The sequence below is a fragment of the Staphylococcus sp. NWU MKU2 genome (assembly GCF_033283605.1).
In the GTDB taxonomy this organism is placed as follows: Bacteria; Bacillota; Bacilli; order Staphylococcales; family Staphylococcaceae; genus Staphylococcus; species Staphylococcus haemolyticus.
The window spans coordinates 57,672-288,357 of record NZ_JAVSMH010000003.1 but is presented as its reverse complement, the minus strand read 5'-3'; the positions used below and the strand labels follow the sequence as shown (position 1 = coordinate 288,357).

The 230,686-nt window shown below is 34.1% G+C and carries 203 protein-coding genes, 11 pseudogenes and 4 riboswitches (2 of these 218 only partly in view); of the genes and pseudogenes, 135 read left to right on the top strand and 79 right to left on the bottom strand.

From position 1 onward, the window contains the following. From SBL15_RS07345 to SBL15_RS07335, 3 genes are all read left to right on the top strand, one after another. On the top strand, positions 1 to 1,213 hold the 3' portion of the coding sequence (locus tag SBL15_RS07345; protein WP_317955599.1) for a LeoA/HP0731 family dynamin-like GTPase. The gene continues 413 nt to the left of window position 1, outside the view; 1,213 of the gene's 1,626 nt are visible here — the last part of the coding sequence; its start codon lies off the left edge, out of view; its stop codon occupies positions 1,211 to 1,213. Between the two features lie 160 nt (positions 1,214 to 1,373). Beyond that, positions 1,374 to 2,339 (top strand): biotin synthase BioB, encoded by a 966-nt coding sequence (gene bioB / locus SBL15_RS07340; protein ID WP_317955597.1) that lies wholly within the window; start codon positions 1,374 to 1,376, stop codon positions 2,337 to 2,339. Positions 2,340 to 2,404: 65 nt separating this feature from the next. Next, positions 2,405 to 2,605 (top strand): hypothetical protein, encoded by a 201-nt coding sequence (locus SBL15_RS07335; RefSeq protein ID WP_142399504.1) that lies wholly within the window; start codon positions 2,405 to 2,407, stop codon positions 2,603 to 2,605. Between the two features lie 73 nt (positions 2,606 to 2,678). Here SBL15_RS07335 and SBL15_RS07330 read toward each other — a convergent pair whose 3' ends face one another. The 3 genes and pseudogenes from SBL15_RS07330 to SBL15_RS07320 form a co-directional block, all read right to left on the bottom strand. Then, on the bottom strand, positions 2,679 to 3,209 hold the full coding sequence (locus SBL15_RS07330; RefSeq protein ID WP_107613145.1) for a hypothetical protein: 531 nt from the start codon (positions 3,207 to 3,209) through the stop codon (positions 2,679 to 2,681). Between the two features lie 256 nt (positions 3,210 to 3,465). Beyond that, a pseudogene (locus SBL15_RS07325) lies at positions 3,466 to 3,552 on the bottom strand (hypothetical protein); the annotation flags it as partial. 194 nt (positions 3,553 to 3,746) lie between these two features. Further along, positions 3,747 to 5,165 (bottom strand): anion permease, encoded by a 1,419-nt coding sequence (locus tag SBL15_RS07320; RefSeq protein WP_107612649.1) that lies wholly within the window; start codon positions 5,163 to 5,165, stop codon positions 3,747 to 3,749. A gap of 191 nt (positions 5,166 to 5,356) precedes the next feature. Between SBL15_RS07320 and SBL15_RS07315 the strand changes: the two genes are divergently transcribed. Beyond that, positions 5,357 to 6,556 (top strand): DUF819 domain-containing protein, encoded by a 1,200-nt coding sequence (locus tag SBL15_RS07315; RefSeq protein WP_317955622.1) that lies wholly within the window; start codon positions 5,357 to 5,359, stop codon positions 6,554 to 6,556. A gap of 66 nt (positions 6,557 to 6,622) precedes the next feature. Here the strand turns inward: SBL15_RS07315 and SBL15_RS07310 are convergent, their stop codons facing one another. Together SBL15_RS07310 and SBL15_RS07305 are read right to left on the bottom strand one after the other, a co-directional pair. Beyond that, complete coding sequence (locus SBL15_RS07310) at positions 6,623 to 7,408, bottom strand: putative hydro-lyase (protein WP_107612653.1); 786 nt, start codon at positions 7,406 to 7,408, stop codon at positions 6,623 to 6,625. A gap of 274 nt (positions 7,409 to 7,682) precedes the next feature. Continuing rightward, positions 7,683 to 9,293 (bottom strand): BCCT family transporter, encoded by a 1,611-nt coding sequence (locus SBL15_RS07305; RefSeq protein ID WP_107612657.1) that lies wholly within the window; start codon positions 9,291 to 9,293, stop codon positions 7,683 to 7,685. A gap of 218 nt (positions 9,294 to 9,511) precedes the next feature. Between SBL15_RS07305 and nagA the strand changes: the two genes are divergently transcribed. Beyond that, complete coding sequence (gene nagA / locus SBL15_RS07300) at positions 9,512 to 10,669, top strand: N-acetylglucosamine-6-phosphate deacetylase (protein ID WP_107612659.1); 1,158 nt, start codon at positions 9,512 to 9,514, stop codon at positions 10,667 to 10,669. Between the two features lie 129 nt (positions 10,670 to 10,798). Then, a complete protein-coding gene (locus tag SBL15_RS07295) occupies positions 10,799 to 11,047 on the top strand; it encodes a hypothetical protein (protein ID WP_037550762.1) in 249 nt (82 codons plus the stop codon). A 69-nt stretch (positions 11,048 to 11,116) separates the two neighbouring features. Here SBL15_RS07295 and nagB read toward each other — a convergent pair whose 3' ends face one another. Beyond that, entirely contained in the window at positions 11,117 to 11,845 is a 729-nt protein-coding gene (gene nagB, locus SBL15_RS07290; RefSeq protein ID WP_107612500.1) for a glucosamine-6-phosphate deaminase, read from the bottom strand. Positions 11,846 to 11,869: 24 nt separating this feature from the next. Next, on the bottom strand, positions 11,870 to 12,541 hold the full coding sequence (locus tag SBL15_RS07285; RefSeq protein ID WP_107612498.1) for an N-acetylmannosamine-6-phosphate 2-epimerase: 672 nt from the start codon (positions 12,539 to 12,541) through the stop codon (positions 11,870 to 11,872). Positions 12,542 to 12,714: 173 nt separating this feature from the next. Here SBL15_RS07285 and SBL15_RS07280 point away from each other — a divergent pair, with 173 nt between their 5' ends. After that, complete coding sequence (locus SBL15_RS07280; RefSeq protein ID WP_037550756.1) at positions 12,715 to 13,521, top strand: MurR/RpiR family transcriptional regulator; 807 nt, start codon at positions 12,715 to 12,717, stop codon at positions 13,519 to 13,521. A 61-nt stretch (positions 13,522 to 13,582) separates the two neighbouring features. Here the strand turns inward: SBL15_RS07280 and SBL15_RS07275 are convergent, their stop codons facing one another. After that, the gene (locus tag SBL15_RS07275; protein ID WP_107612496.1) at positions 13,583 to 14,446 is read right to left on the bottom strand and encodes an ROK family protein; all 864 of its coding nucleotides are present in this window, start codon (positions 14,444 to 14,446) and stop codon (positions 13,583 to 13,585) included. A 244-nt stretch (positions 14,447 to 14,690) separates the two neighbouring features. Between SBL15_RS07275 and SBL15_RS07270 the strand changes: the two genes are divergently transcribed. From SBL15_RS07270 to SBL15_RS07255, 4 genes are all read left to right on the top strand, one after another. Further along, positions 14,691 to 15,572 (top strand): N-acetylneuraminate lyase, encoded by an 882-nt coding sequence (locus SBL15_RS07270; protein WP_107612494.1) that lies wholly within the window; start codon positions 14,691 to 14,693, stop codon positions 15,570 to 15,572. A 51-nt stretch (positions 15,573 to 15,623) separates the two neighbouring features. After that, positions 15,624 to 17,156, top strand: coding sequence for a sodium:solute symporter (locus tag SBL15_RS07265; protein WP_107612492.1), 1,533 nt, complete (start codon positions 15,624 to 15,626; stop codon positions 17,154 to 17,156). A 103-nt stretch (positions 17,157 to 17,259) separates the two neighbouring features. Continuing rightward, complete coding sequence (locus SBL15_RS07260; protein ID WP_107612490.1) at positions 17,260 to 18,075, top strand: CPBP family intramembrane glutamic endopeptidase; 816 nt, start codon at positions 17,260 to 17,262, stop codon at positions 18,073 to 18,075. A 199-nt stretch (positions 18,076 to 18,274) separates the two neighbouring features. Further along, positions 18,275 to 18,883 carry an NDxxF motif lipoprotein gene (locus SBL15_RS07255; RefSeq protein WP_317955594.1) on the top strand — a complete coding sequence of 203 codons (609 nt, stop codon included), beginning with the start codon at positions 18,275 to 18,277 and terminating at the stop codon, positions 18,881 to 18,883. Between the two features lie 134 nt (positions 18,884 to 19,017). On the opposite strand, the gene SBL15_RS07250 is transcribed toward SBL15_RS07255, so the two are convergent. After that, entirely contained in the window at positions 19,018 to 19,836 is an 819-nt protein-coding gene (locus SBL15_RS07250; RefSeq protein WP_317955592.1) for a type II CAAX endopeptidase family protein, read from the bottom strand. Between the two features lie 156 nt (positions 19,837 to 19,992). On the opposite strand from SBL15_RS07250, the gene SBL15_RS07245 reads away from it, so the two are divergent. Beyond that, complete coding sequence (locus SBL15_RS07245; RefSeq protein ID WP_107612484.1) at positions 19,993 to 20,655, top strand: CPBP family intramembrane glutamic endopeptidase; 663 nt, start codon at positions 19,993 to 19,995, stop codon at positions 20,653 to 20,655. Between the two features lie 72 nt (positions 20,656 to 20,727). Here SBL15_RS07245 and SBL15_RS07240 read toward each other — a convergent pair whose 3' ends face one another. The 8 genes from SBL15_RS07240 to SBL15_RS07205 all read right to left on the bottom strand — a co-directional run bounded on the left by SBL15_RS07240 (position 20,728) and on the right by SBL15_RS07205 (position 27,838). Continuing rightward, a complete protein-coding gene (locus SBL15_RS07240) occupies positions 20,728 to 21,360 on the bottom strand; it encodes an ATP-binding cassette domain-containing protein (RefSeq protein ID WP_053016222.1) in 633 nt (210 codons plus the stop codon). Beyond that, a complete protein-coding gene (locus SBL15_RS07235) occupies positions 21,347 to 22,120 on the bottom strand; it encodes an ATP-binding cassette domain-containing protein (RefSeq protein WP_107612480.1) in 774 nt (257 codons plus the stop codon). The genes SBL15_RS07240 and SBL15_RS07235 overlap by 14 nt, the downstream gene beginning before the upstream one ends. After that, positions 22,087 to 22,854, bottom strand: coding sequence for an ABC transporter permease (locus tag SBL15_RS07230; protein ID WP_107612477.1), 768 nt, complete (start codon positions 22,852 to 22,854; stop codon positions 22,087 to 22,089). Before SBL15_RS07230 ends, SBL15_RS07235 begins: the two co-directional genes overlap by 34 nt. Continuing rightward, positions 22,844 to 23,803: an ABC transporter permease gene (locus SBL15_RS07225; RefSeq protein WP_107613149.1), complete on the bottom strand. Its 960-nt coding sequence runs from the start codon at positions 23,801 to 23,803 to the stop codon at positions 22,844 to 22,846. The genes SBL15_RS07230 and SBL15_RS07225 overlap by 11 nt, the downstream gene beginning before the upstream one ends. Continuing rightward, positions 23,796 to 25,358, bottom strand: a complete 1,563-nt coding sequence (locus SBL15_RS07220) for an ABC transporter substrate-binding protein (protein ID WP_107612473.1) — start codon at positions 25,356 to 25,358, stop codon at positions 23,796 to 23,798. The genes SBL15_RS07225 and SBL15_RS07220 overlap by 8 nt, the downstream gene beginning before the upstream one ends. A 193-nt stretch (positions 25,359 to 25,551) precedes the next feature. Next, positions 25,552 to 26,190, bottom strand: coding sequence for a pyroglutamyl-peptidase I (gene pcp, locus SBL15_RS07215; protein ID WP_317955588.1), 639 nt, complete (start codon positions 26,188 to 26,190; stop codon positions 25,552 to 25,554). Between the two features lie 24 nt (positions 26,191 to 26,214). Further along, on the bottom strand, positions 26,215 to 27,141 hold the full coding sequence (locus SBL15_RS07210; protein ID WP_142813398.1) for a DUF979 domain-containing protein: 927 nt from the start codon (positions 27,139 to 27,141) through the stop codon (positions 26,215 to 26,217). Further along, on the bottom strand, positions 27,134 to 27,838 hold the full coding sequence (locus SBL15_RS07205; protein WP_011274624.1) for a DUF969 domain-containing protein: 705 nt from the start codon (positions 27,836 to 27,838) through the stop codon (positions 27,134 to 27,136). The genes SBL15_RS07210 and SBL15_RS07205 overlap by 8 nt, the downstream gene beginning before the upstream one ends. A gap of 351 nt (positions 27,839 to 28,189) precedes the next feature. Between SBL15_RS07205 and SBL15_RS07200 the strand changes: the two genes are divergently transcribed. Beyond that, positions 28,190 to 29,566 (top strand): MFS transporter, encoded by a 1,377-nt coding sequence (locus SBL15_RS07200; RefSeq protein WP_107613151.1) that lies wholly within the window; start codon positions 28,190 to 28,192, stop codon positions 29,564 to 29,566. Between the two features lie 51 nt (positions 29,567 to 29,617). On the opposite strand, the gene SBL15_RS07195 is transcribed toward SBL15_RS07200, so the two are convergent. The 3 genes from SBL15_RS07195 to SBL15_RS07185 form a co-directional block, all read right to left on the bottom strand. Continuing rightward, positions 29,618 to 30,592 carry a choloylglycine hydrolase family protein gene (locus SBL15_RS07195; protein WP_107611196.1) on the bottom strand — a complete coding sequence of 325 codons (975 nt, stop codon included), beginning with the start codon at positions 30,590 to 30,592 and terminating at the stop codon, positions 29,618 to 29,620. A gap of 52 nt (positions 30,593 to 30,644) precedes the next feature. Then, positions 30,645 to 31,847 (bottom strand): MFS transporter, encoded by a 1,203-nt coding sequence (locus SBL15_RS07190; RefSeq protein WP_107613941.1) that lies wholly within the window; start codon positions 31,845 to 31,847, stop codon positions 30,645 to 30,647. A 110-nt stretch (positions 31,848 to 31,957) separates the two neighbouring features. Then, positions 31,958 to 32,920 (bottom strand): rhodanese-related sulfurtransferase, encoded by a 963-nt coding sequence (locus tag SBL15_RS07185; RefSeq protein WP_107611198.1) that lies wholly within the window; start codon positions 32,918 to 32,920, stop codon positions 31,958 to 31,960. Positions 32,921 to 33,196: 276 nt separating this feature from the next. Between SBL15_RS07185 and SBL15_RS07180 the strand changes: the two genes are divergently transcribed. The 3 genes from SBL15_RS07180 (at position 33,197) to SBL15_RS07170 (ending at position 36,373) form a co-directional block, all read left to right on the top strand. Continuing rightward, positions 33,197 to 34,174 carry an SMP-30/gluconolactonase/LRE family protein gene (locus SBL15_RS07180; protein ID WP_107611199.1) on the top strand — a complete coding sequence of 326 codons (978 nt, stop codon included), beginning with the start codon at positions 33,197 to 33,199 and terminating at the stop codon, positions 34,172 to 34,174. A 207-nt stretch (positions 34,175 to 34,381) separates the two neighbouring features. After that, the gene (locus SBL15_RS07175; RefSeq protein WP_275126180.1) at positions 34,382 to 34,483 is read left to right on the top strand and encodes a type I toxin-antitoxin system Fst family toxin; all 102 of its coding nucleotides are present in this window, start codon (positions 34,382 to 34,384) and stop codon (positions 34,481 to 34,483) included. A gap of 243 nt (positions 34,484 to 34,726) precedes the next feature. Next, on the top strand, positions 34,727 to 36,373 hold the full coding sequence (locus SBL15_RS07170) for a phospho-sugar mutase (protein WP_317955581.1): 1,647 nt from the start codon (positions 34,727 to 34,729) through the stop codon (positions 36,371 to 36,373). Between the two features lie 138 nt (positions 36,374 to 36,511). On the opposite strand, the gene SBL15_RS07165 is transcribed toward SBL15_RS07170, so the two are convergent. Genes SBL15_RS07165 through SBL15_RS07135 form a run of 7 tightly spaced genes read right to left on the bottom strand, consistent with a single transcriptional unit; the run spans position 36,512 to position 41,580 of the window. Further along, complete coding sequence (locus SBL15_RS07165) at positions 36,512 to 37,369, bottom strand: urease accessory protein UreD (RefSeq protein ID WP_107613938.1); 858 nt, start codon at positions 37,367 to 37,369, stop codon at positions 36,512 to 36,514. Then, positions 37,369 to 37,983 carry an urease accessory protein UreG gene (ureG, locus tag SBL15_RS07160; protein ID WP_053016234.1) on the bottom strand — a complete coding sequence of 205 codons (615 nt, stop codon included), beginning with the start codon at positions 37,981 to 37,983 and terminating at the stop codon, positions 37,369 to 37,371. Before ureG ends, SBL15_RS07165 begins: the two co-directional genes overlap by 1 nt. Positions 37,984 to 37,995: 12 nt before the next feature. Further along, positions 37,996 to 38,685 carry an urease accessory protein UreF gene (locus SBL15_RS07155; protein ID WP_107613154.1) on the bottom strand — a complete coding sequence of 230 codons (690 nt, stop codon included), beginning with the start codon at positions 38,683 to 38,685 and terminating at the stop codon, positions 37,996 to 37,998. Then, the gene (gene ureE, locus SBL15_RS07150) at positions 38,678 to 39,130 is read right to left on the bottom strand and encodes an urease accessory protein UreE (RefSeq protein WP_053016236.1); all 453 of its coding nucleotides are present in this window, start codon (positions 39,128 to 39,130) and stop codon (positions 38,678 to 38,680) included. The genes SBL15_RS07155 and ureE overlap by 8 nt, the downstream gene beginning before the upstream one ends. A gap of 12 nt (positions 39,131 to 39,142) precedes the next feature. After that, a complete protein-coding gene (ureC, locus tag SBL15_RS07145; RefSeq protein ID WP_107613937.1) occupies positions 39,143 to 40,858 on the bottom strand; it encodes an urease subunit alpha in 1,716 nt (571 codons plus the stop codon). Next, positions 40,858 to 41,265 (bottom strand): urease subunit beta, encoded by a 408-nt coding sequence (locus tag SBL15_RS07140; protein WP_107611205.1) that lies wholly within the window; start codon positions 41,263 to 41,265, stop codon positions 40,858 to 40,860. The genes ureC and SBL15_RS07140 overlap by 1 nt, the downstream gene beginning before the upstream one ends. 12 nt (positions 41,266 to 41,277) lie before the next feature. After that, complete coding sequence (locus tag SBL15_RS07135) at positions 41,278 to 41,580, bottom strand: urease subunit gamma (protein ID WP_053030032.1); 303 nt, start codon at positions 41,578 to 41,580, stop codon at positions 41,278 to 41,280. A gap of 217 nt (positions 41,581 to 41,797) precedes the next feature. On the opposite strand from SBL15_RS07135, the gene yut reads away from it, so the two are divergent. Beyond that, positions 41,798 to 42,700 carry an urea transporter gene (gene yut, locus SBL15_RS07130; RefSeq protein WP_107611207.1) on the top strand — a complete coding sequence of 301 codons (903 nt, stop codon included), beginning with the start codon at positions 41,798 to 41,800 and terminating at the stop codon, positions 42,698 to 42,700. Between the two features lie 77 nt (positions 42,701 to 42,777). Here the strand turns inward: yut and SBL15_RS07125 are convergent, their stop codons facing one another. Next, positions 42,778 to 43,701, bottom strand: a complete 924-nt coding sequence (locus SBL15_RS07125) for an ABC transporter substrate-binding protein (protein ID WP_107611208.1) — start codon at positions 43,699 to 43,701, stop codon at positions 42,778 to 42,780. A 70-nt stretch (positions 43,702 to 43,771) separates the two neighbouring features. Here SBL15_RS07125 and SBL15_RS07120 point away from each other — a divergent pair, with 70 nt between their 5' ends. From SBL15_RS07120 to SBL15_RS07105, 4 genes and pseudogenes are all read left to right on the top strand, one after another. After that, on the top strand, positions 43,772 to 43,942 hold the full coding sequence (locus SBL15_RS07120) for a hypothetical protein (RefSeq protein ID WP_158260249.1): 171 nt from the start codon (positions 43,772 to 43,774) through the stop codon (positions 43,940 to 43,942). A 135-nt stretch (positions 43,943 to 44,077) separates the two neighbouring features. Next, on the top strand, positions 44,078 to 45,217 hold the full coding sequence (locus SBL15_RS07115; RefSeq protein WP_107611209.1) for a polysaccharide deacetylase family protein: 1,140 nt from the start codon (positions 44,078 to 44,080) through the stop codon (positions 45,215 to 45,217). Between the two features lie 363 nt (positions 45,218 to 45,580). Beyond that, positions 45,581 to 46,228: pseudogene (locus SBL15_RS07110) on the top strand (serine hydrolase); the annotation flags it as partial. Between the two features lie 188 nt (positions 46,229 to 46,416). Beyond that, complete coding sequence (locus SBL15_RS07105; protein WP_233664068.1) at positions 46,417 to 46,581, top strand: DUF1958 domain-containing protein; 165 nt, start codon at positions 46,417 to 46,419, stop codon at positions 46,579 to 46,581. Positions 46,582 to 46,667: 86 nt separating this feature from the next. Here the strand turns inward: SBL15_RS07105 and SBL15_RS07100 are convergent, their stop codons facing one another. After that, on the bottom strand, positions 46,668 to 47,255 hold the full coding sequence (locus tag SBL15_RS07100; RefSeq protein ID WP_107611211.1) for a TetR/AcrR family transcriptional regulator: 588 nt from the start codon (positions 47,253 to 47,255) through the stop codon (positions 46,668 to 46,670). A gap of 196 nt (positions 47,256 to 47,451) precedes the next feature. On the opposite strand from SBL15_RS07100, the gene SBL15_RS07095 reads away from it, so the two are divergent. Next, a complete protein-coding gene (locus SBL15_RS07095; protein WP_107613932.1) occupies positions 47,452 to 49,227 on the top strand; it encodes an oleate hydratase in 1,776 nt (591 codons plus the stop codon). 77 nt (positions 49,228 to 49,304) lie between these two features. Here the strand turns inward: SBL15_RS07095 and SBL15_RS07090 are convergent, their stop codons facing one another. From SBL15_RS07090 to SBL15_RS07060, 7 genes are all read right to left on the bottom strand, one after another. Next, positions 49,305 to 51,563: an ATP-binding cassette domain-containing protein gene (locus tag SBL15_RS07090; protein ID WP_107626189.1), complete on the bottom strand. Its 2,259-nt coding sequence runs from the start codon at positions 51,561 to 51,563 to the stop codon at positions 49,305 to 49,307. Between the two features lie 44 nt (positions 51,564 to 51,607). After that, on the bottom strand, positions 51,608 to 52,393 hold the full coding sequence (locus tag SBL15_RS07085) for an arylamine N-acetyltransferase family protein (protein ID WP_107611214.1): 786 nt from the start codon (positions 52,391 to 52,393) through the stop codon (positions 51,608 to 51,610). Positions 52,394 to 52,558: 165 nt separating this feature from the next. After that, the gene (locus tag SBL15_RS07080; RefSeq protein WP_317955572.1) at positions 52,559 to 53,194 is read right to left on the bottom strand and encodes an ABC-2 transporter permease; all 636 of its coding nucleotides are present in this window, start codon (positions 53,192 to 53,194) and stop codon (positions 52,559 to 52,561) included. Further along, positions 53,194 to 54,039 (bottom strand): ABC transporter ATP-binding protein, encoded by an 846-nt coding sequence (locus tag SBL15_RS07075; protein ID WP_142813390.1) that lies wholly within the window; start codon positions 54,037 to 54,039, stop codon positions 53,194 to 53,196. Before SBL15_RS07075 ends, SBL15_RS07080 begins: the two co-directional genes overlap by 1 nt. A 90-nt stretch (positions 54,040 to 54,129) precedes the next feature. After that, positions 54,130 to 54,846 (bottom strand): DUF3169 family protein, encoded by a 717-nt coding sequence (locus SBL15_RS07070; RefSeq protein ID WP_107611216.1) that lies wholly within the window; start codon positions 54,844 to 54,846, stop codon positions 54,130 to 54,132. Next, positions 54,843 to 55,046, bottom strand: a complete 204-nt coding sequence (locus SBL15_RS07065) for a helix-turn-helix transcriptional regulator (RefSeq protein WP_011274640.1) — start codon at positions 55,044 to 55,046, stop codon at positions 54,843 to 54,845. Before SBL15_RS07065 ends, SBL15_RS07070 begins: the two co-directional genes overlap by 4 nt. Positions 55,047 to 55,190: 144 nt before the next feature. Next, complete coding sequence (locus tag SBL15_RS07060; RefSeq protein ID WP_053016250.1) at positions 55,191 to 55,673, bottom strand: RrF2 family transcriptional regulator; 483 nt, start codon at positions 55,671 to 55,673, stop codon at positions 55,191 to 55,193. Between the two features lie 155 nt (positions 55,674 to 55,828). Here SBL15_RS07060 and SBL15_RS07055 point away from each other — a divergent pair, with 155 nt between their 5' ends. Both SBL15_RS07055 and SBL15_RS07050 read left to right on the top strand, forming a co-directional pair. Further along, positions 55,829 to 56,749: a DMT family transporter gene (locus SBL15_RS07055; protein ID WP_107619585.1), complete on the top strand. Its 921-nt coding sequence runs from the start codon at positions 55,829 to 55,831 to the stop codon at positions 56,747 to 56,749. A gap of 361 nt (positions 56,750 to 57,110) precedes the next feature. Further along, positions 57,111 to 58,285 (top strand): annotated as a pseudogene (locus tag SBL15_RS07050) (MFS transporter). 63 nt (positions 58,286 to 58,348) lie between these two features. Here the strand turns inward: SBL15_RS07050 and SBL15_RS07045 are convergent. Together SBL15_RS07045 and SBL15_RS07040 are read right to left on the bottom strand one after the other, a co-directional pair. Beyond that, entirely contained in the window at positions 58,349 to 58,912 is a 564-nt protein-coding gene (locus SBL15_RS07045) for a hypothetical protein (RefSeq protein ID WP_107613928.1), read from the bottom strand. 73 nt (positions 58,913 to 58,985) lie between these two features. Continuing rightward, the gene (locus SBL15_RS07040) at positions 58,986 to 60,527 is read right to left on the bottom strand and encodes a bifunctional metallophosphatase/5'-nucleotidase (protein WP_107613927.1); all 1,542 of its coding nucleotides are present in this window, start codon (positions 60,525 to 60,527) and stop codon (positions 58,986 to 58,988) included. A 304-nt stretch (positions 60,528 to 60,831) separates the two neighbouring features. Here SBL15_RS07040 and SBL15_RS07035 point away from each other — a divergent pair, with 304 nt between their 5' ends. The 5 genes from SBL15_RS07035 to SBL15_RS07015 all read left to right on the top strand — a co-directional run bounded on the left by SBL15_RS07035 (position 60,832) and on the right by SBL15_RS07015 (position 65,337). Then, a complete protein-coding gene (locus SBL15_RS07035; RefSeq protein WP_053016255.1) occupies positions 60,832 to 61,791 on the top strand; it encodes a phosphate/phosphite/phosphonate ABC transporter substrate-binding protein in 960 nt (319 codons plus the stop codon). 315 nt (positions 61,792 to 62,106) lie between these two features. Next, complete coding sequence (phnC, locus tag SBL15_RS07030; protein WP_037537576.1) at positions 62,107 to 62,880, top strand: phosphonate ABC transporter ATP-binding protein; 774 nt, start codon at positions 62,107 to 62,109, stop codon at positions 62,878 to 62,880. 1 nt (position 62,881) lies between these two features. Then, the gene (gene phnE, locus SBL15_RS07025) at positions 62,882 to 63,682 is read left to right on the top strand and encodes a phosphonate ABC transporter, permease protein PhnE (protein ID WP_107613926.1); all 801 of its coding nucleotides are present in this window, start codon (positions 62,882 to 62,884) and stop codon (positions 63,680 to 63,682) included. Then, positions 63,679 to 64,506: a phosphonate ABC transporter, permease protein PhnE gene (phnE, locus tag SBL15_RS07020; protein ID WP_053016258.1), complete on the top strand. Its 828-nt coding sequence runs from the start codon at positions 63,679 to 63,681 to the stop codon at positions 64,504 to 64,506. Before phnE (SBL15_RS07025) ends, phnE (SBL15_RS07020) begins: the two co-directional genes overlap by 4 nt. Before the next feature lie 453 nt (positions 64,507 to 64,959). Beyond that, complete coding sequence (locus SBL15_RS07015; RefSeq protein WP_107613925.1) at positions 64,960 to 65,337, top strand: hypothetical protein; 378 nt, start codon at positions 64,960 to 64,962, stop codon at positions 65,335 to 65,337. Between the two features lie 129 nt (positions 65,338 to 65,466). On the opposite strand, the gene SBL15_RS07010 is transcribed toward SBL15_RS07015, so the two are convergent. Beyond that, the gene (locus SBL15_RS07010) at positions 65,467 to 66,408 is read right to left on the bottom strand and encodes a hypothetical protein (protein WP_317955560.1); all 942 of its coding nucleotides are present in this window, start codon (positions 66,406 to 66,408) and stop codon (positions 65,467 to 65,469) included. Between the two features lie 207 nt (positions 66,409 to 66,615). Between SBL15_RS07010 and SBL15_RS07005 the strand changes: the two genes are divergently transcribed. The 10 genes and pseudogenes from SBL15_RS07005 (at position 66,616) to gtfB (ending at position 81,607) form a co-directional block, all read left to right on the top strand. Beyond that, positions 66,616 to 67,098 (top strand): GNAT family N-acetyltransferase, encoded by a 483-nt coding sequence (locus SBL15_RS07005; protein WP_107613923.1) that lies wholly within the window; start codon positions 66,616 to 66,618, stop codon positions 67,096 to 67,098. A gap of 656 nt (positions 67,099 to 67,754) precedes the next feature. Continuing rightward, a pseudogene (locus tag SBL15_RS13005) lies at positions 67,755 to 67,877 on the top strand (KxYKxGKxW signal peptide domain-containing protein); the annotation flags it as partial. A 1,773-nt stretch (positions 67,878 to 69,650) separates the two neighbouring features. Continuing rightward, positions 69,651 to 71,318, top strand: a pseudogene (locus SBL15_RS13000) (LPXTG cell wall anchor domain-containing protein); the annotation flags it as partial. 189 nt (positions 71,319 to 71,507) lie between these two features. Further along, entirely contained in the window at positions 71,508 to 72,707 is a 1,200-nt protein-coding gene (gene secY2, locus SBL15_RS06995) for an accessory Sec system protein translocase subunit SecY2 (protein WP_053041237.1), read from the top strand. A gap of 9 nt (positions 72,708 to 72,716) precedes the next feature. Continuing rightward, positions 72,717 to 74,291 (top strand): accessory Sec system protein Asp1, encoded by a 1,575-nt coding sequence (gene asp1 / locus SBL15_RS06990; protein ID WP_107637727.1) that lies wholly within the window; start codon positions 72,717 to 72,719, stop codon positions 74,289 to 74,291. Next, entirely contained in the window at positions 74,281 to 75,843 is a 1,563-nt protein-coding gene (asp2, locus tag SBL15_RS06985; protein ID WP_107613920.1) for an accessory Sec system protein Asp2, read from the top strand. The genes asp1 and asp2 overlap by 11 nt, the downstream gene beginning before the upstream one ends. Next, positions 75,827 to 76,369 (top strand): accessory Sec system protein Asp3, encoded by a 543-nt coding sequence (asp3, locus tag SBL15_RS06980; protein WP_107613919.1) that lies wholly within the window; start codon positions 75,827 to 75,829, stop codon positions 76,367 to 76,369. Before asp2 ends, asp3 begins: the two co-directional genes overlap by 17 nt. Next, positions 76,362 to 78,752, top strand: a complete 2,391-nt coding sequence (secA2, locus tag SBL15_RS06975; protein ID WP_107636028.1) for an accessory Sec system translocase SecA2 — start codon at positions 76,362 to 76,364, stop codon at positions 78,750 to 78,752. The genes asp3 and secA2 overlap by 8 nt, the downstream gene beginning before the upstream one ends. A 16-nt stretch (positions 78,753 to 78,768) precedes the next feature. Continuing rightward, positions 78,769 to 80,277 (top strand): accessory Sec system glycosyltransferase GtfA, encoded by a 1,509-nt coding sequence (gene gtfA / locus SBL15_RS06970; RefSeq protein ID WP_107611217.1) that lies wholly within the window; start codon positions 78,769 to 78,771, stop codon positions 80,275 to 80,277. After that, complete coding sequence (gene gtfB / locus SBL15_RS06965) at positions 80,270 to 81,607, top strand: accessory Sec system glycosylation chaperone GtfB (protein ID WP_107611218.1); 1,338 nt, start codon at positions 80,270 to 80,272, stop codon at positions 81,605 to 81,607. Before gtfA ends, gtfB begins: the two co-directional genes overlap by 8 nt. Before the next feature lie 359 nt (positions 81,608 to 81,966). On the opposite strand, the gene SBL15_RS06960 is transcribed toward gtfB, so the two are convergent. Genes SBL15_RS06960 through SBL15_RS06950 form a run of 3 tightly spaced genes read right to left on the bottom strand, consistent with a single transcriptional unit; the run spans position 81,967 to position 83,850 of the window. Then, on the bottom strand, positions 81,967 to 82,977 hold the full coding sequence (locus tag SBL15_RS06960) for a sensor histidine kinase (RefSeq protein WP_107611219.1): 1,011 nt from the start codon (positions 82,975 to 82,977) through the stop codon (positions 81,967 to 81,969). 3 nt (positions 82,978 to 82,980) lie between these two features. Then, positions 82,981 to 83,637: a response regulator transcription factor gene (locus SBL15_RS06955; RefSeq protein ID WP_158260250.1), complete on the bottom strand. Its 657-nt coding sequence runs from the start codon at positions 83,635 to 83,637 to the stop codon at positions 82,981 to 82,983. A gap of 21 nt (positions 83,638 to 83,658) precedes the next feature. Then, positions 83,659 to 83,850 (bottom strand): hypothetical protein, encoded by a 192-nt coding sequence (locus SBL15_RS06950; protein WP_053016272.1) that lies wholly within the window; start codon positions 83,848 to 83,850, stop codon positions 83,659 to 83,661. A 252-nt stretch (positions 83,851 to 84,102) separates the two neighbouring features. Between SBL15_RS06950 and SBL15_RS06945 the strand changes: the two genes are divergently transcribed. The 4 genes from SBL15_RS06945 (at position 84,103) to SBL15_RS06930 (ending at position 87,004) form a co-directional block, all read left to right on the top strand. Beyond that, positions 84,103 to 85,101, top strand: a complete 999-nt coding sequence (locus tag SBL15_RS06945; protein WP_233641236.1) for a DUF4352 domain-containing protein — start codon at positions 84,103 to 84,105, stop codon at positions 85,099 to 85,101. Positions 85,102 to 85,115: 14 nt separating this feature from the next. Continuing rightward, positions 85,116 to 85,472 carry a hypothetical protein gene (locus SBL15_RS06940; protein ID WP_107614231.1) on the top strand — a complete coding sequence of 119 codons (357 nt, stop codon included), beginning with the start codon at positions 85,116 to 85,118 and terminating at the stop codon, positions 85,470 to 85,472. A gap of 74 nt (positions 85,473 to 85,546) precedes the next feature. Further along, positions 85,547 to 86,023, top strand: coding sequence for a peptide-methionine (S)-S-oxide reductase (locus tag SBL15_RS06935; protein WP_107611222.1), 477 nt, complete (start codon positions 85,547 to 85,549; stop codon positions 86,021 to 86,023). Positions 86,024 to 86,164: 141 nt separating this feature from the next. Next, a complete protein-coding gene (locus SBL15_RS06930) occupies positions 86,165 to 87,004 on the top strand; it encodes an SDR family oxidoreductase (RefSeq protein ID WP_107614232.1) in 840 nt (279 codons plus the stop codon). 70 nt (positions 87,005 to 87,074) lie between these two features. On the opposite strand, the gene SBL15_RS06925 is transcribed toward SBL15_RS06930, so the two are convergent. Beyond that, on the bottom strand, positions 87,075 to 87,434 hold the full coding sequence (locus SBL15_RS06925) for a DoxX family protein (protein ID WP_107611224.1): 360 nt from the start codon (positions 87,432 to 87,434) through the stop codon (positions 87,075 to 87,077). Positions 87,435 to 87,452: 18 nt separating this feature from the next. Beyond that, positions 87,453 to 88,505, bottom strand: a complete 1,053-nt coding sequence (locus SBL15_RS06920) for an LLM class flavin-dependent oxidoreductase (protein ID WP_107611225.1) — start codon at positions 88,503 to 88,505, stop codon at positions 87,453 to 87,455. A 232-nt stretch (positions 88,506 to 88,737) separates the two neighbouring features. Between SBL15_RS06920 and SBL15_RS06915 the strand changes: the two are divergent. The 4 genes and pseudogenes from SBL15_RS06915 to SBL15_RS06900 all read left to right on the top strand — a co-directional run bounded on the left by SBL15_RS06915 (position 88,738) and on the right by SBL15_RS06900 (position 92,126). Further along, positions 88,738 to 89,915, top strand: a pseudogene (locus SBL15_RS06915) (MFS transporter). Positions 89,916 to 90,209: 294 nt separating this feature from the next. Then, positions 90,210 to 91,211: an NADP-dependent oxidoreductase gene (locus tag SBL15_RS06910; protein WP_185955917.1), complete on the top strand. Its 1,002-nt coding sequence runs from the start codon at positions 90,210 to 90,212 to the stop codon at positions 91,209 to 91,211. Between the two features lie 20 nt (positions 91,212 to 91,231). Beyond that, a complete protein-coding gene (locus SBL15_RS06905; RefSeq protein ID WP_317955548.1) occupies positions 91,232 to 91,924 on the top strand; it encodes a type 1 glutamine amidotransferase domain-containing protein in 693 nt (230 codons plus the stop codon). A gap of 28 nt (positions 91,925 to 91,952) precedes the next feature. Then, on the top strand, positions 91,953 to 92,126 hold the full coding sequence (locus SBL15_RS06900) for a hypothetical protein (RefSeq protein WP_182477430.1): 174 nt from the start codon (positions 91,953 to 91,955) through the stop codon (positions 92,124 to 92,126). 40 nt (positions 92,127 to 92,166) lie between these two features. Here the strand turns inward: SBL15_RS06900 and SBL15_RS06895 are convergent, their stop codons facing one another. The 4 genes from SBL15_RS06895 to SBL15_RS06880 form a co-directional block, all read right to left on the bottom strand. Further along, the gene (locus SBL15_RS06895; RefSeq protein ID WP_317955546.1) at positions 92,167 to 92,736 is read right to left on the bottom strand and encodes a TetR/AcrR family transcriptional regulator; all 570 of its coding nucleotides are present in this window, start codon (positions 92,734 to 92,736) and stop codon (positions 92,167 to 92,169) included. Between the two features lie 348 nt (positions 92,737 to 93,084). Further along, positions 93,085 to 94,029: a glycine betaine ABC transporter substrate-binding protein gene (locus SBL15_RS06890; RefSeq protein ID WP_107614233.1), complete on the bottom strand. Its 945-nt coding sequence runs from the start codon at positions 94,027 to 94,029 to the stop codon at positions 93,085 to 93,087. Between the two features lie 23 nt (positions 94,030 to 94,052). Beyond that, entirely contained in the window at positions 94,053 to 96,734 is a 2,682-nt protein-coding gene (locus tag SBL15_RS06885; RefSeq protein WP_107611229.1) for an MMPL family transporter, read from the bottom strand. Positions 96,735 to 97,533: 799 nt separating this feature from the next. Further along, positions 97,534 to 98,406: a LysR family transcriptional regulator gene (locus SBL15_RS06880; RefSeq protein ID WP_053016281.1), complete on the bottom strand. Its 873-nt coding sequence runs from the start codon at positions 98,404 to 98,406 to the stop codon at positions 97,534 to 97,536. 151 nt (positions 98,407 to 98,557) lie between these two features. Between SBL15_RS06880 and SBL15_RS06875 the strand changes: the two genes are divergently transcribed. From SBL15_RS06875 to SBL15_RS06865, 3 genes are all read left to right on the top strand, one after another. Next, positions 98,558 to 99,169, top strand: coding sequence for a metallophosphoesterase (locus SBL15_RS06875; protein WP_016930621.1), 612 nt, complete (start codon positions 98,558 to 98,560; stop codon positions 99,167 to 99,169). Positions 99,170 to 99,285: 116 nt separating this feature from the next. After that, the gene (locus SBL15_RS06870; protein WP_107611230.1) at positions 99,286 to 101,376 is read left to right on the top strand and encodes a hypothetical protein; all 2,091 of its coding nucleotides are present in this window, start codon (positions 99,286 to 99,288) and stop codon (positions 101,374 to 101,376) included. A gap of 367 nt (positions 101,377 to 101,743) precedes the next feature. Further along, positions 101,744 to 103,318, top strand: a complete 1,575-nt coding sequence (locus tag SBL15_RS06865) for a YfcC family protein (RefSeq protein ID WP_233664050.1) — start codon at positions 101,744 to 101,746, stop codon at positions 103,316 to 103,318. Between the two features lie 79 nt (positions 103,319 to 103,397). Here SBL15_RS06865 and SBL15_RS06860 read toward each other — a convergent pair whose 3' ends face one another. Next, positions 103,398 to 105,560, bottom strand: coding sequence for an amidase domain-containing protein (locus tag SBL15_RS06860; protein WP_317955539.1), 2,163 nt, complete (start codon positions 105,558 to 105,560; stop codon positions 103,398 to 103,400). Between the two features lie 209 nt (positions 105,561 to 105,769). Between SBL15_RS06860 and SBL15_RS06855 the strand changes: the two genes are divergently transcribed. Beyond that, positions 105,770 to 108,586: a YhgE/Pip domain-containing protein gene (locus tag SBL15_RS06855; protein ID WP_142813368.1), complete on the top strand. Its 2,817-nt coding sequence runs from the start codon at positions 105,770 to 105,772 to the stop codon at positions 108,584 to 108,586. Between the two features lie 93 nt (positions 108,587 to 108,679). Here SBL15_RS06855 and SBL15_RS06850 read toward each other — a convergent pair whose 3' ends face one another. Then, complete coding sequence (locus SBL15_RS06850; protein ID WP_107611234.1) at positions 108,680 to 109,192, bottom strand: hypothetical protein; 513 nt, start codon at positions 109,190 to 109,192, stop codon at positions 108,680 to 108,682. A 201-nt stretch (positions 109,193 to 109,393) separates the two neighbouring features. On the opposite strand from SBL15_RS06850, the gene isaB (SBL15_RS06845) reads away from it, so the two are divergent. Beyond that, positions 109,394 to 109,924 carry an immunodominant staphylococcal antigen IsaB family protein gene (isaB, locus tag SBL15_RS06845; protein ID WP_107611235.1) on the top strand — a complete coding sequence of 177 codons (531 nt, stop codon included), beginning with the start codon at positions 109,394 to 109,396 and terminating at the stop codon, positions 109,922 to 109,924. Between the two features lie 110 nt (positions 109,925 to 110,034). Here the strand turns inward: isaB (SBL15_RS06845) and SBL15_RS06840 are convergent, their stop codons facing one another. Then, positions 110,035 to 110,448, bottom strand: coding sequence for a YolD-like family protein (locus tag SBL15_RS06840; RefSeq protein WP_037558359.1), 414 nt, complete (start codon positions 110,446 to 110,448; stop codon positions 110,035 to 110,037). 386 nt (positions 110,449 to 110,834) lie between these two features. On the opposite strand from SBL15_RS06840, the gene isaB (SBL15_RS06835) reads away from it, so the two are divergent. The 9 genes from isaB (SBL15_RS06835) (at position 110,835) to SBL15_RS06795 (ending at position 120,513) form a co-directional block, all read left to right on the top strand. Further along, complete coding sequence (gene isaB / locus SBL15_RS06835; protein ID WP_037538237.1) at positions 110,835 to 111,410, top strand: immunodominant staphylococcal antigen IsaB family protein; 576 nt, start codon at positions 110,835 to 110,837, stop codon at positions 111,408 to 111,410. A 186-nt stretch (positions 111,411 to 111,596) separates the two neighbouring features. After that, positions 111,597 to 112,061, top strand: a complete 465-nt coding sequence (locus SBL15_RS06830; protein ID WP_011274692.1) for an arginine repressor — start codon at positions 111,597 to 111,599, stop codon at positions 112,059 to 112,061. A 356-nt stretch (positions 112,062 to 112,417) separates the two neighbouring features. Further along, the gene (arcA, locus tag SBL15_RS06825) at positions 112,418 to 113,653 is read left to right on the top strand and encodes an arginine deiminase (RefSeq protein WP_011274693.1); all 1,236 of its coding nucleotides are present in this window, start codon (positions 112,418 to 112,420) and stop codon (positions 113,651 to 113,653) included. Between the two features lie 168 nt (positions 113,654 to 113,821). After that, positions 113,822 to 115,252: an arginine-ornithine antiporter gene (arcD, locus tag SBL15_RS06820; protein ID WP_317955536.1), complete on the top strand. Its 1,431-nt coding sequence runs from the start codon at positions 113,822 to 113,824 to the stop codon at positions 115,250 to 115,252. A 34-nt stretch (positions 115,253 to 115,286) separates the two neighbouring features. After that, positions 115,287 to 115,970, top strand: a complete 684-nt coding sequence (locus SBL15_RS06815; protein ID WP_033079670.1) for a Crp/Fnr family transcriptional regulator — start codon at positions 115,287 to 115,289, stop codon at positions 115,968 to 115,970. Positions 115,971 to 116,163: 193 nt separating this feature from the next. Beyond that, the gene (locus tag SBL15_RS06810; protein ID WP_107611238.1) at positions 116,164 to 116,925 is read left to right on the top strand and encodes an alpha/beta hydrolase; all 762 of its coding nucleotides are present in this window, start codon (positions 116,164 to 116,166) and stop codon (positions 116,923 to 116,925) included. A 431-nt stretch (positions 116,926 to 117,356) separates the two neighbouring features. Next, positions 117,357 to 118,352 carry a LacI family DNA-binding transcriptional regulator gene (locus tag SBL15_RS06805; protein WP_107611239.1) on the top strand — a complete coding sequence of 332 codons (996 nt, stop codon included), beginning with the start codon at positions 117,357 to 117,359 and terminating at the stop codon, positions 118,350 to 118,352. Between the two features lie 160 nt (positions 118,353 to 118,512). Continuing rightward, positions 118,513 to 119,361 carry an N-acyl homoserine lactonase family protein gene (locus SBL15_RS06800; protein WP_317955534.1) on the top strand — a complete coding sequence of 283 codons (849 nt, stop codon included), beginning with the start codon at positions 118,513 to 118,515 and terminating at the stop codon, positions 119,359 to 119,361. A 24-nt stretch (positions 119,362 to 119,385) separates the two neighbouring features. Next, the gene (locus SBL15_RS06795; protein ID WP_107611241.1) at positions 119,386 to 120,513 is read left to right on the top strand and encodes a zinc-dependent alcohol dehydrogenase family protein; all 1,128 of its coding nucleotides are present in this window, start codon (positions 119,386 to 119,388) and stop codon (positions 120,511 to 120,513) included. A gap of 87 nt (positions 120,514 to 120,600) precedes the next feature. Here SBL15_RS06795 and SBL15_RS06790 read toward each other — a convergent pair whose 3' ends face one another. After that, positions 120,601 to 120,933 (bottom strand): SdpI family protein, encoded by a 333-nt coding sequence (locus SBL15_RS06790; RefSeq protein WP_142813366.1) that lies wholly within the window; start codon positions 120,931 to 120,933, stop codon positions 120,601 to 120,603. 198 nt (positions 120,934 to 121,131) lie between these two features. Between SBL15_RS06790 and SBL15_RS06785 the strand changes: the two genes are divergently transcribed. Further along, a complete protein-coding gene (locus tag SBL15_RS06785; RefSeq protein WP_107637503.1) occupies positions 121,132 to 122,274 on the top strand; it encodes a CapA family protein in 1,143 nt (380 codons plus the stop codon). 62 nt (positions 122,275 to 122,336) lie between these two features. Here SBL15_RS06785 and SBL15_RS06780 read toward each other — a convergent pair whose 3' ends face one another. After that, positions 122,337 to 123,977 (bottom strand): alpha-keto acid decarboxylase family protein, encoded by a 1,641-nt coding sequence (locus tag SBL15_RS06780; RefSeq protein ID WP_317955530.1) that lies wholly within the window; start codon positions 123,975 to 123,977, stop codon positions 122,337 to 122,339. Positions 123,978 to 124,128: 151 nt separating this feature from the next. On the opposite strand from SBL15_RS06780, the gene SBL15_RS06775 reads away from it, so the two are divergent. Next, a complete protein-coding gene (locus tag SBL15_RS06775; protein WP_033079678.1) occupies positions 124,129 to 124,578 on the top strand; it encodes a MarR family winged helix-turn-helix transcriptional regulator in 450 nt (149 codons plus the stop codon). Positions 124,579 to 124,641: 63 nt separating this feature from the next. Here the strand turns inward: SBL15_RS06775 and SBL15_RS06770 are convergent, their stop codons facing one another. Next, positions 124,642 to 125,268: an FMN-dependent NADH-azoreductase gene (locus tag SBL15_RS06770; protein ID WP_107611245.1), complete on the bottom strand. Its 627-nt coding sequence runs from the start codon at positions 125,266 to 125,268 to the stop codon at positions 124,642 to 124,644. 219 nt (positions 125,269 to 125,487) lie between these two features. Between SBL15_RS06770 and SBL15_RS06765 the strand changes: the two genes are divergently transcribed. After that, the gene (locus SBL15_RS06765; protein WP_016930637.1) at positions 125,488 to 125,589 is read left to right on the top strand and encodes an SE2200 family small protein; all 102 of its coding nucleotides are present in this window, start codon (positions 125,488 to 125,490) and stop codon (positions 125,587 to 125,589) included. A 178-nt stretch (positions 125,590 to 125,767) separates the two neighbouring features. Here SBL15_RS06765 and SBL15_RS06760 read toward each other — a convergent pair whose 3' ends face one another. Beyond that, complete coding sequence (locus SBL15_RS06760) at positions 125,768 to 125,857, bottom strand: NAD-dependent epimerase/dehydratase family protein (protein WP_317955528.1); 90 nt, start codon at positions 125,855 to 125,857, stop codon at positions 125,768 to 125,770. Between the two features lie 174 nt (positions 125,858 to 126,031). Further along, positions 126,032 to 127,501 carry an alkaline phosphatase gene (locus SBL15_RS06755; RefSeq protein ID WP_317955526.1) on the bottom strand — a complete coding sequence of 490 codons (1,470 nt, stop codon included), beginning with the start codon at positions 127,499 to 127,501 and terminating at the stop codon, positions 126,032 to 126,034. A 225-nt stretch (positions 127,502 to 127,726) separates the two neighbouring features. Then, positions 127,727 to 127,827, top strand: a riboswitch (SAM riboswitch). Positions 127,828 to 127,899: 72 nt separating this feature from the next. On the opposite strand from SBL15_RS06755, the gene SBL15_RS06750 reads away from it, so the two are divergent. The 23 genes from SBL15_RS06750 (at position 127,900) to SBL15_RS06640 (ending at position 154,007) form a co-directional block, all read left to right on the top strand. Then, complete coding sequence (locus tag SBL15_RS06750; protein WP_182477408.1) at positions 127,900 to 128,070, top strand: hypothetical protein; 171 nt, start codon at positions 127,900 to 127,902, stop codon at positions 128,068 to 128,070. A gap of 185 nt (positions 128,071 to 128,255) precedes the next feature. Continuing rightward, complete coding sequence (locus SBL15_RS06745; protein ID WP_011274729.1) at positions 128,256 to 128,420, top strand: hypothetical protein; 165 nt, start codon at positions 128,256 to 128,258, stop codon at positions 128,418 to 128,420. A 29-nt stretch (positions 128,421 to 128,449) separates the two neighbouring features. Next, the gene (locus SBL15_RS06740) at positions 128,450 to 129,118 is read left to right on the top strand and encodes a response regulator transcription factor (RefSeq protein ID WP_317955524.1); all 669 of its coding nucleotides are present in this window, start codon (positions 128,450 to 128,452) and stop codon (positions 129,116 to 129,118) included. 2 nt (positions 129,119 to 129,120) lie between these two features. Beyond that, positions 129,121 to 130,017 carry a sensor histidine kinase gene (locus tag SBL15_RS06735; protein WP_107611263.1) on the top strand — a complete coding sequence of 299 codons (897 nt, stop codon included), beginning with the start codon at positions 129,121 to 129,123 and terminating at the stop codon, positions 130,015 to 130,017. Positions 130,018 to 130,189: 172 nt separating this feature from the next. Then, complete coding sequence (locus SBL15_RS06730) at positions 130,190 to 130,939, top strand: ABC transporter ATP-binding protein (RefSeq protein WP_107613233.1); 750 nt, start codon at positions 130,190 to 130,192, stop codon at positions 130,937 to 130,939. A 1-nt stretch (position 130,940) separates the two neighbouring features. Then, positions 130,941 to 132,932, top strand: a complete 1,992-nt coding sequence (locus SBL15_RS06725) for an ABC transporter permease (protein WP_317955521.1) — start codon at positions 130,941 to 130,943, stop codon at positions 132,930 to 132,932. A gap of 89 nt (positions 132,933 to 133,021) precedes the next feature. After that, entirely contained in the window at positions 133,022 to 134,215 is a 1,194-nt protein-coding gene (locus SBL15_RS06720; RefSeq protein WP_317955519.1) for a DUF4064 domain-containing protein, read from the top strand. A 355-nt stretch (positions 134,216 to 134,570) separates the two neighbouring features. Next, positions 134,571 to 134,672, bottom strand: a riboswitch (TPP riboswitch). Between the two features lie 359 nt (positions 134,673 to 135,031). Then, complete coding sequence (locus tag SBL15_RS06715) at positions 135,032 to 136,231, top strand: 5,10-methylene-tetrahydrofolate dehydrogenase (protein ID WP_107611267.1); 1,200 nt, start codon at positions 135,032 to 135,034, stop codon at positions 136,229 to 136,231. Next, a complete protein-coding gene (locus SBL15_RS06710; protein WP_107613232.1) occupies positions 136,228 to 137,346 on the top strand; it encodes a 5,10-methylene-tetrahydrofolate dehydrogenase in 1,119 nt (372 codons plus the stop codon). The genes SBL15_RS06715 and SBL15_RS06710 overlap by 4 nt, the downstream gene beginning before the upstream one ends. Before the next feature lie 191 nt (positions 137,347 to 137,537). After that, on the top strand, positions 137,538 to 138,335 hold the full coding sequence (locus SBL15_RS06705; protein WP_107637496.1) for a zinc ribbon domain-containing protein: 798 nt from the start codon (positions 137,538 to 137,540) through the stop codon (positions 138,333 to 138,335). Positions 138,336 to 138,531: 196 nt separating this feature from the next. Next, positions 138,532 to 139,263: a phosphoadenylyl-sulfate reductase gene (locus SBL15_RS06700; protein WP_037538321.1), complete on the top strand. Its 732-nt coding sequence runs from the start codon at positions 138,532 to 138,534 to the stop codon at positions 139,261 to 139,263. A 174-nt stretch (positions 139,264 to 139,437) separates the two neighbouring features. Then, positions 139,438 to 141,306, top strand: a complete 1,869-nt coding sequence (locus SBL15_RS06695) for an assimilatory sulfite reductase (NADPH) flavoprotein subunit (RefSeq protein WP_107611270.1) — start codon at positions 139,438 to 139,440, stop codon at positions 141,304 to 141,306. Positions 141,307 to 141,324: 18 nt separating this feature from the next. Continuing rightward, positions 141,325 to 143,046: an assimilatory sulfite reductase (NADPH) hemoprotein subunit gene (gene cysI, locus SBL15_RS06690; protein ID WP_107611271.1), complete on the top strand. Its 1,722-nt coding sequence runs from the start codon at positions 141,325 to 141,327 to the stop codon at positions 143,044 to 143,046. Positions 143,047 to 143,082: 36 nt separating this feature from the next. Further along, positions 143,083 to 143,847: a uroporphyrinogen-III C-methyltransferase gene (gene cobA / locus SBL15_RS06685; protein WP_107611272.1), complete on the top strand. Its 765-nt coding sequence runs from the start codon at positions 143,083 to 143,085 to the stop codon at positions 143,845 to 143,847. A 43-nt stretch (positions 143,848 to 143,890) separates the two neighbouring features. Continuing rightward, entirely contained in the window at positions 143,891 to 144,502 is a 612-nt protein-coding gene (locus tag SBL15_RS06680; protein WP_107611273.1) for an NAD(P)-binding protein, read from the top strand. A gap of 20 nt (positions 144,503 to 144,522) precedes the next feature. Then, positions 144,523 to 145,392, top strand: a complete 870-nt coding sequence (locus SBL15_RS06675) for a sulfite exporter TauE/SafE family protein (RefSeq protein WP_011274744.1) — start codon at positions 144,523 to 144,525, stop codon at positions 145,390 to 145,392. A gap of 51 nt (positions 145,393 to 145,443) precedes the next feature. Then, the gene (gene sat / locus SBL15_RS06670; RefSeq protein ID WP_107611274.1) at positions 145,444 to 146,622 is read left to right on the top strand and encodes a sulfate adenylyltransferase; all 1,179 of its coding nucleotides are present in this window, start codon (positions 145,444 to 145,446) and stop codon (positions 146,620 to 146,622) included. Between the two features lie 16 nt (positions 146,623 to 146,638). Further along, positions 146,639 to 147,238 (top strand): adenylyl-sulfate kinase, encoded by a 600-nt coding sequence (gene cysC, locus SBL15_RS06665; protein WP_107611275.1) that lies wholly within the window; start codon positions 146,639 to 146,641, stop codon positions 147,236 to 147,238. Positions 147,239 to 147,386: 148 nt separating this feature from the next. Further along, positions 147,387 to 148,757, top strand: coding sequence for a CitMHS family transporter (locus SBL15_RS06660; RefSeq protein ID WP_107611276.1), 1,371 nt, complete (start codon positions 147,387 to 147,389; stop codon positions 148,755 to 148,757). Between the two features lie 519 nt (positions 148,758 to 149,276). Next, on the top strand, positions 149,277 to 150,056 hold the full coding sequence (locus SBL15_RS06655) for a CHAP domain-containing protein (RefSeq protein ID WP_107613230.1): 780 nt from the start codon (positions 149,277 to 149,279) through the stop codon (positions 150,054 to 150,056). A gap of 181 nt (positions 150,057 to 150,237) precedes the next feature. Beyond that, positions 150,238 to 150,504, top strand: coding sequence for a hypothetical protein (locus SBL15_RS06650; RefSeq protein WP_107611278.1), 267 nt, complete (start codon positions 150,238 to 150,240; stop codon positions 150,502 to 150,504). A 223-nt stretch (positions 150,505 to 150,727) separates the two neighbouring features. Beyond that, complete coding sequence (locus tag SBL15_RS06645) at positions 150,728 to 152,020, top strand: anaerobic C4-dicarboxylate transporter family protein (RefSeq protein ID WP_107611279.1); 1,293 nt, start codon at positions 150,728 to 150,730, stop codon at positions 152,018 to 152,020. A gap of 361 nt (positions 152,021 to 152,381) precedes the next feature. Then, positions 152,382 to 154,007, top strand: a complete 1,626-nt coding sequence (locus SBL15_RS06640; protein WP_037538340.1) for a BCCT family transporter — start codon at positions 152,382 to 152,384, stop codon at positions 154,005 to 154,007. Positions 154,008 to 154,067: 60 nt separating this feature from the next. Here the strand turns inward: SBL15_RS06640 and cudC are convergent, their stop codons facing one another. Beyond that, entirely contained in the window at positions 154,068 to 154,622 is a 555-nt protein-coding gene (gene cudC / locus SBL15_RS06635; protein WP_037551526.1) for a choline uptake/conversion transcriptional regulator CudC, read from the bottom strand. 263 nt (positions 154,623 to 154,885) lie between these two features. Between cudC and betB the strand changes: the two genes are divergently transcribed. The 9 genes from betB to mbcS all read left to right on the top strand — a co-directional run bounded on the left by betB (position 154,886) and on the right by mbcS (position 167,508). Further along, positions 154,886 to 156,376 carry a betaine-aldehyde dehydrogenase gene (gene betB / locus SBL15_RS06630; protein WP_107611281.1) on the top strand — a complete coding sequence of 497 codons (1,491 nt, stop codon included), beginning with the start codon at positions 154,886 to 154,888 and terminating at the stop codon, positions 156,374 to 156,376. Positions 156,377 to 156,517: 141 nt separating this feature from the next. Beyond that, positions 156,518 to 158,224: a choline dehydrogenase gene (gene betA / locus SBL15_RS06625; RefSeq protein ID WP_053016335.1), complete on the top strand. Its 1,707-nt coding sequence runs from the start codon at positions 156,518 to 156,520 to the stop codon at positions 158,222 to 158,224. A 303-nt stretch (positions 158,225 to 158,527) separates the two neighbouring features. Next, positions 158,528 to 160,792 (top strand): transcriptional regulator AryK, encoded by a 2,265-nt coding sequence (gene aryK / locus SBL15_RS06620; protein WP_317955515.1) that lies wholly within the window; start codon positions 158,528 to 158,530, stop codon positions 160,790 to 160,792. A 146-nt stretch (positions 160,793 to 160,938) separates the two neighbouring features. After that, on the top strand, positions 160,939 to 162,114 hold the full coding sequence (locus SBL15_RS06615) for a M20 family metallopeptidase (protein WP_317955513.1): 1,176 nt from the start codon (positions 160,939 to 160,941) through the stop codon (positions 162,112 to 162,114). A gap of 12 nt (positions 162,115 to 162,126) precedes the next feature. Continuing rightward, positions 162,127 to 163,509, top strand: a complete 1,383-nt coding sequence (locus SBL15_RS06610; protein WP_107637493.1) for an MFS transporter — start codon at positions 162,127 to 162,129, stop codon at positions 163,507 to 163,509. A 182-nt stretch (positions 163,510 to 163,691) separates the two neighbouring features. After that, complete coding sequence (locus SBL15_RS06605; protein ID WP_053041300.1) at positions 163,692 to 164,873, top strand: amidohydrolase; 1,182 nt, start codon at positions 163,692 to 163,694, stop codon at positions 164,871 to 164,873. Positions 164,874 to 164,989: 116 nt separating this feature from the next. Then, positions 164,990 to 165,202, top strand: a complete 213-nt coding sequence (locus SBL15_RS06600; protein WP_037538349.1) for a sterile alpha motif-like domain-containing protein — start codon at positions 164,990 to 164,992, stop codon at positions 165,200 to 165,202. A gap of 71 nt (positions 165,203 to 165,273) precedes the next feature. Next, a complete protein-coding gene (locus SBL15_RS06595; RefSeq protein ID WP_107637492.1) occupies positions 165,274 to 165,747 on the top strand; it encodes an antibiotic biosynthesis monooxygenase family protein in 474 nt (157 codons plus the stop codon). 165 nt (positions 165,748 to 165,912) lie between these two features. Next, on the top strand, positions 165,913 to 167,508 hold the full coding sequence (mbcS, locus tag SBL15_RS06590; RefSeq protein ID WP_107611284.1) for an acyl-CoA synthetase MbcS: 1,596 nt from the start codon (positions 165,913 to 165,915) through the stop codon (positions 167,506 to 167,508). Positions 167,509 to 167,625: 117 nt separating this feature from the next. On the opposite strand, the gene SBL15_RS06585 is transcribed toward mbcS, so the two are convergent. Then, entirely contained in the window at positions 167,626 to 168,396 is a 771-nt protein-coding gene (locus SBL15_RS06585; protein ID WP_317955509.1) for an SDR family NAD(P)-dependent oxidoreductase, read from the bottom strand. 120 nt (positions 168,397 to 168,516) lie between these two features. On the opposite strand from SBL15_RS06585, the gene SBL15_RS06580 reads away from it, so the two are divergent. The 4 genes from SBL15_RS06580 to lqo all read left to right on the top strand — a co-directional run bounded on the left by SBL15_RS06580 (position 168,517) and on the right by lqo (position 174,869). Continuing rightward, positions 168,517 to 169,398, top strand: coding sequence for a LysR family transcriptional regulator (locus SBL15_RS06580; protein WP_107613225.1), 882 nt, complete (start codon positions 168,517 to 168,519; stop codon positions 169,396 to 169,398). Positions 169,399 to 169,606: 208 nt separating this feature from the next. Then, entirely contained in the window at positions 169,607 to 172,234 is a 2,628-nt protein-coding gene (ppdK, locus tag SBL15_RS06575) for a pyruvate, phosphate dikinase (RefSeq protein ID WP_107611286.1), read from the top strand. 1 nt (position 172,235) lies between these two features. Then, positions 172,236 to 173,066 carry a pyruvate, water dikinase regulatory protein gene (locus SBL15_RS06570; protein ID WP_107611287.1) on the top strand — a complete coding sequence of 277 codons (831 nt, stop codon included), beginning with the start codon at positions 172,236 to 172,238 and terminating at the stop codon, positions 173,064 to 173,066. A 309-nt stretch (positions 173,067 to 173,375) separates the two neighbouring features. Continuing rightward, positions 173,376 to 174,869 (top strand): L-lactate dehydrogenase (quinone), encoded by a 1,494-nt coding sequence (lqo, locus tag SBL15_RS06565; protein ID WP_317955506.1) that lies wholly within the window; start codon positions 173,376 to 173,378, stop codon positions 174,867 to 174,869. 53 nt (positions 174,870 to 174,922) lie between these two features. Here the strand turns inward: lqo and SBL15_RS06560 are convergent, their stop codons facing one another. Further along, entirely contained in the window at positions 174,923 to 175,627 is a 705-nt protein-coding gene (locus SBL15_RS06560; RefSeq protein WP_107611288.1) for a GntR family transcriptional regulator, read from the bottom strand. A gap of 214 nt (positions 175,628 to 175,841) precedes the next feature. Between SBL15_RS06560 and SBL15_RS06555 the strand changes: the two genes are divergently transcribed. The 5 genes and pseudogenes from SBL15_RS06555 (at position 175,842) to SBL15_RS06535 (ending at position 180,524) form a co-directional block, all read left to right on the top strand. Continuing rightward, positions 175,842 to 177,281 (top strand): 6-phospho-beta-glucosidase, encoded by a 1,440-nt coding sequence (locus SBL15_RS06555; RefSeq protein ID WP_107611289.1) that lies wholly within the window; start codon positions 175,842 to 175,844, stop codon positions 177,279 to 177,281. A 172-nt stretch (positions 177,282 to 177,453) separates the two neighbouring features. Then, complete coding sequence (locus SBL15_RS06550; protein ID WP_107611290.1) at positions 177,454 to 178,305, top strand: class I SAM-dependent methyltransferase; 852 nt, start codon at positions 177,454 to 177,456, stop codon at positions 178,303 to 178,305. 141 nt (positions 178,306 to 178,446) lie between these two features. After that, positions 178,447 to 178,635 (top strand): YciI family protein, encoded by a 189-nt coding sequence (locus tag SBL15_RS06545; RefSeq protein WP_233641257.1) that lies wholly within the window; start codon positions 178,447 to 178,449, stop codon positions 178,633 to 178,635. A gap of 116 nt (positions 178,636 to 178,751) precedes the next feature. Further along, positions 178,752 to 179,330: a PadR family transcriptional regulator gene (locus tag SBL15_RS06540; RefSeq protein ID WP_317955504.1), complete on the top strand. Its 579-nt coding sequence runs from the start codon at positions 178,752 to 178,754 to the stop codon at positions 179,328 to 179,330. Between the two features lie 19 nt (positions 179,331 to 179,349). Continuing rightward, a pseudogene (locus SBL15_RS06535) lies at positions 179,350 to 180,524 on the top strand (FAD-dependent oxidoreductase). A gap of 326 nt (positions 180,525 to 180,850) precedes the next feature. Here the strand turns inward: SBL15_RS06535 and SBL15_RS06530 are convergent. Beyond that, the gene (locus tag SBL15_RS06530; RefSeq protein ID WP_107613221.1) at positions 180,851 to 181,741 is read right to left on the bottom strand and encodes a fructose bisphosphate aldolase; all 891 of its coding nucleotides are present in this window, start codon (positions 181,739 to 181,741) and stop codon (positions 180,851 to 180,853) included. Between the two features lie 173 nt (positions 181,742 to 181,914). Between SBL15_RS06530 and SBL15_RS06525 the strand changes: the two genes are divergently transcribed. The 3 genes from SBL15_RS06525 (at position 181,915) to SBL15_RS06515 (ending at position 184,982) form a co-directional block, all read left to right on the top strand. Further along, a complete protein-coding gene (locus SBL15_RS06525) occupies positions 181,915 to 182,397 on the top strand; it encodes an AAA family ATPase (protein ID WP_107611292.1) in 483 nt (160 codons plus the stop codon). A 196-nt stretch (positions 182,398 to 182,593) separates the two neighbouring features. Further along, positions 182,594 to 183,340, top strand: coding sequence for an HAD family hydrolase (locus SBL15_RS06520; protein WP_107637488.1), 747 nt, complete (start codon positions 182,594 to 182,596; stop codon positions 183,338 to 183,340). A 316-nt stretch (positions 183,341 to 183,656) separates the two neighbouring features. Next, positions 183,657 to 184,982, top strand: coding sequence for a putative glycoside hydrolase (locus SBL15_RS06515; RefSeq protein WP_317955500.1), 1,326 nt, complete (start codon positions 183,657 to 183,659; stop codon positions 184,980 to 184,982). Between the two features lie 161 nt (positions 184,983 to 185,143). Here the strand turns inward: SBL15_RS06515 and SBL15_RS06510 are convergent, their stop codons facing one another. After that, complete coding sequence (locus SBL15_RS06510; RefSeq protein ID WP_202112059.1) at positions 185,144 to 185,770, bottom strand: cell surface protein; 627 nt, start codon at positions 185,768 to 185,770, stop codon at positions 185,144 to 185,146. A 202-nt stretch (positions 185,771 to 185,972) separates the two neighbouring features. Beyond that, positions 185,973 to 186,395, bottom strand: coding sequence for a hypothetical protein (locus SBL15_RS06505; protein WP_107611295.1), 423 nt, complete (start codon positions 186,393 to 186,395; stop codon positions 185,973 to 185,975). A gap of 147 nt (positions 186,396 to 186,542) precedes the next feature. After that, positions 186,543 to 186,649, top strand: a riboswitch (SAM riboswitch). A 113-nt stretch (positions 186,650 to 186,762) separates the two neighbouring features. Here SBL15_RS06505 and SBL15_RS06500 point away from each other — a divergent pair. Both SBL15_RS06500 and SBL15_RS06495 read left to right on the top strand, forming a co-directional pair. Then, positions 186,763 to 187,578: a MetQ/NlpA family ABC transporter substrate-binding protein gene (locus tag SBL15_RS06500; protein WP_053016353.1), complete on the top strand. Its 816-nt coding sequence runs from the start codon at positions 186,763 to 186,765 to the stop codon at positions 187,576 to 187,578. A 379-nt stretch (positions 187,579 to 187,957) separates the two neighbouring features. Continuing rightward, complete coding sequence (locus SBL15_RS06495) at positions 187,958 to 189,295, top strand: aspartate aminotransferase family protein (protein WP_317955498.1); 1,338 nt, start codon at positions 187,958 to 187,960, stop codon at positions 189,293 to 189,295. Between the two features lie 57 nt (positions 189,296 to 189,352). Here SBL15_RS06495 and SBL15_RS06490 read toward each other — a convergent pair whose 3' ends face one another. Further along, positions 189,353 to 190,804 (bottom strand): APC family permease, encoded by a 1,452-nt coding sequence (locus tag SBL15_RS06490; RefSeq protein WP_107611298.1) that lies wholly within the window; start codon positions 190,802 to 190,804, stop codon positions 189,353 to 189,355. A 740-nt stretch (positions 190,805 to 191,544) separates the two neighbouring features. On the opposite strand from SBL15_RS06490, the gene alsS reads away from it, so the two are divergent. From alsS to SBL15_RS06475, 3 genes are all read left to right on the top strand, one after another. Further along, entirely contained in the window at positions 191,545 to 193,209 is a 1,665-nt protein-coding gene (gene alsS, locus SBL15_RS06485) for an acetolactate synthase AlsS (protein WP_107619613.1), read from the top strand. 34 nt (positions 193,210 to 193,243) lie between these two features. Continuing rightward, positions 193,244 to 193,948 (top strand): acetolactate decarboxylase, encoded by a 705-nt coding sequence (gene budA / locus SBL15_RS06480; RefSeq protein ID WP_317955494.1) that lies wholly within the window; start codon positions 193,244 to 193,246, stop codon positions 193,946 to 193,948. A gap of 140 nt (positions 193,949 to 194,088) precedes the next feature. Next, positions 194,089 to 195,024 carry a zinc ribbon domain-containing protein gene (locus tag SBL15_RS06475; protein WP_107612422.1) on the top strand — a complete coding sequence of 312 codons (936 nt, stop codon included), beginning with the start codon at positions 194,089 to 194,091 and terminating at the stop codon, positions 195,022 to 195,024. Here the strand turns inward: SBL15_RS06475 and SBL15_RS06470 are convergent. Continuing rightward, positions 194,988 to 196,676 carry a CocE/NonD family hydrolase gene (locus SBL15_RS06470; RefSeq protein WP_317955492.1) on the bottom strand — a complete coding sequence of 563 codons (1,689 nt, stop codon included), beginning with the start codon at positions 196,674 to 196,676 and terminating at the stop codon, positions 194,988 to 194,990. The genes SBL15_RS06475 and SBL15_RS06470 overlap by 37 nt on opposite strands. Before the next feature lie 157 nt (positions 196,677 to 196,833). Between SBL15_RS06470 and SBL15_RS06465 the strand changes: the two genes are divergently transcribed. The 4 genes from SBL15_RS06465 (at position 196,834) to SBL15_RS06450 (ending at position 199,801) form a co-directional block, all read left to right on the top strand. Then, a complete protein-coding gene (locus tag SBL15_RS06465; RefSeq protein ID WP_053041321.1) occupies positions 196,834 to 197,427 on the top strand; it encodes a TetR/AcrR family transcriptional regulator in 594 nt (197 codons plus the stop codon). Between the two features lie 575 nt (positions 197,428 to 198,002). Next, the gene (locus SBL15_RS06460) at positions 198,003 to 198,515 is read left to right on the top strand and encodes a DUF3278 domain-containing protein (protein WP_182477416.1); all 513 of its coding nucleotides are present in this window, start codon (positions 198,003 to 198,005) and stop codon (positions 198,513 to 198,515) included. A 3-nt stretch (positions 198,516 to 198,518) separates the two neighbouring features. Then, entirely contained in the window at positions 198,519 to 199,022 is a 504-nt protein-coding gene (locus SBL15_RS06455; RefSeq protein WP_107613195.1) for a hypothetical protein, read from the top strand. Positions 199,023 to 199,084: 62 nt separating this feature from the next. Beyond that, positions 199,085 to 199,801, top strand: a complete 717-nt coding sequence (locus SBL15_RS06450; protein WP_011274794.1) for an epoxyqueuosine reductase QueH — start codon at positions 199,085 to 199,087, stop codon at positions 199,799 to 199,801. Positions 199,802 to 199,853: 52 nt separating this feature from the next. On the opposite strand, the gene SBL15_RS06445 is transcribed toward SBL15_RS06450, so the two are convergent. Beyond that, the gene (locus SBL15_RS06445) at positions 199,854 to 200,147 is read right to left on the bottom strand and encodes a hypothetical protein (RefSeq protein ID WP_053041323.1); all 294 of its coding nucleotides are present in this window, start codon (positions 200,145 to 200,147) and stop codon (positions 199,854 to 199,856) included. Between the two features lie 72 nt (positions 200,148 to 200,219). Continuing rightward, positions 200,220 to 201,287, bottom strand: coding sequence for a quinone-dependent dihydroorotate dehydrogenase (locus SBL15_RS06440; protein ID WP_317955488.1), 1,068 nt, complete (start codon positions 201,285 to 201,287; stop codon positions 200,220 to 200,222). A gap of 230 nt (positions 201,288 to 201,517) precedes the next feature. On the opposite strand from SBL15_RS06440, the gene SBL15_RS06435 reads away from it, so the two are divergent. Beyond that, positions 201,518 to 202,372 (top strand): fructosamine kinase family protein, encoded by an 855-nt coding sequence (locus SBL15_RS06435; RefSeq protein WP_107613194.1) that lies wholly within the window; start codon positions 201,518 to 201,520, stop codon positions 202,370 to 202,372. A gap of 52 nt (positions 202,373 to 202,424) precedes the next feature. Here SBL15_RS06435 and SBL15_RS06430 read toward each other — a convergent pair. From SBL15_RS06430 to SBL15_RS06400, 7 genes and pseudogenes are all read right to left on the bottom strand, one after another. Beyond that, a pseudogene (locus SBL15_RS06430) lies at positions 202,425 to 203,373 on the bottom strand (amidohydrolase family protein). Positions 203,374 to 203,377: 4 nt separating this feature from the next. Next, on the bottom strand, positions 203,378 to 203,737 hold the full coding sequence (locus SBL15_RS06425; RefSeq protein ID WP_223197237.1) for a hypothetical protein: 360 nt from the start codon (positions 203,735 to 203,737) through the stop codon (positions 203,378 to 203,380). A gap of 180 nt (positions 203,738 to 203,917) precedes the next feature. Next, positions 203,918 to 204,121, bottom strand: a pseudogene (locus SBL15_RS06420) (bile acid 7-alpha dehydratase); the annotation flags it as partial. 25 nt (positions 204,122 to 204,146) lie between these two features. Next, positions 204,147 to 204,982: pseudogene (locus SBL15_RS06415) on the bottom strand (alpha/beta fold hydrolase). 73 nt (positions 204,983 to 205,055) lie between these two features. Continuing rightward, positions 205,056 to 206,059: pseudogene (locus SBL15_RS06410) on the bottom strand (amidohydrolase family protein). A gap of 27 nt (positions 206,060 to 206,086) precedes the next feature. Next, positions 206,087 to 206,791: an SDR family NAD(P)-dependent oxidoreductase gene (locus SBL15_RS06405; RefSeq protein WP_107612435.1), complete on the bottom strand. Its 705-nt coding sequence runs from the start codon at positions 206,789 to 206,791 to the stop codon at positions 206,087 to 206,089. Then, positions 206,791 to 207,348, bottom strand: coding sequence for a TetR/AcrR family transcriptional regulator (locus tag SBL15_RS06400; RefSeq protein ID WP_107612437.1), 558 nt, complete (start codon positions 207,346 to 207,348; stop codon positions 206,791 to 206,793). Before SBL15_RS06400 ends, SBL15_RS06405 begins: the two co-directional genes overlap by 1 nt. 110 nt (positions 207,349 to 207,458) lie before the next feature. On the opposite strand from SBL15_RS06400, the gene SBL15_RS06395 reads away from it, so the two are divergent. From SBL15_RS06395 to SBL15_RS06385, 3 genes are read left to right on the top strand one after another with little or no spacing between them, the layout of a single operon-like run. After that, positions 207,459 to 207,758 carry a DUF2316 family protein gene (locus SBL15_RS06395; protein ID WP_317955485.1) on the top strand — a complete coding sequence of 100 codons (300 nt, stop codon included), beginning with the start codon at positions 207,459 to 207,461 and terminating at the stop codon, positions 207,756 to 207,758. A gap of 12 nt (positions 207,759 to 207,770) precedes the next feature. After that, on the top strand, positions 207,771 to 208,589 hold the full coding sequence (locus tag SBL15_RS06390) for an NmrA/HSCARG family protein (RefSeq protein ID WP_107612441.1): 819 nt from the start codon (positions 207,771 to 207,773) through the stop codon (positions 208,587 to 208,589). A gap of 25 nt (positions 208,590 to 208,614) precedes the next feature. Further along, the gene (locus SBL15_RS06385; RefSeq protein ID WP_107637914.1) at positions 208,615 to 208,992 is read left to right on the top strand and encodes a VOC family protein; all 378 of its coding nucleotides are present in this window, start codon (positions 208,615 to 208,617) and stop codon (positions 208,990 to 208,992) included. Between the two features lie 236 nt (positions 208,993 to 209,228). Here the strand turns inward: SBL15_RS06385 and SBL15_RS06380 are convergent, their stop codons facing one another. The 3 genes from SBL15_RS06380 to SBL15_RS06370 form a co-directional block, all read right to left on the bottom strand. Further along, a complete protein-coding gene (locus SBL15_RS06380; RefSeq protein WP_011274805.1) occupies positions 209,229 to 209,465 on the bottom strand; it encodes a DUF896 domain-containing protein in 237 nt (78 codons plus the stop codon). Positions 209,466 to 209,477: 12 nt separating this feature from the next. Further along, complete coding sequence (locus tag SBL15_RS06375; RefSeq protein ID WP_107612445.1) at positions 209,478 to 210,422, bottom strand: LLM class oxidoreductase; 945 nt, start codon at positions 210,420 to 210,422, stop codon at positions 209,478 to 209,480. A 208-nt stretch (positions 210,423 to 210,630) separates the two neighbouring features. After that, positions 210,631 to 211,197, bottom strand: a complete 567-nt coding sequence (locus SBL15_RS06370; protein WP_016931230.1) for a TetR/AcrR family transcriptional regulator — start codon at positions 211,195 to 211,197, stop codon at positions 210,631 to 210,633. Positions 211,198 to 211,533: 336 nt separating this feature from the next. Between SBL15_RS06370 and SBL15_RS06365 the strand changes: the two genes are divergently transcribed. The 11 genes from SBL15_RS06365 (at position 211,534) to SBL15_RS06315 (ending at position 224,350) form a co-directional block, all read left to right on the top strand. Beyond that, a complete protein-coding gene (locus SBL15_RS06365; protein ID WP_390894804.1) occupies positions 211,534 to 212,073 on the top strand; it encodes a M23 family metallopeptidase in 540 nt (179 codons plus the stop codon). Positions 212,074 to 212,383: 310 nt separating this feature from the next. Continuing rightward, on the top strand, positions 212,384 to 213,442 hold the full coding sequence (locus SBL15_RS06360) for a PTS transporter subunit IIC (RefSeq protein ID WP_016931231.1): 1,059 nt from the start codon (positions 212,384 to 212,386) through the stop codon (positions 213,440 to 213,442). Positions 213,443 to 213,597: 155 nt separating this feature from the next. Beyond that, positions 213,598 to 215,022: a phosphate--AMP phosphotransferase gene (locus SBL15_RS06355; RefSeq protein WP_107637508.1), complete on the top strand. Its 1,425-nt coding sequence runs from the start codon at positions 213,598 to 213,600 to the stop codon at positions 215,020 to 215,022. A 452-nt stretch (positions 215,023 to 215,474) separates the two neighbouring features. Further along, positions 215,475 to 216,194, top strand: a complete 720-nt coding sequence (locus tag SBL15_RS06350) for a transglycosylase SLT domain-containing protein (RefSeq protein WP_317955481.1) — start codon at positions 215,475 to 215,477, stop codon at positions 216,192 to 216,194. A gap of 167 nt (positions 216,195 to 216,361) precedes the next feature. Then, entirely contained in the window at positions 216,362 to 216,877 is a 516-nt protein-coding gene (locus SBL15_RS06345) for a hypothetical protein (protein WP_053016384.1), read from the top strand. Next, entirely contained in the window at positions 216,850 to 218,358 is a 1,509-nt protein-coding gene (locus SBL15_RS06340; protein ID WP_107611605.1) for a phytoene desaturase family protein, read from the top strand. Before SBL15_RS06345 ends, SBL15_RS06340 begins: the two co-directional genes overlap by 28 nt. A gap of 13 nt (positions 218,359 to 218,371) precedes the next feature. Beyond that, positions 218,372 to 219,499, top strand: coding sequence for a glycosyltransferase (locus SBL15_RS06335; protein WP_107611642.1), 1,128 nt, complete (start codon positions 218,372 to 218,374; stop codon positions 219,497 to 219,499). 20 nt (positions 219,500 to 219,519) lie between these two features. Then, a complete protein-coding gene (locus SBL15_RS06330; RefSeq protein WP_053018480.1) occupies positions 219,520 to 220,377 on the top strand; it encodes a phytoene/squalene synthase family protein in 858 nt (285 codons plus the stop codon). A gap of 9 nt (positions 220,378 to 220,386) precedes the next feature. Beyond that, positions 220,387 to 221,892: a phytoene desaturase family protein gene (locus SBL15_RS06325; RefSeq protein ID WP_107637510.1), complete on the top strand. Its 1,506-nt coding sequence runs from the start codon at positions 220,387 to 220,389 to the stop codon at positions 221,890 to 221,892. Positions 221,893 to 221,971: 79 nt separating this feature from the next. Next, positions 221,972 to 222,079: riboswitch (SAM riboswitch) on the top strand. A gap of 79 nt (positions 222,080 to 222,158) precedes the next feature. Further along, positions 222,159 to 223,319: an aminotransferase class I/II-fold pyridoxal phosphate-dependent enzyme gene (locus tag SBL15_RS06320; protein WP_317955478.1), complete on the top strand. Its 1,161-nt coding sequence runs from the start codon at positions 222,159 to 222,161 to the stop codon at positions 223,317 to 223,319. A gap of 32 nt (positions 223,320 to 223,351) precedes the next feature. Next, on the top strand, positions 223,352 to 224,350 hold the full coding sequence (locus SBL15_RS06315) for a D-lactate dehydrogenase (protein WP_107611608.1): 999 nt from the start codon (positions 223,352 to 223,354) through the stop codon (positions 224,348 to 224,350). A gap of 169 nt (positions 224,351 to 224,519) precedes the next feature. Here SBL15_RS06315 and copZ read toward each other — a convergent pair whose 3' ends face one another. The 3 genes from copZ to SBL15_RS06300 all read right to left on the bottom strand — a co-directional run bounded on the left by copZ (position 224,520) and on the right by SBL15_RS06300 (position 227,619). Continuing rightward, on the bottom strand, positions 224,520 to 224,726 hold the full coding sequence (gene copZ, locus SBL15_RS06310) for a copper chaperone CopZ (RefSeq protein ID WP_029376679.1): 207 nt from the start codon (positions 224,724 to 224,726) through the stop codon (positions 224,520 to 224,522). 88 nt (positions 224,727 to 224,814) lie between these two features. Next, positions 224,815 to 227,202 (bottom strand): heavy metal translocating P-type ATPase, encoded by a 2,388-nt coding sequence (locus SBL15_RS06305; RefSeq protein ID WP_107637521.1) that lies wholly within the window; start codon positions 227,200 to 227,202, stop codon positions 224,815 to 224,817. Between the two features lie 210 nt (positions 227,203 to 227,412). Then, positions 227,413 to 227,619 (bottom strand): hypothetical protein, encoded by a 207-nt coding sequence (locus SBL15_RS06300; RefSeq protein WP_011274822.1) that lies wholly within the window; start codon positions 227,617 to 227,619, stop codon positions 227,413 to 227,415. 233 nt (positions 227,620 to 227,852) lie between these two features. Between SBL15_RS06300 and SBL15_RS06295 the strand changes: the two genes are divergently transcribed. From SBL15_RS06295 to SBL15_RS06285, 3 genes are all read left to right on the top strand, one after another. Then, positions 227,853 to 228,722 carry an SDR family oxidoreductase gene (locus tag SBL15_RS06295; RefSeq protein WP_053016392.1) on the top strand — a complete coding sequence of 290 codons (870 nt, stop codon included), beginning with the start codon at positions 227,853 to 227,855 and terminating at the stop codon, positions 228,720 to 228,722. A 144-nt stretch (positions 228,723 to 228,866) separates the two neighbouring features. Further along, complete coding sequence (locus SBL15_RS06290) at positions 228,867 to 229,442, top strand: sugar O-acetyltransferase (RefSeq protein ID WP_107611609.1); 576 nt, start codon at positions 228,867 to 228,869, stop codon at positions 229,440 to 229,442. A 249-nt stretch (positions 229,443 to 229,691) separates the two neighbouring features. After that, positions 229,692 to 230,686, top strand: partial view of a glycosyltransferase gene (locus SBL15_RS06285; protein ID WP_107611610.1) — the beginning only. Its footprint extends 1,510 nt past the window's final position; 995 of the gene's 2,505 nt are visible here — the first part of the coding sequence; its start codon is at positions 229,692 to 229,694; the stop codon falls past the right edge of the window.

Here is a 230,686-nt window from a genome sequence, read left to right as displayed (position 1 = left end):
TCCTATTAAAGATAGTCAAAAAGGGACAGTAGAATGGTTACTTAAAGATTTGAATAAATTAGATTCTACGCTTTTTGTAATAAATAAAATGGACGTTGTGACAGATATTGAAGATGAAGATGACTATGATTATGATGCTAAGATTAAAATTGAAGTAGTTGAAGACACACTCAAACAATTAGGTGTAAAACCTAAAAAAGAAAATATCATTGCTATTTCGGCTGATCCCTATGGATATGATCTAGATTTTTGGGGAAATAAAATAGAAGAATATAATGAAATTTCAAGAATAAATTTATTAATAGAAAAATTAAACTCTTATCTTGAAAAATATAAGGAAGAACTATTATTTGGAAATGTAGATAGTGTAATTCAAGATTGTACAAATCAGTTTAATAAAGTATTTGAAGAGAAAAGAGAGATAAATAATAATCTTATTGAAATTTCAACTTCACAACTTCAAGATGCTGAAAAAAAATTAAACCAATTAATGAAAGATGTTACAGATAGTTATAGAAATATTAAAGAAAGAATGAAAGATTTAAGAGAAGATTACATTAATAAACTAAGTAGAATTAATAATCATAATGAGTATAATACATTTTTCAATGAATATATTGGAGAAGAAAACTATATATTAAATGATAAGATTGATAGTATAATGAAATTTGAAACTGAGAACTCTTTAGAGACACAGAAACGTTTGAGTGATGAGTTAAAAAATCAAGCTCACAAGTACGATGAAGCTAGCGAAAGTGCCGTAAAAAAAATATTAGGACAAACCTCTGGAAAGATTACTAAATCAATTAATATAATTCCACGTGATCAATTAGCAAATGGAATTAAAGTTTTTAGAGATACTACTAGAATACCTATTAAATTTAAGCCTTGGGGTATTCAAAAATTAGCAAAAAAATTAAAATTTGGTGGCGCTGCATTGGGTGCAGGTATTGAAATTTTTAGTACTTATTCAGAGATTAAGAAAAAGAATGAACTAGATAGCAAGTTAGCCAAAAACAAAGAATTTATTTTTCACTTTTTTAAAGAACTAAATGAGAAGATAGATTATGATTCATATATTAATGATTATTTTCCTACAATATTACAAACTCAAAAAAGTATAGAAATAATCAAAGAAAAAATTAAAGAGTTGGAAGAGGTTAATCTTCAAGTTAGTAACCTTCAAGATGAATTAATTAATATATCCAAATAATATATAACAAGCCATGTTGATTTTTCATATAAAATCAATGTGGTTTGTTTAATTTTCGGCTAAATATTTAATTTTTTACGTTGTTAATGTAAACTTATTATTATATAAAGTTTACATTTAGAGTTTAGCGGGATTTTTTAAGGATAAGGGGTTTAACAACATGACATTAAATTTAGCAGAACGTATTTTAAATCAAGATGTTTTAAGTAAAGAAGAGGCATTAGCATTATTTGAAGATGAAACGATTGATACATTTGAATTATTAAATGAAGCATATATCATTCGGAAACACTTTTTCGGGAAAAAAGTGAAACTCAATATGATATTAAATGCGAAAAGTGGAATTTGTTCAGAAGACTGTGGCTATTGCGGTCAATCGGTCAAAATGAAAGAAAAACAACGCTATGCGTTAGTTGAACCTGACAAAATCAAAGCTGGTGCACAGGTAGCGACGGAGAATCATATTGACACATATTGTATTGTCATGAGTGGACGTGGGCCTACAAATAGAGAGGTTGATCATATCTGTGAGACGGTCCATGATATTAAAGCGTTGCATCCACAACTTAAAATTTGCGCATGCTTAGGTTTAACGAATGAGGCACAAGCGGAGAAGTTAAAAGAAGCGGGTGTGGATCGCTATAACCATAATTTAAATACAAGCGAAAGATATCATAGTGAAGTCGTTACGACACATACATATGAAGATCGTGTGCGTACGGTGGAAATTATGAAAGCGAATCATATCTCGCCATGTTCTGGAGTTATTTGTGGCATGGGTGAAACGAACAAGGATATTATCGATATGGCATTTGCGTTGAGAGAAATTGATGCTGATAGTATTCCAATTAATTTCTTACATCCAATTAAAGGGACAAAATTCGGGGGACTCGATTTATTGTCTCCGATGAAATGTTTAAGAATTATAGCGATGTTTCGATTGATTAATCCATCTAAAGAAATTCGTATTGCAGGTGGGCGTGAAGTCCATTTACGTTCATTACAAGCCATCGCATTAAAAGCAGCCAATTCCATCTTTGTAGGTGATTATTTGATTACAGGCGGACAACCAAACGAACTCGACTATCAAATGATTGAAGATTTAGGATTTGAGATTGATGGGTAATTTAGGAAGACTTTGATATTTGATATGATAAAAGAGAATAATATTTGGAAAAGGATGAAAAGAACATGTCATCTAAACAGTCATCATTTGGAGATAAACGTTGGCATAACATTTTACTCATTGTAGTGGGCATATTGGCGTTTTGTATATTTCATTTTGCAATGGGTGTTAATGTAGCATATGCGTTAATGTTTTTATATGCGCCACTTACGATAGGGATTGTCAATTTAAGAAAGATTAGAGGAAAAGACGATAGAAATCACTGAATTATAGACATAAACCACACGCTGTGAATTTAAGGGAAAAGCGTGTGGTTTTTTATGTTAAAACACAAAGTAATTAGTATTCAAAAATTGTATTGAAGATACCTAAAAATAATAATTGATGTTGCGCCATAGTGGGATCTAATAACTCGAAATATACTTGTTTATTTGGTTCTCTTATTAACTTCCAACTTGCTATTGTACTGCCAGTATCTTCATTTACAATTGTACTCCATTCAAAGAAATCATAACGTAACGTATAACAATCATCATTAAAATAAAAATAAGGATAATCTGTTTTCTCGGGAAATAATTTTTGGTGGATGGTTATATCATGCGTTACTCGAGGTTCCGATTCAAAATAATTAACGATATATTTTTTGGTGATAAATGGAAATTTTCTGCGTCCTTTAAATACTAAGCGTTGTTCATTGTTAAAAATACGCCATCTTGCTTTGAAAAAAATACGCATATCCTCAATGAATAAATATTCAAAACCATGTATTTCAAAGCGCTTAATTGTTCCTAACTGTTTGTTAGGATCGTCTACATCAACAATGTTTTTTAATTTTGGTGATAAGACATGCCCGATTTTATGTGTATACATACTACGCACCTACTTTTAAAAAATAAAAGAAGAATCATTTAATTAAAACATAAACAATTTGTATATCACATGCAAGAGGACAAAAGGGAAAAATATTTTATAAGTAGGATATAGGGAACGTGGAATAAGTTTGAGAAGAAAATCATCCAGCTCATAGTTAGTAAGTTCAAAGATATTACAAAGTTGATGGTTTATCTTTTTCATTTTCTACTAGTTTTTTAAATGGATTTGGTTGTGGTGAATTTTCTTCAAGTCAGCTATGAAAAGGCTTAAACTTTGCAGTTGCAAATATGATAACTTCTTCTTCAGTTAAAGTATATGAACTTCTTTCTTCTGGAATCATAGTATCATCTTCATTTGTTATAATATAATGTTTTTTATAAATTATATTACGCATCAAAATATTTAGAAACAGAAAAGATATGTCAGTAAAAGTCTTTATTTGTTCAATAGTATTGACTAAGGCAGAGATAAATATGAAGGAATAAAAACAAAAAAGGAGGGAAACAGAATTCACTGTTCCTCTCCTTAATATAGTTACATCAAACCTATCAATTTCATCCATAAAGAACCTAAACCGAGCCAGATTACAAAGTACACAACGCCTAAGGCTAGGTTCATAAGCCACCAACGTTTCTGACTAACGTAACCAGCTGCATAAAGAATAGGTGCAGGGCCACTACTGTAGTGTGTTGTAGAGGCCATTAAGTTACCAAAGAAACCAAGCATTAATGCACTAAATAATGGTGGTGCACCTGCAGCAACGGCTACACCAAGTAATGCTGCGTACATGGCACTGACATGAGCGGTTGAGCTGGCAAATAAGTAATGTGAATAGAAATAGAAGATTATTAGAATCACAAGGACGATTGGCCAACTTAGACCGCCTAAACTGTTTGCGATAGTATGGCTTAACCATGGAATAAAGCCTAATTGATTCAGTTGATCTGCCATCATCACTAACACTGAGAACCACACTAATGTATTCCAAGCGCCAGTTTCATTTAAAATATCTTTCCAATCTAACACGCCAGTAATAAGTAATAAAGATAATGCGATAAACGCAGTTAATGTAGCGTCTACACCAATAAAGCTACCTACTACCCAAAGTAGTAATGCGATAATAAATACACCAATCATGAATTTTTCGGCTTTAGCAATTGAACCCATATCAGCTAATTCATTTTCGGCCCAGTCTTTCGCATCAGGTGTTTCTTTAACTGTTGGTGGATACATTTTATAAATAATAAATGGTATGACGATAAGTGACACAATACCAGGAACGATGGCTGCTAAGAACCAGTTCATCCAAGTAACGTGAACATGTGCAGTCTTCTCAGCTAAGTTCTGAGCAAGGGGGTTACCGGCCATTGCAGTTAAGAACATCGCGGCAGTAATAAGGTTGCCGTGAAATTCAGTAAAGATTAAAAATGACCCCACCTTACGCTCGGTGCCTTGTTTCGGATCAGAATCAAATGATTTAGAGAGCGACTGAATGATTGGAAACATAATCCCACCTGCGCGAGCAGTATTACTAGGTGTTGCTGGTGCTAAAATCAAATCCACACCGACAAGTGAGTATGCTAGACCGAGTGTCTTCTTCCCAAATAATCTTACGAACTGAAGTGCGATACGACGGCCGAGTCCAGTTTTAACGAATCCTCTAGAGATAAAGAATGCCATTGCAATCAACCAAATACTTGGATTACCGAAACCTTGAACGGCAGTCTTTGTATCGATAACACCAACTAAAACGGTTAGCGTGAAACCTATGATCGATACGGCACCAATAGGCATAGGTTGTGTGATACAGCCGATAATGGTACCTACGAATATAGCAAACATTAGCCATGCATCCAGACTTAATGATTCAGGTCTGAAAGGCGCAATCACAGCTATAAGTATGCCTATGACTAGAGGTAATATAAATTTTTTATATTTAACAGAGTTATTCATCTAGAAACCTTCTTTCCAAATTTCGAACATTTTCATACATAGAATAGTCCTATTTTTAAGCAATGTACAGAGCATTTTTACATTTTATTGAGAATTATTATCAGTAGATTATAACGTTATAAAAACGACATAGACTATCGAAATTAAATTATGAATAGTATAAAATGTTACTCAAGAAAGGGGATGGGATGATGTTTACAATAGGGACATTAATCGCAAAAGATGATACGTGGATATTATGGGCCATAATTATAGTTTGGGCGACAGTCAGTATCTTCTTGGAACAGAAATATCAATGGGCAAGTACCATTTCAGGTGCCATCATTGCATTAGTAGGAGCTATGTTATTATCCAATTTTAAGATTATCCCGACTGAATCGCCGGTTTATGATACAGTGTGGGATTACGCGGTACCAATATCAATTCCTTTATTATTGTTCAGTTCTAATATTTTAAAAATTTGGAAGGAAAGTCGTCGATTATTATATATCTTCTTAATTGCATCAGTTGGAACATTGATGGGGACAACGGTAGGATTTATTTTACTTCATCAGTGGATTCCATATTTATCAAAAATTGGTGCGATGATGACAGGAAGTTATATAGGAGGTGGCGTGAACTTTGCAGCTTTAAGCACGAAGTTTAAAACACCGAGTGACATGATATCATCAACTGTCGTTGCAGATAATAGTGTTATGGCATTGTACTTTATGTTGTTGATTGCAATACCGTCTTTACCTATTATAAAAAGGTGGTTTAAGACAGATTATCAAACTGAGTCAACACCAGAAACGCAACAATCTTATTGGCAACCGAAGCAAATTCAATTATTAGATATTGCACTTTCAATAGCGATTGCAGTGGCATTAGTAGCAATCAGTTTTAAATTATCTGAAGTCATTCAACATGTGATACCGCAGTCTAATGTCCTACTTACGATACTGGTTTCTTTCTTTGGCGATCAATACTTGTTACTTACAACACTTACATTATTGGCAGTGGCTATTTGGGGAGATTTCTTTGATAAATTAGCCGGTTCTTCAGAAATTGGAACATTTATTATTTACATATTCTTTGTAGTGATAGGAACACCTGCTTCATTTATGACGATTATAAAAACAGCACCACTATTATTTGTCTTTGTGATGATTATTTTAATTTTCAATCTAGGTTTAAGTTTAATACTAGGAAAGTTATTTAACTTTAAGATTGAAGAAATACAGTTGGCAAGTAATGCTACTGCTGGTGGTCCTACAACGGCAGCAGCTTTAGCTATCAGTAAAGGATGGCAAGGTCTTGTTGGACCGATACTAATTATAGGTACATTGGGTTATGTCATAGGGAACTATGCGGGCACACTTATTTATCAACTTTTAATACACATTGGATAATATAAATACACAAAGGGAGATATCTCAGCATAATTTTTAGCTGCGTATCTCCCTTTTTCAAAAAAATTAATCATTTAATTCGCTATCTTTAATATCTGTAATAAACATGTGTCCGGGTGAGTGTGTAATCATTAACTCAGGTTTGGCATCAAGTGCAACAGATTGTGGTGTCACGCCACATCCCCAAAAGACAGGTACTTCGTTAGGTTTGATTGTGACAGCTTCTCCATAATCAGGCTTATCGATATCAGTGATTCCTAGTTCTTCTGGTGTGCCAATATGGATTGGCGTGCCATGAACATTCTTAAAATGTGATGTGATTTCTGTTGCCTTAATCGCTTGAGACATAGTCATAGGACGCATACTAACTGTGATATTACCTTTAAAGTATCCGCTTGAATGTGCTGGTATATTTGTACGATACATCGGTACATTATGACCCTCTTCAATATGACGTACAGGTAAGCCAGCTTCCAACATGGCATGCTCAAAAGTGAAACTACAACCAATTAGAAAGCTAACCATATCTTCTGTATAAAGATCAGTGATATCATCAACTTCTTTAATCAATTGGCCATGTTCATAAATACGATACTTCGGAACTTCAGTGCGTATATCTGCATTAGGTCCATAATATGGAAAAGAATGTGCGCCAATTTCTGATACATCTAAGAGTGGGCAAGTCTTTGGATTTCTAAAACAAAACTTTAAGAAATCATAAGCATATTTCGATGGCAATATAACCACATTAGCTTGTATGTAACCCTCTGCCATACCGCTTGTGTGACCGACAAGTTCTCCATCTCGAATTAATTGACGTAATACTTCAGGTGATGCCTGTTTGTAATTCATTATAAATCCCCCTTGTTTCCCCTTAATGATAGAAAGTGCTTATTACTACATTATTTTAAAATTACACATATGACAAGAGCGGTATATGCGCTATTTATTAAAAAGCTTGTATGCTAAAGTGATCGAACTATTCACAAATATTGGTAATAAACAATATAAACTTACAATAACCCAATTATCATCTACGCGATAAATGACAAAATATAGTATGAATAAAATTATACTTATGATTAGTCCAATTAAAGGCAGTAAATTAAAGTACAGCTCCATATTGTTATTCTTCTTCATTGTTTTGTTCCTTTTCATTAGATTTATTATGATCTTCTCGTTGTTCTAATGGAATAGAATAATCTTTGTCATCATCAATATAAGACATTTGGAAGTGCTTCGTATGTTCTCTGCGAAGCGCCCGCATTATTGAGAGTGTCATTAGTAATAGAATGATAGAGAATGGTAATCCTGTTACAACAGATGCAGTTTGTAAACTCGTCAAACCACCTGCAATCGTCATTGCAACTGAAATGGCACCGATGAGCAATCCCCAAATCACTTTATGTTTCACCTTTGGATTCTCACTGCCTCCTGTTGCCATGCCAGCAACAATATGTGTTGTTGAGTCTGCACTTGTCACTATGAGTAAGAATATTAAGACGACTGCTAATATGCTCGTAATATCAGCTAATGGAAATTTTGATAGCAATTCAAATAAAGCCACTGTGTAATCTTTATCTACTAATTTAGCGATGTTATCGCCACCCATAGCAACTTTAACGGCCATACCACCAAAACCTGCAATCCATACGAATGAAATGAGTGGAGGTACGATTAAAACACACATGATAAATTCACGAATTGTACGTCCACGAGATACACGAGCGACGAAACCTCCTATGAATGGTGACCATGAGATTACCCATGCCCAGTAAAAGACAGTCCACTGTTGTATCCAAGCATTATTGCCAGAATATGGATTGATACGTAAGCTGTATTCAACAAAGTGTCTAATATAGTCTCCAATTGCTAGAGTATAAGATTCAAAGATGAATTTTAAGTCTCCAAAGATAAGCATGAATAGTAGTAAAACAGCGCCTAAAATAATATTGATGTTACTTAGCCATTTAACACCTCGATTTAATCCAGTTATCGCAGAACCTAAGAAAATACAAACCATGAGTACCGTAATTGCAATTTTTGTAACGTTATTATTTGGTACATGGAAGACATGATTCAATCCACCACTAATTTGCATGATACCAAGACCTATAGAAGTGGCAATCCCCATAACTGTAGCTATAATTGCTAAAATATCAATCACATTTCGAAATGGACGTTTGTAAGCTTGACCAAAGACAGGTTCCATTGCTGTAGAAATTAAACCATCTCGCTTCTTTCTAAATTGAAAATATGCCACGATAAGTCCAGCCATGGCGAAGATAGACCATTGTGAAATACCCCAATGGAAGAAGGTATAGCCCATAGCTACACGTGCTGACTCTGCTGATTGATTCGGAACATCTTTTGGAAACGGTGAATGAAGATAATGTGTGAGTGGTTCAGCAACACCCCAGAATACAATACCGACACCAAGCCCCGCCGAAAATAGCATACCTAACCATGATAAAAATGAAAATTCAGGTTCTTTATCATCACTGCCTAATTTAAAGCGACCGTAACGAGAAATTGCTAACGAGATTAAAAAGATATCTAAAATAAATATAATAAGTAAGAACAGCCAACCAAATGAATTAGAAATAAAATTATAAATATGCTGTGCATAGGCGCCAAATGCTTTAGGAAAGAATCCGGCCATAGCAGTAATAAGTACAATGATGGCTACGGATATCACATATACTAAATAATTATTTTTCTTTCGCTTGTCATTCATTGTTCAATTAAGTCATCCTTTATATTTTATTTAATTTGAGTATACCTATAATATAAAATATTTTCAAAATTCAATTTATTTGAAATATCATGATTTCTAAGTAATAGTGTTCTGTTTTGAAAACTTTTTCCAAAAGAGAAATTTGGCTAAATATGGCCTAATGAAATGCTATAATTGAGATGAAAATTTGAAGAATTAAATAGAAAAGAAGGTATATCATGTCAACAAACTATGTCATTACAAATGGTAAAATTTATACGGAAAAGCAAGTTATTGAAAATGGATACCTTGTAGTAGAAGATGGCAAAATAAGTGATATTCAACAAGGTACGTATACTGGAGAATTAGAACAAATTGACGTGAAAGGTCAAAATGTATTACCAGGTTTCATAGATATTCACATTCATGGTGGTTATGGCGAGGATGCAATGGATGCTTCTTATGAAGGATTGAAACATTTGGCTGAACAGTTATTATCAGAGGGAACGACAACATTCTTAGCAACGACGATGACACAATCTGATGCTAATATTGAAAAGGCATTGAAAAATATTGTGACATATCAAGCTGATCAACAACGAGGAGAAGCGGCTGAAGTAGGTGGTGTTCATTTAGAAGGTCCATTTATTTCAGAGCATAAAGTTGGCGCGCAAAATCCTAAATATGTGCAACGTCCGTCAGCGTCTAAGATTCAACATTTCCAAGAAGTTGCGAATCAGCAAATCAAAATTATTACCTTTGCGCCTGAAGTTGAAGGTGCGCATGATACACTCAATCAATTACATGAAGATATTATTTTTTCAATGGGGCATACTGTGGCAACGTTTGATGAAGCGAATGAAGCGGTCGACCACGGTGCTAAACATGTAACACATCTATATAATGCTGCTACACCATTTGAACATCGCGATCCAGGTGTCTTTGGTGCGGCATGGACGAATGAACAATTAAATACGGAAATTATAGTTGATGGTATTCATTCGCATCCTGCTTCTGTACATATTGCTTATAAGCAAAAGGGAAATGAACATATGTATCTCATCACAGATGCAATGCGTGCGAAAGGGATGGAAGACGGTGAATATGATTTAGGCGGACAGAATGTCATCGTTAAAGGAAAAGAGGCTCGCTTAGCAAGTGGCGCTTTAGCAGGTAGCATCTTGAAAATGAATGACGGTTTGTATAATTTAATTGAATATACACATGATTCATTAGAGAATTTATGGCGAGTAACGAGTTTGAATCAAGCCATTGCATTGAAAATTGATGACCATAAAGGTAGTTTAGCAATTGGTAAAGATGCTGATATCGTTGTCGTAGATGATACGATTCGTATTGATAAAACAATTAAATCAGGAGTTGTACATCAATATTAAAAAATTGGTTGATGTAGTTATTATAAATTCTCTCTAACCTCTATTCGCGTTTAAAGATATACATTCTAGTGTATATATGTAGTAAATGTTTGATACGAAACTCGAGCGACGGAAGAGAGGTGTCCATTCATGAATAATGATTTCAGATTCCCTAACGCTAAGCATTTCTTTAGTTGGTTAGCGTGGTTATCTATTATTGCTTTAATCGCATTAATCCTACTTAATTTAATCGTTTATAGCACATTCAAAAGTTTTAATAATTTTACTTTAGCATTTGAATTTCACCAAACAGAATTAATATTCTTAATTACTTTCTCAGTAATTGCGGTTATTAGTATTATTATGTATTTAATTTTAAAACTATTTAAACATTCATAATATGAAAAAAACAGAAAGCGGATTGGTCATCAATCCACTTTCTGTTTTTTATTTTATTTGGGTAGTGAACTATAAATGTTTGAAAATAGTGTCATCAACGATGATTTCTACATTAGGATGTTGATGCAAGATAGATGCAGGTAATGACTCAGTTGTTTCATCATTCAAGAGTTGATGAATTGCATCACGTTTACGTTCTCCAAATGCTAATAAGATGATTCGTTTCGCACGCATAATAGAATTCAATCCCATAGAAACAGCTTGTTTAGGCACATCATCAATATGATCAAAATGAACACTGTTAGCATTAATCGTTGATTCAGTTAAATCAACCACACGCGTTTCACTTTCAAAAGATGTGCCAGGCTCATTGAAGCCGATATGTCCATTTTCACCAATACCCAATAATTGAATGTCGGGTTGACCAATTTGTTTCAATTGATCCTCATAACGACGTGTCTCACGCTTTAAATCATCAACATGGCCTTGAGGAATATGAATGTTATCGGCATTCCAACTAGTATTGTGATCAAATAATAATTGATGCATATACGTATGATAACTTTGAGCATGTTCAGGTGCTAATCCTACATATTCATCTAAATTGAATGTTTGAACTTTTGCTAAATTTACTTGATTAGCCAATGCTAATTCTGAGAAGCGTGGGTAAACATCTGTCATCGTGCCACCAGTAGCAAGCCCTAATATAGCATCAGGCTTATCTTTAATTAACTTCAATAGTTCAATTGCAACATAATCACTCGCTAATTTTTTATCTACTAAGTTCGTTATCTTCATGATTTACGCCTCCAAATTAAGTAATTATTTTTGTTGGACAGCTTCTATAAAACGTTCAGTGATTTGTTTAGGACGTGTAATTGCGCCACCGACAACCGTACAATGTACGCCTAAGTCGCTTACCTTTTTATACATTTCAGGTGTAATGACATTACCTTCTGCGATAACTTTCGCGTTGACCTTTTCTAATACTTCTTTTAAAAATTCAAAATCATTTTCAAAGAGAATGTGTCCCTTTGTATAAGACGTATACCCACGTAATGTTGTGCCAATGTAATCAAAGTTTAAATGATCTGCATTGATGGCTTCTTCAACAGTTGAAATATCCGCCATGATTTCAACATGGGGTGCTTTCTCTCGAATGTAATGAACTAATTCTTCAAGGGACTCCTTAGGACGTGTTTGCGTTGTCGCGTCTAAAGCAATCACTTCACATCCACTATCTATTAGTTCATCCACCTCTTTAGAAGTTGCTGTAATAAATACATTAGAACCTTCATAATCTCGTTTTACAATTCCGATAACCGGTAGTGATACTTCTTCTCGAATCGCTAAAATATCTTCTTTAGTATTCGCACGTATACCAACCGCTCCACCTTGATAAGCTGCTAGAGCCATCTTTGACATAATAAATGATGAGTGTAATGGTTCGTCAGGTAACGCCTGACATGACACGATTAATCCATTTGGTAACATTTTTAAACACGCTCCGTCTTTTTCAAAATTGTAAATAGAAATAGTATTTGTAATTGTTTCGTTTATTCATTCATATCATAACATTAAGAAAAAATTTATCAATTTATAATTGAGAATTGAAAAATATTTTCAAATATAATACAGTTTAACTAACTTATTTACGAGGTGCTGTCATGAAATTTGAAAATCGTATTCAACGAAGTCGACATTTATTAACGAAAATGGATAAAAAAATTATTGAATATATACAAACACATGAACTTGATGAAAATTTCTCTACAATTAATTCCCTAGCATATGCTATTGGGACATCACCAGCTACCATTACAAGATTTAGTGGCAAATTAAATTATGCCAACTTTCAAGATATGAAGTTTAATTTGCAACACGAAAAATCAGAAAAGGTAGTAGAAAATGCACCGCTTGTTCAGCTCATTCATCGTTATCATCAAAACATTATCCAACAAACGGGTGAATTTATTTCCGAGGAAAAGATTAAGCGTCTAGCACACAATTTAAAAACGTGTAGACAAGTCAATTTCGCAGGATTAGGAAGTTCGGGATTAACGGCAAGTGAATTTTACTATCGCACAATGCGTATGGGTATCAAAGGTTCTGTATCAACAGATGCGCACCAAATGAAGATATCAGCGTCGCTACTTTCATCACGAGATATGTTTGTCGCTATTTCAAATAGTGGAGAAACGTTAGAATTAATTGAAGCTGCGAAGATTGCTCGCAATCAAGGGGCGTATGTCGTAGTCATAACAAATTTCGAAGGTAGTGCGCTTACTAAGAATGCAGATTTAGTATTAATCACGACGGCTCAATCAAGTAACAATGATTCAAAATTCATCAACTCACAGATCGCAACACTATTTTTATTAGATATCGTGAGTTATTTATTACTGAATGACACACATATGCACCAAGTGTATCAACAAACACGAGACGTCATTTTAGGAAATGAGAAAGAATGAGTGAGGAGAGGGACAGAATTCGTTATGAATTCAGTGTCCCACTTCTATTTAGATCCAGCTGTTATTTAGTGAGTGCGCCGAATAAAGCAGCATGATTCTCTGTTTGAGTTGTTTGTATCTTAGCAATACCATAATCAGAAGGTAAATAATGATGAATTTTAGGTTCTATATATTTGAGAAGTGTTTCTCCTTGAGATGAAATACCGCCTCCGATAAGTATCAAGCTTGGATCATAAATAATTTGAATTTGAGCAATACCTTCTGCAACATAATTACTCCATTCATTGAGAATATTAAGTGCTTCTTCATTACCATCTTCTGCTAGATCAAATAATCTAGGTACATCCGTACCATGTTCAAATTGATGTTTAGTCATTAAATCTTTAAGAGCTGATGTTGAGGCACGTTGCTCAAATGTTTTACCATCTTCTTCACGATAAAGTAAGTAACCAATTTCATTGGCACGGTGACGAGAACCTTGATAAATGCCAGAAGCTTCACTGTAAAATGCGCCCCCAATACCTGTCCCCAAAGTTAAACAAAATATATTATCTTCTTCATAATGATGGAGTTTAAGTTCCCCTAACAATGCCGCATCCACATCATTATAAACAGCAATATCAGACGATAAATCTTTGAAGACTTCGAAGAATTGTGTACCGTCATAATTAGGAATGGTTGGCCCCGTATAAATAATTTGACCTAAATCTGAATCGACGACACCAGCACTTGAAATACCAATAAATGGATTTTTAAGTTGATATTGTTTCATAAATGCTGCTACTAATTGATATGTTTCATCTACAATACGCACATTAATATTATCTGGCGTTTTAATCTTTTTATAATCAATCATTTCTAAGTCATCATTAATGACTGCCACTTTAATATTTGTTCCACCTATATCTACAGCTATTTTATACATTGAGGTACCTCCTTAGTCGTCTTTATTATAACGACACTTCAAATTAAAGTAATCGTCATTATTCTTTTTTGAAAAATATTTTCATCAAATTCGCAATATTTTGTTAAATTTTTTTCAAAAGTAGTTGTTTAAGAAAATGATAGCGTTTACAATTTGAGGTGTAAATAGAAATTTATTGTAATTGAATTTATCTCAATGTTTATAAAAATGAATTTGAATAAAAATTGATTTGGAGGAACGTGACATGGAAGATAAATTAAAAGGATTATACGCCGCATTACTTGTACCTTTTGATGAACATGGACAAGTAAAAGAAGAGGGATTAAAGCAAATTACTAAAAATGCGATTGAGACTGAAAAACTTGATGGTCTATATGTGAATGGTAGTTCTGGGGAGAACTTCCTAATTAGTAAAGAACAAAAGAAACAAATTTTTAGAGTAGTGAAAGAAACTGTTGGAGACGATGTGAACTTAATTGCGCAAATTGGATCATTAGATTTAAATGAAGCGATTGAACTTGGGAAATACGCAACAGAACTAGGTTATGATGCGCTATCAGCAGTGACACCATTCTATTATCCATTCTCTTTTGAAGAAATTAAGCAATATTATTTCGACATTATCGAAGCAACACAAAACAATATGATTATTTATGCGATTCCTGACTTAACAGGTGTCAATATTAGCATCGAACAATTTGGCGAGTTATTTAATCATGAAAAAGTTGTAGGCGTGAAATACACTGCACCGAACTTCTTCTTATTAGAACGTATCCGTAAGGCATTTCCTAATAAACTCATATTATCTGGATTTGATGAAATGTTAGTGCAAGCGACAATATCAGGTGTCGATGGGGCAATTGGTTCAACATACAATGTGAATGGTCGCCGTGCACGACAAATATTTGATTTAGCACGAGAAGGCAAAATTGCTGAAGCATATCAAATACAACATGATACAAATGACATCATCGAAACGGTATTAAGTATGGGCATTTACCCAACATTAAAAGAAATATTGAAAACGCGTGGTATCGATGGCGGATTGCCTAAACGTCCATTCCGACCATTTGATGAAAGACATCGCGACGCATTGGACACATTAATTAAGAAATACGATTTATAAACAAACTAAGAATATTTAACAACAGAATATGTAACACAAGGGGTGTTGATTATGCATCAAGTCGGTTTTGGGGCATGGAACTGGGTAGCTGTTATTGGTTATCTTGTCATTATGTTATTAATTGGAGCGTACTTTACTAAAAGGGCTGGTAAAGATACGGATAGTTTCTTCACGGCAAGTGGTCGTTTGCCTTCGTGGGCCATTGGGTTCTCGATTTATGCAACGACTTTAAGTGCCATTACCTTTATGTCTACACCGGAAAAGGCATTTTTAACAGATTGGGCATACATCGCTGGTAATATTGCGATTGTCGCAATTATTCCAATTTTAATCGCATTTTATGTACCATTCTTTAAAAAGTTACGCGTAACATCAGCGTACGAATATTTAGAAGCGCGTTTTGGACCAAGTATACGTGTCATCGGTTCATTATTATTTGTCATTTTCCATTTAGGACGCATAGCGATTGTTATTTATTTACCAACATTAGCGATCACAGCGGTATCAGATATGAATCCATTCATCGTAGCTAGTTTAGTGGGTATTTTATGTATTCTTTATACTTTCTTAGGCGGATTCGAAGGCGTTGTATGGAGCGATTTTATCCAGGGTGTTATTTTACTTGGTGGCGCATTAATGATAATTATCATCGGTGCTTTTGAAATCAAAGGTGGTTTCGGCACAATTGTCAGTGATGCAATCGCCAATAAGAAGATTATTAGTGTAGATAACTGGAAATTAAATAGCGCAGCGGCAGCGATTCCGATTATCTTCCTTGGAAATATCTTTAACAACTTACACCAATATACTGCGAGTCAAGATGTTGTTCAACGTTATCAAGCATCTGACTCTATGGATGAAACGAAGAAATCGTTATGGACAAATGGTGTTTTAGCGTTAATCTCTGCACCTATTTTCTATGGAATGGGAACTATGATGTATTCTTTCTATCAACATGAACAGGTCTTGCCTAAAGGATTCAATACATCATCTATCGTGCCTTACTTCATTCTAACTGAAATGCCACCATTCGTGGGTGGATTACTGATTGCAGCTATATTTGCGGCTGCACAGTCGACGATTTCATCAAGCTTGAACTCTATCTCTGCTTGTATTTCTGAAGATATTAAACACCGTTTCTTTGGAAAAGGGGCAGATAAATCAGAAGTTAACTTTGCACGATTAGTCATTGTTGTGGCAGGCTTATTAAGCTATGGTATTTCAATTTACTTAATTGCTGCTGATTCAAACAATTTATGGGATTTATTCTTATTGATCACTGGATTATTTGGTGTACCGCTAGCTGGTATCTTTGCAGTAGGTATCTTTACGAAACGTGCGAATACATTTGGTGTCTTAGTAGGATTAATTGCAGGTGTAATCATTGCATACCTACTAAATGGCGTGGGTGGAGGTAACTCACCATTCTACGTATCAATTATTTCATTCGTTGTTGCTTTCGTCTTCGGCTATTTAGTAAGTCTTGTCGTACCATCTAAAAATGCAAAAGATATTACTGGGCTAACAATATTTGATAAAGATAAACCATCAACATATATTTCTAAAGTAGTAGAGAAAAAATAATATTTAGTATACGAGTTGGACATCATTGATTGTTCGACTCGTATTTTATATCTTTAACATTATGCTAATATAGTAATGATTATAAAAAGATAGAGGTATTATCATGAAAATATTGAAAATTGCAGGTATGTTCTTATTAGCACTACTTATCATGGTCGTTACACAAGGTATTGCATCCATCTTTAGTGATTTAATTCCATTTCTAGGTATGGGCGCTATTTTACAAGGGATTTTATATATCATTTTTGCTTTTTTAGTCGTTCGTTTATTCATTAAACGTGTATTAAAAGATCGCTTGAGCGCATATCGTATAACAACACCTAAGTTTAATAAACTCTATGTGATATTAGGTTTAAGCTTACCAATAGTAGTTTATGCCATTTATTTCATTTTTGTTCCAGGCGATTTTACTGTGCACCACTTTGGTAATTTAAATGATACATTGCACACGTTTTTCTGGGCTATCTTCGTAACAGCTATAGGTGGTGCAGTAGTCGAAGAAATGGTATGCAGAGGTTTGTTGATGGGATACATTGAGAAGAAGACGAACATTAAGATTGCCATTATTTCCACGGCAATATTTTTTGGGGCAATCCATTTATTAAATGGTGGGATAAATGTTAGTAGTTTCTTCTTATTATTAATTTGCGGTTCACTAGTAGGCATCATGTTCGGTTTGGCAACCTATAAATTCAATACCATTTGGGCGAGTATTACACTACATTTTTGTTGGAATTTATCCCAACTTTTACTTATCACTGAAAAGGAAAGTCAGTATAGTATTTGGCAATATGTCGTACATACGAACAACATAGCCATCACAGGCAATCAATTTGGCTATGAAGCATCCATTATATCTATCGCAGGATACATAGGCGTTATTCTAATTTTACTAACAATTAAACGAAAGCAAGCATAAGAAAAGGTCCAGACTTCCATAAGGGAGTTTGGACCTTAATTATTTATATCGAACGTTCATATTTTTTATTCAACTTCAAGAGCAAACTAATTATAATTATATTATTTAAGTTTTCGATTCTGTTTATTTATATAATTTTGTACGATATACTCTGACTGTGAATATATTTAATACTGATAAATAGAAAAGGAGATTTGATATGAAAAAGTTTATATTATTCATTTCAACATTAGTATTAACCCTTTCATTAGTAGGATGTTCGTCATCGTCTGAAGAAAATGATTCTAAAGATACATCAAATGATAATAAGCAGTCACAAAATAGTTCTAAACATAATGATAAGATACCTAAACATATTTTTGATAAAACAACTAAAGATCAGAAGATCTCTGAGAGTACGATAAAAAAAGATATTAAAACATATTTAGATACCGATAGAAAATTAATAGATGCAAGAGAGCCTTACGAAGAAAAGTTAGAATCTGGCGAAAAGTTGTCTAAAAAGAAAGAGCAAAAATTTAATCATATTGTAGACTTACAAGAACAAAATTTAAATAACTTTGCTAAGTACATAAAAAATAATCAGATGCCTAACAAAGAATATGAACAATACACTAAAAAGATAAGTAATTATATGATAGCAATATATCAAACAAATCAACGTGCGTTAAATTTAGATGAAGATGCATCATTAAAAGATATTTTTGATGTCAATAAAGACAAGGCGATTGCGAATGGTCGAGAACAAGCTAAAATTGAGAAATTCTTGAAAGAGAAAAATATAAAGACCATTGCATTTGATAAATAAGAATAAGCAGGACTTCGACAGAATGAAGCCCTGCTTTTATAGTGTTAATAAGTTCTCAATTCTAAATTAAGAAATATTTAAGATTAAATTGCGACAATATTTGTTATGTTAGAACTAGTTTAAGAGTTTATTGTTTAACTAAAAAATACCATAAAGTAACTTACTAGAACCATGATGCCACTCACACCATTATGAATCATATGAACCATCATGCTGTCACGAACATTTTTACGACGATGGTAAGCAAGATAGAATATCATTCCCATCATGGTATACATTAGAATTGCTACCCAATTTGAAATACCATGCTGAGAGGCAAAGATAAGTGATGATAGGATGAACGGTAACCAGAATCGTGTACGTTTAAATAATGTTTCTTTAAAAATGCCACGATAAACAAGTTCTTCTAAATAAGGTGCTACAAATGTAATTGTCAGTACGAAGACAATTAGCGGGAAGACTTGGCCCAATTGATCAGGCGTTGGTTTGGCAGCGTTCATATCACCTAATAACATTTTGTCATTTTGTGTTTGCATTGAACCTGTCGCAAATAGCATTAAATATGACATACCAATAACGATTAATCTAAGAAGTACGGCCCAACCAACATTAACTGCAATATCCTTACCTGTAAATTTTTTAGGTTTTTCATAGGTATGACGTTTGTAATAGCTTCTAACTAGCCATATTACTACAGCAGCTAGTATGAAATAAATGATGGTCACTAATGTGCAAGTTAATGTATCCATATAAATAGAAAAACTATAGATAAACATACTACTCACAATAGGAATTTGAATTAGTAGCATCCAGCCAATGAAAATAAGGGCACGTATAAACTTATTACCAGTTGGACGACGTTCTTCGGTATGTATGTGGTCTTTAGTTGAATTATCTTCATTTGAAGAAGATGTTGTATTAGAAATTGTATCCATATTCTGATGATTCATCATAATAAACCCACCTTTGTCTAGAAATATAAAATCTTGAAAATGAATACTTCTATTTAAATGTAACATATATTTGACATTTATTGTAGGTCACTTCATAAAAATGCGTTATCTTAACTAAAAATTAACATTTCGAATTATATGTTTAGGAGGCTAACTATGTCTAAATATGAAATGTCACATGACCATACAACAGGAGATTTCCAAATTTCTCAAAAACCTTATTGGAAGTTGCTATTACAATCTCTATTATTAATTTGTATTTTATTTGTTGCCGAATCAATGGTTATATTTTTAGTAGAGAAGCCAAAGTACTTTTGGATTGCTATTGTAGGGGTCATTATCGCATTTCTAATTTTAAAATTAAGTAAGTTGAAGCTATTTCAATTTAGTCGAATAACTAAAAAGCAATGGCTAATCATTATCATTGGATTCATTCTTGCCAATGGTGCAGATTATATTTATTTTGAATTCATGCCTACAACAGGGAATGAAAAGGAGTTAGAGGAAAGTTACCGCAATGTACCACTGTATTTACAACTCATTGCGATAGGTATTTTAGGTCCTATCTTAGAAGAAATTATATTTAGAGGATTGTTAATTAAAGGTATATTTAGAGGTGCGCCTATAGTTGGTGGCATAGTATCTGTTATTTTATTCGCTGGCGCTCATGGCCCAAGCAACATAGGTGAATGGTTTATTTACGGCTTTTCAGGTTTCATTTTCGTTATTGCATATTTAACAACAAAACGGATCGAAATACCTATCATCATACACATGCTTGGTAATATATTAGCTACATTTCAAAATTATTTTTGGTAGAAATACTTTAATTACATAGTATATACGCAATAAAAAGCAATGCCTAAGTTTTGATAGGCATTGTTTTTTAACTTAAATATGCTCAATTTTTAAATGTTTACCGGGAAGGCTGTCTAATAAATAAGGATCATGCGTAATAATAATAAGCTGTAACTTATCCATATTTCGTAACATTTGGAGTATGATTTCTTCATTTATCACATCAAGATTCGTTGTAGCCTCGTCTAGAATTAATACTTCAGGTTCAACTAATAATGCCTTCGCAATCCATAAACGTTGGAATTGTCCGCCACTTAAGGTGCTCACTTTTTTAGGTAACAAAGATTTGTCGAGTTTACATTGTTCTATGACGCTTAACATCTTATCATCATGTTGACTTTTAGGAATATTAAAGTGTTTTAAAGGTTGTTTTAAGATCCAAGAAACTGTTTTTTTAGGATCTAATGTATTGGCATTATATTGAGGCACGTATTGAATATGTTTCAGCCAATCTTGCTGTGACACATGTCCAAGCGTCATATCTTTATAACTTACCATACCTTCATAATTATCATCTAAACCTGCAATGATTTGTGCGAGCGTAGACTTACCACTTCCACTAGTACCACTAATGATTAAATTATCAGTATCTTTAAGTTCTAAATTAAAGTTTTTAAATATCTGCTTTTCAGAAAATGATTTATTTAAAGATTTAATCTGCAACATAACGGTATCTCCTATGAGCTAATTCAATTAATTGCTGTGAGTAAGCGTGCTCGGGACGCACTAAAATATCGTTTGCTTCGCCACTTTCAATCATTTGGCCATTACGCATCACACTAATATGTGTTGCGTAATCCATAGCTAAACTTAGGTCATGCGTGATAAATAGTAATGTCATATTATGTTCTTGAACAACATGATTTAATAATTTCATTAGTTGATTTCGATTGTCAAAATCAAGTGCACTTGTCGGTTCGTCCACGATCAATAATTTAGCTTCTCTAACAATTGACATTACTAAGGCAATTCGTTGAGCCATACCACCACTCAACTGAAAAGGGTAGTCATTAAATAAATCTTCAGGATTCTCTAATCCTAAATGTCTAAATTGAGGTAGAACAAATTCGTGTTGCTGTTGTCGCGACAATTGAGTATTTAATGCATCAAATAGTGCATCAAAATGTTTTCGAATACGTACATTTTGGAAGAAATTACTATTAGTATCTTGGAACATGGCATCGGTATTATTTAAATCAATAGCAATTTGACCTTGATACTTTAGATGAGGATGACGCATATTCAAAACTGTACGTGCTAATAAAGATTTACCACTGCCACTCTCTCCAACTAAACAATGAAAGCTACCCTCTGTAACAGTTAAATCTACTTGATTCAACAATGCATGATTTCCGTCATAAACGGAGACATTCTTCAAATGTAGTAAAGCATTTATTGAGTGAATCGACGATTGAGTATTTGACATATGAGCGCGAACCCTCCTAACAATATTCCTGGAAAGAAGAATAACCAAGGTGCTGAGTAAAAGTAGCTCTTACCGTCGTAGAGTATGGCACCTAATTCAGGCAATGGTGGTTTTACTCCTAATCCAATAAAAGCTAATCCTGAAATACTAAGCATTAATTTTCCAAAATCGGCAGTAATGAGTGCAGTCACGTTACGTATAAGATGTGGAATAATATGATGTACTGTCGTTTGTGTCTTTGTTAAACCACTTAATGACGCAAATTTAACGAACGGTTGTGTTTGAACATCACGAGCCAAATTTCTGAAATAACGTAAATAGCGTCCTAACCACCCAATCATCAAGGCCAAACATAAACCTACAATTGAGTTATTAATAAAACCTAATACGACAAGTGCGATAATAATAGATGGTAAAGCAATTAACATATCAGCAAATGCCATTAATAATGCATCTAACCAACGACCAATTAGTGCAGCTGCTAGACCTAATATTAGTCCTAATATTACGGTCCCAACTATAATGAGCGTCGTTAAACCAAGTGTAACCATGCTACCAACAAATAGGCGAGTGAAGAAGTCACGTCCTAAATGGTCAGTGCCTAATAGATGATGAAGGCTTGGAGGTAAAAGTGCTTCCGATTGATGAATCATGTTTGCTTTGTCATAAAGCAGAAAAGCAAGTATAACGAATATGATTGCAATAATAGGCCATATCCAATGTTTAATCTTCATAAGCTATTCGGCCTCCTGACTTTTTTGACATTCTTAGACGTGGGTCACTTTTCTCAAGTAAAACATCACCGAAGAAATTGAGCACCATTATAAAGGTAATAATCATCATTAAAATGCCTAAAATAACAGGGTAGTCACGTAAATTAATACTATTGATTAATAACTTACCTAATCCAGAAATACTAAAAATAACTTCTAAAATAATCACTCGGCTAAATAAATGAATAAAATTATTAATGGTGATTGTCATGAGTGGTGCCAAAATTTCTTTTACTTGTACATAGATACGATCTTTTAATTTAAATTGTCGTAATTGAGCTAATTGGAAAGGTTGGCTTTGTAATGTACTTTCAAAAAGATGACTGCTTAACAACAACATATGACTCCCTTCTACAAGGACGAGTATGACAATCGGAAGAACAAAATATTGCCAACTATTACTTCCTACGAAAGGGAATAGATGCCATTTCACACCAAAGTAATAAATGAAAATAATCGCTAGCCAATATTCTGGTAATGATGTAACTACTTGGGCAATACGAGTTATTACGACTGACCACTTTTTTCGTGAATGATTGCCACATAAATAACCAATTACGTAACTTATAGGAAACAGTATGATAGCTGAACCGAATATTAATTTAATGGTTGGGACAATTGCCTGGGAAATACGTTCTGTTACGGGTTCACCATTACTAAAACTCGTACCAAGGTCGCCTGTAAAGACATTGCCTAACCATTGGACATATCGAACTGGCATTGCCTGACTTAAACCAAGTTTATCTTGAGCCATTTTAATACGTTCAGGCGTGATTTGTGCAACACCATGTTCTTGTATGTATTGAACGGCAGGGTTACCGGTTGTATTCTCTAAAAGAAGAAATAATACAAAGGAAATGATGATTAAATAGATGAGTAGTCTGATGAAATGTTTTACAATGTTAGTCATTATTAGACACCTTCAACTTATCGTAATTTATTGGTGCATCTGTTTGTCCTGAGAACTCGAATTGTCTGATTTTAGGACTTGTCACAAAGGTCTCATTAGGATATGAAATAGGAACTATGAGATATTGCTGATCAATATAAGACGATAGTTTATTAAATGCGCGTTGTCGGTCATGCATGTTGATAATCGTCGGAAATTGCTTAATCATAGATGTTAAGGTTGTATCGTTTGCGAATACGCCAGGGCGTGAGCCATCTTGTTTAAAACGTGCATTCAAGAAATTGTATGGCATTAGCGCATTTGTATATGTACGATAATAAATGAGATCAAAATCTTTACGCACCGTTAAAGTTTCATAATACGTTTGCGAATCTAAAATATTAATATCGAGTTTAATTCCTACTTTTTTAAGGTCTTGCTGCATGATTTCAGCTTTCGTCTTCCATTCTGGAAATTCATCCGTTTGGAGTGCGAGTTTAAGTGAAAGTATGTGACCATCCTTTTCGAAATAACCATCATTATTCATCTTATAACCTAAAGAGCGGATTAACGATTTAGAAGTCGAAGGCGAGTAAACATGGTCAGGTTGATTGTGAGCATTAACGTATTGAACATTCTGTTGAAATAGACCCTTCAGTTTCTTATCTGACGATAGGTCGTCTGTGTTAATCGCTTTACTAATCGCCTCTCGCATTGTCTTATCTTGTAAGATTTTATGCTGTGGATTAAATCCCATAAATTGCGTTTCTGTACTTGGCGACGTATGTACTGATAGTGCTTTGTTTCTATAAGATTCTTTCACTTGTTGTGGTGTCATCTGACCTAATGAACCACCTGTAATATCAATAGAGTGACTCTCAATCGCTAAGTGTCTTGAATCACTATCTTCTATAGATTGGAAAGTTAGATTGTAATTAAGTGGATGGCCATTGCGATAATATGTATTAGGTTTAAAACTCACAGTTTCATTTGTAGAATCTGCTACTTTGAATGGACCTGTGCCAATTGCTTTTTCAAATTTACCAGTTGTATTGCCACCTTTAACAGCGTGTGGACTCATAATGCGAAGCGGTCTAACTTGAGACAATTCATTTAATACTTGGTTTGACGGTGATTTTAACTCAATCTCAACAGTGTGTTTATCTTTTATTGTTATTGATTTTAATTTATCTAACGTTTCCATAGGGTCAGTTGTATCCGTTGCCTTCGCACGTTCAATTGAGAATTTAACAGCCGATGCATCAAAATCAGACCCATCATTGAATTTTACATTCTTCTTTAAATGAAATAGGTAGTGTTTACCGTCTTCTGAAGCTTCCCAAGATGTAGCAAGACCTGGTTCAATCTTGCCATTTTTACCATAAGTTACAAGCGGTTGATAGATAGCATTGTACACAGGCATAGGCGCATCAAAGCCTTGTGCATCTAGTTGATTTGTATTAAATTCACGAGGTAGTGAGACTTTAACCTCTTTGTTGTCATTATGATGCTGAGCACAACCACTTAACATAAGCATCGCGCACATAGAAAGTGAATAGAATATGCGCTTTTTCAATGTTTTACCTTCTTTCCATTGTATTCATCATTATTTTTTATAATAGCGTTTAGTTATTGGAAAATATTTTTCCATCAATAGACATTATTATATGATACACCCTATACAAATTCTTTGAAATGATAAATTTGTGAATATATACGTAGAAGTTTTTCAATTTTGAAAATAAAAAAAGAGGGTGGGGACCCTCTTTTTAATGTGTTTCTCCTAGTGCAACTTTGGCGTCGTCTTCTTTAGAAATGGCTTTAATAGCGGCTGTTAAACCTTTCGCAATTGTTTCAATAGACATCGAAGGTTTCTCAGGCTTATCTGTCACTTGTTCAGGGATAAATGGTACATGAATAAAACCGAATAATAACCCTGGATAAGACTTGTCAGCGAGATAACCTAATTGGTATAAGACATGGTTACAAACAAATGTGTCTGCTGTATTCGATAAGCTTGCAGGGACGCCTGCTGCTTTAATCGCTTCCGTCATCGTTTTAACAGGTAAGTTTGAGAAGTAGGCAGGTGCGCCATCTTCTTGAATGGCCACATCAATAGGCTGATTACCTTTGTTGTCAGGAATACGTGCATCGTCGATATTGATACCTACACGCTCAGGAGTAAGGTCATAACGACCTCCAGCTTGACCAATAGACAAGACCACATCGTAATTGCCATTTGCTAACTCTTTATCAATAACGTCTTTAGATTCATGAAAGACGGTTGGAATTTCTAACTTTGAAATGGTATGTTCGCCAATCGTATTCTCCAATTGCTTTACCGCCTCTAATGCAGGATTTATCTTTTCACCGCCAAATGGATCAAATGCTGTAACTAAAATTTTCATTATTCATTTCCTCCTTAGAATTTTTTAAAATGCCCAGAAATACATTAGAGCGATGTGAATTACTATAAGTGCTAATGCTATAGGCGCTTGTGCTTTAATAACGCCAAATTCTTGTTTCATCTCAAGTAGTGCAACTGGTAATGTGTTGAAATTTGCTGCCATAGGTGTAAGTAATGTACCACAGAAACCACCAGTCATGGCAAGCGCACCTGCAACGATTGGATCGCCACCTTGTGCAATAACGAATGGAATACCAATACTTGCTGTTATAACAGTAAATGCTGCGAAAGCATTTCCCATAAGCATTGTAAAAAGAACCATACCTAATATATAAGCAATTGCGCCTATTAAATGGTTGCCCTCAGGTAAAAATGAAGAGATACCTTTTGAAATGACTTGACCCACGCCACTTGCAGTAAAGAGTACACCAAGTGCAGCTAAGAATTGTGGTAATATACCTGTCGTTCCAACTTGTTGCGTTAATCGGTCACTGTCATACAATGTGTAAGATAATTTTGGCTTGATAATGAGTAGTGCTGCGATTAATCCCACAATTGATGAAATACCTAAACCGATGGCACCGCCAAGTGGAGTCCAGTTTGAAACAACTACTGCTACCACAGCTAAGACAATTGCAGGAATGAAAAGTTTATTTCCATATTTAGCAGAACCTTTTTCAACTTCTTTATCATTAACATCGATAATATTTTTAATTTTCACTTGTCTGAAAAGTGTTAACGCACCCATTGCTAAAACTAGAAGACCATTAATTGCATCTGGTATGTAAGGACCACCTATAAATAAAATAGCTAAAATGGTCCAAAATGCTGCTGTACCTAAACTTTTAGATTTATCTTGTGAACGTAAAGCGCGAAAAGCTGTATATAAAAATTGAAGTCCAATCAGTATGTAAAATATTTCTAAAATATGGTTTAAAGTTGCTTCACTCATGATTTTTCACCTCATTATTTCCATATTTTTTATTAAAGTAACGATCGAGTAAAATATTTTTAATCCAAACTAAAATAAGTGTGATGATAGCAACAGGAATTGAAGCGAGCACTAAACTCATTGCATTCACTTTGATGTCTAAAGATTGGAAAGTCCCAACCATCAATAACACACCAGCAGCACCAACAAATAAGTTTTGTCCAAAGAAATTACCATAATTTTCCATGGCAGATGCTTCGGCTTTTAGTTTTTCAATATCTTTCTCATCGATGTCTTTATCAGTAAGATTGTAACGTGTTCGAAGTGCACCTTGAACCATAGGGTTAATTAAAGGTCGAACAAATTGAGGATGGCCACCGATACGTATTGATGCTACGCCAGCGATTTCACGAATAATTAAATATAAAGTAAGAAGGCGACCGGTTGTTATTTTCTTAACGTTACTAATTAGTTTAGAAGCTTGTTGCTTCAAACCAAAACGTTCAATTAAACCGACCATAGGAAGTGTAAGCATAAATAATGTTACAAGACGTTGATCTACAAAGGCTTTTCCAAGTGTTGAAAGTACTTCAACGATATCCATACCGGCAACTAAACCAGTGACTACTGCTGCAATTAAAATAATTGCGATAGTGTCAAACTTAAGAATGAAGCCGATGATTATGATTAAAATACCAATCAATTTAATCCATTCCATAAAAACACTCCTTAACAGTTATTCAAATTAACCCTTTAATATTTAATTGATGAGATTCAGAGATATAGTTAATATCTGTAACCCTATCTAATTAATATGAAAAGATAAGTGAATAATAGATGTAATTTTCTTAATATTAGCACAACGAAAATTGCTATTAAAGTGAATTTAAAATAAATTGAATAATATTTTGAGATTGCATAGTTTGAAATATTTAATGGAGTAATTAAACATTTAAAGAAAATGGTATTACCCTATATACATTGTTTGCGGGCATGATATAATATCTTAGGTCAGATGAGAATAATTCTCAATGACTATTTTATTATATCAGTAAAGGAAGTGTCAGATGTGAGTTCACATCAAAGTAGGTTCGACGGTAAATTAATCATTGCAGCTAGTTTTGCAGTGTTAACATATTGGTTGTTTGCGCAATCATTTATAAATATTGGTTCTAGTGTACAAAAGACATTTGGTGCTGCAGATTCTACACTTAACCTATCTATCAGCCTTGTATCATTCGTTACAGGTATTTTCATGGTGGGTGCAGGAGATATTGCAGATAAAGTTGGAAACCTCAAGATGACAATAATAGGTCTCGTCTTTAGTATTATTGGTTGCATTAGTATTATTATTGTTCCTGTCACGCCATTCTTAGTTATTGGGCGCATTTTTCAAGGTCTATCAGCTGCCGTATTACTACCTTCTACAATTGGCTTAGTATCAGATAACTTTAAAGGTCAATCACTCCGTAAAGCTTATAGTTTTATGATGATTGCGACAGTTGGCGGAATAGGATTTTCTTCCTATGTCGGTGGTCTTATTTCTAGCTTTTTAAGTTGGCAATTTATCTTTGTTATTTCTATCGTTTTATCAATTATTGCGATTTTTATTTTAAGTCGTAGAAAAGAAGTGCCACGTCAAGAACGTGATCACCAGCCCTTCGATTATGTAGGCATGGTGATTTTTGGCGTAATTATCGCTTGCTTAATGCTATTGATGACTCAAGGTTTTACATATGGTTGGACAAGTCGATTCACGTTAACTGTTGCAATCGTTGGTCTCATTGCTTTAGTTGTATTTTATATTTTTGAAAAAGGCAGACCCACACCATTTATTGATTTTTCAATTGTAAAAAATCGAGCATTTCTGGGCTCAACAATCAATAATTTTGTGCTTAACACTGGGGTAGGTACCACAGTCGTCTTCAATGGTTACGCTCAAAAACAATTTGGTATGAGTGAAGCACAAACTGGCTTGGTTACAGTGCCGTATGTCTTCATGGCGATAGCGATGATACGCTTAGGTGAAAAAGCAATTCAAAAATATGGCGGTAAAAGTATGTTAATTGCAGGGCCACTATTTCCAGCAATTGGTATCATTCTAATTAGCTTCACTTTCTTATCGCCAAGTTGGTATATAGGTATTGTAACTTTCGCATTTGTTGTATGTGCGATTGGTAATGGGTTAGTTGCTACACCTGGCTTAACGATTGCAGTATTCAACATGCCAGAAGAGAAAGTGAGCTTTGCAACAGGTTTATATAAGATGGGCGCTACACTCGGAGGAGCCTTTGGTATCGCGTTAAATACGACCGTATTTACAGTATGTCAACAATTCTATTCAGTAGAAATGTCAGCAATGATTTCATTCTTAGTCGGGGCAATTATTATGATACTTGGACTTATATCAGCATTTATTCTGATTCCTAAAAATGTTAAAGCATAATAAAAACAAGCGTGGCTTTTTAATCAGTCACGCTTGTTTGTTTATATATAATTAATTTACTTTATCGGTAGACAATCCTTGCGGAATCGGATCAAATATAACTAAATCGTCGCTATTTAATAACTCCTCAGTTAATTGTAATTCAGCAATACGATTAGAATTATAGTATTTCACATACAATGTACGCGATGTTAAGTTGAATACAGTTTGGTACAGCGTATAGTGGAATTCATCTTCAGAAGGGCGAACTGCACCTTTAGGAATGCTTACACTATCAAGAATTCTAAACGCATCTAATACTGCATCATCACCATCGTCAGGCAACATATTACTTACAAGATAAGCTGCTCTTACATAACGTTCTGCTGACGTATAACCACCTGGTAGTCCAGAGGTACCACTTTCATTGCCGATATATAAATTTTTATAGCGTTTATATTGTGGTTTGTAAGGCGTCACATTCGCATAATTCTTCAAGTTCTCGTAATGCCAATTTAAATCAGGGCTATTTGTTAGTACACCGACTGGATTATCATGAAGGACAATGCGACCTTCTACAAACGTAATCTCTGCAGTTCGGCCTGTCGCGTCCGATACATGATAATGTAATGGCGGTGCTTCATTAATATCATTCAATGTATGTGCAACGACATTAACTTGGTCTGCTTGTTCAATAAGTTCCTCAATCGTTTTGTTGTAACCAAGAACCCATGTTAATACTTCAGTTTGTGAAATATTGATGTATCCATCGTGTATTTTATTAGCGTATGAGGCATAACCACGGTCATATTGATTAGATATTGCGAGGCCATGCTCATTTACACCGTCTCCGAAAATAAAGCCTTCCATATCAGAACCGGCACCAGTAAAACCATACGTCGTTGTACCTTTATAATCTACACGAGATTCCCAATAGTAGTGACGTGGTTGCACAGCAGGATGTCCAGTTAATGGATAGTCATAGTCCATCGTACGTCCTAAAATAACGTCACCGTTTTCAGCTTGAAACGTAAAACCTGTACACATATGTAGAAACCTCCAGTATTTAAAGTGAGAATTATTATCAATTATAAGGTTTCTAATTATGCATTTCAATTTTTAAAGTTTTTCGGAAAAAGAATCCTAAAATAAAAGTTGCTATATACATACTAAAACAAATAATATAGGCCCAAATTATACCGTAATAGTCAACTATCATAGAAATAATAAAAGTGCCAATAGCGAAGAAAATGCTGTTAAATAAATTGTTTAATATGTATGTAGAAGTTAGAATTTCTTTTGGTGTGTTGCGTTGAATCATTGAATTTAGTGAAATATAACGCATGTCTTCGAAAATGCCCATAAATAATGAAAATAACAATGCGATCATTATTGAATGGTGAAGAATAAAACTTAAATTAATAAATGCTAAAAGCAAAGGAACGTAAATAATTATTGGATAGTTTATTTGTGTGAAGAAACGATCCTTATGGTTTATCCATAGTCCTGCAATAATTGTACCACTAAAGAAAAGGGCATTGATTAGTCCAAACCAATAATCAGGGACATGTAAATAGGTTCTTGTATAAGTAAGAATGATAGCTGCTATCCATATGGTCGTTGCGAAAGATTCAAAAATAATAGAAATGTTTAAATACAAACTCAATTTATCACGATAATTATCACGAATAACAGCTTTAAAACTACTAAAAATATTTGCCTTCTCATTTTTGTAAATATGACGTTCTGAAAGGCGTAAAATAAAAAAATAACTTATCATTTCAAGTACTAGCGCAAATAAAAATAAGTATTTCGCACCTATAAGACTCATTAAAATGCCGCCTAATGCCCACGTAGAAAGTTGAACAACACTACTCATCATATTCATTAAAGCGTTAGCAGATGTAATCGCATCTTTATTCTCAATAAAAGGAATCATTGAGTTCTTAATTGGGTTTGTAAAACCATCAAAAATAGCATTAAGAAAAAGTAAAACAAAAATAAAAATGGGAGATATGCCAAATATTAATAAACCAGCGATACTTGCTAAACTTACTAATTTAAGACCTTGAAATATAGATAAGACTTGCTTTTGCGTAAAATATTGATAAATATAATTGGAAATAAAACTACTCACAAAAATGCCAGATGTAAAGATAATGGGAATCATCGAGGCAGCGGTCGTTTTAGATGTGATATTAAAAACAATAGCAATAAGGCCAACAATTGTTAAAATATCACCAGTGTTAGCAAACAATTGACTATAAAACAGATGAAAGTAGTCTTTACTATGTTTTCTCATATTGCCACACCTCAATAACACTTGTGATTTTACACTATTATAGCATTAGGTAGTCATAAAAAATATCCCTTATGAGCTAATTAAATCTCATAAGGGATAGGATTCATATATTAAGCATGTGCATGTTCTGGAACGTCTTTGAAGTTTTCTAAACGACGATTCCATTCTTCATCACTAATGTTGTTTTTAGCTACATAACGGTTACGTTCATGTTTGGCACAGTCATATGAACAAGCACCGAGATATTTGTCTTCATTTTCTTCTGAAACAAGAATTTGCTTGTTACATTCAGGATTTGAACAGTTAATATAACGTTCGCAAGGTGTACCGTCAAAGTGTTCTTTACCGATAACTGTTTTCTCAACTTGGTTAACGTCAACGCTAATACGTTCATCGAAGACGTACATTTTACCGTCCCAATATTGGCCTTTAGTTTCAGGGTCTTTACCGTAAGTTGCGATACCACCGTGTAGTTGTCCTACATTTTCGAAGCCTTCTTTAACTAACCAACCAGAGAATTTTTCGCAACGAATACCACCAGTACAATATGTCACAATGTTTTTACCATCTAATTGATCTTTGTTCTCACGAATCCAGTCTGGTAAGTCTCTGAAGCGTGTGATATCAGGGCGAATGGCACCGCGGAAGTGACCTAAATCAAATTCATAGTCATTACGAGCATCTAAGATGACAGTATCTTCATCTTCAAGTGCTTCTTTAAATTCGCTAGGTGAATAATATTTACCAGTTGTAACACGTGGATCAACATCGTCTTCTAAACCTAAAGCAACGATTTCATTTCTTGGACGTACGTGCATTTTTTTGAAGGCATGGCCTTCAGCTTCATCAATTTTGAACGTCATATCTGCGAAACGTTCATCTGCATGCATATGTTCGATATATTTATCAGTATCTTCTTTCGTACCTGATAATGTACCATTGATACCTTCTGTAGAAACTAGAATTCTACCTTTTAAGTTGTTCGCTTTACAGAATTCTAAGTGCTCAGCTGCAAATGTTTCAGGGTCATCAATTGTTGTGTATTTGTAATATAATAACACTCTATAATCCATTTTCTAATTCTCCTCTAAAAATTTATTTATCGTAAAGGCAAGCCGTATCATTTAGTTATTCATTAATTTATCTTTTTATAAAAATCAACATTATATTATTTTACCAAATTTACAATAACTTTCAATATTTCGGTTTTGAAAATAGGGCAACAGACCTATGTAAGAAGTACAATTACTTTTTGAAAACGATTACATGTAGTACGATAAGTAGAAAGTGAAGTAAAGGATTATAATGAATTAAGATTATACTTTTCGAAAAGGGAGGAATTGTTAATTATGACAAATCAATCTTTACCAAAATTAACATATACTGGGGCATCAAAAAGTGCAGTACCTATTATTTCTGAAAGCGAATTACAAACGGTAACGGCAGAACCTTGGTTAAAAATTTCAGATGAAGGACTTCAACTTGAAGGTCTTATCTTTGATAGAGATCATAAATTATTTTTATGTGAAGTGTTTGGCGGTAAAATCTTTAAAGTCGACATAGACACAAAAGAGGTTTCAACAGCGTTTCAATCAACAAAACAAAATCCAGCTGCAGTCAAAATACATAAAGATGGACGTTTATTCACTTGTTATTTAGGCGATTTCGAGTCAACAGGTGGCATCTTCGCTACTGATGAACATGGTAATCAATTTGAAGAAATTATTTCGGAACTTAACACGGAATATTGTGTCGATGACATGGTCTTTGATAGTAAAGGTGGTTTCTATTTCACTGATTTCAGAGGGTATTCTACAAATCCTAAAGGTGGCGTCTACTACGTTTCGCCTGACTTCAAGACAGTGACCCCAGTTATTCAGAATATTTCAGTAGCGAATGGTGTAGCTTTAAGTACGGATGAAAAAGTACTATGGGTTACAGAAACGACGACAAACCGACTTCATCGTATTCAATTAGAGGACGATGGCGTGACAATTGCACCATTTGGCGCAACGATTCCATATTACTTTACTGGACATGAAGGGCCAGATTCAGTATGTATTGATAGCGATGATAATTTATATGTCGCGATGTATGGACAAGGTCGTGTTTTAGTCTTTAATAAACGTGGCTATCCTATTGGTCAAATTTTAATGCCAGGGCGTGATGAAGGTAAAATGTTACGTTCAACACATCCACAATTTATTCCTGGAACAAACCAATTGCTCATTTGTACCAATGACATTGAGAACGGCTCAGAAGGTGGTTCTATGATTTATACCGTTGAAGCCTTTGCGAAAGGTCATGAAAGCTATCAATTTCAGTAAGTAATAAAAACTCAGAAAGATAGTAAATATAAATTATTTTAGAGTAAACAAAACAGTTCTCTATAAATAATCGTGAATTTATTAATTTAAATGCTAATGTAGCATTTAATATATAAAAATTTGCAACGTAGAGTGATTTTACACTTTGGTGCTATAATCAAGGCGTCGCTAGCTCTTCCGGCGGTAATTTCGACGGAAGGAGGTGTGATGCCAATGGAGTTAATTTTTTTAACCATCATTGGTCCTGTTATAACAGGATGTATTGTTACGGCTTTTAAATATTGGTTAGACAACCGTAATAGAAAATAAGCGACATCGTCTAACACACCATAAACCCCCTCACTATCGACCTAGTGAGGGGTTTGGTGTTGCCAATGGAATTAATTTATGAATGTATTATATCACTATGAGTAACTTATTGCAAGTTTAATTCGTCTAGCATAAATGATTACTAAGTAATGCTTATTTTCTAATCCAATGAAACTTTTTCGAATATCCAGTATACTGTAATAGAATAATAAGACATCCGCATAAGTATGAAAGGAGTATATAATGAAAGACAATTGGATGAAATATAAAGATGACAGTCTTGTAGCATCATTCTATGATAGCCAGACCACGACGTTTCAAGAACAAGGATTTGAAACTGAATTAGCATTTGGTACTGCAGGTATTCGTGGCCAGTTTGGACTTGGTCCAGGTCGTTTAAATCGCTATACCATACAACGTCTGGCATTAGGAATTGCTAATTACTTAAAAGATAAAGAAGATAATCCTTCAATTGTCATTCACTATGATATTCGTCATTTATCTTCAGAATTCGCGCATATTATTACGCAAATTTTGACTTCGAATGGCATCAAAGTTTATCTGGCAGATGTATATAAAACAACGCCACAACTATCTTTTGCTGTCCGATACTTGCAAACATCTGCCGGTATCATGATTACAGCAAGTCATAACCCTAAAGATTATAACGGCATCAAAGTTTATGGTGCAGATGGTGCGCAATTAGATGAGGATACTTCATTAGAAGTTGCTCAATATATCAATAACTTAGGTAATCCACTTGAGTTGAATATTGACTTAAATCAAGAACTTATTGAGAAGAATACCTTTGATTTACCAGAAGCGGTTTATGATAGTTACATAAATGAACTTACAAATCTTATAGGTGATATTCCACAATCTGATTTGAAGGTCGTATATACAAGTTTGCATGGTACTGGTGTGCCGATTATTCCTGACGTTTTAAAGCATCTTAATTTTCAGAATGTAAGTTTAGTCGAATCGCAATGTGAGCTGGATCCGAATTTCAGTTCCGTTAAAAGTGCGAACCCCGAAGAGCGAGAAGCCTTTGATTTAGCAATTCAACAAGCTCAAGATATCGACGCCAATTTAATTATTGCGACAGATCCGGATGTCGATCGCATGGGCTTTGTTGAACGAGATACAAATGGTCGTACATATTACTTTGGTGGCAGTGAGATTGGCGCATTATTAATTAAATATCTGCTCGAACATTCGAATGTCCCAAATAATCCAATTGTTATTCAATCTATTGTAAGTGGCGAGTTAGGTAAACGTCTTGCTCAACAACATGGGGTGACTGTGAAGGAAGTCTTAATCGGCTTTAAACATATTGCTAAAGCCATTCGTGAGTTAGATGATATAGAATCATTTTTATTTGCCTATGAAGAAAGCTATGGTTACTTAGCTGACGACTTCGTGCGAGACAAAGATGCCATTCAAATCGTTCCGTTAATTATTAAGTATGCTTCTATTTTGAAAAATGAAGGCAAAACACTACACGACGCATTAAAAGAGATTCATAGAGAAGTAGGTCAATATCGGGATAAACCGATGTCTAAAGTCTTTGAAGGTAGAGAAGGACAACAACAAATTAACGCTTTAATGGATAAATTAAGACGTAATATTCCTGATGTCATTGCAGGATTAAAAGTCATTGCAGTAGAAGATTATGAGACATTGAAACGCATTTATAAAGAAGACAACATCGAAGAAATAATATCATTACCACAAGCAAATGTGATTCGAATTATCTTTAATGAAGGATTTATTGCCTTAAGACCATCAGGTACAGAACCTAAACTTAAATTTTACTTGTCACTCAATGTCGATAACTTCGAACAAGTATCACAAGACATATATAATTTCATATTTGGCGATACCGAATAGCATGATAAAAAACCATTTATATGCAAGTAAGCAGTATTAAATATCATTCCACCTCAATCGTTCTTTTTCAAAATTAAAGAATAATATAAAACAGCTTATAGTACACATCATAAAGTGCACCATAAGCTGTTTTCTTAATTAATATTTTCTTAAAAAGTCTATTTGCCGATCAAATAACTTATTCGCAATATAAGATTGAACTGTATTTAGAATCTCCTCAATTTCCTGGGTCATATTAGATAACACTCTTACAGTAAAACCATGTGTTGGCAATTGCGTGATACCAAGGCGACAATTATATTTCAACGTATAATCTTTAATTTCCTCATACACTTCATCGATTAACTTCTGCGTCACTTCCGGATGAATAAAGTAAGCTGAACCTAAATGCGTATAATGCTCCATATAACCAAGTGAACTAATTTCTGTTTCGCCCGGATGCATACGCAAATTATCATATACGACAAGCTCATCATCTACATAAATTTCATTAAGTAAATGCATATAGTCATAAGTGAAATACGCTTCACTCGAAGAATAACCAGGTGTAAGAATATCCGTATAGAACATTGATGCGGTCGCATCCAATTTGAATTGATTATGTTGGAAGAATTTCGCATGTTCGTATGCAATAATCGGATCACCAACATATTCCATATAACCATCTTTCGCTATATGGAATGTTTGATATTGTTCAACACGGTCATTCAATGTCTTATATATCTTTGTAGCACCTTGCGATGTTAATGTCACTGACGCATTTTCATCCACATTAATATTCATTCGGTATCGATCGCCATCAAGGTAGCCACCACCAACATTCACAATATAGAAGGTTGGAATTGTTGAATCATTTAAATAGACTGGGCGAATAACTTTTAAAGCTTTTTCAAAAAAGATATCTCGTGCAACAGAACGTTTACCATTATTGAACACAGTTAGGTCTAACTGTCCAGTCCAAGATTGTTCAGTATCTGGTTTCATATCTTCAGCCATTAAGCTAACCCTTTAAGTAATACATCTCGTTCAATCCACTCAATAACGTTGTCTAAACCATCATCTGTCTTAAGGTTAGTGAATGTGAATGGGCGATTTCCTCTAAATGTTTTCGTATCTTCGGCCATTTGGTCTAGTGATGCTCCAACAAATTCTGCTAAATCTGTTTTATTAATAACGAAGTAGTCAGATTTAATCATACCTTGACCACCTTTACGAGGAATCTTCTCACCTTGGGCAACGTCAATAATGTATATTGAGAAATCTACCAATTCTGGACTAAATGTCGCTGCTAAGTTATCGCCACCAGATTCAATAAATATTAACTCAATGTCGTCATTACGTTCCAACAATTCATCGATGGCAGCAAAGTTCATTGAAGCATCTTCACGTATAGCTGTATGAGGACAACCGCCTGTTTCGACACCTATAATTCTATCTTCAGGTAACACACCTGTATCTACTAAGATTTTTTGGTCTTCTTTTGTATAAATATCGTTTGTGATAACACCGATACTTAATTCTTTAGACAGACGGCGCACTAATTTTTCTACTAATTGTGTTTTACCTGCACCAACAGGACCGCCAATACCAATTTTAATTGGATTTGCCATAACTCTTACCTCCTATGAAATAAAGATTCTCACATTAACGTTCTCATGTTCCATTTGATTAAGTTCTAATCCCGGTGCTGTTACGCCGAAATCTGCTTTGCTTAATGTAAATATGTGTTGTCGTGTACGTTCGATTTGTGGAATCATTTCCGTCACAACTTGTTGACCTGTTGTTTGGCCTAGTGGAATTGCACGTACTGCATTTTGAGTTAAACTTGAAACATTTTGATACAAGTAGTAGTCAATAATCGTCTCGATATCAACGCCTAAATAGTGACCTAACATTGCAAAGCAAATTGCTGGATGCAACTTTGCACGCTTCTCAGTCATTTGTGTGTGGTACCAATTGATCCATTGACTATCGTAGAGTTCCATCGTAAGTTTAGCCATACGTGTTCCCATTTGTTTTGTACCTACACGTGTTTCACGCGGTAAACTTTGAACATAGATTAATTGGTCTAATCTTAATATTTCCTCTGCGTCTTCATTTTCTAACGCTTGGTACACAAGTCGCATAGCTAAACCATCTGAATAGGTTAATTGTTCATTTAAAAATAATTGTAACCATGCTTTAAATGTTTCAGCATCTTTAACTACATCGCGTTGAATGTATGTTTCTAAACCAAATGAATGACTAAATGCACCTGTAGGTAATTGCGAATCACAGAACTGAAATAATCTTAAGTGTGAATGATCAATCATGTGAATGTCCTATGTGTCTAAACGCTTTATTCACTTTACGATCTTCATGACTATAAGGTATGCCTAACGTTTTAAGTAGGTCTTCTACTAAATAGTCATATTGGACTAACATTTCAGTTTCTGTAAATTGTGCAGGTAAATGACGATTGCCAAGTTGATGTGCAATATCGCCCATTTCTTGTAACGTACGTGGTTTGATAACGAGTAGATCTTCAGAATTCACATCAACAACAATCATATTTGTGTCATCTTGGTATAAAATATCACCATATTGTAAATCGATAGGTTGATTTAAACGGATACCAATTTCTGTGCCATGATCAGTTGTAACACGTTGAATACGTTTTACTAAATCTGAATTCTCTAAATAGACTTTTTCAACATGTTTCTTTTTATCTTCATCTGATAAATTAGCAATGTTGCCTTGAATCTCTTCTATAATCATTAAATGAACCTCCTAGAATAAGAAGTATCTTTGAGTCAACGGTAGTTCAGTAGCAGGTTCACTAGTCACTTTTTCGCCATCAACAAATACTTCATAAGTTTGTGGATCTACATCCAGTTTTGGTGTAGCATCATTATTTTTCATATCTTTTTTCGTTAAATTACGGATGCCGTGAACAGGTCGAACCATACGTTGTAGGTTCAAGCTACGATAAATACCACTTTCGAATGCAGTTTTAGAAACAAATGTAATGGCAGTGTGCTGTAAGTTACCACCATATTGGCCATACATTTTACGGTATTTTTGAGGTTCTGATGTTGGAATAGAACCATTGGCGTCACCATTAACTGCGGCATTAATTAAACCACCTTTAACTATAAGTTCTGGTTTAACACCGAAGAAGGCTGGTTCCCACATAACTAAATCTGCTAACTTACCACCTTCTACTGAACCGACATAGTCTGAAATACCGTGTGTAATGGCAGGATTAATTGTATATTTAGCGATATAACGTTTAATACGGTTGTTGTCGTTGTATTCTGCATCACCATCTAAGAATCCACGTTGTTCTTTCATACGATGAGCTACTTGCCATGTACGTGTAATCACTTCACCGACACGTCCCATAGCTTGTGAATCAGAGCTAACCATGCTAAATACGCCCATATCTTGAAGTACGTCTTCAGCTGCGATGGTTTCTTTTCTAATTCGAGAATCAGCGAATGCTATATCTTCAGGAATAGATGCATTTAAGTGATGTGTAATCATAACCATATCTAAATGTTCATCTACAGTATTTTGTGTATAAGGCAATGTTGGGTTGGTAGATGAAGGTAAGATATTAGGATATGAAGCGGATTTAATTAAATCAGGCGCATGTCCGCCACCCGCACCTTCAGTATGGTACATATGTAAGACACGACCTTTGACTGCTGCCATTGTATCTTCCATAAATCCAGCTTCATTTAATGTATCGGCGTGAAGTGCGATTTGAACATCGAATTCATCTGCTACTTCTAATGCATGATCGAGTGCTGAAGGTGTTGCACCCCAGTCTTCATGTACTTTCAGACCGATTACACCTGCGTGTATTTGTTCAATAAGTGCAGTGTGATTAACAGCTTGCCCCTTACCAGTAAAACCTACATTAATAGGGAGTTGTTCAGCTGCTTCAAGCATACGATGAATATGCCAAGGTCCAGGTGTAACTGTTGTAGCCTTCGTACCTTCTGATGCGCCAGTACCGCCTCCAATATGAGTCGTGATACCACTTTCGAGTGCAACTTCAGCTTGTTCAGGGTTGATAAAATGAACGTGTGTATCAATACCACCAGCTGTCACAATTTTTCCTTCAGCTGAAATGATATCTGTTGTTGCACCGATAATAATATCAATATTATCCATAATATCTGGGTTACCAGCTTGACCAATAGCAAAGATGTAGCCATTTTTGATACCGATATCGGCTTTAACGACTTTATCGTAATCAATGATAACTGCATTTGTAATAACTAAATCTGCAACATAACGGTCGTCACGTGTCACGTTTGGATTTTGCCCCATTCCGTCACGAATAGATTTACCGCCACCAAAAGTGACTTCATCTCCGTAACTTGTATAATCATGTTCAACTTGAGCAAATAAATTTGTATCACCTAGACGAATTGAATCGCCTTCGGTCGGACCATAAAGACTGGTATATTGAGATTGTGTCATTTTAAAGCTCATTAGTCTTGTCCTCCTTTTTTATTGAGGTTTTCTTCGCCTTCATCATTAAATACGCCGGCATATTCATCATCTTCGTTGGTTGGACGGTAAACACGACTTTCATCAATTTTACCGTTAACCATACCACGGAAACCATATATGTTACGATGACCTGCATATTCAACAAGTTGGACTTTCTTTTCGTCGCCTGGTTCAAAACGTACGGCTGCACCAGCGGGGATATCTAAGTGTTTGCCATAAGCTTTTTCACGTTCAAACTGTAAAGCTTTGTTAGCTTCAAAGAAGTGAAAGTGAGAGCCAACTTGTACTGGGCGATCTCCGGTATTTTTAACAACAAGCACCGTTTCTGCACGCCCATGATTAATTTCGATTTCAGTTTTTTTAACAATAATTTCTCCAGGAATCATAATATAGCCTCCTTAGACGATTGGATGATGGACTGTAATAAGTTTCGTACCATCTGGAAATGTTGCTTCAATTTCGATTTCTTTAATCATGCTTGCAACGCCTTCCATTACATCTTCTTCATTTAGAATTGTTTTACCGTAGCTCATTAACTCGGCTACCGTTTTACCGTCTCTGGCACCTTCAAGTAATTCATCACTGATTAATGCAAGTGCTTCAGGATGATTTAACTTTAAACCACGTGCTTTACGACGTCTTGCTACTTCTGCAGCTACAACAATCATCAACTTATCTTGTTCACGTTGAGTAAAATGCACATCTATTCCTTCTTTCCATTTAGAATAACTTTCGTAGTTTTAATGTTAGAACTGTTAAAGGTAGAGTACAAGCAATATAGTAATACGATTATTTTAAATTCAAACTCAAATTGTATTTCTACATGTTTAAATATTGTGAAAGTATTTTGTAAGTGCTACTAATAGTGCTAGAATTTAAAAGGAATGTTTAGTAATAACTAAAGAGTAAGGTGAGTTTGTGAAGTATGTAGATATATTTTTCAAGAATATAGCGCAAGTAGTGTTTATGAATAATAAATGGTCAGGTATATTCATTTTAATTGGTTTGTTTGTGGCTCAATGGGAAATTGGTTTAGCGGCAATGATAGGTAGCGTCTTATCAATCTTATTGGCACCTTATTTCAATTATAGTGAAGCGGAAATTCAAGATGGGTTAGCAGGGTATAATGCTGTGTTAACTGCTATTGGTTTAGCGTTATTCCTTCAATCCTCAGTGGTAGCTTGGATAGTATTGATACTTGCAACCATTTTAACTTTGCCAATGGGTGCTGCCATTAGAGAACTATTAAAACCATTTGACATACCGATGCTAACATTTCCATTTGTATTGATGACATGGCTCGTGTTAGCTATGACGACGCAATTTTCAAAATTAAAAGTAACGATTGATATATTGCCTCAACAGGTGAAACATCCTGATATTAGTCATAACCATATAAGTTGGATTAGTGGAATTACAACCAATTTTAGTGAGATATTTCTTGTGACATCTATGCTTGGTAGTGTGTTGATTATTATAGGTATCTTTGTAGGATCAATAAGAGGTGGCGTATATGCGGTAATCTCTAGTATCTTAGCAGTGGCATTTATTGTCTTATTAGGTGGAGATTATCCATCAATCACCAATGGTCTATATGGTTATAACGCTATACTTACTGGAATAGCGTTAGGTGCAACATTTAAAACTAAACTCGATACTTATATTGCCGTTATTACAGGGTTATTATTAACTGTAGTAATGCATGGTGCAATCGCAACGTTACTTACACCAGTAGGCTTACCTGTATTTACAGCACCTTTTATATTTGCAACGTGGATAGTTTTATTTGCTGGCAAACAAACGTTTGAAGAAACAACCTAAAATGATCGAATAGAAAAACCATCAATAAACCAGCTATTCTGGTTCATTGATGGTTTTTAGTTAAATCGAGAAAATCATTATTTATTTGCAGAATCTAATAATTTTTTCTTTAAATCTTTACGTTCATAGTCAAGTGAGTAAGGGTCATTTAACCAATAAATACCTTCGTCTACTTTAAATGTTTGACCTTTTTTAACTGCGTCTGTGTTTTTCCAAACATCTTTATTAGCGAATGAAAGTTCAGCGCCTTTAGCGACAGGTGTCACAACGTAATCTCCAGCCATTTCTGGAATTTGTTCAGCAGAAATATCAGCTAAATCTTCTTTCTTAGTGGCACTTTCAACTTTGCTTGGCATTTTTAGACCAAATGAATCATAAAGCACTTCACTACCGTGACCGTATGTTTTACCTAAAACATAGATTTTTTTATCAAAGTCTTTAATGATTGATACAGTTGCATCTTTACCAATGGCATCTTTAATTTCTTTGCCATCATCTTTTGTTTTGTCTTCCCATTGGTCTACCCATTTTTGAGCTTTATCTTTTTTACCAATAATTTTACCTAATTCTAAATGTTGTTCTTTGTAGTCATGTTTCATATAGTCGAATGCGACAGTTGGTGCGATTTTTTTCAATTTCTTCAAGTTTTTATCTGTATTGTAAGTAATGATTAAATCTGGTTTTTCTTTTGCTACGGCTTCGACGTTTTCAGGGTCAATTTTTTTAACATCTTTAAATTTATCTTTTAATACTGAACTATCATCCACGTTTTTAGCTACAGCTTGAATATTAGCATCAAGTTCCTTTAAACCACCTGCATATGTTGTTCCTAAAACAACTATACGTTTAGGATTTTTAGGGATTTTAACTTTTTTACCATCGTCAGTTGTATAAGATTTAGTATCTTCTTTCGCATCTTTAGAATTACTATTATCCCCATTGTTTCCACAAGCGGCTAAGGCTAATATAAACACTAATGCCAAGGCTAATAATTTTCTCAAAACATCCATCTCCTTTTATATGTATAATGCAATTATATAGGAAATTATATTAAAGCTAAAGGTGAGCGTAATGACATTAGATATTCACGATAAAATTGCGATAGTACTCATACTAATATTTGTGTTTATTAGTACATTTTCGATGCCAACAATTTATGAATTAATATTGAAAAGCTTAATCGTTTTAGCGATTGTAGTTAATGTAAGTTTGAAATTCCTCGTGAAAAGAAGAAACAAATAATTTAATATTGAATAAAATTAATTTCATGTAAAAATTCCGTTAAGTTAGAAATGATATGTTATTCATAGTATAAAAATGTTATATAATATTTAGTGATCGGAATAAAATTACTTTCTTACATAAAGGAGCCAATACATGATTAAAAAATATTTGTTGAGTGTATTCACTGTTTTAATAGCCATTGTTTTATGTGCATGTCAATCGACATCGCAAACGCATGAGAAAAAAGCTAAAGAAGAAACGCATAATAAAGAAGAGAATATTTATGCGAAAAAGCGTAGTTCTGGTCAAAAAGATTGGGTTGAATATAAGGGTGATGTAGCACATATCTTCTTCCATCCTTTAATTACGGATCCTAAAGTGGCGTTTACTGGTGAAGCGAATCAAGCCAAAGGGAATAATGATTGGATGATTACCGTTGAAGAATTTAAACGCTCACTTGATGAATTATATAAGCATCATTACATATTGATTGATCCACATGATGCATATGATTTCAATTCTAAACCTATTAAAAAGAAATCACTTAAGTTGCCTAAAGGAAAGAAACCGTTAATTTTATCAATAGATGATATGAATTATTATGAATATATGAGAGGAAATGGTTATGCAGATCGCTTAGTATTAGACAAATATAATCATGTTGTATCTGAAACGAAAGGCAAAGATGGTAAGGTTACTCAAAGTGAATCGAATGATATTGTTCCGATTCTAAATCGTTTCGTAAAAGAACATCCAGATTTTTCATTGAATGGACAAAAAGGTGTAGTTGGTTTAACTGGATACAATGGGGTACTCGGATATCGCACGAATGAATTGGATAGTAAAGACTACTCTAAGCGTAAAGAACAAGCGATAAAAGTTGCAAATGCAATGAAACGCGATGGTTGGACATTCGCAAGTCATTCTTGGGGGCACATTGATTTTGCAAATAGTTCATATGATCGTATTGTGAAGGATACAGAACGTTGGAAGAAAGAAGTAACGCCAATTATTGGCAAAACGGACTTATTTATTTTCCCTCATGGTGCGCAAGATAGAGGTTCAGCAGGTTATCAGTACCTAGAGAATAAAGCAGAATTTAAATTCTTAGCTGGGGTAGGTCCGAATAATTTTACTGATATTGGTGAAGATAGCGTTTATCAAGACCGTGTTGCTATCGATGGTTTGAATCTATATGACTTTAAATACAAGTTGAAACCATTTGTAGATCCAGACAAAGTTTATAGCAAAGAAGATCGTAGTTATTTTAAAGGTGAGAAGGGTTATAAATAATTAGTCGAACTCTGAGAATTGCATTATGGTAGTTCTCAGAGTTTCAATTTTTCATTAAAAGCAGGCAAAATTTGATTGATATCAAAAATGTATTGTAAGTAACAACAATATATTTAAGTGGTTATGATTTTGAATGTAGTTGTATTATTCCTATAATATTGTTATAAAAAGTATTGTGCAACATTATTAATATTAAAAAAAGTAGGGGATATTTTGTTTGGTAAATTTGTAAAAGGAATAGGTATTATCGCTACGATTTCGTTATTACATACTTCGATAAGTGATGCGAGTGAATCGCCAGTAACTATTGCTAATAAAGAAAAGAATAGTAATATTAGTACGAAATATCAGCCTAGTGGTGTCATGCTTACTACTGATCAAGGGCAAATTCTATATAATTACCGGGGAAATAATCAGGTTGACCCTGCTTCTATGTCTAAAATGATGACCTTATATTTAACTTATGAAGCGATTGAGAATGGGAAGTTAAAGCTCAATGACAAAGTGAAAATTACAAATAAGTATGCTACCATGTCCAACCTACCAAACCTATCATCAGTATCATTGAAACAAGGTCAAACGTATACTATTGAAGAATTAATTAAACAAACCACTTTAGCATCAAGTAATGCCGCAGCAATGATATTAGGTGAGAAAGTAAGTGGCGATAATAATACATTTACTAATAAAATGAATCAACAAGCTAAATCGTTTAATATGGATAATACAAATTTTGTCAATCCAGCAGGTGCGCAGAATAGTTTATTAGATCAATATGCACCTTCAAAATTTAAGAAACAAGATTACCCTAAAAGTACCGCTAAAGATATGAACCTTTTAATGCAAGCGTTAATTAAGAAGTACCCTCAGATATTACAAATATCTAAGTTGCCACGGGATACTCAAAAAGGAAATACTTTTAAAAGTACGAATCTATCTTTAAAAGGGCAACCACTATATTTACCTGGTACAGATGGCTTAAAGACAGGTACAAGTAATAAGGGTTATAACATTGCACTAACAAATAAGCAAGATCAATTACGTCTAAATGAAACAATAATGAATGTGAAACACTTTGGTGATGTAAATGCGAAGTACAATAGAAATAGAATAGGTAATCAAATCATTAAACAATATCGTCAAAAATATGAATATAAGAAAGTGTTAACTGAAGGAGACCATGAGATAGATGGCAAGAAATATCATGTAAAAAAGATTTATATGATGTTGTCCCTAAAGACAAATCCAAATGGCATCTGGCTATCAATAGTAAAGGTAAAGTTTATGTTCATTATTATAGGGACTTCTTACCAGGCAGTCATTATCCACGTGTAGCTGCTGATAAAAAATGGAAATGGTTCTAAATCAATAAATTAAATTAGAAAAAATGTCGCTAAGTTTTCATCTTGGCGACATTTTTCAAATAATGAATATCTTAAATAAAGGCGTTTTAGCTCAGTTTCTTCAAATGTACTTCTCTTGCGCCACATATCATATTAACAATTTCTTTCGTCACTTTATCAATCGATTGCTGTTGTCCATGTTGAATCCAATTCATGATGACGCTCAAAATACCTCCAGTTAAAAATTCTCCATATATTGTTACATCTACATAAAATTGACCACTCTGTCGATCAAATTCAATTTGCTTTTGAACTGCTTTATAGATTTGTTCATAAAAAATAGTATAAACTTCGCCGTAAAAATTGAGTGTTATAACGCTACGGACAATGTCTTTATTATCGTGAATAAATGTCAAAACATCTCTCATCAATTTTTCAAAAAATTGTCGTGGATTGTCGGGATTAATGTCGGGTAAATATAGCTCTCTAAAATGATCAATCAACGTGCCGACAACGTGATTTAACAAGTCATACTTATCATTAAAATGACGATAAAAAGTTGATCGTCGTAAATTTGCTTTTGCACATAAGTCTTGAACCGTTATTTGTTCAAAAGATTTAGTTTGTAGTAAATCAGAAAATGAAGTAATTAGGGCTTGATGTGTTTTTTGGACGCGTAAATCTTGTTTGTTCAACTTAATCACTCCTCATATCGGACAGTTTGAATAAATTGTCGCTTATGTTACAAACACACATAAGTGACGCACAATTCTTGCCCCTCGTCATTTTATAATACTATCGAAGGGTAGATTAATTTCTTTAATATTACTTATAGTTTACTACTTTTCAATCTAAAAATTAAAAACTATGAAAACTTGGGAAGTGATACGTATGTACTATAGTAATGGAAATTATGAAGCATTTGCACGTCCTAAAAAACCAGAAAATGTAAAGCGTAAATCAGCTTATCTTATTGGTTCCGGATTAGCATCTCTAGCTGCTGCATGTTTCTTGATTAGAGACGGACAAATGGATGGGTCAAAAATCCATGTTTTAGAAGAATTATCTAAACCTGGTGGAAGTTTAGATGGAGATGAACTTCCTTTAAAAGGCTATGTTGTGAGAGGTGGAAGAGAAATGGAGAACCATTTCGAATGTTTGTGGGATTTATTTCGCTCCATCCCGTCACTTGAAATGGATAATGCTTCCGTTCTAGATGAGTTTTATTGGTTAAATAAAGAAGATCCTAATTACTCACGTTGTCGTGTTATTGAGAAAAGGGGGCATCAGTTATCTACTGATGGTGATTTTACTTTGACGCCACAAGCCATTAAAGAAATCATTCATTTATGTTTAATGAAAGAAGAGACATTAAACGATGTGAAGATTACGGATGTCTTCTCAAATGACTTTTTGCATTCGAATTTCTGGATCTATTGGAAAACGATGTTCGCATTTGAGCCATGGCATTCTGCAATGGAGATGCGTCGATATTTAATGCGCTTTGTACATCATATTGGAGGATTAGCAGATTTCAGTGCCCTTAAGTTCACCAAATATAATCAATATGAATCACTAGTTCTTCCGATGATTGCTTACTTAGAGTCCCACGGTGTGCAATTTCAATATGATGTTCAAGTGTTGAATATCAAAGTAGATATCACAACGAAAGAGAAGGTTGCGCGTGAAATACAACTTAAGCGTTCAGGTAAAGATGATATCATTCCTCTAACGCCAGATGATTTAGTATTTGTTACAAATGGTAGTATCACTGAAAGTTCAACTTATGGAGATAACAACACACCCGCACCCCCTACAAAAGAAATCGGTGGTAGTTGGACGTTATGGCGTAATCTTGCCAAACAGAGCCCTGAGTTTGGTTGTCCCGAAAAGTTCTATCATCGTTTACCAGATAAAAGTTGGTTTGTATCAGCAACTGCGACGACAAATAACATGACAATTATTAATACAATCGAGCAAATTTGTAAACGAGACCCTCTAGCCGGCAAGACAGTGACTGGTGGTATTGTTACTGTTAATGATTCTAAATGGCAAATGAGTTTTACTGTTAATCGTCAACAACAATTTAAAAGCCAACCCGAAGACGAGGTGAGCGTTTGGATCTATGCATTATACTCAAACGTAAACGGGGATTACATCCATAAACCTATCACTGAATGCAGTGGAAATGAAATTTGCCAAGAATGGTTATATCATATGGGCGTTCCTATCAATCAAATTGAAGACCTCGCTAAAACGCAATGTAATACGATACCAGTCTATATGCCATATATCTGTTCTTATTTTATGCCTAGATCCGTTGGAGACAGACCACTTGTCGTGCCTAAAAATGCTCGCAACATAGCCTTTATTGGTAATTTTGCAGAAACAGAAAGAGATACTGTATTTACCACTGAATATTCGGTAAGGACTGCTATGGAAGCAGTATACCAATTATTGGACATAGATAGAGGTGTCCCTGAAGTGGTTGCAACAGAATTCGACCTTCGTATATTGATGGATGCCTTATATGAACTTAATGATGGTAAAAATCTATCAGAACTCTCAGAACATAACAAAATACAGAAACTCGCTCTTAACGCTTTCTTGAAGAAAATAAAAGGTACCTATATCGAAGAATTGTTGCACCAACACAAGTTACTATAAGTGTAGATAAAATTCATAATGGCAAAATTATGCCCCCACGTGTCTAATCAGCATGTGGGGGTATTTGTTTAGTTTATTTATTGGCCAATATATCGTTTTAAATGTTTAGCGGTTACGGAATTGTCGATGTCAAAAATGCCTTTAGGTTCACCCGCATAAAGTAATTGGCCACCTTTATCACCAGCATAAGGCCCAATATCAATTAACCAATCCGCCTGAGTCATCATCGTTAAATTATGTTCAATCAAGATAACCGTATTGCCTTCTTCAATAAGATGATTAAAGCAATCGATTAGAATTGGCAAATCATCTTCATGTAGCCCAGTTGTTGGCTCATCAAAGATAAAAATCTTATCGGTCACATCTTGTGTCAGGTAACGGCTTAGTTTCACACGTTGAATTTCACCACCTGAAAGGGTATCTAATGATTGTCCGAGAGTCATATAGTTTAATCCTGTATCCGCTAATGCTTGAAGCGGTCGTGTAATACCTGGACTGTCGCTAAATTTCTCAATGGCTTCATCCACGGTTAATGCTAAAATATCCGCAATAGAATAGCCTTCTACTTTTGCTTCTAACACTTCTGGACGATATCTTGTACCACCACATAATTCACATACTTGTGAAAAGTCTGGCATAAATGCAAGTTCCGTTTTTAAAACACCTTTACCATGACATTCCGGACAGGCACCTTCTGAATTATAGCTGAACATACTCTTTTTAAGACCAGTATGTTGACTAAAGAAACTACGTACATCATCAAAGATATCTAAATAAGTAAGTAGATTAGAACGATTTGATGCATGGACAGGTTTCTGGTCAATAAAGATAGCCTCTTGTTCACGTTCAAATCCTGCAGTGATGAGTGAACTTTTACCTGAACCTGCAACACCTGTAACAACAGTCATTGCATGCTTAGGTAGTTCAGTTGAGACATTTTGTAAGTTATTGCGACTAATATTAGCAATTTGAAGCATGTCTTTCGCTTTACGTGGCGTTTTTTTAAGTTGATGCTGTCGGTTCAACGCTTGACCAGTACTTGTGTCCGAACTGAGTAATTCATTATAAGAGCCAGTAAATGTAATTTCACCACCATTTTTGCCTGCTAAAGGTCCTAAATCAATAATATGATCAGCGGTCTTTATAACATCTGGATCATGTTCTACAACGAGGACTGTGTTGCCCTTATCCTTTAAAGATTGAATGATATCGTTGATACGCTGAATATCCTCTGGATGTAGTCCGACACTTGGTTCATCAATAATATAGACTAAGTCGCTTAAAGGACTATTAAGGTGACGAATGAGTTTAATACGTTGTGACTCACCACCAGATAGTGAAGTTGTTTCTCGCGCTAATGTTAAATAATTCAACCCAATATAACTTAATGCTTCTAGTTGTTTCTTAAGTGGCTCTATAATCACACGGGCTTTGTCTGATTTTATTTTTCTTAAAAAGGCTAACGCCTCATCGATTTGTAGGTTTGTAAATTCTGCAATATTTAAGCCATTGATTTTACAGCTTAATACAGTGTCATTAAGACGTTGTCCATGACAATCAGGACAATCATGTTTCGATACTACACGGTCAATATCTTCTTTAAAACGTTTCTTTTCAAAATTATCATTGAGTAAAAATGAACGACGGAAACGATGAATAAGACCTTCAAATTTAGCAGTTCTAGGCCAATTTGAAGGTGGATTCTTTAATTTAGTTGGTTCGGTGTATAAAAACGTATCCATTTCTTCTTTCGTATAATCTTTTAATTTCTTATCATTATCAAATAAACCTGTATATAAATAACGTTTACCTCGCCAACTATCAGGTCTAAATGAAGGGAATTTAATTGCATCCTCATTAAGTGATTTATCATAATCAAGCAATTCATTTAAATCAATATCTTCAACATAACCTAGTCCTGAACATGTTTCACACATACCTTTAGGATTATTGAAAGAAAAGATATCTGAATAACCGACAAATGGTTCGCCGATACGTGACCATAGCAGTCGGACGGACGCGTAAATATCAGAAATTGTACCTACAGTTGAACGAGAGTTACCTCCAAGTCGTTTCTGATTAATAATCATTGCGACAGGAAGATGCTTAATTTGATCGACGTCTGGTTTCTCATATTGTGTCAGTTGATGTTGCACATAACTTGAATATGTTTCATTTAACAATCTTTCAGATTCTGCAGCTACAGTATTGAAGACGAGGGAAGACTTACCCGAACCTGAACGCCCTGTAAAAACTGTTAATTGGTGCTTCGGAATTGATACATTTATATTTTTTAAGTTATTTTGTTTGGCACCGATAATGTCTATATTTGTCATAATTACACCTCTTAAATCTAGATTACCTTGCTGGTCATATTAAATTATGCTTCTAGTGGCTTGATTTTAACATCAAGATTAAAGTATTCCTTTAAAATGTTTCGGTAGTTATCTGAAGTTACATCATATTTATCTTTGCCATCTTGTTTGCTTAGCGTAAGATGGTGTAAGGACATCGTTGCACGTCCAAATGATTGTGGTTGAGTAACGATAAGTTGTTGTACAAAAATAGAATCTGGATGTTGTGAATTATATTGAATCATATCTTCAAAATCTTCTATTTGTTTAGGTTGGAAACGAGCCTCGTAACGTGTGATCCAACTATCGTCTTCGAGTTTCTGAATGCTATAAGTTTCTTCATGTTCTGAAATTGCTCGGAATTCACCTGTAATATCTGTAACAGGATGAGTAGGATCTATATTTGTAATAGGTAAGGCCTGTAAAGGTAAGTCACCAAAGCCTACATCTGCAACATAATTTACATCATTAATTGGAACAACAAGTGACATGTGTGAACCTTCTGGACTGCGATTGCCATTAGGCTGTTCTACAGTTGCAGACATACGATATACGGTGAAACCTTTTTCTTCAAGGTAAGTCCCAAAGAAATGATTCATTTCGTAACAGAATCCACCACGATGCTGATTGATCAATTTATCATACAAATCATTAATTTCTACAGAAACAGGCATGCCATTTTGGACATTGATATTTTCAAAAGGAACCGTCAACATATAGCGTTTAATATAATAATTGAGTGCTTCAAGTGAAGGTTCATGATATTTTGATGAATCAATATTTAAATAGTGTTCGATAGCTTGAATATCCATTAGATGAGGACTCCTTTGTTAAAAGCTTTTAGTAATCCATACCCTATAATGATGGAATGACGCATGTAAGAATAGAAACGAAAAAGGTTCTAAACACTTGATAGCAATTGATGCCTCGTGTTTAGAACCAGTATTAATATATTAAACTATGTTATTATTCAAAAATTACAGTTCTTGTTTGTTGAAAATGGCTATTGAAATGAAATAAGAAGCCACTAAACAAATTAAACCGAGTATTGCATATAATCCGATGAAGAGTATATCTGTAGGATTTGTTCCTAAATCAGAGAATGAACCTGAACGTACAATGGCAGACATAATAACACCAAAGTAAATAATAAAGAATAAAATAAGAACGATAACCGATGTTGAAATCATGATGACATTTGAATTTTCAGGACCAAATTTAAATGTTAACGGGAACATGATAGCATATGTGCCTGCCGCACCAATACCTACTAATCCTGAAATAAGTGTTAACATTAAATTCTGATGTATCGCTAATACTGCAATTAATCCAATAATTAATCCGACAAAGATGAGTATGCCATAAAATGCGAAATAACTTTTAATGTAAGCACTTCGATGTGTTGGCAATGTTGAAATATAATACATCCATTTAGAATCTTTTTCTCGCTTTAAGTTATCCGTCACTGGTGACAATAAGAAAATCATTGGTAAGAAACATGCCATTGCTGGATTTATAAAAGCGAATAAGAAACTTGCTACAATAGCTACAATTAAATATGTGATAAGTGATTTTTTAGATGCATAGAAACTACTTAAAATTAGACCTTTCATTATTTATCACCTCTCATAATTAATTTTGTTGCGTCATCAATAGTGTTAAGTGGGTGAGCGTTTGTCACACTAGACCAATCCTTGACTAAGATTTGGCGTTGACCTTGTCTCACTCTTGATGCAATGATGATGTCTTGTGGAATATTTAAATCATCATGCTCATCAACTTCGACAATACCGTATTGATTTAACAATTCTTCCTTGCTTTCTTGAAGTACAATTTCACCATCACGCATAAAGATTAACTTTGTAGCTAAATGTTCTATATCTTCTGAAATATGAGATGAAATGAGTATGCCATTGCCCTCTGAAATATAGTCTTCCAACATTTCAATGACTTCTTCACGTCCTGATACGTCCATACCAGCAGTTGCTTCGTCCAGTATGAGTAATTTTGTATCAAGCGCTAGAGCCATGGCTAAGGCTGCTTTCATACGCATTCCTCTTGAGAACGTCTTAATTTGAGCGTTAGTTGGTAATTCGAAACGCTGAATGACTTCAAAGAAACGATCACTGTTCCACGTTTTGAAAATATTTGCAAAAACTTTATCCATATCTTTAATTTCGAGTTTATCAGGCACACGTAAGTCATCAAATACAACACCAATATGCTCTTTGTATGCATAATCCTTATCTGAGACAACTTGATCAAAAAATGAAATCTCTCCAGAATCTTTAAAACGGTTACCAACTAATGTGTTAATCAATGTTGATTTGCCTGAACCATTCTTACCAATTAAACCAATCACTTCGCCAGGTTGAAGCGTTAAAGAAATATCTTTCAAATGGAAATTCGATTTCTTGTACGACTTGTTGAGATCTTGCACTTGCAATAGATGTTCCATAATAATCCTCTCTTTCTGTTGATTAGTATTAGATTTAATTCAATTAAAGATTAGTTACTTTTATCATAATATAGATTAATTAATAAATAACTAGGATTTGTAAAATTTACGTACTTTTAACATATAACCTAAGCTGTTATATGCGAAAATAATGATTAAGAATAGTATACCTAATGTTTGATTTGAGCCAGTATCAATAGAGAAGATACCTAAAAATATAATTGCGAACATTAATAGTGCTAAGTTTACTCCGTAATTTTTATACATACTTACTATAGCGATATGACGTTCACCTTCATCCAATAGTGCTAAGGTTTTTTCAGTATAATTTTTTTCTCCTATTTTAGGATAACGTGAATCGAAACGACGATTGAAAAAGCCTAGCATTATTGAAGGTATGATGGTCAACATATAAGGGATGATTGCGTACAATACATCAATATTTGAACCATGGCCAAAGACGATTAATAAAAGCGCAACAAAACTTATAATTAATTGAATATATGAGATGATACTAGATTTATTGAAGTTTAAGTTGGATTTCTTTTCGAATAAATCAGCATCATCATCTTCAATCGAATTGAGACTTTGATTTTTAAATTTAAGCGCATCTTTTTGAACTTTCCACAAATAAAATGTAAGACCAATGATAATTAGCGATGCAATGATACAAGTGATTAACCCAAAATGGGTATGTGCAAAATTAACATTTGATAGAAAAGTACTAATACTTCCCATTGAAGAACCCACAAAACCACCAATAATGCCACCAAGTACAAGTAATAGAAGATAGCGTTTTACTTTCATAAATCTCCCTCCTCAAATATAAAGACATTTTCAACTGGTTCATTGAATATACGCGCAATTTTAACGGCTGTTAAAATGGACGGCATAAAATCATTCCGTTCAATCAAAGAAACTGTTTGCCGAGAGATACCGGCTTGTTTAGCGAGTTGTGTTTGATTGAAGCCATCGCGAGCACGTAATTCTTTAAGACGATTTCGCAATATTCATCAACTCCTTGGCTTTTACGTTACATTGTCTTTGTCATTTTGACAAGTATATTAGTCAAAAAGACTTATTTTTTTGTCAAAGTAGATATAAAAAGTAGCCTTCGGGTTGTCTGAAGTAAGACATCCTGAAGGCTTGATTTAACGTGTTTTACTATTTGTTAAGACCCATTGGTTTAGATCGTTTAGACGATATTTTGTGACGATGTTTTGATTGACTTCATCTAGCGTAATAGAAGTTAATGTTGAAATTAGAGTAGCTTCAATTTTATTTAAAGCATGACTAACTACGCACATTTCTGCTCTTTGACCTTCCTTTTCACCTAAGAAGGGCTTCAATAATTGCTGACTAGAAAAGATCGCGTCTCGACCTTCAATTGCTAGAAAAACATCATAAAATGTGATTTGATTTAAAGGCTTATTTAAAGAAAAGCCACCATTTTTGCCTGTAGAAGAATTAACGAGACCTTCTTTAACAAGAGCTTTAATAATCTTCTTTAAATAAGAATCTGAAACATTTAAACGATCACTTAAAGCAGTAGAGGTCATCACGCTATGTTCTGATAGTAGATTCAGCATTAAGAGAACATAGACGGCTTGTTCCCATCCTATAGATAATTTCATAACAGTCCTCCAATGATAAACGTTTCTTTTATTATAAAATATAATATAAAATTTTTATATATTATGATTGAAAAATAGAAAGGGTGCATTATAATACTAATTAAAGATAAAGAATATCTTAATTATCTTTAATATATGACCTGGAGATGACATCTATGAATTTACATCAACGTTCCAATTTATACTTCTATATATGTATTATTTTAACGACCATATGTATGGGCTCTTCTTTTCCAACTGGGAAGTACCTCATCTCAATTAAATACGTGCCACCTATGTTACTAGGCGGATGGCGTTTTACCATCGCGGGATTCATTATCTTATTGGTTTTATTTTTGAAAAGGGGCATCAAAAACACATTACCATCTATTGATAATAATAGTTATAAAGGCTTTATATTTGTCGCTACAATCGGTTTATTACAAACGGCTGGAACAATGGGATTATTAAATATAGCAATGTCATTGGGTGTATCCTCTTCAATGTCTGCTGTTTTACTGTTTACCAATCCATTATGGTTAGCTGTTCTTGCGCATTTTATACTGAAAGAGCGTTTAACAATGATTAAAATGGTTGCACTCGTGATTGGTGTAATTGGGGTTACGATATGTCTAGGGGTAGATCGTACATTGCTAGGGTGGGGTGCGTGTGTCGCATTACTTGGGTCACTATGTTGGTCATGTAATACTGTCGTGACTAAGCAATTTAAGTTTGATAAAGGTGCATGGGTATTAACGGGATGGCAGCTATTATTTGGTGGCATCATCATGTTCTTGATTAGCCAATTGTTAGGAGAGCACTATCACATTGGACAATTGAATGGTTGGGGATGGTTATGGTTTTGGTGGCTTGTGTTTCCTGCGTCTATTGGATCATTTGGATTATGGTTTAGCAGTTTAAATTTACGAGGTGCTACGATTTCGAGCAGTTTTCTATTTTTAGTGCCCTTATTTTCGACTATTTTTTCAATTATAGGGTTAGGTGAACCTTTCACATTGCACATTATGATAGGTGGCTTGTGTGTTGTAATAGCATTGATCATTATTAATTATTCGCCACATCACCAGAGAAGTTAAGATAATAAATGTTTGAAAAATCGAATGATCGCACTAAATAGTTCTAGGATAATATTAATTATGAGTTCCCAAAGTGGCTGTTTGGATTTATCTTTTTTAGATTCAGACATCATATCACTCCTATGCTAGTCAGTTTAACATAGCGATATTTTGATTGAAAATGTTACATATATGGAAGGTTTTCGAAATACTATATCTTTAAAATTGTCTTAATTTTAATACAATGAAAATATATGAAAACTTGCGAATACTGACTTAAGAAAATAAAAAAATCTGAACAAATCTCTTCACATGGTATCTAATTTTTTGTAATATAGCACTCGTATTATTTTTGAGAGCGATAAAAAAGGAGGTAGCAATGATGAAAGGTAACAGAATGATGTTCTTCATATTCATGTTAGGTACATTTACAGTAGGGATGGCAGAGTATGTTGTAACGGGATTACTAACTCAAATCGCAAGTGATATGAAAGTGTCTATTTCAAGTGCAGGTTTATTAATCAGTGTATATGCTGTGAGTGTTGCGTTAATTGGACCATTTATGCGTATATTCACAATGAATGTTCGTGCCAAACGCTTATTACCCATTTTGGTTGCCATATTTATAGGTAGTAATGTGGTAGGGATGTTGGCGCCCAATTTTCAAGTATTGCTGTTATCAAGATTGTTGTCAGCTTCAATGCACGCACCATTCTTTGGCGTGTGTATGAGTGTGGCTGCAGCCGTTGCACCTCGTGGTAAACAACCGCAAGCCATCGCATTAGTCCAAGCAGGATTAACAATTGCGGTTATGATTGGTGTGCCATTCGGATCATTCTTAGGTGGCTTTGCGAATTGGAGAGCCGTATTTGGCGTTATGATTGGTTTAGCGATTATTACAATGCTAGGTATGTTGAAGTTTGTACCAGATGTATCTCTAAGTACAGAATCTAATGTAAAAAATGAACTAAAAGTGTTTAAAAACCCACACATTTTAATCGTGATGTCTATTATCGTCTTTGGTTATTCTGGCGTATTCACAACATATACGTTTATGGAACCAATGATACATGACTTCGCACCTTTTAAAATAGTAGGATTAACAATTTGTCTATTTATGTTTGGGTTAGGCGGTGTGTTAGGCAACTTAATTACAGGGATGTGCCAGAACCTAAACTGACAAAATATCTATTTTATACGTTTTTATTACTATTTTTAACCATCGTATTATTTGTCACTTTCGTGCATAATGCGATTTTAGCTATTATTATATGTTTCTTATTTGGATTTGGAACATTTGGTACGACACCGTTATTAAATAGTAAGATTATATTAAGTGCCAAAGAAGCACCATTACTTGCGAGTACATTAGCGGCGTCAATCTTTAATGTGGCAAATTTCTTAGGTGCCATTATTGGTTCAATTTTATTATCAATCGGTTTACCTTATTTAATGATTACCTTTGTGTCAGGCGGCATTATTATTCTAGGTATTTTAATTAATGCAGTTAATTATTTTTATGAAAAGAAACATATCCAATTTGAAAATGAAAGTTGAGTTGAAGAAACACCTCTAATGTCAGTGTGTCATCGTACTGATATTGGAGGTGTTTGATTATATTTAATCAGATTCGAATTTTAATGTTGGTTCGTACATATCGTGATTGAAGTGATGTTTAGAAAATTGACGTAAATCATTTATGAACGTATTTATATTACGATCTAATTTCTCTTTGGTTCTCACGATGATAACGCGTTTATCGTCAGAGTTTGTTTCGTATTTATCATTATAGATTCTTGCAGCTATAGAAAATTTAGAGATATAATTCTCCAATGATTCATAGCAATTTAGTAAATCACGAATAGGTTTATTAGATTCCTCTTCATGGTGACTCATAGTACCCAATAATTCTTGAATTTGATCGTCTAATTTTACAAAAAGTTCCTCCACGTCATCGCATTTTTCTAACGTTTGCGGCTTGTTTATTAGAGCATTGGTTTCACTTAAATGAATTTTACTTATTTTAGATGCTTTATAAGCAGTTAAATCTATCATACTCAAAATATCATTTTTATAATCTTCACGTTTTTCTTCTTTCTCTTTAGTGATTTGATATTTAATTCCCCAAAATGTCCCAATTAGCGCAAAGATACCTCCGACAATGGCAGCTAAAAATTCACTCATAATAATGAACTCCTTTTCTAGTGAGAATATTTACACTTATATTGTACACTATTTAAATAATGTAAGAAGAAAATTATAGTTCGACTTTGAAGTTAAGAACTTGAGGTATGTTAGATATATCGTTATTGGTAATGAAATCAATTAAAAGTTGTGCACCTTCTACTTGTATGTCCTTGACTACAGGTGCGTCAGCAAACATGTTGTAATTACCACCACCTACAGCACGATAGTTGTTGACACAAATGGTATAAGTTTTATCACTGATAAGTGGTTCATTGCCAACCTTAATATCAGTTACGCGTTGACCAATAGGTTCTCTTACATGAATGGTATAAGTAATGCCACCGTACATGTCATAGTTAAAATGCTGTGGTTTCGGATATAAAAATGCATCGTTGATTGTTATTTCATTTTTATCGTTAAGCGTGAAGTAGCTTGCTGATTTTTCTAAAGCGGCTTTAATGCCTGCACCAGTAAGTTTTAAAACTTGGAATGTATTGGGAAAAGGATAATTATTAATAATATCACGCATAGTAATACGTGTATTAAATCCTGCTGCTGAGTCGAAGAGTGCCGTACTTGCAATATCAGCATCACTTTTCTCCAATAACATAACATTTATTAAATTTATAAGTGGATGAGGTTTCATTCGTGCCTCAAATTGATCTTCAACTAACATAGGTTCGGGTAAGGTCGTGATTTCAGTATCTAGCCAGTCTTCTAGATGTGTTAATAGCTTAGAATCTTCCGGTAATAGACTAAATTCTGAGTCTGCCACTACAGGTAACAATTCGCTTTGCGTATCAATAATCTGATTATTGTCGCCAATCGTTAGCGTTACTTTACCTATTTGTGTTGCACGTGTACCAGGTTGAATAACGGCAGTTTCATACTTAACTGTCGCGATATCTCGATGTTGGTGACCTGTAATCAAGACATCGATGATTTCATGGAAACGACGTAGAATTTCGGAAGCCTCATTCTCACCAGTTAAATCTTCAGTTGGTTCCTCTGTATCTATATCACGTTCGAATCCGCCGTGATATGAAACGACGACGATGTCAGCTTTTTCACGGACATTAGGTAATAGTTGGGTAAGTGTTTCAATCGCACTCTTGAAAGTTAAGCCTTCGATATGATGTGGTTGTTCCCAGTTAGGGATATTTTGTGTAGTTAGACCAATCACGCCTACTGTTAGTCCTTCCTTTTCAAAATAATGCACGGCTTCACCTGTAAAAGGTTGTTGTTTTGAGTCTAAAATATTAGCACAAAGCACTGGATGGTTAAGGTTTTGTAGTGTGTCTTTAAGATATGGTAAGCCATAGTTAAATTCATGATTACCAATCGTTCCCAAATCAAAATTTAAGCGGTTATATATCGCTGTTAATGGTTTGCTAGAGCATAACTCTGATACTAAATAGTTGCATAAAGGTGCCCCTTGTAGGAAATCACCGTTGTCGATTTTGAAGTAAATATCGTCGTTTTTGCTTGATTGTTCGATAAGTTGATTAGCATATAACAAACCCATAGGTAACTGTTGATTCGTCTGTGAGAAATCAGTTGGGAATATGTAGCCGTGAACATCACTAACGATATAAAAGCTAAGTTGAGTCATAAGTACCATCCTTTCATTAATGATAGTTATTTATAATTATAAGGTATGCGTGATAATCAATCATTATTCATCTCCAAAAATAAATTTATCTTTATATAACAAAATTATAGTAAAAAAGATATACAGAATAGATTTTAAAAAGAATTTTTAGAAATAATTTACAATACCTTAATGATATAAACGTATTTTATATAAATTTGACATTAATTAAATACTATTTCAATTAATATTGTGCTAATCTTATATTGTCAATTAAATTGACAAATTACACGATTTATACATATCGAACGGGGGCATTACAGTTATGAAGCAAATGAAGTATCTTTTAGTGCTAGCTTTAACAGTTATTATTTTTACGGCAGCATGTGGAAATAATAGCTCATTAGATAGCAACAACAAAAGTTCTGACAGCGGTTCTGATTCTGGTAAAGATGGTTACAAACCTAAAGAATTAACAGTGCAATTCGTGCCATCTCAAAACGCGGACACACTTGAAGCGAAAGCAAAGCCACTTGAAAAATTATTATCTAAAAAATTAGATATCCCAGTAAAAGTATCTGTATCAACTAACTACAATACAATCGTAGAAGCGATGAAGTCTAAAAAAGTAGATGTAGGTTTCTTACCTCCAACAGCTTACACTTTAGCACATGATCAAAAAGCAGCAGATTTATTGTTACAAGCTCAACGTTATGGCGTTAACAAAGATGGGTCTAACTCAGACAAATTAGTTAAAGATTATAAATCAGAAATTTTGGTCAAAAAAGATTCTGGAATTAAAGATTTAAAAGACTTAAAAGGTAAAAAAATCGCATTACAAGATGTAACGTCTACAGCAGGTTACACGTTCCCAATTGCGACACTTAAAGAAGCGACTGGCATTAACGCTACGAAAGATATGAAGATTGTAAATGTGAAAGGGCATGACCAAGCAGTTATTTCATTACTCAATGGTGATGTTGACGCGGCAGCAGTATTCCAAGATGCACGTAACATTGTTAAAAAAGATCAACCTAACGTATTTAAAGACACTAAGATTATTAAGTTAACAGAACCTATTCCAAATGACACAATCTCAGTTCGTCCAGATATGGATAAAGAATTCCAAGATAAACTTAAAAAAGCATTTAAAGATATCGCAAAAACAAAAGAAGGTCACAAAATCATCAGTGAAGTATATTCTCATGAAGGATACACAGATGCCAAAGATTCAGACTTTGATATTGTAAGAAAATATGAAAAACAAGTTCAAGATATGAAATAATATTAGTACATCATTAAACGAAATTGAAGTTTTAATATTATCACAATATATCTAAACTTAGACTAATGAACATTGTAGATTAATAAAAGACAAAGAGGAGCAAGGTCGAAAATAATATTTTTGAGGCTACTCAGCAAATTCGCAGTAGCTGGCTGAACTGAGATGGCACATAAAACAAGCTTTCTCAGTTCTAGTCGTCCTTGTGGGTGTGAGCAGACCCTAGCTAAGAGAATTTCAATAAGCTAAAGATACAACGAATTAATAAACAATTCTGTCTCACGCCTTTCTTTGTAATAAATGAAGGGTGCTATTTAAATGAGTCAAATTGAATTTAAAGATGTCAATAAAGTTTATCCAAATGGGCATGTAGGATTAAAAGACATCAATTTGAATATTGAAAAGGGAGATTTCGCAGTTATCGTAGGCCTGTCAGGTGCAGGTAAATCAACGCTTTTAAGATCAGTTAATCGACTTCATGATATAACATCTGGTGATATTCTTATTGAAGGTAAATCGATTACGAAAGCTAAAGGTAAAGATCTACTAATGATGCGCCGTAATATTGGAATGATCTTCCAACATTTTAATCTTGTAAAACGATCATCTGTATTACGCAATGTGTTAAGCGGTCGAGTTGGCTATCATCCAACTTGGAAGATGGTGTTAGGGCTTTTTCCAAAAGAAGATAAAGTAAAGGCCATGGATGCTTTAGAGCGAGTGAATATTCTGGATAAATACGACCAACGTTCTGATGAATTGTCAGGTGGTCAACAACAACGTATTTCAATCGCTCGTGCATTAGCACAAGAACCAGCAATTATTTTAGCTGATGAACCTGTAGCGTCTTTGGATCCTCTAACAACAAAACAAGTGATGGATGATTTAAAGAAGATAAATGAAGAATTAGGTATTACAATTCTTATTAACTTGCACTTTGTAGATCTAGCACTTGAATACGGTACGCGTATTATAGGGCTTCGTGCTGGTGAACTTGTATTCGATGGCCCTGCAAGTGAGGCAACTGAAGAAGTGTTTAATGATATTTACGGTCGTAAACTTAAAGATGATGAGAAGCTAGGGGTTGAATAATATGACGACACCTACAACGAGTAAATATGATGAATATTTGAATAAGAAGTTTTCGCTTAAAACGAGTTTTACTATTTTTCTAGTATTAGCTTTAATAATATGGAGTTTCTTATATACTGGCTTTAGCTTTGCCGATTTAATGGTAGGTTTACCTCAAATTGGTTCATTCTTTGGACAAATGGTACCACCAGACTGGGCATATATACATACAATATTGAAACCTATGTTAGATACCATTCGCATGGCTATTGTTGGGACATTTCTAGGCGCGATTGTATCTATCCCAATTGCTTTAATCTGTGCAAGTAATATTGTTAAAACGAAATGGATTTCAATTCCCGTTCGTTTTATTTTAAATATTGTGCGTACGATACCAGATTTATTACTAGCAGCTATATTTGTAGCTGTCTTCGGTATTGGTCAAATTCCAGGTGTATTAGCACTATTTATCTTAACTATTTGTGTTATTGCAAAGTTACTCTATGAAGCACTTGAAACCATAGATCCAGGCCCAATGGAAGCCATGACGGCAGTTGGGGCAAATAAAACGAAATGGATTGTCTTCGGAGTTGTGCCACAAATATTATCAACTTTCTTCTCATATGTGTTGTTCGCTTTTGAAATTAACATTCGTGCTTCAGCGGTACTTGGTCTTGTAGGCGCTGGCGGTATTGGATTGTTCTATGATTCTACTTTAGGTTTATTCCAATATCCTAAAACTGCGATGATTATTCTATTTACATTAGTTATTGTTGTCATAATTGACTATGTAAGCTCGAAAGTGAGGGAACAACTCGCATGACACAAAATAAATATAATTTAGAACAAAAGTATCCCGTTAAATCAAAAAAGCACAAGCAAAAAATAATTAAAAATTGGATAATTGCAATTGTTGTTTTGGCTATTATTGCGTGGGGTTTTGTAGGAATGCCCGCATTAGAATTAAAATCCAAATCCATTGAAATTTTAAAATCTATTTTTAACGGACTTTTTCATCCTGATTGGGGTTATGTATATATTCCTGCTGGTGAAGATTTATTACGTGGATTACTCGAAACGTTTGCGATTGCGGTGATTGGTACGTTTATCGCTGCTATTATATGTATTCCATTTGCCTTTCTAGGTGCACGAAATTTAATTAAAGTACGACCAGTAACTGGCATCACTAAATTTATATTAAGTGTCATTCGTGTGTTTCCAGAGATTGTCATGGCTTTAATCTTCATTAAAGCGGTTGGACCAGGGTCATTTTCAGGTGTACTAGCTTTAGGTATACATTCAGTAGGGATGCTAGGAAAATTATTCGTTGAAGATATCGAAAGGCTAGATTTCACGTCAGTCGAGGCATTGAAAGCAAGTGGTGCTAACAAGACGAAAACTTTGATCTTTGCAGTTATACCACAGATATTACCATCATTTTTATCGCTTGTGTTATATCGCTTTGAATTGAATTTACGTTCTGCCTCGATTCTAGGACTTATCGGTGCTGGAGGTATTGGTACACCATTAATTTTTGCACTTCAAACACGTTCTTGGGACAGAGTAGGTATCATATTAATCGGATTAGTTATTATGGTAGCAATTGTTGATTTAATTTCAGGCGCAATACGTAAGCGAATTGTATAGATGAGAGAGACTTTTAAATTTTAAAGTATATTTAACCGGCTCGGTTTTTCAATGTTTAAATATACCATGGAGATGGGACAATGCATTTGATATAAGTGGCGTCCCATTACCATGGTTTTTTTATGTTTTAAAAGCACTATGTAATGTGTTTTTAAAAATGATTTTGACTTCATTGTAGGGATGACGGACCTTTTTGACATCGCAGCATAAGCATCACGTTTGTCAGCATTATAACCTTGTCGATGAATTACAACATTGTGTTCTAACTGCATTGAAATGTTATTGTATTAAGATATAAATTTTAACCATTCATTTACTAATTTATTTGCCATAGTTATGTCTCACATTTCTACAAAGTTATAAACTATCCGAAACTTACAGAGTTGTAATTTTGGGCTTTCTCTCTAAAAATATCCTATTTTATATGTTTATATATAAGTGAGGTGAGTAAATATGGAAAATGTAAGTAGTAATAAATATAGAAACGATGAATTCTATGGTAGTAGAAATAAAAATATTGCATCATCTATAAGTTATTTAAGTGTGTTTTTTGCACCGGTACTATTACCTATTGTAATGTGGATTATCGCTGACAAACCTGTATCAACTCATGCACGTAAAGCATTATTTAACCATATACTTACTTGGGTTTGCTTTACATTAGCGCCATTAGCATTGATGCTATCTGCTAGTGTTATGGGCAATGCATCAACTAATACAGAAAGCTCGATTGTATTTGGCTCATGGACAATTGCAGTTGTATTGGTGGTAGTAGGCGTTTATTTGTTCATTAAAAATATTATTAGAGGCATTAAATTATTATTAGTTTAGAGATTATAAAAAAGAAGCTATCGCTTATAGGTTGATTCACCTGTAGCGATAGCTTCTTCGTTTTCATATGCATAAAAGAAATGCTCTAGTAATAAAAGTAACAGATAATTAGAAAAATATAGTTATTGCTTATTTCGAAAATTTACGTCTGAGGCTAATTACACCTACGTCTAATATGAAAGCTATAAAACTGTAAACAAATGGTGTCGTTGAGGTGCGTTCACCTGTCATAGGTAATTCGTGATGTAATGAAGTTTGACTCGCTTGTTGAGAACGAGTTGCTTGTTTACTAAGTGGCGAATTCATTTGTGATTTTGTTGATTGATCTTGTTGTTTAATTAAATGATGCTTTTCGGCATAGCCATTGAATCCCATGTCATTATCTTCAGCTTGGTGTTTAGCAGGGTCTTGTTGAGAATTAGACTTAGATGTTTGTTTAACTAGGCCGTTTTGCTCGGCATAGCCATTGAATCCCATGTCATTATCTTCAGCTTGGTGTTTAGTAGGGTCTTGTTGAGAGTTAGACTTAGATGTTTGTTTAACTAGACCGTTTTGCTCAGCATAGCCATTGAATCCCATGTCATTATCTTCAGCTTGGTGTTTAGTAGTGTCTTGTTGAGAATTAGACTTAGATGTTTGTTTAACTAGAACGTTTTGTTCGACATAGCCATTGAATCCCATGTCATTATCTTCAGCTTGGTGTTTAGCAGGGTCTTGTTGAGAGTTAGACTTAGATGTTTGTTTAATTAGACCGTTTTGCTCAGCATAGCCATTGAATCCCATGTCGTTATCTTCAGCTTGGTGTTTAGTAGCGTCATTATTGTTAATTACATCATGGTTGAAACCAAGATCAGTATCGTTATTGTCATCAACATCATGGTTAAATCCAGGATCTACATTGTTGTTACTATCTTGGGATGTAATTGGTTGACCATTGTTATCATGGTTGAACTCTTGGTCAATGTTATTTGTTGCTGCAAAAGCATGACCGTGTGACATAAGTAATAGTGATGATGTTACCAATGTTGTTCCAAAAGCATATTTAAAACGTCTTTTAATCAATTTATTCACTCCTTAGTAAAAAGCATTCTTCATACATAAAGATGATTATTTAATAATTAAAAATATCATAAATATGTATATTTATAACTTAGCATAATAATTTAATTTAAACCTTAATATCTTCTATCAACTGAATGACAGTTTTGTCATACACTTATTTAAGGCAAGCGTATGCTATTATATAATCAACTTTTTGAAACTAAGAGGGGTGCTTTAATGCAATTACGCAAAGTTACAGAAGAAGACTTGTTCTCACTTATTAAACTTGAAAATGAGGGCTTTACGCCAGATGAAGCGGCAACGCCAGAAGCTTTGAAACAGAGAATCAATAAAATACCTGATACATTCATTATCGCTGAAAAGGAAGGACGCATAATCGGATATATTAATGGACCTGTAATTAATCAACGATATATAACCGACGACTTATTTGAAGAGATTCAATCCAACCCCAACAGTGGTGGCTATCTTAGTGTATTAGGTCTAGTCGTTAACAAAGATTATCAAGGACAAGGGATTGCGGGCAAACTGTTAGAGCAATTTGAGAAACTGGCGAAGCAACAATTAAGATGCGGTGTGACACTCACTTGTCGTGAAGCTTTAGTGTCATTGTATGAACGTTATGGCTACAACAATGAGGGAGAGTCAACCTCACAACATGCTGGTATAAAGTGGTATAACATGGTTAAAGAAGTGTAAGGATAAGTTTGAGACGAATACGTTTCAACCTTAAATGTATTTTATGTTTAATTTATTTCTTGAGTGTTCTAACATTTTTTATTCTCCCATTTTAAATAGATATTTCCCCCTTTGGATATTCACTTCAGAAATTAAATAAGACTTTCTTTCTAATGCTTTTTGATTAATTTTTATTTTTCAATTTTAAAAAGTATAAGAAAACTATATTTTAATAGGAAGAAACTAGTTCATTTATAACTTAAATATTCTATATTCAACAATAATTATTCAATTTATTCTTTTTTTTAATACCATGGATAAAATTGGGACAGTTACAAAATTGTTATATAGTTTAATTCTATGTATTTACATGCAGTTTAATGAATTTTAACCCTAATCATTGAAGTGGTTATGTTTATTGGTTGAGGTTATTTTTGCCATTATATCTTATTAAATCAAGCTTCATATACGTATTGCAAGATTAACCCTAAAATCAATTTTGAATAGATGATTGAATGTTATTGAGTTTTGTGCAATAAAATCTAGAAAAACTATATATATAGATGTTCTAATTCTGTTGCAATTTACATGTAAAGGGGACTATAATGATGTAAATTCAAATTAATTGTGGTCAATTAGTCAATTGGGAAGTAAGTGTGAGAATAAAGGAGAGTATTATGTCGAGAAAAGAGAGAAATTTTAAACGGTCCTTTGGTCAAGAAAAAGCTAGGGTCAAACTTTATAAATCTGGTAAACAATGGGTTAAAGCTGGGATTAGAGAAGTTCAATTACTTAAAGTATTAGGTCTACCCTTTTTAAATAAAGATGTTGAACAAATTAATAATTTAGATACTAATAAAGATAAAAATTTTAAAAACCAAGCAATGAAGGCGACAGGTTTAATAGGAGGCGCCTTTACATTTGCAATGTTAAATGATCAACACGCATATGCAGCTTCTGAAACACCAATGACTTCAGAAATTTCATCAACAAGTGCCACAGTAGCTAATCAAAATTCAACAGAAATCACTAAATCAGAAACTTCTGAGTCCACTGAATCAACAAGTAAAAGTTCTGTGGAAAGTACAATTGATAAGAATTCAACTGAGAGTACGTCTAACAAAGAGACATCTAATTCTAATGCATCAACGAGTACAACTTCTACTTCAGAAAATGAAGTAGCTAAATCGGAAACGTCAACTTCAGAAAAATCAAAATCAGAAACATCTACATCAGAAAAGCAAGCAGATAGTAGCACGAATAGTACTTCGAATAATGATAAAAGTGACGAGACTAGTTCTTCTAATGAAAAGAGTAATGACTCTAGTTCAAGTGAAAAGAATAACTCAGAAAAAACTAGCGAAGTTTCAGAGAAAAGTGGAGAAACGACTTCTAATAGTTCTGAGAAATCAACGTCAAATTTAAATGAGAGCAATTCGAAATCTAGTAATGACGTAAATAGTACATCTATATCAAATAATATAAATGCGAATAACACGGCTTCTACGCATACGACTGAGACAAATACGAGTAATGATTTAGGGTCTTCTTTATTTACCTCTACATCAACTAGTACATCAACAAGTCCGACTAAGTTAAGAACATTTAGTAGACTTGCAGTAACTACATTTGCTGCTGCAGCCGCAACAAGTAGTCAAACTAGTACATATACAGGAGTCGGATCTACAAAATTTACTAACGGTACAAATTTTCCAATTTATTATAAGGTAACAGTAACGAACAATGGTGATGGAACGGTAACTTTCAGATATACAATCACATACGATAATCCATCTACTCCTAACGTTGAAAAGCCAAATGTGACAACAGATACAAATGTTACTAACCCTAATAAGCCAATGATTACTTTAGGTAGCGGTTATGGTGCAATAACTAAGATAACACAAGGATACACAGATTCGAACGGTAACTTCCTTACAACTGTTAAGACAACTAATCCTACTGTTGTAAAAAGTGGAACTGGATATACATGGACTGGTGCAACGCTAAGTAAATATTATGCGACTCAAGGTAATGGTGTTACTGCAGAATTCACAGTTCCTATAAATAATGCTAGTGGGGATTTATCATTTAATCTATCACCTTCTGCTAGCTATAGTTTGGATTCGAGTTATGTGAACTATTTTGACAACACTACAATTAATAATACAGAGCCAAGTACCTCAACGAGTCAATCAACTAGTAAATCTACTAGTACGGTTAAAAGCCAAAGTACATCAACGAGCACGGTGAATAGTCAAAGTACATCAACAAGTACAGCGAACAGTCAAAGTGCATCAACAAGCACAGCAAATAGTCAAAGTGCATCAACAAGCACAGCGAACAGCCAAAGCGCATCAACAAGTACGTCAAGTAGCCAAAGTGCATCAACAAGCACAGCAAATAGCCAAAGTGCATCAACAAGTACGTCAAGTAGCCAAAGTGCATCGACAAGCACAGCAAATAGCCAAAGTGCATCAACAAGTACGTCAAGTAGCCAAAGTGCGTCAACAAGCACGTCAAATAGTCAAAGTGCATCGACAAGTGCAGCAAATAGCCAAAGTGCGTCAACGTCAACGAGCGTGAGTGATTCAACAAGCGCAAGCACATCAGGTAGCGCATCAACATCAACAAGTGTGAGTGGCTCAACAAGCACAAGTACATCAGATAGTGCATCAACATCAACAAGTGTGAGCGACTCAACAAGTACAAGTACGTCAGATAGCGCATCAACATCAACAAGCGTGAGCGACTCAACAAGTACGAGCACATCATTGAGTGCGTCAACGTCAACAAGCTTGAGTGATTCAACAAGCGCAAGCACATCATTGAGTGCGTCAACGTCAACAAGCTTGAGTGATTCAACAAGCGCAAGCACATCATTGAGTGCATCAACATCAACAAGTGTGAGCGACTCAACAAGCACAAGTACGTCAGATAGTGCATCGACATCAACGAGCTTGAGTGATTCAACAAGTACGAGCACATCATTGAGTGCATCAACATCAACAAGCGTGAGTGACTCAACAAGTACAAGCACGTCAGATAGCGCAAGCACATCATTGAGTGATTCAGATAATTCAAGTACATCAGTATCATTTAGTATGGGCGAACCCGAAAGTCATTCATTACCAGAATTTGATTTACCATCATATATCGCTTCTGAATCAACAAGTGTATCTATGTCAATGAGTACATCGTTGAGCGTATCTACATCATTGAGTCTCTCAGATTCAACGAGCATGAGCGACTCAACAAGCACAAGCACATCAGATAGTGCATCAACATCAACAAGTGTGAGTGACTCAACAAGTACAAGCACATCAGATAGCACATCAACGTCAACAAGCGTAAGTGATTCAACAAGCACAAGCACATCAGATAGTGCATCTACATCAACGAGCGCGAGTGACTCAACAAGTACAAGCACATCAGATAGCACATCAACGTCAACAAGCGTAAGTGATTCAACAAGCACAAGCACATGCACATCAGATAGTGCATCTACATCAACGAGCATGAGTGACTCAACAAGCACAAGCACATCAATCAGTACGTCAACATCATTAAGCGAATCAAGCTCAACAAGTGCAAGCGCATCAACATCAATCAGTACATCAACATCAATGAGAGAATCAAGCTCAACAAGCGCAAGTACTTCAGATAGTACATCTACGTCAGAAAGTAGAAGTGCTTCACATTCGATGAGTGGAACAGATTCAAATAGTACTTCAAGCTCAGACAGCAGATCACATTCACATTCAATCAGTAATTCTGATTCTAATACGACGTCACATAGTCACTCAGCATCAACAAGTATTAGTGATTCAAACAGTACAAGCACATCAGATAGTAGTGCTTCACATTCATTCAGCGCATCACATTCTGAACATGAATCAAATTCTATGAGTACTTCTCACTCACAATTTGATTCAACATCAACTTCAGAAAGTATGAGTGGAACAGATTCAACAAGCGTGAGCACGTCACTAAGTCACTCAGTATCAACGTCAAACAGTACGTCAATGAGTACTTCTGAATCTCAAAGTAATAATGATTCACAAATGCATAGCAATTCACTTCATCATGATGCTAAAGATAAATTGCCTGATACTGGAGATAGTGACTCTAATTCAACAGGACTTGTATCAGCTGTTGCAGCAATGTTAGCGGGATTAGGATTATTTGGTAAATCTCGTAAAAATAAAAAAGATAAAAAGAATAAAGGATCAGAACAATAAACTACTTCATGTGGGAGATAGATTTGTAAAATAATCACTTTTCTATAAGTTGGTTTGTCTATCCTTAAAAAAAGAGGCTAAAGTATAATTATTGGTTGGAATAATGTATGTATAAACCAAACTAATTAATATCTTTAGCCTCTTTGATATAATGTAAAAAACTTTATTTTTAAAATTTTAGGTGAAATTATGATTAAGAAACATGAATATAAGATTTTATACAAGAGGATTTTATTTACCTGTTTCATTTTAATTGTTTACATTTTTGGAAGTAATATTTCAATAGTGGGTTCGGAAGGTGTTTATGATAACAAAGATACATTTTTCAAATTAGCAGTTTCAAATGTAGGTGGGGATCTTCATACATTAAATGTATTCTCATTGGGTCTTGGACCTTGGTTAACATCATTAGTTATCATTATGCTATTAAATTATCGTAATTTGGATCAAGCAACGAAACAAACACGTTCTGAAAAGCATTATAAGGAAAGAATTATAACGATAGTGTTTGCAATATTTCAAAGTTATTTTGTAATCAATACGTATATTCATAATAACTTTATTAAAGATTCAAACATCGTTTTACTCATGTTAATTCTTGTTGCGGGAACAATGTTATTGGTTTGGTTAGCAGATCAAAATATTACATACGGTATTTGTGGTCCAATGCCGATTGTATTAACAAGTTTAATCAAATCATTATTTAATAACCAACACTTTTTTAAGTTAAGTGTAAGTGTCGTATTACTTATATTAGTAATTGTGACATTAGTCATAGCATTACTCATTCTATTATTTATTGAGTTATCGGAATATCGACTCAATTACAAAGACATCATGAATAACTCTACGAATAAGACACCGACATATTTAGCATGGAAATTAAATCCGGCTGGAAGTATTTCAATTATGATTAGTTTATCAGTATACGTACTGTTAAATAATATGATTAATTTAATAGCTACATTGCTCGGGTCAAACGCGAATTTCGAATTTTTAAGTTTTGCTAACCCGATAGGTATTACGTTTTATATTGTGTTACAAATCGTACTAAGTTACTTGTTGTCACGATTTTTGATTAATACTAAGAAAAAGGCGGATGAATTTCTAAAGAATGGGAATTATTTTGATTCTATACGTCCGGGTCGTGAGACAGAGAGGTATTTAAATAGTAAAGCTAGAAGAGTATGTTGGACTGGTGCCATATTGGTGGCATTGATTCTGGCAGTGCCATTATATTCAACATTGTTGGTGCCTAATCTATCAACAGAAATTTACTTTTCAATGCAACTGATTATCTTAGTGTACATCAGTATTAATATTGGTGAGACGATTCGCACTTACTTATACTTTGACCGTTACAAGCAAATCTTGAATAAATATTGGTAGGAGATAGTTATGAAACAGTTTATACCTGCATGGTATGATTCAAACAATTGGTGGGATAGCGCTGTTGTGCCCTTTTATATAAAAAGAAAAACTACAGAATTTGATGACATGGTAAGTTTAATGTCGATGCATCATAAAAACAATGAACCATTCAATACAATTATCTTGAATTATAATCCCCTGTTGCGATTATTTTTACATCGTCATGAGCTTTATGAAATGAATTATTGGTCTCTTTTTGATGAGATACAAGGTGCAACGCATGGCCCACCTGTAGCAATTGATTATAGAGAATTATCTTGGCCAGAAGACACTGAATTTATTTATACGCCATTTCAAGTCATGGCCATTAAAAATGATAATCAATTTTCTAAGATGATTTTTAGTCAAGAAGGCTATTTAATTTGCATTGAGGATTATGAACACAAAACACTAAGCCGTAAATTGATATTTGATGATAGAGGGTTTGTGTCATCGATTGAAATTTATCATGATGGACAGTCACCAATGAAACGATATTACTTAGATGTTAAAGGTCAGCTCATTATGACTCAAGATTTTATGACTGGAAAAATTACAATCCAACCAGAATTCTATGACCTTTTTCAGATGAAGTCATATGGCAATATGGAAGAACTTATTTTTGAAAAAATTCAACAATACAATACTTCAACATTAGCGGATGACGATAAAGTGATTATTGCTGCAGATAAAAGACACAACTATGTATTAACAGATACATTCAAACCTGAGAATATGTGTTTCTCATTATTCAGGCAAAGAAATGCATACATCGATGCGACGTTATTAGAAACTATTGGAAAAGCGAATCAATGTATAGTTGATACACAAGCAAATGCGACTAAATTAAATCAATTCATAACTCAGAATCCTGAGTACCAGCCATTCAAAATTATGCGAGTAACGCCGTTTGACGCACAAATGTTACCTAATATAAGTAGTCAATTGTATGAAACGAATATTGGCGTTTGGATAGATTCACTTAGTGAAGAAGACTTAAAAACGGTTATTAATCAATTGAGTCAATACGTCTCTCAACATGAACAAACCATAATCCATCTGTTAACGCGATTAAATGAGAACGATATACCGCAATGGTTAAGAGATGAAATAGATCAATTAAATTCATCGTTAAATGTTGAGGAAGAAGAATTCTCTCCAGAAGTTCAAGATATTTTACAAACGGAACTTGAAGAAGATGAAATAGAAAAGGTTAAGTTGATTTATGTGCCTTTTGAAGAAGATTTAATGAAGGAAATGTCGCAATTAAGAGTAATTGTAGATTTAAACCAAGAGCCTGATTTATATTTACAAATTTCAAGTATTAGTGCAGGCGTTCCACAAATCAATAGGCGAGAGACGGATTATGTAGATGATAAGTTAAATGGCTTAATTATCGATAATATCCAACAATTAAGTGCAGCGCTAAATTATTTTATAGACAATCTGAAGAATTGGAATTATTCGTTTGCGCATTCTATTAAATTAAGTGATGAATTCAGTTCAGAAAAGATAATCCAAAGATTAAATAGTGTGATTGAAGGTGAAATTCATGGCACGTAAATTCAGAATCTTACAAGTAGGTGGGAAAGATTTAGAACCATTATTTGACAGTAAAAAAGGTGTTGAATGGGATTATTTAGATGATGCATTATTTACGTTTGATAGTGGTTATATTGAAGCGGTAAAAAGCATTATAAAAGCATTTGGTAACTTTGATTTAGTATTTGTACAAAGTGCTTACTCACCTGAATTAATGGATTTATTACGAGTCGTCGCTACACCTCATAATACGGTCATCGATGCACAAATGTGGTCTCCAAATTATGATGCTGAACCATTAATCCAACACAAATTTGTAAAGAAACTTAATTATCAAACTGAGGAAGAGCTACACCATCAATTGTTAGCTGTGACATTTCCTGGGCAATATGGCGATAGAGTATCACCAATTAAGACAACTGTTAACCCACATTTTCAAGGAACGTATAAATATGAGGGGAACAAGTCACTCGTGTTAGAAGGTGATTTCGGTACATCATTCAAACCTATTGTTACGTGGACACAAAGTTTAGTAAGTGATAAAGATAAGGTTAACGAGCTTTGGCCGGAGTATTCACTTGAAGGAGATGTCGAAATCGAGTACACATTTAGATTATCTCCGTTTGGATCAACGGAATATCCAGATACAACATTGCGCTTTGAGCATAAAGATTTAAATCAACCTATTCAATTACCATTAAGGACGACTCAAATGAATGTCAGCGTATCTCTTAAAGCAAAAGGAAAGGGTAAATTACGTATTGGTGCCATTCATAAACGTTGGTCACGACTAGAAATGGGACAATTTATTATGGGTGGACAGCGTTTTACTGATGAGAAACGAGATGAGTTTATACATTATTTCAATCCAGGTGATATGAAGCCTCCGCTCAATGTGTATTTTAGTGGTTATCGTCCTGCTGAAGGATTTGAAGGTTACTTCATGATGAATAAGATGAATGCACCGTTTATCTTAATTGGTGACCCTCGTCTTGAAGGTGGTTCATTTTATCTTGGATCCGAAACTTTTGAACAAGGGATTATCAATGTAATTCAAAATGCCTTAGACTTTTTAGGTTTCAAGCATGATGAACTTATACTATCAGGGTTATCTATGGGATCATTTGGTGCCTTGTACTATGCAGCTCAATTAGAACCAGCTGCGGTTGTAGTAGGGAAACCATTATTAAATATTGGGACTATAGCAGATAATATGAAATTGTTACGTCCAAATGAATTTGGCACTGCAAACGATGTGTTGTTGGCGAATACAGGAGGTATTTCTACTTCAGATGTTCAACATTTAGATACACGTTTTTGGGAAAAATTAAAAAACAGTAATCTAACAAATACAACATTTGCAATTGCATATATGTACAATGATGATTATGATGCTACGGCATTTCAAAATTTATCACCAGTATTGAGTCAACAAGGTTCACATGTTATGAGTCGTGGTGTACCGGGTCGACACAATGATGATTCACCTACAATAACAAGTTGGTTCGTTAACTTTTATAACATTATATTAAAAGATCAATTCGGGAGAGATAGCGATGTCAGCATTAAATAGTTATACATTAACATGGCGTCATATAAATACTACAACCTTTATGTATGGTACGAAATTACGCATTGAGGATGATGGAACTTACTTTAACAATCCATTGATGCCATCAGGGACTGTTATACATGATTGGCGTATGTTAACAACTTTTAGTGAACATAAATACGCGCCATCGCTTCCTATTTTGAAAAAGAAACAACAATATAAAGTGACTTTAAATTACAATGTCGAGCCTCGAGGTAGTGTGTATATTAAGATTACATTTTATCGTAAAAATGACACGGAACACTCCAATTTAATCATTCAAAATAGTGATGCAGAATTCAAATTTCCTGAAGAGGCTTATGCTTATAAAATTGAATTAATAAATGCTGGCTTGTCGGAACTTTTTTTCAAAAATATTATTATTCAAGAGTTAGATACAGATGAATCTGAAACACACTTTATCGTTGAAAGTAAAGTTAATTTAGATGTATTAAATCGAGTCATATTTGGCGAAAGTGTTAATGCGCGAGGTGATCAAAATGGCTAATCAAGTTAGTAATGTGATTAATTCGATGCGTTTGAAAAGATTACAGAAGCAGTTAACGGCAGTAAACCGATTAAGTGATCAAATGCGAGACTATTCAGATGAAGCATTACAAGCAAAAACAGCTGAGTTTAAACAACGTTTAGAGAAACGTGAAACGACGTTGGATAAACTGTTGCCGGAAGCTTATGCAACGATTCGTGAAGCATCGAAACGTGTACTAGGTATGTATCCGAAAGATGTTCAAGTGATGGGCGCCATTGTGATGCATCAAGGTAATATAGCAGAAATGCAAACCGGGGAAGGTAAGACGTTAACAGCGACAATGCCCCTTTATTTAAACGCACTTACAGGAAAAAGCGCATTTCTAATTACTACGAATGATTATCTGGCGAATCGTGATTTTCAAGAAATGCGACCTTTATATGAATGGCTAGGATTAACAGCGTCACTTGGCTTTGTGGATATTCCAGATTATGAATACGCCGATAATGAGAAGCCAATGCTATATAACCATGACATCATTTATACAACAAATGGTCGTTTAGGATTTGATTATTTATTTGATAATTTAGCAGACCATATTAATGCTAAATATTTACCTGATTTGAACTTTGCGATTATTGATGAAGTTGATTCAATTATATTGGATGCTGCGCAAACACCACTGGTTATTTCTGGTGCTCCACGTGTGCAATCCAATTTATTCCATATTATTAAGATGTTTGTTGAAACGTTAGTTGAAGATGAACACTTTAAATTAAATGTGAATAAAAAAGAAGTATGGCTTACGGATGAAGGCATTGATGTAGCCAATCATTATTTTAAAGTGAATAATATCTACCTACCACAATATTTTGATTTGGTACGTGTCATTAACTTATCTTTACGCGCGAAGTATCTGTTCAAAGATAATTTAGATTATTTTATTTATAATGGCGAAGTTGTACTTATAGATCGAATTACAGGGCGAATGTTGCCGGGTACCAAACTACAATCTGGTTTGCATCAAGCGATTGAAGCTAAAGAAGGTGTTGAATTATCACAAGATTTAAGTGTAATGGCGACAATTACCTTCCAAAATTTATTCAAATTATTTAATGGTTTTTCAGGGATGACCGGAACCGGTAAGTTGGGAGAAAAGGAATTCTTTGATTTGTATTCTAAGTTAGTAGTTGAAATTCCAACCAATCATCCGATTATACGTAATGATAAAGAAGATCGAGTATATGCGAAATCAGATGAAAAGAATAAAGCGATACTTGAGAAAGTAAAAGAAATTCATGCCACTAAACAACCAGTACTCTTAATAACAAGAACTGCAGAAGCGGCTGAATATTTTTCAACCCAATTATTTAAAGACAATATCCCTAATAACTTATTAATTGCACAGAATGTTGCTAAAGAAGCACAAATGATTGCTGAGGCAGGACAACTGGGTGCTGTTACAGTTTCAACTAGTATGGCTGGTCGTGGTACAGACATTAAGCTTGGCTCTGGAGTCTATGAGCTCGGAGGACTTGCAGTCATAATCAATGAACATATGGAGAATAGCAGGGTTGACCGACAATTGCGTGGACGTTCAGGTCGTCAAGGTGACCCAGGTGTTTCACAGATTTATGTATCATTAGATGATTATATTGTTAAACGTTGGAGTAACTCTAAACTAGCTGAAAATAAAAAACTAAAAGACGTTGATCCAGACAAACTACAAGATAGTCCTTTTTTCAGAAGAAGAGTAAGAGGGATTGTCTCTAAAGCACAGCGTGTATCTGAAGAAACCGCAATGATGGCGCGTGAAATGGCTAATGAATTCGAAAAAAGTATCGGCATTCAACGTGATCGTGTGTATGAAGAACGCAATCGTATTCTTGAAACGTCAGACTTCAGTGCATTTGACTTTGATTCACTAGCGCGTGATGTCTTTGACTATGATTTAAGAACAAAGCATATTCATAATAAAGATGACATCATCAATTATATTTATGAGCAGTTGAGCTTTAGTTTCAAAGATGACGCTATTAGCCAACAGATTCAAACACGTGAACAAACCATTGATTATCTAGTGCAACAATTTAACAAACAATTAAAAGAGAATATGAAAATTGCAAATAACGATTATTTTAAATTACGATTTCTTCAAAAAGCAATATTGAAAGCTATAGATGTAGAATGGATAAATCAAGTTGATCAACTTCAACAACTTAAAGCGAGTGTTAATAATCGACAAAATGGTCAACGTAATGCAATATTCGAATATCATAAAGTGGCTTTAGAAACATATGAAATGATGTTGATAAATATTAAACGGGCAACGATTCGTAATTTATGTTTAAGTATTCTAACGTTTGATAAAGATCAAGATTTAGTAGTACATTTTCCTTAAAATGAGGTGTTCATAGATGACAGTATATAATATTAATTTTGGCATTGGATGGGCGAGCAGTGGTGTAGAATATGCTCAAGCTTATCGTGCCAAATTATTAAGAGAGGTAAATCAACCAGCTAAATTCATCTTTCTAGACTTTATTTCCGCAGAGAACATTCAAACGTTAACTGACAATATCGGGTTTAAAGATGATGAAGTGATATGGCTATATCAATATTTCAGTGATATACCTATCGCACCAACAACGTATACGGTTGATGACTTGAAAAAGGATTTAGGTAATCCTGTTACTGCTCAAACGATTACTGGTAAAACTATGCGCTTATACATCGGGAATGATAAATCCTATGTGAGCTGTTATTTAAAGAATGAAGATGATAATATTGTCGATCGTGCAGAATTTGTCGTTAACGGTATGTTAGTTCGGAAAGATTACTATAGCTATGTTAGAACTTTCTCGGAATATTATGCACCACATGAAAATCGTGCCAAATTATATAAGCGACAGTTTTACAATGAGGATGGCTCTATTGCTTATAAAGAATATATAGACGGAGAATCGAGTGTCTATGTATTTGATGATGCTCGCTTATATAGTAAACAGGAATTTGTAGCTTATTTTATGAAAAAGTTGCATCTGACTGAACAAGATATCGTTATTATTGATAGATCGACTGAAGTTGGTCAAAGTATATTAGAACATAAAGGATCAAGTAAAGTCGGTATTGTTGTACATGCGGAACATTATAGCGAAAATGCTACAAATGATAGCTACATTTTGTGGAATAACTATTACGAATATGTATTTGCACAAGCACCATATATCGATTTTTATATCACTGCGACGGATTTACAAAATCAAGTTTTATCCGAGCAATTCCAAAAATATACATCACATCAACCTCGTGTCAAAACTATCCCGGTAGGTAGTCTACATCAATTAAGTTATCCAATTGGGGAAAGAAAGCGATATTCTATGCTTACGGCTTCTAGGTTAGCTAGTGAAAAACATGTAGATTGGATAGCGAAAGCTGTAATTAAAGCTAAAAAGAAAGTGCCGCAATTAACATTTGATATATATGGTCATGGTAACGAAAGATCGAAAATTGAAGAAATCATTAAAGATAATGAAGCACAAGATTATATTCAACTTAAAGGTCATAAGAAGTTAGATGAAATCTATGCGAACTATGATTTATTTGTATCGGCTTCAACAAGTGAAGGGTTCGGTTTGACCTTAATGGAAGCGGTAGGTTCTGGACTAGGCATGATAGGATTCGATGTGAATTACGGTAATCCAACATTTATTAGTCACGGTGAGAATGGATATCTCATACCAATCGATAAAGATGACCAAGATGTCGAAGTCATTACAAATCATATGGCTGAAAAAATTGTTCAGTATTTTAATGATGGGCCTAAGCATTCGCATGAGAAATCTTATAAAATTGCAGAACCGTTTAAAACTGAGCATATTACGCAAAAGTGGCAAAATCTAATTGATGAGGTGCTATATGATTAATTTATTTGAAATATTTGATGAAGCATCACAAAAACTTCAACAATCACTTCAATTTGCAGGATTCAAACATGAGACCATTGTAATGGATGATGACGGTTTTTTACCCGATAACGTCATGACACCGTATCAATTTTTTGCAAATTATAAACGAAATGACGACGATAAACCAGCATTTTTTAATGAGGTTCAAGTGCCGCCATTATGGGAAATTAAAGGTAATCATAATCATGCAGAAATTATAGATAATGGCAATGTAAGAGGGCGAATATTTTATCGCGAGCATTTTAAAAATCGAATTGTGAGTTTTGTGGAGTGGTTTGATACAAAGGACCGTTTGCGTTCGGTTGATTTTTATAACAAAGATGGATTTAAATTTGCGGAAACGGTATATGATTTAAATAAAAAGCCCATCTTGAAGACTTATGTTGATCGTCAAGGGAAAGAAGTATTATATGAAAACTTTGTCACAAAAGATATTATATTGGATTGGCAAGGTCAATCGCATTTCTTTGCATCAAAACAAGACTTCATTAGCTTTTATTTAGACCAAATAGATGTTGATACTTCAACTGTATTCATCAATTCATTGGCAACACCATTCTTCGTGTTATATCAAACGAATCATGTGTCGAATGCAGTGTTATTCTGGCAAGAACAAAGTCATGGTAATGTCCCGGGAAATATGAAGTTATTGTTAGATAAAGAGACGCTGAATTCAAAAGTAATTATCCCAGATTGTGTAGAATTTGAGGCTATTACATCAAATGTTGAAGCACAGTATCGTCCTTTAATCAGTCAATTGGGCTACTTGTACGATTATCAGAAGTCTAATAATTATAACAAGCAAGTACTTAATTTAACGAATTCTGACGATCTTCCAAATTTAGAAGAAATCATACGACAGTGTGAAGATTATGAATTTCACATTGGTGCTATTACCGAAATGTCAGCTAAATTAATGGGCTTGGGTAAATATGATAACGTTAAACTTTATCCAACAATCACCCAAGCGAAGATTGATCAATTATTCCAAACATGCGATGTTTATTTAGATATCAATAAAGGTGGAGAAATCGTTAATGCTGTTGAACGTGCAATGCTCCATAATCAATTAATTTTGGCTTATGATGAAACTGCGCATCGTCGTTCATTTATTGCTAAAAAGAATATTACAAAGCAAGACGAACCACAGCAATTAATAGATATACTGAATGAAATCGCTAAGGAACCAAGTGTATTTAAAGAGCGAGTCATTGCACAACAAGAACAGAATAATCGTATTGATGAATCTACGTTTAGAAATGTCATTATGACTGCGTTAAATCATTAAATGAGGATAATAAAGCTTTTGAGATGAATGAAGACTTACAAAAAGTCGACTTTTATCTCAAAAGCTTTTTTGTTTTGTAAAGGCGTTCTTAGATAGATGATTACTCACATAAGCTGCTTCGCGTTCCTGGGGTGCCGTCTCTATAGCAGTTCTTTGATTTTAATCATTAGAACTACTTACATAAGTGTGTGAACGCTTACGTTCATTTACGGCACTGCTCCCCTAGGCGTCTTCGCAATTATGTTTCGTATTCTATCTTAGAACTACACACGAAAGAATGTGAACGCTTATGTTTTTTATGTGGTTTTAATTTAAAACAATTTTCAAGAAAGTATATCTAGTTTTAACAAACAAATGATTTATATAAATAGTTGCTCTCTGTTGTTTTCAATAGTGATTATAGTACCGTTAGAATCAGATTTAATATTTAATTTTAAAGAGAATCTTTCGCAAATATCTTTAATAATAGTTAACCCTTTAGATTTAGTAGACATATCATTAAAGCCAGTGCCATTATCCTGAATAGTAATATAATCCTCATTTAGATAAATAGTAATACGCGATGAATTAGAATGTTTATAAACATTAGAAATAATGTTATCGAATAAGCGCTCATACCATAATTGGTCACCAAGCCAATAAATACGGTCACCTTCAACATTTAGAATGGTTAATATGTTCTTTGAATCTAATAGATAGTGCCATTTATCAATTGTTGTGTTTATACATGCTTGTATATCAACTTGGTGGTTAAACGTATAAAATTTAGAAATATCATCTTTGTTAGGTAATGCCTTAATTAAATTAGAAATATAGTTTATCTTTTCATAAGATAATTCTATATCATTATCATTAATTTGGTATTGAAATCCGAGTTGGTATAACTCTAAATTTAATGCAGTTAGAGGCGTATTAATATCATGGGCAAGTTGATTAATGTAATTTTGTTCTTGCTTTTTGTTTTCGATAATTTCTAACTCTCTATATCTTAGTCTGTCTATTAAGATATTTATAGATTGGCCAACTTCATCAATTTCGTCATTTATATGAGTAGGTATGTCTAATTTATTAGGTAATTTGTCACTATTAGCAATGTCTAATAATTTATCATTAAGTAAACGTAAACGATCCACAATTTTATATACATAGCGTGAAGCAATAATAACTAAAGTAATTAGAATTAAGAAGAAAAAGATATAAAAAATTATTGTAAGACCACTGGATTTAAAATTTAAACCGATTGGATAACCCAAGACTTTTTCAATAAATAGAATACATAGTAGTATCATGCTATTGATAGCTAAAAAAACTAGAGGTATCGATAATAAACCCAATCCCATGAACATATAGTATTTTTTTAATAGTCTCATAAATTAGCCCCCATTTAATCTATAACCAATACCATAAATAGTCTCAATAATTGTTCCAGAATCTAATAACTTAGTTCTTAATTTTTTTACATAAGCGTTCAAAGTATTTTCAGAAGCGGATTCAAATTGCCAAACGTAATCAATAATTTGATCCTTAGTTAAAATCAAATCTCTATTTTCATACATATAGAAAAATAATCGACGTTCCGTTTTAGTTAAAGATAATTGGTTTCCATCGTTAGATTTGATTATCTTGTCTTTAGCATTAACTTTAAACTCATAAAATTGAGCCTCTTTATCAGCATAATGGATAGTTAAAAGATTATTAATTCTAGAAATAAGTTCTCTTGGATTGAAAGGTTTGGTAAGGTAATCATCGCCATTATTCAAACCTTTAACTTTAGAATCGATATCAACTCTTGCTGATAAATAAATAATAGGTGTAGTAGAAATGCTTCTTATTTCATCAGTGATAGACAAACCATCATTATTGGGTAACATAATATCCATAATAATGATATGAACGTCATTCAATACGTTAAAAACGCTATCTCCAGTTCTATCTAATGTCACCTGTGCACCTTTTTGTTGTAATATTTGTTTTAAATTTTTAGCGATGGTTTCATCGTCTTCTACTAATAAAATATGAAACCCCTCCATATATTTCACCTCCATGTTTTATTAATTAATTAATATAAATGTTGGTATATAGAATAGCACGTATAAACCAAAGAACAATACGGGAATTTTAAATTTAGGAGAATAATCTTTATCTCTTAACCATGAAAGTATTTCGTATATTCCTGTTAAAAAAGCTATTGCTAAACTCCCCATTGAAATGAGTAATAATACAGATGATATGATACCAGTCATTCATATGCACTCCTTTATCTGATTTTGTAATTCCAGTTTAAAAACTAATTCTGAAAAAGTTATGAATAATTCGTATTATCTTCTTAAATTCATATAAAAGAGTTTGAAAGGATGGGATATCAATTAATTATTAATGTTACTAAAAAATTTAAATCAAATATAAAAAATATATTGCTTTTTAAGTTTTAAAATATAAAATAATATATGTAAATAGTATCTTTTCAATTTACAAAAAAAGATGAGGAGGCTAATATGAAAAGATTATTTTTTATAAGTATTATATTTTTAGTGTTTTTAGGAGGATGTTCCTTCAGTGACAACAAAGATAAAGCAGAAGGTGAAGAAGCCAATAACAAGGCTAAAGCTACAGACAAAATGAAAAAATTTAAAATAGGTCAAGTCGTGGATGCTGACGGTGTAGATATTAAAGTAGTTAAAGCAGAATTCGTAGATAACTATGATGAATATAGTGCGCCTGTAAATGGCAAAGCCTTGAGAGTATACATAAAGTTTAGAAATAATAACGATGATCAAGTTTTAATGGATAATACTGATTTCAGTATGAAAGTAAATAACGAGAATTATGAAGAATGGTATGGTAGTGAAGATATGCATGAAGGATTTAGCCACCAATTAAATCAGCATAACACTGCATCAGGCTACATTACTTATGATGTACCGGATAGTGATCAATATACTTTAGAATTAGATACCGTACCTAATTTCAACAAAGTTAGGGCACAATGGATTATTAATAAATCAGAAATTAAGAATTCAAATAGCACTAAAGATACTTCGGCTAGCTCAACTACAGATGTTGAGGACGAATCAGATACAACATCTTCTAGTAAAAAAGAAAATGATGATTCTGATCAAGCGGACGTGGGCGTGACATACCCTGCTTATATGTACAATGCTTTAGTAGATGAATATAATTCACTCACTGATGGTGAAAAGATGAACCATGTATCTAAAGATGTGTTAGAAATTGAGTATGATCAATTAGAAGCTCGTGTAGAAGCATTGTATGAGAAAGAAAATGCTAAAGCGGAAAAAGAATACGAAAAAGCAATGCAAGATTATGAAGATCAATTGGCACAAGAAGAATATGAACAACAGCAAGCAGAAGAAGCTGAAAATGAAGCATCTGAATCTGATGACAATTCAAATGGTCCTGGTTCTGATGATCCATCATTAGACAGTGGAACAGAAGATACAGAAGATACTTCTTCTGAAGATGACGCAGCATAGAGAAGGAGACAACAATGGAACATAATTATATGAATGAACCTAAGCCAACTAACAGAATTATTGAAATGATTCTTGGAATAATAGGAAGTATATTTGGAATTATTGGTGGATTGATTGCGCTAATTCTAACAAACTATGACAAAAGTTATGGTTCAGAACTTGTTGGATTAATGACTATTGTGGCAACCAGCTCTATTATTTTATCAGCAATAACTTTAACATTAAGCTGTTTAATTAATAAAAGACGTGTCTTAATTGGTATTATACTTATTGTTGCTGCAATAATTCATATATATTTATTAGGATTTTTTGGTTATTTATCAGGTATTTTAATCCTCGTTGCTGGGATTATCGCATTAGTTAGGAAATAATTTGATAGAATAGAAGGAAACTATGACAAAGTCCTTCTATTTTTTTAATTATAAATTGAAATGAGTTGTTAGAGATGGAAACTGTATACATTGCAGGTGGATGTTTATGGGGAGTTCAAGCGTTTATAAAAACATTGCCAGGTGTCTTATCGACTGAAGCGGGACGTGCAAATGGAATATCTGAAACACTCAGTGACAAATATGATGGCTATGCAGAATGTGTCAAAACGTCATTCGACCCTATGCAGACATCAATTACTGACTTAATGAATTATCTTTTTGAGATTATAGATCCATATAGTATTAACAAACAGGGCGTTGATGAAGGACCCAAATATCGCACAGGTATTTATAGTGATGAACAGAAGCATCTTGAAGAAGCACGCCACTTCATCTCAAAACGACCTGATAAAGAGCGAATTGCCGTAGAAGTGTTACCTTTAAATAATTACGTTGCAAGTGCTGAGGAACATCAAGACAGACTCGATAAACATCCAGAAGATATCTCATACTGTCATGTTACGCTTGAAATGTTGAATAAATATCTTTGAAAAATATGAGCTGTTACAATAATCACTATTTTGTGTAGGTTAGTTCGAAACAATGTCATTATGAATACACATATCCAGACAAAATTGGGCAATACAGTACTATAGAAGATAATTTAATTATAAAAGAAAGAAGAGATAGTAATGACAATTTTACTGACAGGCGCGACCGGTCATCTTGGGTCACATATCACTGAACATGCAATTAAAGAACAGGTTCCTGATTTTAATATTGGGATACGTAATCCAGATAAAATGCCATCACACTGGAAAGATAAAGTAGGCGTTAGAGAATTAGATTATTTTAATGAGGAAAGTATGGTTCGTGCATTCAAAGGTATTGATACGGTTATATTTATTCCGAGCATTATTCATCCGTCATTTAAACGACTCCCTGAAGTGGAGAATTTAGTTAATGCAGCTCATAAAGCGCATGTCGCACACATTATGTTTATTGGATACTATGCAGATCAACATAATAATCCTTTCCACATGAGTCCATACTTTGGCTATGCTGAACGTTTACTTGCATCTAGTGGTCTTAAATATACTTATGTCAGAATGGCGATGTATATGGATCCATTGAAACCTTATTTATCAGAACTTGCAGATATGCAGAAACTCATTTATCCAGCGGGTGATGGTCGTATTAATTATATTTCTAGAGGTGATATTGCTAGAGGTATCGTAGCATTATTACAACAACCAGATAAATTTGGGCACAGATACTTACTATCTGGCTATAGTTATTCTATGACAGAGTTAGCAGCAATCTTGTCTGAAGCAGCAGGTTCTAAGATTGAATATAGTCCTGTTTCTTTGGAAAAATTTTCAGAAATGTATGATGAACCTAAAGGGTTTGGTGCATTGCTTGCATCAATGTACGAAGCAGGTGCAAGAGGGTTACTTGATCAACATTCAAATGATTTTGAACAACTAGTGCATGATAAACCACAAACTTTCCCAGAATTTTTAAAAAAGTGAACAATAAAAAAGAGGACGTGTGATGATAGTCATCGCACGTCCTACTCTTACATTATAAAGTTTAACGATATTATTTGTTATCGCAATCGAAAGTATCAGCAAAGCTTAATGCAGCTAAACCTAATAAGTCTAAAGCGTGTTGAGCGCCTTCTTTACCATGTCCAGCTTCAAAGTGTTTGTAAGCAGCAACGCCTAATACACCGAAAGTAGCAATTGAACCTAAACGAGATAAGTTTTTGTTTAAGAAACTAGGAGCATAAAAAGCAGCGGCAGCAGCTTCTACAGTACCAGCTAATTTAACTGAGCTTTCTGGTAAACCGAATACATTTTGGAATGTATCGATCATACCTTGATCACCTTTTAATTTTGGTTTAGCAGAGCTATATAATTCTTTAGCAAGTTTTAAGTTTGCAGCATAACGTAAAATCATAATTTAAAAATCTCCTTTTTATTTGTTTTCAAAGTATTTATCAACAATAGGTTTAACGCGTTCGCCAAATAGACGGATTGATTTCATTACATACTCATGAGGCATTGAACCTACAGGTGTATGAATCATAAAACGGTTAAGACCTAACGTTTCAACAGTTTCAATAATTTTTTGGGCAACCGTTTCAGGACTACCCAGATAGATTGCGCCTTGACTTCCTACTTCTCTTTCAAACATATTCTCGTCAAAGCTAGGCCATCCACGTTCACGACCTAAAATATCATGGTGTGCTTTTAAAGAAGGGAAGAATTCTTTCTTAGCGTCCTCGTCTGTTTCAGCGATGTACCCCCATGAGTGTACCGATACGGATAATTCGTCTGGATTATGACCGTAAGATTCTGCGACAGATTTATAAATCTCAATATTACGTGTAAATCGTCTAGGATTACCACCAATAATCGCATACGTTATTGGTAACCCAAAGGCACCTGCTCTTAATGATGATTCAGGTGTACCACCAGTTGCAATGGAAATAGGTAACTTACCATGTTCGACACGTGGATAAATACCTGTTGGGTCGAAACTTGGACGTAATTTACCATTCCAACTTACAACTTCATGTTCGTTGATTTTTAGTAATAATTGCAGCTTTTCATTAAATAAGTCTTCGTAGTCATTTAAATTATAACCGAATAATGGGAAAGATTCGATGAATGACCCTCGTCCAATCATAATTTCAGCACGTCCATTAGATACTGCGTCTAATGTCGCATATCGTTGATACACACGTACTGGGTCATCTGATGATAACACAGTTACTGCAGATGACAGTTTAATATGCTCAGTACGTGATGCTGCAGCAGCAAGTACGGTCACTGGATCTGATACAGCATAATCAGGACGATGATGTTCACCTAATCCATATATATCTAATCCTAATTGATCAGCTAGTTCAATTTCTTCTACAATATCGCGAATTCTCTGAGCATTTGAAACAGCAGCTTGTGTACCATCAGGCATAACCATATCACCATTATCTGCAAATGAAGTCAATCCTAATTCTATTTTCAACACGTCACCTCCATTGGTATAAATTTTATACTAGAATTGTAGTCCTTATTTTAGGATTAGTCAATAGAAATGTTTCGAATTAGAGATTTTATTTTACAAAGTGAATATGTGATTTTTAAATGAAAGAACTTTAAAAGTATTTTGTCAATTTCAAGTAGTCTTTTGAAAAATAAGTGAAAGTGTCATAATAGAAATGTTGTAGAAAATAGAAAGAAGGGAGAAGCAAATGTCTATCCAAAAAACAATGAATTACAACAAAATAACAACCATATTCTTTATTGCAGGAATTATAGTAATGAGCAGTTTATATACGGCAATTCCATTAACTGCAGAGTTTGCTAAAGACTTCAAAATTCCACAATCAATTGCAACTTTAAATGGTGTTGCATTTTCCGTTACATATTCAATAAGTTGTTTGTTTTATGGGACTATTTCAGAAAAATATGGGAGAATTCGCACCATATTATTTGGAATTTGTGGGCTTGTAATGATTTGTATGGTTATAGGTTTTGTACATTCTTTCGCGATACTGGTCGTTTTAAGAGCGATACAAGGTATATTTGCTGCTGCCTTTTCACCAGTATCTATCACATACGTGACAGAAACTTATTCACCGGTCAAACGTATGACTGCGATTAGTTTCATTAGTACGAGTTTCATGTTATCAGGGATTATTGGTCAAAATTTAAGTGAGATCATAGTAGGTTTTTCAAATTGGCATATGGTTTATTTCACTTTAACGGTGCTATATATCATCTTAGCTTTCGTAATTCATAGACAAATTCCTGAAAGTCCAGTGAAGAATCCCAACATTCAATTACTTAAATTCTTTAATAATTTTAGTGATTTTAAAACGAATAAAGCCGTGCTCTTGTGCTATGGGGTGTCGCTCACATTGTTAACTATGTTTATTAGTATGTATACAGTGTTTAACAATTACGTCACGTCCGATACGATTGGTGGAAATGAAACGACTGCGATTAACGCTAAATTGTTCGGTATTATAGGTATGCTATTGTCACTTGTAGCGGGGCGTATTAGCGACCGTATTGGCGTTAAAAATCTTATCTTAGGTGCACTCATTGTGAGCACAGGTTCGCTTATCTTGATGTCTATGACAACGAATATCGTATTACTCATTTTTTGGAGTGTGCTATTTGTAAGTGGCATTGCCTTCGCAATCCCATCAACTATTTCTAAAGTAGGGTTAACCGTGAATGGTAACCAAGGCTTCTTTTATCAGTTAATACATTTATTTTATTTTTAGGTACAGCGATTGCACCAGTTTTAAGTATTGTTCTAAATACGATTTCAAGTTTCACAGTACAATTTAACATTATAGCTGTGATTGGTATTATCGCTATCGTAATTGCTTTATGCCTGCCACGTAGGAAGAATGAAGTAAGATAACGAACGCGTCTATTATTAGTCTGCTTTGCAAAGTTATAGTAGCTGCCTGAGCTATCAAGTCGCTTATATCAATCTTTTCTAAATTTTAGGTTATCCTTGCGGGAAGGAATCTAACATATAAAATCTCAAAATAGATTTTACAAGCTATGCAAGACAGAGTGGAATAATGAATTCTGAATGAATTCTATTCCACTCTTTTTTGTTTAATCAGATTATTAGTAAACAACTATCAACCGTACTATAATGGATAACAATTCAAATAGAGATAAAGGAGAAGTGCCTATGAAAACGGATATGCGCGCAATGGTTGTACATCAATATGGTGATTACCCAGTACAAGAAACACGTATGCCTTTACCAAACATGAATCCTAACGAGGTTCGTGTTCAAATTAAAGCGGCAAGCGTTAATCCAATTGATTTTAAAATTAGAGATGGCGGACTTAAAATACTGTTGAAATATGAATTTCCATTAATTCTAGGAAACGATTTCTCAGGTGTTATCAAAGAAGTGGGTGCTAATGTTACAGCGTATCAGGTCGGTGATAAAGTCTATGGTCGACCACGTAAAACTAAAATTGGTACTTTTGCAGACTATATTTCAATTGATGCGTCAGAAATAGCACCGATGCCTAAAAACTTATCTTTTGAAGAAGCAGCCAGTATTCCATTAGTCGGTTTAACATCATACCAAGCCCTTAATGAAGTCATGCAATTACAGCGTGGTGATAAAGTATTTATTCAGGCGGGATCAGGTGGTGTCGGCTCATTTGCGATTCAATTAGCAAAAGCTATGGGACTATATGTTGCTACTACAGGAAGTCATCGTGGTAAAGCACTTATCGAGTCACTCGGTGCAGATCAATTTATTAATTATAAAGAACAAGACTTCGCACAAGAACTTAATGATTATGATGGTGTCTTCGATACATTAGGTGGAGATAACTTAGAAAAATCATTCGAAATCTTGAAACCAGGTGGCACAATTGCATCAGTGTCTGGTGTTCCAACAGATAAAAATGCTAGAGATTTAAATCTAAATATTGGTAAAGAAGCGTTATTACGCGTTGCTTCTTATAAATTAAGACGACGTGCCCAACAGTTTAACGTCAATTATGACTTTTTATTTATGCATCCAAGTGGCACTCAATTAAAAGAAATTAGTCAATTAATCGAAGAAGGCAAGATCAAATCAATTATTGATAAAGTGTTTGATTTTAAAGACACTCAGGCTGCGTTAGATTATTCAACGAGTGGTCGTGCTAAAGGTAAGATTATTATTAAAATGAATAATTAAGAAGGGTGGGTGTTAAATTTATGAAAAATATTATGATAGTGAACACAAGTGCAGATTATTTTGGTGATAATAGTAAACCAACTGGGCTGTGGTTAGGAGAACTTGTCCACTTTTACAATCAATTCAAAAATGAGGATGTAAATATTGATATTTATAACATGACTGGTGGGAATACACCAATAGATCCAGTTAGTTTATCTCCATTTATGTTAGACAAAGTAACAAAAGCATATTATAAAGATAATGACTTTATGAATCAATTGCGCTATGCACAACCAATATCTGAAGCCCTTGTAGAAGACTATGACGTCATATACTTCACAGGCGGGCATGGTGTGATGTTTGATTTCCCGGAAAATAGTGCCGTACAAAACGCTATCGAAACGATATACAATAAAGATGGCATCGTTTCAGCAGTGTGTCATGGTATTGCAGCACTACTCAACGCAAAGAATAGCAGTGGAGAATATTTAATTAAAGATAAAGACATCACAGGCTTTTCTAACGTAGAAGAAGTATTAGCCAACCGTGACACATTAGTACCGTTTCATTTACAGAATGAAATAAAAAAACGTGGTGCGCATTATTCATTCCGACGACAACCATTTACGCCATATGTACAAGTTGATGGTCGATTAATTACAGGACAAAATCCACAGTCACCTAAATTAGTTGCCGAAGAAGTAAAAAAACAATTAAATTTAATAGATTAGGTTATAACATAGTAAGAGGTGATGCTAAGTGGATAAATCGTTGATGATTTCAAATGCAATAAATCTTATTTTGATGATAATACTTATTGTATTCAATATGGTTAATATAGGTACTTGGCCAATGGTCATTCTGGCACTATTAATCGTAGCTAATAGTATTTTTATGGTTTATAAAACAGTAGACACTAAAAAACGCAAATGACAAAAAAGCAATCTCACTCTTAATTTATGTGAGATTGCTTTTATTTATCATAACAATATAATGACGTTTCAAGCACATTATTTAATGTTTCAAACACTTCTTCAACAGTATAGTTATAGTCATTTTCTACCCAACGTCGTAGTACTTCTATTACGCCACTACTGTAAAAATCGGCTACAATTTCAGGATGTTTACTTTCTCTAATCTTTTGCGCTAATGGGTCACGCTTACGAGTTGAGTTATTTAACATCATTTCGCGACTCACATTCGTTAAACTTCTAAATACATCTGCCTGTCGAGACGAAACTAATAAATGTTTGAAAATCTTTTTATTATTACCAATGTAATAAATAAAGTCTTCAAATGATTCAGGGGTTGTAATGTCTGCTGATGTGTCACCTTTAGCTATAATTTGTTGTGTAATAAAGTCAAGTAAAGTGTAGAGTAATTCATATTTATCTTGGAAGTATCTGTAGAACGTACTGCGGTTGATTTCTGCAATATCACATATTTTTTGTACGGTGATTTCATCAAAATGATAGTCATGTAAAAGTATAAACACTGTTTCATGAATATGTTTAATCATACGTTTTTGATTTGCTGACGGCATTATCTGATTCTCCTATATATTTAATCTAGTCAGATAGCCTGACGTAATAAGAGTAATTTATCACAATAAAATTGATTTTTCCAAACATAACAACTGATACCACGTTTAAATTTGTTTATAAAAAAAGAGTAAATGAGTTATTTGAAACGTTTAATACTATAAGAGCGATATAAAAAGAGGGAGCGAAACTGAGTTTAGTTTCACTCCCTCGCAATAATAGCTACGATTGAGAAGAGAATGTCTTAAGCGCCTTCTCAACTCGGTTTGCTACTGTAAATTTGCATTATAAGTTTTAAATATGCTGCACCAAACGAGCATATGCTTTATTTGTCTTTCTTAACTATGCAATTAGTTAGTCTCAATACCTTCTAACCATTCATCTACTTTATTATCATTATCATCCACATAGTCTTTAGCTACTTGTTCTGGATTTTTGTTATCAACAAAGATTTTTTTAGCTAATTTGTCTTCGTCAGATTTACTCCAGTCATCTGCGATACGTGTTGCAATTGTGTATGCAGCTGGATGTGCTTCTTTAAAGTCTTTGTTAAATACTAAGTCAATGTGTTGATTATTATTACCATAAATGTTGTCTGGATCTTTCAACATTTTAACGTCTAATTCTTTAGAGAACCAGCTAGGTTCCATCGCTGTGAAGACGATAGGTTCTTGTTGTTTAAAAGCAGATTGAATTTTCTTGAATTGGTCTTGGTCAGAACTTTCTTTCAAGCTATATTTATCCAAGTTGTCACTATCAAGTTCATCTTTAGTTTCTTGCATAACACCATTACGTGCGTCTGTGCCTTGAATTGTCCAGTCTACAGATTTTCCGAAGTCACTGTTTTTTAAGTCACTAATTGAGTCGACATCTTGCACGTACTTAGGTACGGCTAAACCTACTTTTGCGTTATCAATTAAATGTTTATCATCATAAATTGTTAATTTACTTTTAAATTTATCGTAGTAACTTTTATCAGTAGTAGGGAAGATACCTGATGCATGGAATGAATCAGAGTTCTCTGATACAGCAGCATATAATGGGCCACTTGCTGTTACTGGTGTTGTTGTTACATCATAACCTGCTTTTTTCAATACTTCTGCTATAACTAGTGAACGTGGTGTTGAATTATCACTCGCGATATAAGGTATTTCGATTTCTTTATTACCAAGTGATGTTTGACTATCGTCTGATGAACCACTACCGCTACCACTATTACCACAAGCACTTAGCACTATGGCTAAGGCTAGTGTGGCTAGTAGTCCTAAGAATTTCGAACTACGTCGTTTTAACATAACGTGTTTCCTCCTTTTTAATTTTAGTCTCTAAGTTCGTCATCATGACGATGTTGAGATGATCGGTTATATCTATCGTAAACACCTTTGTTGTTTTCACGAGCGTATAACATTAATGCTTTGAATAATACATCTTGATCAATATTGCTATCAGTTAATTCTTTGTATAAGTTTGTTGTTTTATCGAAATTTGAATCATGATAATCATCGTTATCATTGTGTTGATCATGATTGTTATGACGATAATCATCGTTTCTATAGTAATTGTCTTGATAGTGTCGATCATTATAATTATGTTCATCATGATGAGTATGGTCGCCATCTTGAGTATAAAGTGATTCATAGTCTATATCATCACGTTGATTATCATAGTGATGTTGGCGATTATGCTGGTCATGATGATTATCTAAATGCACAGAACGGTTATAATCTTCGTCATTATAATTACGATTGTGGTTATGTTTGTCATTTTGATAAACATAGTTATCTTTGTTTTGTCTAGAGTATTCATTATTTTTATCGTTGACATGACCTTTTTCAGAAGATGTGTCGTGATGATTATCTTCTTCTAAAGCTTTACCTTCAACGTCAACGTTTGGCAATACTGCACCTAACCATTTAGGAAGGTACCAAGAAGCTTTACCAAAGAGTTTCGTCAATGCTGGAATTAATGTCATACGTACGACGAATGCGTCGAATAACACACCGAAACCTAGTGCGATACCCATTGACTTAATTGCACTGTCATCTTGGAAGACGAATGCGATGAATACACTGAACATAATAAGTGCAGCAGCTACGATAACAGGTCCACTTTCTTTGATACCTACACGGATTGAATGATCATTGTCGCCAGTCTTACTATATTCTTCATGTACACGTGTCATTAAGAAGAGCTCGTAGTCGATGGCAAGTCCGAATAACAATCCAATTGTGATTACTGGAAGGAATGCAAGTAATGGTCCTGTGTTTTCAATACCAAATAAGCTACCCATAAAGCCATGTTGAATGACTAATGTTGTGAAACCTAATGTAGCCATTAATGAAAGGATAAAGCCTAGTACTGCTTTTAATGGAACTAAGATTGAACGGAACACAATCATTAATAAGAAGAATGCTAATACAACGATAACGCCTGCAAATACTGGAATAGCGTTGTTTAGTTTTTCTGACATATCGATGTTAATAACACTTTGTCCTGAAATTTCAGTGCCATAGTCATATTTTTCTTGTGCTTGGCTATGATAATCACGTAAATCATATACTAGATTTTCTGTTGACTGTGAGTTCGGTCCTTTTTCAGGAATGATTGTGAATAATGCGTAATTGTTGTTGTCAGTTAGTTGTGCTTTTGAAACTGTATCAACATTATCAATGTCTTCTAAATCGCTGCGCATATTATTTAAGTCACGTTCGATAGTGCTTTTACTTCCACCATCTTTTGTATTTACTAACATGACAATTTGTCCGTTATAACCTTCGCCAAAATTATCTGAGATTAATTTGTATGCTTTGTATTCTGATGAGTCAGTTGGTTTTAAACTATCATCTGGAATACCTAAACGCATGCCACTGACTGGTATAGCAGCTAAAATTAAAATAATTAAACTTACAATAACAGCGATAACTGGCTTACCAACAATAAATTTTGCCCAAGGATGATCTTTAGGGTCTTTACTTTTAGATGGTTTATCTTTAATTTTAATACTTTTATGGAAGATACTGATTAGGGCAGGTAATAGTGTTAATGCTGCTAATACTGCAAATAATACACTAATCGCTGAAGCGAATCCCATAACCGCTAAGAAGTCGATTCCTACAAGTGATAAACCACAAACAGCAATCATAACTGTAAGACCAGCGAATATTACAGCACTACCTGCTGTACCCACTGCTGTTGCGATAGCTTCTACAGTATCGACATCTTTTTTCTTAAGTTCCTTAAATCTAAATAGAATAAAGAGTGAGTAGTCAATACCAACAGCTAAACCTATCATTACAGCTAGTGTAAGAGTGAAGTTTGGAATATCAAAGATATATGTTAATAATGCGATGATACCAACACTTGAACCTAAACCGATGATTGCACTAATAATTGGCATACCAGCTGCGATAAGTGAACCAAAGGTAATAAGTAAGATTACGAATGCTACGACGATACCGACAATTTCTGATGTACCACCAGGTTCAGCATTCATAGCGCCACCTTGAGTTTTTTCAATTTGCACATTGTGGTTGTCAGTTACATCTTTTAATTCTTTGTCGATGATATGTTTAGAAGAATCTTTTAATCCAGTTTGTGGAACTACATAACTTACGTTAGCGATAGCAGTATCGCCTTCATCATTAACTTGACCACTGTCATATGGATTAGAGATATTTTGGATATAATCATCATTTTGTCTGATATTGTCTAAAGCATCTTCAATATCTTTCTTCGTATCTTTATTATTGAGTCCATCATTCTTATTAGAATGGAATACTATTTTCATCGAGGCTTTCTCGCTGTCCTGATGAAATTCTTTACTGATTTTATCGTTTGTGTCTAATGACTTAAGGCCGTTCATAGTGATGTCACTGTCAAACTTCGGTGAGTTTATCATTAATGGCGTGATAATGACACCTAGTATAACAAGCCATCCTATAACACTTAGCCATTTGTTCTTAGCTATAAATTTTCCTAGTTTGTATAATAGCTTTGCCAAGACATTTCCCCCTATTTCATTAATTTATATCGCTTAAAGTATGGGTAGTGTGTTGATGTTTTGTGAGCAATTACATTAAATCGATACCTCAAATTAAGCATATTTAAAATGTTACATTTGATAATGTAACAAGTTATACCCACGTTCGGTACCATTAAAAGTTTTACGTCGTTGGAAAATGCAACACTTTGGAAAAATTGTTGGTGAAAATAGCGTGTATTAAGGGGATATATAAGAAAACAGGTAACCTCGTGATGATGGTATACCTGAAAATAATTTGGTATGTAGACTTGCGATGTAGTTAGTTTATTAAATAAAACAGGAGAAGTAATGCGCCTATTAAGACAAAAATTACGCCAGGAATATAAATTTTTTCTCTGAGGTCAATGTCACGTTGGTATGCAACAAATCTACTAATACCGATTAAAATTAGACCTAAAAGTAATAAAATGATGGAAAGAACGAGCATTAACCGTACCTCCTAATCAAAAAAGTACAAATAGCAAATTGATTAATATGTATATCTTTCTTTCACATCTATTATATTATGTAAGCGTATTTTTTTATAGCGATTTATTAATATATTGTAAAATTGTTATAACTTTTCGGAATGTTTATTAACAAAATTTATACATTCTTAATATTTTATAAAGGTAATAATAAACTGACTTTTCAAACTATACGTACTTGAATTATTTTGAAAAAAGAAACAGAAAGCAACTGTAGAAGGGCGGATAGTATTAAAGAGCAATCATGTTAATAAATATTTAATCAACGTGATTGCTCAAATTTGCAGGAACTATTTAGTGTTATATATTAATGTGATGAAATCTTGGATAATAGAAGTGAGATGTCTATCATTACGGTATATGAGTGAGATGTAACTTGTGGTTGGGGCATTAGGCAAAGTCTTACTAATAATGCTTGAATGATGACTTATAGCATTTTCACTGACTAAACTTAAATAATTTGAATCTTTTATTGTTGTAAGGATACTACTAATACTATTGGTTTCCATGTGAACGTCTAAGTTGATAAAGTTCTTTTTACGCCATTCGTCTATACTGTCTCGAGTTGCTCCGCTATTATGAATGATAAAACGGTAACTACTAATATCTTCTAAAGTAAGATGATCTTTTTGAGCAAGTGGGTGACGTTTGTCCATAGCAAGCACTAATGGATTCTCATGAAGACGTTTAACTTGTAGTTCCCCCTCGTTAAACCCTTTTTCAGCTATGACAGCAATATCAATCTTACGGTTTTTAACTTTCTCGATAATAATTGGCGCAGTATCTACTGTTAAGTTAATATCTATATTCGGATGTTCATGCATATAGTTTTTAAATGTTGATGGTAAAATGCTATAGATCGGAGCGTGACTCGCACCAATTCTTAAAGTTCCTCGTTTAGATTGTTTGAAATCTTCCATCATATCTGTTGTTTCTTCTATTAAATTAAGCATTTTATTCGCATTCCGATAGAGTAATTCACCGGCTTCAGTGAGGTTGAAATGTTTACCTTTTTTGAAATAAAGAGGTAATCCACATTCTTTGCTTAAGTTTTTTAAATGAAAAGTTACCGTTGGTTGTGTGATACCAAGTTTTTCAGCGACGGCGTTTTCGTTTTGTGCTTCAACGAAATGTTTAAAGATGAGTAATTGCTTTGTATTCATAAATTGATTTCCCCAAAATATATATTTTGTTTATACTATTTTCTATAATAAATAAAGAATTTTGAGGACACGTTAATAATTTGTTTAAAGTTAGTTAAACAGTGGTTTTATATTAATATGCAATAAGTCGTAGGTTAGGAGAGAAGAAAGTATGAAAGAAAGGATACTTGTGGTTTCTGATATTCACGGTCATCGGAAGGCACTCGTCACTCTTTTAAAGGCAGTTAATTTTAATGTGAGAAAAGATCAACTCGTTTTAATGGGAGATTATGTTAATAATGGACCCGATTCATTTGGGACTTTGAAGTTAGTGAAACGCTTAAAACGTCGAGGTGCACTTGCCTTGGCTGGCAATCATGAAATGCGTTGGTTAGAAAGTAAAGATAAAAAAATCAAACGCTGGCACAAATTTTTAAGAGAATTGTCGACAATCGAGGTCATAGATAATTACATATTTGCGCATGCTGGTATAGATACGTCTAAGCCTTTAAATAAACAGATTAAGGAATATACTACTGGTCATTATAACCATAATTTAAATAGAAACATCCCTAAAAATAAATATTTGATACATGGACATATTCCAAATTATCGCTATGGGTTAAAAAATGATGAATTATATAAAAAGAAAAATATACTAGATATTGATACAGGTGCTGGTCATAATAAATTCTTATCTCTTATAGATTTAACTAATGCGTACCAATACTCTGTTAAGGTTACAGATACTAAAAAAATCAACACTAAACGTATAAAATTATAAAAATCTAAGACTGGTCAATGTTTGGTACCTTTAATTAATTTTCAAAAAACAGAAGTATAAGTTTTAAATTAAATGTTATATAATGAAGTGGAATATTAATAAAAAGGGTGACATGCGTGAAGAAGCTTAGACAACATTCTAAATTTAATTCGTATTTAAAAGTGTCATGTTCAGTGTTGTTAATGAGTGGAACATTAGTGGGTTATGGATTTACCAAAGATGGATTTGCACAATCAAATGACCGCATTGACAACGTTTCAAGTGAAATGACATCTGTTCAAAATAAACTTGATAAAGCGATAGATAAAGCGAAAACAAAAATTGACCGTTTGAAGTACCTACAAGCCACTGATATTAAGAGTTATAAAGAAGATATTGAAGATGCACGTAATCAGTCTGAAATTGATCAAATTTTAAGGGATGCACAGGAAGAAGACCGTATATCAAATGAGGAAAGTACTAAAGAAACTGGTGAAAAAGCAAGCACTTCAAATGAATCTTCACTCTCAACTGCTAAGCAATCATCAACGAATGAAGAAAATAAGCTAGATGAACTAGATAAAGTAATAGCCGATTTAGATTCTTTATCTGAAAAGGTTGATACCCATCAACAAAATGGCGATATGAAGACGGAACAAGATTCCACAAATAATAATGAAAATAGCCAAATAAGTAGTGGACAATCAGCATCTTCTCAAAACAATAAGAATCAAATGAATGATAAAAATGATGATACCTCAATATTGGATGAAATGGATAATGTTAAAAATGACATAGAATCAACTAAAGAAAGTGCACATTCATCTGTAGAAGATATTCGAGATCAAACTGACTCATCCATTCAAGATGACAATTCAACAAAATCGCATTCAAAAGATAATACTAATACTGCATCAGATAAAAGTATTCTAAATGGTATCAAACAGATAGATAAAGATGATGTCAGCCATAAGTCAAACAAGATTGATTCAAAAGAGGGCCATGTTGATGCATTAACTGACGAATTATCTGCTAATCAAAAAATTGACCAAGCCATTACAAAAGTTGAAAATCAACAAGATAACACATCGAAACGTTATAGTGACCATAAACTTGAGCAATTGAGACAGTTAGAACAACAAGTAAAGCAAAACAACAATTTGACTAATGAGCAAAAGCAAAATGTTGAAAAAGATATTAAAATTGTTCGACAAAATGTTAAAGCGAACCGAGATGAAATAAGTGGTCGCTTAGAACAATCTTCAAATAAGCAAGCAACAGTCGAACAAATCTTAGGAAGTGTCTTTAGTAAAAACGAAGCTCAAAAGATAGCCAAGCAGATTAAAACTAACGGTCAGTCAGATAAGCAAATAACAGATCAAATGATGAAACATATCGACAACCTCAAAACGACAACAAGTGATGATATTTTGGCATCCATGTTTGATCAAGCGCCTGATAATGAGGCCTTAATCAAAACATTGCTTTCAACACGTTTAGGAAATAATGAGGCATCACAAATAGCTAAACAGCTTGCTAAAGAGAACTTATCTAGCTCAGAATTAGTAAATCAAGTGAAGCAAAAAATTAACGCAAATCAAAAAATAACAGCTGATGATATTCTTAAAGACATACTTGATAAATCGTCAGACCCTAAGCAAACCATCGAAACGTTATTAGCTACAAAGTTAAATCAAACACAAGCGAAGGCGTTGGCAGATCTTATTGCTAGAGCTCAAACGGATAAAGCTGATGCGTTAGATTTAGTGAAAAATGCATTAAACGGTACAGCTGGTGATTTATTACAGTTGCAAAATAAACTCGACACTGCAAAAAATAATTTGAATTATATCTTAGATCCTATTACCAATAGACCTTCACTATTTGATCGCATTAATGGTAGTACATCAAGTTCTAATCTTCTTAATCAAGGGCCTCATTTATTAGATGGACTAACTGGTGGTGGTCTATTAGATGGCCTTAATTCAGGAGGAAGTCTGTTAGACAATATTGAAGATATTCCTAATCCTGTACAAGGATTATCATTGGGACAATTAGGCAATGATGATGGATTTTTAAGTGGCTTATTTGATGATGAGGGGAATCTATCTTTACCAAATACTGGAGAAGTAGTTAAAAAGTCTTGGCTACCAGTAACAGTGTTATTAGTGATTGCTGGGGGCACATTAATAGGGTTAGGTCGACGTAAACAACAAAAAACAAAATAATAAATACAAACTTAAAGCGTAGATAACAGAGTAATCATTACTTACCTATGTTATCTACGCTTATTTTTTGGAAAAGAGGCTCAACATCGGTTAAGAAAGCGTTTGCACAATTTCCTGAAAATAGCAAGTGAATTTTGAGAAATTATTGGTAAAGTTATGTGAAATAATTATGGAATACTCAAAAATATTTACACTTTATTTAATATTCATATTGATTGTAAAGTGCATTAGACATACACTAATAGTGGAAAAAGAAATTGAGAAATTTTTCACAAAGTTGCTTAATTAACAAATTTTCACAAAGTATACGTTTTAAATGTGTATAGCATTTTCAAAGATAAAAAAATACTTGAAGGGGTTGAAAAGCATGACACACACTAACGAAGTTACTAATAGCACTAGCAAAGGACGGAAAAAACGATTCTCGCTTAAGATGCCTGGCGCATTTACAATTTTATTCATTTTAACTGTAATCGCTGTTATGGCAACGTGGATGATACCGGCTGGTGCATACTCTAAGTTATCTTATGATGGCGGTGCTCATGAATTTAAAATTGTCGATGCTCATAATAAATCAAAAACAGTCCCTGGAACACAAGAACAATTAGATAAATTAGGTGTAAAAATTGATGTAGACCAATTTAAATCAGGTGCCATCAATAAACCTATCTCAATTCCTGGAACATACGAACGATTAGAACAAAAACCTGCTGGACCAGATCAAATTACATCAAGCATGGTTAACGGTACAATTGAAGCAGTCGATGTAATGGTATTTATTTTAGTATTAGGTGGACTCATTGGTGTTGTACAAAAGAGTGGTTCATTTGAATCAGGACTTTTAGCACTTACTAAAAAAACTAAAGGTCATGAATTTTTACTTGTATTCATGGTATCAGTATTAATGGTACTAGGTGGTACGCTTTGTGGTATTGAAGAAGAAGCGGTAGCATTTTATCCAATACTCGTACCTATCTTTATCGCCATGGGATATGACTCAATTATCTGTGTTGGGGCAATCTTCCTAGCAAGTTCTGTAGGTAGTACATTCTCAACAGTTAACCCATTCTCAGTTGTTATCGCATCAAATGCAGCAGGTACAACATTCGTAGATGGTTTATATTGGAGAATTGTTGGCTTAGTTGTGGCAACAATATTCACAGTAGGTTATTTATACTGGTACGCTAAAAAAATTAAAAAAGATCCTAAAGCATCTTACACATATGAAGATAAAACTAAATTTGAAAATCAATGGTCAGTTATTAACGATGATGGCGGAGAAAAACCATTTACACTAAGCAAAAAAATTATTTTAATTTTATTCATCTTACCATTCCCAATCATGGTGTGGGGCGTTATGACACAAGGTTGGTGGTTCCCAATCATGGCCTCAATGTTCCTAGCATTTACAATTGTAATCATGTTAATGGTAGCATTAGGTAAAGATGGACTTGGCGAGAAAGTGGTCGTCGATGCATTTGTAGAAGGTGCATCAAGCTTGGTAGGGGTATCACTAATCATTGGTTTGGCACGTGGTATCAATATGATTATGAATGATGGATTAATCTCAGATACAATCTTGAACTTCAGTTCATCACTTGTACAAGGTGTAAGTGGACCAATCTTCATTGTAATATTGTTGATTATCTTCTTCTTCCTAGGCTTCATTATTCCATCATCTTCTGGTTTAGCAGTGCTTGCAATGCCAATCTTTGCACCACTTGCTGATACAGTAGGTATTCCTAGATTTGTTATCGTAACAGCATATCAATTTGGTCAATATGCAATGTTATTCTTAGCACCAACAGGATTGATAATGGCAACATTACAAATGTTAGACATGAAGTACTCTCACTGGTTGAAATTCGTATGGCCAGTCGTTGCCTTCGTATTCATCTTCGGTGGTGGCATGCTTATCACTCAAGTATTAATTTATTCATAATAGATGAATTAAAAAGGTGGTTCACCCAAATCGGGTGCACCACCTTTTTATATGTTATCTTATTTAACTCACATCAGCATTATTTAGGCTGAATATAGTGTAAGGCTTCAGCTGTGCTAGCATCAATTGTACGATATGACACAATGCCTAAACCTTTGACATTAGATTCTGAGATGACGATAGAGCCATCTTTATTTACTTTTTCAACAAAGGCAACATGACCATATATATCATGCGCACCAGCTTGTCCTGCTTCAAAGACGACTGCGCTATGTGTAGACGGTGTTTGACTGACATCATAGTTATCACGTTCTGCACGATTATCCCAGTTATGGGCATCTCCCCAGTCGCTACCTACTTTCTTACCAAATTGTTGAACACGTTCGTATACATACCATGTACATTGACCTTGAGGATAAGGTGAAGATGAATCTGTGATTTCAAATGATTTAAACTCACTACCTGAAGTATCTTCTCCACTAGATGTTTGTTTAGCATATTGATCTAAATCTGGCATTTTTTTCTTATCAAAATCAGTTAAGTGATAGTGCTTGATTAAGCTATTTAATTTAGTGGCATAGTTAGGATCTGTAGCATACGTACGGCTTAAATGTCGTGTCGCGTCACGATAATCTATAGCTTCATGCTTCCAAGTAGGTTTATAAATTGTTGGATTACCGTCGATACCATTTTTAATTAAATCAGCATAATCTTCCAATGATGCTTTAGTACTTGGATATTTACGGAACCCAGCATTAATACTAAACATACTGTTGTCACTACCAGCTTCTAGCGTATTAAAGTTTACAGATTGTCCTTTATAACTACCTTTAATACCAAATAAATTATAATTAGGTGCTTGTGCTAAGGTACTGTTTCCTGAACTAGATTCAAGAATAGCTTGAGCAATCATAACTGAGGCATAAAGATCTTTATCTTGACCAATCTTATGTGCATCTTTAGCGATAGACTTAATAAAGTCACGCGTACCTTTATTTTCAACAACTGTTATATCGCCATCCGTTACGTCACTACCATTAAGTTGAGGTAATGTTTGGAACAGACTAGTTGAACGCGTATTACTTTGCTTAAAGTCATCTTCAAATGACTGTGCAGGTGTAGTTTTATGTTCAACCTCTTTCTTAGTTGGCAACTGAGGGTTACTTGCTTTATTAGTGCTCTCTTTTGATTTTTCATCTTTAGATGTGTCTGATGCATTATCCTTTTTAGATGATTCGAAATCTTGATGCGTCTTTTTAGCATCTTCACTGTACTTATCGAGCACAGTGTCTAAGGCGGATTCAGACAGACTGTTACTATCAGAAGATGATGTTTTACTAGAATCATTGTTTGAGTCGGTGCTTGTGTCGTCATTTTTTGATTGATGATCAGTGTCATCTGTATTATTACTTCCTTGGTTATCTTTATCATCATCTGTTTCATCTGAGACGAAATCATCAATGGCATCTAACGCTTTACTAACACTTGCATCGTCCTTATCTTGATTGGCAGTTGATTGTTGATTTGTATCTGCCTCATCTTGTTGTGAAGTCTTATCTGATTGGTTAGTTTGCTCACTACTTTGCTTTATGTCATTTTTGTCGCGATCCGTTGTGTCAGAAGATGAAGCGCTATGTTCTGTTTGATCTTGGTCTTGTGCATCACTATCTTGCTTATTTGTAGAGTGCGTGTCATCAGCTGTTTCATTAGTGCTTGCGGGTTGCTCATAATCTGAAATATCACTATCGAAATTAAATAATGATGCAATTAAATGAGTTAGGCTAAATCCATTTTGATATAAATCAGGATTTAAAAAGTTAGAAGCAGGTAAACCACTAGAATGTGTTGCGTCAAAGATTGGAGAAAGGGGTGTACGGTAAGTGCTATTAGTATCTTTATAACGCTTTTGATGACTGCGAGATACGCTTGTGTTGTCATCATCTTTCTCCTCTGATGACGTATCTGATGACTTAGACTTTTCTCGTTTTATCTTGTTCTTCGAATCTTCCTTAGTAGGTGCTTCAGAAGATGTGTTATCGGACTGAGTATCGTCTGATTGAGATGTTTCATCAGTATTATTGTCATTTACATCTTTATTATGATCAGTTTGTTCTTCTTGTGTGCTAGATGATTTCACCTTAGCATCTTCGTTTGTGTCTTCAGCATGTGCAATGCTAGTCGTAAATGTTGGCAATACTAGCGTTGTTGTTAAAAAGTAAATCATAAATTTATGCTTCGACATTACACTCTTTTCCTCCTATCAAATTAACTATGGTGGTATGCGAATATATCAGAATTTGATATAATATTTATTATGATTTTTAGTTGATAAGTATCAACTAATTATTACTTTGCTTAATAAAAGTATTATACTAACTCTATAAAGAAAAAAACAATGCTTAATATCATTTTGAGATAAAATCTTAATATTTCATTTTTAGGAGTGTGAAAATGAAAAAAGCACTAAAATTATTTATAACGGACTTGAAGCGAGTTGCTAAGACGCCAGCAGTTTGGGTTATACTAACAGGACTTGCGATATTACCGTCTTTCTATGCTTGGTTCAACTTATGGGCTATGTGGGATCCTTATAGTCATACAGGTCATATCAAGGTTGCCGTTGTAAACGAGGACAAGGGTGACAAAGTTCGTGGCAAGAAAATTAATGTTGGTAATACATTAGAAGATAATCTTAAGAAAAACGATAAATTTGATTGGCAATTTGTTAGCCGGGAAAAGGCAGACCATGAAATTAAAATGGGTAAATACTATGCTGGCATATACATACCTAAAGAATTCTCGCATCAAATTACTGGCACATTAAGAAAGAAACCACAAAAAGCCGATATCGAATATAAAGTTAATCAAAAAATCAATGCCGTCGCACCGAAAATGACCGATACAGGGTCAACGGTCATCGTAGACGAAGCGAATAAACAGTTCAATGAAACCGTCACGAAAGCGTTACTACAAGAAGCGAATAAAGTGGGTATTCAACTCGAGGATGAAGTACCTACAATTAATAAAATAAAAAATGCAGTTTATGCGGCACATGACTCATTACCACAAATCAATAAAATTGCGGATCGAATTGAATATTTGAATGATCATCAGGATGATCTTGATAAATATGCAAATCAATTCCGTGCGTTAGGTAACTACAAAGGTGATATTTTAGATGCGCAACAAAAGCTTAATGATGTGAATGCGGCCATTCCGTCACTTAACGAAAAGGCAAAACTCATCTTAGCACTTAATGAATATATGCCGAACATTGAGAAACTATTAGATGTAGCTTCTAATGATATACCGGCACAATTTCCTAAGATTAATAGAGGCGTGGATATTGCTAGTGAGGGGCTTGATTTAGCGAATACGCGTTTAAATGATGCACAAGGTTATCTTACATCTGCTCAGCAACGTGTAGGTGATTATCAAGAAGCGGCAGGGCGTGCTCAAGAAGTAAATAACCAAGCCAATAGTGCATTGCGTCAACAAAGTACATCGGGACTTCCTCAATATCAAATTCAGAAGTTGAGCACAGATAGTAGCCAGGACACGGTAAACGATAATCAAATCGTCTCAAACAATGACGTGAAGTCTATGAATAGTGCGCTTGCAGAAGCATTATTAACACTTTCAAGTAATTCTGATAATCAAGCGAAAGCAACACAGTCAGACATTAAAGCCTTGAAAGATATATCTTATGGTGTTATTGGTTCTAATCGACCAACGGAATTTAATGACATGTTACGTAACTTAAAAACACGTCTTGAAAATAGCTCGAAAAGTAATCAACAATTGATAGACGTGTTAAAAGAATTAGAAAAAAGAGAACATGTCGATTTATCGTCTCAAATTCAACAAGTTGAGAGTGCCAATAATCGTATCAGCGATTCATTACGTTCAACGAATCAACTCATTGATGCACTAAAAAATGGTAGTTCAGGTAAAGCAGAAGCAGTTAACGTATTGCGTTCGTTACCAGATTTAAATAAAGCGTTAGGTAACTATCGTGATTTCATTAAAAATGACTTAAACAATCGTTTGTTAGTTGTATCTAATCAAATTACACAAGAATTAAACAAAGGTCAGAATACGTTATCAGACGTTCAATCTAAATTAAATACGATTAATCGTGTTATCATTGCTGGTCAGGATATAGTTACAGATGGACAGAATCGTATAGCTAACATTCAAAGCGAATTACCTGCTTTAGAACAAACCTATATTAATGCGATGCAAACTGCTCAGAAGTATTTCCCTACATTGAAAAAAGACGTAGCGAATGCAGCTGACTTTGTTCGTAATGATTTGCCAGATTTAGAGCAACAACTTGCTAATGCGACAGCAACTGTAAATGCGAATTTACCGACATTGTTTAATAAGTATGACAATGCAGTTGATTTATTAAATCAAAATCAACCACGTGCGAAAGAGGCATTAGCTAACTTAGCTAATTTCTCTGAAAATCGTTTGCCAGATATTGAAAAGGATTTAAACAAAGCGAATAAAATATTTAAAAAATTAGATGAAGATGATGCGGTAGATAAAGTAATTGATGCGTTGAAGAATGACTTGAAGAAACAAGCCGACGTGATTGCGAATCCTATTCATAAGAAACAAGTAGATGTCTTTCCAGTTAAAGATTATGGTTCAGGTATGACACCATTCTATACGTCATTATCTATATGGGTAGGGGCATTATTACTAGTAAGTTTATTGTCTGTAGATAATAAACATGAAGCCTTGAAAGATGAGTTGACGAAACGTCAAATTTATTTAGGTAAAGGTGCTTTCTTTATAATGATGGGTATCATTCAAACGTTGATTGTAACGATTGGTGACTTGGTTATTTTGAAAGCGCAGGTTGAATCGCCGACCTTATTTATCTTAGTCGCACTGTGTGGTGCCATCGTCTTTAATACGATTGTGTACACATGCGTGTCATTACTTGGAAATCCAGGTAAAGCTATTGCAATCATTTTACTAGTATTACAAATCGCTGGTGGTGGAGGAACATTCCCAGTTGTAACTGCTCCTAAGTTCTTCCAAACGATTTCACCATATTTACCATTCACGTATGTGATAGATTCCTTACGTGAAACAGTAGGTGGCATTGTACCAGAAATTTTAATTACGAAAATGATTATCTTAATACTATTTGGACTAGGATTCTTTATTTTAGGCATCTTAGTCAAACCAGTTCTTGATCCAATTATGCGTAAAATTTCTAAACGCGTGGATGAAAGTAAAGTAACGGAATAGTTACGGAAACGATATTTGTAAAATAAAAAGCATTCTAGCCTTATAAATGGGCTAGAATGCTTTTTATGTGCTATATATTTATTGTTACTATGCTTAATTTTTATCTTTAGAATCACTTGAACTACTTGAACTTTGTGTTGAACTACTGTTAGTTGTCGTTTTATTCTGTGTGCTAGGTTGTGATGTTGATGGCTGTTGCGTAGAAGGTTGTTGTGTACTTGGTTGTTGTGTTGTTTGAGTTTCTTTAGTATTTTTTTCTGAAGTAGCACTTTCTGAACTATTTTGTCTTGAACTGTTTTCTTTTGTTTTAGATTGTTGTGTTCGAGTTGTCGAGTTATTTTGTTGTGTAGAATAACTTTGTTGCGTATTTACAGTGTTGTTTGACGCTGGTTCTGATTGTGCATTTTCTCCATTATCAGATGTAGTAGATTGCTCATCAGTTTGTTCTTCTTTCGTTTTATCTTTCTTCTCTTTTTTATCATGCTTCTCAGTTTTATGATCATCACTCGAATTTGAATGTTTAGTACCAGTTGCTGCAAAGAATATTGAAAAACCTAAAGCAACAACAAGTAATAAAATGACGATACCTGCCAATACTTTTTTCAAGGTGTATCCTCCGTCCTTAATTCATTTCTTTATCTTATTATAATAAAACTTCATAAAATAGATAGTATTTACACAATTTTATAATATTAAATTTTGTTTACTAAAATTTTTGATAAATAGGTCTTAAGTACAGTGAATGTTTGTATGTATTGTGCGATAATATAAATGAAGTGTAATTCTAATATAGAAAGAAGGACTAACATGAATAAAGTAGTTAAAACTATTGCCTCAACAACATTAGCATTTGGAACACTTTTAGGAGTGAGTAGCGCTGTATTACCAGTACAAGATACTGCCCATGCAGCAACGCAAACTAAAGGGTATTACTACTCTTATAATGGTTACGTTGATAAAGACGCTAAATTCTTAACTGACAAGAACTTTATTAACGCAATCAAACACGACAACATTAAATTTAATGGTATCAAACTTGCTAAAACAAATAGCACAACTGTAAAAGAAAAGTATAATCAGAAATTTACTGGCGTAACAAGCAATGGTAAAAAAGCAAATAAATTACAATTTATAGTTAAAGGCGATTTAACGTACAGTCAACTTAAAAAAGCTTATGGTAAAGATTTGAAAAAAGCTAAAGGCAACAATAATGTTAAAGGTAGCGGTATTTACGTTTATAAACCAAATAAAGATGGTTTAGCAACATCATTTGTTCTTAATAACAATAAAGTTGTAGAAGTAGATATTAGTTACGTAGGCTTTACAACAAGTAAATAATATTTAGAAGAGCGCATAAATGGGACTTCCTCATCTATGCGCTTTAATTTATCTCTAGTTAAAATAAAACTCATGTTTCAATGATATGAGTCATTAATTACGCAGCACACTTACTCTACATTACAAATAACCTCAAAATCGAGTTTCATCGTTTGTGAACCGTTCTCGTTACTAATTGTGATACAGCGATTTAGCGAGTCGATACGACGTATATACGCTGCAATTGATTGGATATAGCCATTTCTCCAATAACTAATCATTGCCAGTTGGTGCTGTGTGAATTTATAAGTGAGCTGTCGATTGATATTTTCGAATTGATCATCTGACAATGAAGGCATGGCAATTTTATTCTGTTCCTCAATAAAATCATTCAATCGCTGATATTGTTCTGGCATTGTCGCAAAGGGAGCCCACTTCACCATGCCACGTCCTTGAGGAATGTTAGCGTCTAGATATTGTCTTGGTATTTTACGATAATCTGTTTCATATTTATACTCATCTGGCGCATTAGGATTTGGAATCATGTTAACCACCTCAAATTCATTATAGAACACATGTTCGCATTTTGGAAGTGGTTTTCTACAATATAAATTAATTTTATATTTATTTTGGAAAAGTAAAAAAGACTATATAAAAGAGCCATAAGTTTAACAAAGGGGAAGTAAACTTATGGCTATAGTCATTACATAATATAACTTTTTGTGAAGGAGTTAATGGGGATGTTACTCCTATATTTAGTATAACATAATTTATATAAAAACATTATTTAACGATTTGTGAAATTTAATTTTGTGTAATTATAAACAACATTACATCAAATATGAAACACTTCTAATTAGTTAAACAAAATTGTATAACAGTCATGAATAGCGTATGATATGTTTAGTTATAAAGAAAGAAGGCTTCTAATTTGAGAAAAACTACAAAAACATTAGTCACAACGACATTAGCACTAAGCACATTATTTGGTGTAGGTGTTACGAGTGCACTGACGGAAACATCTATTGCACATGCTGAATCTAAAGCTACGACAAACACAACTCATTCTAAAGCGAACGCGACATCTGCATATTACAATTATAAAGGATATGCAGGTCAAGACGTGTCATTTGTATTAGATAAACATTTTAAAAATGCGGTAAAAGCTGAAAATGTCACATTCAATGGTATTAAATTGAAAGCAACAACATCATCTAAAAATGTGAAAAAATATGATCAATATTTTAGAAACGTTTCGAAAGATGGTAAAACAGCATCATTACTTGATTTAAACGTAACGGGTAAAATGACATTGGATCAATTAAATAAAACTTACGGAAAAGATTTACAAAAGGTAAATAACCATAAGCATAATACAACAGGCATCTATTTCTACCAACCAAATTCAAAAGGAATGACGGTATGGTTTGATGTGGATAACGGTAAAGTTGATCGCGTGGTAATGGGCTATAGCACTGTAAAACAAGCTATGAAAGAAACAAAATAGCATAACTTGAAAGACACCTCAAAAGTTGGATAATAAATCTTACTTTTGGGGTGTTTTTATGTAAATAATTAAATTTATAACAGATTTTATGAAATACCCCACACAAAGAAAGACAAAAAAATGATACGTTAAAAGTAAAACATAAATATAGCAGTAGGCTGTATAGGGATAGAGGGAGTTTATAATATGAAAAAGAATAAACGTCTAGATCTCATCGCAACGGTAGTTAAGAATAACCGATTTAACAAAAAGGAAGAGATTGCAGATTACATCGATACGCATTTCGGGGTACGCTATAGCGTAACTACGATTTCAAGAGATTTGAAAGAATTAAAGATTTTTAAAGTTCCAGCTGTAAGTAATCAATCCTATTATAAAAAGTTAGATAATACGCAACAAATGGATGCTAAAACGAAACTGCTACATTATTACGACAGTGAAATTAAAAGTATCATAATAAAAGATAGCTACATACTTATCAAAACATCTCCAGGATTTGCGCAATGCATTAATTATTTTATTGATCGAATGAATATTAATGAAATATTAGGGACAGTGGGTGGCAATGACACATTGATGGTACTAACTAATTCTGAAGAAATGGCTAAATATGTGCATTATAAATTATTTAATCATAAATATTCAAATTAATGTATAAAATATAATGTAGATTTACTTTTTTATATTATCTATAATAGAGTGTAGCACACCTAAATTATAATGTTCATAACCTAAGTAGTTATATAAATGTAGATACAAATCAAGGGTGTTTATAAATACAAAATAATGCATAAAAAACTTTTCTTAAAAATATTATCATGTGAAAATAAATGGAATATACATAAAAAGCACCAAATACTTAATGATTTTGTATATTCAATCACAAATATGCATTGAATAACCAGAAAGCATGAACTAGCACACATTCATATTGTGAAAATAATCACATAAATATTTTTGAAAGCGCTTTACACTCTAATTGTAGATAAATAAAGGAGGAAATGAATATGACACAAGGACCTATTCAAGTAAACAGTGAAATCGGTAGATTAAAAACAGTATTACTCAAACGACCTGGTAAAGAATTAGAAAATTTAGTACCAGATCACTTAAGTGGCTTGCTATTCGATGATATTCCTTATTTAAAAGTGGCGCAAGAAGAGCATGACAAATTTGCACAAACACTTCGTGATGAAGGTGTGGAAGTTGTTTATTTAGAAAAACTAGCAGCTGAAGCAATTGCAGATAAAGATGTGCGAGAACAGTTCATTGACGATATTCTTGCAGAATCTCAAAAAACAGTATTAGGACATGAAGCTGAAATTAAAACGTTTTTTGCGAAGTTATCAGATCAAGAATTAATCGATAAAATTATGGCTGGTGTAAGAAAAGAAGAAATTGAACTAAAAACAACGCATCTGGTTGAATATATGGATGATAGATATCCATTCTATTTAGACCCAATGCCTAACCTTTACTTTACACGTGATCCTCAAGCATCAGTAGGTAGAGGTATGACAATTAACAGAATGTATTGGAGAGCACGTCGCAGAGAATCACTATTTATGACATACATTTTAAAATATCATCCAAGATTTAAAGATGCAGATGTACCAGTATGGTTAGACCGAAACTCACCATTTAATATCGAAGGTGGAGATGAATTAATTCTATCTAAAGAAGCTTTAGCCATTGGTATTTCTGAACGTACATCAGCACAAGCAATTGAACGCTTAGCACGTAATATATTTAAAGATGAATCTACGACATTCAAAAAAGTAATTGCGATTGAAATTCCAAATAGTCGTACGTTCATGCATTTAGATACAGTATTCACAATGATTGACTACGATAAATTCACAGTGCATTCAGCTATTTTCAAAGAAGAAAATAACATGAATTTATTTACGATTGAATACGATGAAGCAAAAGATGATATCAAAATTACACATTCTAATAAACTACGTGAAACGCTAGCAGACGTACTTGGCGTTGAAAAAATCGAGTTTATCCCAACTGGTAATGGTGACGTGATAGACGGCGCACGTGAACAATGGAATGACGGTTCAAACACGCTATGTATACGCCCAGGTGTGGTCGTTACTTATGACCGAAACTACGTATCAAACCAATTACTTCGTGATAAAGGCATTAAAGTGCTTGAAATTACTGGCAGTGAACTTGTTCGTGGACGTGGGGGCCCAAGATGTATGAGCCAACCATTATTTAGAGAAGATATTTAAAGTATTTCGAGCAAACGTAAGGACTTTTTTGAAAAATACATCGCAGGGAAAGTGATGTAGAAATATAACACAAGGAGAAGGGTTTGAAGCAGGGTTACCAGACAATTGAATAATGATGCTTCAAGCCCTTAATTTAAAAGTAATCCTCCTTAGAAGGGGAAATGAATTATGAATGAATCAGACACAAACAAACTTGGTAAAACGTCACTTATTGGTTTAGTCATTGGTTCTATGATTGGTGGCGGTGCGTTCAACATCATTTCTGATATGGGTGGTCAAGCTGGTGGTTTAGCAATTATGATTGGATGGATTATCACCGCAATTGGAATGATTTCACTCGCATTTGTCTTCCAAAATCTCACTAATGTAAGACCAGACTTAGAAGGTGGAATTTACAGTTATGCACAAGCTGGATTTGGCGACTTTATTGGTTTCTCAAGTGCTTGGGGCTACTGGTTTGCTGCGTTTCTAGGTAACGTAGCCTATGCAACATTATTGATGTCAGCAGTAGGTAACTTCTTCCCAATCTTCAAAGGTGGTAATACGCTACCAAGTATTATCGTCGCTTCTTTCTTATTATGGGGTGTGCACTTCTTAATACTTAGAGGTGTTGAAACCGCAGCTTTTATCAATAGTATTGTAACTGTTGCAAAGTTAATTCCTATATTCTTAGTCATCATTTGTATGATTGTAGTATTTAATTTCGATACATTTAAAGCAGGATTCTACGGAATGACAAGCGGTGGTACAGGTATATTTAGTTGGGGCGATACAATGTCTCAAGTTAAGAGTACAATGCTTGTAACCGTATGGGTGTTCACTGGTATTGAAGGTGCAGTGGTATTCTCAGATCGTGCTAAATCGAAAAAAGACGTAGGTACAGCTACAGTAATTGGACTTGTTTCAGTACTTGTTATTTACTTCTTAATGACTGTATTGGCACAAGGCGTTATTCAACAAAACCAAATTGCTGATCTTGCAAGTCCATCAATGGCACAAGTGTTAGAACATATCGTTGGTCATTGGGGTTCAGTACTCGTTAACATTGGTTTAATTATTTCTGTTTTAGGTGCATGGCTTGGTTGGACATTACTAGCTGGTGAGCTACCATTTATAGTGGCTAAAGATGGCTTGTTCCCGAAATGGTTTGCTAAAGAAAATAAAAATAAAGCACCTATCAATGCATTATTAATTACAAACATTCTAGTACAAATATTCTTAATTAGCATGTTATTTACAGATAGTGCATATCAATTTGCGTTTTCACTTGCATCAAGCGCGATTTTAATTCCGTATATGTTTAGTGCCTTTTATCAATTAAAATACACAATAGAGCATAAAGGACACGCTACAGTGAAACAATGGGCAATCGGTATTATTGCATCAATCTATGCAATATGGCTTGTATACGCTGCAGGTATAGATTACTTGTTATTAACCATGTTGCTCTACATCCCTGGTCTATTTGTTTATCGTTTCGTACAACATAATAACCATAAACCATTAACGAAAGGTGACTATATCTTGTTTGCAGTCATTATCATACTTGCAATAATAGGTATCACTCGCTTAGCGATGGGAAGCGTTTCAGTATTCTAATAAAAAGTTTTAAAAGATTTAGGAGTGTATCTCAATGGCCGGAAAGACATATATCAACAACAGAGATAATGATTTAAGTGAAGGACTCAAACAATTAGCGTCTTACTTAAATATTCCAACAGGTGTCATTCAAGCTTTCAAGAGTGAATGTTTCGTGCGACGTTACAATAAAGGACAAATCATATATTATTCATCTGATCAGCCCACCTATGTGTATTTGTTACTAGACGGTATTGTTTTGCGTGAAACAATTAATGAAGATGGGGACGCTTATCGTAAACTGAATAAAGAGCAGCTATTATTTCCGTTAAATCATCTCTTTCGAAAAATTGAATTAAACGAGATGTGCACAGCTATAACACCATGTAATGTAATAGGCATACCTAAAGATATGTTGGAATATCTTTGTAAAAATCATGACGACATATTTGTTACACTGTTCGAAAAGTTAAATAACGAACTTGAACTACTAATGGAATACAATATGGCATTAACCACAAAGTTGGCGAGAGAGCGCATTGAGAAAGTATTATATTATTTATGTCATGCAATAGGATACGATCATGATGAATTCTACGAAATTAAACATATCATGACCATTCAATTACTGAGTGATTTAGCAGGTATTTCACGTGAAACAACTGGCCATATTGTACATGAATTAAAAGAAGAGAAAAAATTAATAAAAAATGGCAAAAACTGGATGGTTATAAAGTAATAAATAAGACACAAAGACCCCTTATATACAAAAAGCGTTTATATTAAACTACCATACCGATATAAACACAATAATTGCTACTTAAGACGTTGGTGACATCACTAACGTCTTTTTGCATGCTTGGGTAACACCTTTTTCAGAAAAAGTGTAAAATAGATATAATCATTTATTATTAGAAGGGGCGACAATCAACATGGCACTCATGACAATCAATTATTTATCACCATCTTTAGGTATGCAACAATCATTTGTAGCAATTATTCCAGAAGACGCCAGTTTCTTCGACGAAACACAATCACCTAAATCTTATAAATCACTTATTTTATTGCATGGATTATCAAGTGATGCAACGTCGTATACACGCTTTACCAGTGTTGAGCGATATGCAGATGAACATCAATTAGCTATCATTATGCCGAATGCAGATCATAGTGGCTATGCAAATATGACGTACGGTCATAGTTATTATGACCATATATTGGAAGTGTATCACTACGCTCATAAGCTACTTCCATTATCACCAAAACGTGAAGATAATTTTATTGCAGGTCATTCAATGGGTGGTTACGGCACGATGAAATTTGCATTAACACAAGGAAGACTCTTCTCTAAAGCATCACCATTGTCTGCTGTCTTTCAAGCGCAAGGGTTAATGGAACTTGATTATCCTGATTTCGCACCAAAAGCAATTACAGGGGAAGATATAAATATCAAAGGTACTGAACTCGATACATATCATTTAGTTGATGAAGCGGTCGAAAAAGGATTAACCATACCTAAGTTGTTAATTCAATGTGGTACAGAAGATTTCTTATATGAAGATAATCAACAATTTATGACATACTTGGATGATAAAGGAATTGACTATCAATATGAAGAAGGTCCTGGAGAACATGATTATGCATTCTGGGATAAGGCCATCAAACGCACAATTGAATGGTTAGTAGAAGAATAGTAATGAAAATGAATTTGGAATCAAAATGATGAATAAAAGCACGAGGCTGGGACAAAATAAAATGTCTCAGCCTACTTTATCATTTTGTCAGTAGCTGACTGATTTGAAAATGCGCTTGAATCAAGCTTTTTTCAAACCTAGTCATCCTTGCCGGGGTAGGCGGGGCCCCAACAAAGAGAATTTCTTAAAGAAATTCTACAAGCAAAGCAAGTTGGGGTTCGGGGCCCCAACAACAAGAATTTCATTAAGAAATTCTACAAGCAAAGCAAGTTGGGGTTACGACGAAATAAATTTTGAGAAAATATTATTTCTGTCCCACTCCCGTGCTTTTTGATATATTTAAAATGCTGAATATCTAATTTGAGTGATTGACAAACACTAGGGAACAACCTATCATTAATAATGAAAACGTTTTCATAAAAGGTGGTACTATGGCAACAATTAAAGATGTAGCTCAGAGAGCAGGGTTATCTATATCGACGGTTTCAAGATATTTAAATCATCATCCTTATATTTCTGAGGACAAGAAAATTAAAATCCAACAAGCGATGGATGAACTTGATTATGTGCCAAATTCAGTCGCTATGCAATTGCGTTCTAACAAGTCTTATACGATTGGTATCATTGTACCTAGAATTACGAATCCATATTTCGCGTATTTGATTGATGCAATTGATAAAGAAATTAAAGGCACACCATACCATACGTTAATTATGCAAACATATAATGATAAAGAAGAGGAATTAAGATTATTAAATATGTTTAAGCAAAGACACATTGCTGGTGTGATTATGGGCGCACTTGAAAATGACATAGAGGTTTTAGAGACGTATACGAAATATGGACCTATTATTTTATCGGCAGATCAATCAATGCAGTCTGATAAAGTGAAGATTATACATACCAACCAACGTCAAACGACGTATGATGCCATTCAATACTTAATTAATAAAGGATATCGAAACATAGCTTATTGCACGGACAATAGTTACTATGATCATTGCTTCAATAAACCTAGAAATGTCGGATTTAGAGTAGCGATGAAAGATAATGGTCTAGATATTAGAGATGAATGGATTTTTAACAATGTTCATACAATTGAAGATGGTGAGCAGATAGGGAAAATATTGTTGCGGCAAGAACAGTTACCAGATGCTATTTTTACAGGTAGCGATGAAGTGGCATTAGGGTTAATGCACTTTATGACTGCCCATCAAATAGATATTCCTAACCAAATCGCCATTATGGGATATGATAACCAACCCATTTCTAGTTTGTTGAAGATTCCATTATCGACAGTCAATCAACCAGTCAATGACATTGGTAAGCAATTGATTAACTATTTATTGGCATTACTTGAAGAGACAGAATTTGAAATCAAAGATGATGTATTAAAATTAAATATCGTAGAACGACAAAGCACATAAATAGAGCCTTCCATTTCGAATTTTAAACGAAGTGGAAGGCTTGTTTCTATTTATAAATCAAACAAGGATACTTGAATATTGTAAGTAATCATCGTTATGTGTAAAATGTAAATAACATCTATGTATAATACATGCAAAAGTTAATAAGGGGATGAGTAGCATGGTAAATGTAAAAAAACAAAGAATGAAAATTTACGTACTAGACAATGGACGCATGAAGATGGATAAAAACTTGATGATTGCTAATTCAAACCAAGCGACGATGGATAATCCAAATCAGCCTAATGAAATGCATGAATTTCCTATTTACACTGTATTCATTGATCATCCTGAAGCAAAGATTTTATTCGATACAGCATGTAATCCAAATGCTATGGGAGATAATGGGCGTTGGATTACAGCAACACAAAAAGCGTTTCCATACTTTGCTGACGAAGCATGTCATTTACCTAATCGACTTGAACAAATTGGCATAGACCCTAAAGATGTTGATATTGTTGTGGCCTCTCACTTGCACTTAGATCATGCAGGATGTCTTGAATACTTTACAAATGCGACTGTCATAGTGCATAACGATGAACTCAACGGGACAATGCAATCTTATGCACGAAACCAAAAAGAAGGTGCGTATATATGGGCGGATATAGACGTATGGATTAAAAACGATTTAACTTGGAAGACTATGAAACGAGATGAAGATTATTTAAAACTCGTAGATGGCATTAAGGTCTTGAATTTTGGCAGTGGTCATGCATGGGGCATGATTGGCTTAGAAATTGAAACTGAAGAACTTGGAACAATTATTCTCGCCTCAGATGCTATTTATACGAAAGAAAGTATGGAACCAACACTTAAGCCTCCAGGTATCTTGTATGATTCTGTTGGTTGGACAAATTCTGTAGAAAAAATAAAAAAATTAGCAGCAGAGAAAAATGCACAAATTTGGTTTGGCCACGATGGAGAACAATTTGCCGAATTTCGAAAATCAACAGACGGATATTATGAATAGGGACTTTCAAGGGAGTGTTTAATTATGAAAACAAGAGCAGCAGTATTATATGAAATGGAAGCATCTCAACCTTATAAAGAATCGAAACCTTTAAAAATTGAGAGCTTAGAGTTAGAAGATGCTCATGAGCATGAAGTATTGCTAAAAATACATGCAGCAGGGCTATGCCATTCAGACTTATCAGTAATTAACGGCAGTAGACCTCGACCTTTACCGATGGCACTTGGTCATGAGGCAACTGGCGAAGTATTAAAAGTTGGAAGTAGTGTCACAAGGGTGAAAGAAGGTGACCATGTAGTTTGTACCTTCATTCCAAGCTGTGGTAAATGTATACCATGTAAAGAAGGACGTCCAGCTTTGTGTGAAAATGGAGCTAAAGCAAATGAAAAAGGCGAAATGCTAGAAGGAGGCATTCGATTATCTAATGAAGATGGACAAGTATATCATCATTTAGGCGTCTCTGGATTTGCAGAACACGCAGTGGTTTCTGAAAATTCTATTGTAAAAATCAGTAATGAAATACCATTTGAACGTGCAGCAGTATTTGGCTGTGCTGTCATTACAGGTATTGGTGCTGTGATGAATACAGCTCAAATTCGTCCAGGTAGTAATGTTGCTGTGGTTGGACTAGGTGGTATAGGATTAAATGCCATTATTGGTGCTAAGTTAGCAGGTGCAAATGAAATTATTGCACTAGATATTAATGAAGACAAATTTGATTTAGCTAAGCAGTTTGGAGCTACCGCGACATTTAACTCTAGTGATGATGATATAGATGAACAAATTAAAGAATATGTGCCTGGCGGAGTAGAATATGCATTTGAAACAGCAGGGGTTGTTCCTGCAATGCAAGTCGCCTATAAAATTACTAAACGAGGGGGTACTACAGTAACAACGGGCTTACCTCATCCTAAAGATGAATTCTCATTTCCTCAAGTAACATTAGCTGCAGAAGAACGGACAGTTAAAGGTTCTTATGTAGGAAGCTGTGTTCCTGATAGAGATATTCCTCGTTTTGTAAGTTTATATAAACAAGGAAGATTAAACATTGATCCACTCATTAGTGAAGTGATTACTCTAGATGATATCAATGAAGGATTTGATAAATTAGCTAGTGGTGATGTCGGTAGAATTATTGTTAAAATGCATTGATTGAAATTAAAAATTAGACACTGAATAACGAAAATTCCTCTATTTCAAATGAATGAAGTAGAGGACCTATGTTGTATAAAGTCAAAATTAAAGTGTTTTCTCCACTTTCAAATAAACAATAAACATATACCATACCATTATGTCAAACTCTATACCTAAACCGGTCATAATGATAGAGTCAGTACTTCTCATAATACCTACAATTTCAATTACGAGTCCGATAATTCCAAACAGTAATAAAAACCATAAGTATTTTAGAGAATAGGTACCAAATTGTTTTTGTGCTTTAATCCAATTGCGATCATTGGCCATGGATTTCTTTGTTCGATACCCATACCAACCGTTGCGCTCGGTAGGTGGATTATTTTTAAAAATATATCCTAAACACCCCATAATGATACTTAGTGGTAATAATATCATGTTTTAACTCCCTTAATAATTTATCGACTATACAACTAAATGATATATTAAAATTTTTTCTTATTCAAATTGCATTAAAATTAGTAATTGTCTAAAATAAAAATCAAAGAGTTCATTAATAAATGTTATGCAACTCAACTAAAATATGTTTTGAATATAAAAGACGTTGGAATTCTTCAATGAAAGAAGGCGTACTTAGTGGTTAAGTATTATGTTAGTTGTTTAGTACTATTTTTTACTTTTGCAATTCTCTGTGGCATGGCACTGGCTGAAGATGTTACTGATGAAGCATCAGTGGTTGCAGTAGGAGATAATTTAATACACCCCGTTGTTTATAATGATGCACTGCAACAAGATGGGTCATTCAATTTTAAGCCTATGTATTCACATATTAAGAACGACATACAATCACCTGACCTTGCATTTATTAATCAAGAATCTCCATTAGGTGGGGATGATCGCCCATTTTCAGGATTTAAGAACTTCAATACTCCGAGTCAGATTGCTCAAGATGTTGTCGAAACCGGCTTTGATATGGTAAATGGTGCCAATAATCATTCCTTGGATCAAGGTGATGAAGGTGTCTTAAATCATCTCAAGACATGGAATAAGTTTGATAAACAAGTTTTATTTACAGGTATTTTTAATTCGGAAAAGGATTCTCAAACGATACCAGTTATGACTGTGAATGGAATCAAGGTGAGTTTACTAAGTTATACATATGGTACAAATGAAATGACATCACAATATCCTTACACGATTAAAAAGTTTGATGAAAAGACGATTCAACGAGATGTAAGACAAGCAAAAAAGCAGAGTGATGTCGTGATGGTGTCTGCCCATTGGGGATTGGAAAATCACCACCAACCTAATCATACGCAAAAGAAATATGCCCAATTATTTGCGGATGAGGGTGTAGATGTTGTTATAGGCACACATCCCCATGTTATCCAACCTGTTGAGTGGGTGAAGAGTCAACATGATAACCATCAAACATTGGTCGCATATTCGTTAGGTAACTTTCTGAATGGACAAGATACTGGAAATGAACATAATCAATTATTAGGAAGATTGAATTTTGAAATTGTTAAAGTGCCTAAAGGTGCACATATTGAAAATGTGAAGTGGACGAGTATGGTCAATCATTACCAACAGTGGCATCCTACCAATAAAGACACGAGACATGATTTTGAAGTGTACAATTTAGATGATTATAATCAGAATTTAGCTGAACAACATGGATTAAGAAACGATAAGAAAAGTCAATGGGACATAAAACATCTTCAAGATATCACGAAAGATGTTATTGATTCTGAATACTTGGATGAAAAGAGTATATAACGCAAATAAGCCTGTGACATGGTAGAACATGCGACAGGCTTATTTTAATAATTGTAGATGACCTATTTATTTTGTGCTGCAAAGGCTTTTGAAATGTCGCGAAGTTTAGCTGGTGCGTCATCCCATTTCATTGTGACTTCAGTGAAGTGTAATTGCTCTGGAGCAGCGTTAATGGCGTTAAAGACATTCTGTAAGTCATTCGATGTCTTCACGTCATGCACAACGACGTTATCGCCACCGAATACTTTCGGTAGAACTTTATAATCCCACATACGGATATCATTGTACGTTTCTTCCATACCGTGGATTAAACGTTCTACTGTATAACCATCGTTATTAATCACGAAGATAATCGGTTTGATATCTTGGCGAATCATCGTAGATAACTCTTGAACTGTAAGTTGTAATGAGCCATCCCCGATTAATAAGATGTTACGGCGATTTGGATCAGCCATTTGCGTACCTAAAGTAGCTGGCAGTGTATAACCGATAGAACCCCATAATGGTTGTCCTATAAACGTCATGTCTTTCGGTAAAGCTAAATCATACGCACCGAAGAATGATGTGCCTTGCTCAGCTAATAAGACATCATCCTCTTTAATGAATTGTTGCATCATGTTAAAGTATGTTGATTGCGTTAAGATATCATCTGATAATGCGACTTCTTTTGATGCACCTTTTTCAAAAGTAGGGAACGAGCCCTCATATCGATAATCAATCGTATTAAGTCCATCAATTAAGCTAGGTAGCGTCACATCTTCAGCAACCGTTTCATTCAATTTAAAGTTATGATGATTAAGCATAACCACATCATCAATATTAAATTCATAAGAGAAACCGGCTGTAGCTGAGTCAGTTAATTTAGCACCAATATTTAAAATGGCATCACTGTTATCGACATAATCTTTAATTTGGTCTTCTGCAATTTTGCCATCATAAATGCCTATATAATATGGATTCTCTTCGTTAAACGCCCCTTTACCTAATGATAATTGAGCGACTGGAATGTGTGTTTGATTAACAAATTGCTCGAGTGCTTCGTGTAAGTGGAAACTGTTGATTTCATGACCTGTGATAATGACTGGTTGTGACGCAGTGCGTAGTTTGTCAGCGACCATATCAATATATCGATCAACATTTACGTCTGGAACTGGTGCGACCTCATACTCTGAATCTACCTCAATTTCAGTCATTGCAACATCAATAGGAAGATGAATGTGCACTGGGCGGCGTTCATGAATAGCAGCATTAATGACTCTAGGAATTTCAGTTGTTGCGTTCTCAGCAGTAATGTATGCTTGCGCTGTCGTAATGTGTTCGAACATCTTTTGATAGCTATCGAAACGACCTTCACCCAATGAATGGTGCACATACTTACCGGCTTGTTCTACTGCTTGCGTTGGTGCACCAGTAATCGCAATCACTGGGACACGTTCAGCATACGAACCTGCGATACCGTTAACAGCACTTAATTCACCAACACCAAATGTAGTAACGAGCACGCCTAGTCCATTGATACGTGCATAACCATCTGCAGCATAACTACCGTTAAGTTCATTAGTCGTTCCTACCCATTCGACACCATTATGACGCACGATGTCATCTAGAAATGCTAGGTTGAAGTCTCCTGGCACGCCAAAGATTTTGTCGACGCCTGCACGATGTACTGCATCCATTAAGTATTGTCCTATACGTTGTTTCATATTCATTCCACCTTTATTTATAAATTAGAATACACTTACAATATAATTATATTGACTAATAAAGTCAATTTTGTTGACCTTTTTTCGACTGTTTTTTGAAAATTGATTATAATATGTATAATCATTCATAAATGGAAAAGGAAAGAAGTCTATGGATAGTAATAAAAATGATTATGAACATATGTTATTTTACTTCGCATATAAGACATTTATAAAAACGGCAGATGAAATTATTGAAAAATACGACATGAGTCGTCAGCACCATCGCTTTTTATTCTTTATTAATAAATTGCCTGGTATTACCATTAAGCAATTATTAAAGACATTAGAAATCTCGAAGCAAGGATCACATGCGACGTTGCGTAAATTGAAGGAAGAAGGGTTAATTGTTGAACAAACATCTGAAGAAGATCGACGTGTGAAACAATTATTTCCAACGCCTAAAGGCAGTAAGTTAGTTGATAAATTAAATAAAGCACAAAATGAATTAATGCAGAGTACCTTTCAGAAGGTAGGACATGATTGGTATGACATCATGGAAGAACTATCGAATTACAGAGAAGGATTTCAAGATATTCAGCACTTGAAAGATGAGAAGTAAATATGACTGAATGGGAAAAAAGGCATTGCGTAAATGACTACGCAACGCCTTTTAATGTTGATATTAGAAATTTTTACCCATTTCTTGTGCTTCAGCAATTGAAGCGGCTTTAATTTCTTCTGTTCTCTCTGGTTCCGCATTATGACCTTCAATAATTACATTTTCGTATGAAGGCACACCTAAGAATGTCATGATTGTTCTTAAGTAACGGTCGCCACTTTCAACATCTGCAGCTGGACCTTCTGAGTAGAACCCACCACGTGATTGAATGTGTAATACTTTTTTATCTGTTAAAAGACCTTGAGGACCTTCAGCAGTGTATTTGAATGTTTTACCTGCAATTGAAATTGCGTCAATGTACGCTTTCAATACAGGTGGGAATGATAAGTTCCACATTGGTGAAACGAAAACATATTTATCAGCTGAAAGGAATTCTTCTAAAATTTCACTGAAACGATCAACTTTTTGTTGTTCATCTTGATTAAGTTCATCGCCATTTCTTAATTTACCCCAACCAGTTAATACATCTTTATCAATAACAGGGATATCTTCTTTGAATAAATCAATATGTTTCACTTCATCACTTGAGTGATTATCTTTGTATGATTCAATAAATGCTTTACCAGCAGCCATAGAATTAGAAGCTAATTCATCTAATGGGTGAGCTGTAATGTATAATAATTTTGCCACAGTCGTGCACCTCAAATATATTTATTTCGAAATCGATATAATTAATATACTCGATTTTTAAAATAATACAATACTTTTCATGAAAAATCAGACCAATGGTGTATAAGATAGTGAAACGTGACTTTAAAAATGAACAATTTTAAGTGTATAATATAGGTAAATTTAGATTTAAATATTTAAGAAATCTAATAAATGTAGAACCTTAAAGGAGTGACAGACATGAAGGGATTATTAATTACAGTAGTTTTAGGCGTAGCTGCATATGTTGGTTTCAAAAAATACCAAAATAAAGTAAACGAAATGCCAAATATTGAATATTAATGTTTTGGGAGCGGGACAGAAATTAAAATAATTTCATTGTCTCGCCCCAGCAAAGATGGCTAGGTTTGAAAAAAGCTTGAGTTAAGCGCAATTTCAAATCAGTCAGCTACTGCTCAAATGATAAATTAGGCTGAGACATTTTTCGTCCAGCCTCTTTTTTGTATGTATTGTTGGGAAATTAGAAGACATATAGTGATGTATTAAATATAAGTTTTTTAGCTATGTGAGAACCAATGAATCCTGCTCCCCCAGTAATTAGCGCTTTCATATATGCCTCCTAATAACTAGTTATTTTATATAACATTTACATTATACTACAAAATATTATATGATATACAACTAATAATTAAATACAGAATCCGTAGTTAATTAAAATAAAGTATCCACAATTTTTTCGACTGAGGATACTTTATTTAGTATGCCAAATTTAGTTTAATTATTATTAATTTTGATTTGAAGTGACATCACCGCTAAAGAAATCAAAAATGTTTTTAGCGTTATCAGTGTTATCAATGTTTCCACGGAATTTATCTGAACCTGGGCCTTGAGCATAAATGTCTACGTCTTCACCAGTATGTCCATAAGTTGTCCAACCAGTATGTGATGCTTCATCGATTGGTTTTTGAATCGCATCTTGTAATTTCGTTGTTGCTTTTGCTACATTTTCATCGTCATCACTTTTAGCTTTATCTTGAGCGTCTTTTAATTCTTTAGTAGCGTCTTTAACTTTATCCATTTGTTTAGAAGGGAATTCGATACCATAACCTTCGTCGATTACTTTTTCAGGATCTTTGCCATTTGCAATTTGTTTAGTCATATATGAACCAGAGTGTTTCATATTACGAATTGCTTCTGGTTTCCAAACATATTCGCCACCTGAACCCATTGATAAACCACCAGTAGCATGGTCAGCTGTTGCAACGACTAATGTATCTTTATGAGTTTCAGCATATTCCATTGCTTTTTGGAATGATTGATCGAAACTAGACATTTCTGACATAACACCTGTAATGTCATTTGGGTGTGCAGCTTTATCAATTGATGCACCTTCAACCATTAAGAAGAAACCGTTTTGATTCTTTTCTAATTTGTCTAATGCTGCGTCTTGCATATCAGCTAATTTAGGTTCATCAGCTGAAGAATCAATTTGTAACGGCATATCTTTTTCAGAGAATAAACCTAATACTTGATCACTTTGTGAATTAGCAAGTTCATCTTTATTTGTTACGTAATCATAACCATCTTTTTGGAATTTATCCGTTAAATTACCATTATCTTTACCAAAGTATTTAGAACCGCCACCTAATAATACATCTACTTTATGTTGACCATTGATTTTATCATTATAGAATTGTTGCGCGATTTCATCTTTCTTACCACGATCATCAACGTGTGATGCATATACGGCTGGAGTTGCGTCAGTAATTTCTGCAGTTGAAACTAATCCTGTTGATTTACCATTTTCTTTAGCTTGTTCTAACACCGTTTTTAATGTGTTTTTGTTAGTGTCTACACCGATGGCACCATTATATGTTTTGTGTCCAGTACTCAATGCTGTACCAGCAGCGGCTGAGTCAGTGATGTTTTCTTTCTCATCATCGTTATGTGTTTGGTGTGCACCTGTTAAGTATTTGTCAAATGATGTTTTTTCAACTTCTTTAGTATCAGGATTATCTGCAAAGTGACGATATGCAGATGTATGCGACTTACCCATTCCATCGCCGACCATGAAGATAACGTTTTTCGGATTCTTTGTGTTACCAATGGCCATGTAATCTCCATCTTGTCCTTGTTCGCCTTGGTTACCTTCGCCAGAACCTGACGCCAATGACACGTGTGTTGTCCCTAATACAGATGCAGCTAAGATTGAACTTGCTACTGTCGTTTTACCAAATTTTTTGATGAAACTCATTTTTAAAAAAGCCCCCTAATATGTATATTGTGTAGTTGTTACACTATTCATATTAAGAAATTTAATTTGATTTTCAGTTAGTATAAAGTTATTTTTAAGTAAAGTAATTGTAAACAATTATTAATGAATAGAATTTATTTTATATTTAGTTTTACCAAATGTTGTAAACGTTTTACTTTTATAATTGTTAAAAGTGAGTTAAAATATCAATAAATAAAATAGTTCGTCTTATTAAGAGTGAGTGGAGGGAATTGGCCCTATGAAACTCCAGCAACTGCGTTTGACGTGAGGTGCTAAATCCAACAGGAGTTCCTGAAAGATAAGAAGATGTCCGTGAGCGCTTCTTATTTAAGGAGGGCTATTTTATTTACCCAAATTTAGAAAAGGTGGTAAATTTTATGGAAACATTGAAAGAGCTATTTGAACAATTAGACTATTGGGAGCAATATTCTCCAAAGAGCTATGGTGGAAGTATGTTGAGAGTAGCTAAGATAGGAGATGTCAAAGCACAAATATATGACAGTATTTCAATAGAAGATATTAGAACTTACATCTTAAATAAAAAGTAATGTCTAATCTGTACTTATGAGTCGCAATTAAATTTATAATCTTTATTATGATTGAAGCGGTACGTTGAAATAGTCATTATTTCGGTATCGCTTCAGTTTTTTGATGTTCATTTTATAAGTAAAGTTGTAAAATGAAGACTAAGACGATGTATCAATCAAATATAAAATATAGAGGTGTTCAATGGATGATATTTGTAATGTTATCACCACTACTCATCATTGGATTTATCGCATTATCAATAATGGAAGAACGTAAACGTAAAAAGAAAACTGAACAAAAAGAAGCAGAATTTGAAAAGGAAAAGAATAAAGTTTCAAATCCTGAATATGACGACGACCACAAAGCTTAATAAATCATTAGTAATGAAAGGTGAGCAATATGAAAGTATTCATCGTGGAAGATGATTTTGTCATTGCAGAAAGTTTAGAGCAAGAGTTATCGAAATGGAATTATGAGGTCATCGTGGCTAAACAATTTGATAATATTATCGACGTATTTAATGCAAATCAACCACAACTCGTGTTGCTCGATATCAATCTACCGACATTCAATGGCTATCACTGGTGTCAGGAGATACGTAAGACTTCTAATGTGCCGATTATGTTTATTAGTCCAAGAACCGATAATATGGATCAAATTATGGCAATTCAAATGGGCGGCGATGATTTTATCGAGAAACCATTTAATTTATCGTTAACGGTAACTAAGATTCAAGCATTATTACGTAGAACGTATGATTTAGCAGTGTCTAATAATGAAATTACTGTGAAAGATTGCAAACTTGTTGTAGATGAAGCAACACTTTACCATGAAGGCGAATCGGTTCAATTGTCCTTTACTGAATTACAAATCTTAAATATGTTGTTCCGCAATGAAGGTAAGTATGTCAGCCGTACCACATTGATTGAAAAGTGTTGGGAGTCAGAGAATTTTATAGATGACAATACTTTAGCAGTCAATATGACACGATTGCGTAAGAAATTACAATCGATAGGTGTTATAGATTTAATTGAAACTAAGAAGAATGTTGGATATAAGGTGTCTTAATTATGCTGAAAGCTTTTATTAAATCAATACTAAATGAAATCAGTATAGTCATCACATTTATATTATTATTCTTACTTATCTTCTTTCTATTTAATTTGCCACTGAGTGCGTATCTATTGGGTACCGGAATAATGCTGTTCATCATGATAATTTATTGGTTAGTTCAATTAAGTGGGTTTAGAGAACAAGTTCAGATGAGAGACACTATTCATGAACTAGAGCATGAATTGCAACAGGTGAAAAGTGATCAAACTGAATATCAAGCTAATGTGGAGAATTATTTTTTAACATGGGTTCATCAAATGAAGACACCTATTACAGCATCTAAATTGTTGTTAGAGCGTAATGAAGATAATGTCGTCAATCGAGTGCGTCAAGAAATTATTCAAATTGATAATTATACAAGTTTAGCGTTAAGTTATTTAAAATTAATGAATCAAGAAACGGATATGTCCTTTTCAAAAGTGAAGATTAATGATCTTGTCCGTCCATTAATTATGAAATATTCTATTCAATTTATTGATCAGAAGACAAAGATTCATTATGAACGGTGTGAGGATGAAGTTCTGACTGATGCACAATGGTGTTCAATAATGATTGAACAGATTCTAAATAATGCATTGAAGTATGCGCGAGGTAAGGACATTTGGATTACGTTTGACCAACAACAGCATGTATTAACTATTCGTGATAATGGCGTCGGTATTAGTCAAGCTGACTTACCGAAGATCTTTGATAAAGGCTATTCAGGATATAATGGTCGATTGAATGCTAATTCATCAGGCATTGGATTGTTTATTGTTAAACATATCTCGCAACATTTACATCATCATGTAGATGTACAGTCTGAGTTGAACAAAGGTACGGCATTTAATATTTATTTCCCGAAAAATAATTAAACTTTCAATATTGTAAGCTAGCCAACAACATTTGTAAGAAATTATCAATGTTGTTGGCATTTTTTTGTTTTATGATAGAGATAACAAAAGGAATGAGGTCTTAAATTATTAGATTACATCTGCATTGTGACCATATTGATAAAAAATAATTAAAGAAAGCGAGGTTGAAGTGATGTTATTAGACGTCAAAAATGTAAAGAAAACATTTGGCAGAGGGTTAAATGCGACTACTGCGCTGAATGGCATTTCATTTACTGTTTATAAGGGAGAATTTGTAGCCATTATGGGTGAGTTGGGTTCAGGTAAATCCACTTTATTAAACTTAATTGCAACGTTTGATAAAGTGTCTGAAGGCAACATCACTATTAATAATCAAGATATTCGCAAGTTACGTAATAAGCAAATAGCGCATTTTCGTCGTGATAACCTTGGCTTTGTCTTTCAAGATTTCAACGTCTTACCAACTATGACGAATCAAGATAACATCTTAATGCCACTTGTGCTTGCTAACCGCTCGCATAAAGTAATGGAACAGCGTATGAATACGCTAAGTTCTAAATTAGGTATTGAGAAATTACTTTCCAAATATCCGTATCAAGTTTCTGGTGGTGAACAACAACGAATTGCGATTGGTCGAGCATTAATCAATGAACCCGATTTACTGCTCGCCGATGAGCCGACCGGTGCGCTCGATTCAAAGACTTCGAAACAAATCATGACGCTATTTCGAGAAATTAATGATAATACGCAAACGATATTAATGGTAACACATTCAACTATCGACGCGTCTTATGCTAAACGAGTATTATTTATTAAAGATGGACGTTTGTATCATGAAATTTACCGAGGAGAAGAATCGCAACAAGATTTTCAAAAGCGTATCGCTGATAGTTTGGCTATTCTGAATGAAAGTGGGGACTAACATGACCATACATATGCTCTGGAAGATGATCACTCAAAACTTCAAGATGCAGCGACATGTGATCATGCCCTTTATATTAGCATTGAGCATCATGTTCGCAACGGAATTTATTCTATTATCTTTAAATATGAATGACTACGTCCAAAAGCGAAGTCAGCTATTACCTATATTTATTAGTGTGGGAAATTTCTTTATGAGTGTCTTGGGTTTTATATTTATTTTATATGCCAACCGCTTCATGATGAAACGTCGCCAACAGGAACTTGCGATGAACATGATACTTGGAATGGAGAAGAAACATTTCCGGATGATTATGCTCATCGAGATGGTATATCAATATGTTTTAATTACGCTTATCAGTATAACTGGTGGCTATTTCTTTGGCGTATTAATCTTTATGCTTATGAATAAATTAATGCATCAGACGGGCATGTCGCTATTGGATTATCCTTTTGATGTGAAAGCGATGAGCATTACTTTAATTATTTTAGCAGCGGTGATGTTATTTCTATTCTTGATTAACAATTTAAAAATATTATTCCAAAGTCCTATTAAATTAATACATCAACGTCAAAGAGCTGAAAGAAAATTACCCAAATTTGTATTATACGTTTTACTAGTTATTGGGGTTGTTACGTTATTTAGCAGTTATCACATTGCGCTCTCTAATCAAATGGTATTACGCTCGTTATATAATTTGTTCGGTGCAATTGGCTTGGTTATGATTGGGACATATTGCTTTTATTTATCGTTAGGCGTTTTACTATTAGATTGGTTAAAACGAATCCCTAAATTGTATTATAATCCTAAATATTTTTTTACCATTTCAGGATTGCAGTCTAGGATGAATTCAAATGCGATTGGACTTGCAAGCATCACGATGTTATGTACATTTCTAATTGTTACTGTGGGTATGACGATATCAACTTATCGAGGGATATCGGATCAGGTCGATTCTATTATGTCAGATCAATATAGAGTTTCAATAGATGGAAATCTTCACAATAATAAGAAGACTCAGGAGAAAGTACGTCATTTGGAACGTGATATTAAAGATCATGCTAAAGTTGATTTCTTTAAAAAGAATGCAATTTCACTGATTGCGGTGGATTACAAACAACCAGGATTATTTAAACATCGCAATAATAAAGATTATAATATGACGATTAATAGTGCCTATCTCGTGATTATGACACAACACGATTATAATGAGCTAAACACGAAGAAGGTTAAGTTGAAACATGGGGAATTAGGATTTGAAAGTTTAAATCAACCTTTTAAAAAATTAAGAACTGCAACAATGATGGGGGACAAATTTAATATTAAACAAATAGATGGTCATAACTATTCCTATCCAGTTCCAGGATCATTAACTATTATTACTCCAGATGATAAGACATTCCAACAATTAACCAATTATTATGTCAATGCTGATAAGAACGACCATCATGGCACGCAGAAAGTTCAAAATACATTTATGCATTTTAATATCATGACAAAGCATACATCTGACTTTGATAAGTTGAAAAATACATTAATGCAACGCTATAAAGTGAGTATTGATGATAAAAAAGAAGTGGCGGGCACATTATATGAAATTAATGGAGGACTTATCTTTATTGGAACGGTAGTGTCTATCATTTTATTCATTGGCACATTTCTAATGATGTACTATAAAAATGTTGCAGAAGGATATGAGGATCGTAAGAACTATCAAATTATGCAACAAGTTGGTATAGATAATGACAGAATTAAAGATACCATTAATAAACAAATTATATGGATATTTGCATTGCCAATTATTGTCGCAACGATTCATGTCATCTTTGCTTCAAAAATAATATATAACGTGTTAGGTATTCTGAATGTTAATCATGTTGGTGTGTTTGTGACAAGTTATGTCGGTGTTATTATTTCGATTGTTGCTATGTATGCCTTAATGTATTGGATTACATCGCGTATTTATTACATGATTGTTAATCGGTATCACTAAATCGAGTATTAGAAATTTGCCATACTTTTTAAAAATTAAGTGTAACCTAATCATCTGTAGGGTATACAACAAAAAAAGGAGGCGTAAAAATGGCTAATCAAACAAACGATTATACATCACATCACACACAAAATAACAAGATTAAACGCACAGTCGAACATATCCTTACTTGGTTAGGGGTTGTATTGCAAGCATTAGTTGCAATCATGTTCTTAGTTCTTAAACCTTTAATGGGAAATAGTAACTTTAAAGATCAAATGATTAGTGAATCTCAAAAGCAAGGTAACTCAGTATCTACTTCAGAATTGAATCAAGGTATTGATGTTTTAGGTAGTTTCTTTAGTTTCTTAACTTGGGGTGCTGTAATTTCACTAATTTTAGCAATTATTGGCGGTATTTTAATTAGTAAAAAACCTAAAATTGCAGGTATCTTACTAATTATTGCAGGTCTAATCGCATTAATGTCTAACTGGATTAGTGTTATTCTTTGGATCGTAGCTGGTATTATGCTACTTGTAAGAAAAGGTAAGAAAAAAGATAATTACGCTAATGGCTATTATGACAATAATAACCATAATAATAGTCGTAACCATGATTATGATAACAACCGTCATGATGACAGAAATGATGACCGACGTGATCATGATCGTGATAACCGTCATGATGACAGATATAACGATCGTCACAACAATGAGTTTAATGACAATCGTCACAATCATAACGCACACCGTGAATACGATCGTGATAATGACTATAACAATCGTCGTGACAATCATCATAATGATAAAGATGTTAACGCTCAAAACAATGCGTTTATCTTAGATGAAGAAGATAAAGCGAAGGAACAAAGAGATATTAAAGAACATTATTCTAATGATGATGTTCATAATGGTAGTCATGACCATTCAAATCACAATGATAACAATCGTTATGACAATAATAACCGTGACCGTTCTAATTTAGAGCGTAATGATTATCAAGAGTCTAATCGTCGTGATGACTTACATCGTTCAAATGAAGACTTTAACCGTCATAATGATGTAGATTGGTCTTCAGATGACCGTAAAGACAATAATTTTAATCAAAATCAAGAGCACAATCATAATCATGACAATGAAGAACGTAGTCAATTTGGTTCTCGTAGTGATAGATATCAAGATGAAGCACATAAAGATTTAAATGATTTTGATAAAGATCGACATGATCATAAAGATAACGACTTTGTACGTGATGAAGCGGACAAATTGAAAGATAAAAAAGATAACGACCCATATAAATATTAAAATTTGAGTCGTTTAAAGAGTGAGACGAATGTCTCGCTCTTTTTAATTGCAATAAAGAAGTCGGTGACACCCCTAAGTTAGCATCACCGACTTTACGTTAATTTCTATTATATGGATAAATAAATTGGATAAATAAAATGAATTTTCTACAATACTACTAGTCTAAGCTTCTCTCAGACAATGCTTATTTCAACATGACATTTTCACTACTATGATAAAGTTGTCTGGCGGTCACCTCTGTCACTTTTTTAAAGTAAAAAATACGCAACCTTCACTATAGAAAAGTTACGTAAATGATAGATGTGAGTTTTTATGAAATAAGGCATGACATATCTAGACCTTAATCAAGTTATCTACAATTTCATCCACACTTTCCTACGCTAGTACCATCTAGTTCAGGTTCAAAGGGTTTGGAGTAAGACTCCATCTCAGTTTGAAAACACCCCTAGTGCATATTTTTATACTATATATTTAATTTAGTATTTTTAATTTTAGAAGTCAAGACTGTAATTTGACTAGTTAGAGTTAATGTGAAGAGCCGATTATAAAACAATTTCATAAGTCTACAATGCAAATTCGCATTAGCTGACTGAACTGATAAAAAGCTTAAAATTAAATTCTTCTCAGTTCTAGTCATCCTTGCGAGAGTTGAAAAACGAATTCAAAACGAATTCTGTTCAACTCCCTTAATTGCAAAAAGTATTGTTATTATCATAAAATGAACATTGCATAATTTTGACCCCGTTAATTAATACTTTTTTTCAAAAAAAAACAATAGTTAACTTAGCAAATATTAGAAGAGGAAGGAGGTTAATCATGACCCTTACGATTGGATTAGTGCCATCGCCAGGCGTTGCACATAAGCTCGTCGATAATGCGATACCAAAGATTCAACAACATTTACATAACCGGATTAAGGATGTGAATGAATGGCATTTCGAGAGTAAAGTAGATTTATTAATAGGATCTGCTGAGGATGTACATGAGAGTATAGATAAAGCTGCAGAATTGAAGGAAGAATATGATTGGGATTTCGTTATTTGTATTACAGATTTACCAAGTATCTCAGGTAATAAAGTTGTGATTAGTGACTTTAATAGTGAAAAGCAAGTTTCTATGCTTTCATTACCTGCGTTAGGTTGGATTAATTTAGAGCGTAAGTTAGTGAAGAGTATGACAGCACTAGTTGAACAGTTATATCACAATAATACGAAAGAGCGCCCCAAAGTGCATCCACTGATTAAACCTAAAGCTGTTGATCCTAGAGAAGATGAAAGTTCGATAAGACGTTATATTAATCGCTACTTTATATTAGGATGGTTGCAGCTTATTTTGGGTTTAACGCGAGCGAATGAGCCATGGAGGAATTTGTTTAATTTTAAGAAGATAATTTCCGTTGCATTTGCGACAGGAACCTATGTATCTATCTTCTCTATGCCATGGGAATTAAGTGTTCAATACTCAACCTTAAGATTTATTGTCTTAATGATTATTTCTATATTGGGTATGGCCGGATGGTTATTATACGCGCATCAGTTATTTGAAGAAAAAACAGCGAAGTCTCAACGTGTTTATCGTTATGTATATAACGCGACGACATTACTCACTTTAGTCATCATTACATTGATGAATTACGCAGTTTTATATGTATTACTATCTATTAGTATTTCATTATTTGTACCTGTAAGTTTATTTAATAGTTGGACAAGTGCAAACCCTGATTTCACATTTATAAATTATTTGAAATTGTTATGGTTTGTATCATCGCTTGGTTTATTAGCAGGTGCAATGGGCTCAACTGTAGAAAATGAAGAGAAGATTCGACGTATTACGTATTCTTATCGCCAATATCATCGTTATAAAGAAGCGCAACAAGAGGAAAAAGAGAAAAAAGAACAACAATCACAAGATGTATCACAACATGACGTGGAACAATCTTCATCCAACAAAGAAAGTAATGATGATGAACAGTATGACGGTAAAAAACAGGATCATAGGGAGGAGGATGACGCATGAATGAAGCTAAAACAATTGGTTTAGTTGTAGCGCCTGGTGTTACAGAAAAATTAGCTGAGAGTTTAATGGATGATATTCCGAACATCTTATCTCACCAGAATAACAACCAACATGACTGGGAAGTGGATCTCGTGGTTGATCCTCTGACAGGCTACGCAGAATCCGTTGGCAAAATTTTTAAAAAGATACAAGATTATCATGATAAGCGACAATGGGATTATGTCGTTGCAATTACAGATTTACCTATGTTTCATAATGAACGGGTGTTAGCACTGGACATCAATAAGAAGAATGGCGCTGCTGTCTTTTCTTATCCTGCATTTGGTTGGCGCCCAGTTAAGAAACGTTTTAAGAACGCCATCGTTGCGATAATCAATGAAGTGCATCATTCTGAAGCTGAAAAGAATGATTATGATGACAATGATAATGTAACATATGCAGTTAACAAACAATTTCCATTGTCTAAAATAGACAAAACTGAAGTATATTTAGATGAAACAGGTAATGATCATTTACGCTATTTATCTAATACTAGGTCAATGGGAATGGTTCGGCTTGTGAGTGGTATGACATTTGCGAATAATCCACTTAATATGATGGCAAGCCTTAGTAATATTGTGGCAATTGCTTTTACCACTGGCGCATTTGGCTTAATATTTACGACTATGTGGCAGATGAGTATGGAATTCTCAATGTGGCGTCTATTTGGAATATCTATTATCGCAGTCTTAGGTATGTTACTTTGGATTATGATGTCTCATGATTTGTGGGAATCTGTCAAACAAAGTCGTAATAAACGAATCACATGGTTATATAACTTAACTACAGTGATGACGCTCTTTGTAGCTATTATCATTTATTACATTATTCTCTACACATTATTTTTAATTGCGGAACTTGTGTTATTACCATCTGATTTCTTAGGGCAACAAGTAGGTTTAAAAGGACCGGCTGGAATTGATTTATATCTAAGTATTCCTTGGTTTGCTGCTTCTATTTCAACTGTTGCAGGTGCGATTGGTGCTGGATTATTAAATGATCAACTAATCAAAGAAAGTACTTATGGTTACCGACAACAAATGCGATATGATGATAGAGATAAAGATGAAGAATAACTAGATTAAAGTCGAGAAGTGTTAAGCTTTCTTCGACTTTATTTTTTAGATAAATTTATATAAAAAAATTATAGAAAATAATTAGTGCTTAATTTAAAATTAAATATAATGTAGGTGTCAAAATAAATAAGAGACCTAAATTCACAACAACTACTTAGATTTAGCAACATGAAGTGAAGGAAGGTAATATCATGAATTTTTGTCCTAGATGTGGTAATAAAATAACTAAAGAGCAACGATTTTGTAGTAAATGTGGCAATGATTTACACGTATTTGAAGATGATTCAATTGAGTCACAATATGAAATAGCTGAGCGTAAGTCAAGCATTTGGCCATTTATATTAGTTGGCTTAGTTGTTATTGGGATTATAGTCAGTTGCTGTTTTGCTTATTATCATTTCTTTTTAAAAGAAGGGGAGCAAACGGAGCAGACTACGACTACAACAGCGCATGTGAAGAAAGATAAAGAAACAACGGATGACGGTAAAGTGTCTAACGATCCTATTAAAGCGGAAAAGCAAAAAGCGAAACAAAGTGAAGATGAAAAAGACAAAGATGCAACTCATTCACAAGCACCTAAAATTGATGTCATGAGTGAGGATTTCCATAAGTCATTTATGCAAAAGGATACAAGGGATTCATACATGGGCATTAAACTAGGCATGACCAGAGCAGAAGTAGAAAAAAGATACGGTAGCTCCAATCGTGTCTTTCATAAAACAGGGATGGATTATCTTTATACCATTTATGGAAATTTAGCAGTCGCCTATGAATTGAAAGGTAATACTGAAGTAGTAAGAGAAATTGGTGTATCACCCTCAAATGTTGATGAGCAAACATTTATTAGTAAATACAGTGATTATGATAAAAATAATGATGCTGGAAGTTATATTTATAATACCGTGAAAAATAATGGCTTTGAAATTTTAGTAACTACAAAGAATGGTGAAATTGCTTTGATTCAGTGTATTCCAGAAAATCATTACTAGTGAAAAGTTGAAATGTTTAGGGAGTGTGACGGATGCAAAATGGAATCAATGTCATACTCCCCCCTTCTTTATATAATTCTCCACAGAACCTTGACTTTATAGCAAAATCTCGATAAAGTAGTAACATATTATTCTGACAATTCTGATAGGTATTAGATTAATAAATTTGTGAAATTTTAGGGGGGACCATAAGTTTATGTCAGTACCGACAATTACGTATGAGAATTTTGAAGGTGACCCTTTCATTGATTCTATTTCTACTGACGATGCAACTAAAGGCGCTTATGAAATATTAGAATGGGCGTATCGCACATATGGTGATTCCATTGTTTATTCATGTAGTTTTGGTGCGGAAAGTATGGTTTTAATTGATTTGATTTACCAGATTAAGCCAGATGCACAAATTGTCTTTCTAGATACGGATTTACATTTCCAAGAAACGTATGACTTGATTGATAGAGTGAAAGAACGCTTTCCAAAACTTCGTATTGAAATGAAGAAGCCTGATTTAACGCTTGAAGAACAAGCTGACAAATATAATCCGGCATTATGGAAGAATAATCCTAATCAATGCTGTTATATAAGAAAGATTAAACCTTTAGAAGAAGTGTTAGGTGGTGCTGTTGCTTGGGTTTCAGGTTTACGTCGAGACCAATCGCCAACACGTGCAAATACGAACTTTATTAATAAAGACGAGCGTTTTAAATCAGTGAAAGTGTGTCCTCTAATTTATTGGACAGAAGATGAAGTTTGGGACTATATTAAGAAACATGATTTACCTTATAATGTATTGCATGATCAACATTATCCTAGTATTGGTTGTATACCATGTACCGCTCCTGTATTTGACTCAGATGATTCTAGAGCAGGGCGTTGGTCGAATTTCGATAAAACAGAATGTGGCTTACATGTTGCTGATAAACCATAATGCGTTTGGATAAAAATTTTTAACTATAAAACATAGTATTCTGATATGTTTTAAATAAAACCAACAAAATATGTCCGACAATAGTGTACAGACGGACATATTTCTTACATAATAAAAGTAGTATAAAGCTTTTATAAAATGATTGTTATTTTACGGAATAAGAGGTGGATACAATTGAATTTAAGTGTTACAAATAGTCCTTTTACAGAAGGACAAGCGGCACAAATTAATGAACTCTTACAAACACTTACACCTGAACAAAAGGTATGGTTAAGTGGATACTTAGTTGCTAACCAACAATTAACGTCAAATGGAACTGTACCATCACAAACAGGTTCAAGTTCAACAAATGCAAATGGTCTAACTGAAGGCACAGAAGCGATGCTTCAACAAAACGAACCTGTCATCACGCCGGAGAAACGAGCAATTACACTCTTATATGGTTCTGAAACAGGTAATGCACAAGGGTTAGCTGAAATATTTGAAGAACGCTTATCAAATATAGGTCATAACGTGACATTGAAAGCAATGGACGATTTTAAACCTAAAAATCTAAAAAATGTTGAAGATTTATTCATTATCACTTCTACTCAAGGTGAAGGGGATCCACCTGATAATGCAGCTGAATTACATGAGTTTATTCATGGTCGAAAGGCACCTAAACTTGAAGGTGTGAGATTCTCAGTTCTAGCATTAGGGGATCAAACGTATGAATACTTCTGTCAAACAGGTCGTGACTTTGATAGAAAGCTAGATGAATTAGGTGCAGAACGTATATATGATCGTGTGGATTGCGACGTTGATTATGAAGAAGATGCTGAAAAGTGGATGGCAAATGTAATCAATGCGATTGATACTGCACCAGAAGGCACTCAAAATGAACAAATTGTAAGTGAATCAATTAAGTCTGCAAAAGAAAAGAAATTCTCTAAAGCAAATCCATATCAAGCAGAAGTCTTAGAAAATATTAACCTTAATGGACAAGGTTCAAATAAGGAAACGAGACATATTGAATTTCTATTAGATAATTTCGGTGAAGATTATGAAGTTGGAGACTGTTTAGTCGTTCTACCTCAAAATGACCCAGCTTTAGTTGATTTATTAATTAGCACATTAGGTTGGGATCCAAATGATCAAGTTCAAATTTCAGATGAGGGTGACACATTAGGATTAGAAGAAGCCTTAACAACTCATTTTGAAATTACGAAGTTAACGGAACCGCTTCTTATCAATGCGGCGTCATTCTTTGAAAATGAAGAACTTAATGAAAAAGTTGAAGATAATGAATGGGTTCAAAGTTACATTGAAGGTCGTGACTTAATCGACTTATTAAATGACTTTGCGACAACAGAACTTCAACCAGAAAATTTATATCAATTATTAAGAAAATTACCACCTAGAGAATATTCAATATCTAGTAGTTATGAAGCGCTACCAGATGAAGTGCATATTACAGTTGGGGCGGTTAGATACAACTCACATGGACGTGACCGTTCAGGTGTATGTTCAGTTCAATTTGCTGAACGTATTCAACCAGGTGACACTGTTCCAATTTACTTGAAACGCAATCCAAACTTCAAATTCCCTAAAGAAGGTGACACACCAGTTATTATGATTGGACCTGGTACAGGAGTTGCACCATTTAGAGCATATATGCAAGAAAGAGAAGAACATGGATTTAAAGGTAATACTTGGTTATTCTTTGGTGATCAACACTTTACAACAGACTTCCTATATCAAACGGAATGGCAAGAATGGTTGAAAGATGGCGTGCTAGGTAAAATGGATGTTGCATTCTCAAGAGACACTGATGAAAAAGTATACGTCCAACATCGTATTGCTGAACACAGTAAAGAATTTAATGAATGGCTTCAAAAAGGTGCTTCAATTTACATTTGTGGTGATGAAAAACATATGGCGAAAGATGTACATCAAGCTATCCGCAATGTTTTAGTGAAAGAACAAAACTTATCTGAAGAAGATGCTGAAGCCTACCTTAAACAAATGAAGAAAGATAAACGTTACCAACGCGATGTGTACTAATAGAAAGGGTGGTACTTAATGGCTAAGACAAATAAGCAAATGTCAGAAGAACTTGATAAGAAGCTAGATGCTTTAGAGTATTTAAAAGACGAAAGTAATTATTTACGTGGGACAATTGAGCAAGGCTTAGCAGACCCACTTACTGGTGCTATTTCAGATGATGACACTAAATTATTGAAATTCCATGGTAGCTACCAACAAGATGATAGAGATTTACGTGACGAACGTCGTAAGCAGAAATTAGAACCAGCATACAGCTTTATGATTCGCGTGCGTCTACCAGGAGGAACAGCTACACCTGAACAATGGATTGCCATGGATGACATTTCTAATAATTATGCCAACCAGACGCTGAAATTAACAACACGTCAAACTTTCCAATTTCACGGCATTTTAAAAAGAAATTTAAAAACATCTATGAAGAAAATTAATGAGTCTGTACTTGATACGATCGCGGCATGTGGGGACGTGAATCGTAATACAATGTGTAATCCTAATCCATATCAATCTCATATTCATAAAGAGATTAATGACTATGCAACTAAAATCAGTGACCATCTATTACCTAAGACCAATGCCTATCATGAAATTTGGTTAGATGGGGAGAAAGTATTAGATTCTTCAGAAGAAATTGAACCAATGTATGGTAAGAAATATTTACCACGTAAGTTTAAAATTGGTATTGCCTTACCACCATCTAATGATATTGATGTCTATTCACAAGACATCGGACTTATCGGTATCGTTGAAGATGAAACACTCGTCGGATTTAATGTCACAGTTGGTGGCGGTATGGGTATGACGCACGGAAATACAGATACGTACCCACAAGTTGGTCGTTTAGCTGGTTTCGTTCCTAAAGAACAAGTCGTTGATGTTTGTGAGAAAATCTTAACAATTCAACGTGATTATGGTAATCGTGAGAACCGTAAAAATGCACGATTCAAATATACAGTTGACCGCTTAGGTGTGGATAAAGTTGTAGAAGAACTAAATACACGTTTAGGTTGGGAAATTGAAGAAGCACGTGATTTTGAATTCGAACATAATGGCGATCGTCTAGGTTGGATAGAGGGCGACGAAGGTGTTTGGAATTATACATTATTCATTCAAAATGGACGTGTTAAAGATACAGAAGATTATCAATTAAAAACGGCATTACGAAAAATTGCAAAAACACATACGGGCGACTTCAGATTATCTCCTAACCAAAATTTAATTATTGCAAATGTAACTCCAGAGAAAAAAGAAGAAATTCAAAATCTTATCGATCAGTATGGTTTAACAGATGGTAAAAATTATACGGGATTAAGACGTAATTCGATGGCATGTGTTGCGTTCCCAACATGTGGATTAGCGATGGCTGAGTCAGAACGTTATTTACCATCATTAATCTCTAAGATTGAAGACTTATTAGATGAAGCGGGTGTGAATGATGAAGAAATCACAATCCGTATGACTGGATGTCCAAATGGTTGTGCTAGACCAGCACTTGCAGAAATTGCATTTATAGGCAAAGCACCTGGCAAATATAATATGTATTTAGGCGGTGGCTTCAAAGGTGAACGCTTAAATAAATTGTACAAAGAGAATATCGGAGAACAAGAAATACTTGAAAGTCTACGTCCAATTCTTATGGATTATGGTAAAGAACGTCTTGAAGGTGAGCATTTTGGTGACTTTGTCATACGTTCAGGTGTTGTTGCTAAAGTTCATGGAGGACAAGACTTCCATAGTTAAAGTTTGAGATAAGTTGTTTTAAACGGGGGTGACAACATGGGGAAAGTGTATTTAGTAGGAGCAGGACCTGGTGATCCTGATTTATTAACTATCAAAGGTATGAAAGCCATTCAAATGTCAGATGTGATTTTATATGATCGCTTAGTCAATAAAGACATTTTAGATTTAGCTAAACCGGGGACAAAGTTCTTTTATTGTGGCAAAGACCCGAATAGACATTCATTACCGCAAGAAGAAACGAATCGAATGTTGGTTAATTTAGCGAAAAAAGGACATGTTATCACTCGTTTAAAAGGTGGTGACCCGTTTGTCTTTGGCCGAGGTGGTGAAGAGGCAGAAATATTGGCACAACATCAGATTGCATTTGAGATTGTGCCTGGTATCACTTCGGGTATTGCTGCACCAGCTTATGCAGGCATTCCTGTCACGCACAGAGATTATAGTTCGTCAGTTGCTTTTGTGACAGCAGTTAATAAACCTGGTATGTCTAAAGATGATTATTGGGCACATTTAGCGCATGGTCCAGAAACACTTTGTGTTTATATGGGTGTTAAACGGTTACCAGAAATTTGTGACCTACTTATTGAACATGGTAAATCAATAGACACGCCTGTCGCACTTATTCATTTAGGAACGACGACTTCTCAAAAAACAATTGATGGCACGTTAGGTAACATCGTTGAAAAAGCGTCAGAAATAAAAAATCCCGCTATGATTATTATTGGCGATGTTGTCCAAATGCGACAAAAAATTAGTTGGTTTAAAGAACAAACTACGGATTTAGAAATGACCTTACCTTAATTATTAAAAATAAGAAAGAATAATCATAAAAGGAGGATACAATATGAGCAATATGCCACTTATGATTGATTTACAAAATAAAAAGATAGTCATTGTTGGTGGTGGGAAGGTAGCAACTCGACGAGCAAAGTCATTAGTTGAATACTGTTCTCATGTTCATATTGTTAGTCCATCAATCACCAAAGAATTACATACTTTATTTCAGCAACAGCGATTGACTTGGGCTGAAAAAATGTTTGAACCACAAGATATTAGTCACGCATTTCTAGTTATTATTGCGACAAATCAACCAGAGGTAAATCAACATGTTAAAGATAATTTGCCAGAAGGTACATTATTAAATCACGCTGCAGATGCTTCAGCGGGGAATGTGACGTTTCCTAGTATGCTTAGACGTGGCAAATTGACTATTAGTGTATCTACAGATGGTGCAAGTCCTAAACTAGGTCGACAAATTATATCGACATTGCAAGACACCTACGATGAACGTTATGAAAGTTATATCGATTTTTTATATGAAAGTAGACAACTTATTAAAGCATCAACGATAGAGCCATCTAGAAAGCAAGCGTTATTACAACATGTATTATCTGAGGACTATTTGGATGAGGAGAAACAAAAAGAATTCAAGCGATGGCTTCAATCACAAGTTTAATGTCAGGGGGCATGTGATATATGAGAAAATTATTTATATTTGCATTAGCTGGTTTTTTAGCCCAACTTGTTGATGGTTCACTTGGCATGGGATTCGGTGCCTCATCATCATCAATATTATTAACTTATGGTATTGCACCGGCCATTGTATCGGCGACTGTACATTTTTCAGAAATAGCTACGACTGCTGCATCAGGAACATCACATTGGAAATTTGAGAATGTGCATAAGCCTACCATGTTAAAGTTAGCTATTCCAGGTGCTATAAGTGGATTTATTGGTGCAGGTCTACTTACACAAATACATGGAGATTATATTAAGCCATATATCGCATTGTTCTTACTTTCAATGGGTATATATATTTTGTATCAATTTTTATTTAAACGAAATAGAGAAATTCATACACATGTTGGTAAGTTGAGTGGTTTCAAACTTGTGCCTCAAGGTGCTATAGCCGGATTCTTAGATGCGATTGGCGGAGGTGGCTGGGGACCAGTAAATACACCTTTGTTATTAGCTAGTCATAAGATCCAACCACGATATGCAATTGGTACTGTATCGGCGAGTGAGTTTTTTGTAACATTATCAACGTCATTGAGTTTCATCATCTTCTTAGGTATTACTCAGATTAATTGGTGGTTTGTTATTGCGTTAAGTGTCGGCGGTATGATTGCAGCACCTATCTCTGCATATTTAACAAAGATATTACCAATTAATATTCTAGCCATTTGTGTTGGTGGCTTAATCATCTTCACAAATAGCAATGCATTAATGACTTATTTCGTACACGATGACACAATTTCAAATATTGTAAGATTCGCAATTATTTGTGCGATTGTGATACTTGTTATTATCACTGTGATTCGCAACAAAAAATTGTCTTTTTCTTGAAAATAAAACCGAGTAAACTAATCTAATTAATTGGAAAAGGAGTTATCAATAATGACAACACATGAACAGATTATTAATTATACGATTAAACCACATGGTGGTACATTAATTAACCGCGTAGTAGAAGGTGAAGAAAGAGATCATCTTTTAGAAGCAGCACAATCATATAAAGTGATTACTTTAAATCCTTGGTCAATTTCTGACTTAGAATTAATCGGTATTGGTGGTTTTAGTCCGTTAACAGGATTTATGGGTGAGGCTGACTACACTAAAGTTGTTGAAGATACACATCTTGAAAATGGATTAGTGTGGAGTATTCCGATTACGCTACCTGTTTCTGAAGAAGAAGCGGATAAATTAGAAATCGGTGATGACATCGCATTATACGGTGAAGATGGCGAATTATATGGCACATTGAAATTAGAAGAAAAGTACACATATGATAAGAAAAAAGAAGCTCAAAATGTGTATGGTACGACTGACGAGGCACATCCAGGTGTTAAAAAAGTTTATGACAAGGGGAATGTTTACCTTGCTGGACCGATTCAATTAATTAATCGACCTAAACATGATGAGTTCTCTGATTTCCATTTAGACCCAGCAGAAACACGTCAATTATTCCATGATTTAGGATGGAAGACTGTCGTTGGATTCCAAACAAGAAATCCTGTACATCGTGCGCATGAATATATCCAAAAATCTGCATTAGAAATTGTAGATGGTCTTTTGCTTAATCCATTAGTAGGAGAAACGAAATCAGATGATATTCCAGCGGACGTTCGTATGGAAAGTTATCAAGCTATCTTAAAGAACTACTTTCCTAAAGATAGAGCGCGCTTAGTCATTTATCCTGCGGCAATGCGTTATGCTGGTCCACGTGAAGCAATTCTACATGCCACAGTACGTAAAAACTATGGTTGTACGCATTTCATTGTTGGACGTGACCATGCAGGTGTGGGCGATTATTACGGCACATATGAAGCTCAAGAATTAATTTCTCAATTTGGAGATGAACTAGATATTCAAATATTGAAATTTGAACATGCATTTTATTGTGAAAAATGCGGCAACATGGCTACTGCTAAAACATGCCCGCACGACGCATCAGAGCATGTACATTTAAGTGGTACTAAAGTAAGAGAAAAGCTTAGAAATGGTGAATCACTACCTACAAAATTCTCTAGACCTGAAGTAGCTGAAGTCTTAATCAAAGGGTTAAAACAAAATTAATTCGGAGGGATTTAGCATGAGTCAATCAAGTAATATTACATGGCATGATTCTGAAGTTACTAAGTCAGATAGACAACAACAAAACGGTCATAAAAGTGTAGTGATATGGTTTACAGGATTATCAGGATCTGGAAAATCAACTGTATCAGTAGAACTTGAAAAAGCTTTGTTCCAATTAGGAAAACATTCTTATCGACTAGACGGCGATAATGTTAGACATGGTTTAAACAAGAATTTAGGCTTTAGTCCAGAAGACCGTAAGGAAAATATTCGACGCATTGGTGAAGTAAGTAAATTACTTGTAGATGCGGGAACAATTGCTATAACAGCATTTATTTCGCCTTACAGAGCTGATCGTGATGAAGTTCGTGAAATTTTAGAAGATGGAGAATTCATTGAAGTTTACACAGAGTGTAGCGTGGAAGCATGTGAACAACGTGATCCTAAAGGTCTTTATAAAAAAGCACGTTCTGGTGAAATAAAAGAATTTACTGGTATAAGTGCGCCGTATGAGGCACCACATCAACCAGAAATTACGATTAATACAGAACATCAAAGTGTAGAAGAATCAGTAAGTACTATTATTAAATATTTGAAGAATAAAGGAATTATTTAAAAGTATTCTGCGTGTTGTCAGTCTTTTTCAAGATTGATAACACGCTTTTTTTGCATATCGTCTTAAATTAAAGTCAGATTTTTGATAAAATTATGAAAACGTTTTCTATATAAATGGAGAGCGTATTACGATATAAGGGGGAATTCACATGCAAGGGGATAATATGTGGTTAACAATAATGGGGATAATCATTATCGGCTCAATTGTTGGACTTTTAATTGCAAAAAAGATTAGTCCAGTCGTCGGTATGATTTTAATTCCTAGTATTGGTGCTTTGCTATTAGGATACGGCATTAAAGACTTAGTTAAATTCTTTAATAGTGGTTTAGAATCTGTGATGAGCGTAGTCATCATGTTTATCTTCGCAATTATATTCTTTGGCATTATGACTGACAGTGGATTGTTCAAACCTATTGTCAAACGACTTATATTAATGACTCGTGGTAATGTGGTCATTGTCTGTATTGTCACAGCATTGATTGGTATGTTTGCACAATTAGATGGTGCAGGTGCTGTCACTTTCTTATTATCAATTCCTGCATTATTGCCACTATATAAAGCTTTAAATATGAACAAATACTTATTAATTCTTTTACTAGCAATTAGTGCCGCAATTATGAATATGGTGCCTTGGGGCGGACCAATGGCGCGTGTTGCTTCTGTATTGAAAGTGAAAAGTGTTAACGAATTATGGTATGGCATCATTCCAGTACAATTGATTGGCTTCGTGTTAGTACTTATCTTCGCAACTTATTTAGGGTTTAGGGAAAAGAAACGAATTAAGAAGGCAATCGATAACGGTGAAGTAGAACCTACATTAAACATTGATATTCATCGACTTGTGAAAAATTATGAACGAGATCAAGACATTAAGTTTCCAGTAAGAGGACGCGCGCTCAAACATGGTTGGGTAATTTGGGCCAATGTACTGTTGACGATTATCGTATTAGTTATGATGTTAGCTAACGTTGCACCGCCAGAATTTGCTTTTATGATTGGTGTTGCAATTGCATTAGTGATTAACTTCCCAAATGTGGATGAACAAATGAACCGTCTAAAGGCCCATGCACCAAATGCATTAATGATGGCCGCAGTTATTATAGCAGCAGGTATGTTCTTAGGTGTTTTAGAAGAAACAGGTATGCTAAAGTCAATTGCTTTAAATTTCATTAAGATTATTCCTGATGCCGTTGGACCATATTTACATATCATTGTCGGTTTCTTCGGTGTTCCACTTGATTTACTTACAAGTACAGATGCGTATTACTTCGCGTTACTTCCTATAGTAGAACAAACTGCAAGTCAATTTGGTATTAATCCAGTTTCAACAGCATATTCAATGGTAATCGGTAATATTGTAGGAACATTTGTAAGCCCGTTTTCTCCTGCATTATGGTTAGCTATTGGTCTTGCTGAGGCAAACATGGGTACATATATTAAGTATGCATTCTTTTGGATCTGGGGATTTGCGATTGTGTTATTAGGCATAGCAGTATTAATAGGTACAGTTACAATTTAAATGACTCGATTTAGTACGTTGTTAAAAGATCTAAATTGAATAATTAAACTCATATTCCTCCTTATAAGCATGTCGCTAATGTCTTATAAGGGGGATTCGATTTTTATCATTATTATTATAAAAAATACTTCCAAAATATCCTCGCCAAACTTTGAAAACGCTTCATAGTTCCCACTTTTCATGAAATAAAACATCTTTAAAATTATCAGATATTTTACAAGTCGAGTATATACACTGTTGATTAATATACTATAAGCACTGTCATAGAAGTGTTTTTATAATTGTAATATAAGTCTATGTTTATTACATGCAAAGTAAAATTATTATGATTCATTTACAAACCCTTAACATTCCACACAAACCCTTGTGTGTCTGTTAGAGTATGTCTTGTCGTTATTTAACGAGGAAAAAATTTCTTAAAACTATTTTGAATCAAATTGATTTGAAATTTCTAATATGTCAATTGCAGGTAGCCACGAGAAAAAATAAGCTTTAAACATTCTAGGAGGATATTTTATTATGAAAAAGATCGCTACAGCTACAATCGCAACAGCAGGTATTGCAACATTCGGATTAGCACACCAAGATGCAGACGCAGCGGAAAATAATAATGGATATAACCCTAATGACCCATATTCATATAGTTACACTTACACAATTGACCAACAAGGTAATTATCATTATGAATGGCAAGGTAACTGGAGCCCATCTCAAGCTCAACAAGGTGGTCAACAAAACACTGGCAACCAAGCAGTAAACAATACTCAATCAAACAATAACTACAACTATAATTACAATAACAATCAATCAAACCAAAACACTCAATCATACACAGCAAACAATAATGCTGGCGGTGGTTTAGGTGCTAGTTATTCAACTTCAGATCGTAACGTTAAAGTCACAACTCAAAACGCACCAACTACACAATCAACTAGTTCAAGTTCTAGTAGCGAAGCATTAGCTGGTAAATCAAGTGGAGGTTCAAACCTTTACACTGCAGGTCAATGTACGTATTATGTATATGACAAAGTAGGCGGTAAAATTGGTAGCACTTGGGGTAACGCAAATAACTGGGCAACTGCAGCAGCTGCAGATGGCTACACAGTTAATAACACACCTAAAGCAGGTGCAGTAATGCAAACATCTCAAGGTGCATACGGTCACGTTGCATACGTTGAAAGTGTAAACGATGATGGTTCAGTTAAAGTTTCAGAAATGAACTATAATGGTGGACCTGGTGTCGTTTCATCACGTACAATCTCAGCTAGCCAAGCTGGTTCATACAACTACATTTCATAATTTGAAATAACTTTTAACCACGATTCCTTATCATGCGGAGTCGTGGTTTTTTCTTTTGAGAAAAGACTGTGACAAGATAGGGCTTCGTGTGATTGAAGCCCAAGCATAAAGGGAAACATAATATAAAGAAAAAGAATACTTAAAGAATATTATGTTTAATTGTGAAGGAGGGTGAGTAGAGATGATGTTTGATGTAATTAAGTGGATTATATTAGCTCTAATTGCTATTGTAACTATTGCGATTATTTGTGGCCTAATTTGGGGTTCATTATTAGAAGAACGAGCATATGATAAACGCTCTAAAAAAGAAAAACGAAAAGAAACTGAGAAAAATTTAGAAATGGCAAAAGGTCATACTGATGATAAAGGCGTAGATGGTGACTATGAAGACGCGCCAACTAAAGAAGGAACACTCAAAGATGAGCATATAAATCATCGTGAGAAATAATGATTATAAAACCCTTGGAAGATGCTATATCAAGCATACTTTCAAGGGTTTTTAAATTGAAATTGATGAGAAATAAATTGAAGAGTAAGGTTGAATGTTCACATTTTATTTACATTTAATATCTCAATTTTTCTTCAATTCTATACTTTTAGCATCTGCAAGTGATAAACTATGTATGTTAAAAAAATCACAATAATTTTCAGAAAAGTTAGGAGCTTTCATCATGCTACTGTTTGTAGTAGAAATCATCATAATGATACTGGCTATTATATTAGGGCTTCGCACAGCTGGTGCATTAGGGTGTGGTATCTTCGCCATTGTGGCACAACTCATTATGATTTTTGTTTTTCAATTGCCTCCAGGTTCAGCGCCTGTCACTGCAGTTTTAATCATTTTATCTATTGGTATCGCAGGTGGTACTTTACAAGCTACAGGAGGAATAGACTATTTAGTCTTTCTTGCTTCTAAAATTATCGAGCGTTTCCCGAAATCCATTATTTTTATCGCACCAATGATTGTCTTTCTGTTTGTATTTGGTGTAGGTACCGCAAATATTGCGTTATCTTTAGAACCTATTATTGCTAAGACTGCTGTTAGAGCAAATATCCAACCTAAACGACCACTCACCGCATCTGTTTTGACTGCAAATTTAGCCTTATTATGTAGTCCTGCAGCATCGGCAACAGCTTATATCATATCAGTAATGGCTGGTTACCATATATCAATGGGACAATATTTAAGTATTGTATTACCTACAGCGATTATTACGATGCTAATGTTGAGTGTCTTTTGTACATTTGTGGGTCGTAAGACAAAGGTCACTGCAAGTGAAATTGCACATACGCCTGAAGTGTCAGTCAAACAATCATTTACAACGAAAACCAAATTAGGCGTAGTTGGATTTTTATTATGTGTTGCAGGTATATTAACTTTTGGTATTTTTCCAAATTTAATGCCTTCATTTAATGTTGATGGTGAACAAGTTAAAGTAACTATGACGGAAATCGTCCAATTCTTTATGTATTTGAGTGTCGCAATTAATTTATTAATGATGAAGATTAACACGAGTGATATATTGTCATCTAATATTGCGCAATCAGCTATTGGTGCACTCTTTGCAGTACTTGGTCCAGGTTGGTTAGGTGCTACTGTATTTAATGCACCGCAAAATTTAAAAATTATACAAGACGATATTGGACAAACAATTCAATCTATACCTTGGCTAGTCATTGTCTTAGTTGCCATAGTGTCAATGATCGTTATCTCGCAAACTGCAACAGCCTCCATTATGGTGCCGATTGTCATGAGTATGGGTATTCCACCAATGTATTTCATTGCAATGGTTCAAACGCTTAATGTCAATTTCGTCATTCCAGCACAGCCAACATTATTATTTGCAGTTAATCTAGATGAGACCGGACGCACACGTGCAACAAGTTTTATTATTCCAGGGTTCTTTGCGATTGGTGTATCAATCGTGGTTGGATTCTTAATTAAATTTTTATTGGGATTATAGATTATAAGACCACTAATTTTGGGCAAATGCTCAAAGTTTAGTGGTCTTTTTTTGAAAATAAACAGGTATTTTAAAAGAATTCAAATAAATATAAATTCACAATAACAGTATTATTATGCAAAATTAATGCAATATAAAATTTGTTAAATACGTTAAGTTTAAATTTAACACTGTTGTTATGGCGATTTTTAAAGCTTTAAAATATGTCTGAAATATATATTTATTCAATAAACAGAAAAGTATAATTTGAATGGAATTTGCATTTTTATTTAATTTTAGATATCGTCAATATGTGAATAAACCGTGACAAGAAAGTGGTTTTTAATTTTTATCGAAACAACAATTTTGAGGAGGAACATAATTGAAACGAGAAAAAATTATGGATTGGCCGACTTTTATAGGGACGGTAATCGTATTACTTGTAGCTGTTACACCGATGATGGTATTTCCTAAAGCTAGTGAAAAAGTAATTACCGATATCAATAGCGCAATTTCCAATTCAATTGGCTCTGTGTATTTATTTATGGGATTAGTTATTCTATTCTTTGTACTATATATTGCATTCGGTCGTTATGGCAATGTAACACTTGGAAAGGCAACTGACAGACCAGAATTCAATAACTTTAGTTGGGCGTCTATGCTCTTCTGTGCAGGTATTGGATCGGATATTTTATATTGGGGTGTCATTGAGTGGGCTTTCTATTATCAAGTACCACCGAATGGTGCGAAAGCGATGTCAGATGAAGCACTTACATATGCAACACAATATGGGATGTTCCATTGGGGACCAATCGCTTGGGCAATCTATGTGTTGCCAGCATTACCTATTGGTTATTTAGTGTTTGTTAAGAAACAACCAATTTATAAAATCAGTCAAGCATGTCGTCCAGTTTTAAAGGGGCAAACGGATAAATTCCTAGGTAAATTAGTGGATATATTATTTATTTTTGGTTTACTAGGAGGCGCAGCAACATCACTCGCACTTGGCGTGCCCATGATTTCTGCTGGTATAGAGAAACTTACAGGAATCGATGGAGAGAATATGGTTGTGCGTTCAATCATCTTATTAACAATCACAGTAGTATTCGCAGTCAGTTCGTATTCTGGCTTGAAAAAGGGAATTCAAAAATTAAGCGATGTTAACGTATGGCTATCATTCTTATTGTTAGGCTTTGTATTTATTGTTGGCCCTACCGTATTTATTATGGAAACAACGATTACAAGCTTTGGTAATATGTTGAGAGATTTCTTCCATATGGCCACTTGGATGGAACCTTTTGGTGGCATTAAAGGACGAAAAGAAACGAATTTCCCACAAGACTGGACAATATTCTATTGGTCATGGTGGTTAGTATATGCACCATTTATCGGTCTGTTCATCGCACGAATTTCAAAAGGACGTCGTCTTAAAGAAGTCATTCTAGGTACTATTATTTATGGTACATTAGGCTGTCTATTGTTCTTTGGTATATTTGGTAACTATGCTGTGTATTTACAAATTACAGGTGAATTTAACGTGATTAACTTTTTAAACACACATGGTACTGAAGCAACGATTATTCAAGTAATGCATCAATTACCATTCTCATCATTAATTGTTGTATTGTTCTTGATTTCTGCTTTCTTATTCTTGGCGACTACATTTGATTCAGGTTCATATATTTTAGCTGCCGCATCTCAGAAAAAAGTTATTGGAGAACCATTAAAGGCTAATCGTCTATTCTGGGCGTTTGCGTTATGTCTATTACCGTTCTCTCTTATGTTAGTTGGTGGCGAACGTGCGCTAGAAGTATTGAAAACAGCATCCATACTGGCGAGTGTACCATTAATTGTCATATTCATTTTTATGATGATATCGTTTATTATTACGCTTAATAGAGATCGGATTAAACTGGAGACAAGAGCGGATAAACATAAAGAAATTGAGAGACGTTCATTACGTATTGTGCAAGTTAAAGAAAAATCAGATGATGATGATAACTTATAAATAAAAAAAGAGCTAGCAGATTCTTCAAAGTTTTACACTTTAGAAAATCTGCTAGCTTTTTTAAATATCTTCTTTTTCTGGAATTGGGTAATGTTCGAATATCTGTCCGCTTTCAATGGCATTACTTAGGTTTTCTAACCATTTACAATATTGCTTTGTGTGATCTAATTGAGCTTGGATTTTATCGACTTCTGCTTTAGCATGCTCGTCTAAGTCAGCATTTTTTAATGTTTCGTCTAACAGTAATTGTGCCTTTTCGACCGCTTCTAAATTAGTATCAACTTCACGTTCCCACTTTTGTGTAAAGAAATTTCGGAAAAAATGGAAGAAGTTTTTTTCAGCAATAAAATGTTGTTTTCTGCTACCACGCGTAAATTGTTGTTTTACGATGTCGAATTCTTGTAATTTCTTGACGCCAGCACTCATGCTAGGTTTGCTCATTTGTAAATGCTCACGCATCTCATCAAGCGTCATGCTTCCTTCGAAGACCATTGTGCCGTATAAATTACCAACGCTACGATTCGTACCGTACAAATCCATCGTTTCACCGATTGAGTTAATTACAAGGTCTTTTGCTTCTTCAATTTTTTGATCATAATTGGTTGAACGTGCCATAGTGCACCTCCATTGTTACTTAGTAATTTTTCAAAAGAGAAATAAACGTTGATGTTCATTTTTCGATTCTAAATCATTATAAAGTGTTTGATGAAAAGTTTCAAAATCGCATATTCATTATTAGCACTTTTGATACTAAATTTTCAAGTTTATGTAAAAAATTGTCTAGTTCTGTCTCGTTTGCAAGGCTGTGAAAAGTGTGATAACCTAGTTTTGTAAAATTCGTTAAATAAAAATTTAACAAACTTAACGGAGGTCGTTTGATGGAACTTGTGGAGAAATTGTCTAATCGTCAATATATCGATGGTGAATGGGTAGAAAGTTCAAATAAAAATACAAGAGATATTATTAATCCTTATAACCAAGAAGTTATCTTTACGGTTGCAGAAGGTACTGCTGAAGATGCAGAAAGAGCAATACTTGCAGCACGTCGCGCATTTGAAGATGCCGAGTGGTCACTAGAAACAAGTGAAGTCAGAGGTAAAAAAGTAAGAGCAATTGCGGATAAAATAACAGAAAACCGTGATGAATTAGCCAAATTAGAAACTTTAGATACTGGTAAAACGTTAGAAGAATCATATGCGGATATGGATGATATAGCTAATGTATTTACTTACTTTGCAGGTTTAGCAGATAAAGATGGTGGTGAAATGATAAATTCACCAATTCCTAACACTGAGAGTAAAATAGTTAAAGAACCTGTAGGTGTAGTTACTCAAATCACACCTTGGAACTATCCATTACTTCAAGCTTCATGGAAAATCGCACCAGCTTTAGCTACAGGATGTTCACTCGTTATGAAACCAAGTGAAATTACGCCATTAACTACCATTCGTGTATTCGAATTAATGGAGGAAGTTGGCTTCCCTAAAGGCGTTATCAACTTAGTATTAAGTAGCGGTGAAGAAATTGGAGATACGTTATCAGGTCATGAAGAAGTAGACTTAGTTTCGTTCACAGGCGGAATTGAAACAGGTAAACATATCATGAAGAATGCGGCCAATCATGTAACTAACATCGCTTTAGAACTTGGTGGTAAGAACCCTAATATCATTTTTGATGATGCTGACTTTGAAGTTGCAGTAGATCAAGCGCTAAATGGTGGTTACTTCCACGCAGGTCAAGTATGTTCAGCAGGTTCACGTATATTAGTACACAACGATATTAAAGCTGACTTTGAAAAGGCATTAATCGATCGTGTAGGCAAAATTAAACTTGGTAATGGTTTCGATGATGATACAGAAATGGGACCAGTGATTTCTACAGAACATCGCAATAAGATTGAAGGTTACATGGAAATTGCAAAAGAAGAAGCCGCTACAATCGCGATTGGTGGTAAACGTCCAGAACGAGAAGATTTACAAGCTGGTTTGTTCTTTGAACCAACAGTGATTACAGATTGTGATACTTCAATGCGTATCGTTCAAGAAGAAGTCTTTGGACCAGTTGTGACAATTGAAGGATTTGATAGTGAAGAAGAAGCAATTAAATTAGCTAATGATTCTATTTATGGTTTAGCCGGTGCAGTATTCACTAAAGATATCGGTAAAGCACAACGTGTAGCTAATAAATTAAAACTTGGTACAGTTTGGATTAATGATTTCCATCCATACTTTGCACAGGCACCTTGGGGTGGCTATAAACAATCAGGTATTGGACGTGAACTAGGTAAAGAAGGCTTGGAAGAGTACTTAACTAGTAAACACATCTTAACTAACACAAACCCAGAACCAGTCAACTTCTTTAGTAAATAACAAGTCCATGCTAGAACTTTAGAGTCGTTATATTAATTAACTATGCGACTCTATTTATTTGAGTTATAAAGTTGTACGTATCGAACTTAAAACATGAAATAAAAAGACATAATAATCAATTTAAGGGAGGACGAATTTATAATGAGTAAAAAGAATTCATATGATTACGTCATTATTGGCGGCGGTAGTGCAGGATCAGTATTAGGTAATCGTTTAACAGAAGATAAAGATAAAGAGGTATTAGTGTTAGAGGCAGGACGTAGTGACTATCCTTGGGATTTATTCATTCAAATGCCAGCAGCATTAATGTTCCCATCAGGTAATCGTTTTTACGATTGGATTTATCAAACGGAAGAAGAACCGCATATGGGACGTAAAGTAGACCATGCACGTGGTAAAGTGCTTGGTGGCTCTAGTTCAATTAACGGTATGATTTACCAAAGAGGGAATCCTATGGACTATGAAGGATGGGCTGAACCAGAAGGTATGGAATCATGGGACTTCGCACATTGCTTACCATACTTTAAACGTCTAGAGAAAACATACGGTGCTACACCATTTGATCAATTCAGAGGACATCACGGTCCAATTAAATTAAAACGTGGACCTGCAACAAATCCATTGTTCAAATCATTCTTTGATGCCGGTGTAGAAGCAGGTTACCATAAAACAAAAGACGTGAACGGATATAGACAAGAAGGGTTTGGACCATTTGATAGCCAAGTGCATAATGGTCGTCGTGTTTCAGCATCAAGAGCTTACTTACACCCAGCAATGAAACGTAAAAACCTAACTGTTAAGACTCGTGCATTTGTCACTAAAATTCATTTTGATGGTAACAAAGCAACAGGGGTAACATTTAAACGTAATGGTAGATATCATACTGTTGACGCTGGTGAAGTTATCTTATCTGGTGGAGCATTCAACACGCCTCAATTATTACAATTATCAGGTATTGGTGACGCAGAATTCTTGAAATCTAAAGGTATAGAACCACGTATGCATTTACCAGGTGTTGGTGAAAACTTCGAAGACCACTTAGAAGTATATATTCAACATGAATGTAAAGAGCCTGTGTCACTTCAACCTAGCTTAGATGTTAAACGTATGCCATGGATTGGTTTACAATGGATATTCGCGCGTAAAGGTGCAGCAGCATCAAACCACTTTGAAGGCGGTGCCTTCGTAAGATCAAATAATCAAGTTGCATACCCTAACTTAATGTTCCACTTCTTACCAATTGCTGTAAGATATGATGGACAAAAAGCACCAGTAGCACATGGTTACCAAGTTCACGTAGGTCCTATGTATTCTAATTCACGTGGTAGCTTGAAAATTAAATCAAAAGACCCGTTTGAAAAACCAAGTATTGTCTTTAATTACCTTTCAACTAAAGAAGACGAACAAGAGTGGGTAGAAGCTATTCGAGTAGCTAGAAATATATTAGCACAAAAAGCAATGGATCCATTTAATGGCGGTGAAATTTCACCAGGACCATCAGTTCAAACAGACGAAGAAATCTTGGATTGGGTACGTAGAGATGGTGAAACAGCATTGCATCCATCTTGTAGTGCTAAAATGGGACCTGCTTCAGATCCAATGTCTGTTGTAGACCCATTAACAATGAAAGTTCACGGTATGGAAAACTTACGTGTTGTTGACGCTTCGGCTATGCCTCGTACAACAAACGGTAATATTCATGCACCAGTATTAATGCTTGCTGAAAAAGCAGCAGATATCATCCGTGGTAAGAAACCATTGGAACCACAATACGTAGATTATTATAAACATGGCGTAAGCGATGAAAACGCAGGCGCAATGGAATTTGATCCATATTACCAACACTAATTATAAAACACTATATTAATACTCTAGAACTAGTATAATTAATAAATCAATGCTACTTTACAAATTTGCAGTAGCTAATTGAACTGAGAAGGCGTTTAAATCAAGCTTTTCTTAGTTCTAGTTATCCCTGCGGGGGGAGTGGGACAATGAATTCAAAATGAATTCTGACTCACTCCCCCCTTTTCTATTTAACTTTTGATTTTAAACATTCAGAACAATATCACGTTATTAAAATCTTCTTAGTCATCAAAATTTGATATTATAGATTGGAAGAAGTGATTGAGAAGGGCGGGTGAATACCTCTTGAATACTAACTATGAAATCACGTTCGACACTAAAAAGGAAGATATTGCCTCTGATTATTTATCGCTAAATTTAATTTTAAAAGGTAACGTCACATGTCAGAGTGAAAATCAAAATAAGCACTATCATGTTGGAGATTTAATATTAATCAATAGCTATCAAAATTTTTTGATTTTAGAAGATTCAGATGTAAGTTATATGTCGCTTCGACTGTCTAATAATTATTTTTCTCATTACATAGAAGATAAGAATATTTATTTTCATTTTGAAGAAGTATCTCAAAAAATACATGATGACATCAAAACATTGTTAGCTAAAATAGGGATTACATATTTAAGAAAAGGGAAGTTTCATCAATTACATATAGATCAAATGATGATTCAATTAATTGAAATGCTGGTGAAATTTATTCCATATCAATCTAGACAAGAGTTGATTCATGAACATAATAAAGATGATGTGTTTGCTAGTCTCGCTTCGGAATTCATTAATCAACATTATATGGAACGTATTGGTTTGGATGATTTGTCAGACTATATTAATTTGTCTAGTTCGTACACTTCTAGATTATTCACGAAAAAATTAGGAACGTCGTTTAATAGTTATCTTAATAAAGTGAGAACGAGAAATGCTGAACATGATTTGAAATATAGTGATATTTCAATTACTGACATAGCAATGAAGAATGGTTTTTCTAATTCAACGTCATTAGCTAAACATTTTAAATTATGGTATCACATGACACCGGGTGATTATCGTAAGGAATTTCAAGTTAAAGACTTGAATCAGTTGAAAATGAAACCTTTAAATAAGCAAAGTATTAAGAGGTATATTCAATATTTGTCGTCATTTGTGAATAATCAAATGGATGTAATCATTCATTCGGCAGAACCCCAAAAAGAAATCGATATTCAATTAGAAGACAGTCTTGGATATTTAAATAAATACAATCATATCGTTCAAATTGGAAGTATCGTCAATATGCGCGTGCATCGTTATAGAGAGCAATTATTGGAAGTGAAAGATAGAGTTGGTTTAGATACTGTAATGGTACAAGATTTAGTAAATGATACTTCTTGGAGAGAACATGTCGTTGCATCTGATGAAATTATTCCGCATAGCCACCAATATATGACTTTAGATGAGTGTTTGTTATTTTTAATGAACCATCAAATACATTTGAGTATTCGTTTGAGACCGCCACATAGTGCAACAGCATTTCAAGCGTATTGTGATACATGGTTACAGATTCTTAAACATTTTATAAATATGACAACACATAGCAGTAGAATGCAACTTTCAGTAATTATAGACGCCATAGATCTGAAACAGTACATTCAATTATATGAAGTATTTAATCGTTATATATCTAACGTGAAATTTATTGTAAATTATCAAGATTTCAGTAATCAAAAAAATAACTTGAAGTTACTCATTAAAGATCATCCTGAACAAGTTAACATGTTAGCGTTTGAAGCTAATCAGAATGACGTAGTCAATTTAGAAGTTTCTGAAGATATACAGTATCAGTATGCTAAAAATCATATCAACGAGACAGTAGAAGCCATAGTCGAATGGCTCCCGACAAAGCAGAAAGCTATGCCGTTAATGTTACTCAACTGGAATACCTTAACTGGTAATTCAAATCTTACTAATGGCGAATATTTTAGAGCGGGTATTATATTTAAACAATTATTAGATATTAATGAAAAAGTGTGTACGGTGGGTTATTGGCTGAATTATGAATTACACCAAAAATATGGTGTCATGAATGAACATCAATTAATGGGAATTGACTTATATCATCAATTTGATGGTAAACGCCCTGCATTCTTTACAAGTAATTTCTTTAGAATGTTGCAAAATAATGTGAGATTCAGAAATGAAGAATGTATGGTTGTTGGCGACGATACACATCTTCAAATTGTTGTATGGGATGCGGATCATTACAATCCTTACTACACGATTTCAGAGCAGCCGAATGTAATGGAAAAGAGAAATTTTAAAATAGAAATTAATCAACTTCAAAGTGGCCTATATAAAATTAAACACTACACGTTAGATAAAGAGAACGGTGCTTTATATCGGGTATGGCAACAACACAATACAACATATGGTATGGATCAGGAAACGATTGATTATGTTAATCGTATTTCATATCCTAAATTGGATATCGCAGAAGTGGAGGTAGAAGAAACACTTACCTATCATTTAAAAGTAATGACGAATTCCATTCATATTATAGAAGTGAATAAGTATGTATAAGTTGGATAATGACAAAAATTAATCATTAATTTTTGTCATTATCCTTTTTTAATTCGAAAATAAATAAATTTAGTGCTGAATAGGACAATGATTGAATATTAAATTTAGAGATAAACGATACAATAATAAGTGAGGAGAGATGAATTATGAATAAACAATTAATTAACACTTTACAAGAAAAAGAAGAACGTATGATTGAAATAAGAAGATATTTACATCAACATCCTGAGTTATCATTCAAAGAACAGGAAACGCCAAAATATATCGCTGATTTCTACAAAGATAAAGATTGCGAAGTAGAGACTAATGTAGGACCTAATGGCGTCAAAGTGACGATAGATAGTGGTAAACCTGGTAAAACGATTGCGATTAGAGCAGACTTTGACGCTTTACCAATTCAAGAGGCTACGGGCTTACCTTTTGCTTCAAAAAATGAAGGTGTTATGCATGCTTGCGGCCATGATGCACACACAGCTTATATGTTAATTTTAGGTGAAACATTAATAGAAATGAACGATCAATTTAAAGGTAAAGTTATTATTATTCATCAACCAGCAGAAGAAATGCCTCCAGGTGGTGCGCAAGGCATGATTAAAGATGGCGTGCTTGATGGTGTAGACCATGTGTTAGGTGCACATGTAATGAGCACAATGGAAGCAGGAAAAGTATTCTATAGAGAAGGCTTTGTACAAACTGGACGTGCTTACTTTAAATTAAAAGTACAAGGTTCAGGTGGTCATGGATCTTCACCACATATGGCAAACGATGCGATCGTTGCAGGTGCTCAATTTGTTACGGAAGTACAAACGATTGTATCAAGACGTTTAAATCCATTTGAAACGGGCGTTATTACAATCGGTTCATTTGATGGTAGAGGTCAATTTAATGTTATTAAAGATGCGGTAGAACTTGAAGGTGATGTAAGAGCGCTAACTGATGACACACGTGACACAATTGAAAAAGAATTGAAACGCTTAGTAGAAGGTCTTGAATCAACGTTTGGCGTTACATGTGAGTTCGAATTTAAAAAGGATTATCCAGCATTATATAATGACCCTGAATTTACACAATATGTTGCACAAACAATTAAAGAAGCGGATGCAGATGATATTCAAGGTATTGAAGTTTGTGAACCTCAACCACCTTCAGAGGATTTCGCTTTCTATGCAGCGACATTACCAAGTACATTTATTTATTCAGGCGCTGCAGCTAAAGATGGCAAGATTTATCCACATCACCATCCAAAATTCACAATTGATGAATCATCAATGTTAGTAGCTGCAGAAGCAGTAGGGACAGTCGTTTTAGACTACTTAAGTTAAGGGGAGAGCATTATGGAAATGAAACAACAACAATTCACTGGAAATAATAAGCTTTTATTAGGTATTGTACTCGGCGTAATTACATTTTGGTTGTTTGCGCAATCATTACTCAATTTAGTGCCAACAATTCAACATTCATTTTCAAGTAGTATTGGTACAACAAGTATTGCGATAAGTATTACGGCGTTATTTAGTGGTATGTTTGTCGTTGGTGCAGGTAGCTTCGCCGATAAATTAGGCCGCGTAAAAATGACGTACATTGGTTTAATATTGAGTATTATTGGCTCATTATTGATCATTGTAACACCATTTACACTAATGTTAATTCTTGGTCGTATTATTCAAGGGTTATCAGCAGCAGCAATTATGCCATCTACATTAGCGATCATTAAAACGTATTATCAAGGTTCAGATCGACAACGTGCGTTGAGCTTCTGGTCAATTGGGTCTTGGGGTGGCTCAGGATTTGCTTCTCTATTTGGAGGTATGATTGATACAGCAATTGGTTGGCGCTGGATTTATATTATCTCTATTATTGTTGCGATTTTAGCTATTCTATTAATTAAAGGTACTCCTGAAACTAAAGCGAACCAAACAACAAATACTAAATTTGACTTTGTAGGACTTACGTTGTTTGTCATCATGATGCTAAGTATTAATGTTGTAATCACTCAAAGTGCTAAATTAGGTTTATTCTCACCAACGATTTTAGCTTTAATTGCAGTGTTTATTATTTCAACAATCATCTTTGTTCGTGTCGAAATGAAAATGCACTACCCATTAATAGACTTTAAATTATTTAATAATAAAGCGTATACGAGTGCAACAGTTTCTAATTTCATGTTGAATGGAGTTGCCGGTACGCTAATCGTTGCTAATACATTTGTTCAACAAGGGTTAGGTTTCTCAACATTTCAAACCGGACTACTTTCAATTACGTATTTAATTACAGTATTATTGATGATTCGTGTCGGTGAAAAGGTTCTCCAAAAAGTTGGCGCAAGAAAACCAATGTTACTGGGTACTGCATTGAATATGGTTGGTATTTTATTAATATCATTTACATTCCTATCTTCACAAATGTATGTTGTCGTATGTGTCATTGGTTACTTACTATACGGACTAGGATTAGGTTTCTATGCGACACCATCTACCGATACAGCCATTTCAAATTCTCCTGAAGATAAAGTAGGTGTGGCATCTGGTATTTATAAAATGGCATCTTCACTTGGTGGTGCCTTTGGTATTGCCCTTTCAGGTACGCTATATGGTATCGGGGCAGCGATGATTAATATTAACTTTGGTGCAATGTTAGGATTATGGTTGAACATTTTAATGGCAATCATTTCATTTACAGTTATACTTATCGGTGTTCCTAAACAACAATCTAAATAATTAACGATAACCATTTAACAGAAGTATATGCAAGCATTTATCAATGTTCGCATATGCTTCTTTTTTCGGGAAAAGAAGACTATAAATGAATGTAACATTGAATCATGTTTGGAACATATGAAACCGTGACGCAACATTGTTCAAAGAGAAAAGCATATAATGAGGAAAAAGGAGTGGATATAATGATGAAAGATCTAGTAAAACGTCTACAAGAGAAAGAAGAAAAAATGATTGAAATTCGTAGACACTTACATGAACATCCAGAATTATCATTCCAAGAATCAGAAACACCTAAATATATTGCTGATTTCTATAAAGACAAAGACTGTGAAGTTAAAACGAATGTCGGTGAAAATGGTGTGAAAGTGACTATCGATAGCGGCAATCCTGGAAAAACAATTGCGATTAGAGCAGACTTTGATGCTTTACCAATCCAAGAAGATACTGGATTGTCATTTGCGTCTAAAAATGATGGTGTGATGCATGCATGTGGTCATGATGCGCATACTGCGTATATGTTAATTTTAGCTGAAACGTTAATTGAAATGAAAGATCAATTTAACGGTAAAGTGATCGTTATTCATCAACCAGCAGAAGAAATGCCTCCAGGTGGTGCCAAAGGCATGATTGAAGATGGCGTGCTAGATGGTGTCGATCATGTGCTAGGTACACATGTAATGACGAATATGGAACCGGGTAAAGTGTTCTACCGTCCTGAAAATGTTCAAACAGGTCGTTCATACTTTAAGTTAACGATACAAGGTGAAGGTGGTCATGGTTCATCACCTCATACAGCAAACGATGCGATTGTCGCTGGTGCTAACTTTGTTACTACTGCACAAACAATCGTTTCACGTCGCCTTAACCCGTTTGAAACAGGTGTTGTAACAATTGGCTCATTTGATGGTAAAGGTCAATTTAATGTCATCAAAGATAAAATCGAGCTTGAAGGTGATGTGCGTGCATTAACCGATGCTACACGTGATAAAATTGCTGACGAATTACAACAAATGGTCAAAGGTCTTGAAGCAACATTTGGTGTTAAATGTGACTTTGAGTTTAGTAAAGACTATCCAGCACTATATAATGACCCTGATTTTACAAATTATGTTGCAGAAACTATTAAAAAAGCTGATTTAGATGACGTAAAAGGGGTAGAAGAATGTGAAGCACAACCGCCATCAGAAGATTTCGCATTTTATGCTAAAACATTGCCAAGCACATTTATTTATTCAGGTGCTGCGCCTCAAGATGGAAAAGCGTACCCTCATCATCACCCTAAATTTAAAATTGATGAGAAAAGTATGTTAGTCGCAGCAGAAGCTGTGGGTGCAGTTGTGTTAGATTACTTAAATTCTAAATAAAAAATGCTTATCTCAACATAGCCAACAAAAGTTCAGAAATTGTTGGCTTTCCAGTACTAGTGTAAAGCTATGTATCATGATAGTATTAGCGTATATCTAAACACTGGGGTGAGATAATGAGTTTTTACGAATTTATGCAAGGATTTATTGGTGACCAAACCCCTTTAGGCGAACTTGCACATTGGATTAGCCAAGATCAGCATTTCCCAAAGTATGAACGAATTTCTGATAACATACTTAGTTATTTTACGAAAATTACAACATTGGACCACGAATTTTTAGAAATCGTAAAGCGTTCTATCTCGCTTTATGAACAAAGCCAATTATAATGACAGAACGCATATAGATATACAAATTTAATAGTAGCTCAGTGCTAGTTTAGAAATGAAGGATAAGAATCATGATTTTAAAAGATAGTTACAAAACTTATGTAGTAGAAGAAAAAGGCGATAACACGATTTCAATAAAGAAAAATAATGATGAACATCAATATGATGTGTTAGAAGTGATTGATGATTTATCAAATGATTCTTTTTGTGTGTTAAATCATTTATTTGTTAATGAAGGTATGGAAGATGTATTCGAGAAGAAATTCTTAGAACGTCCTAAATACTTACAAAATGTTCCAGGATTTAAAGCTTTAAGATTTTTACGTCCACAAGTAGCAGGACGACACTATATTATTTTAACTTTATGGGAAGAACGTCAGGCATTTTATGATTGGCAGAATTCTAATGAATATAGTCAAACCCATAAACATAGAGGCACTGAACGTGGTGTTGATCGCAACATTGTTAATCGTGATTTATCTTATAATGTGCGTATTGAGCTATCTGGTTTAGAGTCAAAATTAGATTTAAGTCATATTTTCTAGTACAGATATAAAGATTAAGCCAATGTCATTGTTATCGACATATGTGCTAATCTTTTTCAATTTCAAATCAAATTGTAAAAACGTTTACATAAATGATTTTGATTTCATCAGACTAAAGCGTTTGATAAGATAATAAATAAGGTCGAACTGAAAGGGAGTATAGTAATGGATAATTCAAGTTTATTAGCACCAGAGACTTACAATATTGTTTCAGAAATTGAGAAACATGCTTCTAATACATCGAAGAAAGCCCTAATTTATGAAAATGGGGTAGACGAACCAATTACAGTGACATATTCAGAATTAATTAAAAATGCCAATAAAGTGGGACATGTCTTATTAAATCACGGGCTCAAAAAAGGAGATAAAGTATTAATCATGATGCCGAGAGCAATTATGACATATGAACTTTATCTTGCTGCATTAAAACTGGGTATTGCGATCATTCCTAGTTCAGAAATGCTAAGAACTAAAGATTTACAATATCGAATTACACATGGTGAGATTAAAGCAGTAATTGCTAAATCTGATTTTATTGAAGAGTTCAAAGGCGTTAAAGAGTATGACGCATTAACGAAATTTATCATTGACGGACACGAAACGGACTGGATTAATATTGAAGATGAAAAAGCGTCTCAAAGTGATGCGTTAGATATTGAAAAAACTTCAAGAGACGATTTAGCCATCTTATCATATACATCTGGAACGACAGGAAATCCTAAGGCTGTTACACATTCTCATGGTTGGGGCTTTGCACACATGAAAATGGCGCCAGAACATTGGTTATGTATTAAAGAAGACGACTTAGTGTGGGCGACAGCTGCACCAGGTTGGCAAAAATGGGTATGGAGTCCTTTCTTATCAATTATGGGTTCAGGCGCAACAGCATTTGTTTATAATGGTAAATTCAACCCTTCTCGTTATCTTGAATTATTACAAGGCTTTGAAATCAATGTCTTATGTTGTACACCAACAGAATATCGTATGATGGCGAAATTAGACAATTTACAAGAATATAACTTAGAACACCTTCACAGTGCTGTATCAGCAGGCGAGCCATTAAACCGTGAAGTTGTAGAACAATTCCGCAATAACTTTAATTTAACGGTGCGTGATGGTTATGGACAAACAGAGAGTACTTTATTAATCGGGTTCTTAAAAGACACTAAATCACGACCAGGTTCAATGGGTAAAGAAATCCCAGGTAGCCGTGTTACGATCGTTGATGATGAAGGACAACCGGTTGAAACAAATGTTAAAGGAAATATAGCTTTACCACTTGATTTCCCTGGTTTGTTTAAAGGTTATTATAAAGATGAAGAACGTACGAAAGCAGCTCAAGCGGGTGACTATTACATTACTGGAGACTTAGCGCATATAGATGAAGATGGCTATTTCTGGTTTGAAGGTCGACGAGATGATATTATCATCAGTTCAGGCTATACGATTGGACCGTTTGAAGTTGAAGATGCCTTAACAAATCACCCGGCCGTTAAAGAATGTGCTGTTGTAGCAAGTCCTCATGAAATTCGAGGCAACATTGTTAAAGCATTCGTTATTTTACAAGATAATTATCAAGGTAATGTTGACCTTGTTAAAGAATTACAAACTTTCGCGAAGAATGAAGTAGCACCATATAAATACCCACGTGCAATTGAATTTGTAGACTCATTACCTAAAACAAATTCAGGTAAAATCCGTCGTGTTGAATTACGCGATGCTGAACGTGAGAAATATAATAAAGAAAATGGATTTAAATAATATCGATTTTAATGTATAAAAGACACCTCGTTAAATGCTTTGGTCATCTAACGAGGTGTTATTTTTGTGTATCAGTTTGTATTTGATTGAGTAATCGATACCAATTGATGAAGCATATTATCTGGCAATGTATCCACCGTCTACAGTTAATGCTGCACCTGTAATAAATCGAACTTCATCACTTGCTAAGAATAATACTGCATTGGCAACATCTACAGGTTCACCTAAATAGCCAATTGGATGACGTTCAGACATTTTAGCAGTATAGGCTTCTAAACCACCTTCTGTTTCTGCACCGAGTTTTTTCACTAAAGGTGTTAATATTGTACCTGGATGAACAGAGTTAACACGAATGTGATCTTTACCAAAGCTGATGGCATCTTGTCGTGTCATATTTGTAACAGCACCTTTAGCAGCTGCGTATGGTGTGAGTTCATCTGTACCCACTAAACCTAAGATAGATGAGAAGTTGACGATTGAACCGCCACCATTTTCACGTAAGAGTGGTACAGCATGTTTAGTACAGAAGAATACGCCTTTTATATCGACTGCAAATACCTGATCCCATTCTTCTTCTGTGAGTTGGTCTGTCGTTTTGTCAGTACCAGTTATACCCGCACAATTAATGAGTATGTCTAATTTACCAATATCATGCTTAATATTCGAAAATGTATCTTCAACGCTAGCTTCTTTAGAAACATCTAAGACATAACCGTATACCTTTTGATTAGTTTCTTTAGAAAGTGTGTCAACCGCTTGATTGACTACATCTTCTTTAAGGTCTGAAATGATAACTGTTGCACCCTCTTCAACAAAACGCTTAGCAGTTTCGAAGCCCATTCCACCACCTGAACCAGTAATTAAAGCTACTTTGTTTTCTAGTCTCATAATAATCCCCTTTTCAAAAATAGTCTCATCACAATTTAATGGTATCATCGCCAATATATAATGTATAATGCGTAATAATTATATTTTTATAACTTAAAGTTATGAATTGAGGTGTAGCATTTGGAGATTACAAAGCTAAAATATTTTAAAGTGGTAGCTAATATGAATAATATTACAGAGGCGGCAAAGCGACTGAATATTTCTCAACCAGCACTAAGTAAGGCAATTGCAACAATTGAAGATGAGTTGGGTGTGGCATTATTTGACCGGAAAGGCAGACATATCTACTTAAACCGATATGGTGAATTAATGCTGAATTATATAGATAGTGCATTTAGGGAATTAAATGAAGGTGAACGTATAATCAAGGAATTGACAGGTATCGAAAGTGGTCAAGTTACTTTTGCAGTAACATTTCCACATGTCATGCCATTACTCATTCAAAATTATGTGTCACGACATCCCAATATTAAAATTAAGCAATATCAAGCAATATCTGAACGAGCCACTCATTTGATTTTAAATAACGAAGTAGATTTTGCTATATCATCTTCTAAAATTGAACATCGCGATATTAGTTGGGAACCTATCATACAAGATGATATTTATTTAACTGTTAGTAAAGAACATCCTCTCTCTCAATGTACTTCTATTGAATTAATACAAATTAAAGATGAACGATTGATAGGTCAAATTGAAGGTTATGGTTTTCGAGATACGATAGATCGCATTTTAAAACAAGAAGGGATTGTTCCTAATTATCAAGTAGAGGTTGAGGATTCGAGCGCTATCTTAAAACTAGTAGCTATGAATATAGGCATCTCATTCACACCCAAACAAGCCTTAAGAAATTTGGATAAGCAAATTGTAGCAATACCTATTAACAATGAACATTGCTATCGGGAGATTGGTTTAGCTTATAAAAAATCTCATTACTTTACAGAAGTAGCGTCGTCATTTAAGACTTTTGTAACTGATTATTTTCAGAATCATATCACTTAAACTGAATAACATATATAAATAGTATGACACAATTAAAGCGTGTAAAACAGACTTTTAATTATTATCATAAGGCTGTTTTATGCTTTAATTGTGTCTTTTTTATAAATCTTGAAACTAAATGTGATGTTTTTAATTGTATTTATTTTAATTATATGACATACTCAATATTAATTAGTATGACATAATAATTAATTGAGGTGACATTATAATGACGAAATATATTTATGCTTTTGATGAAGGACAAAAATCGATGAAAGATTTACTTGGAGGTAAAGGTGCTAACCTATCTGAAATGAAACGTTTAGGTTTACCTGTGCCTGATGGTTTTACAATAACAACTGCAGCTTGTATTGAATACTTAAGACAAGGTAAATCATTATCAACTGATGTAAAAACACAATTAATTGATCATCTTGCTGACTTCTCAGAGAGAACTGGGAAAGCATTCTCTTCAGATGCTAACTTATTACTTGTATCAGTACGAAGTGGTGCGAAAATATCGATGCCTGGTATGATGGATACAATTCTTAACTTGGGATTAAATGACGATAACGTAAAGAAACTTGCAGACAAAACAGGTGATGCTCGCTTTGCATATGACTGTTACCGTCGCTTACTACAAATGTTCGGTGAAGTGGTATACAACGTTCCGATGCAAGCATTTGATACATATTTTGAAGATTATAAACAACGTCACAACTTTGAAAATGACGCTGCAATTACAGCTGAAGGTTTACAAGAAATTTGTGAACGTTTCAAAGACATTTATATGGAAGAAGTGTATAAACCTTTCCCTCAAGAACCTTTGAAACAATTAGAAGAAGCAATCGAAGCAGTCTTTAAGTCTTGGGATAATGACCGTGCACGAATTTATCGTGATTTAAATGATATTCCACATGACATAGGTACTGCTGTTAATATCCAAGAAATGGTATTTGGTAATAGTGGTAATAATAGTGGAACAGGTGTTGCATTCACACGTAATCCTGTGAGCGGAGAAAATAAATTATTTGGTGAATATTTATTAAATGCACAGGGTGAAGATGTTGTAGCAGGTATTCGTACACCAAAAGACATTTCAACTTTACACGATCAAATGCCTGACGTACATCAAGAATTTGTTGAAGTAACGAAACAACTTGAACAGCATTATAAAGATATGCAAGATATTGAATTTACAATTGAAAATGGAAAGTTATACTTATTACAAACTCGTAATGGTAAACGTACGGCACGTGCAGCAATTAAGATAGCAGTAGATTTAGTAGATGAAGGTGTCATTAAAAAAGAAGAAGCGATGTCAAATGTAGATGTGAAATCAATCGATCAATTATTACATCCTAATTTTGATGAAAAAGCATTAAAACAAGCGACTGAAATTTCAAAAATAGGTTTACCTGCAAGTCCAGGGGCAGCTACAGGACAAATTGTATTTTCAGCTGAAGATGCTAAGGCACAAGCCGATGCAGGTAAGAAAGTTATCTTAATGCGTCCGGAAACGTCTCCTGAAGATATAGAAGGTATGATTGCGAGTGAAGCAATCGTAACAACACACGGAGGTATGACATCTCACGCAGCAGTTGTAGCTCGTGGTATGGGTAAATGTTGTGTGACAGGTTGTTCGGATTTAGAGATCAATACTGTAGCGAAGACAGTTTACTATGATGGCGGGGAACTTCATGAAGGCGATACAATTTCAGTTGATGGTTCTAAAGGTGACATCTACATAGGTGAGATTGAAACAGTGAGTGCTGAACACAGTGAAGAGTTCACTCAATTTATGGAATGGTCAGAGGATATTGCACGCTTGAATGTTCGAATGAACGCAGAGACGCCTCAAGATATTAAAGCGGGTTATGACTTTGGTTCTAAAGGTATTGGTTTAGTTCGTACGGAGCATATGTTCTTCGGAGCGGAACGTTTAGTTGAAATGCGACGATTTATTCTTTCATCTTCATATGAACAACGAGTAGAAGCTTTGAATAATATTCGTAAGTATCAAGTAGAAGACTTTGAAGCAATATTCCGATTATCTGGAGAGCGTCCTACAATTGTCCGTTTGCTTGATCCACCTTTACATGAGTTTTTACCTAATTCTGATGAAGATGTTGAAAATGTAGCACGACAACTCAATATTCCTAAAGAAGTATTGAATAAACGCATTGTAGATCTTCATGAAGTGAATCCAATGCTAGGACATCGTGGTTGTAGACTTGCAATCACATACCCTGAGTTATATGAAATGCAAGTTGAAGCGATTATGGGAAGCGTATTAAAACTTAAAAAAGAGGGTATAACATGTAAACCTGAAATTATGATTCCGCTAGTATCAACTGTGGAAGAATTCACAACGCTTAAGGAGAAACTGGTTAAAACCATCGAACAATTAGAGAATGAACAAGGTGACAGCGTACCGTATTTAATCGGCACAATGATTGAAACGCCGCGCGCATGTTTAGTAGCAGATGAATTAGCAAAACATTGTGATTTCTTTAGTTTTGGTACAAATGATTTAACACAATTGACATTTGGTTTCTCAAGAGATGATGCAGGTAAATTTATAAATGTGTATACTGAAAGTAATATATTGAAGCTTGACCCATTCCAAACGTTAGATAGAGATGGTGTCGGAAAATTAATCGAAATTGCAGTTGAACAAGCTAAAAAAGTGAATCCGAAAATCAAAATCGGTGTATGTGGTGAATTAGGTGGAGATGCTAAGTCAATTCGTCGCTTCAATCAATTAGCGATAGACTATGTTTCATGCTCACCATTCCGGGTTCCAGGTGCAATTTTAGCAACAGCTCAGAGTCAAGCGGAGGAAAGCGAGCAGTAAAGTGAACCAAACTCAATCAAATGAACAAATTCTAAAGTTATTTATCGTATCAGATTCCATTGGCGAAACAGCACAACGAATGATTCATGCAACATTAACACAATTCCCTGATTTGCATAATGTTGAAATTAAGAAATTTCCATATATTAAAGATGAAGAGGAATTCTTAAATATTTTAAATTTAGCACGTGAACAACATGCGATTGTAGCGACGACGTTAGTAAGTGAATCCTTTAACGCATTGGGACATCAATTTGCGCATGAACATGATATTCCTTATGTTGACTACATGTCTGATTTAATTAGCATTATTGAGAAGGTAACACACAGTCAACCGCTTATGGAGAGTGGTGCGTTACGTAAATTAAATGATGAATATTTCAAGCGTATTGAAGCGATTGAATACTCTGTTAAATACGATGATGGTAAACATTTTACTGATATAGGTGAAGCGGATGCATTAATTGTTGGTGTGTCACGAACATCCAAAACACCATTAAGTATGTATTTAGCTAACAAAGGTTATAAAATAGCTAATATTCCATTGGTACCTGAAATTGAAATTCCTGATAATGTTTATAAACAAAAAGGATTAAAAGTATTTGGATTAACTGCGAGTCCACAATATATTGCAAACATACGAAAGAATCGTGCAGAAACATTAGGTTTATCTAGTGAATCACGATACAATAACTTGGATCGTATTAAGAAAGAACTTGTATATGCTGAGGAAGTCTTTAAGAAATTAAGTGCGACAGTCATCAATACGGAATATAAATCAATTGAAGAGTCAGCATTCTATATTGAGAAGTTTTTACAACCTAAATTGTAATTGCAAGAAGAAAGAAGTCTTTGATTGCAATTTAGATAGTGGAATGTATATAAATTTAAACACTTAGTTGCATATTTGTAACTAAGTGTTTTTATTTTAAAACTAGGTAGCGATAATGCTTTCAATTTTATATAAAAAAATAATTTTAATTAAGTTTCTCCAATTTACAATTTACCATATTTGTTTTAACATAGAAATGAAAGGCTTAACAATCTTAATATAAAAAGATATTACTTTATATTAGGGAGAAAGAGTAGTAAGTAATAACTTTTTAGTTGTTAACTAATAAATTTGGAGAGGTGTACAACCATGGCAGAATCAAAAGACGTCATTTTAATTGGTGCGGGTGTCTTAAGTACAACATTTGGTTCTATGTTAAATGAGCTTGAGCCTAATTGGAATATCAAGCTTTATGAACGTATGGATCGACCAGGTCTAGAAAGTTCTAATGAACGCCACAACGCTGGTACTGGTCATGCTGCACTTTGTGAATTGAACTATACTGTTCAACAACCTGATGGTTCAATTGACATTGATAAAGCAAAAGAAATCAACGAAGAATTTGAAATTTCAAAACAGTTCTGGGGTCACTTAGTGAAAGTAGGACATATCGAGAATCCAAGAGAATTTATTAATCCTCTTCCACACATTAGTTTTGTTAGAGGCGTTAACAATAAAGAATTCTTGAAGAAACGTTACGAAGCAATGAAACAATCACCAATGTTCGATAACATCGAATATACTGAAGACATTGAAGTAATGAGAAAATGGATTCCATTAATGATGCAAGGTCGCGTTGATGACGGCAAAATGGCCGCTAGTAAAATCGACGAAGGTACAGACGTTAACTTTGGTGAATTAACACGTAAAATGGCACGTCACTTAGAATTAGACGAGCATGTTGAAGTTAAATATAGTCACCAAGTACTTGACTTTGAACGTTTATCAAATGGTAAATGGCAAGTTAAAATCAAAGACCTTAAAACTGGTAACGTATTTGAAGAAGTTACTGACTATGTATTCATTGGTGCAGGCGGTGCTGCAATTCCATTACTACAAAAAACAGGTATCCCTGAAAGTAAACATTTAGGTGGATTCCCTATTACTGGTCAATTCTTAGCATGTACTAATCCACAAGTGATTGAAGCACATGATGCGAAAGTATATGGTAAAGAACCACCAGGCACACCACCAATGACAGTACCTCACCTTGATGCGCGTTACATCGAAGGTAAACGTACTTTATTATTTGGACCATTTGCGAACGTTGGACCTAAATTCCTTAAAAATGGCTCAAACTTAGATTTATTCAAATCTATTAAACCTTATAATATTACAACGATGTTAGCTGCTGCAGTTAAAAACTTACCATTGATTAAATATTCATTTGATCAAATTATCATGACTAAAGAGGGTTGTATGAACCACTTACGTACATTCTATCCTGAAGCTCGTGATGAAGATTGGGAATTATACACAGCAGGTAAACGTGTACAAGTAATTAAAGATACTGAAAAAGAAGGTAAAGGATTTATCCAATTCGGTACAGAAGTGGTTAACTCTGAAGACCATTCAGTAATTGCTTTACTTGGTGAATCACCAGGGGCATCAACTTCAGTTTCAGTAGCTTTAGAAGTTCTTGAGAAAAACTTCCCAGAACAAATCGGCCAATGGAATGCTAAAATTAAAGAAATGATTCCATCATACGGTCAATCATTAATTGAAGATGTTGAATTAATGAGAAAAATACGTCGTCAAACGTCTAAAGATCTTGAATTAGGATACTATGAAGACGCTAAATAAGATGTTTTAATAATAAGAGTCGCTTGAGAGTTTATAGCTCAAGCGACTCTTTTTTAATTTTCTATAGGGATAAAGAAGTTAGCATATTCATAATGGTAAACAATCTTCGAATAATCGAATGGTATTCCTTTATTAGTGTAAAAGGTCAAATCATGACGCATACAAGGATCATTTAGATTGAGATCCAATTGTGGCGCTTCACCTTCAGTTAGAAAATCAATATAGAAATAGATATCTGAAAAGCCGATATTGATCTTAAGTTGTGATTGAAGATAGTCAAATATTGAATGTTCCGCACTGTCACGATCAAGGTGAGTAACTAATGTTTTATTGAAGTAAGATGTTTCAATACATAAAGGGTTATGATCTAAATAGCGAATACGTTCGACATAATAAACTTCTTCATCTTGTTCCGTTAAACGTAAGTGCGCTCTTACTTCATCATCAGGTTTTATCGTCTCAAACGTTAGAACTTTACTTGTTACTTCATGACCTTGTAAATTATCTGAGAAGCCCTTTGTTTTCAAAAGGTTGATATAACCGGATTTATTTTTATTTCGTACATAAATACCACTGCCTCTTGTTTGGAAAATTATACCATCTCTTTGGAGTATCCCTAATGCTTTAATAATGGTACTTTTGCTAACTTCATATCGTGCTTTTAATTGTTCGACACTTGGAAGTTTATCACCAACATTATATTCATCATTTGCAATGGCACTTGTAATATCTTGAGCAATTCGTTCGTACTTTAACATCATTTAACTCCCTTAATGCGTAATTTATATTTATTATAACAAATGTAAAACCCTATTAGTAAATTGTACCGGTATAATTTTGATTATTCTGTTTACAAATTGTACCGGTATAATTATAATAGTTTTTGAAAGGGTTTGCATTCTAATAAAAAATATGACAGTTGTTAAAAAATAAAAACGTATGATTAATAATTTGGAAGAGGAGTTTTGGAATATGTCTAAATTACCTAATGATTTCTTATGGGGTGGCGCTTTAGCGGCTAATCAATTCGAAGGTGGCTATGACCAAGGTGGAAAAGGACTAAGTGTCATTGATGTTATGACAGCTGGCGCACACGGTAAAGCGCGTGAAATCACACAAGATGTAGAACCTGGCAAATATTATCCAAATCATGTTGGCATTGATTTCTACAATCGCTATAAAGAAGATGTGAAAATGTTTAGTGACATGGGCTTAAAATGCTTAAGAACATCAATTGCTTGGACTCGAATTTTTCCAAAAGGTGACGAAGTTGAACCTAATGAAGAAGGTTTACAATTCTATGATGACTTATTTGATGAGTTATTGAAATATAACATTCAACCTGTTATCACACTTTCACATTTTGAAATGCCGTTACACTTAGCGCGTGAATATGGTGGTTTCAGAAATCGTAAAGTGGCAGATTTCTTTGCTCATTTTGCGGAAACAGTATTTAACCGTTATAAAGATAAAGTGAAATATTGGATGACATTTAACGAAATTAATAACCAAATGGACATTAATAATCCAATCTTCTTATGGACAAACTCAGGTGTCTCATTAAAAGAGGACGATAATAAAGAAGAGGTATTGTACCAAGTAGCTCATAATGAATTAATCGCTAGTGCTAAAGCAGTTAAGATTGGTAAAGCGATCAATCCTGAATTCGAAATTGGTGCGATGATTTCACATGTTCCAATCTACCCATATAGTTGTAATCCAAATGATATTATGGAAGCAGAAGTGGCTAGTCGTATGCGTTTCTTCTTCCCTGATGTTCATGCGCGTGGTTATTACCCAGGTTATGCGACGAAGATGTTTGAACGTGAAGGTTTCGACATTGGTTGGCAAGAGGGTGATGATGAAATTTTACGTGATGGTAAAGTGGATTACATTGGATTTAGCTACTATATGTCAACTGTCGTAAAACATGATAATGAAGCAAGTGTCGAAGATAATATTGTTAATGGTGGTTTACCTAATTCAGTAGATAACCCTTATATTAAGAAGAGTGATTGGGGTTGGGCAATCGATCCAGTAGGGTTACGTTACACATTAAATGCCTTATATAATCGCTATCAAATTCCATTATTTATTGTTGAAAATGGCTTTGGTGCCGTGGATGAGTTTGATGAAAACGGTAAAATCCATGATGATTATCGTGTAGATTATTTACGTGAACATATCAAAGCAGCTATTGATGCAGTTGACAAAGATGGTGTTGATTTAATGGGCTACACACCATGGGGTATTATTGATATCGTGTCATTTACAACAGGTGAAATGAAAAAACGTTATGGCTTAATTCACGTAGATCGTGATAATGAAGGAAATGGCTCACTAGAACGTACAAAGAAAGATTCATTTGAATGGTACCGTAATGTGATTGAGTCAAACGGTGAAGAACTATAACTTTTGAAATTATTAGGAATAATAGAATACAACATTAGCTTTCAATCATTTTCAAAGCGTAGCTAACTTGCTTTGGATTGGTTGAAAGCTTTTTTTAATAAGAATGCGAATTAGTTTATGAACTATACAAGAGTGGTTAAGATGAGGGTATCAAATAAAAAGGAGATTACTTATGACAAAAGATATATTTAGTAATCAATATTGGGAGAAAGAGTGGGAAGCTGACCCTAATACTCAGGATAAAAGGATGAAACGTGCAGGTTTAGGTGATCCATCGGCACCAGGTTTTGAAAAGTGGGCTGAAAACTTTAATAAAAATTCTTTTACAGAAGAAAGTCAGCAACGTACGAAACGTATTATGAATTGGATTGAGCAACAAACAGGTCCATTTAGTAATTTAAGTGTGTTAGATGTAGGGGCTGCGTCAGGAGTGTTCAGTGTCCCGTTTGCTAAAGAAGGTGCAAAAGTTACAGCGTTGGAACCATCGCCAATTTTACATGACATGTTAAAAGATAATGCAAATCATTACGGTGTAGCACTTAAAACATTAAATCAATCGTTTGAAGATGCTCAGCTAGAAGAATTAGGGCAGCATGATTTAGTTTTTGCGTCAATGTGTCCAGCAGTGACGACGTGGGAAGCGGTTAGCAAGGCAATCGATATTGCACAGAAATATGTTTATGTCAGTTTAATTGCAGGACCTAAGGAAAACTCAATTGTCGATGAAGTCGTGGCATTTTTAGATGAAGAAAGTCAACCTATGACGGCGGATATGTATTATTTATTACAGTTGTTATACTTTAATGATTATACTTATGAAACATTAATCGAACGCCATACGCAACATAATGACAAACCAATTGAAGATGTGATGCAACAATTGCCACAATGGTTAAAAGAAGTAGAAGTGGAACTAGATGAACAGCAACTTGCAAGCGTAGAACACTATTTACGAGATAAATATGGCGATACCGTACTTGTTATCACTGGGGGTAAATTTGGTAAAGTATTGATTCAAGTTTAGAGGAGCATTCGATGAAACACTACATCGTAAAATTTGAACACACTGATTTAAAAAGATGGAAAAAGTACGTTGTTCCACATGTTTTATATTTGAAGAAATTAATCAAACAAGGACATTTAATCGTTTCTGGTCCTACAGTGAATGCGCGGAAAAGATATAAAAGAAGCTTATTTAATATTTAAAGTTAAAAATCGAGACGAATTAATGACATTACTTGAGAAAGATCCATTTTGGTATAAGGGATTGATTTCAAATTATACCATTGAAGAGTGGAAACCATTATTCGGTAATCTCGAGCAACTCACAAACGAAGAATTTAATAATGAATAATAATCTTAAATACTATTCTGACAGGGTTTGTTGGTGTAGTATTTATTTTTATTATAATTATTTCGATATATCGAAAAAGCAATTAATTAAATATAAAAGAAAAGGTGATTTTAATGATGTTTAGAAGACATATGCAAGATATAAGACAAGGAATGGATCATTTTGAACAATTTGGTAGAAGTAAAGGGCCACAAGGTTTTGAGGGATTTGGTGGTTTTGGACGACGTGGTGGAGGTCGAGATAGATTCTTCAAAAAAGGTAATCTACAATTTATTATTTTACAAATGTTAGAAGAGGAATCACGTCATGGTTACCAAATCATTAAAGATTTAGAAGAACGCTTCAAAGGTTTCTATTCACCAAGTCCTGGTTCAGTTTATCCAATATTACAAATGTTAGAAGATAGAGATTTTGTATCAATTTCTAAAGAAGGTAACAAAAAAATCTACACAATTACAGATGAAGGTAAAACTTTTTTAAAAGAGAATGTAGACCAAGATGAATTCACAAAACGCTTAGAACAATTTAAAAATGTAGATTTTGAACAGATGAAAGCATCTCGTGAACAATTACAAGGATTATTCTATGGATTTATGAAAGCAAGTCAAAGCGCATTACAAGATGAAGAAAAACAAAAAGAATTAAATGTATTTATTGAGGAAACTAAACAAAAATTAGAACGTTTCTATAAATAATCATTTGGGGGTAAGGGTTATGAATATTAAAGATGTAAAAAATGTAGGTATCATTGGTGGAGGGCCTGGCGGTTTAATGCTTGGTCTTCTCTTACAACAACAAGGATTTGGGGTTAAAATCTTTGAAAAAGCAGGCTTAAATGTTAATAGTGATCGTGGAGGTTCTTTAGATATTCACGAAGAAAGTGGTCAATTGGCACTAAAAGAAGCTGGTATTATTGATGAATTTAGAGAACTTGCACGTTTTGAAGGTGAAGACACACGCGTATTAGATAAAGCTGGAAACCTTTATTATGAAGAAACAGCAGACCTTGAAATTGAAGGCGGTCGTCCAGAGATTGATCGTGGTGAACTATGTGATATTATTTCAGCACAATTGAATGATGGCACAGTTATATATGATAAGGCGTTTAATTCATTGAAATATTTAGAAAATGAACAAATTGAAGTGATGTTTGATGATGATAGTAATGAAATATTTAATTTTGTTATTGGGGCTGATGGTGCCTTTTCAAAAGTAAGACCATATTTGGCTAATGTGATGCAGAATATAATGGTATTTCAATGGTTGAATTGAATGTAGAAGACGTATTTAATCAATATCCCGATTTAGCAAGATTTAATAAAAACGGTAAAATGATGGCCTTTGGAGATAATAAAGCAATACTTGGACAAGTTAATGGCGACGGACGTATTAAAGTTTATATGTCTTATAAAATGGATTATGAGACATTTGATGAATTTAAAGCAATGTCTAAAACTGAAATTAAAAATCAGTTAATGAAAGATTTTGCAGATTGGGATGAAGATTTAAAAAAATATATTGAATATGCAGGTGATGATTTATTATTACGTCGTATTTATAAATTGCCAATAGGGTTTAAATGGGATAATCAACCAAATTTAACATTAATTGGTGATGCTGCGCATTTAATGAGTCCATTTGCGGGTGAGGGCGTTAATATGGCATTTTACGATGCATATTTATTAGCTGAAGCGTTAAAAGGTCATGCTGACTTACAAAGTGCATTAAAAGCTTATGAAGAAAATATGTATGAAGCATCTGAACAAAGTGCAAGTGAATCACAAGCTAATTTAGAAATAATGTTTAGTAACAATGCTGCGAAAACGTTTGGCGATTTCTTCAATCAAGTAGGGGATTTGTTTGAGGAGCATCAAACACATAATCAATAATAGAATATATTAGAAAAGCCGGCCGGTTGAAATAACCAGTCGGCTTTTAAATATTCGAGTGAAGTTGTAGAGCACTTCGCCGGAATGATAAACGGGCTACAGTGAGCAGTCTGCTCAACAATTATACGCATCGCGCTAAAACTAAAGAACAGTTTTCGCTTGATGCTAGTAATTGTTCGCAACCTAAACGCTCACTTTCGCACCTAGTGATAAACGGGCTACGAAAAGCAGATCGTTCGACAATAATACGCTAATCGCTAAAATCAGAGAGTGATTTTTGCTCATAGCTCGTTATTGCTCACGACCTGAACGCTTTTCTTCGCACCTTAGTTTTTATTTACTGATGCGTCGTAGATTGAATCTACTGCGTCACCTAATGCTTTATCAAACTCTTCTTGTGATTGGCTAGCGCGTAAGTCGCTTGCTAATGCACGTGAGAAGCTTGCGATTAATTCATCATTGTCTTTCAATAATTTGTTAGCTTCGTCTCTGCTGTAACCACCTGATAATACAACCACGCGTACAACATTTGGATGATCTGCTAATTCTTTGTATAAGTTAGCTTTAGTTGGGATAGTTAATTTTAACATTACTAATTGATCATCGTTTAAAGCATCTAAGCCTTTTTTAAGTTCAGCTTTTAATACTTCTTCAATTTCAGCTTTATCTTTAGCGTTAATGTTAACTTCAGGTTCAATGATTGGTACTAAACCTTTAGCGATGATTTTTTTAGCGAATTCAAATTGTTGTTCAACAACATCTTTGATACCTTGTTCATTTAATTCTAAGATATTAGAACGCATTTTAGTACCGAAGATATGACGTTCAACCGCACGGTCTAAAGTATCGTCTAAATCATCGATAGGTTTCATTAATTGAACACCGTTTTGTTGTTTAGCTAAACCTTTGTCGACTTTTAAGAAAGGTACAACACCTTTGTCTGCTAAGTAGTCACCAGTGTATTTGCCTTCAACTTCACGATCCATAGTTTGTTCGAAAAGGATAGCACCTAAAATTTTGTCTGGAGAGAATGAAGGTGAAGTTACAACTCTAGTACGCATATCGTGCACAAGTTGGAACATTTCGTCATCATTGCTATATTCGTCCTCGTTTACACCATACTCTTTCAATGCTTTAGGAGTACTACCGCCACTTTGATCTAACGCTGCGATAAAACCTTTCCCATTTGTCATTTTTTCTAATTGTTCTTTATTCATTACTCTTTCCACTCCTTTAATTAACTTTCATATTTATTATGATAAAAATAAAGCTCATTCTCAAGTTATAAAACTTATATTTATTGAAAATTCATATTTTACAGTTTATAGTTTCATAAATTAGACGCATTTAGCGATAATAAAGTTAATAAATCTTATTAAGTGAGGGGAAAATGGAAAAACGTATTTTAATTATTGGAAGTCCAGGCTCTGGTAAATCGACATTAGCGCATCATCTACATAAAACGTATGGCATACCTTTATATCATATGGATAACATCAATTGGATTGATAACAAAACGACGATTAGACAAGAAGAATTAATTGAACAGCTTAATCAAATTATTGCTAAAAATACTTGGATTATTGATGGTAATTATTCGGACACACTACCTTTAAGGTTGGAGAGAGCAACTGTCGTTATATGGTTAAAAGAACCTAGATGGAAGTGTATTTACCGTGTCATAAAAAGGGTGATTATTCACAATTTGAAACGTCATCGTATTGGGGGTAATCCGAATACAATTAGTTTTGAATTTATAAAATATGTGTGGCAATTTCCTGAAAATAATAATGAATTCATCAAGTTACAACAACTGAAAACGCAAGATCATATCAAATGGGTTATAAGTAATTCACGTCTCAAAAACCTATAACATAATCAGCAAGATGTTCATTAGTTTAAAAAACACCTACAAATATTTAACATAGTTTCTTATTATTAACGACATAAAAAACGAATAAAAACGAACTATTTGTATGAAAAGTGAATAATAGTTCGTTTTATGTTATCATTTGTTTTAAAGGTAGGGAGTTTTTTAACCTTCATTCATTTAAAAAGGCGTGTGAGTAATGATTAAAAAAGTTAAATTGGTTATTTTTGATTTAGATAATACGCTATTTTCTTTTAATAAATTATGGATAAAAGCGAATAAAGATACGTTTGAAGCGTATACGTTGTTTAAAGATATAGATTATAGTGACTTTATGAAATTATTTAAAAAATATGATTTATACTTTTGGAAACAGCATGATGAAGGGGTTATTACCTTAGATGAATTGCGAGAGTTAAGACTAATTAAAACTTTACAGCATTTTGATATAAATATTTCTCGCGAAGAAGCCAACGAGTATTTCGAATCCTTTTTTACTAAGTTATTGTCTAGTATAACTGTTAATAGAAAAATGAATGATTTACTTATGTCATTAAAAGAAAATGTAAACATCGCCATACTTACCAATGGAAAGCTTAAAGAACAGAATATTAAAATTGATAATCTCGATATTAGATCAATTTTTGAAAAGAATATTTTTATATCTGAAAATATAGGTTGCGAAAAGCCTGATCCTAAAGCATTTTTAAATGTCACGTCTAGACTAAACGTTAATCCTGAAGAGTGCTTGTTTATAGGAGATTCTTATAGAAATGACATCTTGGGTTCATTAAATGTTAATATGGCTGCCATTTGGTTAACGAGTTCTGATAAAGATACAGAATTAAATATAAAAGATGGACTTTATTATTGCGAAGATAATATAGAAGTTCTACTAAAAAAGCTCCTTGATGATAAATATAAAGATTTAACAATTTATAACTAGTTTAATACGAAAAATAGAGTGTGTAGAAAGTAACCATTTTCTGTACACTCTATTTTTATGCGTGATAGACAATTCTCATCTCAGAACTCTTGTAACATAATCAGGGTATTATTAATTTTAAAAAATTAAATGCATGCAAATATTAGATAATTTATTATATAAAATTTTGCCATATTGATTAATAGTACATAAAGTATGCTATTCTATAAGAAAGTTAGGTTCTCTTATTTAGGATAATTAAACTATTCAAATCGCTTACTATTCTAAATAATGAGAAACTAATTATACATATAAAGCATATACGGAGGCTAAGGGAATGAAAAAGAACAAAATATTTGCTGTATTAACAACAAGTGCTTTGTTACTCGCTGCGTGCAGTAATGGTGATAATTCATCTAGTAGCGGGCAAAAAGGGGACAGCCAGAAGAACGAACAAACTAACAGTCAAAGCGAGAAATTAAAAAAGAATAATGACAAAAACAAGAATGAGAACAAAGTCGATTACCCTAAAGATGGCGTTAAAGGTATTTATGTCACAAGCAATTCAACACAAGGCGATAAGATCGATGAATTAATAAAGTTCATTAAAGATTCTAAATTAAATACAATGGTTATCGATGTTAAAGATGATGAAGGTAATATCACAATGAAACTTAACACTGGAAATAAACAAGTGGATAAGAACACATTAGATATTGTAGATGGTAAGAAATTGTTGAAAAAATTACATGATAACAATATTTATCCAATTGCTCGTATCGTTACATTTAAGGATACTAAATTAGCTGAAGAACACCCTGAGTGGTCATTTAAAGAAAGTGATGGGTCAGTTTGGACTAATGGTAAAGGCGATAGCTTTGTTAACCCATTCATGAAGGAAGTATGGGATTATGATATTACTGTCGCTAAAGCAGCAGCTAAAGCTGGATTCCAAGATATCCAATTTGACTATGTGCGTTTCCCAGAAGGCTTTGAAAATGAAGCAGACAGTTTAACTTATAGTAAGGGTGACTACAAAAATAGCAAGTTAAGTTCAGGAGATCAACGTGTTGATACAATTACAAAATTCTTAGAACATGCTAATAAAGAGTTGAAACCAATGGGTGTTAACGTATCGGCAGACGTATTTGGCTATTCTGCATTAGTTAAAAACGCACCAGGCATTGGTCAAAGTTTCCCTAAAATGTCTGAAAATGTAGATGCGATTTCATCAATGATTTATCCTTCACATTGGAGTAACGGTGACTTTGGTTTAGATGCTCCGGATACAGAACCGTACAAAACAGTAAATCGATACATTCAAAAAGAAAATAGTTTACTAGATTCACTTGGTAAGAAAAAAACAATTTCTCGTCCATGGATTCAAGATTTCACGGCATCGTATTTAGGTGATGGTAATTATATTGATTATGATGCGAAAGCAGTATCTGAGCAAGTTCAAGCTTTAAAAGATAATGGTGTGAATGAATTCTTACTATGGAATGCGGGTAACGAATATACTGAAGGTGCAAACTATAATCCTAAAAAAGGTAGCGCGAAAGAACGTGACCCAGAAGGTGTAGAGCAAGATACAAAACAGCAAGACAATAAAGACGACAATAAAAAAGATAGTAATGAAGAGAATGGGAACAGCAATCAATAAAAAAACAGTCTGGGACATAAATAATATAATAATGCTATTTAGCAAATTCGCAGTAGCTGACTGAACTGAGAAGGCGCTTAAATCAAGCTTTTCTCAGTTCTAGTCATCCTTGCGGGGGTGGGACGACGAATTTTAAAAGAATTCTGTCCCACTCCCTTTTTCTATGAGATTTTTTTATGAGATTGTTTAGCTACTAACGCACCGCCTAGTAATAAGAAAATGCTACCTAATAATTGAGTGGATTGTTCACTGTCTGAATGACCAGTTTCAGGTAATGAAGATTGAGAGTTAGTGCTATCATGGTTTTCTTGTTTTTTTACTGATTGAGACGAAGGCACTTCGTTAGATTTAACGTTACCGACATAATATGAATTTAATTCACGCGCACAATCTACAGAATTAATTTTAGATGCTTCTTCCTTTTGATCATCTAATTCAGCAGCATTTGCAATACCGTGTTCAACATATGTTTCTCCACTTTGAAGTTGATTAAAGTTACTATATTTATCGTTTTTATATTCGACTTGGCCATTTTTATGAACTTTATAAACACCTAAACCAGCATTTGCTTTATTATGGCTTTTAATTTCAAAATAGTCCCCTTTGTCGATTGCTTTTCCAAAGTTTTGTAAATCTGGATTACCTCCACTATTTGATAACGCCTCTGAAGCAACTTCTTGTGCGTTATTCTTAGTAACGATATCAGCAGCAAAAGCTTGATGTCCGCTAAACGCAGTTAATAATACTGTACTTGAAATAAGTGTTGACGCAAATAGAGAAACCTTCATCACAATGAAAACCCCATTTCATTATTTATCGTTTACAGCCTTAGTGTAACACTCAGAATTAATTAAAATAGGGCTTTAAAGTAAACCATATTGAAACTTTAAATTAGCTTAAAGAATGACATATTTGTAAAGTTAGATTTACAATATTAAAGTTTTTATGAATATAAGTAATCGTGATACTAAATTTAATGATGCTAACTTATCATTTCTTTTTAGAAAAGTAAGGGATAGACCATACCATGCAAACAGTGAAAATCAAATGTGCAATCATCCATAAGCCATATTCTGTCCAACTAAATTGGAAAAATGAACGTTGTGCCAATAGAATAAGTAATGGATATAATAGTAGAAATATGAGTATCAGTAATAAATAACTTATTTTGTAAAAAGGTTTGAAAAATTTATAAATAATTAGAAATGTGATGTAAATTAAAAATCCAATGACAATATGAATCAATAGTTCTAAAATCAGTGGTGTTTGATTTGGGTCAGCGATGAAATCGATATTGATCAATAACAAAGTTAGGTGCGTCGTGTGTGTTACGACATCCATAATAAACATAATAAGTAATAATAAAATGCTAATTAGCAATGCGCTAAGAAAGTGGTAGCTGTATCGTATCATAAATATCCATCCTTCAAATGTGTTTAACAAGCTATTCCCTATGGCAATGTGAATCACACATTTTAAAAATTTAGAATATTTAAAAAATGATATTGACCAAGACAAAATCCAATGCTAATATGATATCAATTCAATAAAACTTGTTAACTCTTATCAAGAGTGGTGGAGGGATGTGCCCTAAGAAGCCCAGCAACCGTCGTTTAACGAAATGGTGCTAATTCACATAAAGTAGACAATACTTTAAGAGATAAGAGAAAGTGTATCGATACTTTCTCTTAAATAATAGAAAGTATTTTTTTATGTCTTCTAACTATTTAAGAGTTGAAGTGTAATTGAATCATTTATTAAAAAAGAGGTGTCGATATACATGAAAAAATGGTTAAGTGTGATAAGTATTTTAGTTTTAGTTATTGTATTGGCAGGATGTGGCAAAGATAAAGAGGATAGTAAAAAAATCACGGTTGCTGCTTCACCTGCACCCCATGGAGATGTGTTGAAGAAAGCTAAAGAACAATTAAAGAAAAAAGGTTATGATTTAGAAGTTAAAGAAGTCAATGATTATAAAGTACCAAATAAATTATTAGATAAAGGTGATGTAGATGCCAACTTCTTCCAACATGTACCTTATTTAAAAGCTGAAAAGAAAAGTCATGGATATAAAATAGAAGAATTAGGTAAAGTATTTACAACTCCAATGGGCGTATACAGTAAAAAATATAAAAATCTAAAAGATATTCCTGAAGGTTCAACGATTTATGTTTCAAATAATCCAGCGGAAGAAGGACGATTTTTATCATTCTTTGTAGATGAAGGTCTCATTAAGTTGAAAAAAGGTGTCAAAATTGAAGATGCTAAGTTTGAAGATATCGCTGAAAATAAAAAGAATTTAAAATTCAATCACCAACAAGGGGCTGAGTTTTTACCAAAGACATATAAAAATGGTGAAGGAGCAGCAGTGATTATGAATTCTAACTATGCCATCGATAATGGTTTAAAACCTTCTAAAGATGCAATAGTTATGGAAGGTAAATCATCTCCGTTTGCCAATATTATTGCTGTTCAAGAAGGACATAAAAATGATAAAAAGTTCCAAGAATTATTAAAAGTTATGCAATCGAAAGAAATTAAAGATTATATTAAGAAAGAATATGGAGACGATGTAATTCCATACGAAAGTAAATAATTATCCATATTAAATTGGGAGTAGGACAGAAATAATATTTTCTCAAAATTTATTTCGTTGTCCTACCCCGGCAAGGATGACTAGGTTTGAAAAAAGCTTGATTCAAGCGCATTTTCAAATCAGTCAGCTACTGACAAAATGATAAAGTAGGCTGCGACATTTTATATTGTCACAGCCTCTCTTTTTAGAAAGAAAATAATAAATACCAAAAATTACAAACTTTAATTATTTTTGATTATTCAGAAAATATTTACAAATCTGACAATTATTAGTAAGATATTGAATATTATCACTTAAATAGTGTTTATTTAGAGGGCCGACGAACTTTTTAAATAGAGGGAAGCAAAAGGGATGGTCTATCTTGGGAGGATGAGCCGATATGAGTAAAGCAGAGGAATTAATTAATGAAGATGGGAAATACTTCGCCGCATCAGGGAGAATAAAATATTATCCATTAGCCATTGACCATGGTTATGGTGCGACACTAGTAGATGTGGATGGTAAAGAATATATTGATTTATTATCAAGTGCAAGTTCACAAAATGTAGGACACGCACCTAAACCAGTTACTGAAGCGATTAAGAAACAAGCTGAGAAATTTATTCATTATACACCCGCATATATGTATCATGAACCAGCAGTAAAATTATCTAAAAAGCTATGTGAAATTGCTCCAGGTGACTATGAAAAGCGTGTAACGTTTGGATTAAGTGGGTCTGATGCGAATGACGGTATTATTAAATTTGCGAGAGCTTATACGAGGCGCCCTTACATTATTAGTTTCACAAATGCATATCATGGGTCAACATTTGGATCATTATCCATGTCTGCCATTAGTTTAAATATGCGCAAACATTATGGACCATTATTGAATGGATTTTATCATATTCCATTCCCTGATAAATATAGAGGGATGTTTGAGCAGCCAAATGCAAATACAGTTGAAGAGTATCTTGCACCATTAAAAGAAATGTTTCCGAAATATGTGCCAGCGGAAGAAGTGGCTTGTATTGTTGTAGAAACAATCCAAGGTGACGGAGGTCTATTAGAACCTGTAGATGGTTACTTTGAGGCATTAGAAACGTTATGCCGTGAACATGGTATTCTAATTGCTGTAGATGATATTCAACAGGGGTTAGGGCGAACTGGGACATGGAGTTCAATTGATCACTTTAATTTCACACCGGATTTAATTACATTTGGTAAATCACTAGCAGGTGGGTTACCGATGTCAGCTATTGTTGGGCGTAAAGAAATCATAGAGACACTTGAGGCACCGGCACATCTATTTACAACTGGTGCGAATCCTGTAAGTTGTGAAGCGGCTTTAGCTACATTAGGTATGATTGAAGATGAGGATTTATTAACTGCTAGTTCTGAAAAAGGGGCTTACGTGCGCAAGCGAATGGATCAATGGGTGAATGATTATGATTTCGTTGGAGATGTGCGTGGTAAAGGTTTATCAATTGGTATTGATATCGTATCAAATAAACAAGCTAAGACGAGAGCTTCTGACGAAGCACTTAAAATATGTAATTATTGTTTTGATCAGGGTCTTGTATTGATTGCAGTAGCTGGTAATGTACTACGTTTCCAACCTCCATTAGTTATTACGTATGAACAATTAGATTATGCGTTAAATACAATAGAGAATGCATTGCAAGCGTTACAAGATGGACAACTGGATAACTATAATATTGATGGTCAAGGTTGGTAATACGTAAAGAAGAGGCTAGGAATGATGTCCCAGCCTCTTCTAGTTTATTTGATTATATTAATCTTTCGGTACAATATAGTCTTCTTCTTCATTTTTCTTAGAGTGTCGAACACCATAACTTAAATAGATGATGATACCAACTACGAACCAAATTAAAGTATATAGTTTAGCATCGAAACTTAATCCCCAGAATACAAGTAATACTAAAATAAACGTGATTATTGGTAAAACAGGGAAGAATGGTACTTTAAACGATGGTACTGGTAAATCTTTGCCTTCACGTTTTCTTAAACGATACATTGCAAGGGACACAAACATAAATGCGACTAATGTTCCTGCAGAGATAAGTTGTGCTAAGAATGCGAATGGGAACATTGAACCAATTAATACACCGATAATTGTTAGAATTAAAAGTGCTCTGTTTGGTAAATGTTTATGATTTAATTTTGATAACCAAGATGGTAATAAACCATCACGACCAAATGAATAAAGTAAACGTGATCCTGCTAACATCATACCAATTAAAGCAGTGAACATACCGATTACTGAAATAGCTTGGATGACAGCGGCGATAATACCGTGGCCACTTTGACGAAGTGCCCAACCAACAGGTTCAGCATTACCTGCATATCTAGAGTAATGGAACATACCAACCAATACTAGTGCTACACCTACGAATAATACTAATGCTACAGCTAATGAACCAAGAATACCACGAGGCATTGTTCTTTGCGGGTTAATGGCTTCTGCAGAGTTGGCAGCGATTGAGTCGAAACCAATGTAAGCTAAGAATATCATAGAAACCCCAGCATAAATACCTTGCCAACCACCAAAATCACCATTTTCAGTCACTTTATGTTCTGGAATAAACGGAACATAGTTTGATGCTTGGATAGCAGTTAAACCTACGATAATGAATAATACGATTGCAAATACTTTTAAGATAACTAAGACGTTTTCTACACGTGCTGTTTCAGACATACCACGTGATAAAATGATTGCTGTAATAATGATTACAACAGCAGCGATGATATCAATGACACCACCATCAGCTCCGAATGGATTCGATAATGCTTTAGGTAATACAATACCTAATGGCGAAATGAGTCCTCTTAGATTGGCTGAGAATCCGGATGCTACAAAGGCTACGGCAATAAAGTATTCAGCTAAAAGTGCCCAACCTGCGACCCATCCAGCGAATTCTCCAAATAAAACGTTAATCCAAGAATAAGCTGAACCGGCGAAAGGCATTGTTGATGCCATTTCGGCATATGAGAAGGCAACTAAACCTGCAACAATCGCTGCAAGTAAGAATGATAATGCAACGGCAGGGCCTCCATGTTCAGCAGCTACAACGCCAGGCAATGTGAAAATTGCAGTTGATACAATCGTACCAACACCTAATGCAAGAAAATCTCGAACGCGTAATGTACGTTTTAAATGACCATCTTTATTTTGATAGATTGTGGGATCTTCTTTTCGAGTTAAATTTTTGAAAAAACTGGCCATAATTATGAACCTCCACTTACTAATATATTGAGTTATAAGATTAGCTTGTTATCTCTGGAATATTTATTATATTAGCACAAAACTTTATATTTTTGTCTAAAATTTCTGAAAATTTTAAGTTTTCTTACTTTTTATAAAATGACAGAGTGTAACAAGGAAATTTTAAATGATAGATTTGATTATAACAGATTAATAAGAAATAAAAACAACAAAAAAGAGTAAAATTATCCTTAAAATATAAAAAGTGGTCTTTTGACCGAGAATAACATACTAAAAATACACAATAAGTCAAGTAATTAGACCTTTATTTAGTGGTATTTTACTAAAAAATTAAAGTTTGTTGACCTATTCCATTATGGAATAGGTTCTATCGAAAATATGTATTTTATTAATAGTTCAGTGCATACTATAATTAGTTATGTAATAAAGTTACATCATATTTAAATGCTTCTATTTCGTGTAGTAAATCCATCCCCTTATATTGTATTAGCATAGTAGTGCTAAACTTTATGATTTATTACACCCATTGACATAGATAGAAGACTCCCATCTCGCATTTAAATATGTATCCCTAACTGAGATTACTAGCAACAATGAAATAATGAAGTAACTTTAAATATAAAGAAGCCACAACTCATGTAACTAAGTCTTTCCCTCTTTTTCCCTTAAAAAATAGACATGTAGGTGGCTTCTTTTTAATATTAAAATTTAAAACGGAACTTGAAAGGATATGAATTCAGATGACTAAAGAAAACTACTCTGCTGCAAACATGGTCATTGATACTTTAAAAAATAATAATGTAGATTACGTATTTGGTATTCCAGGAGCTAAAATAGACTATCTCTTTAATGCTCTTGAAGATGATGGTCCAGAACTTATTGTGACACGTCACGAACAAAATGCTGCCATGATGGCACAAGGGATCGGTCGTTTAACTGGTAAACCAGGTGTAGCATTAGTAACAAGTGGCCCTGGAGTAAGTAACTTAACAACTGGATTATTAACAGCGACTTCAGAAGGTGATCCAGTGTTAGCTATCGGTGGTCAAGTTAAACGTAACGATTTATTACGTATGACGCATCAAGCAGTAGATAACGCTTCTCTTTTAAGATCATCTACGAAATATAGCGCAGAAGTACAAGATCCTGAGTCTCTATCTGAAGTAATGACAAACGCTATTCGTACAGCGACTTCAGGTAAAAATGGTGCAAGTTTTATTAGTATCCCACAAGATGTTATCGAGTCACCAGTAACATCTAACGCAATTGATTTATGTGAACAACCACAACTAGGTGTCCCAAATTTAGAAGACATTCAAGACGTTATCAAAGCTATAAAATATGCGAAATTCCCAGTGTTGCTAGTAGGTATGAGAAGCTCAAGTGAGAAAGAAACTGAAGCAATTCGTCAATTAGTTGCTAAATCAAACTTACCAGTTGTTGAAACATTCCAAGGTGCCGGTGTACTTAACCGTGAATTAGAAAATCACTTCTTCGGAAGAGTCGGTTTATTCCGTAACCAAGTAGGTGACGAATTATTAAGAAAAGCTGACTTAGTTGTTGCAATTGGTTATGATCCAATTGAATACGAAGCAAGTAACTGGAATAAAGAATTAGATACAGAAATCATAGTTATCGATGAAGTACAGGCTGAAATCACTAACTTTTTACGCCCTAAAAAAGAATTAATTGGTAATATTGCAGGCACAATTCAACTCCTATCTGAAAATGTGCATGAACCTATTATTAATCAAAATCGTTTAGATGACTTAGAACGTTTGAGAGCAGAAGTCATTGAAGCAACAGGTATTAAGTACACACATGAAGATGGCGTAATGCATCCATTAGAAATTATTGAAACAATGCAAAAAACACTAACTGACGATACAACTGTTACTGTAGACGTAGGTAGCCATTATATTTGGATGGCACGTAAATTTAGAAGTTACAATCCAAGACATTTACTATTTAGTAATGGTATGCAAACACTTGGTGTTGCTTTACCTTGGGCAATCGCAGCTGCATTAGTGCGCCCAAATACTCAAGTTGTGTCAGTAGCTGGAGATGGCGGTTTCCTATTCTCAGGTCAAGATTTAGAAACAGCCGTACGTAAAAATTTAAACATCATCCAATTAATTTGGAATGACGGTAAATATAATATGGTAGAGTTCCAAGAAGAAATGAAATATAAACGTTCAGCTGGAGTTGAATTTGGACCAGTTGATTATGTGAAATATGCTGAATCATTCGGTGCAAAAGGGTTACGTGTTACTAATCAAGAAGAATTAGAAGCGGCTTTAAAAGAAGGCTATGCAACTGAAGGCCCTGTATTAATTGATATCCCAGTGAATTATAAAGACAATATCAAATTATCAACGAATGTATTACCAGATTCTTTAAATTAATTATTAGTCAAACAAACATAGGAGTGAATATTCAATGAGTCACGTATTATATCAACATGGTACTTTAGGTACATTAATGGCAGGTCTATTAGAAGGAACTGCGTCTATCGATGAACTATTAGAACATGGTGATTCAGGACTAGCTACATTAACAGGTTCTAATGGTGAGGTTATCTTTTTAGATGGTGAAGCATTCCATGCTAACGAGCATAAGGAGTTTAAGAAACTAAATGGTGATGAAATGACGCCATATGCAACGATTACTCGTTTTGAAGCACATCAAACATATCAAACTTCAAATAAAAACTCTGAAAAAGTGTTAAACGAAGTTAAAGAACATATGCTAAGTGATAATTTATTCTCTGCAGTGAAAATAAGTGGTACGTTTAAAAAAATGCACGTACGCATGATGCCTAAACAAGAACCACCTTACACTAGATTAATTGATTCAGCACGTAGACAACCAGAGGAAACGCGTGAAGATATTAAAGGAACAATTATTGGATTCTTCACTCCAGAATTATTCCACGGTATTGGATCAGCTGGCTTCCATATTCACTTTGCTAATGATGATCGCAACTTTGGTGGTCATGTATTAGACTTTGAAGTAGACGATGTAACTGTTGAAATACAGAATTTCGAAACATTCGAACAACATTTCCCAGTTAATAATAAAACATTTACAGAAACAGAAATTGATTATGCAGATGTAGATGCAGAGATTAGAGAAGCTGAATAATTAATAATCATACCTAAAGTTGAAAGATGAATCCTCATTGAATTCATCTTTCTTTTTTTAATTTATAAAATATAATATATGACACAATATAAAATAATGGTATAATGATTTAGAATTTTATATTTATGGAGGTAGCCCTAATGCAATGTCCAAATTGTGGTCAGACATATCAACAAGGAGATCAATATTGCGGTAGTTGTGGTAATAAATTAAATGGTTCATTATCTCAATCAACGCAATCGACAACAGAATCATTCAATTCGGAGATTCAATCTACAAGTCATTCTACAGCTATTAAGCAAGAACAAATTAATGGAGAACAGAATCATAGTGAGTACGATCGTGGTGAATTTGCACATAGATATATGTCTTATGAACACCGTTATGCTGAAGGTCCATTCACGATTAAGGTGAAATCGACCTTTAATGAAAGTAAGCAATTTTTTAAGCAAGCTTTTACTTCTCATGATGTAGTGATGAAAGGGAATAAGTCATTTAGTATTACTTTGCTATCATCATTAGTTATTATTGGTTTACTTATATTGGGAATGTTATTACACCTACTTTCAGCAAGTTTATTTGATGGTTATTTTGTTGATACTGCAACAATTATCTTGAAATTTGTATTAACTACTATGCTAGCACTTGCGTTTTTATTTATCGTAACATTCGCCGTTATTCGCTTAATGATAGTAGAAAGCATTTCCTTTAAAAAGATTTTATCTGATTATATATTAGTTAATACATTATCAGTAAGTATACTATTTTTAGGATTTATTGTGTTTTTCCTTGAAATGTATATTTTCAGTGGTATATTGATTGCCTTTTCAGTGATTTTACTTTTAACATCATCAGTGTATTTAATTTCAAAATATAGTGTAAATCATACGTTACGTTTTGCGAGTTTCTATAGTGTTATGATTTTCTTTGTTATTATTGGATTTGCCTTACATTTATTTGGTTCAACTATCATTCATCGATATGATGATTTAGGTATTGAGAAAAGGAAAATATTTAATGTTGGTTTTACTTTAAATAATTATTCAATTACTGGAATAATTAAGTGTGAATCATAATCGCCACCAGTATAAACAAGGTGATTGCCTTTGTTTACTGTATCTTCGTGTTCATAACGTGTTTTCATATTAGGTAAAGGAGTGCTATTACCTTTGATAATTTCGTTACCTTTAACAACAACTGCTAATGACTCACCTTTTTTAAATAATGTACCAGATGGTAATAATTCTATTTCGACTGGCACGATTTCATTTGGACTAACTTTTTGTTCATGTTCATGTGTATGCCATGGTTGTGCAATTGTTGATTTCGTTTCATCTAGTTCGCGATGAGAAACGCGCAACCAACCTGTTGCGACTTGACCTTTTTCAATATGATTGAAATCAGGGAAATGCACCTCATTACCGCGACGGTCTAACTTTTTAATGCTTGCAAAGATATCTAAATCTTCAGCATTTTCTGCAGCTACCCACAGTTTTAATTTCATATTACCAGTCAATTCTGTATCTTGTTCGAAAGTATAAACATAACGTAATTCATCGTCATCACTTTCAGAATCGTATGCAGCGACTAAGTCATTTGATACTTGTGTTTTACTTAATGACATATCTGAATTATTTAAATATAGTGCTTTATAATTTGTGTTTGGAAGTGGGAATTGATCAGCATTTTTGAATTCACCACGATAGAATTGATCACGTACTTCGTAAATTACACGAGGTGTTTCTAACCAATCATTGTCTTCTTCTTTTAAGTAATAATCAAAGAATTCTCTTTGTCTTTCAAGATTTTCTCTTGCGTAATAACTTTCCCATTCTTTACGGCCATGAATATATAACCATTTGTCTTTAGAACTTGCTTGTTTAAAGCCTTCAAAGCTACCTCTATTGTGTAAACCTTGTGTAGACCAACTAGCACAAGTTAACAATGGTGTAGTGATATTAGATAATGGTGCCTGACGTTGTTTCCAAAAATCATCAAATAATGGATGATCTTGTTGTGCTTGAATTAGGCCTTCGATATTTGGATTGTCTGTCCATCTAGCAAAGATACCTTGTATCCAGAAGTGGAAGAAACCAGTATCTGGAATACCACCATGAAATGCGACTTCACGATACATATCATTTAGTCCTTCCCAAGGAATCATCGCTTTTAAATGTGGGGGATTCAATGATGCTACCCACCATTGTGTTACTGCTAAATAAGACACGCCGTTTGTACCAATGTTACCATTGCTCCACTCTTGTTGTGCGGCCCATTCTATAACTTCGTAATAGTCTTCAGCTTCACGTTTAGACCAAGGTGATAATACGCCATTTGAACCTGCACTACCTCTGAGTGCAACTTTAACTACAACGTAATCATTTGGCACCCAATAGCCAGGATCTGGAGATTCTTCAGGTGTAAAACTTGAAGTAGGTATAGCACCTAATGTAGGCCAAGCGGCACCCATATTTGTAATTTTTGGTTTATTGTCTTTACCATAAGTATCAGCTGACATGACAACTGGGAATTGGCCATCTTTCTTTGGACGGAAGATGTTGACGTATAATATTTCGCCATCTTTCATAGTTACTGGAACATTTTTTTCCATAATCATTTCTTGATTTCCATATTGAATACTATCTACAACAATTTGATTGATGCCATCTTTTACATCTTCAACATGTGTTACTTCTAATTGTGGATTGCCTAAATTATTGTTAATCATATGTTTCATCCTCTCTTTAAAAAGCTCATTTCGAATACAAGGTTATGTTAAACCGTGACGTTGAACGTTTCAACAATCAATATGCATGCAATTGTACGAAAACCAACAAAGCCGATATAATTGTACAAAAACAAACATTTAAAGTGAGGTCTATCAAATGACTCAAGATCGTAGAATTAGAAAATCTCAACAAGCGATTAAAACAGCATTCATAGATTTATTACATAAGTATGATTTCAATGATGTTACTGTACAACAAATTTCTGATTTAGCTGATATTAATCGTGGTACGTTTTATACGCATTATTTAGATAAATATGACTTGCTAGATAAGATGGAAGATGAACATGTAGATATTGTGCGTAATTTTATTAAAGAGAGTAAAAAGAGTAGTGGTGGAAAGTTCTCAACAGAAGACTTAAGACACATAATGGAATTTCTTATTGTACATATTGAAGAAAATATAACGTTTTATCAATTAATGTTCAAAATAGGCACGGAATCTAGATTGCATGAAAAATTATATGGCTTGCTAACGAACTATTTAAATAGTTTTACTAATTTAGATGGTGATATTAGTGGTATACCTTTCTCATATTTTATGAGCTATGTTTCAGGTGCAGGATTATCGTTCTTAAGACATTGGGTTGAGGATGGTAACCGCATCCCTAAAGAAGATTTAATTCAATACTTCTATGATATTGTTAATAATGGACCAGCTACAATTATACAAAGAGAGATTAATAAATAATGTATGGCTTCTAATTACTGATATTAGTGATTAGGAGCTTTTTAATTTTAAAAAGATTATTATAAATTGTTGAATTAAGCATATATTATTGAGTTTTATATAATAGCATACGATGTATAATGAAACGCATAAAAATGAGGGAACCTATTACGTTGTTATGTATCTCTAACTCTATAAATCCAATTGGGAGAGAGAGGGGAGCATGATGACAATAGATATAATGGTTCATCTCCCATTAAATGACATTCTATGTATCTAGGGTTATATAATTATTTTAATATTTGAAATAAAGTATAAAAAATAACGTTTTCTTAACTCGCAATTAAGAAAACGTTAGCCCAATAATAGAAATTGGAGATACATATTGGCTTACCTATAAGTCAGTAATATGTCCTTTATTTTTACACCTAGTACCAAGTCACAAACGTGCTAGGTGTTTTTTATTAAAGATATTTTAGCATAACACTTGATGTTAAGCAAATTAATCAATGTGTGTGTCGGCTATATTTGACATTCATCTTAATGTCGTTTATATTTTACATAAAGGGTTATCAATAATCTTGAGGTGGTTGAGGATGACTAATTTTAGAGATAAGATGATTAATCGAATCATCGGTACAACGACTGAACTTGATGAACGTGAAAAAGAAGAATTATACGGACACGTCACTACAACATTTATTATCACTTATTTAGGCTTACTAATCCTAGCTTTTATAAGTTTAATTAATGATTATGTTGTTCAACGTGTTAATGTACCGACCATAGGTATATTTGTTTTATTCTTTATTGCTAGTATTTTCTTATCGAGAGGCATCCGAAAAAATAATTTAGATGAAAATCGAGTTTATTCTAAAGAAGCATATCAAAGACTATTAAAGAAGCATAAGTTAGGCAGTATTTTCGGTGGAATTATGTTCGGTGTAATTATGAGCCTACTTAATTTAACGCGACTATATTTTTCAGATCAAAAGATTGAATTAGGATTTTTCATAACACTTAATTTTATTTCTGCTTTAATTTTCGGCGTAATAAGTTATTTCGTTGGAAAAGGTAAAATTGTTAAAGAATATGGTGAGGGGGATTAAGAAATGGATAAATTTAGTCAAATATTATTTAATTGGTTCACTCAAAATCCCACAGGTCGTGATGAGCGTGAGCAAGGTGTGCTTGAACATAAGTTAGCGGTTATGTTTTTATTGACATATATTACAATAGTTATCTTAGGTACAATAAGTTTGGTTATTGATATGAAGAGAGAAACAGTGAATTTTGGAACAATATGCTTATTAGCGTTAAGTGTTATTTTAACGTTTGTATCTCTTTGGATTAATAGAAGAAACCGTTTAGATGAGTTAAAAGCTCATTCAGCTGAAGAATACAAACAATGGGTGAAAAAGCTTGCAATAAAATGCTCGTTTTTCGTCGTTTATTTTGCAACGGTGATGTTTATTATTACGGGGGTTATCTTCCCTTATATTTTTAATGACGGATTTGACTTCAAAGAACAATTAATCAAATGTGCATTTTCTGGTGTGCTATTCGGCGGTATCATGTTTATTTACTATATGATTATGCTCAAAAAAGAATATTAACTATTATTCAACTCCTTAATTATTATATAATAAATTTATATAATGCTTAAGGAGTCATTTTTATGTTAAAAGCTGATCCAATTATTGCTAAAATGAAAAATCAAAAAATCAACTACGATAGGGTATTGAAAAAATTAATTAATCAATGGGAAAGGGAAGGTTTAAGACCTAAAATCTTACTACATAGTTGTTGTGCGCCATGTAGCACTTATACGTTAGAATATTTAACGGAGTATGCTGACGTGGCAATTTATTTTGCGAATCCCAATATACATCCTAAAAATGAATATTTAAGACGTGCAAAAGTTCAGGAACAATTTGTTAATGATTTTAATGAGAGAACCGGAAAGAATGTTAAATATATTGAAGCGGAATATAAACCGCATGAGTTTATGAAAATGGCAAAATCACGTGGCCTCACTGAAGAACCAGAAGGAGGGTTACGTTGTACAGCATGTTTCGAAATGCGTTTGGAGCTAGTTGCTGAAGCTGCTGTGAAATACGGGTATGACTACTTTGGAAGTGCACTCACACTATCACCTAAAAAGAATGCGCAACTTATAAATGAACTGGGTATGGAAGTACAACATTTATATGACGTGAGCTACTTGCCGAGTGACTTCAAGAAAAATAAGGGCTATGAACGTTCAATAGAGATGTGTAATGACTATCATATATTTCGACAATGCTATTGTGGATGTGTCTTCGCAGCGATGGCTCAAGGCATTGATTTTAAACAAATCAATCAAGAAGCTAAAGACTTTTTACAGCAATTTTAAAGAAAATGACTCCTAATTTGAAGTTTAATCTTTTCAAATTAGGAGTCGTATTTTATATTGTTCGATTAATAAAACGTATAATGGCTAGAATGGCAATCACAAATGCAGATAGGATACCTGCAATTTTTAAACCTTTTTTCTGCTTCTCAGGTTCTGGATCTTCATTTTCCATCATTTCAAGCAACTCGCGTTCGATTTCAAGATCAAGTGCGGTCTTCTTTTCGCCATTATAGCCAATGCTATTATCGTCATCTTTTGTCACTTTATCATTTTGATTTGAAGGCTGTTCTTTACTTTTAGACGGTTGGTCTGCATTTTGTTTTGTATTTTTATCTTCTGCAGTCATACGTATACCCCTCCGGTAAACTTGTTATCTTTGGCTTAAGTATAGTACTTTTTATAATTAAGTAAAGCTATATTATTTCGCGTCTAATCCAATAATATCACTCACATAATTATAATTATGTTGCTTTAAGTAAGCAGCGATGTCTTTATTTATCTTCTTAGTCAAACTAGGACCTTCAATAACTAATGAAGAATAGATTTGAACAAGAGATGCACCATTTCGCATCATTTGAATGGCATCTTTAGCACTAAATATACCGCCTGTGCCGATAATTAAGAATTCGCCATTTGTTTGTTGATATGCCCATTTCACTAACTCTAAATTTCTTTTGAAAAGGGGTTGTCCACTTAATCCGCCATCTTCTACTTTATTAGAAGAAGTGAGACCATCACGCTTACGAGTTGTATTCGCTAGAATCATACCATCAAATGTTTCAGTAATTGCTGGTAGAATATTTTTAAAACCATCTAGTTCTAAATCAGAAGTTAATTTTAAGAAAATAGGGACATTTACTTCTGTATTGGCTTTAAAGTCTTTCAAAGCTTTGCATAACATTGAAAATTCATCTTTATCATGGAAACTTTTTAAATTCTCAGTATTTGGTGAACTTATATTAACTGTAAAAAATGAGACATCAGCTTTAAATGTATCAATTACTTTAATGTAATCTTGATAACGCTCATTATAAGGTGTCGTTTTATTTACACCAACATTTAAGCCAACAGGGATATTGTATGAATGGCGACGTAAATTCCATAATGCTCTGTTCATACCAATATTATTAAAGCCCATACGATTGATTAATGCATTATCTTCAACTAGACGATACATACGAGGTTTTGGATTACCATCTTGAGGTTTAGGTGTAATGCCACCTAATTCAAGTGCACCGAAGCCAACATTTTCAAGTGCTTTAGGTACTTCGCAAGATTTGTCAAAGCCAGCAGCTAAACCAACTGGATTGTTAAATGTGATACCTTTAATTGTTTGTGCTAAAGAAGGATCTTCATAGTTAAAGATTTTGTGCATAATAGGTAGTAAAAAGGGGCGTTTTTGGGCAAGTTTTAAAGCATCAATGGTCATGCCATGCGCTTTTTCAGGGTCGAATTTAAATAATAGTGGTTTAATTAATTTATACATTTTAATGCTCCTGTTTCATTGTATTTGAGGCTTACTATCCTCATTTAATATCATTGAAAAAACATTCCTCTCTAAGACTAGCATGTTCAACAATAATTGCATAGTTAATTTAGAAACTGTTTAAAAATTTGCCTCAACTTAAATGTGGATATATATGCTTACGATTAAATAGTCCTTTTTCAGGAAATATAATAATAAAGTGAGAAGATGTATTCGAAGGAGGAAACATCATGAAAAAAGATTGGCAAGAACAATTACCATTAAACCATATACGAGACATTAAGCCGGTGAGTGGTGGAGATGTGAACGAAGCATTCAAAGTAATTACAGAAGATGACGTGTATTTCTTGTTAGTTCAACGCAATCGTGATAAATCATTCTATGCTGCTGAAATTGCTGGACTTAACGCTTTTGAAGAAGCAGGAGTTACAGCACCACATGTGATTGATAGCGGTGAAATTAATGGTGATGCTTTCTTAATATTGAGTTACTTAGATGAGGGAACGACCGGTAGTCAACGAGAACTAGGTCAATTAGTAGCCAAAATGCATAGCCAGCAACAATCTGACGGCAAATTTGGATTTGATTTACCTCATGAAGGTGGAGATATTTCATTTGATAATACTTGGTCTGATTCGTGGATTGAAATCTTTGTCGAACGTCGCATGGATCATTTGAGAGATGAACTCATGCGGAAAGGATTATGGAATGACGAAGATAATAAAGTCTATGAACAAGTCCGTACAGTGATGGTAAATGAACTAGAAAATCACAATAGTAAACCGTCATTGTTGCATGGAGACTTATGGGGTGGCAATTATATGTTCTTAACAGATGGTAGCCCCGCTTTATTCGATCCTGCACCGTTTTATGGCGATAGGGAGTTTGATTTAGGAATCACTACTGTATTTGGTGGATTTACCCGAGAATTTTATGACGAATATGAGAAGCACTATCCTTCAGGAAAAGGTGCTCGTAAGCGTTTAGAGTTTTATAGACTATATTTATTTATGGTCCATTTACTAAAATTTGGTGGAATGTACGCTAGTAGCGTAAATCGATCAATGGATGAAATATTGGCGTAAAAAATAAGCATGGGCAGTACAGGTACAGTGATACCCGTGCCGCTCATGCTTATTAATCTTCTTTAATTGTTTTTAATAACTGCTTACCATTATCATATAACATTTTCTCAAGTTCATGATGTGATACTAAATCAGTTTTTTCAAGTTCATCAGCTAACATCGTAACAACTTGATCGGTTGTATAAGGTGCATCTGAATCATATACAATTTTATCCATGTCTACACATTGAGCAATATTTGGAAGCTGATAAGGTAGGACTTTTCCAGCTAAATCAAAGTATAACTCTTTCATAACTTGTTCTAAATCATCAGGTTGACGTTCACTTCCAAACATCTTATTACCCATTGCAACACGTTGAGCAATAACAGGAAGTAACGCACCACAATGTGGAATAATCCACTTAATATTTGGATATTTGCTAAACACATTGTTTTGACTCATATAAATGACCGTACGTGTTGTATCAAAGATGAATTCCATTAACGGTGCAGGAACAACGTCGCTCATTGCTTCTATATTAGGCTTAGGTTCATTCGGATGAAGTGCAACAACGGCATGACGCTCATCTAATTTAGTTAAGACTTTATTTAGGCGGTCATCACCAACATAAATACCACGTGCATTCGTAGGTAAAGTGAAACCTAAAGCACCTTGCTTATCTAATGCAGTATCAATCGTCTCAATGCTTTCATCCACTAATGGCAGTGGTAACGTCGCAAAGAAACCTAACTGTTCTGGATATTTATGTGTAAATTCAGAAGCATACGCATTGACTTCTTTAGCCAAATCAACCATTTCATCATCTGGTGCAGCGCTAATATGGGGACTTGAAATAGACAATACCTCCATATTCAATATCCATACGTGTCATTAAATCTAAATAACCTTCAGGAGAGAAGTTCGGTGTTGCTACACCGTCTCCCTTGCCATCGAAATAATCATCTAGAAATTTCGAGAATCCAGGTGAAATATAATGAGCATGTAAATCAATTTTTTTCATATTTTTACGCTTCTTTCTTTTCGTTTTTAAAAGTTAGCCAATCATCGATTTCATCATAATACGCATTGACTTCATTTGGTCTATCGATACCTTGTAACTCACTGTTTACATCATAACCAATGGCATTTAATGCATAAGATAAGCAAGCATAGCTTGGACGATAATCTGTAAAGTCATCCTTTGGTAGATTAATCGTTGTTGGTTTAACTGGTGTTAAGCTATCTTTCTCATATATACATTCAAGACGAGTAATATACCAAACGCCTTGTTGATTTTGTTCGAGACAATATACCAATTTAGCATCTGATTGTAATTCCATTTCAACATTTTGAATTGGAAGGCGTGTTTGAATGGTCGCTTGCATAATCGCTACAGCACGCGTGTCATTAATCCAAATTTGAGGGAGTGGGACAGAATTCTTTTAAATTCGTCTTCCCACCCCCGCAAGGCTGACGAGAACTGAGAGAAGCTTGATTTAAGCGTCTTCTCAGTTCAGTCAGCTACTGCGAATTTGCAAAATAACAATATTACACTATTTATGTCCTAGAATCCTGGATGAAGCGACAAATTCATTACCATTTCCTTTGAACCAAGAAATATTGATATAAGAATCATCTGCGAAACATGTTTCCATACTCTCCCAAAGGGCATTATCACGACAGAAACGTTCAAATTGAATGAGCTCAAGAATATCTTCTTTAGCTAGTAACGTTTCATTTGTATATGGTTTATTTCTAGTGAAAAGCACTATAATGACACTCCTTTAATTCCAATTAAGCCCACATTTCAAGTAATACTTTAGCGAAACCTTCAGAGTCTTGAACGTATCCTAAGTGACCACCTGGAATGTCGATAATTTTGATGCCAGTTTCTTCAGAAATGAAGAAGTTGACTTCTTGCGGGAATGAACCTTTTGAAGCTAAACCATTTAATAAAGTAATAATGTCTTATGTTTATTGAAATCGTCTATTGAAATATCAGACTCTGTGTATTGACGAATTTCATATTTAAACCAGCCTAACATCTCGTCGAAACGTTTTTGGCTATTAGCATCACTTTCAGCTTCTGCTGGTTTTGACATGTATTCTTGGTCTAATTTACTTATTTGTAATGTTTCACCAAATAATTTCATAGCTTGAGGCATACCTTCATTTATTGCAATATCAATGATTTCGGCGTTTTTATCTTGCCAATATTTTGCATCTGGCAAGAATGTATTAATAGGTGGTTCATGGAATGCGATTTTTTTAACAACTTCAGGATGTTCTTTTAAAACATGCATTGCTACGATTGAACCGGAGCTTGAACCTAATACATATACTGGCTCATCACTTAATGATTTTGCCAATTCAGCGATATCTTGCGCATCACGTTTAACTCGGTAACGACTATCTGGATTGATTGCTTCCTCAGGTAGTGGTTCAGTTAATTCACTTTGTCCATATCCACGTCGATCTACAGCGACAACAGTGAATTTATCTTTTAATTGTTGTGCAAGTGGCATGAAGATATCTCCAGTTCCGTTTGCACCAGGGATGAAGATGATAACAGGACCATTACCCACTTTGTGATAACGTAATTTAGCGCCTTGTAATTCTAATGTTTCCATTTATAAAACCTCCGATAAAGTTTGATTATGCGATTGAATTTGTATGATTTATTATTTGATTGTAGTTATATGATTATTTATCTAAACCCAATAATTTAGCACCATTGGTATAACTAATTTTCTCTTGTTCTTCTTCTGTTAAACCTAAATCGCTTAAGAAAGTTCCAAGTTGGTCAGGTTCTACATATGGATAGTCAGCTGAATATAAGATTCTATCAACACCGACTTCTGCTTTAACTAGATCAAATTGTGGTTTTGTTAACATGCCACTTGGTGTAATGTAGAAATTATTTTTGAAATAGTGACTAATTGGATGTTGTAGGTGATCTGCAAATAAAATTGAATCCATACGTTCTAAGAAGAAGGGTACAAATTCGCCCCAATGTCCAAAAATAATATTTAAGTTTGGATGACGATCAAATACACCTGAAAGTACTAAATGAATTGCGTGAATACCTACATCTACATGCCAACCATAACCGAAACAAGCAAATGTAGCTGCTGTTACATCAGGATAGTTACCTTTATAGTAAGCTTGATATACATCACTTTGAATTGGAGATGGATGTAAATAGATTGGTGCGTTTAATTCTTCTGCAGCCGCAAATAATGGTTCGTATTCGTCCTGATCAAGGAAACCATTTTTAGGGTGACCCATAATTAAAGCACCTTTGAAATTTAAGTCATTGATACAACGTTTAAATTCTTCAACTGTTGCCTCTGGTTCATTAATTGGTAAAGTCGCAAATCCAACAAAGCGTTCTGGATTTTTTTCAACATATTCTGCTAATGTATCATTCGTTTTTTACATAAATCAATTGCACGCTGACCTTCTAAGTTTGAAGGTGCACCATTACCGTATGATAGTACTTGCATTTCGACATCGTGTTTGTCCATAAAATCAATACGTTTATCATGATATGAGATTTCATCAGCATCTGTGAAACCTGATTTTTGTTCAAGACCTTCAAGCATTGTTTTCATGGGTACGCCTTTAGGATCAGATGACATATATTTCATTGTTTCTTTTTGAATCTCTTCTACAACATAATGTTCTTCAAAGTTAATACTTTTCATTAGAAAAGCCTCCTAAAATTTAAATAATTACCAAGGCATTGTGCCATTACCATCAATAAATGTACCTGTAGGACCATCTTTATCGATAGTGGCAAGTTTAACGATAGGGATAATGCCTTCTGATGCTGGTTTAGCGTTGTTACTAAAGTCACCAACTAAATCAGTGTTGGTTGAACCAGGATCCGCAGCATTGATTTGAATATGAGGTAGTCCCTTCGCATACTGCACTGTCAACATAGTTACCGCGGATTTAGATGAACAGTAAGCTAATGAGTTCACTTTTGATTCTTGTGTATCAGGGTTAGTTACCATTCCAAATGAACCTAAACCACTACTTACATTGACTACGACAGGTTGGTCGGATTGCTCTAAGAGTGGAATGAATGTGTGCATCATTCTAACGATGCCAAAGACATTAGTATTGTAAACATTTTGAACATCTTCTACTGTTAACTCTGCAGGTTTTTTAAAACCACCTGAAATACCAGCATTATTGATTAATACGTCTAGACGTCCTTCTTGCGCTTGAATGGTTTTAAATGCATTTTGGACGGAATCATCATCAGTGACATCTAATTGAACAAACTCGACATCTAAATCTTCAGCAGCTTTACGTCCACGCTCAGCATCTCTAGAGCCAATATAAATTTTATGTCCTTCAGCTTTGAGTGATTTAGCAGTTTCAAAGCCTAAGCCTTTGTTTCCGCCAGTTATTAACGTGATTCTTTCCATTATTGCGTCACCTCATTTGGCAAGTATAGTTTGATTAAGTTATTTCTAAAAGTTTCATTAGTGAGTTGTCGTTCGTTTTTTTGAAATTCAAATGTATTAGTTGTTAAAGATTTTAAAAGCATATCTGTTTTAAATATAGCCCATGCTTCATCTCCGTAATCATTAAACAAATCAAAGTAATATTGATTTAAATGTTTGAAGAAGTTGCTTGAACGGAATAATTTGGCATTGTCTTTACCTTCAATACAATTTAATAAATCACTATTGTCCGTTTTGAATTTTAAAAATATATCAAGAGAATGAGCCATGATGTCTGTTCTAGACGTATACTGTGATTTAATTTCTATCATTTGGTTCATAATATCATCAAAATCATGTTCTATAATGCGATAACATAAATCGCTTTTATCCTTAAAATGTCGGTAGAGCGTCCCCATACCGATATTTAATTCTTTAGATATTCGATTCATACTCACATTATTCACGCCTTTAGATTTAAATAACTCAAGCGCTTTATCTTCTATACGTTGTCGATTCTTTAATGCATCTTTACGCATCGTATCACCTCTTAAATTGATTTCGTTGACAAACGGATAAGTGTCCGTTTATTATAAATCTTGTTAATGATGATTACAAATATAAAGGCTTATTTAAATTATTTTTGAATATGTCGTTGAATAAACAACAAAGACAAGTGACGAGTGAAGAATTGAAAGTACATTTCCATGAATCAACATTAAGTTTTGAAAATATTGCTAATGAAATGAATATTTCAGTAGAAGAAGTGGAAGGGGTATTAAACATGGATGCCCCTAATGGGTTCTTTGGTAATAAATTACAAAAATTTATACACTTAGTATGGGATATTCGTGATTTAATTAATGACAACATTAGACAGAATGGTGACCAACCAAAAGATTATACGTATTTAAAAGGTGAAAAAGAAGATTATTGGTTTTTACAATAGGAGAGATAAATAATGGGTAAAAGTATATTAGTTATAGGTGCTACAGGTAAACAAGGCAATGCTGTAGTAAAACAATTATTGTTAGATGGTTGGAAAGTTCGTGCTTTTACACGTAATAAAAATAATGAAAAATTAGCTTCAATAGATAATGACAATTTAGAAATATTTGAGGGCGATTTAAGTAACCAAGAAAGTTTAACAAATGCTATGAAAGGGCAATATGGTGTTTATAGTGTTCAACCAATTATTGTAGATAATATTCAAGAAGAATTACGCCAAGGTAAGATGATTATTAAAACGGCAGAAGAACAAAATATTGACTATGTTGTTTATAGTACTGCAGGTGGCGTCAACCGTGATCGTACAGGTCCCCATTTCGAAGCCTTAGCTGATATTGAGAATGAACTTAAAGACAGTTCATTAAATTATACAATCATCAAACCATCGTTCTTTATGGATAATTTCTTAAGAATTACTAAAGTCGAAAACGGAGAAATTATGATTCCTGAATTTATTAATCAAGATGTTAAATTCGCAATGATTTCTTCAATAGATATCGCTAGAATTGCATCCAATGTATTTGCCAATGCAGAAAAATATAACCATCAAGCTATTGAAATCGCTTCTGATGAACTTACATTAAAAGAAGTTGTTAAAACATTTGCAACGGTAACTGGTAAACCTACAGAAATTAAAGGTTCGTTCTCAAGTGGTACAGCAGAACGTGGATGGCTTGAAGAAAAAGGTTATATAATTGATTTTAATCAAATGGATGAGATCAATCCCGGTCGTTTAACGCTTGAGCAATGGATTAGTGAAGTGAACTTTTAATTTTTTCAAAATGAGGGGGAAGATTATGATTCAGTCAATGTGGTTTAATTTACATGTCGAAGATTTAGAACGTAGTGAACAATTTTACAAAAATTTAGGATTTGAGATTAATAAAAATTCAGATATGCTAGACAAAATGGTTGGTATTAAAATCGGACAAACGATTGTGATTTTAATTGAAAATAATCATTTTGAAAAAGTGACGCATGAATCCGTTTCGAAACAACCTAATGAAGTCATTATATCTTTAGGTGTAAAAACGAATGATGAAGTAGATGAGTTAATGCGAAAAGTGGAATCATCAGGCGGTAAAGTGATTGATGAACCAGGAACTTATCAAGGATACTACGGTGCAACATTTGTAGACCCAGATGGACATAAAGATAATTTCTTAGTTTGTTAGCTAAAAATCAAAAGGGAGTGGGACAGAATTCTTTTTAAATTCGTCGTCCCACTCCCAACTTGCTTTGCTTGTAGAATTTCTTAGTGAAATTCTCTTTGTTGGGGCCCCGACCACAAGGATGATTAGTACTGAAAAAAGCTTGATTTAAGCGCATTTTCAGTTCAGTCAGCTACTGCGAATTTGCAAAATAGCATCATCATATTATTTATGTCCCAGGCTCCTTACTTTGTATACAATTAGTTTTCTTGAATATTGCCGTATTCTTCTCTTAAGTCATACACTTTATCAGGTGTAACGTCTTGACCAAGTGGGTCTAAAACTTTCATCGTTGAGAAAGTATGAAGTACTTGACCTCTTATCATACCTAAATATTCTTGTCTTAATTGATGTTGTTCTTGTTTTTCTTCAACGCTTAAACTTTCAACTTTTTCTTTATTTGCTAATTGGTTAATTCTATCTAATAGTTCTCTCATTATTTATTCCTCCTAAATTGTATGAGCTGGAAAATGCGGAACAATATACATTCCAACTTCTTCTATTATTTCTTCGATATCACGATCATCATTTGTAAATCTTAAGATAATATGATTTGTATTAATTGATTCATAAGCTTTTAATATTTGTAATAAATTCTTACGTCCAGTACGGAAACCACCTTTAATTGGTTTAACGGTTTCGTTTGGATTTTGGGATAAATCAATCATTAGAATATTCATAAATGGTTTGAAGCGGTCAGTACCACTGTGCCAAGCTTCAACTAATTTCTTTTGCTCTTGAAAAGGTTGAGCGTAAAATAACCAACCATCCATATTTTCTTGAAGCCAAGCCATTGATTGTTTTGAATATCCCGTACCAAACATTGGAATCGTATGATGTTTTGGCAATACTTGTAACCCTGAATCTTCATATAATTCGAAAATTGAATTTGAGATTTTGGGAGAATGTGATTGCCACAGTTCTCTTATTGAGTGAATGGTTGTTTGATAACGTTCTGTTAATTCATTTTCATCTACTTTAAATGCAGGGAATTCAAAAGAGCGATCACCGGTAGCCATACCGAGTAATAAACGTTGATTGGAAATGAGATCAAGTGAGGCAGCTGATTTAGCTAGATGAATGGGATGTCGTAAGGTTGCTACGGTACTACCAGTACCCAGTGCAATCTTTGAGGTAAAGGCACTCAGATAGGTTAAATAGACGAACGGATCATAATTCGTAGTAACGTTGCCTAAATGAGGGCTATACAATGGATTATCTCTCACAGACAAACTTGTAAATCCCAAAGACTCTGCCTTTTGAGCGAGTCTCACTTGCTCATCAAAATCAATATTGTTTTGTTTTTTATTATCAAACGGTATGGATAAACCTAGCGTCAATTTATTATTTTTAAACGTACGTTTAAATCCCTCGTGTTCATCAATATCTGACATGTCCTTACCTCCCAACTTCATTTAATATTTATACAACATTTATTATCTAACTAACATGTGTTGTATAAATGTAATATACGCCCCATTTAAATAATATGCAACATACATGCTTATGAAATTTGTTGCTTAGACAACAATGCTCAGTATTTGTTGATTAGATTAGCTTTTTCCATAAAAAAACCTCTAAGGCAATGCCTCAGAAGTTGAATTATAAGTGTGTTATATGATGAATTAAGAAAGGTAAATTTTTATCTATAAAAGCTTCTGCTGTAAGCGAACTGGTATCGAGCCAATGTCTAGCGAGACCACATAATCCTGAAGCTAGAAAACTAGCACTATTAACGAGTACATCAATATCCTGTTCAGGATAGCTATTACGAAGCATAATGGTAAAAATATCTTCTAATTCATTATTAATACGTTGATGGGCTTGGTTACAAAACGTTTCACTATTCATCTTGCATGAATCTTGTACTTCAACCATATAATTGGCAATAGATATAAATAGATTAGTAATGACGGCTTCATTAATCATATCAGAAATAGCTAACGTGTCATTTAAATCTTTCAAAATTGTTTCGGATAAAGTGTAATCGAGAATATCATATTTATCTGTAAAATGTGCGTAGAAAGTAGCACGGTTGACCGTGGCACGTTCAGTAATATCTTTAACAGTGATTTGTGACATCTTTTTCTCTCGGGAAACCTCTTGAAACGCTTCTACCAGCAGTTTCTTTGTTCTGATAATACGAGGATCCACTTTAGTCGTAGTCAATATAGGCACCTCCCTTGTTGACCTATAGCTTACATTAAATTATCTGTCGAAAAGAGAAGGTTGTCAAAGTTCACGCTTACAATGATATGTAACTATCAACCTAAACTGTAGAGTAGTCAAACTTCAATTTCCTAATAAAATTTTTAATTTCATTATGGTTAAAATTAATTATGAGACGAGTTTCTACTATTATAACAGTCAATTTTGTTCATTATCTAGTCAATTAGTCTGAATGTAAGCAAAGTATACACTTTCTTGTCGTGATGTTTGATAACATACAAAATAATAATGAATTAAAAAGGAGAGCGATGTTTGAAACAATTTATCAAAATAGTTATGACTATACTGATATGTGTAGGTATCGGTGTATCCGTAACATATTTAATTCGTGAAATTGATATGCAACCATCTCAAATGTCTTTAAATGATGATAATCAATATGGTGATTGGAATAGAGATGGACGTTTGACGCATGGTTATGGCACATATAATCATGGTTTAGAGTTTGAAGGTAATGACAAACATTATGGGAATGATTATGACTTACCTGAAGATACTGAAGTGTTAGCAGCGACAGATGGTGTTGTCACAAGGTTATTTGAAGATGATTTAGGTGGTAAAGTGATACAAATCTCTGAAGATAATGGCCAATATCATCAATGGTATATGCATTTAAATGATTTCAAGGTAACTCAAGGTCAACAAGTTAAAGCTGGTGATGTGATTGCTTTATCTGGTAATACAGGTGAACAGACAACTGGCTCGCATTTACATTTTCAAAGAATGAAGGGTGGCATAGGCAATGATTATGCCGAAGATCCTCAATCATTTATTGATCAACTACCAAAAAAAGAAAAGAGTTTATTTAATATCTGATATGAAAAACAAAATAGATAGTATTAAAAATCTGAAGCCTGAGTCATGTTTCAGATTTTTTAATATCAAAAAATTCATACCTATTAATCAAGAAGTAAATTTTGGAATCCAATCATTATCGTTAAATGTTACTTTTTAAAGAAAAAATAAAAATAATATTCTGAAAATTTAGAATTTATGATATAGTAAAATCTATCATTACTTATTCAAATGATTGACGTGAGTAGTTGTTTACATGTGACATCAATCCTCAGTAAGTAGGCTGATCAACATATTAAGTGTGCAGATTAAACAATAGGAGGTTTTTTATATGACATCAACACTTAGAGAAATAGGCGTTAAAGATTTTACATTTAGAGTGCTATCGGGCGTAGCTATCGGTATCGTTGTTGGTTTAGTACCCAATGCCATTTTGGGAGAAATCTTTAAAGCATTCATGCATCACCATCCATTCTTTGGAACTTTGTTACATGTCGTACAAGCAATGCAATTTACAGTACCCGCATTAATCGGAGCGCTCATTGCTTTGAAATTTGATATGACACCATTAGCGATTGCAGTTGTTGCTTGTGCATCTTATGTAGGAAGCGGGGCAGCACAATTTAAGAACGGTGCCTGGGTAATTGCAGGCATTGGTGACTTGATTAATACGATGATTACTGCAACGATTGCTGTACTATTTATTTTATTAATTGAAAAACGTGTCGGTAGCATGGCACTGATTGTGTATCCAACTATCGTAGGTGGTTTGTCCGCTACAATTGGTGTACTTATATTGCCATACGTACATATGATTACAACTGGCATTGGTAATATGGTTAATAGCTTCACAGAACTACAACCTGTATTGATGTGTATGCTTATTTCTATGGTCTTTAGTTTTATTATTATTTCACCATTATCAACAGTTGCGATAGCCATTGCTATAGGGATTACAGGTCTTGCAGCAGGTTCAGCATCTATTGGTATTTCAGCTACTGAAGCAGTATTACTTATTGGGACAAGCAAAGTGAACCGAGTTGCAGTACCAATTTCTATATTCTTCGGCGGTGTGAAAATGATGATGCCTAACATGGTGAAATATCCAATTATAATGTTACCAATTCTTATAACTGCTGGTATTTCAGGAATTGCAGGTAGCTTGATTGGTATTGCAGGGACAAAAGAGTCTGCAGGATTTGGTTTCATTGGGATGATTGGACCAATTAGTGCTTTTAAATTCTTACATGTAGATTCTGCAATATTAAGTATCTTACTCATTATTTTGGGATTCTTTGTTGTACCATTAGTAACTGCATTTATTTTAGATATTATTTTCCGAAAAGTATTACGTCTTTATACAAACGACATATATAAATTTATGGGTTAACCATTTGTTAAATAAGAATTGATAAAGTGTTGATTATCGCATTTTATCAATTCTTTTTTGAAAATGAGAATACATATAGAGATTAAGATAAAATATGAAATAAATAGTGTTACAATAAAAATGAAATAATACGTTACATAAAGGGTGAATGGTTAATGGCTAATAAAATCGAAAAATTAGCACTAAAGACAGCTGAACTTACAAGACAGACACACGAATTAGCTATTCCAGTTATGATTTTATTTGAAGGTGTCCCTGCTTCTGGAAAAACACGACTTTCAAATGAATTATTACTCAATTTTGATGCCAAATATACACATTTTATTGCGACACAATCACCACAAAAGGATGATTTGCGTTATCAGTTTTTACAAAAATATTGGAATACATTACCTAAAAAAGGTGATATCAATGTCTATTTTAGAAGCTGGTACTCTCATTATTTAGATTATCGAGAAAACGAAATTAAACACGATAGATATAAAAATTATGATGTTTTAACAGAACAAATTGCATCTTTTGAAGATATGTTAATCGAAGATGATTATGAAATCATCAAATTCTTTATTGAAATCAATGAAGATAAAAGACAAGAACATATTAAACAAACAAAAGAAAATCCACTGATGCGTTGGAAAGTTCAAGAGTATGGAAGTGTACTATCAACAGAAACGTATTTAGAAGATATGCATCAATTTATTAAACAGGATAAACAATGGAAGATTATTGACTATACAGAACGCCAAATGGCGATTGAAAAGATGTATGAACACATAATTGAACGTTTAGAACAAGCCATAGCAAAACATCATGCGAAGGATAAAGCCTATGATGGTGAATTCTCAGAGCACTTTGCTACTGAACTGTTTGATAAAGATGTAGAAAAAGTTTCTAAAGAAGAATATAAAACATTAATTACTGAACTGCAGAAACGTATGCGCGAAATACAATTTGCTTTATATGATAGAAAAATTCCGTTAATTCTTGTATTTGAAGGAATGGATGCAGCAGGAAAAGGCGGTAATATTAAGCGTATTAGAGAAAAGCTTGATCCTACTGGTTATGAAGTTAATGGCATCAGCGCACCTACAGATGTTGAACTGAAACATCATTATTTATGGCGCTTTGCAAAGGATATGCCAAGAAGCGGTCATATCGAATTATTTGATAGAAGTTGGTATGGACGTGTATTAGTTGAGCGAATTGAAGGATTTGCAACAACGAATGAATGGCAACGTGCCTATGATGAGATCAACGCATTTGAAAAGATGTGGACCGATGAAGGTGCAATTATCCTAAAATTCTTCCTGACATTAGATAAAGACGAACAGCTTAAACGTTTTAAAGATCGCCAAAATAATGTAGATAAACAATGGAAAATCACTGATGAAGATTGGCGTAATCGTGACAAGTGGGATTTATACGTTGAAGCCAGCCACGACATGGTTAAAAAAACAAATACAACACATGCACCATGGCTAGTCGTACCAGCAGATCATAAGAAAACATCAAGAATAGAAATAATGAAGTATATTATTCGTAAATGTGAAAAAGTGTTATGGGGCGTCAAGGATTATTAATTTATAAGATTATAATGTAATAAGTTGATTAATAAACCAAGAAACGGTTGAATATAGAATCGTTTCTTGGTTTTTCTATGTTATATAAATAAATTGAATATATTCTAAGTTGTTAGAAATATTACGGTATTGTAACAAAACGGCAGTTTGTAATATTACAGAATATGTAAAATTGTTGTAAATTTCTTAAAAGAGTATTGTAAAACCTTATTTCATGATGAAATTTTAAACGATTTGTTCAAAATATAATATTACAGAATGAAATATAAATATTTCAATGTTACAAAACAAGTCGTTCAATGTAATTTTTTGTAAGATAAGCGCAATACTATTGGCGTTTTTTTATGATATAGTACTTATTGTCAAAAGTTAAACACAGAGCAAAACACAATAACTTAAGAATTTAACAAAACGAAAATATAAACTAAATTTTTTTGGAGGAATTTTTTATTATGAAAAAAACAGTAATCGCGTCGTCATTAGCAGTAGCTTTAGGAGTAACAGGTTATGCATTAACTACAGATAACAGTGCACATGCATCTGAATCAACTACAAACTATGCACAATTAGCTAACTTAGCTCAAAACAACCCATCTGAATTAAATGCTCACCCAGTACAAGCTGGTGCATACAACATCACATTCGTTAAAGATGGTTTCAAATACAACTTCACTTCAGACGGTCAATCTTGGTCTTGGGATTACACTTACGTTGGTGGTGCTGACACAGTAGCAACTACACAAGCTGCTCCAGCTGCTCAATCAACTGACTACTCAGCTTCATACAGCAACGAAGCTTCAACTCAATCAGTAAGCTCAAACCAACAATCAAGCAACACTAACGTTGAAGCAGTATCTGCACCAAAAACAACTTCATACTCAGCTTCAACTTCATCATCATCTTCATCAGCTTCAACTGGTGGATCAGTTAAAGCTCAATTCTTAGCTAATGGTGGTACTGAAGCTGCTTGGAACGCAATCGTAATGCCTGAATCAGGTGGTAATCCTAACGCAGTTAACCGAGCTGGTTACAGAGGTTTAGGTCAAACTATGGAATCATGGGGTACTGGTTCAGTAGCTTCACAAACTAAAGGTATGATTAACTACGCTAATAGCCGTTACGGTTCATTAGATGCAGCAATTGCATTCCGTGCTAGCCACGGTTGGTGGTAGGATTTACTAAGGTAACTGGATAGTACATCGAGTTATCGAGAAAAGAGGTCGACTTTAAGGTCGGCCTCTTTTTTTGTGTTTTAATAGACACTGTAGCATAATGTTTACCGACCGCGATTATAGGGAAGATACTAAGACAATATACAAATCGAAAGTGTTGAATATCAATGACATTAAGAAAAGTATTAAAACTAGGTTTAATACATAGTGTGTTCTGGACAACCGTACAATTATCACTATCTAATATCATGTTACGATGCCCGTCCTCTTTATTTGTGAGGTATGCATCAGTTTTTAAAATATGGTCGTGGGAAAAGAGAGGCGCTTTATGGAATAAACTATTTCGTATTAATAAATGGAAACATTACATTCCAGAAGCAGCTCAATTCAATTATCGTATCTATAATAAAAGGCGACTGGCTTCATTTAAATTAGAAGATATACATTTTATGATTTTAGAAATGCGCCGTGCAGAACTTGTTCATTGGTTATCAATGATCCCTGTAGTTGTTTTTATCAAAGCGCCTAAATATATACTATTCATTAATTTTTGTTATGTGATTTCGGCAAATTTACCGATCATACTCACGCAACGATACAATCGTCCTAGGTTAGAACATTACTATCAACTAAGAATGAAAAGAGGTGAACGTACATGTCGCAAAAGAAAATCATCATTATAGGTGGAGGACTAGGTGGGATATCAGCTGCTATTCGTCTTGCTCAAAGTGACTTTGATGTTTCGCTTTATGAGAAGAATAACCACATTGGTGGGAAAGTAAATCGTTTAGAAACAGAGGGATTCGGTTTTGATTTAGGTCCATCTATTTTAACGATGCCATACATATTTGAAAACTTATTTGACTATAGTGATAAGCAAATGAAAGACTATGTTACTATTGAACGATTACCTTTACAATGGCGTAGTTTCTTCACTAATGGTGAAGTTATAGATTTATATGAAGACTTGTCTCAAATGTTAAATGCCAATACCTATCTTACCAATGGCGATATTCAGCAACTTCATCAATTTTTAAATTATGCAGAAAAAATCCATCGCTTCACGGAAAAAGGCTACTTTGCACTAGGGCTTGATACAGTTTCTGAAATTATTAAATACCAGGGACCATTGCGTTCACTTAAAGGTGTGGATTACTTCTCAACAATGCAACAAGCTATTAATCGTTATATTGAGAAACAAGAATTAAGAGATATGCTTGGCTACTTTATAAAATATGTTGGGTCTTCTTCTTATGATGCACCAGCAGTACTTTCGCTTTTAATTCACATGCAATATGAACAAGGATTGTGGTACGTTAAAGGTGGTATTCATAAACTTGCACGTGCATTGGAACAATTAGCAATTGAAGAGGGCGTAACCATTCATACCGGTACGGATATACGTAGTATTGATACGTATTTTAATCATGTTACAGGCGTTAGATTAGATGATGGTTCACATGTGAGTGCAGATTACATTGTTTCTAATAGAGAAGTGATACCTACGTATCGTGACTTACTGCACTTTTCAAATAAAAAAATAGCGCAATTAGAGACAGTTTATGAACCTGCAGCATCTGGCTATGTGATGCATTTAGGAGTAGACAAAGCATATTCTCAATTGGCACATCATAATTTCCTCTTCTCAAGTGATTCTAAGCGTAATTATCGAGAAGTGTTTCATGACAAAGTATTGCCACAAGACCCAACGATTTATCTTGTTAATTCAAATAAATCGGATCCATCTCAAGCGCCAGAAGGACATGAAAATTTAAAAGTATTACCACATATTCCGTACATTCAAGACGAACCGTTTACAGAGGAACAATATCGTGACTTCCGAGAGCGTGTATTGGATAAATTAGAGCAAATGGGGCTTACAGATTTGCGTCAACATATTATATATGAAGATATTTGGACGCCACATGATATTGAACAAACGTATGGTTCAAATAAAGGTGCCGTTTATGGTGTAGTCGCAGATAAGAAGAAAAATAAAGGATTCAAGTTTCCTAAACAAAGTCAATACTTTGATAACTTATTCTTTGTAGGAGGATCTGTTAATCCTGGTGGCGGTATGCCAATGGTAACATTAAGCGGACAACAAGTAGCGGATAAAATTAATGCACTTGAAAGTAAAGTTACTAATGCTTCAAGAGATTAGAGGTTATGCAACTATGACTAAATTGGAGTCACTTCTTCATGCAAGTACAGGTCTATCATTAGTCAGTGGTTATTTAATGTATAGTCGTCGTCATTTACTCTCGTTTAATAAGAAACATAAGGGCGAAACAACTCAATCAATAAGTGTGATTATACCAGCGCGCAACGAGGAAATGAGATTACCCAAATTGTTAAAAAGTTTGTCTCGGCAATCAATACGAGTTGAATGTATCGTCATGGACGATGATTCAAATGATGGAACAGCTGAGATAGCACGAGAGATGGGCGCGAAAGTGTATAATGTGACGTATGACGACAATGACAATACCTGGGTTGGTAAGTCATATGCATGTTATCTAGGTGCTTCTCATACAGCGTCAGATATTCTTATCTTTATGGATGCAGATGTAGAATTGAATAATAAATATGCCCTAGAGGCAATTATTCAGTCATATGCACGACAACAGTATCGTGGCTTAATGAGTATTCAACCGTATCATGTTGTTCATCAACCTTATGAACACTTATCGGCTATGTTTAATCTTATGACAGTTGTAGGTACAAATAGTTTTTCAACTTTATCTAAATCTAAAGGAGAGTCATTAGCATTTGGACCTGTTACAGTCATGAACAAATCCGATTATATCCTGACACAAGGACATAAAAATGCTGCATCTCATATTATTGAAGGATTTTCTTTGGGAAAAGCCTTTCATCGTTGCCATTTGCCAGTGACGCAATTTGAAGGTCAGGGATTTGTTAGCTTTAGAATGTATGAAGCGGGATTTAAAACAATGATAGAGGGATGGACGAAACACTTAGCGGTAGGTGCTTCGTCAACACAATCTCATATCATGATGTTAATTATCTTATGGATGGTGGGAAGTATCACCTCATTTAGCGGATTAACACTTAGTTTATTTATGAAAACTTTGTCATTTAAGCGAATGGCGTTATCATATAGTTTATATACATTACAATTTATTCGATTACATCGTCGAGTAGGACGTTTTTCAATTTTATTTTTAGCTATTAACCCAATATTGTTTTTAGTGTTTGTTTTAATTTATATAAATTCATATCGTCACATTCATTACACGAAACAGGTAAAATGGAAAGGACGACAATTTAGTATTAAATAATATTTAGCAGGGGGTTCTCCATGAGCACATTAGAAGAAAATTATCAATATTGTCATCAAATTATGAAAGATTACTCTAAGAGTTTCTCATATGCGTTTGATATGTTACCAGAACAACAACGACGAGCAATCTGGGCGATTTATGCAGTTTGTAGAATTGTTGATGATAGTATCGATGTACACCAAGACGTGGAATATCTACATAAGATTAACCGAGATGTTAAAGCTATTGAACATCAAACAACAACGACATTTGAAAGTGATGACCGCATTATGATGGCATTTGCTGATGCAGCTACACATTTTCAAATGAATTTCCAAGCCCTCTATGACTTAATTGATACGGTTGAAGCAGACCAGCATTTCGAAATGTTTGAAACAGATCGTGGTCTACTAGATTATTGTTATGGTGTTGCGGGAACTGTAGGCGTATTACTGATCCCAATACTAGCAACGCCACCGTCAGATGAAGCATATGAGTATGGAAAGCAATTAGGTGAGGCGCTTCAATTAACGAACATACTACGTGATGTTGGTGAAGATTATCGCAACGGGCGTATTTACTTTAGTAAAGCACGTTTAAATGAATTTAATGTTTCAATTGCTGATGAAATAGAACGTGATCAACCCTCTGACAATTACATTAAAATTTGGGAATTCTACGCTACATTAGCCGATAATAACTATGACATGGTTTTAAATCATCTTGATGTATACAATGAAGAATCTCGAATGATTATTGAGTTAGCAGCCCAAGTATATCGAGGTATATTAACCGAAGTACGTAAAGCAGATTACTCATTGAAAGACCGTGCGTACGTTTCTAAATGGAAAAAACATAAAATCTACCGCAATTTAAAGAAAAAATATAAAGATTAGGTGAGATATATGAATATAGCAGTAGTAGGCGCTGGCGTTACCGGCTTAGCAGCTGCAGCACGATTAGCCGCTAAAGGTCATCAAGTTACAATATTTGAGAAGAATGAACAAGTTGGTGGCCGTATGAGCCAATTTAAGAAAGATGGTTTTACTTTTGATATGGGACCAACCATAGTGATGGTACCGGATGTTTATAAAGCTGTATTTGAAGAAAGTGGCAAACGTTTTGAAGATTACGTAGATATGAAGCCACTAACACATATTTTTGATATTTATTTTTCTGATAAAGATAAAGTGAGTGTATCAACTGATTTAGCACAACTTAGTCAAACGTTAGAAGCGATAGAACCAGGTTCTACTCAAGGTTTTATGCAATTTTTAACGGATGTGTATAAACGATATGAAGTGGCGCGCAAATACTTCCTTGAACGAACATTCCGTAAACCAAGTGAATTTTATAACCCATTGACGCTATATCGTGGATTAAAATTAAAGACATTTAATAATGCGAATCAATTAATAGATAATTATGTATCCAATGAAAAAATACGTAAGTTACTCGCATTTCAAACGTTATACATAGGTATTGATCCTAAACAAGGGCCTTCAATTTATTCTATTATTCCAATGATTGAAATGGTACATGGCGTTCATTATATAAAAGGCGGTATGTATGGCTTAGCACAAGGTTTATTACAACTTGGTCAAGACCATGGTGTTAAAGTGGAACTTAATGCAGATGTACAAGAAATCATTATTGATCCTAAATTTAAACGTGCAGATGGTCTACGTGTTAATGGTGATATTCGACGTTTTGACAAAGTGCTATGTACTGCTGACTTTCCATATGTGGCACAAAACTTAATGCCTGCGCACTCACCTTTAAAGAACTATTCTCCTGAAAAGGTAGATAACATGGACTATTCATGTTCAGCATTTTTAATTTATGCAGGTATTAATCGTCAATTACGTGATAAATTACATGTACATAATGTTGTATTTGCTAAAGATTTTAGAGGCAATATTGATGACATTTTTAGTGGTAAGATGCCTGATGACCCATCATTATATCTTTACCTCCCATCTGTAGAAGACGAAGCATTAGCGCCTAAAGATCAGACAGGGATGTATGTCTTAATGCCAGTCCCTGAGTTGAAGACAGGTGAAATTGACTGGAACGATCCTAGTATGGTTGAACAAGCGAAAGAATTCATTTATAACAAATTAGAAACGATTGAGGCACTTAAAGATATACGTCAAGATATTGTATCTGAAACAGTATTTACACCGCTTGATTTTGAGAGTCGTTATAATGCCAAATTCGGCTCAGCATTTGGACTTATGCCAACACTTACACAAAGTAATTATTATAGACCCCCAAATGTATCAAGAGATTATAAAGACTTATACTTCGCAGGGGCAAGTACGCACCCTGGTGCAGGTGTGCCAATTGTGTTGACTAGTGCTAAAATTACTGCCGAAGCAATGTTAGAAGATATAGAACACGGAAAATAAAGTAAAACTTGCTATAAATCTGAAAATTATAAATATTGACAATACTTATTGAACTGATACAATAAATATTAATTCAATAGACTTATCCAGAGAAGTGAAGGGATTTGGCCCAATGAAACTTCAGCAACAGACTTAAAAGACAAAAGTACTGTGCTAATTCCAAAGAGGTATGCCTCAAAGATAAGTGTCATAGTCATAACTAAGCTATATGTCACTATCAATTGAGAGTGATATATAGCTTTTTTAATTTTAAAAGGGGGTAAATAATGACAATTTCTAATAAACTAGCCAATATTCCTGATAGTTACTTTGGTAAGACAATGGGACGTAAGGTTGAGCATGGACCACTACCGTTAATTAATATGGCAGTTGGTATCCCGGATGGCGAAACGCCTAAAGGCATCGTTGATCACTTTGCTGATGCTGTTCGAATTCCTGAAAATCAAAAATATGGTGCATTTCATGGTAAGGAATCCTTTAAGGAAGCAATTGTTAATTTCTATCAAAGACAATATGGTGTTGAGCTACATAAAGATGATGAAGTGTGCATACTTTATGGTACTAAAAATGGTTTAGTGGCTTTACCTACATGTATTGTTAATCCTGGAGAAAGCGTGCTACTTCCAGACCCAGGTTATACGGATTATCTCGCTGGTGTCATGCTTGCTGATGCCAATCCAGTACCACTTAATTTGGAGCCTCCACATTATTTGCCAGATTGGAGCAAAGTAGATGCACAAACATTAGCACGTACGTCACTCGTTTATTTGACTTACCCAAATAATCCTACTGGATCAACGGCTACTAAATCAGTGTTTGACGAAGCGATTCAAAGATTTAAAGGTACACATACAAAGGTCGTTCATGATTTCGCTTATAGTGCTTTTGGATTTGATGCAAAGAACCCAAGTATACTTGCTTCTAAAGATGCAAAGGAAGTAGCAATTGAAATCTTTTCATTATCCAAAGGCTATAATATGTCAGGATTTAGAGTAGGTTTCGCAGTAGGTAACAAAGACATGATACAAGCGCTTAAGAAATATCAAACACATACTAATGCTGGTATGTTTGGTGCCCTTCAAGATGCAGCAACATACGCACTTAATCACTATGATGACTTTCTAGATCAACAAAATGAAACATTCAAACGTCGTCGTGACATGTTTGAAAAGCAATTAAAAGATGCCAATTTACCATTTGTACATTCTAAAGGTGGCATTTACTCATGGCTTCAAACACCACCAGGGTATGATAGTGAATCATTTGAACAGTATTTGTTGAAAGAACAATCGATCTTAGTGGCGCCTGGCATTCCATTTGGTGAAAATGGTCGTCATTACGTCCGTATTTCCCTAGCATTAGATGATCAATTATTAACTGAAGCGGCTAAACGATTAGCTTCTTTATCCTATTTATATAACGAGTAATAAGAAGTCACAAATAGAAAGGATGAAATTTTATGACTAAAATTAAAATAATGAGTGTACGAGACGAAGATATTCCTTACATTGAAGAGTGGGCGGAACAAAATAATGTCGAAGTAGAGTTAAATAAAGAAATATTAACAGAAGATAATGTCGAAGGTGTTCAAGGATTTGATGGCTTATCTTTATCTCAACAACATCCAATATCGGAAGATGTATTTGCCAAATTGCAACAATTTGGTATTAAACATATTGCACAACGTAGTGCTGGATTTGATACTTACGACTTAAATTTAGCTACACAATATGGCATTATCATATCCAATGTACCGTCATATTCACCGAGTTCAATTGCAGAGTTTGCAGTAACACAAGCGATTAATATTGTAAGAAATCAGAACGATATTCAACGTAAACTTCGAGAATATGATTTTAGATGGGAACCTTCAATATTGTCACGTTCAATTAGTGATTTGACCGTAGCTGTTATAGGAACAGGACGTATTGGTTCGATAGCGGCAAGCATTTTTGCAAAAGGGTATGGAAGCCATGTTGTTGCATATGATCCATTTCCTAATGAAAAGGTTGCGCAATATGTTGAGTATAAGGATACGTTGGAAGAAGCCTTACGTGATGCAGATATTGTTACAGTTCATATTCCAGCAACGAAATATAATCCACATCTCTTCAATAAAGATTTATTTTCAAAATTTAAAAAAGGTGCCGTATTTGTAAACGCAGCTAGGGGATCGATTGTTGATACGAGAGCATTACTTGATGCAATTGATAGTGGTCAAATTAAAGGTGCTGCATTAGATACATATGAGCATGAAAGAGGATTATTCCCTGGAGATTACCGTGATAAAGTGATTAATGATGATTTATTAGATGAATTAATTGCTAGAGAAGATATTTGGTTAACACCACATATTGCGTTTTATACTGATGCGGCAGTTAAGAATTTGATTGTTGATGCACTTGATGCAGTCATTGATGTTATTAATACAGGTACTACTAAATTAAGAGTGAATTAAAAAATGGAGTTGGGTGTGGGACAGAATTATTTGTGAATTCATTGTCCCAGACTCAACTCCTTTAATTAGCTTTAGCGAATGCTCACTTCTTAAAATTCGCTTATATTTTAAATCACTTTTATCCGGGTTAGATTGACTGCCTAACAAAAGCAGGTTTCTTATCCAGATCTTATTTTACATCGTAGCCTTGATCTTCAATAGCTTCTTTCATTTGTTCAACTGATACTCTGTTTTCGTCGTAATCTACGCGAACTTGATTCTTATCTAAGTCTACTTCTGCTGAAGTCACACCATTTAATTTAGCTAATGCAGATTCCACAGCGTTTCTGCAATGGTCACAGCTCATACCTTCAACGTTAATTACTTTATTAATCATACCTGTCACCTCCGTTGTTCTTACTCATATATACCCATATTTTACTCCTTTTTAATAAACAAAGAAATAAAATAGAAATGCATCATAATTATAATTTCATTCGTTTTAGTCTTAGGGCATTACTTACAACACTAACTGAACTTAAGGCCATCGCAGCACCAGCTATCCAAGGTGCAAGTAATCCCATTGCCGCAATAGGGATGCCTGCAATGTTGTATCCAAATGCCCAGAATAAGTTCTGTTTAATATTGCGAATTGTTTTCCGGCTTGCATGAATGGCCTTAGGAACTAATTGGATATCTCCTCCAAGAATGGTGATATCTGCAGCTTCTATTGCTACTTCTGTACCCGTTCCCATTGCAATGCCGATATCTGCTTTGACAAGTGCAGGAGCATCGTTAATTCCATCGCCTACCATAGCAACTCTATGCTTCTGTTCTTGTAATTGCGTTATATGTTGTGCTTTATCTTCAGGTAGGACGCCAGCAATGACTTGATCAATACCGACTTCTTTAGCAATAGCTTTTGCAGTTCGTTCATTATCACCAGTTAGCATAACCGTTCTAATATTCATAGATGATAATTGTTGGATAGCTTCTTTAGCAGATGTTTTAACAGTGTCAGCTACAGCAACCATGCCCTTTAGTTCGTCGCCATAGGCAATTAGCATAACAGTATGTCCATCAGTTTCCATATGTTCCATTTTCTGCTTAATGCTTTGTATATTGATTTGGTGTTCTGTCATTAACTTTTGATTGCCTACAAGTAACTTAGTATTATTTATAACAGCCTGTATTCCGTGACCTGGTAATGTTTGATAATTTGTGACATTTACTAAGTTAACTTTGTGTTGTTTGGCGTAGTTAACAATTGCAGTAGCAAGCGGGTGTTCAGAGTTATTTTCAGCTGAAGCAACTAAAGCTAAGATATCCTTGTCACCTTCGAAATAAGTTACCTCTGGTTTGCCGTGTGTAAGTGTTCCTGTCTTGTCAAACACAACTGTATCAACTAGATGTGTACGTTCAACATATTCGCCGCCTTTAAACAAAATACCATTTTCAGCGGCGCGACCAGTTCCAACCATTATTGAAGTGGGTGTAGCTAAACCAAGTGCACATGGACAAGCAATCACTAGAACTGATATCGCAGCAACAAGTGCATCTTCAAATTGACCAGGATGTACAAGTGTAATCCAAATTAAGAATGTCAGTAAAGCAATGGCAATAACAATTGGAACGAAATAGCCTGATATAATATCAGCTAAACGTTGGATAGGTGCTTTAGAACCTTGGGCCTCCTCAACCACTTTAATAATATTGGATAGGGCAGTATCTTTGCCAACTTTAGTTGCCTTAATTGTAATAACACCATTCGTATTCATAGTTGAGCCTATCACTGCATCATCAACATATTTATCAACTGGCATTGATTCACCTGTTAGCATTGATTCATCAATAGCAGTTTCACCCTTAATAATTTGACCATCGACAGGTATCTTTTCACCGGGTTTAATTAACAGAATATCATCTACATTAACTTGGTTGAGCGGTACCATTTTCTCGATACCATTATCATCAATTAGGCGTGCCTCTTTTGCTTGTAAGTTAAGTAATTCACTTAACGCATTCGTCGTTTGTGATTTAGCACGTGCTTCTAAATATTTTCCAAAAAGAATTAATGTGATAAGTACAGCACTTGTCTCAAAGTAAAGGTGAGGCATGTTTGTGGCTCCTGTTAACCATTTAATCATCTCATAAATACTGTAAAAGTATGCTGCACTAGTGCCTAATGCAACGAGCACATCCATATTAGCGCCACCGTTACGTAAATTTTTATAAGCACCAACATAGAACTGCCAACCAATTATAAATTGGATAGGTGTCGCAAGGATAAATTGGAACCAAGGATTCATTAATATGTCGGGTAAATGCATATTAAAGAGATGGACGAGCATTGTCATTAATAGAGGTAATGACAGAATAGCAGAGATCATTAATTTATTTCGCTTATGCTTAAGTTCTTGTTGTTTTCGTGTTGCTTGATCTTCTTCAGATTGTTTAGGCTGTGCGTCGTAACCTAAGTTTCTAATTCGTCCAATTAAGGTATCTAAATCCGTTTGTCCAGGATAATACGCTATCATAGCTTGTTCAGTCGTTAAATTAACTGTCGCATCTTTAACACCTGGCGTTTTATTTAATACTTTCTCTATACGATTTGAACATGCTGCGCAGGTCATACCAGTAATGTCTAACTCAGCTTTGTCAATGGCTACATCATACCCAAGCTTTTGAACCGTCGTAACAAAGTCATTTATTGCATAGTCATTAGTATCATATTCAATCGTTGCTTTTTCCGTTGTCAAATTAACTTGTGCTTTTACGTTATCCATTTTATTTAATCGTTTTTCAATACGATTTGAGCAAGCTGCACAAGTCATACCAGTAATGTTCAATGTGGCATTTTGTCTATTGATCATTAAGACACCTCCATTACAATTCATACATAATATACCCCCTTAGGGTATTCAAGTCAATGTTTCTGTCTTACTTTTTCGCATAAAAAAAGTAGGACAGAATTCTTTGTGAATTCATTGTCCTACTACTTCGAATTTGCAAAATAGCATCATTATATTATTTATGTCCTAGACTACTAACTACTATTGTATTGTAATAATTATATAGTTTACTTAGAAAAAATCAGATGGCTTAAAATTTTCTAAATTTAAGTCTTTATAATTATTAAAATCAAAGTTGGATATATTTTGAACAAGTTCACCGTTTTTCGCTTGATTATAATAATAATTTGCTTCGTTCATTACATCATGATCTTGGAATGTCTTTACAACGCCAAGAATGATAAGCAATGCAATAATACCTTTCAATAAACCTCTCATAGAATGTCGCACTCCTTTTTCTGTAATATCTCGTTAGTGGCTTTAATTGGTTTCTTTAATAGAAGTTTAATTTAATTATATAGGCTTTCTAATAAAATTGCATGAGACTAGGGGACTGACTTTTTATCGTTCCAAAGTTGTAATAATTTGACCGGTTCTATGCACATTGATCTATTGTTTCAAAAAAGTCTTTATTGGGAACGGTTAAGTAAATGGATAAGGAGTGAAAATGAATGAATCTATTAGAATTCCATAAACAAATTAAAGGTTATACTCAAAATCGTCAACCAGGAACAGAAAAAGACATGGATCCTAGACCCATTTCAGAACTAGATGAATATAAAGCAGCTGGTAAATTGCAAGGTAAAGTTGCATTAATTACTGGTGGTGACTCAGGGATTGGTCGCTCTGTTGCAATCTTGTTTGCTAAAGAAGGCGCTAATGTAGCTATTGGTTATTATGATGAGCATGAAGATGCAGAGGAAACTGTTAATCGTCTTAAAGAGATTGGCGTAAAGGCTAAAGCATATGCTCATGATTTAAAAGATGCACAGCAATCTAAAGAATTAGTGCAACAAGTTGTTCAAGACTTTGGTAATTTAAATATTCTAGTTAATAATGGTGCGGTTCAATATCCTCAAGATAGTTTCATGGACATTACGCCTGAACAATTTAAAGATACATTCGAAACAAATATATTTGGCATGTTCTTCTTATCACAAGCTGCCGTTCCATATTTAAGTGATAACGATACAATTATTAATACAACAAGTGTGACGGCGTATCGTGGTTCTGGACATTTAATTGATTATGCTTCAACTAAAGGTGCGATTGTTTCATTTACACGTTCACTAGCAACTACGCTAATGGAGAAAAATATTCGAGTTAATGGCGTGGCTCCTGGTCCAATTTATACGCCATTAATTCCTGCTACGTTTGATGAGGACAAAGTAGAGAACCAAGGTGGCAACACACCAATGGGTCGACGTGGACAACCGGCTGAACTAGCGCCAGCCTATGTGTTCCTTGCGACAAATGCAGATAGTTCTTACATCACTGGTCAAATTATACATGTTAATGGTGGAGACTATATTACAACTTAAAAGTAAGCTTTCTTATATTGAGCCATAAAGGTGTTGAGTGCCTTTATGGCTTATTTTATGTTGGAAAAGAGAGTGTTTCCGTGCGAAAACTACTTAATTTGTTTAAACTGTAATATAAATATTAAATGAAGGTGGGTAAGTACAATGACAGAAAAAGAAAAGATGTTAGCACACCAGTGGTATGATGCTAATTTTGATAAAGATTTGGAAGATGAACGAGTACGTGCAAACGATTTATGTTTTGACTTTAACCAAACGCGTCCGAGTGATGACACTAAAAGACAGGCTATATTAACTGAATTATTTGGTTATACATTAGAGAATGTCGCAATTAATAGTCCGTTCGATACAGATTATGGTTGGAATGTTAAATTAGGCAAAAATGTGTTTGTTAATAGTAATTGCTATTTTATGGATGGAGGAGGCATCACAATCGGTAATGATGTATTTATAGGGCCATCTTGTGGATTCTATACTGCGCATCATCCATTAACATCTAAAGAACGTAATGCAGGATTAGAGTTAGCACAGCCGATTACTATTGGAAATAATATTTGGTTTGGTGGAAATGTCGTTGTCACACCTGGTGTAACGATTGGAGATGGTTCAGTTATAGCTGCAGGAAGTGTCGTAACTAAAGATGTACCACCAAATAGTTTAGTTGCCGGTGTACCAGCTAAAGTAATAAGAGAGATAAATGAAAATGATGCGCCTAAATAGTCATTTCATAGATCAGGTATAAATAACCTTTGAGTCGTCCAGTGGCTTAAAGGTTTTTTGTATCTAAGAATTTAATATATAAAATAAATTAGTTATATAATATATAAGATAGATAAATGATATAATATATTTGGACTGTATATGGGAGTTCATCTCCATACATACTTAAGAATCAAAATGTAACTCAAAGCATTCATTTTATGACAACAACTTAAGAGAACGAAATACAACTTAGAAAGGAAAATGAATATGACACTGAAGACATTTATACAAAATCAAAGTCGACGTAAATTCAAATTTATAACGACGCCTTTACAAAGAAGAAATAACTCAGCTTATACACGTAAAATAATGCGTTATGCGCAAAATTATGAAGCGAATAGAGTTAAACAACACGATATTCTATACCAAGTAAGAGATGGAAAGAGTATTTCAGATAGTCCTTATGCTATCTTTAAACGTTTGATTCATCATCCCAAATATCGTAAATATACGCATAAATGGGTTGTCGACACTACCGAAACGTTAGAATTTTATAAAAAGAAATTTGAGAATTACAAAAATATTGAATTCGTGATTAAAGAATCTCCAGAATATTTAAGAGCACTAACCGAATGTAAGTATCTATTTAACAATTCAACATTTCCAGCCTATTTCATTAAAAAGTCTGATCAAATTTATGTGAATACATGGCATGGTACACCACTCAAATATATGGGTCTAGACCTTGAAAATGGCTTGCGTGGTTCGCAAAATATTATTAAAAACTTTTTATCGAGTGATTATATTATAAGTCCTAATCGTCATACGTCAGAAATTTTTGAAAGGGCATTTAGATTGGACAACATTTATGGTGGGCAAATTTTAGAAATTGGCTATCCGAGAATGGATCTTACATTGAATGGTGATTCAAAAACGCTCATTAATGAATTAAGATCATACATAGATATTACTGATGAAAAAGTATTGTTATATTGTCCTACCTGGAGAGGTGATGATGTCAACGCGCCTGAGGAAAGTTTAAATCATATTGTGGAAGAAGTTGAAAAGTTGAAACTTCATCTTGATTATCAAGTATTAGTAAAGGTTCATCCATTTATTTATAAAGAAGCAATTAAAAATGAGGCGCTAAAACCATATCTTATTCCAGATTATTTTGATACAAATGAAATATTGGCGTTTGTTGATTTAATGATAACGGATTATTCAAGTATCTTCTTTGATTATTTAGTCACAAATAAACC

Bases quoted from the DNA above. Each gene is read 5' to 3' on its own strand.
- SBL15_RS06925 (WP_107611224.1), bottom strand. From the start codon at position 87,434: ATGATTTTACGTTATGCTGCAAACTTAAAACTTGCTAAAGAATTATAT.
- SBL15_RS06355 (WP_107637508.1), top strand. From the start codon at position 213,598: ATGGCTAATAAAATCGAAAAATTAGCACTAAAGACAGCTGAACTTACA.
- SBL15_RS06760 (WP_317955528.1), bottom strand. From the start codon at position 125,857: ATGAAAGCGCTAATTACTGGGGGAGCAGGATTCATTGGTTCTCACATA.
- SBL15_RS06330 (WP_053018480.1), top strand. From the start codon at position 219,520: ATGAGCACATTAGAAGAAAATTATCAATATTGTCATCAAATTATGAAA.
- SBL15_RS06600 (WP_037538349.1), top strand. From the start codon at position 164,990: ATGAGTTTTTACGAATTTATGCAAGGATTTATTGGTGACCAAACCCCT.
- SBL15_RS06815 (WP_033079670.1), top strand. From the start codon at position 115,287: ATGGCCGGAAAGACATATATCAACAACAGAGATAATGATTTAAGTGAA.
- budA (WP_317955494.1), top strand. From the start codon at position 193,244: ATGAGTCACGTATTATATCAACATGGTACTTTAGGTACATTAATGGCA.
- SBL15_RS06680 (WP_107611273.1), top strand. From the start codon at position 143,891: ATGAGCAATATGCCACTTATGATTGATTTACAAAATAAAAAGATAGTC.
- SBL15_RS06755 (WP_317955526.1), bottom strand. From the start codon at position 127,501: ATGAGTTTCATCAAAAAATTTGGTAAAACGACAGTAGCAAGTTCAATC.
- cysI (WP_107611271.1), top strand. From the start codon at position 141,325: ATGGCTAAGACAAATAAGCAAATGTCAGAAGAACTTGATAAGAAGCTA.
- SBL15_RS07155 (WP_107613154.1), bottom strand. From the start codon at position 38,685: ATGATTGATCATTCACACTTAAGATTATTTCAGTTCTGTGATTCGCAA.
- nagB (WP_107612500.1), bottom strand. From the start codon at position 11,845: ATGAAGATAACGAACTTAGTAGATAAAAAATTAGCGAGTGATTATGTT.
- SBL15_RS07250 (WP_317955592.1), bottom strand. From the start codon at position 19,836: ATGATGAATCATCAGAATATGGATACAATTTCTAATACAACATCTTCT.
- ureC (WP_107613937.1), bottom strand. From the start codon at position 40,858: ATGAGCTTTAAAATGACACAATCTCAATATACCAGTCTTTATGGTCCG.
- SBL15_RS06550 (WP_107611290.1), top strand. From the start codon at position 177,454: ATGACAAAAGATATATTTAGTAATCAATATTGGGAGAAAGAGTGGGAA.
- SBL15_RS06890 (WP_107614233.1), bottom strand. From the start codon at position 94,029: ATGTTAAAACGACGTAGTTCGAAATTCTTAGGACTACTAGCCACACTA.
- phnC (WP_037537576.1), top strand. From the start codon at position 62,107: ATGAGTCAAATTGAATTTAAAGATGTCAATAAAGTTTATCCAAATGGG.
- SBL15_RS07095 (WP_107613932.1), top strand. From the start codon at position 47,452: ATGTACTATAGTAATGGAAATTATGAAGCATTTGCACGTCCTAAAAAA.
- SBL15_RS06585 (WP_317955509.1), bottom strand. From the start codon at position 168,396: ATGAGACTAGAAAACAAAGTAGCTTTAATTACTGGTTCAGGTGGTGGA.
- SBL15_RS06715 (WP_107611267.1), top strand. From the start codon at position 135,032: ATGACCCTTACGATTGGATTAGTGCCATCGCCAGGCGTTGCACATAAG.
- SBL15_RS07260 (WP_107612490.1), top strand. From the start codon at position 17,260: ATGAAAATATTGAAAATTGCAGGTATGTTCTTATTAGCACTACTTATC.
- SBL15_RS07275 (WP_107612496.1), bottom strand. From the start codon at position 14,446: ATGTATAAAATAGCTGTAGATATAGGTGGAACAAATATTAAAGTGGCA.
- SBL15_RS07005 (WP_107613923.1), top strand. From the start codon at position 66,616: ATGCAATTACGCAAAGTTACAGAAGAAGACTTGTTCTCACTTATTAAA.
- lqo (WP_317955506.1), top strand. From the start codon at position 173,376: ATGGCAGAATCAAAAGACGTCATTTTAATTGGTGCGGGTGTCTTAAGT.
- SBL15_RS06475 (WP_107612422.1), top strand. From the start codon at position 194,089: ATGCAATGTCCAAATTGTGGTCAGACATATCAACAAGGAGATCAATAT.
- SBL15_RS07180 (WP_107611199.1), top strand. From the start codon at position 33,197: ATGACAAATCAATCTTTACCAAAATTAACATATACTGGGGCATCAAAA.
- SBL15_RS06405 (WP_107612435.1), bottom strand. From the start codon at position 206,791: ATGGAAAGAATCACGTTAATAACTGGCGGAAACAAAGGCTTAGGCTTT.
- SBL15_RS06735 (WP_107611263.1), top strand. From the start codon at position 129,121: ATGCTGAAAGCTTTTATTAAATCAATACTAAATGAAATCAGTATAGTC.
- SBL15_RS07280 (WP_037550756.1), top strand. From the start codon at position 12,715: ATGAAATTTGAAAATCGTATTCAACGAAGTCGACATTTATTAACGAAA.
- SBL15_RS07315 (WP_317955622.1), top strand. From the start codon at position 5,357: ATGTTTACAATAGGGACATTAATCGCAAAAGATGATACGTGGATATTA.
- SBL15_RS07080 (WP_317955572.1), bottom strand. From the start codon at position 53,194: ATGAAAGGTCTAATTTTAAGTAGTTTCTATGCATCTAAAAAATCACTT.
- SBL15_RS06315 (WP_107611608.1), top strand. From the start codon at position 223,352: ATGACTAAAATTAAAATAATGAGTGTACGAGACGAAGATATTCCTTAC.
- SBL15_RS06705 (WP_107637496.1), top strand. From the start codon at position 137,538: ATGAATTTTTGTCCTAGATGTGGTAATAAAATAACTAAAGAGCAACGA.
- SBL15_RS06725 (WP_317955521.1), top strand. From the start codon at position 130,941: ATGACCATACATATGCTCTGGAAGATGATCACTCAAAACTTCAAGATG.
- SBL15_RS07185 (WP_107611198.1), bottom strand. From the start codon at position 32,920: ATGGATTATAGAGTGTTATTATATTACAAATACACAACAATTGATGAC.
- SBL15_RS06300 (WP_011274822.1), bottom strand. From the start codon at position 227,619: ATGAGAGGTTTATTGAAAGGTATTATTGCATTGCTTATCATTCTTGGC.
- asp1 (WP_107637727.1), top strand. From the start codon at position 72,717: ATGAAACAGTTTATACCTGCATGGTATGATTCAAACAATTGGTGGGAT.
- SBL15_RS06325 (WP_107637510.1), top strand. From the start codon at position 220,387: ATGAATATAGCAGTAGTAGGCGCTGGCGTTACCGGCTTAGCAGCTGCA.
- SBL15_RS06930 (WP_107614232.1), top strand. From the start codon at position 86,165: ATGACAATTTTACTGACAGGCGCGACCGGTCATCTTGGGTCACATATC.
- SBL15_RS06350 (WP_317955481.1), top strand. From the start codon at position 215,475: ATGAAAAAAACAGTAATCGCGTCGTCATTAGCAGTAGCTTTAGGAGTA.
- SBL15_RS07295 (WP_037550762.1), top strand. From the start codon at position 10,799: ATGAATAATGATTTCAGATTCCCTAACGCTAAGCATTTCTTTAGTTGG.
- SBL15_RS06800 (WP_317955534.1), top strand. From the start codon at position 118,513: ATGGTAAATGTAAAAAAACAAAGAATGAAAATTTACGTACTAGACAAT.
- SBL15_RS06360 (WP_016931231.1), top strand. From the start codon at position 212,384: ATGACATCAACACTTAGAGAAATAGGCGTTAAAGATTTTACATTTAGA.
- SBL15_RS06490 (WP_107611298.1), bottom strand. From the start codon at position 190,804: ATGGCCAGTTTTTTCAAAAATTTAACTCGAAAAGAAGATCCCACAATC.
- SBL15_RS06955 (WP_158260250.1), bottom strand. From the start codon at position 83,637: ATGGAGGGGTTTCATATTTTATTAGTAGAAGACGATGAAACCATCGCT.
- SBL15_RS06810 (WP_107611238.1), top strand. From the start codon at position 116,164: ATGGCACTCATGACAATCAATTATTTATCACCATCTTTAGGTATGCAA.
- SBL15_RS06505 (WP_107611295.1), bottom strand. From the start codon at position 186,395: ATGATACGATACAGCTACCACTTTCTTAGCGCATTGCTAATTAGCATT.
- SBL15_RS06775 (WP_033079678.1), top strand. From the start codon at position 124,129: ATGGATAGTAATAAAAATGATTATGAACATATGTTATTTTACTTCGCA.
- SBL15_RS06335 (WP_107611642.1), top strand. From the start codon at position 218,372: ATGACTAAATTGGAGTCACTTCTTCATGCAAGTACAGGTCTATCATTA.
- SBL15_RS07255 (WP_317955594.1), top strand. From the start codon at position 18,275: ATGAAAAAGTTTATATTATTCATTTCAACATTAGTATTAACCCTTTCA.
- SBL15_RS06940 (WP_107614231.1), top strand. From the start codon at position 85,116: ATGGAACATAATTATATGAATGAACCTAAGCCAACTAACAGAATTATT.
- SBL15_RS06435 (WP_107613194.1), top strand. From the start codon at position 201,518: ATGAAAAAAGATTGGCAAGAACAATTACCATTAAACCATATACGAGAC.
- SBL15_RS06385 (WP_107637914.1), top strand. From the start codon at position 208,615: ATGATTCAGTCAATGTGGTTTAATTTACATGTCGAAGATTTAGAACGT.
- SBL15_RS06935 (WP_107611222.1), top strand. From the start codon at position 85,547: ATGGAAACTGTATACATTGCAGGTGGATGTTTATGGGGAGTTCAAGCG.
- SBL15_RS07090 (WP_107626189.1), bottom strand. From the start codon at position 51,563: ATGACAAATATAGACATTATCGGTGCCAAACAAAATAACTTAAAAAAT.
- SBL15_RS06440 (WP_317955488.1), bottom strand. From the start codon at position 201,287: ATGTATAAATTAATTAAACCACTATTATTTAAATTCGACCCTGAAAAA.
- SBL15_RS06455 (WP_107613195.1), top strand. From the start codon at position 198,519: ATGGATAAATTTAGTCAAATATTATTTAATTGGTTCACTCAAAATCCC.
- secY2 (WP_053041237.1), top strand. From the start codon at position 71,508: ATGATTAAGAAACATGAATATAAGATTTTATACAAGAGGATTTTATTT.
- SBL15_RS06445 (WP_053041323.1), bottom strand. From the start codon at position 200,147: ATGACTGCAGAAGATAAAAATACAAAACAAAATGCAGACCAACCGTCT.
- SBL15_RS07085 (WP_107611214.1), bottom strand. From the start codon at position 52,393: ATGGATATTCAAGCTATCGAACACTATTTAAATATTGATTCATCAAAA.
- SBL15_RS07310 (WP_107612653.1), bottom strand. From the start codon at position 7,408: ATGAATTACAAACAGGCATCACCTGAAGTATTACGTCAATTAATTCGA.
- ureG (WP_053016234.1), bottom strand. From the start codon at position 37,983: ATGGCAAATCCAATTAAAATTGGTATTGGCGGTCCTGTTGGTGCAGGT.
- SBL15_RS06610 (WP_107637493.1), top strand. From the start codon at position 162,127: ATGGAAATGAAACAACAACAATTCACTGGAAATAATAAGCTTTTATTA.
- SBL15_RS07015 (WP_107613925.1), top strand. From the start codon at position 64,960: ATGGAAAATGTAAGTAGTAATAAATATAGAAACGATGAATTCTATGGT.
- SBL15_RS06530 (WP_107613221.1), bottom strand. From the start codon at position 181,741: ATGAATAAAGAACAATTAGAAAAAATGACAAATGGGAAAGGTTTTATC.
- SBL15_RS06660 (WP_107611276.1), top strand. From the start codon at position 147,387: ATGCAAGGGGATAATATGTGGTTAACAATAATGGGGATAATCATTATC.
- SBL15_RS06910 (WP_185955917.1), top strand. From the start codon at position 90,210: ATGCGCGCAATGGTTGTACATCAATATGGTGATTACCCAGTACAAGAA.
- SBL15_RS06740 (WP_317955524.1), top strand. From the start codon at position 128,450: ATGAAAGTATTCATCGTGGAAGATGATTTTGTCATTGCAGAAAGTTTA.
- SBL15_RS06460 (WP_182477416.1), top strand. From the start codon at position 198,003: ATGACTAATTTTAGAGATAAGATGATTAATCGAATCATCGGTACAACG.
- SBL15_RS07140 (WP_107611205.1), bottom strand. From the start codon at position 41,265: ATGATTCCTGGAGAAATTATTGTTAAAAAAACTGAAATCGAAATTAAT.
- ureE (WP_053016236.1), bottom strand. From the start codon at position 39,130: ATGATTATAGAAGAGATTCAAGGCAACATTGCTAATTTATCAGATGAA.
- SBL15_RS06545 (WP_233641257.1), top strand. From the start codon at position 178,447: ATGCGCGGAAAAGATATAAAAGAAGCTTATTTAATATTTAAAGTTAAA.
- gtfB (WP_107611218.1), top strand. From the start codon at position 80,270: ATGATTAATTTATTTGAAATATTTGATGAAGCATCACAAAAACTTCAA.
- SBL15_RS06450 (WP_011274794.1), top strand. From the start codon at position 199,085: ATGTTAAAAGCTGATCCAATTATTGCTAAAATGAAAAATCAAAAAATC.
- phnE (WP_107613926.1), top strand. From the start codon at position 62,882: ATGACGACACCTACAACGAGTAAATATGATGAATATTTGAATAAGAAG.
- SBL15_RS07060 (WP_053016250.1), bottom strand. From the start codon at position 55,673: ATGAAATTATCTATAGGATGGGAACAAGCCGTCTATGTTCTCTTAATG.
- SBL15_RS07055 (WP_107619585.1), top strand. From the start codon at position 55,829: ATGAATTTACATCAACGTTCCAATTTATACTTCTATATATGTATTATT.
- SBL15_RS06390 (WP_107612441.1), top strand. From the start codon at position 207,771: ATGGGTAAAAGTATATTAGTTATAGGTGCTACAGGTAAACAAGGCAAT.
- gtfA (WP_107611217.1), top strand. From the start codon at position 78,769: ATGACAGTATATAATATTAATTTTGGCATTGGATGGGCGAGCAGTGGT.
- mbcS (WP_107611284.1), top strand. From the start codon at position 165,913: ATGGATAATTCAAGTTTATTAGCACCAGAGACTTACAATATTGTTTCA.
- SBL15_RS06295 (WP_053016392.1), top strand. From the start codon at position 227,853: ATGAATCTATTAGAATTCCATAAACAAATTAAAGGTTATACTCAAAAT.
- SBL15_RS06780 (WP_317955530.1), bottom strand. From the start codon at position 123,977: ATGAAACAACGTATAGGACAATACTTAATGGATGCAGTACATCGTGCA.
- SBL15_RS06380 (WP_011274805.1), bottom strand. From the start codon at position 209,465: ATGAGAGAACTATTAGATAGAATTAACCAATTAGCAAATAAAGAAAAA.
- SBL15_RS07115 (WP_107611209.1), top strand. From the start codon at position 44,078: ATGATTAAAAAATATTTGTTGAGTGTATTCACTGTTTTAATAGCCATT.
- SBL15_RS06765 (WP_016930637.1), top strand. From the start codon at position 125,488: ATGAAGGGATTATTAATTACAGTAGTTTTAGGCGTAGCTGCATATGTT.
- sat (WP_107611274.1), top strand. From the start codon at position 145,444: ATGACAACACATGAACAGATTATTAATTATACGATTAAACCACATGGT.
- SBL15_RS06905 (WP_317955548.1), top strand. From the start codon at position 91,232: ATGAAAAATATTATGATAGTGAACACAAGTGCAGATTATTTTGGTGAT.
- SBL15_RS06375 (WP_107612445.1), bottom strand. From the start codon at position 210,422: ATGTCAGATATTGATGAACACGAGGGATTTAAACGTACGTTTAAAAAT.
- SBL15_RS06865 (WP_233664050.1), top strand. From the start codon at position 101,744: ATGACACACACTAACGAAGTTACTAATAGCACTAGCAAAGGACGGAAA.
- SBL15_RS07120 (WP_158260249.1), top strand. From the start codon at position 43,772: ATGACATTAGATATTCACGATAAAATTGCGATAGTACTCATACTAATA.
- SBL15_RS06710 (WP_107613232.1), top strand. From the start codon at position 136,228: ATGAATGAAGCTAAAACAATTGGTTTAGTTGTAGCGCCTGGTGTTACA.
- SBL15_RS06945 (WP_233641236.1), top strand. From the start codon at position 84,103: ATGAAAAGATTATTTTTTATAAGTATTATATTTTTAGTGTTTTTAGGA.
- SBL15_RS06305 (WP_107637521.1), bottom strand. From the start codon at position 227,202: ATGATCAATAGACAAAATGCCACATTGAACATTACTGGTATGACTTGT.
- copZ (WP_029376679.1), bottom strand. From the start codon at position 224,726: ATGATTAATAAAGTAATTAACGTTGAAGGTATGAGCTGTGACCATTGC.
- alsS (WP_107619613.1), top strand. From the start codon at position 191,545: ATGACTAAAGAAAACTACTCTGCTGCAAACATGGTCATTGATACTTTA.
- SBL15_RS06860 (WP_317955539.1), bottom strand. From the start codon at position 105,560: ATGTCGAAGCATAAATTTATGATTTACTTTTTAACAACAACGCTAGTA.
- SBL15_RS07195 (WP_107611196.1), bottom strand. From the start codon at position 30,592: ATGTGTACAGGTTTTACGTTTCAAGCTGAAAACGGTGACGTTATTTTA.
- SBL15_RS07165 (WP_107613938.1), bottom strand. From the start codon at position 37,369: ATGGCTGAAGATATGAAACCAGATACTGAACAATCTTGGACTGGACAG.
- SBL15_RS07335 (WP_142399504.1), top strand. From the start codon at position 2,405: ATGTCATCTAAACAGTCATCATTTGGAGATAAACGTTGGCATAACATT.
- SBL15_RS07170 (WP_317955581.1), top strand. From the start codon at position 34,727: ATGAAAGACAATTGGATGAAATATAAAGATGACAGTCTTGTAGCATCA.
- SBL15_RS06880 (WP_053016281.1), bottom strand. From the start codon at position 98,406: ATGAATACAAAGCAATTACTCATCTTTAAACATTTCGTTGAAGCACAA.
- SBL15_RS06950 (WP_053016272.1), bottom strand. From the start codon at position 83,850: ATGACTGGTATCATATCATCTGTATTATTACTCATTTCAATGGGGAGT.
- SBL15_RS06470 (WP_317955492.1), bottom strand. From the start codon at position 196,676: ATGATTAACAATAATTTAGGCAATCCACAATTAGAAGTAACACATGTT.
- SBL15_RS07225 (WP_107613149.1), bottom strand. From the start codon at position 23,803: ATGACTAACATTGTAAAACATTTCATCAGACTACTCATCTATTTAATC.
- SBL15_RS07235 (WP_107612480.1), bottom strand. From the start codon at position 22,120: ATGTCAAATACTCAATCGTCGATTCACTCAATAAATGCTTTACTACAT.
- SBL15_RS07330 (WP_107613145.1), bottom strand. From the start codon at position 3,209: ATGTATACACATAAAATCGGGCATGTCTTATCACCAAAATTAAAAAAC.
- SBL15_RS06510 (WP_202112059.1), bottom strand. From the start codon at position 185,770: ATGAAGGTTTCTCTATTTGCGTCAACACTTATTTCAAGTACAGTATTA.
- SBL15_RS06425 (WP_223197237.1), bottom strand. From the start codon at position 203,737: ATGCAAGCGACCATTCAAACACGCCTTCCAATTCAAAATGTTGAAATG.
- SBL15_RS06525 (WP_107611292.1), top strand. From the start codon at position 181,915: ATGGAAAAACGTATTTTAATTATTGGAAGTCCAGGCTCTGGTAAATCG.
- SBL15_RS07270 (WP_107612494.1), top strand. From the start codon at position 14,691: ATGGAAGATAAATTAAAAGGATTATACGCCGCATTACTTGTACCTTTT.
- SBL15_RS06645 (WP_107611279.1), top strand. From the start codon at position 150,728: ATGCTACTGTTTGTAGTAGAAATCATCATAATGATACTGGCTATTATA.
- secA2 (WP_107636028.1), top strand. From the start codon at position 76,362: ATGGCTAATCAAGTTAGTAATGTGATTAATTCGATGCGTTTGAAAAGA.
- SBL15_RS06515 (WP_317955500.1), top strand. From the start codon at position 183,657: ATGAAAAAGAACAAAATATTTGCTGTATTAACAACAAGTGCTTTGTTA.
- SBL15_RS07070 (WP_107611216.1), bottom strand. From the start codon at position 54,846: ATGAAAGTAAAACGCTATCTTCTATTACTTGTACTTGGTGGCATTATT.
- betA (WP_053016335.1), top strand. From the start codon at position 156,518: ATGAGTAAAAAGAATTCATATGATTACGTCATTATTGGCGGCGGTAGT.
- SBL15_RS06840 (WP_037558359.1), bottom strand. From the start codon at position 110,448: ATGATTCCAAATCCTAATGCGCCAGATGAGTATAAATATGAAACAGAT.
- pcp (WP_317955588.1), bottom strand. From the start codon at position 26,190: ATGAAAATTTTAGTTACAGCATTTGATCCATTTGGCGGTGAAAAGATA.
- SBL15_RS07285 (WP_107612498.1), bottom strand. From the start codon at position 12,541: ATGTTACCAAATGGATTAATCGTGTCATGTCAGGCGTTACCTGACGAA.
- SBL15_RS06605 (WP_053041300.1), top strand. From the start codon at position 163,692: ATGATGAAAGATCTAGTAAAACGTCTACAAGAGAAAGAAGAAAAAATG.
- SBL15_RS06500 (WP_053016353.1), top strand. From the start codon at position 186,763: ATGAAAAAATGGTTAAGTGTGATAAGTATTTTAGTTTTAGTTATTGTA.
- SBL15_RS06400 (WP_107612437.1), bottom strand. From the start codon at position 207,348: ATGCGTAAAGATGCATTAAAGAATCGACAACGTATAGAAGATAAAGCG.
- betB (WP_107611281.1), top strand. From the start codon at position 154,886: ATGGAACTTGTGGAGAAATTGTCTAATCGTCAATATATCGATGGTGAA.
- SBL15_RS06340 (WP_107611605.1), top strand. From the start codon at position 216,850: ATGTCGCAAAAGAAAATCATCATTATAGGTGGAGGACTAGGTGGGATA.
- SBL15_RS06320 (WP_317955478.1), top strand. From the start codon at position 222,159: ATGACAATTTCTAATAAACTAGCCAATATTCCTGATAGTTACTTTGGT.
- SBL15_RS06700 (WP_037538321.1), top strand. From the start codon at position 138,532: ATGTCAGTACCGACAATTACGTATGAGAATTTTGAAGGTGACCCTTTC.
- SBL15_RS07205 (WP_011274624.1), bottom strand. From the start codon at position 27,838: ATGGAATGGATTAAATTGATTGGTATTTTAATCATAATCATCGGCTTC.
- SBL15_RS06960 (WP_107611219.1), bottom strand. From the start codon at position 82,977: ATGAGACTATTAAAAAAATACTATATGTTCATGGGATTGGGTTTATTA.
- SBL15_RS07245 (WP_107612484.1), top strand. From the start codon at position 19,993: ATGTCTAAATATGAAATGTCACATGACCATACAACAGGAGATTTCCAA.
- SBL15_RS06855 (WP_142813368.1), top strand. From the start codon at position 105,770: ATGAAAAAAGCACTAAAATTATTTATAACGGACTTGAAGCGAGTTGCT.
- SBL15_RS06555 (WP_107611289.1), top strand. From the start codon at position 175,842: ATGTCTAAATTACCTAATGATTTCTTATGGGGTGGCGCTTTAGCGGCT.
- SBL15_RS06805 (WP_107611239.1), top strand. From the start codon at position 117,357: ATGGCAACAATTAAAGATGTAGCTCAGAGAGCAGGGTTATCTATATCG.
- isaB (WP_107611235.1), top strand. From the start codon at position 109,394: ATGAATAAAGTAGTTAAAACTATTGCCTCAACAACATTAGCATTTGGA.
- SBL15_RS06750 (WP_182477408.1), top strand. From the start codon at position 127,900: ATGGAAACATTGAAAGAGCTATTTGAACAATTAGACTATTGGGAGCAA.
- SBL15_RS06465 (WP_053041321.1), top strand. From the start codon at position 196,834: ATGACTCAAGATCGTAGAATTAGAAAATCTCAACAAGCGATTAAAACA.
- SBL15_RS06540 (WP_317955504.1), top strand. From the start codon at position 178,752: ATGTTTAGAAGACATATGCAAGATATAAGACAAGGAATGGATCATTTT.
- SBL15_RS06790 (WP_142813366.1), bottom strand. From the start codon at position 120,933: ATGATATTATTACCACTAAGTATCATTATGGGGTGTTTAGGATATATT.
- SBL15_RS07230 (WP_107612477.1), bottom strand. From the start codon at position 22,854: ATGAAGATTAAACATTGGATATGGCCTATTATTGCAATCATATTCGTT.
- SBL15_RS07175 (WP_275126180.1), top strand. From the start codon at position 34,382: ATGCCAATGGAGTTAATTTTTTTAACCATCATTGGTCCTGTTATAACA.
- SBL15_RS07320 (WP_107612649.1), bottom strand. From the start codon at position 5,165: ATGAATAACTCTGTTAAATATAAAAAATTTATATTACCTCTAGTCATA.
- phnE (WP_053016258.1), top strand. From the start codon at position 63,679: ATGACACAAAATAAATATAATTTAGAACAAAAGTATCCCGTTAAATCA.
- asp3 (WP_107613919.1), top strand. From the start codon at position 75,827: ATGTCAGCATTAAATAGTTATACATTAACATGGCGTCATATAAATACT.
- SBL15_RS07240 (WP_053016222.1), bottom strand. From the start codon at position 21,360: ATGTTGCAGATTAAATCTTTAAATAAATCATTTTCTGAAAAGCAGATA.
- arcA (WP_011274693.1), top strand. From the start codon at position 112,418: ATGACACAAGGACCTATTCAAGTAAACAGTGAAATCGGTAGATTAAAA.
- nagA (WP_107612659.1), top strand. From the start codon at position 9,512: ATGTCAACAAACTATGTCATTACAAATGGTAAAATTTATACGGAAAAG.
- SBL15_RS06650 (WP_107611278.1), top strand. From the start codon at position 150,238: ATGATGTTTGATGTAATTAAGTGGATTATATTAGCTCTAATTGCTATT.
- SBL15_RS07210 (WP_142813398.1), bottom strand. From the start codon at position 27,141: ATGAGTGAAGCAACTTTAAACCATATTTTAGAAATATTTTACATACTG.
- SBL15_RS07035 (WP_053016255.1), top strand. From the start codon at position 60,832: ATGAAGCAAATGAAGTATCTTTTAGTGCTAGCTTTAACAGTTATTATT.
- SBL15_RS06560 (WP_107611288.1), bottom strand. From the start codon at position 175,627: ATGTTAAAGTACGAACGAATTGCTCAAGATATTACAAGTGCCATTGCA.
- SBL15_RS07045 (WP_107613928.1), bottom strand. From the start codon at position 58,912: ATGAGTGAATTTTTAGCTGCCATTGTCGGAGGTATCTTTGCGCTAATT.
- SBL15_RS06875 (WP_016930621.1), top strand. From the start codon at position 98,558: ATGAAAGAAAGGATACTTGTGGTTTCTGATATTCACGGTCATCGGAAG.
- SBL15_RS06795 (WP_107611241.1), top strand. From the start codon at position 119,386: ATGAAAACAAGAGCAGCAGTATTATATGAAATGGAAGCATCTCAACCT.
- SBL15_RS06365 (WP_390894804.1), top strand. From the start codon at position 211,534: ATGACTATACTGATATGTGTAGGTATCGGTGTATCCGTAACATATTTA.
- SBL15_RS06595 (WP_107637492.1), top strand. From the start codon at position 165,274: ATGATTTTAAAAGATAGTTACAAAACTTATGTAGTAGAAGAAAAAGGC.
- asp2 (WP_107613920.1), top strand. From the start codon at position 74,281: ATGGCACGTAAATTCAGAATCTTACAAGTAGGTGGGAAAGATTTAGAA.
- cudC (WP_037551526.1), bottom strand. From the start codon at position 154,622: ATGGCACGTTCAACCAATTATGATCAAAAAATTGAAGAAGCAAAAGAC.
- SBL15_RS06830 (WP_011274692.1), top strand. From the start codon at position 111,597: ATGAAAAAGAATAAACGTCTAGATCTCATCGCAACGGTAGTTAAGAAT.
- SBL15_RS07075 (WP_142813390.1), bottom strand. From the start codon at position 54,039: ATGGAACATCTATTGCAAGTGCAAGATCTCAACAAGTCGTACAAGAAA.
- SBL15_RS06615 (WP_317955513.1), top strand. From the start codon at position 160,939: ATGAATAAACAATTAATTAACACTTTACAAGAAAAAGAAGAACGTATG.
- SBL15_RS06730 (WP_107613233.1), top strand. From the start codon at position 130,190: ATGTTATTAGACGTCAAAAATGTAAAGAAAACATTTGGCAGAGGGTTA.
- SBL15_RS06720 (WP_317955519.1), top strand. From the start codon at position 133,022: ATGGCTAATCAAACAAACGATTATACATCACATCACACACAAAATAAC.
- SBL15_RS07265 (WP_107612492.1), top strand. From the start codon at position 15,624: ATGCATCAAGTCGGTTTTGGGGCATGGAACTGGGTAGCTGTTATTGGT.
- arcD (WP_317955536.1), top strand. From the start codon at position 113,822: ATGAATGAATCAGACACAAACAAACTTGGTAAAACGTCACTTATTGGT.
- SBL15_RS06495 (WP_317955498.1), top strand. From the start codon at position 187,958: ATGAGTAAAGCAGAGGAATTAATTAATGAAGATGGGAAATACTTCGCC.
- cobA (WP_107611272.1), top strand. From the start codon at position 143,083: ATGGGGAAAGTGTATTTAGTAGGAGCAGGACCTGGTGATCCTGATTTA.
- SBL15_RS06290 (WP_107611609.1), top strand. From the start codon at position 228,867: ATGACAGAAAAAGAAAAGATGTTAGCACACCAGTGGTATGATGCTAAT.
- SBL15_RS07190 (WP_107613941.1), bottom strand. From the start codon at position 31,847: ATGAGAAAACATAGTAAAGACTACTTTCATCTGTTTTATAGTCAATTG.
- bioB (WP_317955597.1), top strand. From the start codon at position 1,374: ATGACATTAAATTTAGCAGAACGTATTTTAAATCAAGATGTTTTAAGT.
- SBL15_RS07305 (WP_107612657.1), bottom strand. From the start codon at position 9,293: ATGAATGACAAGCGAAAGAAAAATAATTATTTAGTATATGTGATATCC.
- SBL15_RS07040 (WP_107613927.1), bottom strand. From the start codon at position 60,527: ATGACTCAACTTAGCTTTTATATCGTTAGTGATGTTCACGGCTACATA.
- SBL15_RS06895 (WP_317955546.1), bottom strand. From the start codon at position 92,736: ATGCCGTCAGCAAATCAAAAACGTATGATTAAACATATTCATGAAACA.
- SBL15_RS06520 (WP_107637488.1), top strand. From the start codon at position 182,594: ATGATTAAAAAAGTTAAATTGGTTATTTTTGATTTAGATAATACGCTA.
- SBL15_RS06395 (WP_317955485.1), top strand. From the start codon at position 207,459: ATGTCGTTGAATAAACAACAAAGACAAGTGACGAGTGAAGAATTGAAA.
- cysC (WP_107611275.1), top strand. From the start codon at position 146,639: ATGAGTCAATCAAGTAATATTACATGGCATGATTCTGAAGTTACTAAG.
- SBL15_RS06745 (WP_011274729.1), top strand. From the start codon at position 128,256: ATGATATTTGTAATGTTATCACCACTACTCATCATTGGATTTATCGCA.
- ppdK (WP_107611286.1), top strand. From the start codon at position 169,607: ATGACGAAATATATTTATGCTTTTGATGAAGGACAAAAATCGATGAAA.
- SBL15_RS06345 (WP_053016384.1), top strand. From the start codon at position 216,362: ATGACATTAAGAAAAGTATTAAAACTAGGTTTAATACATAGTGTGTTC.
- SBL15_RS06655 (WP_107613230.1), top strand. From the start codon at position 149,277: ATGAAAAAGATCGCTACAGCTACAATCGCAACAGCAGGTATTGCAACA.
- SBL15_RS06675 (WP_011274744.1), top strand. From the start codon at position 144,523: ATGAGAAAATTATTTATATTTGCATTAGCTGGTTTTTTAGCCCAACTT.